Origin of the sequence: Sphingomonas sp. TDK1, assembly GCF_001650735.1 — a bacterium.
In the GTDB taxonomy this organism is placed as follows: Bacteria; Pseudomonadota; Alphaproteobacteria; order Sphingomonadales; family Sphingomonadaceae; genus Sphingomonas.
Genome location: NZ_LXVY01000034.1, coordinates 1 through 230,686, shown reverse-complemented (window position 1 = coordinate 230,686; position 230,686 = coordinate 1). Strand labels below are relative to the sequence as shown.

At 65.5% G+C, this 230,686-nt stretch carries 189 protein-coding genes, 3 tRNA genes and 1 other annotated feature (1 of these 193 cut by a window edge); of the genes, 113 read left to right on the top strand and 79 right to left on the bottom strand.

All coding sequences use genetic code 11. The features are described from left to right. Positions 1-1,520: the 3' portion of a TonB-dependent receptor gene (locus A7X12_RS17750; RefSeq protein ID WP_064312775.1), read on the top strand. It extends 1,216 nt beyond the left edge of the window; 1,520 of the gene's 2,736 nt are visible here — the last part of the coding sequence; its start codon lies beyond the left edge, outside the window; the stop codon is at positions 1,518-1,520. 59 nt (positions 1,521-1,579) lie between these two features. Here A7X12_RS17750 and A7X12_RS17745 read toward each other — a convergent pair whose 3' ends face one another. Beyond that, the gene (locus A7X12_RS17745) at positions 1,580-2,815 is read right to left on the bottom strand and encodes a TetR/AcrR family transcriptional regulator (RefSeq protein WP_064312774.1); all 1,236 of its coding nucleotides are present in this window, start codon (positions 2,813-2,815) and stop codon (positions 1,580-1,582) included. A gap of 140 nt (positions 2,816-2,955) precedes the next feature. Here A7X12_RS17745 and A7X12_RS17740 point away from each other — a divergent pair, with 140 nt between their 5' ends. From A7X12_RS17740 to manD, 5 genes are all read left to right on the top strand, one after another. Continuing rightward, on the top strand, positions 2,956-4,239 hold the full coding sequence (locus A7X12_RS17740; RefSeq protein WP_064312773.1) for an acyl-CoA dehydrogenase family protein: 1,284 nt from the start codon (positions 2,956-2,958) through the stop codon (positions 4,237-4,239). A gap of 15 nt (positions 4,240-4,254) precedes the next feature. Next, positions 4,255-5,340, top strand: a complete 1,086-nt coding sequence (locus A7X12_RS17735) for a Zn-dependent alcohol dehydrogenase (RefSeq protein ID WP_064312772.1) — start codon at positions 4,255-4,257, stop codon at positions 5,338-5,340. Further along, the gene (locus A7X12_RS17730; protein WP_064312771.1) at positions 5,337-6,353 is read left to right on the top strand and encodes a phosphotransferase family protein; all 1,017 of its coding nucleotides are present in this window, start codon (positions 5,337-5,339) and stop codon (positions 6,351-6,353) included. The genes A7X12_RS17735 and A7X12_RS17730 overlap by 4 nt, the downstream gene beginning before the upstream one ends. Beyond that, complete coding sequence (locus A7X12_RS17725; RefSeq protein WP_064312770.1) at positions 6,350-7,147, top strand: SDR family NAD(P)-dependent oxidoreductase; 798 nt, start codon at positions 6,350-6,352, stop codon at positions 7,145-7,147. The genes A7X12_RS17730 and A7X12_RS17725 overlap by 4 nt, the downstream gene beginning before the upstream one ends. 130 nt (positions 7,148-7,277) lie before the next feature. Beyond that, entirely contained in the window at positions 7,278-8,486 is a 1,209-nt protein-coding gene (gene manD / locus A7X12_RS17720) for a D-mannonate dehydratase ManD (protein ID WP_064312769.1), read from the top strand. Between the two features lie 100 nt (positions 8,487-8,586). Here the strand turns inward: manD and A7X12_RS17715 are convergent, their stop codons facing one another. Next, entirely contained in the window at positions 8,587-9,210 is a 624-nt protein-coding gene (locus tag A7X12_RS17715; RefSeq protein ID WP_064312768.1) for a class I SAM-dependent methyltransferase, read from the bottom strand. Between the two features lie 196 nt (positions 9,211-9,406). On the opposite strand from A7X12_RS17715, the gene A7X12_RS17710 reads away from it, so the two are divergent. The 15 genes from A7X12_RS17710 to rpmE all read left to right on the top strand — a co-directional run bounded on the left by A7X12_RS17710 (position 9,407) and on the right by rpmE (position 23,073). After that, a complete protein-coding gene (locus tag A7X12_RS17710; protein WP_064312767.1) occupies positions 9,407-10,135 on the top strand; it encodes a phosphatidylserine decarboxylase in 729 nt (242 codons plus the stop codon). After that, positions 10,132-10,956, top strand: a complete 825-nt coding sequence (gene pssA / locus A7X12_RS17705) for a CDP-diacylglycerol--serine O-phosphatidyltransferase (RefSeq protein ID WP_064312766.1) — start codon at positions 10,132-10,134, stop codon at positions 10,954-10,956. The genes A7X12_RS17710 and pssA overlap by 4 nt, the downstream gene beginning before the upstream one ends. 434 nt (positions 10,957-11,390) lie before the next feature. Further along, a complete protein-coding gene (gene rpsB, locus A7X12_RS17700; RefSeq protein WP_064312765.1) occupies positions 11,391-12,164 on the top strand; it encodes a 30S ribosomal protein S2 in 774 nt (257 codons plus the stop codon). An 82-nt stretch (positions 12,165-12,246) separates the two neighbouring features. After that, on the top strand, positions 12,247-13,176 hold the full coding sequence (tsf, locus tag A7X12_RS17695) for a translation elongation factor Ts (RefSeq protein ID WP_064312764.1): 930 nt from the start codon (positions 12,247-12,249) through the stop codon (positions 13,174-13,176). A 123-nt stretch (positions 13,177-13,299) separates the two neighbouring features. After that, on the top strand, positions 13,300-14,028 hold the full coding sequence (gene pyrH / locus A7X12_RS17690; protein WP_064312763.1) for a UMP kinase: 729 nt from the start codon (positions 13,300-13,302) through the stop codon (positions 14,026-14,028). A 32-nt stretch (positions 14,029-14,060) separates the two neighbouring features. Beyond that, positions 14,061-14,618, top strand: a complete 558-nt coding sequence (frr, locus tag A7X12_RS17685) for a ribosome recycling factor (RefSeq protein ID WP_064312762.1) — start codon at positions 14,061-14,063, stop codon at positions 14,616-14,618. A 42-nt stretch (positions 14,619-14,660) separates the two neighbouring features. Continuing rightward, on the top strand, positions 14,661-15,395 hold the full coding sequence (locus tag A7X12_RS17680; protein ID WP_443029309.1) for an isoprenyl transferase: 735 nt from the start codon (positions 14,661-14,663) through the stop codon (positions 15,393-15,395). Beyond that, complete coding sequence (locus A7X12_RS17675; RefSeq protein WP_064312760.1) at positions 15,392-16,192, top strand: phosphatidate cytidylyltransferase; 801 nt, start codon at positions 15,392-15,394, stop codon at positions 16,190-16,192. The genes A7X12_RS17680 and A7X12_RS17675 overlap by 4 nt, the downstream gene beginning before the upstream one ends. Further along, complete coding sequence (locus A7X12_RS17670) at positions 16,189-17,346, top strand: 1-deoxy-D-xylulose-5-phosphate reductoisomerase (protein WP_064313048.1); 1,158 nt, start codon at positions 16,189-16,191, stop codon at positions 17,344-17,346. Before A7X12_RS17675 ends, A7X12_RS17670 begins: the two co-directional genes overlap by 4 nt. Continuing rightward, entirely contained in the window at positions 17,343-18,476 is a 1,134-nt protein-coding gene (locus A7X12_RS17665) for a M50 family metallopeptidase (protein ID WP_064312759.1), read from the top strand. Before A7X12_RS17670 ends, A7X12_RS17665 begins: the two co-directional genes overlap by 4 nt. 68 nt (positions 18,477-18,544) lie before the next feature. Beyond that, positions 18,545-21,289, top strand: a complete 2,745-nt coding sequence (bamA, locus tag A7X12_RS17660; RefSeq protein WP_084445734.1) for an outer membrane protein assembly factor BamA — start codon at positions 18,545-18,547, stop codon at positions 21,287-21,289. Beyond that, positions 21,289-22,050, top strand: coding sequence for an OmpH family outer membrane protein (locus A7X12_RS17655; RefSeq protein ID WP_084445681.1), 762 nt, complete (start codon positions 21,289-21,291; stop codon positions 22,048-22,050). The genes bamA and A7X12_RS17655 overlap by 1 nt, the downstream gene beginning before the upstream one ends. Beyond that, positions 22,047-22,526, top strand: a complete 480-nt coding sequence (gene fabZ / locus A7X12_RS17650) for a 3-hydroxyacyl-ACP dehydratase FabZ (protein WP_064312757.1) — start codon at positions 22,047-22,049, stop codon at positions 22,524-22,526. The genes A7X12_RS17655 and fabZ overlap by 4 nt, the downstream gene beginning before the upstream one ends. A 19-nt stretch (positions 22,527-22,545) precedes the next feature. After that, complete coding sequence (locus A7X12_RS17645; protein ID WP_064312756.1) at positions 22,546-22,761, top strand: hypothetical protein; 216 nt, start codon at positions 22,546-22,548, stop codon at positions 22,759-22,761. Between the two features lie 81 nt (positions 22,762-22,842). After that, positions 22,843-23,073 (top strand): 50S ribosomal protein L31, encoded by a 231-nt coding sequence (gene rpmE, locus A7X12_RS17640; RefSeq protein ID WP_064313046.1) that lies wholly within the window; start codon positions 22,843-22,845, stop codon positions 23,071-23,073. Between the two features lie 102 nt (positions 23,074-23,175). Here rpmE and A7X12_RS17635 read toward each other — a convergent pair. Then, positions 23,176-23,265: transfer RNA gene (locus tag A7X12_RS17635), tRNA-Ser, on the bottom strand. A gap of 141 nt (positions 23,266-23,406) precedes the next feature. Here A7X12_RS17635 and A7X12_RS17630 point away from each other — a divergent pair. The 8 genes from A7X12_RS17630 to A7X12_RS17595 are packed head-to-tail and all read left to right on the top strand — an operon-like array spanning position 23,407 to position 31,186. Next, the gene (locus A7X12_RS17630; RefSeq protein ID WP_064312755.1) at positions 23,407-24,444 is read left to right on the top strand and encodes a lytic murein transglycosylase; all 1,038 of its coding nucleotides are present in this window, start codon (positions 23,407-23,409) and stop codon (positions 24,442-24,444) included. Continuing rightward, positions 24,428-25,264 carry an SPOR domain-containing protein gene (locus tag A7X12_RS17625; RefSeq protein ID WP_064312754.1) on the top strand — a complete coding sequence of 279 codons (837 nt, stop codon included), beginning with the start codon at positions 24,428-24,430 and terminating at the stop codon, positions 25,262-25,264. Before A7X12_RS17630 ends, A7X12_RS17625 begins: the two co-directional genes overlap by 17 nt. 32 nt (positions 25,265-25,296) lie before the next feature. Then, positions 25,297-26,463: a D-alanyl-D-alanine carboxypeptidase family protein gene (locus A7X12_RS17620; protein ID WP_064312753.1), complete on the top strand. Its 1,167-nt coding sequence runs from the start codon at positions 25,297-25,299 to the stop codon at positions 26,461-26,463. 5 nt (positions 26,464-26,468) lie between these two features. After that, a complete protein-coding gene (locus A7X12_RS17615; protein ID WP_084445679.1) occupies positions 26,469-27,452 on the top strand; it encodes an AAA family ATPase in 984 nt (327 codons plus the stop codon). A 45-nt stretch (positions 27,453-27,497) separates the two neighbouring features. Then, entirely contained in the window at positions 27,498-29,003 is a 1,506-nt protein-coding gene (gene metG / locus A7X12_RS17610) for a methionine--tRNA ligase (protein WP_064312751.1), read from the top strand. Continuing rightward, positions 29,000-29,779, top strand: a complete 780-nt coding sequence (locus tag A7X12_RS17605; protein WP_064312750.1) for a TatD family hydrolase — start codon at positions 29,000-29,002, stop codon at positions 29,777-29,779. The genes metG and A7X12_RS17605 overlap by 4 nt, the downstream gene beginning before the upstream one ends. A 19-nt stretch (positions 29,780-29,798) precedes the next feature. Next, positions 29,799-30,575, top strand: coding sequence for an MBL fold metallo-hydrolase (locus A7X12_RS17600; protein ID WP_198162070.1), 777 nt, complete (start codon positions 29,799-29,801; stop codon positions 30,573-30,575). After that, a complete protein-coding gene (locus tag A7X12_RS17595; protein ID WP_084445676.1) occupies positions 30,572-31,186 on the top strand; it encodes a retropepsin-like aspartic protease family protein in 615 nt (204 codons plus the stop codon). Before A7X12_RS17600 ends, A7X12_RS17595 begins: the two co-directional genes overlap by 4 nt. 387 nt (positions 31,187-31,573) lie before the next feature. Here the strand turns inward: A7X12_RS17595 and A7X12_RS17590 are convergent, their stop codons facing one another. Continuing rightward, positions 31,574-31,960 (bottom strand): winged helix-turn-helix transcriptional regulator, encoded by a 387-nt coding sequence (locus tag A7X12_RS17590; protein WP_064312749.1) that lies wholly within the window; start codon positions 31,958-31,960, stop codon positions 31,574-31,576. Positions 31,961-32,050: 90 nt separating this feature from the next. Here A7X12_RS17590 and A7X12_RS17585 point away from each other — a divergent pair, with 90 nt between their 5' ends. Further along, a complete protein-coding gene (locus A7X12_RS17585; RefSeq protein ID WP_232318564.1) occupies positions 32,051-32,773 on the top strand; it encodes an SDR family NAD(P)-dependent oxidoreductase in 723 nt (240 codons plus the stop codon). Positions 32,774-32,818: 45 nt separating this feature from the next. Here A7X12_RS17585 and A7X12_RS17580 read toward each other — a convergent pair whose 3' ends face one another. Both A7X12_RS17580 and A7X12_RS17575 read right to left on the bottom strand, forming a co-directional pair. Next, the gene (locus tag A7X12_RS17580; protein WP_064312748.1) at positions 32,819-33,673 is read right to left on the bottom strand and encodes an NmrA family NAD(P)-binding protein; all 855 of its coding nucleotides are present in this window, start codon (positions 33,671-33,673) and stop codon (positions 32,819-32,821) included. Between the two features lie 11 nt (positions 33,674-33,684). Next, a complete protein-coding gene (locus A7X12_RS17575) occupies positions 33,685-34,173 on the bottom strand; it encodes a MarR family winged helix-turn-helix transcriptional regulator (RefSeq protein WP_064312747.1) in 489 nt (162 codons plus the stop codon). 479 nt (positions 34,174-34,652) lie between these two features. Between A7X12_RS17575 and recJ the strand changes: the two genes are divergently transcribed. The 3 genes from recJ (at position 34,653) to A7X12_RS17555 (ending at position 37,948) form a co-directional block, all read left to right on the top strand. Beyond that, positions 34,653-36,419, top strand: a complete 1,767-nt coding sequence (recJ, locus tag A7X12_RS17565; protein ID WP_064312745.1) for a single-stranded-DNA-specific exonuclease RecJ — start codon at positions 34,653-34,655, stop codon at positions 36,417-36,419. Between the two features lie 54 nt (positions 36,420-36,473). Then, positions 36,474-36,548, top strand: a tRNA-Glu gene (locus A7X12_RS17560). 164 nt (positions 36,549-36,712) lie between these two features. Further along, positions 36,713-37,948, top strand: a complete 1,236-nt coding sequence (locus tag A7X12_RS17555) for a tyrosine-type recombinase/integrase (protein WP_064312744.1) — start codon at positions 36,713-36,715, stop codon at positions 37,946-37,948. Positions 37,949-38,302: 354 nt separating this feature from the next. On the opposite strand, the gene A7X12_RS17550 is transcribed toward A7X12_RS17555, so the two are convergent. The 3 genes from A7X12_RS17550 to A7X12_RS17540 form a co-directional block, all read right to left on the bottom strand. Next, positions 38,303-40,714 carry a TonB-dependent receptor gene (locus tag A7X12_RS17550; protein ID WP_198162069.1) on the bottom strand — a complete coding sequence of 804 codons (2,412 nt, stop codon included), beginning with the start codon at positions 40,712-40,714 and terminating at the stop codon, positions 38,303-38,305. 103 nt (positions 40,715-40,817) lie between these two features. Continuing rightward, the gene (locus A7X12_RS17545) at positions 40,818-42,272 is read right to left on the bottom strand and encodes a GH39 family glycosyl hydrolase (protein WP_064312743.1); all 1,455 of its coding nucleotides are present in this window, start codon (positions 42,270-42,272) and stop codon (positions 40,818-40,820) included. Continuing rightward, complete coding sequence (locus tag A7X12_RS17540; RefSeq protein ID WP_064312742.1) at positions 42,272-43,435, bottom strand: FAD-dependent monooxygenase; 1,164 nt, start codon at positions 43,433-43,435, stop codon at positions 42,272-42,274. The genes A7X12_RS17545 and A7X12_RS17540 overlap by 1 nt, the downstream gene beginning before the upstream one ends. Positions 43,436-43,606: 171 nt before the next feature. On the opposite strand from A7X12_RS17540, the gene A7X12_RS17535 reads away from it, so the two are divergent. Next, the gene (locus tag A7X12_RS17535; protein ID WP_064312741.1) at positions 43,607-44,278 is read left to right on the top strand and encodes a GntR family transcriptional regulator; all 672 of its coding nucleotides are present in this window, start codon (positions 43,607-43,609) and stop codon (positions 44,276-44,278) included. A gap of 63 nt (positions 44,279-44,341) precedes the next feature. On the opposite strand, the gene A7X12_RS17530 is transcribed toward A7X12_RS17535, so the two are convergent. Together A7X12_RS17530 and traA are read right to left on the bottom strand one after the other, a co-directional pair. Further along, the gene (locus tag A7X12_RS17530; protein WP_064312740.1) at positions 44,342-45,562 is read right to left on the bottom strand and encodes an MFS transporter; all 1,221 of its coding nucleotides are present in this window, start codon (positions 45,560-45,562) and stop codon (positions 44,342-44,344) included. 448 nt (positions 45,563-46,010) lie between these two features. Then, entirely contained in the window at positions 46,011-48,908 is a 2,898-nt protein-coding gene (traA, locus tag A7X12_RS17525; protein WP_064312739.1) for a Ti-type conjugative transfer relaxase TraA, read from the bottom strand. Between the two features lie 170 nt (positions 48,909-49,078). Here traA and A7X12_RS17520 point away from each other — a divergent pair, with 170 nt between their 5' ends. The 3 genes from A7X12_RS17520 (at position 49,079) to A7X12_RS17505 (ending at position 50,874) form a co-directional block, all read left to right on the top strand. Then, positions 49,079-49,402 (top strand): conjugal transfer protein TraD, encoded by a 324-nt coding sequence (locus A7X12_RS17520; protein ID WP_064312738.1) that lies wholly within the window; start codon positions 49,079-49,081, stop codon positions 49,400-49,402. Positions 49,403-49,418: 16 nt separating this feature from the next. Then, complete coding sequence (locus A7X12_RS17515; protein WP_064313042.1) at positions 49,419-49,595, top strand: conjugal transfer protein TraD; 177 nt, start codon at positions 49,419-49,421, stop codon at positions 49,593-49,595. Between the two features lie 47 nt (positions 49,596-49,642). Next, a protein-coding gene (locus tag A7X12_RS17505) for an IS3 family transposase (RefSeq protein ID WP_139810225.1) occupies positions 49,643-50,874 on the top strand; the annotation gives its coding sequence in 2 pieces (ribosomal slippage) (positions 49,643-49,934 and positions 49,934-50,874; 1,233 coding nt in all). Then, positions 49,927-50,043: a sequence feature (AL1L pseudoknot), on the top strand. Its footprint overlaps the gene before it by 117 nt. 507 nt (positions 50,875-51,381) lie before the next feature. On the opposite strand, the gene A7X12_RS17500 is transcribed toward A7X12_RS17505, so the two are convergent. From A7X12_RS17500 to A7X12_RS17490, 3 genes are all read right to left on the bottom strand, one after another. Beyond that, positions 51,382-54,819: a right-handed parallel beta-helix repeat-containing protein gene (locus tag A7X12_RS17500; RefSeq protein ID WP_064312735.1), complete on the bottom strand. Its 3,438-nt coding sequence runs from the start codon at positions 54,817-54,819 to the stop codon at positions 51,382-51,384. Between the two features lie 761 nt (positions 54,820-55,580). After that, complete coding sequence (locus tag A7X12_RS17495; protein ID WP_064312734.1) at positions 55,581-57,326, bottom strand: M61 family metallopeptidase; 1,746 nt, start codon at positions 57,324-57,326, stop codon at positions 55,581-55,583. Between the two features lie 97 nt (positions 57,327-57,423). Continuing rightward, complete coding sequence (locus tag A7X12_RS17490) at positions 57,424-57,897, bottom strand: Lrp/AsnC family transcriptional regulator (RefSeq protein WP_064312733.1); 474 nt, start codon at positions 57,895-57,897, stop codon at positions 57,424-57,426. 128 nt (positions 57,898-58,025) lie between these two features. On the opposite strand from A7X12_RS17490, the gene A7X12_RS17485 reads away from it, so the two are divergent. Both A7X12_RS17485 and A7X12_RS17480 read left to right on the top strand, forming a co-directional pair. Beyond that, positions 58,026-58,979, top strand: a complete 954-nt coding sequence (locus A7X12_RS17485; RefSeq protein WP_064312732.1) for an ornithine cyclodeaminase family protein — start codon at positions 58,026-58,028, stop codon at positions 58,977-58,979. Next, complete coding sequence (locus A7X12_RS17480) at positions 58,979-61,054, top strand: amidohydrolase family protein (RefSeq protein WP_064312731.1); 2,076 nt, start codon at positions 58,979-58,981, stop codon at positions 61,052-61,054. The genes A7X12_RS17485 and A7X12_RS17480 overlap by 1 nt, the downstream gene beginning before the upstream one ends. Before the next feature lie 16 nt (positions 61,055-61,070). Here A7X12_RS17480 and A7X12_RS17475 read toward each other — a convergent pair whose 3' ends face one another. Further along, positions 61,071-62,582, bottom strand: coding sequence for a S10 family serine carboxypeptidase-like protein (locus A7X12_RS17475; RefSeq protein WP_084445664.1), 1,512 nt, complete (start codon positions 62,580-62,582; stop codon positions 61,071-61,073). A gap of 11 nt (positions 62,583-62,593) precedes the next feature. Continuing rightward, positions 62,594-63,826 (bottom strand): aminotransferase class V-fold PLP-dependent enzyme, encoded by a 1,233-nt coding sequence (locus tag A7X12_RS17470; protein WP_064312730.1) that lies wholly within the window; start codon positions 63,824-63,826, stop codon positions 62,594-62,596. Between the two features lie 179 nt (positions 63,827-64,005). Between A7X12_RS17470 and A7X12_RS17465 the strand changes: the two genes are divergently transcribed. The 5 genes from A7X12_RS17465 to A7X12_RS17445 all read left to right on the top strand — a co-directional run bounded on the left by A7X12_RS17465 (position 64,006) and on the right by A7X12_RS17445 (position 72,721). Next, a complete protein-coding gene (locus A7X12_RS17465) occupies positions 64,006-65,433 on the top strand; it encodes a S10 family serine carboxypeptidase-like protein (RefSeq protein WP_064312729.1) in 1,428 nt (475 codons plus the stop codon). 161 nt (positions 65,434-65,594) lie between these two features. Further along, positions 65,595-68,651 (top strand): TonB-dependent receptor, encoded by a 3,057-nt coding sequence (locus A7X12_RS17460; protein ID WP_064312728.1) that lies wholly within the window; start codon positions 65,595-65,597, stop codon positions 68,649-68,651. A gap of 190 nt (positions 68,652-68,841) precedes the next feature. After that, entirely contained in the window at positions 68,842-69,942 is a 1,101-nt protein-coding gene (locus A7X12_RS17455; protein WP_232318563.1) for a pyridoxal phosphate-dependent aminotransferase, read from the top strand. 2 nt (positions 69,943-69,944) lie between these two features. After that, a complete protein-coding gene (locus A7X12_RS17450; protein ID WP_198162068.1) occupies positions 69,945-71,405 on the top strand; it encodes a S10 family serine carboxypeptidase-like protein in 1,461 nt (486 codons plus the stop codon). Then, positions 71,402-72,721 carry an APC family permease gene (locus A7X12_RS17445; RefSeq protein WP_064312726.1) on the top strand — a complete coding sequence of 440 codons (1,320 nt, stop codon included), beginning with the start codon at positions 71,402-71,404 and terminating at the stop codon, positions 72,719-72,721. The genes A7X12_RS17450 and A7X12_RS17445 overlap by 4 nt, the downstream gene beginning before the upstream one ends. A 969-nt stretch (positions 72,722-73,690) precedes the next feature. Here the strand turns inward: A7X12_RS17445 and A7X12_RS17440 are convergent. Further along, on the bottom strand, positions 73,691-74,071 hold the full coding sequence (locus A7X12_RS17440) for a hypothetical protein (RefSeq protein ID WP_064312725.1): 381 nt from the start codon (positions 74,069-74,071) through the stop codon (positions 73,691-73,693). A 633-nt stretch (positions 74,072-74,704) separates the two neighbouring features. Further along, positions 74,705-77,023: a TonB-dependent siderophore receptor gene (locus A7X12_RS17435; RefSeq protein ID WP_084445655.1), complete on the bottom strand. Its 2,319-nt coding sequence runs from the start codon at positions 77,021-77,023 to the stop codon at positions 74,705-74,707. 90 nt (positions 77,024-77,113) lie between these two features. Between A7X12_RS17435 and A7X12_RS26000 the strand changes: the two genes are divergently transcribed. Genes A7X12_RS26000 through A7X12_RS17420 form a run of 3 tightly spaced genes read left to right on the top strand, consistent with a single transcriptional unit; the run spans position 77,114 to position 79,309 of the window. Further along, the gene (locus A7X12_RS26000; protein ID WP_198162067.1) at positions 77,114-77,416 is read left to right on the top strand and encodes an iron transporter; all 303 of its coding nucleotides are present in this window, start codon (positions 77,114-77,116) and stop codon (positions 77,414-77,416) included. Further along, positions 77,413-78,993, top strand: coding sequence for a PepSY-associated TM helix domain-containing protein (locus A7X12_RS17425; protein ID WP_064312723.1), 1,581 nt, complete (start codon positions 77,413-77,415; stop codon positions 78,991-78,993). The genes A7X12_RS26000 and A7X12_RS17425 overlap by 4 nt, the downstream gene beginning before the upstream one ends. Then, positions 78,971-79,309, top strand: a complete 339-nt coding sequence (locus tag A7X12_RS17420; RefSeq protein WP_157105636.1) for a DUF3325 family protein — start codon at positions 78,971-78,973, stop codon at positions 79,307-79,309. Before A7X12_RS17425 ends, A7X12_RS17420 begins: the two co-directional genes overlap by 23 nt. A 130-nt stretch (positions 79,310-79,439) precedes the next feature. On the opposite strand, the gene A7X12_RS17415 is transcribed toward A7X12_RS17420, so the two are convergent. The 9 genes from A7X12_RS17415 to A7X12_RS17375 form a co-directional block, all read right to left on the bottom strand. Continuing rightward, entirely contained in the window at positions 79,440-79,844 is a 405-nt protein-coding gene (locus A7X12_RS17415; RefSeq protein WP_084445652.1) for a YbaN family protein, read from the bottom strand. Then, on the bottom strand, positions 79,837-80,445 hold the full coding sequence (locus A7X12_RS17410; protein WP_064312720.1) for a biliverdin-producing heme oxygenase: 609 nt from the start codon (positions 80,443-80,445) through the stop codon (positions 79,837-79,839). Before A7X12_RS17410 ends, A7X12_RS17415 begins: the two co-directional genes overlap by 8 nt. A gap of 25 nt (positions 80,446-80,470) precedes the next feature. Beyond that, on the bottom strand, positions 80,471-81,301 hold the full coding sequence (locus A7X12_RS17405; protein WP_084445649.1) for an energy transducer TonB family protein: 831 nt from the start codon (positions 81,299-81,301) through the stop codon (positions 80,471-80,473). Next, entirely contained in the window at positions 81,291-82,802 is a 1,512-nt protein-coding gene (locus A7X12_RS17400; protein ID WP_084445646.1) for a surface lipoprotein assembly modifier, read from the bottom strand. Before A7X12_RS17400 ends, A7X12_RS17405 begins: the two co-directional genes overlap by 11 nt. 107 nt (positions 82,803-82,909) lie before the next feature. Beyond that, complete coding sequence (locus A7X12_RS17395) at positions 82,910-83,674, bottom strand: Slam-dependent surface lipoprotein (protein WP_064312719.1); 765 nt, start codon at positions 83,672-83,674, stop codon at positions 82,910-82,912. A gap of 118 nt (positions 83,675-83,792) precedes the next feature. Next, on the bottom strand, positions 83,793-86,786 hold the full coding sequence (locus A7X12_RS17390; RefSeq protein WP_064312718.1) for a TonB-dependent receptor: 2,994 nt from the start codon (positions 86,784-86,786) through the stop codon (positions 83,793-83,795). A gap of 224 nt (positions 86,787-87,010) precedes the next feature. Then, positions 87,011-88,012, bottom strand: a complete 1,002-nt coding sequence (locus A7X12_RS17385; protein WP_064312717.1) for a FecR family protein — start codon at positions 88,010-88,012, stop codon at positions 87,011-87,013. A 113-nt stretch (positions 88,013-88,125) separates the two neighbouring features. Then, on the bottom strand, positions 88,126-88,638 hold the full coding sequence (locus tag A7X12_RS17380) for a sigma-70 family RNA polymerase sigma factor (protein ID WP_064312716.1): 513 nt from the start codon (positions 88,636-88,638) through the stop codon (positions 88,126-88,128). A gap of 925 nt (positions 88,639-89,563) precedes the next feature. Continuing rightward, on the bottom strand, positions 89,564-92,371 hold the full coding sequence (locus A7X12_RS17375) for an ATP-binding protein (protein ID WP_064312715.1): 2,808 nt from the start codon (positions 92,369-92,371) through the stop codon (positions 89,564-89,566). A gap of 192 nt (positions 92,372-92,563) precedes the next feature. On the opposite strand from A7X12_RS17375, the gene A7X12_RS17370 reads away from it, so the two are divergent. The 8 genes from A7X12_RS17370 to A7X12_RS17335 all read left to right on the top strand — a co-directional run bounded on the left by A7X12_RS17370 (position 92,564) and on the right by A7X12_RS17335 (position 101,429). Continuing rightward, positions 92,564-93,400, top strand: a complete 837-nt coding sequence (locus A7X12_RS17370) for a hypothetical protein (protein WP_064312714.1) — start codon at positions 92,564-92,566, stop codon at positions 93,398-93,400. A gap of 245 nt (positions 93,401-93,645) precedes the next feature. Next, positions 93,646-95,265 (top strand): hypothetical protein, encoded by a 1,620-nt coding sequence (locus A7X12_RS17365; protein ID WP_064312713.1) that lies wholly within the window; start codon positions 93,646-93,648, stop codon positions 95,263-95,265. Continuing rightward, positions 95,252-96,346, top strand: a complete 1,095-nt coding sequence (locus A7X12_RS17360) for an HlyD family secretion protein (protein WP_064312712.1) — start codon at positions 95,252-95,254, stop codon at positions 96,344-96,346. The genes A7X12_RS17365 and A7X12_RS17360 overlap by 14 nt, the downstream gene beginning before the upstream one ends. Beyond that, complete coding sequence (locus A7X12_RS17355) at positions 96,343-97,731, top strand: efflux transporter outer membrane subunit (protein WP_064312711.1); 1,389 nt, start codon at positions 96,343-96,345, stop codon at positions 97,729-97,731. Before A7X12_RS17360 ends, A7X12_RS17355 begins: the two co-directional genes overlap by 4 nt. Positions 97,732-97,986: 255 nt before the next feature. Further along, positions 97,987-98,769, top strand: a complete 783-nt coding sequence (locus A7X12_RS17350; RefSeq protein ID WP_064313036.1) for a 3-hydroxybutyrate dehydrogenase — start codon at positions 97,987-97,989, stop codon at positions 98,767-98,769. 16 nt (positions 98,770-98,785) lie between these two features. After that, entirely contained in the window at positions 98,786-99,967 is a 1,182-nt protein-coding gene (locus A7X12_RS17345; protein WP_064312710.1) for a patatin-like phospholipase family protein, read from the top strand. After that, entirely contained in the window at positions 99,964-100,707 is a 744-nt protein-coding gene (locus A7X12_RS17340) for an acetoacetate decarboxylase (RefSeq protein WP_064312709.1), read from the top strand. The genes A7X12_RS17345 and A7X12_RS17340 overlap by 4 nt, the downstream gene beginning before the upstream one ends. Before the next feature lie 350 nt (positions 100,708-101,057). Next, on the top strand, positions 101,058-101,429 hold the full coding sequence (locus A7X12_RS17335) for a hypothetical protein (protein WP_064312708.1): 372 nt from the start codon (positions 101,058-101,060) through the stop codon (positions 101,427-101,429). Positions 101,430-101,490: 61 nt separating this feature from the next. Here A7X12_RS17335 and A7X12_RS17330 read toward each other — a convergent pair whose 3' ends face one another. The 6 genes from A7X12_RS17330 to A7X12_RS17305 form a co-directional block, all read right to left on the bottom strand. After that, on the bottom strand, positions 101,491-102,360 hold the full coding sequence (locus tag A7X12_RS17330; RefSeq protein WP_084445642.1) for an alpha/beta fold hydrolase: 870 nt from the start codon (positions 102,358-102,360) through the stop codon (positions 101,491-101,493). 395 nt (positions 102,361-102,755) lie between these two features. Further along, entirely contained in the window at positions 102,756-103,496 is a 741-nt protein-coding gene (locus A7X12_RS17325) for an alternative oxidase (RefSeq protein ID WP_064312707.1), read from the bottom strand. A gap of 596 nt (positions 103,497-104,092) precedes the next feature. Beyond that, positions 104,093-105,451, bottom strand: a complete 1,359-nt coding sequence (locus A7X12_RS17320; protein WP_064312706.1) for a hypothetical protein — start codon at positions 105,449-105,451, stop codon at positions 104,093-104,095. 3 nt (positions 105,452-105,454) lie between these two features. Beyond that, positions 105,455-106,360 (bottom strand): hypothetical protein, encoded by a 906-nt coding sequence (locus A7X12_RS17315; RefSeq protein ID WP_064312705.1) that lies wholly within the window; start codon positions 106,358-106,360, stop codon positions 105,455-105,457. A 21-nt stretch (positions 106,361-106,381) separates the two neighbouring features. Further along, entirely contained in the window at positions 106,382-108,742 is a 2,361-nt protein-coding gene (locus A7X12_RS17310) for a hypothetical protein (protein ID WP_232318562.1), read from the bottom strand. A gap of 710 nt (positions 108,743-109,452) precedes the next feature. Then, positions 109,453-109,764: an ArsR/SmtB family transcription factor gene (locus A7X12_RS17305; protein ID WP_064312703.1), complete on the bottom strand. Its 312-nt coding sequence runs from the start codon at positions 109,762-109,764 to the stop codon at positions 109,453-109,455. Positions 109,765-109,896: 132 nt separating this feature from the next. On the opposite strand from A7X12_RS17305, the gene A7X12_RS17300 reads away from it, so the two are divergent. From A7X12_RS17300 to A7X12_RS17280, 5 genes are all read left to right on the top strand, one after another. Continuing rightward, positions 109,897-110,631: an SDR family oxidoreductase gene (locus A7X12_RS17300; RefSeq protein WP_198162065.1), complete on the top strand. Its 735-nt coding sequence runs from the start codon at positions 109,897-109,899 to the stop codon at positions 110,629-110,631. 38 nt (positions 110,632-110,669) lie between these two features. After that, positions 110,670-111,386 (top strand): RNA polymerase sigma factor, encoded by a 717-nt coding sequence (locus A7X12_RS17295; RefSeq protein WP_232318561.1) that lies wholly within the window; start codon positions 110,670-110,672, stop codon positions 111,384-111,386. After that, positions 111,344-112,288 (top strand): FecR family protein, encoded by a 945-nt coding sequence (locus A7X12_RS17290; protein WP_064312700.1) that lies wholly within the window; start codon positions 111,344-111,346, stop codon positions 112,286-112,288. The genes A7X12_RS17295 and A7X12_RS17290 overlap by 43 nt, the downstream gene beginning before the upstream one ends. An 81-nt stretch (positions 112,289-112,369) precedes the next feature. After that, a complete protein-coding gene (locus A7X12_RS17285) occupies positions 112,370-114,856 on the top strand; it encodes a TonB-dependent receptor domain-containing protein (RefSeq protein WP_064312699.1) in 2,487 nt (828 codons plus the stop codon). A gap of 97 nt (positions 114,857-114,953) precedes the next feature. After that, positions 114,954-115,874 carry a metallophosphoesterase family protein gene (locus tag A7X12_RS17280; protein WP_064313034.1) on the top strand — a complete coding sequence of 307 codons (921 nt, stop codon included), beginning with the start codon at positions 114,954-114,956 and terminating at the stop codon, positions 115,872-115,874. A 450-nt stretch (positions 115,875-116,324) separates the two neighbouring features. On the opposite strand, the gene A7X12_RS17275 is transcribed toward A7X12_RS17280, so the two are convergent. From A7X12_RS17275 to A7X12_RS17260, 4 genes are all read right to left on the bottom strand, one after another. Next, the gene (locus tag A7X12_RS17275) at positions 116,325-116,861 is read right to left on the bottom strand and encodes a hypothetical protein (RefSeq protein ID WP_064312698.1); all 537 of its coding nucleotides are present in this window, start codon (positions 116,859-116,861) and stop codon (positions 116,325-116,327) included. Between the two features lie 437 nt (positions 116,862-117,298). After that, complete coding sequence (locus A7X12_RS17270; RefSeq protein WP_157105634.1) at positions 117,299-119,089, bottom strand: M14 family metallopeptidase; 1,791 nt, start codon at positions 119,087-119,089, stop codon at positions 117,299-117,301. 40 nt (positions 119,090-119,129) lie between these two features. Further along, positions 119,130-121,283, bottom strand: coding sequence for a TonB-dependent siderophore receptor (locus A7X12_RS17265; RefSeq protein WP_443029308.1), 2,154 nt, complete (start codon positions 121,281-121,283; stop codon positions 119,130-119,132). A 187-nt stretch (positions 121,284-121,470) separates the two neighbouring features. Then, positions 121,471-122,487, bottom strand: a complete 1,017-nt coding sequence (locus A7X12_RS17260; protein ID WP_232318560.1) for a glycoside hydrolase family 43 protein — start codon at positions 122,485-122,487, stop codon at positions 121,471-121,473. A 402-nt stretch (positions 122,488-122,889) separates the two neighbouring features. Here A7X12_RS17260 and A7X12_RS17255 point away from each other — a divergent pair, with 402 nt between their 5' ends. The 5 genes from A7X12_RS17255 (at position 122,890) to A7X12_RS17235 (ending at position 130,077) form a co-directional block, all read left to right on the top strand. Next, complete coding sequence (locus tag A7X12_RS17255) at positions 122,890-124,863, top strand: M1 family metallopeptidase (protein WP_198162064.1); 1,974 nt, start codon at positions 122,890-122,892, stop codon at positions 124,861-124,863. Positions 124,864-125,505: 642 nt separating this feature from the next. Beyond that, positions 125,506-126,930 carry a class II fumarate hydratase gene (fumC, locus tag A7X12_RS17250; RefSeq protein WP_064312696.1) on the top strand — a complete coding sequence of 475 codons (1,425 nt, stop codon included), beginning with the start codon at positions 125,506-125,508 and terminating at the stop codon, positions 126,928-126,930. Positions 126,931-126,942: 12 nt separating this feature from the next. After that, positions 126,943-127,338, top strand: a complete 396-nt coding sequence (locus A7X12_RS17245) for a cupin domain-containing protein (RefSeq protein WP_198162063.1) — start codon at positions 126,943-126,945, stop codon at positions 127,336-127,338. After that, positions 127,335-128,837 (top strand): malate dehydrogenase (quinone), encoded by a 1,503-nt coding sequence (gene mqo / locus A7X12_RS17240; RefSeq protein ID WP_064312694.1) that lies wholly within the window; start codon positions 127,335-127,337, stop codon positions 128,835-128,837. The genes A7X12_RS17245 and mqo overlap by 4 nt, the downstream gene beginning before the upstream one ends. After that, positions 128,830-130,077: a threonine/serine ThrE exporter family protein gene (locus A7X12_RS17235; RefSeq protein WP_064312693.1), complete on the top strand. Its 1,248-nt coding sequence runs from the start codon at positions 128,830-128,832 to the stop codon at positions 130,075-130,077. The genes mqo and A7X12_RS17235 overlap by 8 nt, the downstream gene beginning before the upstream one ends. Before the next feature lie 10 nt (positions 130,078-130,087). Here the strand turns inward: A7X12_RS17235 and A7X12_RS17230 are convergent, their stop codons facing one another. The 5 genes from A7X12_RS17230 to A7X12_RS17210 form a co-directional block, all read right to left on the bottom strand. After that, positions 130,088-130,504, bottom strand: coding sequence for a hypothetical protein (locus A7X12_RS17230; protein ID WP_064312692.1), 417 nt, complete (start codon positions 130,502-130,504; stop codon positions 130,088-130,090). 16 nt (positions 130,505-130,520) lie between these two features. Beyond that, entirely contained in the window at positions 130,521-131,120 is a 600-nt protein-coding gene (locus tag A7X12_RS17225) for a M17 family peptidase N-terminal domain-containing protein (protein WP_064312691.1), read from the bottom strand. Beyond that, on the bottom strand, positions 131,117-131,740 hold the full coding sequence (locus A7X12_RS17220; protein WP_064312690.1) for a hydrolase: 624 nt from the start codon (positions 131,738-131,740) through the stop codon (positions 131,117-131,119). Before A7X12_RS17220 ends, A7X12_RS17225 begins: the two co-directional genes overlap by 4 nt. Positions 131,741-131,882: 142 nt before the next feature. Continuing rightward, entirely contained in the window at positions 131,883-134,756 is a 2,874-nt protein-coding gene (locus A7X12_RS17215) for a glycoside hydrolase family 31 protein (RefSeq protein WP_064312689.1), read from the bottom strand. 33 nt (positions 134,757-134,789) lie between these two features. After that, positions 134,790-136,415, bottom strand: a complete 1,626-nt coding sequence (locus A7X12_RS17210) for a DUF5597 domain-containing protein (RefSeq protein WP_064313030.1) — start codon at positions 136,413-136,415, stop codon at positions 134,790-134,792. 438 nt (positions 136,416-136,853) lie between these two features. Here A7X12_RS17210 and A7X12_RS17205 point away from each other — a divergent pair, with 438 nt between their 5' ends. From A7X12_RS17205 to A7X12_RS17165, 9 genes are all read left to right on the top strand, one after another. Further along, entirely contained in the window at positions 136,854-141,167 is a 4,314-nt protein-coding gene (locus tag A7X12_RS17205) for a glycosyl hydrolase (RefSeq protein ID WP_064312688.1), read from the top strand. A gap of 82 nt (positions 141,168-141,249) precedes the next feature. Then, a complete protein-coding gene (locus A7X12_RS17200; RefSeq protein ID WP_157105633.1) occupies positions 141,250-142,866 on the top strand; it encodes a TolC family protein in 1,617 nt (538 codons plus the stop codon). Next, complete coding sequence (locus A7X12_RS17195; protein ID WP_332308558.1) at positions 142,863-144,998, top strand: type I secretion system permease/ATPase; 2,136 nt, start codon at positions 142,863-142,865, stop codon at positions 144,996-144,998. Before A7X12_RS17200 ends, A7X12_RS17195 begins: the two co-directional genes overlap by 4 nt. After that, on the top strand, positions 144,995-146,386 hold the full coding sequence (locus A7X12_RS17190; protein ID WP_064312685.1) for an HlyD family type I secretion periplasmic adaptor subunit: 1,392 nt from the start codon (positions 144,995-144,997) through the stop codon (positions 146,384-146,386). The genes A7X12_RS17195 and A7X12_RS17190 overlap by 4 nt, the downstream gene beginning before the upstream one ends. Before the next feature lie 57 nt (positions 146,387-146,443). Then, positions 146,444-147,670 carry a cytochrome P450 gene (locus tag A7X12_RS17185; protein WP_064312684.1) on the top strand — a complete coding sequence of 409 codons (1,227 nt, stop codon included), beginning with the start codon at positions 146,444-146,446 and terminating at the stop codon, positions 147,668-147,670. 240 nt (positions 147,671-147,910) lie between these two features. Further along, the gene (locus tag A7X12_RS17180) at positions 147,911-148,705 is read left to right on the top strand and encodes a response regulator transcription factor (RefSeq protein ID WP_198162062.1); all 795 of its coding nucleotides are present in this window, start codon (positions 147,911-147,913) and stop codon (positions 148,703-148,705) included. Between the two features lie 115 nt (positions 148,706-148,820). Then, entirely contained in the window at positions 148,821-150,041 is a 1,221-nt protein-coding gene (locus A7X12_RS17175) for an NADP-dependent isocitrate dehydrogenase (protein WP_064312683.1), read from the top strand. A gap of 186 nt (positions 150,042-150,227) precedes the next feature. Continuing rightward, positions 150,228-152,015, top strand: coding sequence for a cation:proton antiporter domain-containing protein (locus A7X12_RS17170; RefSeq protein WP_064312682.1), 1,788 nt, complete (start codon positions 150,228-150,230; stop codon positions 152,013-152,015). Positions 152,016-152,018: 3 nt separating this feature from the next. After that, positions 152,019-152,534, top strand: a complete 516-nt coding sequence (locus A7X12_RS17165) for a hypothetical protein (RefSeq protein ID WP_064312681.1) — start codon at positions 152,019-152,021, stop codon at positions 152,532-152,534. 9 nt (positions 152,535-152,543) lie between these two features. Here the strand turns inward: A7X12_RS17165 and alaS are convergent, their stop codons facing one another. Both alaS and A7X12_RS17155 read right to left on the bottom strand, forming a co-directional pair. After that, positions 152,544-155,195: an alanine--tRNA ligase gene (alaS, locus tag A7X12_RS17160; protein WP_064312680.1), complete on the bottom strand. Its 2,652-nt coding sequence runs from the start codon at positions 155,193-155,195 to the stop codon at positions 152,544-152,546. A 9-nt stretch (positions 155,196-155,204) separates the two neighbouring features. After that, positions 155,205-155,852: a TetR/AcrR family transcriptional regulator gene (locus tag A7X12_RS17155; protein ID WP_064312679.1), complete on the bottom strand. Its 648-nt coding sequence runs from the start codon at positions 155,850-155,852 to the stop codon at positions 155,205-155,207. Between the two features lie 86 nt (positions 155,853-155,938). Between A7X12_RS17155 and A7X12_RS17150 the strand changes: the two genes are divergently transcribed. Then, the gene (locus A7X12_RS17150) at positions 155,939-156,304 is read left to right on the top strand and encodes a darcynin family protein (RefSeq protein WP_064312678.1); all 366 of its coding nucleotides are present in this window, start codon (positions 155,939-155,941) and stop codon (positions 156,302-156,304) included. 2 nt (positions 156,305-156,306) lie between these two features. Here the strand turns inward: A7X12_RS17150 and A7X12_RS17145 are convergent, their stop codons facing one another. Next, positions 156,307-157,563: a M24 family metallopeptidase gene (locus tag A7X12_RS17145; RefSeq protein WP_064313028.1), complete on the bottom strand. Its 1,257-nt coding sequence runs from the start codon at positions 157,561-157,563 to the stop codon at positions 156,307-156,309. Between the two features lie 94 nt (positions 157,564-157,657). Between A7X12_RS17145 and A7X12_RS17140 the strand changes: the two genes are divergently transcribed. Together A7X12_RS17140 and A7X12_RS17135 are read left to right on the top strand one after the other, a co-directional pair. After that, entirely contained in the window at positions 157,658-159,283 is a 1,626-nt protein-coding gene (locus A7X12_RS17140) for a hypothetical protein (RefSeq protein ID WP_064312677.1), read from the top strand. 66 nt (positions 159,284-159,349) lie between these two features. Next, on the top strand, positions 159,350-160,672 hold the full coding sequence (locus tag A7X12_RS17135) for a dicarboxylate/amino acid:cation symporter (protein ID WP_064312676.1): 1,323 nt from the start codon (positions 159,350-159,352) through the stop codon (positions 160,670-160,672). Between the two features lie 15 nt (positions 160,673-160,687). Here the strand turns inward: A7X12_RS17135 and A7X12_RS17130 are convergent, their stop codons facing one another. From A7X12_RS17130 to recA, 4 genes are all read right to left on the bottom strand, one after another. Beyond that, the gene (locus A7X12_RS17130) at positions 160,688-161,314 is read right to left on the bottom strand and encodes a glutathione S-transferase family protein (RefSeq protein ID WP_064313027.1); all 627 of its coding nucleotides are present in this window, start codon (positions 161,312-161,314) and stop codon (positions 160,688-160,690) included. A 98-nt stretch (positions 161,315-161,412) separates the two neighbouring features. Next, positions 161,413-163,500 (bottom strand): catalase, encoded by a 2,088-nt coding sequence (locus tag A7X12_RS17125; protein ID WP_064312675.1) that lies wholly within the window; start codon positions 163,498-163,500, stop codon positions 161,413-161,415. Between the two features lie 42 nt (positions 163,501-163,542). After that, positions 163,543-163,848, bottom strand: a complete 306-nt coding sequence (locus A7X12_RS17120; protein WP_232318559.1) for a hypothetical protein — start codon at positions 163,846-163,848, stop codon at positions 163,543-163,545. Positions 163,849-163,966: 118 nt separating this feature from the next. After that, complete coding sequence (gene recA / locus A7X12_RS17115) at positions 163,967-165,037, bottom strand: recombinase RecA (RefSeq protein ID WP_064312673.1); 1,071 nt, start codon at positions 165,035-165,037, stop codon at positions 163,967-163,969. 139 nt (positions 165,038-165,176) lie between these two features. On the opposite strand from recA, the gene A7X12_RS17110 reads away from it, so the two are divergent. Then, complete coding sequence (locus A7X12_RS17110) at positions 165,177-165,896, top strand: MOSC domain-containing protein (RefSeq protein ID WP_064312672.1); 720 nt, start codon at positions 165,177-165,179, stop codon at positions 165,894-165,896. Positions 165,897-166,041: 145 nt separating this feature from the next. On the opposite strand, the gene A7X12_RS17105 is transcribed toward A7X12_RS17110, so the two are convergent. The 4 genes from A7X12_RS17105 to A7X12_RS17090 all read right to left on the bottom strand — a co-directional run bounded on the left by A7X12_RS17105 (position 166,042) and on the right by A7X12_RS17090 (position 170,918). Next, entirely contained in the window at positions 166,042-168,087 is a 2,046-nt protein-coding gene (locus A7X12_RS17105) for an alpha/beta hydrolase family protein (protein ID WP_064312671.1), read from the bottom strand. A gap of 65 nt (positions 168,088-168,152) precedes the next feature. Next, on the bottom strand, positions 168,153-168,614 hold the full coding sequence (locus tag A7X12_RS17100; protein WP_064313026.1) for a DUF2497 domain-containing protein: 462 nt from the start codon (positions 168,612-168,614) through the stop codon (positions 168,153-168,155). Between the two features lie 37 nt (positions 168,615-168,651). Next, entirely contained in the window at positions 168,652-170,217 is a 1,566-nt protein-coding gene (locus tag A7X12_RS17095; protein ID WP_064312670.1) for a TolC family outer membrane protein, read from the bottom strand. A 17-nt stretch (positions 170,218-170,234) separates the two neighbouring features. After that, positions 170,235-170,918 carry a protein-L-isoaspartate O-methyltransferase family protein gene (locus tag A7X12_RS17090; RefSeq protein ID WP_232318558.1) on the bottom strand — a complete coding sequence of 228 codons (684 nt, stop codon included), beginning with the start codon at positions 170,916-170,918 and terminating at the stop codon, positions 170,235-170,237. Between the two features lie 164 nt (positions 170,919-171,082). Between A7X12_RS17090 and A7X12_RS17085 the strand changes: the two genes are divergently transcribed. Continuing rightward, positions 171,083-171,156 (top strand) — tRNA-Cys (locus A7X12_RS17085). A gap of 94 nt (positions 171,157-171,250) precedes the next feature. Here A7X12_RS17085 and A7X12_RS17080 read toward each other — a convergent pair. Then, positions 171,251-171,661, bottom strand: a complete 411-nt coding sequence (locus A7X12_RS17080; RefSeq protein WP_064312669.1) for a glycine zipper 2TM domain-containing protein — start codon at positions 171,659-171,661, stop codon at positions 171,251-171,253. 423 nt (positions 171,662-172,084) lie between these two features. On the opposite strand from A7X12_RS17080, the gene A7X12_RS17075 reads away from it, so the two are divergent. From A7X12_RS17075 to A7X12_RS17065, 3 genes are all read left to right on the top strand, one after another. Then, positions 172,085-172,375, top strand: coding sequence for a hypothetical protein (locus A7X12_RS17075; protein ID WP_084445632.1), 291 nt, complete (start codon positions 172,085-172,087; stop codon positions 172,373-172,375). A gap of 31 nt (positions 172,376-172,406) precedes the next feature. Further along, a complete protein-coding gene (cysS, locus tag A7X12_RS17070; RefSeq protein WP_064312668.1) occupies positions 172,407-173,849 on the top strand; it encodes a cysteine--tRNA ligase in 1,443 nt (480 codons plus the stop codon). Between the two features lie 190 nt (positions 173,850-174,039). Then, positions 174,040-174,471 carry a TM2 domain-containing protein gene (locus A7X12_RS17065; protein WP_064312667.1) on the top strand — a complete coding sequence of 144 codons (432 nt, stop codon included), beginning with the start codon at positions 174,040-174,042 and terminating at the stop codon, positions 174,469-174,471. On the opposite strand, the gene A7X12_RS17060 is transcribed toward A7X12_RS17065, so the two are convergent. The 3 genes from A7X12_RS17060 to A7X12_RS17050 are packed head-to-tail and all read right to left on the bottom strand — an operon-like array spanning position 174,472 to position 177,478. Beyond that, positions 174,472-175,713, bottom strand: a complete 1,242-nt coding sequence (locus A7X12_RS17060) for an adenosylmethionine--8-amino-7-oxononanoate transaminase (RefSeq protein WP_064312666.1) — start codon at positions 175,711-175,713, stop codon at positions 174,472-174,474. It lies immediately after the preceding gene. Continuing rightward, positions 175,713-176,339, bottom strand: coding sequence for a dethiobiotin synthase (gene bioD, locus A7X12_RS17055; protein WP_064312665.1), 627 nt, complete (start codon positions 176,337-176,339; stop codon positions 175,713-175,715). The genes A7X12_RS17060 and bioD overlap by 1 nt, the downstream gene beginning before the upstream one ends. Continuing rightward, the gene (locus tag A7X12_RS17050; protein WP_064312664.1) at positions 176,336-177,478 is read right to left on the bottom strand and encodes an 8-amino-7-oxononanoate synthase; all 1,143 of its coding nucleotides are present in this window, start codon (positions 177,476-177,478) and stop codon (positions 176,336-176,338) included. The genes bioD and A7X12_RS17050 overlap by 4 nt, the downstream gene beginning before the upstream one ends. Before the next feature lie 331 nt (positions 177,479-177,809). On the opposite strand from A7X12_RS17050, the gene A7X12_RS17045 reads away from it, so the two are divergent. Continuing rightward, positions 177,810-179,180 (top strand): class II 3-deoxy-7-phosphoheptulonate synthase, encoded by a 1,371-nt coding sequence (locus A7X12_RS17045; RefSeq protein ID WP_198162080.1) that lies wholly within the window; start codon positions 177,810-177,812, stop codon positions 179,178-179,180. An 18-nt stretch (positions 179,181-179,198) separates the two neighbouring features. On the opposite strand, the gene A7X12_RS17040 is transcribed toward A7X12_RS17045, so the two are convergent. Both A7X12_RS17040 and A7X12_RS17035 read right to left on the bottom strand, forming a co-directional pair. Beyond that, positions 179,199-179,714, bottom strand: a complete 516-nt coding sequence (locus A7X12_RS17040; protein WP_064312662.1) for a PilZ domain-containing protein — start codon at positions 179,712-179,714, stop codon at positions 179,199-179,201. A 275-nt stretch (positions 179,715-179,989) separates the two neighbouring features. Next, entirely contained in the window at positions 179,990-180,421 is a 432-nt protein-coding gene (locus A7X12_RS17035; protein ID WP_064312661.1) for a DUF488 domain-containing protein, read from the bottom strand. A 46-nt stretch (positions 180,422-180,467) separates the two neighbouring features. On the opposite strand from A7X12_RS17035, the gene trmFO reads away from it, so the two are divergent. After that, positions 180,468-181,781 carry a methylenetetrahydrofolate--tRNA-(uracil(54)-C(5))-methyltransferase (FADH(2)-oxidizing) TrmFO gene (gene trmFO / locus A7X12_RS17030; protein ID WP_064313023.1) on the top strand — a complete coding sequence of 438 codons (1,314 nt, stop codon included), beginning with the start codon at positions 180,468-180,470 and terminating at the stop codon, positions 181,779-181,781. 130 nt (positions 181,782-181,911) lie between these two features. Here trmFO and A7X12_RS17025 read toward each other — a convergent pair whose 3' ends face one another. The 4 genes from A7X12_RS17025 to A7X12_RS17010 are packed head-to-tail and all read right to left on the bottom strand — an operon-like array spanning position 181,912 to position 187,430. Then, positions 181,912-183,408: a Ppx/GppA family phosphatase gene (locus tag A7X12_RS17025; RefSeq protein WP_064312660.1), complete on the bottom strand. Its 1,497-nt coding sequence runs from the start codon at positions 183,406-183,408 to the stop codon at positions 181,912-181,914. Between the two features lie 4 nt (positions 183,409-183,412). Next, complete coding sequence (locus tag A7X12_RS17020; protein WP_064312659.1) at positions 183,413-185,581, bottom strand: RNA degradosome polyphosphate kinase; 2,169 nt, start codon at positions 185,579-185,581, stop codon at positions 183,413-183,415. Next, the gene (locus A7X12_RS17015) at positions 185,578-186,192 is read right to left on the bottom strand and encodes a DnaA/Hda family protein (RefSeq protein WP_064312658.1); all 615 of its coding nucleotides are present in this window, start codon (positions 186,190-186,192) and stop codon (positions 185,578-185,580) included. The genes A7X12_RS17020 and A7X12_RS17015 overlap by 4 nt, the downstream gene beginning before the upstream one ends. Then, on the bottom strand, positions 186,189-187,430 hold the full coding sequence (locus A7X12_RS17010; protein ID WP_064312657.1) for a hypothetical protein: 1,242 nt from the start codon (positions 187,428-187,430) through the stop codon (positions 186,189-186,191). Before A7X12_RS17010 ends, A7X12_RS17015 begins: the two co-directional genes overlap by 4 nt. A gap of 63 nt (positions 187,431-187,493) precedes the next feature. On the opposite strand from A7X12_RS17010, the gene purM reads away from it, so the two are divergent. The 8 genes from purM (at position 187,494) to A7X12_RS16970 (ending at position 194,191) form a co-directional block, all read left to right on the top strand. Then, the gene (purM, locus tag A7X12_RS17005; RefSeq protein ID WP_064312656.1) at positions 187,494-188,600 is read left to right on the top strand and encodes a phosphoribosylformylglycinamidine cyclo-ligase; all 1,107 of its coding nucleotides are present in this window, start codon (positions 187,494-187,496) and stop codon (positions 188,598-188,600) included. A 132-nt stretch (positions 188,601-188,732) separates the two neighbouring features. Continuing rightward, positions 188,733-189,299, top strand: a complete 567-nt coding sequence (gene purN, locus A7X12_RS17000) for a phosphoribosylglycinamide formyltransferase (protein WP_084445629.1) — start codon at positions 188,733-188,735, stop codon at positions 189,297-189,299. A gap of 69 nt (positions 189,300-189,368) precedes the next feature. After that, complete coding sequence (locus A7X12_RS16995; protein WP_064312655.1) at positions 189,369-189,566, top strand: hypothetical protein; 198 nt, start codon at positions 189,369-189,371, stop codon at positions 189,564-189,566. A gap of 41 nt (positions 189,567-189,607) precedes the next feature. After that, the gene (locus A7X12_RS16990) at positions 189,608-190,300 is read left to right on the top strand and encodes an endonuclease/exonuclease/phosphatase family protein (RefSeq protein WP_064312654.1); all 693 of its coding nucleotides are present in this window, start codon (positions 189,608-189,610) and stop codon (positions 190,298-190,300) included. Beyond that, positions 190,300-192,576 carry a patatin-like protein gene (locus tag A7X12_RS16985; RefSeq protein WP_064312653.1) on the top strand — a complete coding sequence of 759 codons (2,277 nt, stop codon included), beginning with the start codon at positions 190,300-190,302 and terminating at the stop codon, positions 192,574-192,576. Before A7X12_RS16990 ends, A7X12_RS16985 begins: the two co-directional genes overlap by 1 nt. A 63-nt stretch (positions 192,577-192,639) precedes the next feature. Continuing rightward, entirely contained in the window at positions 192,640-192,963 is a 324-nt protein-coding gene (locus A7X12_RS16980) for a LapA family protein (protein ID WP_064312652.1), read from the top strand. Further along, on the top strand, positions 192,960-193,634 hold the full coding sequence (gene pyrF / locus A7X12_RS16975; RefSeq protein ID WP_064312651.1) for an orotidine-5'-phosphate decarboxylase: 675 nt from the start codon (positions 192,960-192,962) through the stop codon (positions 193,632-193,634). Before A7X12_RS16980 ends, pyrF begins: the two co-directional genes overlap by 4 nt. A gap of 50 nt (positions 193,635-193,684) precedes the next feature. After that, a complete protein-coding gene (locus A7X12_RS16970; protein WP_064312650.1) occupies positions 193,685-194,191 on the top strand; it encodes a GNAT family N-acetyltransferase in 507 nt (168 codons plus the stop codon). Between the two features lie 15 nt (positions 194,192-194,206). Here A7X12_RS16970 and A7X12_RS16965 read toward each other — a convergent pair whose 3' ends face one another. Next, positions 194,207-194,857 carry an energy transducer TonB gene (locus A7X12_RS16965; RefSeq protein ID WP_064312649.1) on the bottom strand — a complete coding sequence of 217 codons (651 nt, stop codon included), beginning with the start codon at positions 194,855-194,857 and terminating at the stop codon, positions 194,207-194,209. Between the two features lie 65 nt (positions 194,858-194,922). Between A7X12_RS16965 and A7X12_RS16960 the strand changes: the two genes are divergently transcribed. The 6 genes from A7X12_RS16960 to A7X12_RS16935 all read left to right on the top strand — a co-directional run bounded on the left by A7X12_RS16960 (position 194,923) and on the right by A7X12_RS16935 (position 200,471). Further along, positions 194,923-195,561 (top strand): phosphoribosylanthranilate isomerase, encoded by a 639-nt coding sequence (locus A7X12_RS16960; RefSeq protein ID WP_064312648.1) that lies wholly within the window; start codon positions 194,923-194,925, stop codon positions 195,559-195,561. Beyond that, positions 195,558-196,787, top strand: coding sequence for a tryptophan synthase subunit beta (trpB, locus tag A7X12_RS16955; protein ID WP_064312647.1), 1,230 nt, complete (start codon positions 195,558-195,560; stop codon positions 196,785-196,787). Before A7X12_RS16960 ends, trpB begins: the two co-directional genes overlap by 4 nt. Beyond that, positions 196,784-197,596 (top strand): tryptophan synthase subunit alpha, encoded by an 813-nt coding sequence (trpA, locus tag A7X12_RS16950; RefSeq protein ID WP_064312646.1) that lies wholly within the window; start codon positions 196,784-196,786, stop codon positions 197,594-197,596. Before trpB ends, trpA begins: the two co-directional genes overlap by 4 nt. Next, positions 197,593-198,453 (top strand): acetyl-CoA carboxylase, carboxyltransferase subunit beta, encoded by an 861-nt coding sequence (gene accD / locus A7X12_RS16945; RefSeq protein WP_064312645.1) that lies wholly within the window; start codon positions 197,593-197,595, stop codon positions 198,451-198,453. The genes trpA and accD overlap by 4 nt, the downstream gene beginning before the upstream one ends. A 192-nt stretch (positions 198,454-198,645) precedes the next feature. Further along, positions 198,646-199,962, top strand: coding sequence for a bifunctional folylpolyglutamate synthase/dihydrofolate synthase (locus A7X12_RS16940; RefSeq protein ID WP_064312644.1), 1,317 nt, complete (start codon positions 198,646-198,648; stop codon positions 199,960-199,962). 77 nt (positions 199,963-200,039) lie between these two features. After that, positions 200,040-200,471, top strand: coding sequence for a DUF6628 family protein (locus A7X12_RS16935; protein ID WP_064312643.1), 432 nt, complete (start codon positions 200,040-200,042; stop codon positions 200,469-200,471). 4 nt (positions 200,472-200,475) lie between these two features. Here the strand turns inward: A7X12_RS16935 and A7X12_RS16930 are convergent, their stop codons facing one another. After that, positions 200,476-201,756, bottom strand: coding sequence for an MFS transporter (locus A7X12_RS16930; protein WP_232318580.1), 1,281 nt, complete (start codon positions 201,754-201,756; stop codon positions 200,476-200,478). A 505-nt stretch (positions 201,757-202,261) separates the two neighbouring features. Here A7X12_RS16930 and A7X12_RS16925 point away from each other — a divergent pair. Together A7X12_RS16925 and A7X12_RS26640 are read left to right on the top strand one after the other, a co-directional pair. Further along, positions 202,262-203,455 carry an aromatic ring-hydroxylating oxygenase subunit alpha gene (locus A7X12_RS16925; RefSeq protein ID WP_064312642.1) on the top strand — a complete coding sequence of 398 codons (1,194 nt, stop codon included), beginning with the start codon at positions 202,262-202,264 and terminating at the stop codon, positions 203,453-203,455. 27 nt (positions 203,456-203,482) lie between these two features. Beyond that, positions 203,483-203,614, top strand: a complete 132-nt coding sequence (locus A7X12_RS26640) for a hypothetical protein (RefSeq protein ID WP_269747829.1) — start codon at positions 203,483-203,485, stop codon at positions 203,612-203,614. Positions 203,615-203,620: 6 nt separating this feature from the next. Here A7X12_RS26640 and A7X12_RS16920 read toward each other — a convergent pair whose 3' ends face one another. After that, positions 203,621-204,052: a response regulator gene (locus tag A7X12_RS16920; RefSeq protein WP_064312641.1), complete on the bottom strand. Its 432-nt coding sequence runs from the start codon at positions 204,050-204,052 to the stop codon at positions 203,621-203,623. Positions 204,053-204,161: 109 nt separating this feature from the next. Between A7X12_RS16920 and A7X12_RS16915 the strand changes: the two genes are divergently transcribed. From A7X12_RS16915 to A7X12_RS16905, 3 genes are read left to right on the top strand one after another with little or no spacing between them, the layout of a single operon-like run. Beyond that, positions 204,162-205,676, top strand: coding sequence for a pseudouridine synthase (locus A7X12_RS16915; protein WP_064312640.1), 1,515 nt, complete (start codon positions 204,162-204,164; stop codon positions 205,674-205,676). After that, positions 205,676-206,215 carry a 16S rRNA (guanine(966)-N(2))-methyltransferase RsmD gene (rsmD, locus tag A7X12_RS16910; RefSeq protein ID WP_064312639.1) on the top strand — a complete coding sequence of 180 codons (540 nt, stop codon included), beginning with the start codon at positions 205,676-205,678 and terminating at the stop codon, positions 206,213-206,215. Before A7X12_RS16915 ends, rsmD begins: the two co-directional genes overlap by 1 nt. A gap of 13 nt (positions 206,216-206,228) precedes the next feature. Continuing rightward, positions 206,229-206,879 (top strand): GNAT family N-acetyltransferase, encoded by a 651-nt coding sequence (locus A7X12_RS16905; RefSeq protein WP_064313020.1) that lies wholly within the window; start codon positions 206,229-206,231, stop codon positions 206,877-206,879. Here the strand turns inward: A7X12_RS16905 and A7X12_RS16900 are convergent. Next, the gene (locus tag A7X12_RS16900) at positions 206,863-208,125 is read right to left on the bottom strand and encodes an MFS transporter (protein ID WP_064312638.1); all 1,263 of its coding nucleotides are present in this window, start codon (positions 208,123-208,125) and stop codon (positions 206,863-206,865) included. The two genes, A7X12_RS16905 and A7X12_RS16900, sit on opposite strands and share 17 nt — an antisense overlap. Before the next feature lie 124 nt (positions 208,126-208,249). Here A7X12_RS16900 and A7X12_RS25995 point away from each other — a divergent pair, with 124 nt between their 5' ends. Then, the gene (locus tag A7X12_RS25995; RefSeq protein WP_198162061.1) at positions 208,250-208,423 is read left to right on the top strand and encodes a hypothetical protein; all 174 of its coding nucleotides are present in this window, start codon (positions 208,250-208,252) and stop codon (positions 208,421-208,423) included. Between the two features lie 57 nt (positions 208,424-208,480). Here the strand turns inward: A7X12_RS25995 and A7X12_RS16895 are convergent, their stop codons facing one another. The 4 genes from A7X12_RS16895 to A7X12_RS16880 form a co-directional block, all read right to left on the bottom strand. Next, positions 208,481-210,124: an inorganic phosphate transporter gene (locus A7X12_RS16895; RefSeq protein WP_084445624.1), complete on the bottom strand. Its 1,644-nt coding sequence runs from the start codon at positions 210,122-210,124 to the stop codon at positions 208,481-208,483. Between the two features lie 66 nt (positions 210,125-210,190). Next, positions 210,191-210,388 carry a hypothetical protein gene (locus A7X12_RS16890; RefSeq protein ID WP_064312637.1) on the bottom strand — a complete coding sequence of 66 codons (198 nt, stop codon included), beginning with the start codon at positions 210,386-210,388 and terminating at the stop codon, positions 210,191-210,193. 109 nt (positions 210,389-210,497) lie between these two features. Then, positions 210,498-211,199: a hypothetical protein gene (locus A7X12_RS16885; RefSeq protein WP_157105631.1), complete on the bottom strand. Its 702-nt coding sequence runs from the start codon at positions 211,197-211,199 to the stop codon at positions 210,498-210,500. Then, positions 211,196-212,767: a putative bifunctional diguanylate cyclase/phosphodiesterase gene (locus tag A7X12_RS16880; protein ID WP_198162060.1), complete on the bottom strand. Its 1,572-nt coding sequence runs from the start codon at positions 212,765-212,767 to the stop codon at positions 211,196-211,198. Before A7X12_RS16880 ends, A7X12_RS16885 begins: the two co-directional genes overlap by 4 nt. Positions 212,768-212,900: 133 nt before the next feature. On the opposite strand from A7X12_RS16880, the gene A7X12_RS16875 reads away from it, so the two are divergent. Continuing rightward, on the top strand, positions 212,901-215,210 hold the full coding sequence (locus A7X12_RS16875) for an ATP-dependent helicase (RefSeq protein ID WP_064312634.1): 2,310 nt from the start codon (positions 212,901-212,903) through the stop codon (positions 215,208-215,210). A gap of 9 nt (positions 215,211-215,219) precedes the next feature. Here the strand turns inward: A7X12_RS16875 and A7X12_RS16870 are convergent, their stop codons facing one another. Beyond that, complete coding sequence (locus A7X12_RS16870) at positions 215,220-215,543, bottom strand: WYL domain-containing protein (protein WP_232318556.1); 324 nt, start codon at positions 215,541-215,543, stop codon at positions 215,220-215,222. A 195-nt stretch (positions 215,544-215,738) separates the two neighbouring features. Between A7X12_RS16870 and A7X12_RS16865 the strand changes: the two genes are divergently transcribed. The 5 genes from A7X12_RS16865 to cysK all read left to right on the top strand — a co-directional run bounded on the left by A7X12_RS16865 (position 215,739) and on the right by cysK (position 220,618). Beyond that, positions 215,739-216,263: a glycine zipper 2TM domain-containing protein gene (locus A7X12_RS16865; protein ID WP_064313018.1), complete on the top strand. Its 525-nt coding sequence runs from the start codon at positions 215,739-215,741 to the stop codon at positions 216,261-216,263. Between the two features lie 236 nt (positions 216,264-216,499). Next, the gene (locus A7X12_RS16860) at positions 216,500-216,694 is read left to right on the top strand and encodes a YdcH family protein (protein WP_232318555.1); all 195 of its coding nucleotides are present in this window, start codon (positions 216,500-216,502) and stop codon (positions 216,692-216,694) included. 224 nt (positions 216,695-216,918) lie between these two features. After that, positions 216,919-218,313 (top strand): MFS transporter, encoded by a 1,395-nt coding sequence (locus A7X12_RS16855; RefSeq protein WP_064312631.1) that lies wholly within the window; start codon positions 216,919-216,921, stop codon positions 218,311-218,313. A gap of 65 nt (positions 218,314-218,378) precedes the next feature. Next, entirely contained in the window at positions 218,379-219,701 is a 1,323-nt protein-coding gene (locus tag A7X12_RS16850) for an MFS transporter (RefSeq protein ID WP_064312630.1), read from the top strand. Further along, the gene (cysK, locus tag A7X12_RS16845) at positions 219,698-220,618 is read left to right on the top strand and encodes a cysteine synthase A (RefSeq protein WP_064312629.1); all 921 of its coding nucleotides are present in this window, start codon (positions 219,698-219,700) and stop codon (positions 220,616-220,618) included. The genes A7X12_RS16850 and cysK overlap by 4 nt, the downstream gene beginning before the upstream one ends. Before the next feature lie 137 nt (positions 220,619-220,755). Here the strand turns inward: cysK and A7X12_RS16840 are convergent, their stop codons facing one another. Both A7X12_RS16840 and A7X12_RS16835 read right to left on the bottom strand, forming a co-directional pair. Continuing rightward, positions 220,756-221,391, bottom strand: coding sequence for an OmpA family protein (locus A7X12_RS16840; RefSeq protein ID WP_064312628.1), 636 nt, complete (start codon positions 221,389-221,391; stop codon positions 220,756-220,758). Next, complete coding sequence (locus A7X12_RS16835) at positions 221,388-223,205, bottom strand: cation:proton antiporter (RefSeq protein WP_064312627.1); 1,818 nt, start codon at positions 223,203-223,205, stop codon at positions 221,388-221,390. Before A7X12_RS16835 ends, A7X12_RS16840 begins: the two co-directional genes overlap by 4 nt. 217 nt (positions 223,206-223,422) lie before the next feature. Here A7X12_RS16835 and A7X12_RS16830 point away from each other — a divergent pair, with 217 nt between their 5' ends. Then, entirely contained in the window at positions 223,423-224,730 is a 1,308-nt protein-coding gene (locus tag A7X12_RS16830) for a cell wall hydrolase (protein ID WP_064312626.1), read from the top strand. Here the strand turns inward: A7X12_RS16830 and A7X12_RS16825 are convergent. The 5 genes from A7X12_RS16825 to A7X12_RS16805 all read right to left on the bottom strand — a co-directional run bounded on the left by A7X12_RS16825 (position 224,727) and on the right by A7X12_RS16805 (position 228,317). Beyond that, positions 224,727-226,529, bottom strand: a complete 1,803-nt coding sequence (locus A7X12_RS16825) for an acyl-CoA dehydrogenase C-terminal domain-containing protein (RefSeq protein ID WP_064312625.1) — start codon at positions 226,527-226,529, stop codon at positions 224,727-224,729. The genes A7X12_RS16830 and A7X12_RS16825 overlap by 4 nt on opposite strands. Before the next feature lie 10 nt (positions 226,530-226,539). Continuing rightward, a complete protein-coding gene (locus A7X12_RS16820) occupies positions 226,540-226,968 on the bottom strand; it encodes a MerR family transcriptional regulator (protein WP_064312624.1) in 429 nt (142 codons plus the stop codon). Positions 226,969-227,084: 116 nt separating this feature from the next. Beyond that, positions 227,085-227,582, bottom strand: coding sequence for a hypothetical protein (locus tag A7X12_RS16815; RefSeq protein ID WP_064312623.1), 498 nt, complete (start codon positions 227,580-227,582; stop codon positions 227,085-227,087). Beyond that, positions 227,579-227,941: a phosphoribosyl-AMP cyclohydrolase gene (hisI, locus tag A7X12_RS16810; protein WP_064312622.1), complete on the bottom strand. Its 363-nt coding sequence runs from the start codon at positions 227,939-227,941 to the stop codon at positions 227,579-227,581. The genes A7X12_RS16815 and hisI overlap by 4 nt, the downstream gene beginning before the upstream one ends. 127 nt (positions 227,942-228,068) lie before the next feature. Next, positions 228,069-228,317, bottom strand: a complete 249-nt coding sequence (locus A7X12_RS16805; RefSeq protein ID WP_064312621.1) for a DUF7218 family protein — start codon at positions 228,315-228,317, stop codon at positions 228,069-228,071. 131 nt (positions 228,318-228,448) lie between these two features. Here A7X12_RS16805 and purF point away from each other — a divergent pair, with 131 nt between their 5' ends. Together purF and A7X12_RS16795 are read left to right on the top strand one after the other, a co-directional pair. Beyond that, a complete protein-coding gene (gene purF / locus A7X12_RS16800; protein WP_064312620.1) occupies positions 228,449-229,912 on the top strand; it encodes an amidophosphoribosyltransferase in 1,464 nt (487 codons plus the stop codon). Between the two features lie 4 nt (positions 229,913-229,916). Continuing rightward, positions 229,917-230,627, top strand: coding sequence for an SDR family NAD(P)-dependent oxidoreductase (locus A7X12_RS16795; RefSeq protein ID WP_064312619.1), 711 nt, complete (start codon positions 229,917-229,919; stop codon positions 230,625-230,627). Positions 230,628-230,686 lie beyond the last annotated feature (59 nt).

Sequence of the window (230,686 nt, the reverse complement as noted above, 5' to 3'; positions counted from 1 at the left end):
ACGAGGATCTGACCGTTGTCGACAATCTGCGGTTCGGCAATCAATATGGCCGTTTCGCGACGTGCCGGATCATTTCCGGGGGCGGGCTTGCGGCGTTGTACAATCCCGCTGCGCCCGGCTGTCTTGCTGCACGTCCGGCGCTGTTCGGCGCCGCGTCGCCGCTAATCTACGCGGCGTTCGATCGATTGGACGGTATCAACGATCGCGGAACCACCCGCGATCTGTTCAAACAGAACAGCCGCAACTGGGCGCTGTTCACACATAATATTTTTCATGTCGCCAAGGCCTTGGACCTGACTCTTGGCCTTCGATACACCAATGAGCGCAAGCGCTTGAACGCGACGTTTGGCAACGACAACACCGCCTGCGTCGCAAACCAGACCTCCCTGTTGCCGTTACGCTCGGTCGCCGCGCTCACGGCAGTGGTCGACGGCATTCTGGGTCTCTCATGCCAGGGCAACACCACATCCGAACTGAACGGCGCTGCAATCCACGACACCCGCAAGGAAGATGAATTCACCGGTACGGCGATCCTTTCGTACAAGCCGACCGACGATCTGCTTGTCTATGGCAGCTATTCGCGCGGCTACAAGGCGGGCGGATTCAATCTCGACAAGTCCGCGCTGAAGGTGCCGATCCTGCCGTTCGCAGCAGCGGGCGGCGCGCAGGCGCTGGTCAGCAATTTGCAGTTCGCGCCGGAAACGAACGATGCGTTCGAACTCGGCCTGAAATACTCGACCCGTGCCTTCAGCCTTAACGTTTCCGCTTTTCGGCAGCAGTTCAAGAACTTCCAGCTCAACACATTCAACGGCACGGTCTTCCTGGTACAGAATATCAACGGCTGCACCGCCGGCCTGAACGGCGGCGATCGCGACCAGAGCAAGTTCAGTTCCGCCGGAAATTTCAATGCAGCAGCAGCATCCACCGGCACATGCTCCGCGTCGAACGTCAGCTACGGCGTCGTCTCCCAGGGCGTAGAGCTGGAGGCATCGCTGGTGCCAGTCCGCGACTTCCGAGTGGGATTGGGCCTGACCTATTCGGACACCCACTACCGCAATCAGCTGGTGGGCAGCGATCGCGGCGCACCGTTGGATCAGGCCCTGCGCCTGCTGCCCGTCAAGAACCTGTCGAACGCGCCGGAAATCGTCACCACCGCCTCGGTGGCGTGGACACCGAAACTCGGCAATTCCGGCCTGAGCGGCCTGGTCTATTTCGATACGCGCATGACCAGCGACTACAACACGGGCTCCGACCTATTCCCGCAAAAGGCGCAGGACGGCTATGTACTGGTAAACGGCCGCATCGGTATCCGCGGCAAGGAAGAACGCTGGGCGATCGAACTGTGGGGGCAGAATCTGCTCAACCAGAACTATACGCAGGTCGTGTTCAACTCGCCGTTCCAGGAAGGCGCCGCGAGCGCGCCGTTCACCGATCCCCGTTATCCGGGCGGCCGCCAGATCTTCTCGGCCTATCTCGCCGAGCCGCGTACCTACGGGGTTACGGTGCGCACCCGCTTCTGACTTTCCTGGGGAGGAAAGCACTGGGTCGGAGGAGCAATCCTCCGGCCCCTTTTTTAACCTCAGCCGTCGAGTACGCGGTCGTCGAACAGGCCATAAGCCAGCGTGGAAGCGTAGAAGGTGACGGCCCGCTCCCGCGGCATGGTGCTCGCCCACTTACGCATGTCGAATGCCGCATTCTGCAGCGCCATCAACGCCTGGCTGGCGACCAGCGGATCGATCGGCCGGATCGTGCCTTCCGCAATCCCGTCGGACAGCATCCCCGCGAAGCGGCGGGCGATACGGTTTGATCGATCGAGCATGGTATTGCGCACCTGCGCCGGCAATCCGGAGAGTGCAGTGGTTCGCAGCAGCGGGCCGCGTTCCGAGAACTGATAGTCCAGCAGCGTGGCCAGCGTACTTTCGATCCGCTGCCACTGGGTGCCCGCATGGCTCTCTGCGAGCCGCTGCGCATCGGCGAGGATGTCGAAACTGCGCTTGTAGCACGCGATGACAAGATCATCCTTGGCATCGAGGTGATGGTAGAAGCTGCCCTTGGTGACGTTCAGCTCCGACGCGATGCGCTGCACCGAGGCACCGCGATAGCCGAGTTCGTTGATCAGCCGCGTGGCCGCAAGCAGAAAGGACTCGCGACCGGGCTCGGGTTCGTCGTGCACCAACTCAAACAGATGGGGGCCCCAGCGCTGCCCCTCCGCCGCGATGCCGTGGCGGAATACGTCCATTAGCCGCGCTTCGACCCGCGGATATTCATCGATCTCGTAGCGCGACATCCAGGCATTCAGCCAGAAACTGTTTTCCAGCAACACATGCGCTCGGGCGCCGCGAAGATCGGTTTCCGCACGGCTGCCTTCGCTGCCCCAAAGGCTGCGGGTCTTGCGAAAGACGTTGCGCCACCCGGTAAGCAGCTTGCTCTTGAGCGGCTCCTCCATCGCGCGAAGGTCAGACAGGATCGCGACCGCCTGCTCCTCGCCGCGCCCGATCCGGGCCAGCCGTTCCATGTTGACGGCGAGGAAGCGGGCGACGCGCGCCTCCGGCGTCGGCTCGGCGAGCGCCTGATCCAGGATCGTATCGAGCCACGCAAGCGTCTGTTCAAAGGCTGCCGCAGCAAGGTCTTCCTTGCGTTTGAAATAATAGGTGACCGAGGTGGTGTTCAGCCCGACCCGTCGCGCAACATCGGCAAAGGTCATTCCCTTCGCGCTCTGCTCGTTGATCGCGGCGGCGGCAGCGGCGAGGATTGCATCGCGCTTCGCCTGGAACCGCTTGGTGTTGGTGCTCTCGATCTTGGGCGGCGACTGCATCGCGCCAGCTTAGCCGTTTCCAGCGCGCGCCCAAACGTTTTTTTGGTATCGGTATGTCGTGAAATTGATCGGCGGGTGCCCTTTACCGAATATCGGGTACGGGCTAGGCTCGATGCAAAGAATGACAGGAGAGCGATGCCATGGACTTCACGCTGAACGCGCGCGAAACCCATTTCCGCGACCGGGTGAAGGCCTTCATCGACGCCGAAATCCGGCCGCGCGACGCAGAGTATCGTGCTGCGGCAGTGGCGGGAGATCGTTGGGCGGTCAATCCGGTACTGGAGGAGGTAAAGGCGCGCGCCAAGGCGGCAGGCCTGTGGAATTTCTTCATGCCGCCGCACGCAGGCCGACCGCAAATCGATGAGAGTTTCGTCTTCGAGGGCGAGCAACTCACCAATCTGGAATATGCGCTGTGCGCGGAGGAGATGGGGAGGGTTGGCTGGGCATCGGAGGTATTCAACTGTTCGGCGCCGGATACCGGCAACATGGAAGTGCTGCATCGCTATGGCACACGGGCACAGAAGGAGGCATGGCTTGCGCCGTTGATGCGCGGCGAGGTCCGCTCGGCCTTTCTGATGACGGAGCCTGCGGTCGCGTCCTCCGACGCGACCAATATCGAGACGCGGATTGAGCGGGAGGGCGATCATTATGTGATCAACGGGCGCAAATGGTGGTCCTCCGGCGCCGGAGATCCCCGATGCAAGATCGCCATCCTGATGGGCAAGACCGATCTCGATGCAGCGAGGCACGCCCAGCAGAGCATGATACTGATCCCCCTCGATGCACCCGGCGTGAGCATCGAGCGTATGCTTTCCGTTTTCGGGTATGATCACGCGCCGCACGGCCATGCCGAGATCGTGTTGCGGGACGTGCGGGTGCCGGCGGAGAATCTATTGCTGGGGGAGGGCCGAGGCTTCGAGATAGCGCAAGGTCGCCTCGGTCCGGGCCGGATTCATCACTGCATGCGTACGATCGGCGTCGCGGAAGAGGCAGTCGCAGCAATGGCGAAGCGCCTCGTCAGTCGCGTTGCGTTCGGCAAACGCATCTCCGACCATTCGATCTGGGAACAGCGAGTAGCCCGCGCGCGGATCGACATCGAGATGACGCGACTTCTTTGCCTCAAAGCCGCCGACATGATGGACAAAGCCGGCAACAAAGCTGCCCAGCTCGAAATCGCGATGATCAAGGTGCAGGCACCCACCATGGCGCTGCAGATTCTGGACGATGCAATCCAGGCGCATGGCGGGGCAGGGGTGAGCGACGACTTCGACCTTGCGCATAATTGGGGAAGCGTCCGGACGCTCCGGCTCGCGGACGGTCCCGACGAGGTTCACGCCCGCGCCATCGCGCGCGCCGAGTTCGGCAAATATGCCGAGTTCAAGGCGGATCGCGCGTCCTCGGGCGACCTAGGCGCCAGTCGATAAAGGGGGGGGCGGGGGATGAAAGCAGCCGTCCTGTTCGAGGCCAAGACGCCGCTCGCGATCGAGGAGGTGGAGGTCTCCAAGCCGGGGCCTCGCGAGGTGCTGATCCGCACTGCAGCCGTGGGCGTATGCCGCTCCGACCTCCATTTCGTCGATGGGGCCTTTCCGCATCCCGTACCGACTGTGCCGGGACATGAGGCTGCGGGTGTGGTCGAGGCAGTGGGGTCCGATGTCGCGCATCTGCGGCCGGGCGATCACGTCATCACCTTCTTCACCGCCTTCTGCGGCGCATGCGAAATGTGCGTTACCGGTCGTCCCTCGCTCTGCATCGATCCTTCCACCCGCCGCCCGGCTGAGGCCGAGCCGCGTCTTAGGCTGGCGAGTGGTACGGCGTTGGCCCCCTTTCTCAACCTGTCGGCCTTTGCCGAAATGATGCTGGTGCACGAAAATGCCTGCGTGGCGATCAGCAAGGAAATGCCGCTCGACCGCGCTGCCCTGCTCGGCTGCGCGGTAATTACGGGAGCAGGAGCAATCTTCAACGACAGCCGGGTGCGCCCGGGAGAGAGCGTTGCGGTGATCGGCGCCGGTGGGATCGGCCTTTCAGCGATCAACGCAGCCAAGATCGCGGGAGCCGGGCAGATCCTCGCTCTCGATCCCGTACCTGAAAAGCGCGCATTGGCGCTTAGGATGGGCGCGACCCATGCGATCGACCCGACGGTGGAGAGCGTAGCGAAGCAGGTGATCGCGCTCACCGACGGCGGCGTCCATTACGCGATCGAGGCCGTGGGCCGCCCCGCGACTGCCGAGCTTTGCTGGCAGATCTTGCGACGGGGCGGCACGGCGACGATCCTCGGCATGATCGCGCCCGGGCAGGCCGTAAGCCTGCCAGGCCCGACCTTTCTCACCGGAAAGAAGATCCAGGGCTCGCTGCTCGGGAGCACGCGATTTCCGATCGACATGCCGCGGCTGGTGCAGCTCTATCTCGACGGCAAACTCGATCTCGATACGATGGTCGCCGAGCGCATCCGGCTGCCGGAGATAAACCAGGCGCTCGATACATTGCGGCAGGGCACGAGCGTTCGCTCCGTGATCGAGTTCACATGAGCGATCTCGACGAAATCCGCCTCGCAGCCTGGACGGAGGCGCATGTCGACGGCTTTGCCGGGCCCGTGAAGGTGATGAAGTTCCCAGGCGGACAAAGCAACCCGACCTATCGCGTTGATTCCAATTCTGGTTCCTATGTTCTTCGTCGCAAGCCGTTCGGTACAATCCTGCCTTCCGCACATGCGGTGGAGCGCGAATACCGGCTGATCGCAGCCTTGCACCCGACGGGCTTTCCCGTCCCACGTCCCCTTGTCCTTTGCGAGGATCGGCAAGTCATCGGAGCGCCATTTTATTTGATGGGGTTGGTCGAAGGACGGACGCTGTGGGACGGGTCGCTGCCCGACATGCACCCGGCTGATCGTACCGCCCTCTATGAAGCGATGGTGGACGCGCTCGCCGCGCTGCACCGGATCGACCCGGTCGCCGTGAACCTCGGGGACTATGGCAAGCCGGGCAATTATTTCGCGCGTCAGGTCGAACGCTGGACCCGCCAGTACCGCGCAAGCCAAACCGGGGACGTGCCCGAAGTGGAGGCACTGATCGAATTCCTCCCTCGCACGCTGCCTCCGCAGACCCGGACCAGCATCGTCCATGGCGATTATCGCATCGATAACATGATCTTCGCCGCCGACGGCCCGCAGGTGCTGGCGGTGCTCGACTGGGAATTATCGACGCTCGGCGATCCGCTGGCCGATTTCTCCTATTTCCTGATGAACTGGGTGACCGAGCCGGAAGGCCGCTCGGGAGTAAAGGGACTGGAAGGGCCAGCGACGGGCATCCCGACGATCGAGGCGATGGTGACGCGCTACTGCGCCGCGACGGGGCGGGACGGCGTGCCCGACCTCGACTGGTATTTTGCCTACAACTTGTTCCGCCTGACCGGCATTGTCCAGGGGATCAAGAAGCGGATGCTCGACGGCAATGCCTCGAGCGCGCAGGCAGCCAAAACCGTCGAGCGGCTACCGGATCTGGCATCGGCGGCCTGGCATTTCGCGCAAAGGGCAGGGGCATGAGCGGCGGATTGGATTTCACCGGCAAGGTCGCGGTGGTTACCGGCGCTGCGTCGGGCATCGGGCGTGCGACGGTGCGTGCCTTCGCCAGGCAGGGCGCGAAGGTGGTGGCGGCCGACCGCGACGCTGGCGTGCACGAGGTCATTTCGGAGTTCGAAGGAGTGCTGGCCATCGAGATCGACGCCGCCGAGGAGAATGATGTGCGGCGGCTTGTTGACATTGCGTGTGACCAGTTCGGTGGGCTCGACATCTTCTACGCCAATGCGGGTATCTCTGGTGGCACCGCTGGAATACTCGACGCAGATGTAACACTTTGGATGGAGGTTCTGCGGGTAAATCTCATCGGCCCGGCGCTCGCCATCAAATATGCTGCGCCACGCATCGTCGCGCGCGGCGGCGGGGCGATCCTGTGTACGGCAAGCGTTGCCGGGCTGCGTTCGGGGGCGGGGGGCACGCCCTATTCAGCGTCAAAGGCGGGCTTGATCAATCTGGTGCAGACCGCAGCGCAGCAATTGGCCACATCGGGCGTGCGGGTCAATGCGATTTGCCCCGGGCTGATAGAGACCGGCATGACCCAGCGCGCGTTCGACTATGCCCGTCAGCAGGGCAAAGAGGAGAAGTTGGGCCAGCTCAATCCGCTGCGGCGCGCCGGGCGTCCGGAGGAAATTGCAGAGGTGGCGCTGTTCCTCGCCTCGGATGCTGCGAGCTATGTCAACGGGCAGGCGATCGCGGTCGACGGCGGCCTCAGCAGCAGCTTCCCCGTCACGCGACAGATATACGGCAAACCGGCATTCTGAGCCGCTTCGGCGTTGAGGAAAGGTTAGCTTGGAGTCCCTAGGAGGCGCACCGGAGGTCTGGCCAATCTCTTGACATGAGCGTCGCAATTGGTCAGGCCAGCGGCAACAAACAGCCTATAGAGGTAGCTCGATGAAGATCGTCTCGGCCAAGGTTATCGTGACCAGCCCCGGCCGCAATTTCGTGACGCTGAAGATCCACACCGATCAGGGCGTATACGGCATCGGCGACGGCACGCTCAACGGCCGCGAACTGGCGGTGGTCTCCTATCTCGAAGACCATGTCATTCCCTGCCTGATCGGCATGGACCCGCGCCGGATAGAGGATATCTGGCAGTATCTGTATAGGGGTGCTTATTGGCGTCGTGGCCCGGTGACGATGCGCGCGATCGCGGCGGTCGACATGGCGCTCTGGGACATCAAGGGCAAGATGGCCGGCATGCCGGTTTACCAGCTGCTCGGCGGTCGAAGCCGCGACGGCGTGATGGTCTATGGCCATGCCAATGGCGCCGATATCGAGCAGACCGTCGAGGCGGTCGGCAAGTATATCGACCTGGGTTACAAGGCGATCCGCGCGCAGACGGGCGTGCCGGGTATCAAGGATGCCTACGGTGTCGGCCGCGGCACCATGTATTACGAGCCTGCCGATGCGGCGCTGCCCTCGGTCACCGGCTGGGATACGCGCAAGGCGCTAAACTATGTGCCCAAGCTGTTCGAGAAGCTCCGCGCTACCTATGGCTTCGACCATCACCTGCTGCACGACGGCCACCATCGCTACACACCGCAGGAAGCCGCCAATCTGGGCAAGATGCTCGAGCCCTACCAGCTTTTCTGGCTGGAGGACGTGACCCCGGCCGAGAATCAGGAAGCGTTCAAGCTCATTCGCCAGCACACCGTTACCCCGCTGGCAGTGGGCGAGATCTTCAACACGATCTGGGACGCCAAGGACCTGATCCAGAACCAGCTGATCGATTATCTGCGTGCGACCGTGGTCGGCGCCGGCGGCCTTACGCATCTGCGCCGCCTGGCCGATCTCGCCAGCCTGTATCAGGTCCGCACCGGCTGCCATGGCGCGACCGACCTGTCGCCGGTGACGATGGGCTGCGCGCTCCACTTCGACACTTGGGTCCCGAACTTCGGCATTCAGGAATATATGCGCCACTCCGACGAGACCGATGCGGTGTTCCCGCACGACTATCACTTCGACAAGGGCTATCTGTTCTGCGGCGAGGCACCGGGTCACGGGGTCGACATCGACGAGGACCTCGCGGCGAAATATCCCTACAAGCCGGCCTATCTGCCGGTCGCTCGCCTCGAAGACGGGACGATGTGGAACTGGTGAGCCGTGCCGGGGGCGGCGCTCCCGTCGCCCCGCTGTTCTGATCAAGAAAAAGGCGGCCGTGGAACTCCATGGCCGCCTTTTTCATGTGCCGTGGGAAGTCTTAGTCCTTCCAGGCCCACCAGAGCTGGGCCGGCGGAATGTTCCACCATTCCATCTCGTGCTCAATATTGTCCCAGTGCGGCGTCAGGAAGTTCCGGACATTGGGGTTATACTGGTAGACTAGGAACGCACCGCCTGGCCGCAAGATATCGCGCGTCGCCTTGGCGATAGCATCGCCGATGCCGTCGGGTAGCGTCGAGAAGGGCAGACCGGAGGCGATATAGTCCGCTTGCTCGAAGCCGTTGTCGCGAATGATTTTCTGCACGTCCGCCGCCGAGCCGAGGACAGCGACGAAGCGTGGATCGTCAATCGACTGGCGCAGATAGCGGATGAAATCGGGGTTGGTGTCGATCACGATCAGCTTGCCGTCGGGCGCGAGGTGCTCGAGGATCGGGCGGCTGAAGGTGCCGACGCCGGGACCATATTCGACGAATAATTTGGTGTTCGCCCAATCGACCTTGCTCAGCATGCGGCGAATCAGCCGGCCCGAGGATTGGGCGACAGCACCGACCATCACCGGCCGCTTCAAGAATTGCTGCAGGAAGAACATCGTCGGCGAGGGCACACCGGCGGGGCGGCTGCGGCGGGCGCTGCGGCGCTTTGCGGTGGCGGTCGAGGGGGGCATGGGCTTCCTTACGAAAATATTACGCTTCAGGGACATCGGTTGCGCAAATTCGGGCGGATATGCAAGCGACCGTCGTCGAAAAGGATCCCGATCCTGGCCATGGCAACAACGTCGTTGGCAAGCTTTGTTGCCCTGCCCTTGGTCGCTTCGCAGGATACGCTAGGAAATCGGCTGTAGCGCGGTTACATCTGTCACCATGACATCGCTCGATAAGCCCCCGGTCGGCACCTCGACGGTGAAGTGGCGTTTCCCCGATATCCACCCCGAAGGCCGCAAATATGTGCTGATCGTCGCTGCGGTCGCACTGCTTAGCCTCTGGGTCTGGGACGTCCTCACCTGGCCGCTCCTGTTCCTGACCTTAGGCGTCGCCGCATTCTTTCGCGATCCCGTGCGGGTGACGCCCGTGGCCGAGGGCGTGCTCGTCGCGCCCGCCGACGGCCTCGTCACCATGATCCAGCGCGTGGCGCTTCCGCCCGAACTGGCCGGGCCGCATGCCCTCGGCAGCGCTCCAATGGTGCGCGTGTCGATCTTCATGAGCGTGTTCGACGTGCATGTTAACCGCACGCCGATCACCGGCACCGTTCGGCACGTCATCTACATTTCCGGCAAGTTCATGAACGCCGACCTGGACAAGGCGAGCGATGAGAATGAACGCCAGCACCTCGTTGTCGAGGATCGTGACGGCGTGCGCATCGGTTTCACCCAGATCGCCGGCCTCGTCGCGCGCCGCATTGTCGCCTTTGTGAAGCCGGGCGACATGGTGGTTGCCGGGCAGCGCATCGGCTTGATCCGCTTTGGAAGCCGCGTGGACGTGTTCCTGCCCGAGGAATATGGCGCGCAGGTCGTGCTGGGTCAGCGCACCGTCGCCGGCGAGACGATCATTGCCCGCCGTGACGTCCCGAATGCGACTGGAGTAGCGCAATGAGCGATCTTCGCCCGCGCGTTCGGCGCGGGTTGGGGCGTCGGCCGTCGCTGCCGCGCGGCATTCCGCTTCGCGCGGTGCTTCCCAACGCCGTTACCGCGCTTGCCCTTTGTTCCGGTCTTACCGGCATCCGTTTCGCTATCCTGGGCAACTGGGAAGCGGCAGTGTTGATGGTGCTGGCCGCCGCCGTCCTGGACGGTATCGACGGGCGCATTGCCAGGTTGGTGCGCGCCGAGAGCCGGTTTGGCGCCGAGCTTGACAGCCTTTCCGATGCGATCTCGTTCGGAGTAGCGCCGGCGCTGATCCTTTACCTCTGGTCGCTGCAAGCGCTTGGCCGGTTCGGCTGGCTGGTCGCGCTGCTGCACGCGCTCTTTTGTGCGCTGCGGCTCGCGCGCTTCAATGCGCAGATCGACCTTGCCGAACAACCCCACAAATCCGCGGGGTTCCTCACCGGCGTTCCCGCGCCGGCCGGTGCCGCGCTCGCATTGACGCCACTCTACCTCTGGCTGTGGACTGGTGAACCAGTAGTGCGGGAGCCTGTAGTGATCGCCCTATGGACGGTGCTGATCGCAATCCTGATGGTTTCCAGCGTCGCCACCTTCGGCCCGAAGATCCGACTTCGCCAGAATGTCCGCTTCGAGGCGATTGCCGCAATTGTCGCGCTGACTGCGGCGCTCGTATCGGCGCCCTGGACGACATTGGCGATCGTGGCGATTGTCTACCTCGCCAGTATCCCGCTCAGCATGCGGTCCTACCGTCGGATCAAGCGGCTGCGCGCTGCGGGCGGGGACGCGGCATCCGTGCCGGGACCCACCGTACTCTGACGTGCGACAGGCGTGGCGACGGCGCGGGAAGCGCCACCGGCCGCGCCATGCCGAATAGCTCAGCAAAACGGTGGAGCTGTGGATGAACGCTTGCGTATAGCGTCCAACATGCAGCCACAAGAGACGATCCGAACAGAAAAAAGACAGAGAATCCAGTCATTACCCGGCTCCTGATCTTCAACGCCGATCCCAGCGGAACCCAAGATCCTCGAACCGCCGAGAGTCTATGCTGTTCCATCGATCGCGTTCTAACCGCTGTATGTTCTATTTCCGTTCCCTCGTCAAGCGATGTTCCAATAATGTTCCAGCTTGTGCCGGTCCGCACAATCGACTAAGCGGCCCGCCTCAACCCCGCATGGGAAGCGTCATAACCCGGTGTCCGGCTTTGTCTGGATTCCTGCTTCCCAGAGGACCAACCGGAAGGAGTTATCCCTATGGCGGCACCCGTCGTCTCCATGCAGCAGCTGCTCGAGTCGGGCGCGCACTTCGGTCACCAGACCCACCGCTGGAACCCGAAGATGAAGCCCTACATCTTCGGTGAGCGCAACGGCGTTCACATCATCGACTTGTCGCAGACCGTTCCGCTCTTCGCGCGCGCCCTCGAGTTCGTAAGCTCCACCGTCGCCGCCGGCGGCAAGGTGCTGTTCGTCGGCACCAAGCGCCAGGCGCAGGAGCCGATCGCCGACGCCGCGCGTCGTGCGGGCCAGCATTTCGTCAACCACCGTTGGCTGGGCGGCATGCTCACCAACTGGAAGACCATCAGCAACTCGATCAAGCGCCTCAAGACGCTCGAGGAGCAGCTTTCGGGCGACACGCACGGCCTCACCAAAAAGGAAGTGCTGCAGCTCACCCGTGAGCGCGACAAGCTCGAGCTGTCGCTTGGCGGCATCCGCGACATGGGCGGGATCCCCGACATCATGTTCGTGATCGACGCGAACAAGGAAGAGCTGGCGATCAAGGAAGCCAACACTCTCGGCATCCCCGTCGTCGCCGTGCTCGACTCGAACGTTTCGCCGGACGGCATTGCGTTCCCGGTCCCGGGCAACGACGACGCCAGCCGTGCAATTCGCCTCTACTGCGAAGCCATCGCCATCGCCGCGACCCGTGGCGGCCGCGAAGCGCTGATGCAGCAGGGCTACGACTTCGGTGCTGCCGAGCAGCCCCCGGTCGAGGAAGCGGTTGAGGCCGAGCGCCAGCTCGACGCCTGATCGCCTTCGTCATCGAACCGTAATCGGGGCGGGGCAGGGCGCACGCACTGCTCCGCCCGACTTTTAACTGAGGAATAGAGACATGGCCGAGATCACCGCAGCCGCCGTCAAGGAACTCCGCGAAAAGAGCGGCGCCGGCATGATGGATTGCAAGAAGGCGCTCTCCGAAACCAATGGCGACATGGAAGCCGCTGCCGATTGGCTGCGCGCCAAGGGTCTTGCCGCTGCCGCCAAGAAGTCAAGCCGCACCGCCGCTGAAGGCCTGGTCGGCTTGGCCGTTGCCGGCACCAAGGGCGTCGCTGTCGAGGTGAACTCGCAGACCGACTTCGTCGCGAAGAACGAGATCTTCCAGAGCTTCGTCCGCGAGACCACCGCGCTGGCACTGGAGGCCGGTGACGACATCGCCGCGATCAAGAGCGCCAAGATGGCGTCGGGCCAGACCGTCGACGAGACGCTGACCGCCAACATCGCCACCATCGGCGAGAATCAGGTGTTGCGGCGCGCCAAGAAGGTCGAAGTCGCCAAGGGCGCGGTGATCCCGTACGTCCACAACGCGGCGGCCCCGGGCCTCGGCAAGATCGGCGTGCTCGTCGCGCTCGAGTCGGAAGCCGGTGTCGACGTGCTCGAGCCGCTCGGCAAGCAGCTGGCGATGCACATCGCCGCCGCCTTCCCGCTGGCGCTGGACGAGAGCGGCCTGGACCAGGACGTGCTCGCCCGTGAGCGTGCGATCGCTGCTGAAAAGGCTTCCGAGAGCGGCAAGCCGGCCGAGATCATCGAGAAGATGGTCGATGGCGCGGTGAAGAAGTTCGCCAAGGAAAACGCCCTGCTCAGCCAGCTATTCGTGATGGACGGCAAGACTCCGGTGTCGGACGTCATCGCAAAGGCGGCGAAGGACTCGGGCTCGGCGATCGTGCTCAAGGACTATGTCCGCTTCCAGCTCGGCGAGGGCATCGAGAAAGAAGAGAGCGACTTCGCTGCCGAAGTGGCGGCGACTGCCGGTCTCACCAAGTAATCAAGCGCGTCGGGGAAGGCCGTTTCGGCGGCCTTTCTCCGGCATCCCCGCTTGTTCGCGCGGCGCGGCTCCTCTAGGGTCCGCGCCGCTTCGCTGTCCGCTTCTCAAGATTTCAGGAACCCCATGACCGTATCGACCTTCCGCCGCATTCTTCTCAAGCTGTCGGGGGAGGTCCTGATGGGCCAGGGTCAGTTCGGCATCGATCCCGAGACCTGCGAGCGTGTCGCGCTCGAGGTGAAGGAGGCCAAGGAAAGCGGCCTCGAAATCTGCATGACCGTCGGCGGTGGCAACATCTTCCGCGGCATCGCCGGTGCCGCGCAGGGCTTTGATCGCGCCAGCGCCGATTACATGGGCATGCTCGCCACTGTGATGAACGCGCTCGCCATGCAGAACGCACTCGAGAAGGTCGGCGTCGAAACGCGCGTGCAGTCCGCCATTCCGATGGCCAGCGTGTGCGAGCCCTATATCCGTCGCCGCGCCGAGCGGCACATGGAGAAGGGCCGCGTCGTGCTGTTCGCCGCGGGCACCGGTCTGCCGTTCTTCACCACCGACACGACGGCCGCGCTGCGCGCCGCAGAGATGAAGTGCGACGCGCTGTTCAAGGGCACCTCGGTCGATGGCGTGTACGACGCCGATCCCAAGAAGGTGCCGACCGCGAAGCGCTATGAGACGCTGAGTTACGACCGCGTCCTTGCCGACAATCTGAAGGTGATGGACGCCTCTGCCGTGGCCTTGTGCCGCGACAACCATATCCCGATCGTGGTGTTCAACATCCGCGGCGAGGGCAATCTCGCTTCGGTACTCCGGGGCGAGGGGACTTCCACCATCGTCCAGGACGCGGGCGCCGCGTAACCCCTGTACCCAAGCTTCAAGGAACGCCGAACATGGCCGCATATGACAAGGCAGATCTCGAGCGCCGCATGGCCGGCGCCGTGGAATCGCTCAAGCACGATCTGACCGGTCTCCGCACCGGCCGCGCCTCGACCACGCTGCTCGATCCGGTGACCGTCGAGGTCTATGGCTCGCACATGCCGATCACCCAGGTGGCGACCGTCTCGGCGCCGGAGCCGCGCATGCTCTCGGTGCAGGTGTGGGACAAGTCGAACGTCGGACCCGTAGACAAGGCGATCCGCTCGGCGGGACTCGGCCTCAACCCGATCGTCGATGGCCAGACGCTGCGCCTGCCGATCCCCGACCTGACCGAGGAGCGCCGCAAGGAGCTCGCCAAGCTCGCCAATCAATATGCCGAAAAGGCCCGTATCGCCGCGCGCAACGTGCGCCGCGACGGCATGGACAGCCTGAAGACCGACGAGAAGAAGGGCGTGTTCGGCGAGGACGAGCGCAAGCGCCACGAAACCGAGGTCCAGAAGATCACCGACGCGACGATCGCCGATATCGACGCAGCTGCCGCTGCCAAGGAAAAGGAAATCCTGGGCAAGTGATCCTGGCCGGGGGCTCTGGTGCGGCCGAAAGGGCAGGGCGCGGTGGCCGTTAAGCTGGCCTCCGCTTCGGGCGGGGGAACCCCGCCGCCCCGCCATGTCGCGATCATCATGGACGGCAATGGGCGCTGGGCGAAGAAGCGCCTGCTGCCGCGCGTTGCCGGCCATCGCCAGGGCGTGGAGGCGGTGCGCCGTGTCGCGCGCGCGGCGCGCACGCTCGGGATCGAAGTGCTGACGCTGTACGCCTTCTCCTCGGAGAATTGGCGGCGGCCGGAGGAAGAAGTGGGCGCGCTGATGGGGCTGCTGCGGCAGTTCCTCGAGCGCGAACTCGACGAGATTGTCGCGGACGGCGTCAAGCTGCGCGTGATCGGCGATTGGCGCCAGCTTTCTCCGGACCTGGTGGCGATGATCGACGCCGCGATCGCACGAACCGCCGTGAACTCCGGGCCGACGCTGGTGCTGGCGCTGAATTATGGCGCACAGGCGGAGTTGCTGGCGGCGGCGCGTCGATTGGCCGAGCAGGCGCGCGACGGTACCCTGGACCCAAACGCGATCGACGAGGCGCGGTTCGAGAGTGAGCTTGAGACGGCCGGGCTGCCGCCCCTGGATCTGATGATCCGAACCTCGGGCGAGCAGCGGCTCTCCAATTTCCTGTTGTGGCAGGCGGCCTATGCCGAACTGCTGTTTGTCGATACGCTCTGGCCCGATTTCGACGAGCACACGCTGGCTGATGCGCTTGCCCAGTTCGGACGGCGCCAACGGCGTTTCGGAGGCCTGTGAGCAAGAATTCAGATCTTCCGAAGCGTGCCGTGGTCGGAGTTGCGCTGGTAGGGCTCGCACTTGCCGCGTTGTGGGCTGGCGGCTGGGGCTTCTGGCTGGTCATCACGGTAATGGCCGTGTTGATGATCGGCGAATGGGCCCTGCTCGCGGGCGATGTCAGCAAGCGGCGGCTCACCCAATATGTGATGATGGTGCCGCTGGCGATCCTGAGCCCGGCTGCGTCTGGACCAGGGTTTCTGGCGCTGGGACTGATCTTTGGCGCCTTCTTTTTCGTCGCGATCGTTACGCGCAATAGCAAGCTCGCGGCGGGGCAGGTCTATGTCGGATTGCCCGTGCTGGCGCTGCTGCTACTCCGTGACCATCCGCAGGGCTTCGCCGCGACGCTCTGGTCGATGGCGATCGTCTGGGTTTGCGACAGCGGCGCCTATTTCGCCGGCCGTGCGATCGGCGGGCCAAAACTTGCTCCCGCGATCAGCCCGAACAAGACCTGGGCGGGACTGATCGGCGGCCTGCTCGCCGCGATCCTCTTTTCGGCCGCCTTCTCGGCGATCGCGCCAGGCAGCGCCATCGGCTGGTGGCTGGTCGCGGTATCGCCGGTCGTCGCTTTCGCGTCGCAGATCGGGGATCTGTATGAGAGCCATCTCAAGCGGGTGGCCGGCGTAAAGGATTCGAGCAATTTGCTGCCCGGCCACGGCGGTATTCTCGATCGACTCGACGGTCTGGTCTTCGCCGCCCCGGTTACGGCCTTGTTTTTTGCGATCCATCATCAGGTGGTAGTGGGAGGATACTGGTGGTGAAGCGCGTAACGGTGCTCGGGGCGACCGGCTCGGTCGGCACCTCGACGCTCGACCTGATCGAACGCAACCCGCACGCCTTCGAGGTCGTGGCGCTGACAGCAAACTGCGATGTCGAGAAACTTGCAGCTGCTGCGATCCGCACCCGGGCACGCTGTGCCGTGGTAGCGGACGAGACGTGTCTCCCGGCGCTGCAGGAGCGCTTGGCCGGGACCGGCGTCGAGGCGATGGGCGGTGCGCATTCGGTATGCGACGTGGCGCGCATGGGCGCCGACTGGACCATGGCGGCGATCGTCGGAACCGCCGGACTGAAGCCGGTAATGGCCGCCCTCGAGGCCGGCGGGACGGTGGCACTTGCGAACAAGGAGTCGCTGGTTTCGGCGGGCGAGGTCATGATGGCCGCGACACGCGCCCATGGTGCAACCCTGTTGCCGGTCGATTCCGAACACAACGCAGTATTTCAGTGTCTGGACCGCACCGCGCCCCGCGGCGTTCGGCGGATCATCCTAACCGCCAGTGGGGGGCCGTTCCGCGCCACGCCAAAGGCGGAGATGCGTGACATTACTCCGGCCCAGGCAGTGGCGCATCCCAACTGGTCGATGGGCGCGAAGATTTCGGTCGATTCCGCAACGATGATGAACAAGGGTCTTGAACTGATCGAGGCCTTCCACCTCTTCCCCGTCGCAGCGGAGCAGCTGGCGGTCCTCGTTCATGCCCAGTCCGTCGTCCATTCGATGGTGGAATATGTCGACGGGTCGGTGCTGGCCCAGCTCGGCACGCCCGACATGCGGACCCCGATCGCCTATGCGCTGGCATGGCCAGAGCGGATGGAGACACCGTGCCCGCCGCTCGACCTTGCCGCGGTGGGCAAGCTTGAGTTCGAAAACCCGGACCTCAATCGCTTTCCGGCGCTTGCGCTGGCGATGGATGCGTTGAAGGCGGGCGGGGCGCGGCCGGCGATCCTCAATGCGGCCAACGAAGTTGCTGTCGCGGCCTTTCTCGCGGGTCGTATCGGATTTCTTGAAATTGCCGCAATCTCTGCCGATACGCTTAGTCGCTATGACCCGGCCGCTCCGGACACGCTCGATGCCGTGCTGGCAATCGACGACGAGGCGCGGCACTTTGCGGCTGAGCGAGTGAAGGACTGCGTCGCTTGATCCAATCCCCCGGCATCCTGCTCACCATTCTGGCGTTCGCGCTGGTGATCGGGCCGCTCGTGTTCCTGCACGAGCTGGGACATTACCTGGCGGGCCGCCTCTTCGGTGTGAAGGCCGAGGAGTTCTCGATCGGATTCGGCCGCGAGATCGCGGGCGTTACCGATCGTCGCGGCACGCGCTGGAAATTCAGCCTGCTACCGCTTGGCGGCTATGTCCGCTTCGCCGGCGACATGAATCCGGCGAGCCAGCCCTCGCCTGCATGGCTGCAGCTCCCGGCGAGCGAGCGCGCCAAGACGTTCCAGGCCAAACCCCTTTGGCAGCGGGCGATCATCGTCGCAGCCGGACCGATCGCGAATTTTGTGGTCGCCATCGTCATCTTGTCGGCTTTCGCCTTCATGTTTGGCGAGAACCGCACGCCCTCTGTCGTGGGAACAGTATTGCAGGGCAGCGCCGCGGCGCATGCAGGGATCAAGCCGGGCGATCGCATCACGGCGCTGGGCGGAAGGCCCGTCGAGACCTACGCCGACATGGTGCAATTCACCCAGCTTCGTCCGAATGAGGCGGTGCGCATCGATCTCGTCCGCGGGGGTTCGTCGCAATCAGTCGACGCGGTGATCGGCAGCCGACTGGAACGCGACCGCTTTGGCAACGAATTCCGTATCGGTCAGCTTGGCATCGGGGCGGCGGGATCGGTGCAGGTGCCGGTCAGCCTTTTGGAGGCACCGCTGGTCGGCCTGCGCAACACCGCTGATATTGTCCGGATGACGGTGGACGGGCTTGGCCAGATCATCACGGGTCGCCGTTCGGTTTCCGAATTGGGTGGTCCGCTAAAAATCGCGCAGGTTTCGGGCGAGCGGCTTTCGATGGGGCCGATCGAGTTCGCGTTCCTCATTGCGCTCGTCTCCATTAACCTGGGATTCATCAACCTGTTGCCAGTCCCGGTGCTGGATGGTGGTCATCTCTTGTTCTACGCCGTCGAGGCCGTCCGCCGACGTCCGGTGGAGCCGCAGGTGATGGAATGGGCGTTCCGTGGCGGCATGCTTGCGATCCTCGCGCTCATGCTGTTCGTTACGCTCAACGATCTCGGTGCTTTCGGCGTTTGGAGGCATCTGGCCGGCTTGATCGGCTGAAGGGGTTCGTGCAGGGCGGCAATGTGCCGCGCGCGTTCCGGCAATATTTGGATTCCGACTGGGGTGGGATGGTGACTGCGATCAAGGCAAGCAATTTGGGCGCGCGGGCGACGGCTACGCTGTTGGCAGGTACGATCCTGTCGGGCGTTGTAGCGCCGGCAGAGGCGCAGACCGCGGCAAAGCCCGCGGCACCTGCGGCCCAGCCTCAGGCTGCACCCGCTCCGGCGACGCCGGCGGTGGTGCGCACGATCAAGTCGCTGCGGGTGGAAGGCTCGCAGCGTATCGAGCCGGAGACGGTGCTAAGCTACACGCGCCTCCGCGTGGGCGACAATTATACCAACGAGACGGTTGACCAGGCGATCAAGGATCTGCTCGCGTCGGACCTGCTCGCCGATGTGCAGATCGAGGGCGTCGAAAGCGGCAACCTGGTGCTTCGCATCCGAGAAAATCCGGTGATCAACCGCGTCGTCTTCGAGGGCAACAAGCGCCTCAAGCAGGACAAGATCGACAAGGAGATCAAGCTCAAGCCGCGCCAGATTTTCACCCGCACCGCGGTGCGTGCGGATATTGCGCGGATCATCGAGCTGTATCGCCGCCAAGGCCGCTTCGCCGCCCGCGTCGAGCCGAAGATGGTCAGCCTGGACCAGAACCGGGTCGACGTCATCTTCGAAATCCACGAGGGGGCCAAGTCCAAGGTCCGCCAGATCAACATCATCGGCAACGAGGTGTTCGGCGACAAGAAGCTGCGCGCGCAGATGGCCACCAAAGTCGCCAGCCTTTCGCACTTCCTCAGTTCGAACACGTCGTACGACCAGGACCGCTTGGCCTATGATCAGCAGAAGCTGCGGCAGTTCTACCTGACCAACGGCTATGCCGACTTCCGGGTGATCTCGGCGGTCGCCGAGCTGACGCCGGACAAGAAGGACTTCATCATCACTTATGTGGTGGAAGAAGGTCCTCGCTACAAGTTCGGCCCGGTAACGGTGGACAGCGCGATCCGCGACTTCGATGACAAGAAGCTCGCAGCCGCCCTGCCGATCAAGGAAGGCCAGTGGTACAACGCCAAGGCCGTCGAAGACACGGTCGAGCAGCTGAGCGAAACCGCCGGCCTGTTCGGCTATGCCTTTGCCGACGTTCGCCCCGATTTCCAGCGCAACAAGGATGCGCTGACGATGTCGATGAACTTCCACATCGGCGAGGCGAACCGCACTTATATCGAGCGGGTCGAGATCACCGGCAATCGCCAAACGCAGGACAAGGTGATCCGCCGCGAAATGCGCGTGGCCGAAGGCGATGCCTTCAACACCTTCCTGGTCAAGCGTTCGCAGGACCGCATCAACAGTCTCGGATATTTCCAGGACAAGTTCGAGATCGAGCGCAAGGAAGGCTCCGCGCCGGACCGCATCGTGCTCGGCGCGAACGTGGAAGAGAAGCCGAACGGTGAACTGACGCTGTCAGCCGGTTTCTCGAGTCTGGAGCGCTTCATTCTGCAGGCCTCGATCCGCCAGCGCAACTTCCGCGGCATGGGACAGACGGCGAGCATCTCGGCCGACTATTCGAGCTATTCGAAGTCGGTGGAACTTGGCTTCACCGAGCCGTATCTGTTCGACAGCAACATCGCGCTGGGCGCGACGATCTTCCGCCGTGACTATAACAGCTTTAATTTCGGCCTCAATAATACGCGCAACACGACGTACCGGCAGGTTTCTACCGGTTTCCAGCTCGTCGCTGGCCTGCCGTTGACGGAGTATTGGACGCTGTCCGCCCGTTATTACCTGGCGAAGGACGACGTCTCGCTCGACAAAAACACCTTCTACACGGACGGCAAGTGCGATCCGTTCCTGGCTGGCCGCTATTATTGTGAGGCAGTGGGCAATCGCCTGACGTCACTCGTCGGACTGTCGCTAATCTATGACAGCCTTAACAGCCGCCTCCGCCCGACCCGTGGCCAGCGCGTCTCGCTTGGTGTAGACGCGGCGGGCTTGGGCGGCGATGTCCACTATATCCGCGGTCGCGTCGACGGCGCGAAATACTGGGGCCTCGGCAAGGGCTTCGTCTTCTCGATGACCGGCGAGGGCGGCGTCATCAAGAGCCTTGACGGCACTGAAGTCCGCATCACCGACCGCTTCTACCTAGGCGAGCCGCAGTTCCGCGGCTTTGATATCCGCGGCGTCGGCCCGCGCGTGCAGCGCTACCAGTATACGGGGGATCCGGCGTCGGGCACGCAGGCGCTCGTCACCAGCCGCGATCAGATCGTCGACGATGCGCTGGGCGGCAAGGCCTATTACCTGACCAAGGCCGAACTGGAGCTACCGCTCGGATCGGGCGCAGCGGAACTGGGATTGCGACCATCGATTTACGTGCAGGCGGGTTCGCTCTTCTCGATCCGCCGTCCGCAGACGAACAATTACTTCCCGGCCTATATCGATCCCAAGACCGGCCTGCCGGGCATCAACAAGGACGGCTCACCCTCGCTGCTGCCGCGCCCGCTCAACGATACTGCCGGCAACGCGCTGTATACGGTGCCGACCGGCACCTTCCAGGGCCTGAACACCACCTGCACGATCGGCTATGCCGCGGCGGCGGGCCAGCCTTGCGTCGGTACGTCGATCAACAGCCGCGCGCTCAATTCGACGCCGATCTTCTACGAACAATATCGTGGCAGCACTGCGTCGCCCCGCATCTCGGTCGGCGTAGGCGTTAACTGGAATTCGCCGTTCGGGCCGCTGCGGATCGATCTTGCGAAGGCGATCGTAAGCCAGCCCGGCGACGACAAGAAGCTCATCACTTTCAACGTAGGGACTCAGTTCTAATGATGAAGAACCGTGTATTCGCGGCGGCGCTTGCCGCCTCCGCGGCGATGGCCGCTGCCGTGCCGGCCTCGGCGCAGGTTGCCGGCATCGCCACCATCAACACGATGGAGGTGATCACCCGTTCGAAGGCGTTCACCACCGCCGAGACGCAGCTGGACACCACCTTCAAGCCGGTTCGCGACCAGATCCAGGCGCGCCAGACCAAGTTCCAGACGGACGCACGCTCGCTGATCGCGACGATCGACACGAACAAGGACGGCCAGGTTTCTGAAGCCGAAGAGCAGGCCGCCGCCGCGCGCAAGGATCCGAACTACACCCAGCTCATGACCCTGCAGAACCAGGCAAATGAGGAAATCCAGAAGCTGCAGATGCCGTCGATCCTGGCGGAGCTGTTCGCGTTCGAAAAGATCCTGTCGCTGTACGACGCAGCGCAGATGTCGGTCGTCAACGCTCGCAAGGTCAACGTGATCCTGCAGCCGGAAGCGATCGTCTACGCGCCGGACGCCGTGGACATCAGCGACGCCGTCGTTGCCGAGCTCGACAAGACCCCGACCGTGGCGATCACGCCGCCTGCCAACTGGCAGCCGCAGCAGCGCACCCTGCAGTTCCAGCAGCAGGTGAACGAGCTGAAGCGTCGCGCCTATCAGCTCGCTGCTGCCCGCGCGCAGCAGCAACAGCAGCAGGGCGCCGCCGCCGCACCCGGTGCCGCCCGTCCGGCCGCCGCGCCTGCGACCAAGCCGGCCAAGCCCGAACCGCGGTGAGCGGCGAGGCGCAGGGGGGCAGCAACATCGGTCCGCTTGATATCGGGCGGGTGATGGCGGCGCTGCCCCACCGTTTTCCGATGCTGCTGGTTGACCGGGTCGAGGAGCTTATCCTCGACCAGTCGATCGTGGCGGTGAAGGCGGTGACGATCAACGAGTCGTTCTTCCAGGGGCATTTCCCTGGCCGTCCGATCATGCCGGGCGTGCTCACCGTCGAGGCGCTCGCTCAGGCTGCGGGCGTGCTGGCCGTGGAGTCGCTCGGGCTCGCCGGGTCTGGCAAGCTCGTGTACTTCATGGCGATCGATAACGTGAAGTTTCGCAAGCCCGTGGAGCCAGGCGTGTTGCTCAAACTCCATGTCGAGTTCGTGCAGAAGCGCTCGCGCGTCTGCAAGTTCGCGGGCAGGGCGCTGATCGACGGTGAACTGGCGGCCGAATGCGAATTCACGGCGATGATCGCCGATCCGCCCAGCGCGTAATCAAGGCCAAGGCCGGACCATGGACGCATTGACCTGGTTCGGCCTGTTCGCGGTGACGGCGATGTTGGTCACCTATGCGCTGGAGGCGCGTTCGACCTGGTGGGTGCTCGGCTTTGCGGGTGCCTGCCTGCTCGGTTCGGTCTATGGCTTTCTGCAGGGAGCTTGGCCGTTCGGGCTGGTCGAAGCCATCTGGTCGCTCGTCGCGCTCCGCCGCTGGTGGGGCATGCGGCAATGAGGTTGCGTTGGCGCCGAGGCTTTGCTAGGCGCGCGCATCCGCTGCCGGTCGGAAACCGGCGGCTTTTCCAAGGAATTCGATGTGAAGCAGAACACCCACCCCGATTATCACATGATCAAGGTGCAGATGACGGACGGCACTGTGTACGAGACGCGCTCCACCTGGGGCAAGGAAGGCGATCTCATGCAGCTCGAGATCGATCCGCTCGCGCACCCGGCCTGGACCGGCGGTCGCGGTCAGCTGCTCGACCAGGGTGGCCAGGTCGCGCGCTTCAACAAGCGCTTCGGCGGCCTCACGCTCGGCAAGAAATAAGCCATTCGGGCCGGGCGAAATCGTCCGGCCCAATAGCGTTGCGAAAGGCTCCCGCGTGCGATGGTGCGCCGGGGGCCTTTTTCGTGCGCCTGTGACTGGGGGTGGCGGAGAGAGTGGGATTCGAACCCACGGTGAGCTTGCACCCACGGCGGTTTTCAAGACCGCTGCCTTAAACCACTCGGCCATCTCTCCGGAATGAACGCGCCTAATCGACGTTGCGCGCGGGATCAATCGCTCTCGTGAAGATCCGTTGGTCGCCGAAGCAACGCGATTTCGTCGCGTTGCCCATGCGCGGGGGTTTCTGCGCGCGAAGTGCTGTGCAACAGCGGCGCTATGTCGCGTTCTCGTCTCTCCCGGATCGGGGGCTTTGTTCCTGCCCTTGCCCTCGCCATCGCCGCAGCGCCCGTACGCGCGCAGGATGATAGCGGATTTCAGGCCTATCTTCCGACGCTCGCCGCCCAGGCAGCTGCCGCAGGAGTGAGCCGCCGTACGATCGACTCGGTGGTTCCCACGCTCACCTACAATGCCCGGGTGGTCGAGCTGGATCGGCAGCAGCCGGAGAGCAGCCCGAATGCGCCGGTTCCCGCCTTCGCCCCCTACAAGGCGCGGCATGTCGACTTCGATCGTATTGCGCGTGGCCGTGCGGCCTATCTGCGGGCGCGGGGCAGATTGTCGGCGATCGAACGCGAGACGGGCGTACCCGAGTCGATCATGGTGGCGATCTGGGGGCATGAAACCAACTACGGCCGGGTAATGGGCGGGTTCGACCTGCCACGCGCGCTGGCGAGCCTCGCCTATGAGGGCCGTCGCCGTGTGCTTTTCACGGACGAGTTCATCGCGACGCTCAAGATGATCGATCGCGGTGTGCCTCGTGACAAGCTGATCGGCAGCTGGGCAGGGGCGTTCGGCGGTCCGCAGTTCCTGCCGAGTGTCTATCTACGGCTCGCGCGTGACGGGGATGGCGACGGGGTGGCCGATATTTGGAACAGCGATGCCGATACCCTGGCTTCGATCGGCAATTATTTCGTCAATGCGGGCTGGCGGCCCGGCGTCCCCTGGGGATTCGCTGTATCGGTGCCGTCGACGCTGGACCGCCGGCTGATCGCTAATCGGACCACAAGCCCACGCTGTTCCCGCGTGCACGGTCGCCAGAGCCAATGGAAGACGATGGCGGAATGGCGGGCGCTAGGGGTGAGCCCGCAGTCTCGCGCCTGGCCGGGCGACGATGTTTTGGCAACGCTGCTCGAGCCTGACGGGCAAGGTGCCACCGCCTATCTTCTCACTGGAAATTATCGCGTGATCCTCGACTATAATTGCTCGAATTTTTACGCTTTGTCGGTAGGCCTCCTAGCCGATGCCGTGGAACGCTAGACCGATCGCACTTGCCGTTGCGCTGTTTGTCGCAGCGAGCGCACACGCCCAGGACGCGGATCCGACCGCAGCCGCGACTGGCCCGCACGGCACGTCGCAGCTGCAGCTGAGCGAAGGGCGATACGATGCGGTAGGCTATGCCGCCGTACAGCCGCTTGGCGCCGCCGCCCTGGCAGTAAGCCCGGATCTTCCGGCAGAAAGCTATGCCGAGATAACTGCGCTCGATAGCGGCCGGACGATCCTCGTCCGTATCGCCGAAACTTCGGAAGCGCCGGGGGCTATCGCGGCAATCTCCGCGGGCGCAGCGAATCAGCTTGGGATCCCGTCAGACCGGCTGGCGCCGGTGCGAATTCGAGCGGTCCGCCCCTCGAGCGAGGACCAGGCGGCGCTACGCAGCGCGGGAGCCGCGCAGCAGCGGATCGATTCGCCCCCTGCGCTGCTGCGTGCGCTCCGGCTCCAGCTGCCACCGCGCCCCGAGCCGAGCGCCCCCCTGCCGCCACCGCCCTCGCAGCCAGATCCGACCGTCGACGTCATTCCGCACCGGCAAGCGGCCGACGTGGAACCGCCGAAACCCCGGCCCGTCACCAAGCCCGTTGCGCTGAAGCCCGCGCATGGCCGTTATCTGGTGCAGGTGGCCGCACTTTCTTCGTCGGCACGTGCGACTGCGCTTGCCCAAAAGCTACACGGCTTCGTAAAGGCAGGGGGCGGGCTCTATCGTGTCCACCTTGGCCCCTTCGCGACGGAGGCGGCTGCGGAGCGGGCGCGGGCAGAGGCCGTTCGGGCCGGGTTCGGAGATGCGCGCCGCACCTCGGTCCGATAGGGGTAACCTTTACGCGTTCTGGACCGATCATCATGAAGAAGCTCGCCGCCGCCTCGTTCCTGGCGCTCGCCATCGCCGCTCCGCTGCAGGCCGCCGGCCCGGATTTCCCGACGCCCGCACCGATCGCCTATATGGAGGACATGTCCTCGGGCGCGATCCTGTTCGCCAAGGATGCCGATCGCCGCATGCCGCCGGCCTCGATGGCGAAGATGATGACGGTCTATGTCGCGTTCGACCTGATCAAGAAGGGCGAGCTCAAGCTCGACCAGAAGATCGAGGTGCGGCCCGAGACCTGGAAGAAGTGGCATTCGCAGGGCTCGACCATGTTCCTCGGCGTCGGCGAGCAGCCGACCGTGGCGGACCTGCTCAAGGGCATCGTGACGCTCTCGGGCAACGACGCCTGCGTCGTGCTGGCGGAGGGCATCGCCGGCACCGAGGAGGGATTCGTCAACCTGATGAACGATCGGGCCAAGAAGATCGGCCTCACCAACAGCCATTTCGGCACGTCGAACGGCTGGCCGGACGAAGGCCGCACCTATGTGACTGCGCGTGACCTGGCGCACCTCGCCGCCGCGACGATCCGTGACTTCCCCGATCTCTACAAGTCCTTCTACTCGCTGCCGAGCTTTACCTGGGGCAAGACCCTGGGCGCCGGCGCTGCCATCGAGCAGGGCAATCGTGATCCGCTGCTCGGCAAGGTACCGGGTGCAGACGGGCTCAAGACCGGCCACACCGAGGAAGCCGGCTATGGCTTTACCGGCTCGGCCGAGCAGAATGGCCGCCGCCTAGTAATGGTGCTGGCCGGGGTCAGCAGCTACAGCGCCCGCGCCGACGAATCCGTGCGCTTCATGCGCTGGGGCTTTGCCGCCTGGAGCACCAAGCCGGTGGTGAAGAAGGAGCGCACCGTCGGCACCGTCGACGTGCAGGGCGGCACCGCCAACAAGGTGGCCGTCGTGGCGCCGCGCGATCTCAACATCACGCTTCCTTCGGGTTTGAGCCCCAAGCTCGCCGGCAAGATCGTCTATCAGGGCCCGGTCAAGGCCGGCTTCAAGAAGGGCGACCATATTGCCGACCTGATCATCGAGGGCGAAGGCATGCCGCAGCAGGTGCTGCCGCTGGTGGCCGCCGAGGATGTCGGCCAAGCAGGCTTTTTCGGCCGTGCCTGGGCTGGCCTGATGTCGCTGCTCCACCTGGCCTGATCGCCTTGGCAAACGCCTTAATCGGCAATCAAGCCGCCCGTGACGCGCTCGCCGCCGCCATGGCGAGCGGCGCTTTGCACCATGCCTGGCTAATCGCCGGGCCGGAAGGTGTGGGGAAGGGGGCCTTCGCCCGCATCGCCGCGGCGCGCATGCTGGCCGAGGCCGCCGAGCCCGACCGGCTGATGCCCGGCTGGGACGTGCCGGAGAGCACCCGCACCGCCAGCCTGATCGCTGCAGGCAGCCACCCGGACCTCAAGATGCTCGCCCGGCTGCCCAAGGACGCCGACAAGCCCGACGAGGCACTCGCCCGCTCTATCACCATCGCGCAGGTGCGCAGCCTCCAGCCGCTGTTCGCGACCAAGCCGTCGCTGAGCCCGCGGAGGGTGGTGATCATCGACGCGATCGACGATCTCGAGCGTGCCGGCGCCAATGCGCTGCTCAAGAACCTGGAGGAGCCGCCGGCGGGCACGATTTTTCTGCTGGTGAGCCATGCGCCCGACCGCTTGCTGCCGACCATCCGCTCGCGATGCCGGCTACTTCGCTTCGAGCCGCTGAGCGATACCGAGACGACCACGGTGCTGCGCCACCAGACCCCCGATGCGAGCGAGATCGAGATCGCGGCGCTGGTCGAGGCGGCCGAGGGCTCGCCGGGCCGCGCGCTGCGCTTCGCCGGCCTCGACCTCTCGGCACTGGAATCGGACATGGCGTTGCTTGCCGAGCGCGGCGACCCCGACAATGCCGTGCGCACCCGGCTCGGGCGTCAGCTCGGCGCCAAGGCGGCGCAACCGCGCTACGAGGCGTTTCTGGAGCGCGCGCCAAGTTTCATTGCGGCCCGCGCCAAGCGGCTGGAGGGCGAGGCGCTGCGCACGGCCCTCGACGCGTATGTCGCCGCACGCGAGCTTGCCGGCGCGGCGCTGGGACTGTCGCTCGACGCCACCGCGACCGTGTTCGAGATGAGCGGCATCCTCGCCCGCCTCGCTCGGCGCTAAGCGTACAGGTTGCCCGTTGCTGCGCCGCATCCTAAAGCGGCGGGCATGGCTGACCCCTTCTACATCACCACCGCGATCCACTATCCCAACGGCAAGCCGCATATCGGCCATGCCTATGAGATGATCGCCGCCGACGCGATCGCGCGCTTCCAGCGCCAGCAAGGTCGCGACGTGTTCTTCCAGACCGGCACCGATGAGCATGGCCTCAAGATGGTGCAAACCGCCCGCGCTCGAGACATGACGGCGCGCGAACTCGCCGATGAAATGTCGAGCTATTTCCGTGTGATGGCGGACAAACTCGATATTTCGTGCGATCGTTTTATTCGGACCTCGGAAGCAGATCACTACCGCGCCAGCCAGGCGATCTGGGAAAAGATGGCGGCCAAGGGCGACCTGTATCTCGATCGCTACGAGGGCTGGTATTCGGTCCGCGACGAGGCGTTCTACGAAGAGAAGGAACTGCAGGAAGGGGAAGGGGGCCAGAAGCTCTCACCCCAGGGCACGCCGGTGGAATGGACCAAGGAGGAGACCTGGTTCTTCCGCCTGTCCAAATACCAGCAGCCCTTGCTCGACTTCTACGCCGCCAATCCCGACTTCATCCGCCCGGACTCGCGCCGCAACGAGGTGTTGCGCTTCGTCGAGGGCGGGCTGGTCGATCTTTCGGTCAGCCGCACCAGCTTCGACTGGGGCGTGCCGGTGCCGGGCTCGCCGGGCCATGTGATGTATGTCTGGGTCGACGCGCTAACCAACTATCTGACCGGCGCGGGCTTCCCCGACGATGCCGAGCGGCTGGCGCGCTACTGGCCCGCCGATCTGCATCTGATCGGCAAGGACATCGTCCGCTTCCATACCGTCTACTGGCCGGCCTTCCTGATGTCCGCGGATATCGCGCTGCCGAAACAGGTGTTCGGCCACGGCTTCCTGCTCAACCGCGGCGAGAAGATGTCTAAGTCGGTCGGCAACGTCGTCGACCCGATGGAATTGGCGGAGACTTACGGCGTCGATGCGCTGCGCTATTTCCTGCTGCGCGACGTCAGCTTCGGCCAGGACGGCACGTTCAGCGACGAGGCGATCGTCACCCGCGCCAATGCCGATCTCTCGAACAGCTTCGGCAATCTCGCCCAGCGCACGCTGAGCTTCATCGCCAAGAATTGCGAAGGCACCGTCCAGGCGGGTCGCGCCGAGGATGCCGATGCGGTGCTGCTCACCGAGGTCGACACCGCCTGCGCAGCCTTCACCCGTGCGTTCCAGGATCTGGCGCTCAGCCAGGGCGTCGAAGCCTGGATGACCGGCGTGTTCGCCTGCAACCAGTATATCGATGCGCAGGCCCCCTGGACCCTCCGCAAGACAGATCCCGAGCGCATGCATGCGGTGCTCGGCACGCTGCTTAAGGCGATCCGTCGCCTGGGCGTGACGATCGAGCCGGTGGTGCCGACCTCTGCGGCCAAGCTGCTCGAACAACTGGGCCCGGAGGGCGATGCGGACTTCAAGATCGCACCGCCCACCCCCATATTTCCGCGACTTGAACTGCAAAGCTCCGAGGACGCATGAAGCTCGCCGACAGCCATTGCCACCTGATCTACAAGGGCCTCGGCGAGCAGCAGCCCGAGGTGCTGGCCCGCGCCCGTGGCGCCGGCGTGGTGGCGATGCTCAACATCTCGACGCGCGAGAACGAGTGGGATCAGGTGATCGCCGTCGCAGAGCGCGAGGCGGATGTTTGGGCCAGCGTGGGCATCCACCCGCACGAGGCGGATACGCATCCCCATGTCGATACCGCGAAGCTGGTGGAACGCGCGCAGCACCCGCGCGTGGTCGGCATCGGCGAGAGCGGACTCGACTATTACTATGATCAAAGCGACCGCGATCGCCAGCGGGCGAGCTTCCGTGCGCATCTCGCGGCGTCACGCGAAACCCAGCTGCCGATCATCGTCCACACCCGCGACGCCGAAGAGGACACCGCCCAGATCCTGCGCGAGGAAATGGGGAAGGGGGCGTTTCCCGGCGTGATCCATTGTTTCACCGCTAGCCGCGCCTTTGGCGAGATCGCGTTGGAACTCGGTTTCTACATATCGATTTCCGGTATCGTGACGTTCAAGAATGCCAAGGACTTGCAGGAAACCGCGGCCGCGCTGCCGCTGGAGCGGCTGCTGATCGAAACCGATGCGCCGTTCCTCGCGCCGGTGCCGCATCGGGGCAAGACTGGCGAGCCGGCGTTCGTGGCGGACACGTGCAAGTTCCTCGCGCAGCTCCGCGGCGAGGATCCCGAAATGCTGGCCGAGGCGACGCGCGCCAATTTCCACGCGCTCTTCGACAAGACGCTGGCGTGACCGGGCAGGGGACCTGCCCTTGGCGCTGAGCATCCGCATTCTCGGATCGGGCACCTCCTCGGGCGTGCCCCGCATCGGCCCCGATTGGGGCGCTTGCGATCCGAAGGAGCCGCGCAACCGGCGCACGCGCTCCTCGGTACTGGTGCGCAGCGCCACCACGACGTTACTGGTCGACACCAGCCCGGACATGCGCGAGCAGCTGATCGCGGCGCAGGTCTCGGACGTCGATGCGGTACTATGGACCCATGACCATGCCGATCACTGCCATGGCATGGACGATCTCCGCCAGGTGATGCATGCCCGCAGCGGCACGCCCGTGCGCGGGCTAGCGCGGCCGTTCACCTTCGAACAATTTTTCATCCGCTTTCCCTATATCTTTGAAGGAAGGGGGAAATACTATCCGCCGGTGGTCGCTCTGGAGACGATGCCGGACAGTTTCACGATCGGCGACATCGCGGTGCGCGTCGCCGACCAGCCGCATGGCGGGATCACCTCGGCCGGCCTGCGCTTCGAAAGCGGTGGCAAGGTCATCGCCCATGCCACGGATTTCCATGAAATGACCGCGGACATGCGGCAGCTCTACACCGGCCTCGACGTCTGGGTAGTCGACGCGCTGCGCCGCGCGCCGCATCCGACGCATCCGCACTTAGGCGAAGTGCTGGGCTGGATCGAGGAACTGCGCCCGGTGCGTTCAGCGCTGGTGCACATGGACCACAGCATGGACTATGCGACGCTCGCCGCCGAACTGCCCGCCGGTGTCGAGCCGGGCTATGACGGGCTGGAGCTGCACGCGTGAACGGATCCGACGGCGTGAACATGGTCTGGCTGATCGGCGCGCTGGTGCTGGTGGTCAGCGCGCTGTCCGTGCGACGGATCGGCTTCGGGCTGTTCCTGCGGACGCTGCTCGGCTGGGCGGCGATCGTGCTGCTGGTGCTGTTCGCCGTCGGGCATCGCTACGAATTGGCGGCGGCCTGGTCGTCGCTGAGTGCCAAGCTCGGCCTCGAGGACCAGCGGGTCGAAGGCGACACGGTGCGGATCCGGATGAGCCCGGACGGCCATTTCTGGGCGCGCGTGACGCTCAACGGCGCCGAGCGCCGGATGCTGATCGACAGCGGCGCGACGGTCACGGCTATTTCGGAGCAGACGGCGCAGAAAGCGGATGTGACCTTGTCCGACGGATTGCCGGCGATCATCGAAACGGCAAATGGCAGCGTCGCTGCGCGCCGAGGCCGTATCGCTACGGTGTCGCTCGGACCGCTCAAGATGCGAGACCTGGGCGTGGTGGTATCTCGGAATTTCGGGGACCTGGACGTGCTCGGGATGAATTTCCTGTCGCGGCTGCATAGCTGGCGTGTCGAAGGAAACGAGCTGGTGCTGGAGCCGAAGGCGACGACACCGGCAGGCTGAAAGCTCACGAACGGCACAGAAGTCCTGAGCACCACATTTACATAATGTAGATTATCGACCTCTTGTTTGATGCCGGGGCGGATTCCAAATCGAAGTGCGAAAACCTAGGTAATCTCCGGTGTTCAGCCGCTCGCGAGGTTCGCAGTGCGACCCATTATCAGCATCTGGATCTGATTGACCGGCCACTTCTCAACACATCCAAGTCAAGCGCCAGAGCCACAGTCGAAGAGCCGAAGTCGTCCACGACGACCATGTAGGCTTGCATGCCGACGACGCCCCGGCGCCGATGCCGACAATCTACACTCGCAGAGAGCGTCGCGCATCCGGTGCGAGACGTATCGCCGGTAAAGCTCGAAATACCCTCGCAACCGGGAAAGCCCTTCTCGGCTACGCTCGCGATCTATCGTACGCGATCGTCGCCTCCGCCATCGCCTGCTCTTGCGCTAGCGCCCATGAACAAAGCGCCTGAAAGGGTTCTCGAAGCGAGTGACCTAAGGGGGTGATGGCATAGACGACGCCGATCGGGGCGGTCGGGATAACCGTGCGCGTGACCAGTCCGTGACGTTCCAAGCGTTTCAGAGCGTCCGCAAGTGACTTGTGCGTGATGCCGTCGAGCCGTCGTTTGATCTCGTTGAAGCGCGCCGGTTGCGGGCACAGCACGGTCAGGATCATGATTGTCCATTTGTCCGCGATTTTGTCCAGCACGGGGCGGATGCGGGGTACGTCCATCATCGCCTGATTTGACAGGGTATGTAGATCGGTTTCGTCCGGCATATCTACGCTACTCCAGATGCGTTCTTGATATCAGATATGTCTCGTATATCTGGATCGCCGTCTCAAATGGAAAGACGGATGATGGCAAGAATGACGAACACGGTCGCGGTGGTGATCGGCGGGGCCAGGGGGATCGGCTTCGCGACGGCCCGCCGGCTCGCAAACGAGGGCGCGACGGTGGTTTTGACCGGCCGCCGGGCCGACGAGGTCGCCGCCGCAGCCGCGACCATCGGTTCGTCGGCGCACGGCATCCAGGCCGACGCGGCAGGCCAGATCGACCTCGAGCAGGTCATGACCGAGGTCGAGCGTCTCCACGGACGGATCGACGCCTTGGTGCTGAACGCCGGCGTGTCCGAACCGGCGAAGATTTCCGAGGAAACGGGCGAACATTTCGACCGACATTTCGCGGTCAACGTCCGCGGCGCGCTGTTCGCCATCCAGGCTGCGCTGCCCGTGCTGCGCGACGGGGCATCGGTGGTGCTGGTCGGCTCGATTGCAGACGTCATGGGTGTGACGCCATTCAGTACCTATGGAGCAACAAAGGCGGCGTTGCGCTCCTATGCGCGTAGCTGGGCGGCTGAACTTGCGCCGCGCCGCATCCGCGTCAACGTCGTCGCGCCGGGACCAACCGACACAGACATGATGACGGCGGTGTCCGAAGAGATGCGGCGGGCGCTGATCGCCCCCATTCCGCTAGGCCGCATGGCGCATGTCGACGAGGTGGCTTCTGCGGCGGTATTTCTGCTCAGCCAAGACGCCAGCTTCATCACCGGCGCCGAACTGAGCGTCGACGGCGGTATGCGTCAGGTATAGCGTGACCGCAGGCGCCGCCTGATCGCGGCGCCTGTTTGCCGCCGATCATAGAAATCGATCCCGGCGCTCCTCAGCCCATCTGGCGAAGGGCTTGGGCTCCTTTCCGGTGATCCGACGCACTTCATACGTCACGGCAATATCGTGCCCCTTCGCCACCACATCGGCATATTGCGCGACGAGGCCGTTGCGCAGCCAGCGATTCACCCCGGCCAGCTTCATCGACGCGCGGTACAACGGTGTGGGCAGGTTGATGTAGCGCACGGGCTTGCCCCGCCCGGCTGACAGTGCGGCCGCCACCTGCTTCATCGTCAGAGCTTCAGGTCCCGTCAGGTGGTACGTCGCCTTGTCGTGACCATCTTCCAGCAACACGCACGCCGCGACTTCGGCAACGTCGGCGGCATCGATAAAAGCGGCATTCCCCCGCCCCGCCGGGATCGGCAGCGCGCCTTTCCTGATCGGAGCATCGAGCTTCTCAAAATTCTGGTAGAAGGCAGAGGCGCGGAGGATCGTCCACCGCATTCCCGATCGATGCAGCGCCAATTCGCCCAGGGCATGCGCCTTTGCCCAAGGCACGGGCGACGCGATGTTGGCATCGCCGGCCGAGACCTTCACGACGCGGGAAATCCCCGCTGTCTTCGCAACCGTCAGCGCGTTGGACTCGAGTTCGGTCTGGTTGGCGAGCGGCGGCGGCAACAGGAACAGCGTGTCGCAGCCGGTCATGGCCGATACGAGCGGATCGGGTCTGGCAAGATCGCCGATCACGGGTTCGTGCCTGAGCGTGCGCAGGCGGTCCCCATCCTCGACCTTGCGGACGAGCGCCCTCGCCTTCACGCCACGCTCGGCGAGGATGCGCGCCAGATGGCCACCGATGCTGCCGGTGGCTCCGGTAAGAAAGATCATGCGGCTACTCCCTATTCGTCAGCCGAGGCCGACGTTTCTTCCAAAATGGCGTTCAGCTGGCGTAGGACATGCAAAGCGTCGGCGACGCGCTCGTCGCCGATCGCGGCGGCGATCCGCGCGGACAGTGGGTGGTGGCGATTGTCCACCCGCTCCAGAGTCTTGCGCCCGTCCGCTGTAAGCGACATCAGTGCCGAGCGCCGATGTCGCGGGTTTGGTTCGCGCGTTACCAGTCCGCGCTCGACGAGAAGATCGACGTTGCGCTGCACAGACTGGCGCGTGAGTCCCATGCGCCTTGCGATTTGCGGGACCGACAAGGGCTCCTCCGCGAAGCCCAGCGCACCAAGGACCTGCCACAAGGCACTGGTAATCCCCAGCGGTTGGGTCAGCCGGTTGCCCGTCTCGATCAAATTTCCGTTCGCCGCAAAAACCTCGATGATGAGGTTTCGGACCCCGATCACCCTATCGCGATCGTCCTGAGCTTGCCGCTTTTCATCGGTCATGCGCGAATAATGACAGGATACTGTCAATTGTTCCGCAACTATCGCACCAGCGCCGAATTTAAGGATCGGCAAGCATGACGCAGTTCGTCCGATACGGTCCGTCTCCGAAAGAACACTCGACCGGGAGCCGGTGCGGATGCGCGAACTGGAACCGCTTCATTCATCGAACCGCTTCATCCAAAGGCATGCGCCGATGAAGCTCGCGACGTTATCGGTCTGTTCGACACCCGCATCTGTGCCTAGGCCGTTAAAAAGAAACGGTCTCCCTTCCGCAGTCTCCGCTGCCCAAGGCGCTTGTGACGCAACACGACGATCGCTCGCTTGGACGCATCGGCACGGTGCATGCCCCAGTCCACCATGGTGCGGCGGAACCGTTCGCACGCAGCACGCGACGCAAGGCACAAAACTGTCGTCAATCTCGCGTCCTTCATGCGCCGCCGCCCCTCGACAAGCGTACGCTCCCCCGCCACATCGGGGTCATGTCCCCTGCCCTTAATGTCCACCGCTCAATCCTGGGCCAGCCCTGGCGTTGGCGCGGCCTCGCTGCTGACGCGCGCGACCCCGATTTCGCGCCTGACGACCTCGTGACCCAATTGCTGCTCACCCGCGGGGTCGATCGCGCCGATCTCGAGCGGCATCGCGCGCCCAGCATCCGCGCCTTCATGCCGGATCCGTCCATCTTTCGGGATATGGACCGCGCCGCCGATCGGCTCGCCGATGCGGTAGAGGCCGGTGAGCGGATTGCGATCTTCGGCGATTATGACGTCGACGGCGCAACCTCCGCGGCGTTGCTAATTTTGCTGCTGCGCGATCTGGGCATCGAGGCTACGCCCTACATCCCCGATCGCCTCATGGAAGGCTATGGTCCCTCGGGCGAAGCGCTGGTCCGCTTGAAACAGCAGGGACATGGGCTCATCGTCACTGTCGATTGCGGCGCGCAGGCATTCGAGGCACTGGCGATGGCACGCGCCGCCGATGCGGATGTGATCGTGGTCGACCATCATAAATGCTCGATCGAATTGCCGCTCGCCCATGCGCTGGTGAACCCGAACCGGCTCGACGAAGCGGAAGGTGCCGAGCACGGTCATCTGGCCGCGGTCGGCGTCGCTTTCCTGCTGGGAGCCGCGCTTGTGCGAACGCTGCGCGCGCGGGGTTGCTTCGCCAAGAGGCCGGAACCGCGCTTGCTCGACCTGCTGGACATCGTCGCGCTGGGCACCGTGGCCGATGTGGCGCAACTCAAGGGCCTCAACCGCGCCTTTGTGGCGCAAGGGCTGAAGGTAATGGCTGGTCGTCGCAATCCTGGGCTGGCGGCACTGATCGAGGCATCCCGTCTAACCCGGGCGCCGACCTGCACCGATCTCGGCTTTGCGCTGGGCCCCCGCATCAACGCGGGTGGACGCGTCGGCAAGTCCGATCTCGGCGTGCGGTTGCTGACGACCCGCGACCCTGCCGAGGCGCGCGCGATTGCCGCCGAGCTCGATATGCTCAACGAGGAGCGCCGCGCCATCGAGGCAGAGGTGCAAGCCGCCGCCGAATCGCTTTGCATGTCGGGCCGGGACCGCATGGTCACGCTGGTCGCCGGCGAAGGCTGGCACCCTGGCGTGATCGGCATCGTCGCCGGTCGCCTGAAGGAAAAATTCGGACGGCCTGCCTTGGTTATCGCGGTCGGTGAGGACGGGGTCGGCAAAGGTTCCGGTCGCTCGATCCCGGGAGTTGATCTCGGCGCCGCGGTGCTGGCGGCGAAGGATGCCGGGCTGCTTGTCGCTGGCGGCGGCCACGCTATGGCATGCGGCGTAACCGTTACAGCGGACCGCGTGGAAGCCCTTGCGGCGTTCCTGGAAGAGCGCCTGGCCGAGCGGATCGTCACGGCACGGGGCGAACGCGCACTGCTGCTCGATGCGGTACTGAGCCCTACGGGGGTGAACCCGGCGTTGGTCGAGGCAATGGAAGGCGGCGGTCCTTATGGCATGGGCTGGCCGGCTCCACGCATTGCTGCAGGCCCTGTGCGCGTGTTGAAGGCGGACGTCGTCGGCAGTGGCGGCCATGTCCGCGTGATCGTCGCGGGTGCCGACGGCCGCAGCCTCAAGGCCGTGGCATTTCGACAGGCCGATTCGGAATTGGGGCAGGCCCTCCTCTCCGCACCGTCCCACCGCCGCCTTTGGCTGGCGGGCCGGGCGAAGATCGACACCTGGGGAAGCCGCCCTGCGGCGGAGTTGCACATAGAAGATGCGGCCTGGGCAGATTGAGTGCTTGACGGCAACCGAATCCCCCCCTATTCGGCCGCTCCACGCCAAGCAGTTGGCCCCTTCGTCTAGCGGTTAGGACGCGGCCCTTTCACGGCTGAAACACGGGTTCGATTCCCGTAGGGGTCACCAACTTGCCTTCCCAAGGCATTCCAGAACATGCCATAACTGGCTGTTTTCTGCGGTTTTTTGGTGGTATAAGTCTCTCATCCAAGCTGGCAAAATGCCACTACATACCAGCAAGCTGATGGTATTTTTGATGGCATGTGCCGGTCGCTTCGACGGGAGATACCATCATGGCGCTGTCCGTGGTTGCCATCAAAGCCGCAGAGATTCGCGGCAAGGCGTACAAGCTAAGCGATAGAGACGGGCTCTACCTGCTCGTGACTCCATCCGGCGGACGCTATTGGCGGATGAACTATCGGCGTTATGGGAAGCAAAAGACCCTCGCTTTCGGGGTTTGGCCCGACACCGGCTTAGCAGAAGCACGCGCCGAATGTGATGCTGCGCGGAAGGTGCTGGCCCGGGGCGAAGATCCCGCCGAGCGGATCAAGCTCGATCGGGTAGCCGCGACCGTCGCTGCCTCCAACAGCTTCGAAGCAGTAGCGGACGAATGGCTGTCCAAGGTCGAAAAGGAAGGTCGCTCGCCGGTCACGATGAAGAAGCTCCGCTGGCTTCTCGGTTTCATCAATGCGTCGATCGGCAAGCGCCCGATCGCTGCGATATCCGCACAGGAACTGCTTCTGATGCTGCGGAAGATGGAAGGCAACGCGCGTTACGAGACGGCAAAGCGGCTCCGCAGCACCTGTTCGCAGGTATTTCGCTACGCGATTGCGACCGCCCGCGCCGAGCGTGACGTCGCCGCCGACCTTCGCGGCGCACTGATCGCGCCCAAGCCAGCACATCGCGCCGCAGTTACCACGCCAAAGGCCGCAGGAGGGCTCCTGAGGGCCATAGAGGGCTTCCAGGGGCAGCCGAACACCCTCGCGGCGCTGCGGCTCCTGCCACACGTCTTCGTCCGCCCTGGCGAGCTACGTTTCGCAGAATGGCAGGACTTCGATCTGGAACGGGCGATCTGGACCATTCCGCCGCACAAGACGAAGATGCGGCGAGCCCATGCGATCCCCCTCTCCCGCCAGGCGCTCGCGATCCTTGCCTCGATCGAGCACGACGCAGACTACAGCAGCTATCTCTTCCCATCCCTCCGCTCCGTCCGAAAGCCGATGTCGGAGAACACGATCAATGCGGCACTCCGTCGGATGGGATATGCGCAGGACGAAATGACCGGCCACGGCTTCCGCGCGATGGCGGCCACGCTGCTCAACGAAATGGGTCTATGGCACCCCGACGCCGTCGAACGACAGCTCGCGCACTGCGACAACAATGCCGTCCGCCGCGCCTACACCCGAGGCGAGTATTGGGACGAACGCGTGCGCATGATGCAGCACTGGTCCGACCACCTGGATTTCCTGCGCGACGGTGCGAAGGTGTTGAACGGAAAGTTCGGACAAGCGGCTGAGAATCGAGGTTAGTCGGATGGGAAACGCCGCCACTGCCGATCAGCAGCACGCGGAGGCCGCAGTCGACCAACTTAGGCCGTTCCTATGCTGGCTGGGAACGACCGCCCAGACCGAAAGCGGCCATAGAAGTCCTATTCGCCATCGAAGGCCGCGCGCTGAAATCGTGATCCACCCTGGCTGCCCGCGCCCACAACCGACGCGCAAAGTCCCCGCCTCCGCCTCGATCTCCACAACGTATCCCGCAAGGATCGGATCGCGGAAAAGGTCCGGACGGTCCCCAGCAAGGACGGACGGCATCGCGCACCTGAACCGCGTACAAGCAGGACGGCCGCGCTTCGATCACCGCCGCGCTCAACAACCTATCACTTAGAACTTGGCCGAGAGGTTCACGCCCAATGTCCGCGGCGAACCGAACGCATAATTGTACAGGTTGATGGGCGGCCCCGCCGTAAATTGCGCGAACGTGATCGGCACATAATTTTCGACGTTGCGTACAAAAGCTTGAACGCTGTATTTTCGGCTGGAGTCCATCCAGGTTATTGACAGATCCGTTTGCGTATAGGCCTCTTGAAGATCGGCCGCATAGTTATACGACGTCAGGTGGTAGTCCGACTTGAAGCGGGTATAGGCGCCGGCACGAAGGCTTCCTGCCATGCCTAGATCGAATGTGTGGTCGTATCCAACCGCAATCGTGACCTTGGGCGCCTGTGGCGGCCGATTGCCCTTGAGATCAAGAACCGCCGTTCCTCCGTTCACGCCGGTCGCGAAGGCGTTGAACTTCGTGAATTTGGCGTCCAGATAATTAAACGTGACGCGGAACTGGTCGTTGGGCGTCAACGCTGCCGAAAAATCCGTGTCGACACCGTTGAAACGCGCCCTTCCGGCGTTGACGGTCGCGTGCCCGACCGTGGTGTTGATGAAGTTGTCGATCTGAAGATCGGTATAGTCATAATGGAATGCCGAGACGTTGAACTCGACCGTGTTGTGCAGGAAGCGATTTTTCGTGCCGATCTCGTACGACGTGATCTTCTCGGGTTGGAACGTGCCGACCGTTTGGCCATTGACGACGACGTTGGTGAGATTGTCGAAGCCGCCCGAGCGATAGCCCGTCGAAACCTTGGCATAGAGCAAATGACCCGCGCCCGGCGTCCACTCGGCGCCCGCCAGCCAGTTGACCTCGCTATGGTTGTAACACTGGTCGAGCGACTGGTAGTTGCCGCTATCGGCTTCCTTGCAGCGGCCGGGCCGGCCGGTCACGGCGAGAATGTCCGTGGCACTCGGGAAGGTGAGTCCAAAGCGAGCATTTACGAACCCAAGGCCGGAATTCACGTAGAGCGCGTGCTTCTCGTCGCGGGACCATCGCACGCCACCTGTGAGTTTCAACGTATCCACGATCGGGATGTCGCCCTGCAGGAACAGACCCGTGGAATCGAGATTGACGAACGGCCGATAGAAAATGTTGACGTATGCGTACTCGGAGCCCGGAGGGCCGAAGGGCGGGTTCAAGATTTGAATGCTCTGCGTGACCACCTGCTTTTCATGGAAATAAAAGGCGCCGCCCTGCACGAACAAGCCGCGTGGGCCGTGGTAGCTCAGGCGGAGTTCGTTGCTCCAATCCCTGGAGTCCGCATTCGGCTGGTTCGACACGAACTGCAGATAGTTCGGCGTTCCACTCAGCGGGACATAGGTGCCTGTCTTGTTGATCAGATAGCCGCCGACATACGACAATTCCAAACCGTCGCTGATGGTGTAGCGCAGGCTGCCGCGAAAGCTGATATTTTCGATGTTGGTGAAGCCGTCCGTGACAAGCGGGAAATCATGCTTTGGCAGCTTGAACGAACTGTTGCGCGGGATGAAATCGCTCCCGCCGCCGACGGTGGGTACTTGAACGACGCCCGGCGTGGTGGTGGTGATCGGAACGCCATATTGCGCGAAGGCAGAGGATCGCGAACGGACATATTCGCCCTGAAGGAAGCCGCTTAGCGTGCTCCCGGTATAGGCGAGCGTGGCCCTGCCGGCATCGGTCCTGTTGCCGTCGTTTCTGCCGGTGGTCCCGCCGTCGACGCTGTTGTTGCGATAGCCATCATGTTGCGTGTGTATCCCGGCTACGCGGAACGCGAGGCCGTCAGCGATCGGCAGGTTGACCGCGCCCTCGACATTCCACGCGTTGTAGTTGCCGTATCCGGCGCTCACATACCCGTCGAACCTGTCTTCCGGTTTCTTGGTGATGATGTTGATGGCGCCCGCGGTGGAATTGCGGCCGTAGAGCGTTCCCTGTGGTCCCTTCAGAACCTCGATGCGATCAAGATCGAAAAAGCTCGCATTCAGCGCCGCCGGCCGATTGATATATTCGCCATCGATGTTGACCGTCAGCGCCGCATCGGCGCCCTCCGCGATCGACTCCGCAGTAACACCCCGCAAGGACAGTTTCGTGTAGATCGTGTCCGTCGTCACGCCGAGATCGGGCGCCAGCCGCTGCAACCCGTTGACATCGGTGATGTTGGACGTCCGAAGATCGTCGCCACTGACGACGCGGAGCGCGATGGGCGTCTTCTGGACGCTGGACGCGGTTTTCTGGGCGGTGACGATAATTTCCTGAAGCCCGCCGCTGTTCGCGGACTGGCCTGCGGGATCCACCGTGTTCGCGACGGCTGGACCGTTGGCTGCCGCAGCGGCGTTTGCGGTGGTGCCGTCCGAGGCCGTCGAGCCCGGCGAAGCGGTGGTTTGGGCTGACGCCGCGCTGATGCCAATAAATGCGGCTGCGGTGCCGGAGAGCAATAGTATACGGCGCCTCATCAGTACATCCTCCCTATATCGTCGCTCGATTTCGGCGATCTATTTTTAAGGAACGGGCAATCGTCTGGAATTGGTCGTTATTTGATTATGAGGATCGAGTGATTTCGATCAGTTCCACGCCCGGTGCCGCCAGCGTGCCTTGGATGGTAATCGAACCGCCTTCGCCTTCCTGCGAGTCGAGGATGTCGCCGAAGTGATCCGCATCTGCCCGGTACCGAACCACTTTGTGGCGGCCCTGGCCCCAGGGCAGGTCGGTGATGTCGAGCGTATAGCCGGTATAGCCGGCACTTCCGGCGTGCACGCGCCTGGAAGGAACATTCAACGACATGTTCACCCGTTCGGTGCCGATCGGCACCTGGAATTCGAACACGTCGCGCTCTCGGGCGATCAAGTACGGATCGGGGATCGCATAATTGGCGATCAGCACGCGAATGACGTCCCCATTTGCGGTGCGGCCGGCCAGCACGGCAAATCCGTTCTCATCGCCACCCGTGCTGGGGAGGCGCTCCGTCGCGGCCAGCGTCTGTCCTACCAGGCGGAATGCGCTCGTTCTCGCATTCTCGCTGCCGTCGGCCTCGAAAATTCCGGCGGGATCCCTGAAATTGTAGTGAAAGTCGGTGCCAGTATCGGCGCGGAAGAAGATCGCCTGGTCGACCTCAGAGTCCTGCAAGTAGACGGCTGCTGCTGCGATGAACGCTGCATTTTTGGAATCCTCGAACTTGGCCGTCGGGATGCCGGTCATGCTCCAGTAGGAGAGCAGGAGCTGCGTATCCCCGAAGCCGTGCTTGTCGAGGATCGCGCGAACGTCTGCTGCAATCGTTCGAAAATCTAGTGGGTCGCGGGAATTGTCGGCGTACCACATCCAGGACAGGAAATCCAAAGGCAGCGACTTGTCTTTGATGAAGCCGAGAAAACCTTCGCGGAACGGACCTTCGTTCAGCGGAAAGGCGACACAGGGGCCGCCGAACTTCAGGCCGGCGTCGACACGCTTCACGGCGCGCGCGGCGGCCGCGTACATCGCGTAGAATTGATCCGGCGTGCCGGAGAAGTGCAGCGTCCCGAAGTCCGGCTGATCCCCGAATTCCCAGTGCGTCACAGCCCCCGTAAAGCCGTTGCCCCATCCGCATACATAGTGGCGGACGATATTTTCTACGACTTGCTCATACTTCGCCAAGTCCCCGATCGGTTGCTTGTTCGACGGGATCTCGCTGGCGATCGTGAAGAGGATATCCGCCCCGATCGAACGGACCTGCCGCACCCAGGAATCGGTCGCGTCGAAATTGTAATTGGCTGGATCACTGGGATCCGCCGACCAGTCGGGAAACAGGCTTCTCGGGTTGTCGACGGTGTCCAGCCTCGAAACCCAATCATACGACCGAACGAGCGTTACGTGCGCAGCCTTCCACACGTTCAGGATGTCGGGAACGCCGTCCGTTCCGGCCGCAGGGCCGGGAATGCCCGATGTTCCGTGCAGCTTGCGCATGTCGCCGATCGAAACGCCCGCATGGATCGACACCTTCGCGATACGGTTCGTGTTCATCAATATTCACTTTCCAGAATGCGGTGAATGTAATCGAGGACTTTCGGCTCCTCGTGCACGAGATATGCGAGGCGTCGATCGAGCGCCTCGGGTGTCGCGGAATCGAATTCCTCGTGCATCATCTTCAGCGACTGGTCCCAGATGGCTTTCACGCGCGGGTACCGTCTTGCCATGAACTTGGTTTGTACGTCGTAGAGCGTGTCGTCCGAACGCAGGAGCTTGGCAAAGACCACGCCGTCTTCAATGGCCATCGCCGCGCCCGATCCGAGATAGGGCGTCATGGCGTGGGCGGCGTCGCCCATGATCATGACCCGCCCCCGGTGCCACGGATAGGGAACCAGGACCGTATCGAGCGGCGTGTACGCAACGTTGGTGGCGGCGCGCAGCGAGTCGATTTCCGCCGCCATGAATGCGGAGTCTCCCATCATCTCCCGCGCGCTCTGATGCATGATTTGCGGGAAGGCAGCGGGGTCGTGACGCGGGCGGCCTGACTCGTAATGGGTGACGATCACGTACATCATGCCGCCGGCCAGCGGTACGAAGCCCACTTTGCCGCCAAAGCCATGGCAGAATATGGCGCCCTTCAGCGAGTCCGGAGCGCGTACCGGCGCACGCCAGGCGACGCCGCCGCTGCGAATGGGGACGTAGGTCTCGCCGAACAGGTAACGGCGAATACTCGAGTTGATGCCGTCAAAGCCGATCACCAGATCATATCGGTGCGACGATCCGTCGCTCAACTCCACCGTCACGCCGTCGGCATCCTCTTGGATGTCGGTTGCCGTCGTCGACATCCTGATCGAGCAGCCGGCCTCCAGGGCGCGAGCGCTGGCCATCTCCAGGAAGCCCAGGCGGGGGAGCTGGACGTTGTTGGGCATGCCGTCGAGCTGGCGCCCGTACGGGATGTCGACGACATGGTGGCCGTTCCTGTCGAAATAGGAAAGTGGCGGCGTTGGAAACCCGATCGACAGCGTCGGTTCGAGAAGGCCGATCTCGCGCAGCGCACGAAGGCCGTTGGTCCGCAGCCCCCATCCCACGCCAGCCACCGCGTTGTCCGGCTTGATATCGATGACGTCGACTTCCGCGCCGATCTGCGCAAGCGCTACCGCTGTGCACAGGCCGCCAATGCCCGCGCCGACAATGAGAATCCTGTCAGGCCTCGCCAATTCGACCTCTCCCAAAATTTCCGCGTGCGTAAGGCAATCGCCGGCCGCACTGCGCTGGTGATATATTACGATGGCATGCGCGCAAATTTAGGTCAAGGGTTCCAATCTTGCCAGTGCTGCTGGACGGGGGCATGGTTCGCCCTCGGCACGGTGCCGAGCAGGAGGTGCTGGATGGCAGAGGCCGAGGGACGAAAACAGACGCTGGCGGACCAGGCCTATGCGGTTCTGCGGCAGCGGATCGTGTCCCTCAAAATGCCACCCCGCATGCGGTTTACCGAGCGAGAGATATCAAAGGACATTGGCTTCGGGGCGATGCCGGTGCGGGAGGCCTTGGACCGCCTGAACCATGATGGTCTCGTCGAAACGATCCCCCGCCGCGGCTACCGCGTGGCTGGGCTTACGTTGAAGTCCGTGGATGACTTCTTCACGGCATGGAGCGCCGTGTCGCCGTTGATCATGCAGCTGGCACAGGAGCGAATCACGCCCGAGCAAAGCGCCTCTCTGGACGCCATCCAGCGCGAGCATTTGCGGGCGATCAGAAAGACGAAGCTCAATCCCGAGCACTGGATTCAACTCTCGCGGCAACGGTTCGATCTGCTCGTGGAGGCTACGCGTAATCCGTACCTCGGCGCGATCTACCGGAACCTGTCTGCAGAAATGGACCGGATCTTCCACTCCATCAGCAATCACGGCGAGGATGTCCGTAGCATCTTCGAACTCGCAACGCGGTTCGACGCCGCCATTCCGTCGGTCGACGACACGAGCGAGTTCATCAGGATAAGCCGCGCGAAAATCGCGGAGATCATCATCGAGAAGGGATTCGACTACACGCAGGGCAGCTAGGCTTGGGCCTGACGAAGCATCCGCCTTGCCGCCTGCATCCTGAGGCGTTTGCGAGCCCCAGCGCTAGGTCGCGACGACAGGTCCCTTTGCCGAGTTTCCGCGCAGCAGTAGCGACCCGAGCGCGATCAGCATCCCCGCAAAGGCCATGATGCCGGCGACGGCAAAGGTGCCCTGCATGCTGCCGGTGGCGGTCTGCGCCAACGTGACGAGCGGCGGGCTCAGGAACTGCCCGAGAAAGAAGCAGCCGGTCCAGATGCCCATGCCGCACCCGCGATGTTGGACCGGAAGCTCGCGCTGCGCCCATGCGACCAGCGCCAGGATCATCATTCCAGCCCCGGTCTGCTGGATCATCACCCCCGCGCTCATCCACTTCCAATCAGGAGCGAAACCGATCAAGCAGAGGCCCGCACCCACCAGCCCGAGCAGGAGGACGAAGGCGACTTCCGAGCGACGCTTGCCGGTGAGCCAGAAGATGCCGGCCCCGACGGAAACCATGAGGCTCGGCAGGAAGGTGATGCGGCCGAGTTCGTCGGACGAAGCCACGCCGACCTCGCGAAAGGCCAGGCCGCCATTCACGGCGTAAACATAATAAAGCGCCGAGCAGAACAGAGTCACCAAGCCGATCCGTCCGATCTTCCGGACCGGGAACGCAGGCCGGTCGTGCGGCCCCTGCTCCGCCGTCGCGCGGGGGGCGTCGACGTTCGGCTCGAAGACGAATGCCAGCATGGCGAGGAAGATCGGGAAGGCGGTGAGGTAGATGAGGAACACCCCGTTCCACCGCATGCCCGTGAGATATCCGGACCCAAGGATCAGCGCGCTGCCCAGGAACGGGCCAATCATTCCCTGGAGGCTGAGCCAGTGCCTTCGGCCCTGCTCGTCCCAATAGTCGGCGATCAGGGTGTTTACCGTGGTGAGAATTGCCGCTTCGGCGATACCGAGCGCGATGCGCGACAGGAACATGGCATTCAGGCTGGTGAGGAAGAAGGGCGCCGTCCCCGCCATCGCGTAGAGCAAGGTGGACCAGATGACCAAGGCGCGGCGTCCGAAGCGATCGATGAGCGCACCGGCGAAAGGCGCGATCACCGCGATCGCGAGGCCCGGGGCCGTGACCATCCACGGCACTTTCCAGCCTGCCGTCGGATCGTCGTGGAAATGGTCGATGATCGAAGGGACGGCGGGAAACATCGAGACGACCGCGATCATCGGCAAAAAGCCCGCGACCACCACGGTGAGTCCCTGCGGCACCCCCGCCCGGGGGCTCCGTTCATGCTGCAAGCTTGCCACGAGCCTCTCCACTAAGCCTGATTATCGGATATGTTTCCCGTAATATATCAAGAGGCGAGCGGAAGGCAACTAAATGGCTCGCTACCCGCCCCAGGGCGTGTTGTGCGCTCGATGGCGCTATCGCCGTTCAATGCGTCGCACCTTGCTCTGACGCTGACGTGAAGCGTGGAAAGGAACCATGCGCGTCGCAGGCAAACAGCCGATCGCTGATGAACATGCGTGAGCAAGCCGTCGGCGTGGAAATCGCGATCGTTGAGGCCATAGCGCAACGCTGGCAGAGTGGCAGCTTTTTGCAAAAGCTGCAGTCCACGCGCTACATGGGAACGGCAGCAAAGTCCCAAACCCCGTCTTTCATTTGCCGCCCGAGCGAACCAAACGAACGGCAGGTTCGGTGCCTCGCGGGGACAGGCTTGAGGGCTGAGGTTGGGGCGCGTAGCTGCGGGCCGGCTCACATCCCGATGTTGAGCCCACGGCTTCGGCTGCGGCCGATGAGGTCTGCCAAGCTCTGACCCACGCTCCTTCCATGCATCTCGGGCAAGCCGAGCTGGGCTTTTCGGTTGCGCAAAATGGACTCGACCTGCGGATCGCGCTCAAGGCTCTTCGCCATGCCGATCATCCGGTCGCCGACCCTGTTCGCGTCGGTGGTCTCCTGATTTCGCAACAGCAGCCGGCGCTGTCGGTCCAGTGCCTGCCAGCGCTGGACAAAAGCGTCGGCGCGAAGCTGTGGATCGACACGAATATCTTCTTCGAACTGCATGGCACGGATCGACCTTGCCACCTGGCCTTCTGACGCTTCCTGGATCAGACTTGGATCGTTGGAGAACGCCAGCTCAAGATCGCGCGCGGCATACGGAGCAAGCACATTCAGCGCTGCACGGCTCGCCTGGAGCTCCTCGCGCTGTGCGGGGGTGTGGCGGTCACCAACACGATTCGCGAAGCGCATCGCGCGGACAATCGTCGCATGGCGCTGCACGGCCCGCGTCGGCACGATCACGGGTTCAGGCTGCGGCGCCTGCTTAGGTGCCAATAGCTGTGCCGGTGGCAGCACTTCGGGCGATACTCGCAACTTCAGCCCGGCGAACATGTCGCGCTTGGGTGCCGCCTGCGGTGCCCGAACCGACGGCGGCAGCACGATCTGCCGACGTGCTGCGAATTCGGGCGCATAGTCGGACGCCATATCCTTGCCCCGCTCGCGCGACAGCGCCGCCGCCAGCGTCGCATGGCCCGAAAAGTCGTCTCGGCCATAATGGAGGTCCACACGCTCGCGCTGTCGGGACAATGCGACATAGGCCGCGTGCCGATCCAATCCCGGTGTTGCCAGCACATGCACCTCGTCGACGGTGACACCCTGTGCCTTATGCACGGTCGCGGCATAGCCATGATCGACCGCGGCATAGTCCTTGAGGTCGAAGGCGACCGAACCGCCATTATCGAGCAGCACCGCCATGCGGGTAGCGGTGACACTTTCGATCCGCCCCAGCGATCCGTTCTTGACGCCCAGGCTGCGCTCGTTGCGCCCAAACATGACCCGATCGCCAGCGGCGAACTGGCGTTCGCCCTTCTCGACCTGCCAAGTGACATCTTCACCCATTTCGCCGTGTGCACGTAGCCGGTCGCGCGCCGCCCGGTTGAGCGCCGCCACTTCGTCATTGGTATGGGTAAGGATGATTCGGCTTGCGCTGGGTGCCTCGTGCCGCCGCCGGTTCCAGCGATCGATCAGCGCGGCACGCGCCGCTTCACGCGTGTCGGCAAGTTGAAGCGCATCCTGCTGCCGGTAGGCCTCCAGCGCCTCGGCGGTGCGCCCGGTTGCGAGCTGCCGCGTCGCCAGCCGCTGCCAGTCCTCGCGCTGCCGGCGAATGTCGGTTATCTCGATAGCGCCATGCCGCTCGGCAACCGAACGAAACGCTGCGCCGGCCTCAATCGCCTGCAACTGCTCGGGATCGCCGACCAGCACCACCTTCGCGTGACGCTTCTCGGCTTCGGCGATCACCCGCTCCATCTGGCGGCTGCCGATCATCCCCGCTTCGTCGATCACGAGGATCGACCTGTCGGTCAGCAGTTCGCGCCCCTGCCCCCATTGATGCTCGATGCTGGCAATGGTGCGCGACGCGATGCCTGAGCCGCTTTCCAGATTCTCGGCGGCGATCCCGGACAGCGCCAGCCCCTGCACCTGATAGCCAGCGCTCTCCCATGCGTTGCGCGCAACGCCAAGCATCGCCGATTTGCCGGTACCGGCATAGCCGACGATTACCCCCAGATCCTTGCCGCTGGTGACGTGATCAAACGCGCTGCGCTGCTCGCTCGACAGGGCCAGCCCGCGCATTTCGGCACGCGCCAAGGCAAGCTTGCGATGCTGCTCGTCCATGCCATGCCCGCGGCTGGCGTCGAGCTTCACGGTCGCGCGCTCCAGTCGCACTTCGGTCTCGATCATGTCACGGCTGGTGAAGCGGTCTTCGCCGCGCCCGTCCTTGCCCAGCTTCACCAGCTCGGGCGCCGCACGCACCGCCGCCATCACCTGGTCGAACTGGTCCTTCCCTTCGCTGTGGCGATGCACGAACATCGCCAGATCGCGCGTGGTGAAGGTCGCCTGGGTGCGGGTGATGGCATCGAGCGCCAGCGCCGGATTGGCCCGCAGCTTCTCGCCATTGGCACGCGCGATGTCGTAATGCTCTTCCAGCCGTTCGGACGCGAGCCCCTGGGCGGCCATACGCGCCGCTGCTGGGCCGATCTTGTGCTGCGGCTCGAGATCGATGCCCTGCGCTTCCAGCGACCGGTGATCGACACGCGCATCGATATCGAGTTCGGCCAGACGCGCATTGACGTGGCCGGCCCAGCGCTCGCGCCATTTCTCCAGCAGGTCGGTGCGGTTCCAGTCACGGTTCTTCTTGCCGAACCCGTCCTCGCCGACTTCGCGCAACGCCAGCATGACATGGGCGTGCGGCTTGGGTTCGCCATCGGCACCGATATCCCAATGCACATTGAGATCGGCGACCATGCCGCGGTTCACGAATTCGGCCTGGACGAACTCGCGCGCCAGCCTAATGCCCTCGGCCTGGTTCAGCTCGCGCGGGATCGCGAACTCGATCTCGCGGGCAAGCTGCGCGTCCTTGCGCAGTTCCACCGCTTCGACGGCATTCCACAGCTGTTCCCGATCGGCGAAATGCTCGGGCGCGCCGTCCGGCAGCAGCACTTCGGAATGCACGACACCCGCCTTGTTCGAGAAGTCGTGATGCCGGTCGAGCCGTTGGTCGTGCAACCGCGAGGCGGAGCGATAGGCGGCAGCGGCAAGCGCCGACGATCCACTGGCGCGGCTGATGATCTTGGCCGAGAAATGGTAGATCGCCATAGCGGCAATCCATCTACACCAAACAAGCGACGTCGGCACGACGTATAAGCGCGCCCTCAAAAGATTTCATCTTTTCGCGACGTGATAATCCCAAGATGTTTCACGACATTTGCGCTGATCGACGCAGTTCCTAAATCATCGATCATCACCCATCAACTGCGGAGGCTTCGATGCGAAAACCGCGTGACTTTGATTCGGAACTGAAGGCGCTCGACAGCAAAGCGAGGCAGCTCAAACAAGCCAAGCTCCAGCAGCTTGGCGAGCTGGTAGTCGCGACCGGTGCCGATGCACTACCGGTCGAGCAACTGGCAGGCGCGTTGCTCGCCGCTGTCAGCGCGTCGGACATGATCATGCGGGAGGACTGGCGCCAGCGTGGCGCGGCCTTCTTTCAGCGGCAGGGAAAAGCTCGCGGCCGCGCTCGTTCGCGTGCGGCATCGACTGCGGCAGCTGACGGCGGCACGGCATCGTCTGGAAGCGCAACGGGCGCGGAATGACACGCGGGACTGGATGGTGAAGCGCCGCGAACGAACGCGCCAGCTGATCGAGCTGGGCGGCCTGGTTGCGAAAGCCGGATTGGTCGAACTCACCGACGATGATCGCGCCGTATTGTTCGGTGTGATGATCGACGCCGCAGCCACGCTCAAAGGCGAACAACGCGATCAGGCGCTGACGTTATGGCAAAGATGAACCGCGCCGGGTTTGTCGGAGGCCCCAACTCCTGAGAGGAAGGGTCTATGACGAGCAAGACGACGAACAAGTTCTCGCCTGAGGTCCGCACCCGCGCGGTGCGGATGGTGCTGGAACACGAGAAGGATCACCCGTCGCGGTGGTCGGCGATAGTATCGATCGCGGCGAAGATCGGCTGTTCCGGGCAGACGCTCAACGAATGGGTTAAGAAAGCTGAGGTGGACAGCGGCATGCGCGGCGGTGTGCCCAGTGATGTCGCGGAGCGAATGAAAGCCTTGGAGCGCGAGAATCGCGAGCTGCGCCAAGCGAACGAAATCCTTCGCAAGGCGTCCGCCTATTTTGCGATGGCGGAGCTCGACCGCCGAGCGAAGTGATGGTGTCGTTCATTGACGCGCACCGCGCGGTGTACGGGGTCGAGCCGATCTGCCGGGTGCTGCCGATCGCCCCATCCACCTACCATGCCCATGTTGCCAGAAGGATGGAGCCGACCAGGCGGTCGGCTCGGGCTCGGCGGGACGACGTGCTCCGACCGGAGGTGCGCCGCGTGTTCGAGGAGAATTTCCGCGTCTATGGCGTCCGCAAGATCTGGCGGCAGCTGCGCCGCGAGGGGTTCGAGGTCGCCCGATGTACCGTTGCCCGCCTGATGCGGAGGATGGGCCTGGCAGGCGTGATCCGCGGCAAGCCGGTGCGCACAACCCTCAGCGACAAGGCGGCACCATGCCCGCTCGATAGGGTGAACCGCCAGTTCCGTGCTCCGGCGCCGAACATGCTGTGGGTGTCGGACTTCACCTACGTGGCGACCTGGGCGGGGTTCGTCTACGTGGCGTTCGTCATCGACACCTACGCCCGGCGGATCGTCGGCTGGCGTGTTAGCCGGAGCGCCCATGCCGGCTTCGTCCTCGACGCGCTCGAGCAGGCGCTGCACGATCGTCGTCCTGCGCGAGGTGCTGGCCTTGTCCACCACTCGGACCGCGGCAGCCAGTACGTGTCCATCAAATACACCGAGCGCCTCGCAGAAGCCGGCATCGAACCCTCCGTCGGCAGCGTCGGAGACAGCTATGACAATGCCTTGGCCGAGACGATCAACGGCCTGTACAAGGCTGAAGTCATCCATCGACGCGGGCCATGGCGCAGCTTCGAAGCCGTCGAATACGCCACGCTCGAATGGGTCGACTGGTTCAACCATCGCCGGCTGCTCGAACCCATCGGAAACATTCCGCCTGCCGAAGCCGAAGCGAACTACTATGCTGCCGAACACCAGATCGGTATGGCGGCGTGACTCACATCCAATGGCCTCCGGCAAACCCGGCGCGGTTCAGCCGGACAAGCTAGCGAAGACGCTGACAAACGTCTCGAAGCGCTTCAGAAGAGCGCCGCGACCGCGCTTGTGAAGGCTGCGCCTCCCGCCGCACCTGTCGCGGATGATAACGCCGAGATAAGCCAGGACGCCGAGGGGCGCGATAATGTCAGCAATTGAGAATATACGCTTCGTGCTCGACGCCTGGCGGCATGACTACAACCACGTCAGGCGCACTCGAAACTGGGCGGGAAGACCCCGCCGAGATCGCCGGTCAAGGTGTCCGGGGGCATGCCCCCCCGGACACCTTGGCATGCCATCAAGCAACCATCATGAAGGAGCGAGACTCTATCTTTGACTGGTAACAATCAGGGGCGCACGTCAGGTGTTCTGAATGTCCCGTTCTCTCATGAGTAGGGCTCGCGCTGTTGAGAAAACTTCTCGAACAACGCGAGCCCTACAGACCCGGGCCTTTTGCGGGAGTTCCCGTTAGGCTATCGGCAATCTCGAATCCACTCGCGCCTTCCAGTCGCGCAGGCTTATAATGTCGAAGTCACCGGCAGCACATCGGGCAGCTGCCCATTGTGCCAACAGCACAAAGTTATCATCATTCTGCTGCGGGCCGTAGTGCATATAGCAAATCAAGTCGCGACCGTTGTCCGTCGCTTCGATGATTTCGTTTTTGCATTTTTCAACAACGTTCGCGTTGCCACCAACTGCCGTACCGTCATCGATTGATGCTGCTGGCTGTCGAATGGCGATTAGCGGGTCGAGGCCATAACCGGTGTAGATGCCGTTGCCACCACCTGCGCTACCCCACCGGCCGAACGAATAACCTGCCTCAAGCAATGCATCTTCCATCAGTCCCGGTGCAAACTCACCGTGCTTTAAATGGAAGTTGGCAACACCAGTTCCGCTTGGTACATTACCAGACATGGTGATCATGCCACTCACGCCCTCAACATCTACAGACGTAATAACGAGCCCGGACGGCACACCATACGCATCCATACCCATCCCCGGAACCAGATATGTGGTATCAACCGTAATTTGTGCGTTGCCGGTCGCGGCGTACGTCAAACCGCGTCGCGTTGCGCAGAAGTAGAACGAACGCGCTGCCGAAGCCGGAATGGGCCGGTCGAACTTGAATTCAATTCTTGAAATGCTTGTACGATTGACAGCGAGCAGGATCGGGTTCCCGACTGCACCTGTTCCCTTGACAACCATGCCGGCCGCGTAGCCGTTTGCCAGAATGCCGTTGGTCACGTTCCCAATGGTGTCGGTACCATTAGGCGTGAGGCTGAGCGGCCCCGGCTGACCGTAGGTGTGCCCGCCGTAGGAATAACAAAACATTTTAGCATCTTCGACAGTTGAGTAGCCGAGGGCGATACAATTATCGCGGAGCTGATTTAGCTGCGCAATGGCGGCGGCTCTTGAAGGAAACTGCGTAAACGCCTGATCGTCATTAGCGCTGTCCAGACTCCAGGTCCAACCATAATTATTCTTGAGCACCATCGCTTGTGCAGAAGTCAGCTTTGTTGAAGTATCAAGGCCACCAAGACACATCATCCCAGTGCCGACGAACGGATGAAGCATTCCGGCGGCGTTTGCAGCAGCTTGCATAGCAGGCGCAGCCTTAGTGAATTGACCTACGTTTACGTCATCAAACGTCCACACGATAGCAGGCTTTATACGCTGAGGGCGGATAAATGGTCCAAACTTAAGCGAATGGTTGCGATTGCTGTTTTGATTGGTAACCTGCACAACAAGCTTTTTCGAGCCCGATCCTGTGGTCGTCATGGGCGCCCCGGCCCAGGCTCCGCCAAGGCGCATTCGATCCGTCTTGAAGGTCAGCCACCGCTTGCCGCGAGTGGTTGGATAAAAGTCCGTGTCAGGATTGTTGCCATACGTAGTATCGACCGCGTGCGCGTAGAACGCATTATTTGGCATGTAGAACTTCGGGTTTGCGGCAGTTTGGGTTGAATTAAAAAGATCTGTACCAGGATCAACGCAGAAGCCGATCAGATCCCAAGTTGCGGGATCGCTCGTGTCCGGGAAGGTGGTGGTATTAAGAGACGGGTTCACGGCCCCCCGCATATCGAGCTGAATGGAGTTGGTACCGAGCACCAGTGGCGGCACTAGCGATATGGCTGCGCCATTAGACGCGGCATGATTAGTCAGGCTATCATATGCATCCACCAGGAAATAAGGAGTCATGGTAGCGATAGGCGCGAAGGCCCCAAGACCAGCGCCCGCGCCAATGGTAGCATAGCGAGCGACGAAATCGGCTTTGCGCGCGGCATAATCGGTGGCTGCGATCCCGCTATTGCCCGAACCGTTGGTGTAGGGGTTGGCGAAGATGGCTTGGTGGCTGGCGAAAGATTGCTGGCCGGTGAGGTTGTTGGCATTCGTCACTGCATTGCCGCTGGCAGTGACCGTGCCAGCCACAATGTTTTTGGTGACGATGACAGTTCCCGTTGCCGTTACCTTAATGCAGGGGTAAGAATCCTTACCAGAACCGACGCCGATCAAGTCGGGGGCACTCGGGTCGTAAACCGCGGTATTGTTTCGAACAGTCGCGTCAACCACACTGGTGGACAAGTTGATGGCATTTGCGTTGGTCGACTGGAAGAAATTATTCTCAACTGTAATTTCGTCATAATAGGGGCCGCCGGAGTGCATGGACATGAAGACTCCATGGTCGCCTGCATAGCCACCGTCCTGGCCATTGCCGCGAATAACGACGTTGCCACGAACCACACAGGTGCCCAGCGACACCGGACCGGCCGCCGCAGTGCGGTTGAATAGCTGGACGAAATCGGGGTGCGCTTGGCTGGCGGCGCCGCCAGACTTGTCGATTGACAGATTATCCTGAACCAGGACACTGCCATAATTCAAAAGTTGCACGGCGTCCTGATAGCGCTTGGCGAACACGTTGCGCAGGGCGGTGAAGCCGGTAGCCGTGCCGCCGTCGGAGCCCAAAGAGATGGCGTCTTGCACGTCGTAAAACGTGCTATCTTGAACCGTGACGTTGTTGATGGACTGGTTGGAGAACAACCCCCACGTGCCGGGCGCATTGAAATAGCAGCTGTCGATGAAGTAGTTTGCGCCCCCGATGCGCAGGGCCTCCATGCCGGCGCCGCCGCCGTTGAACACCATGTTGCGGAACTTGAACCCGCCGACGTTGCACCACACGTTTGTGATGCTCGCTTGCAGCGGCATGTCCGGCTCGACAATGCACCAGTTCGCGCCGGTGAACGCGCCGGACGGGCCAGCAATGCGCTTGCCGTCGGTGGAGCTGCCGAACACAAAGGCATTGTTGCGGAGTTTGATGGTCTCGCCCAGTGCTGCGCCGTGCGCCGCCAGTTCGGCTACAGTCGCGACGTGTCGCGCATTATCCACGCGGGTGACGTTGGCGGTGACTGCCCAGCCCGCCCCATCCGAGATTTGCAGTGTGTAGCTGCTTGCCAGAACTGGCGGCGCAGCGCCTGCGGTACCGGCGAGGACAAGGCGTCCGCCAACAACGGCAAACACACCGGCCGTATCACCCTGGACTACTGCTAGGGTACCGCCACCAGTATAGCCAAGATCGAAGCCGCCGTATTGGCGCCGGGTGTTGGCACCGAAAGCAATATCGAGGGTGGTTGCGAGGGTGCCGAAAGAGGTTTCGTCCTGAGTCATGAGGTTCTCCTGGTCAAGGGCTTGGCCGGCATTCTGAGAGGCGCCCGCCCCAACGGCGGTTACAGTCTGGATCCCGTCGTCATTGTCGAGCTGCAAGTAGTTGCTAGCGGGTAGGACGAACTCGGACGTTGCGTCTGAGGAAAACCTCTTTTCAGGTGAGGAAAGGTGGCCCGTCGCAGTGGAGGCAACGGCAATAGCGCGATCGCGCGGCGCACCCGGCGTCGCAGGGCACATGAGCTTACTCATATCCAGCTATCCTTTTGATTGGATTATTCGAATTTAGGTGGACGGCAGTTACCGAGGCATTGAATACGCAGTGCGTATAAACCCTCGCGATCATCACACTGTAGATGAATAAATTGGCCCTTCTTCGAAGCGACCAAGCCTAGTTTTTCAAAATTAACTTGTACTAGATTGCGCAGCCCTATTTCACGCTGACGAGGCCAGTTTTACTGCGCATAATTTGACTATACTGGAAGCGCCCGTCGGAGACGCGATTCGTCAGCGTTCCCGTTTTGTACCTTCTCATCGTCACGATGTCAAGACAAAACATCCTATTTGGTACGCTTATTCGTGGTCGGTTTATGCCGATTGACGAGATTGGCATGCGCTCACGCATGGGCCTCACGCGGGCGGCGTGCGCGCGCCAGCACGTGCGCCAGCCGCTGCCCGTGCCTCCCGCCCGGGCAAGTGTGCCACGCGGGCACCAACAACATGCGCGCCCTGGTGTCGCCGCAGGCGTGCGCCAGCGCGCGCACCGCACTCGCGTTCCGCTGCCGGCACCCGCCGGCCCTCCGATCCGGAGGATCGGCGGCGTCCGCGATCAATACCCGAAGTGCCGAGGCGGCCAAGCCGACTCGGCGCCGCGACGCGGCGTGCGAGCGCAGTCACGCCGAAGGCGTGAGACGCCCTGGTACGCCCCCCGCGGATGGAGGCTACGCCCACCTCGCATATCGGCTTTCGCTGCGTGCGCCGCGCCGCGCGGTAGCGGTAGCTGCTGCCCTGCCTCAGCGAGGCTGGGGCAGCTTCGCACTCTGTTGCTTGCCGGGCACCAGCTCCCATTGATAGGCTGCGACGTGCTCGCCGCGCGGGAGGTAGCGGATCGACAACCTCTCGCTGCCGCGCTTGACCTCCAGGGTGAGCATGCGCGTCTGGTCACCCTGAAGCCCGTCCTGCGAGAACGTGTTGAGAATCTCATCGCCGTTGTGGAGACCGGCCGTCTCGGCCTCCGAGCCGGCAATCAGTCCCTTCACGATCTTCGGGCGGACGGTCAGCGACGCGGGATCGAAGCCCAGGTCGAATCGGCGCAGCATTCGCGAAACCCGGCGGAACTGCGGGCCGAATGCGTCGGACGGCGGCGTGACCGTCCCGCCGGCCAGCATCGCATCGAGATCGGCGATGCCCTTGGCGCCCAGTTGCGCTTTCACCAGCGAGCGCCACAGCGCTTCGTCCATGGGCTTGCCCGCCTGCCGCGCCGCCAGCATCGTCCGCACCATGTCGTCGAGGCCGTGCTTGCCGCTCGACACCTTGCGCACCGCCGCGTCGAGCGCTGCGAAATAGAGCGAGCCGCGATCATAGGGCAGCACGCGGATGCGCGTGTCCTTCCAGAAGCCCGCCGGGATTTCCGCGTTCGGCACGTTGATCTTGATGTTGGTATAGTAGCGCGCGGCGGTCTCGTTCAGGTCGGCGAGGAACGCGTCGGCGGTGATCATCCCGGCACGATAGGGCAGCATGCGCTGATAGTGCACCGCGAGCCCTTCGCCGAACCACGACCGGTCGAGCCCGCCGGCGGCATCCATAGACTCGTCGAGCGAGCGCACCCAGCTATGCAGCATCTCATGCGCGAGCAGCGACTTCAGGTCGTCGGGCTTCGACGTGTGGTTGAAGGTGAAGGCGAAGCTGTCGGTCAGACCGATGCCGCTCCCGGGATTGCGAAGGTTGGTGCGCCCGAACACGCCGAAGCTGGGCGGTACATAGCCGAAGAAACTGCCGTAGAAGCGGTGAAGATCACCCGCCCAGCGCATCAGCGGGTCCATCGCGAAGGGAGGCGTGCCTTGCCAAGCGGCGAAGAAGCCGTCCTTCCCGGCCTGGAACACGCCGGGCTTGCCTGCCATGTAATAGACGGAGGAAAGACGGGACGCGGGCAACGGTTCGGTGCTGGTGGCGCCGCCCACACCGAAGCTGGAGACGCCGACGCCGCCGGCACCATATGCAGCGAAATCCCAGTGGACCGTCGCCCGGCGCGCGATCTCGTCGGCTGGCAGGAGGACGAAGGCATTGGCTGCGGCGGAGAATCCGTCCTGCTCGGTGCGCATCTCATATTGCGGCAGTGCCAGCGGCGGCGCGGCGGCGTCGATCGGCACGCGGTATCGAATCGTCACCGCGCCGTCGATCGCGCGCGGCGCCTGCCAGATCCGCGTGCGGTTGGAGCCATCCTCCTCGACATCCTTGACCGTGGCGGCGATCGTCCCCTTCGCATCCGCGATCGCCAGCCCCTGCAGGTCCTTGCCGCTGGTCACGACGGTGTTGGCCACCAGCGCGAGCTTGAACAGGTCTTCCCCAGCCTTGCGATGCATGTCCTGCGTCACCACGATCACGTCGACATAGGGAATAACGTGGGCGGCATTCGGCGCCGCTGGTGCGATCGTGATCGCAATGCCGGGAGACGGATCCGTGATCGCCCCGCTGCTCGCAGAAGCCGGCAGCACAGCCATGGCCATGGCCAGCACTGGAGTTTGGAAAAGCTTCGTCATGCATGGTCCTCCGCTGCCAAGATCCTATCGGCTGGAGCGGCGAAAATTTCGGCGATCTCGCCCTAAAGCGTAACTCTCGCGCATGATTTATGCGGGATCAGCGCGACGGCAATGGTAGCCGATGGCTGCATTTTATCTCGGACAGTGTCGCCACCGACCGGATGTCCTCGACGCCGGGAAGGCGCAGCAACGTGCGAAAGGTGAAATTCTGGTACCAGGCCATGCTCGGCGCCAGCACCTTGAGCATCACGTCCATCTCGCCGAACAGCGTATAGGCTTCGGTGATCTCGGGGGTCTCATCGACCGCGCGCATGAATCGCTCGCGACCCTCGTCGCTCAGCCGCCCCATCTTGAGCTGAGCGAAGATGTACATGCTCTCGCCAAACTTCTCGCGATCGAGGATGGCCACCTGCGCCTTGATATAGCCTTCCTCGCGCAGCCGTTGCATTCGGCGCCAGCAGGGCGATTGCGAAAGCCCCACCCGCTCCGCAATCTCGCTGGAGGATTCGGACGCGTCGATCTGCAACCGCTCCAGGATCTTGACGTCCATCCGATCGAGATTGTCTGCCAAATTTATGCACCTCCGATGCTAAAATTGCATCATCTTGTCACAAAAGCTAAATTAACCGGGCACGGCAGGCAAGCTTTTGCGGAGCACCCAAATTATCCTGCCTTCAGATTTCCAGCGGGAGGCGAGAGATGAAGCGCGAGCAGCTGGCGGTTTTCGACGGCCAGTATGTGCGCGATCACCTGGGTTATACCGACTGTATCCGCGTCGTCCGCGACGCGATGGAGGCGCTGTCCGCGGGCACCACCCGTCAGCTTCTCCGCACGATGATCCCCCTGGGCTCGGGTCGCACCTTTGCCCAGATGCCCGGGGCGCTCGGCGAGCACGACATGTTCGGCGCAAAGATGCTAAGCGTCTTCGCCGATCCTGGCTCGCCGGGCCTCCGTAGGCATCGCGGTGTCGTGCTGCTGTTCGAGCCGGACGAAGGCGAGCCGGTCGCGATCGCCGACGCCGAGGAGATCACCCATATCCGGACGGCGGCAGCCACCGCTGTCGCCACCGATGCCTTGGCCCGTGCCGATGCCCGTACGCTGCTGATCGTCGGCACCGGCGGCCAGGCACGCACCCATTTGCACGCACTCCCGCTGGTGCGCGACTTCGATTCCGTGCTGATCTGGGGCCGCGCGATCGACAAGGCAGAGCGTCTTGCCGCCGAATTCGGAGCGCTCGGTGCAGAAGCGGTGGCCGATCTGGAAGCCGCAGCCGGCCAGGCGGACGTGATCTGCACACTGACCACCTCGGCCGAACCCGTGATCCTGGGTGCGTGGGTGCGCGGCGGTACGCACGTCAATCTCGTCGGATCGAGCGGGCCCGGGCCGGTCGAGGTCGACAACGCGCTGGTCGTGAAAAGCCGCTACATCGCCGACAGCCGCGCCTCGGCGCTGGACGCCGCCGCCGAATTCCTGGTGGCGCGCGCGGCCGGCCTCGTCACCGATGATCATATCGTCGCGGAAATCGGCGACGTGCTGCTCGGCCGCGCGCCGGGCCGCCGGAGCGACAGCGAGATCACCCTCTACAAGTCGCTGGGCCATGCCGTGCAAGACCTGGCCGTCGCCGCCCATCTGTACCGGAACACACGCACCTGATGTCGCCCACCCTACTGCGAACCGCCCTGCTCGCCTCTACCTTGTTCATCGCCACGCCGGCATGTGCCCAGCACGAAAGGCTGAGCGTGATCGCCAATGGCGAGAAGGTGGGCTTTCTCGACGCAGACCAGCAGGGCAGCACGGTCACGATCCACTATGACGTGAAGAACAATGGTCGCGGCCCGACCATGACGGAGAGCATTGCCCTTGGCGCCGACGGCACGCCGGTGGGCTGGGCGCTCGACGGCAAGTCGACCTTCGGCGGCGACGTGCATGAGAGCTTTTCGCGCTCGGGCGGGACCGCGCGCTGGAGCGACTCCATGGGGAAGCGCAGTGCACCCGCTCCCGCCGCCGGCCTCTATATCGGGCAGAATGCGAGCCCCTGGGCGCTCGGTCTCTATGCGCGGGCGCTGCTCCAGCGGCCGGACGGCACGCTGCCGGCGATGCCGGGCGGGCAGCTCCGTATCGAGAAGCTGGGCCCGGCGAAGATCGGCACCGCGACCTACCAGGCCTATGCGATCAGCGGGATCGACCTGTCGCCCGAGATGATCCTCCTCGATGGGCACCAGCGGCTGTTCGCGGTGCTCGAGACCGGCGGCGCGGTGGTGCGCGAGGGCCATGAGGCCGAGGTGCCGGCGTTGACGCAGCTTGCAGCCGACCTCACCGCGAAGCGCTATGCAGCACTCCAGCAGCGCTTCGCCCACAAGATCGACGCACCCGTGCGCATCCGCAACGTCCGCGTGTTCGATCCTGCATCGGGCACGCTCGGCGCGCCTGTTTCGGTGCTGTTCGCCGAGGGACGGATCACCGGCATCCAGCCGCTTGATGCGCAACCCTCTTCCGGGGAAGCGACGATCGAGGGCGATGGCGGCACGCTGCTGCCCGGCCTGCACGACATGCACGCCCATACCGGGCTGGAATCGGCGATGCTCTACATCGCCGCAGGCGTCACCTCGGTGCGCGACATGGGGAACGACAACGCCTTCCTGCCCCGGCTCATCCGCCAGATCGATGCGGGCGAAGTCGCCGGGCCGCGGATCGTCCCCAACGGCTTCCTGGAGGGTCGCAGCCCCTATTCGGCGCGGCTGGGCATCGTCGCCGATAGCGAGCGGGCGGCGATCGACGCGGTCCGCTGGTATGCCGCGCGCGGCTATTGGCAGGTCAAGATATACAACAGCATGAACCCGGCCTGGGTGCCCGCCATCGCGCAGGAAGCGCACCGGCTGGGCATGGGGGTTACCGGGCATATCCCCGCCTTCACCAACGCCGATGCGATGATCGCGGCGGGCTATGACGAAGTCACCCATATCAACCAACTGATGCTCGGCTGGGTGCTCGATCCCAGGGAAGATACCCGCACGCCCCTGCGGCTGACCGCGATGCGGCGGACCGCCGGGCTCGACCTCGCCTCGCCGGCGGTGGCGAAGACATTGGACGCGATGGTCGCCGGCCATGTCGCGCATGATCCCACCGCCGTGACGCTCGAGCTGCTGATGCGCAGTCGCAACGGCATGGCCAGCCCTTCGGTCGCCAGCTATATCGATCACTTGCCGATCGGCCTGCAGCGCCGCCGCCGCCAGGCGATTGCACCCATTGCCGGCCCCGACGATGCCGCCGCGTATGACGGCGCGATGGTAAAGGTGAAGCAGTTGCTCAAGCTGCTCCACGATCGCGGCGTCACCCTGCTGCCCGGCACCGACGACCAGACCGGGCTTTCCGTCCACCGCGAGCTGGAGATCTATGCCGAGGCAGGCATCCCGATCCCCGATGTGCTGCGCCTCGGCACGCTGACGCCCGAGCGATATATGGGCCGCGACCAGAAATTGGGTTCGATCGCCCGCGGGAAGCGCGCGGACTTTCTGCTCCTCCCCGGCGACCCCACCAAGGATCTGCGCGAGTTGCATCGCATCTCGATGGTCGTGAAGGACGGTACGATCTACTTCCCTGCAGAAATCTATCCCGCCTTCGGGGTGAAGCCGTTTGCGGACGCGCCGAAAATCTCTCGTCCGGCGGTGGCGCCCAAGGCGGCAGGAAGCGGCCCGTCGCATGATGCGGCGGACGAGTTCCTGTTCTGACGTGCCCGCCAGGCCGTTACGGCCTGGCGGCAACCACCTGCGCCACGAACGCGTGCAGGTCCTCGCTCAGCGCCGCCAGTCCGGCCTCGTCCTCGAACACCGAGTGGCCCGCCGCATAGTGGTGCGCGGAGACGCGATCCATCGGCACGCCGGCCTGTTCCAGCGCGAACTGGCCCGCATAGACCGGGGTGGTGATGTCGTAATAGCCGCCGCCGGTGAAGCCGCGCAGCGTCGGCTTGGCGTCCATCGCTGCCTTCAGATAGGGCGCGAAGGACATCGAGCGATAGCTGCCGCCATATTCCTTGTCCCAGCTCCACTTGAAGTTGATACCCAGGTTGAGGCTGCGATAGGGGCTCGGCAGCCCATAGCCGAGCTCGCTTTTGAGATAAGTCTCGATCAGCTGCGCCGAGCTGGCCCCAAGCGTCATCGAGGGGTCGTCGAACGGCGGCCGCAGCTTGGAGTCCGCGATCGCGCGGGTGGCACGCCCGTCGAGCTGGCCGGTGCGGAGCCCCTTGGCCGCGAGGATGTTCAGCATGAAATCGTAATTGTCGAGACGGAGGTTCTTTTCCTCCAGCAGCGATACCGGCAGGCCGATCAGCGCCGACATCCGCTCGGCAACCTTGCGCCGCGTCGCCGGGGAGAGCGTCGAGCCCTTGAGCAGGGCCAGCGCATAGTCCCCCTGGGCGAACGCCAGCGCCGCCGCATAATGCTGTTCGACGCTGCGGCCGCCGCGATCGATCGCCTGGTGATACCAGGCCACCGAGGCCAGTGTCGGCAGCTTGACCACGTCCGAGACGACCGGCCCGTCGCTGTCGCCGACCGCCAGCGAGAGCAGCGCCACGCCATCGGGCAGCGGCTTCTTCGCATTGCTGGTCTCGTGCAGCACCGCAAGCGCCCGCGAGGTGCCATAGCTCTCGCCGATCAGCACCACCGGCGAACCGGTGCGGCCGTTCGCCGCCAACCAGCGCTCGATCATCAGCGCCACGCCGCGCGCATCGCCGCCGACACCCCAATAGCCCGAGGCGTCGCGGTCCTTGATCGGCATGCTGGCGCCCGTTCCCACCGGATCGATGAACACCAGATCGGCCGCATCGAGCAGGCTGAAGCGATTATCCTCGAGATACGCCGCCTCGCCCTTGCCGACGATCCGGCGCGGCCCAAGCGCCTGCAGGTGGAGCGGCGAGGACGAGGCACCGGGACCGCCGTTGAACACGAACAGCACCGGTCGCTTCGCGGGACCGCCTTTGGCCTGGGCGATATAGCCATAGCTCACCGCCACCGCGACCGGTCCGCCGTCTGCGCCCGGCATCGGAAGCTCGGTGACCACGGCGCGATAGGCCACCTTCTTGCCGCCGATCGTCGCGACATGCTCGGTCGTAACCACCCGATCGGTCGCGGCATCGCGCGGGACCATCGGCGCCATCGCGCGCAGGAACGCCGGCGGCATCGGCGCATCGCCATCCTGCGCCCGGACGGCAACGGGACAGACGGCCGCGAGCAGCAGGGCGACGGACAGGGCACGGCGCATCGGGGGGCCTTTCAGGAAATACGGGGAAGCGCGGCGAGCAGCCGCTCGATATCGTCCCCGTCGTTGAATATTGACGGGCAGACGCGGAAGCGGTTGCGCGACAGCGTGATTTGCACCTTCGCCGCCTTGAGCGGATCGGAGAGTTTGGCATAGGCTCCCTCCAGCGCGCAGGTCAGCAGCGGGGTGCGGGTGCCCGGAGGGGTGACGATCGTATAGCCGCGCTCGACGAGCCCCGCGCGTAGTCGCGCCATCAGCGGCTGGCGGTGCGCGGCGATGCGGTCGACGCCGAGATTCAGGATATAGTCGAGCGACCAATCGAGCTGCGCTACAACCGTGTGCGCGTGGGTGCCGCCGGCGAACAGCCCCTCCATGTCCGGGCGCGGCGTGACATCGGCGATGGTCTCGCCGGGCGGATCGAAGGGATAGACGTGTGGCGCGAACGCCGCGAGCTGGTAATAGCCATAGCGGGTGCGCTTGAGCCGGTCGTGAAGATCGGCGCGGACATAGAGAAAGCCCAGCCCGAAATCGCCCATCAGCCATTTGTAGCTGGCGGTGGCCGCGAAATCGACATTGGTGGCACGCACGTCGACAGGCACCGTGCCCGCAGCGTGGATGATGTCGGCATAGACCAGCGCGCCGCGGGCATGGGCGATCTCGCACACGCGCTTCAGGTCATGCTCGAAGCCATTGTAGGTCGACACCAGCGACAGCGCGACCAGCCGGGTGCCCGGCGTGATCGCCTTTTCAATCGCCTCGATCGAGATGCGGTTTTCGGTGGGCCGTACCCAGGCGACGTCGAAGCCCTGCTTGGCCAGTTCCTGATAGAGGTAGAAGGAGCCGAAGAAGTGCAGCGTATCGGTAACGATCCGTCCGCCGGCACGCGGGAAGTCCAGCCCGTCGATGACGAGCTGCTCGCCCGCCGTGGTGCTCTGGACGAAGGCGATCTCCTCCGGCGCGGCGTTGATGAGCTTGGCGAAGCTGGCCTTCACGCGCGTCTCGACCGCATCGGTAGGATAACGGCCCTCGGTATTGGCGCGCTGATCGAGATAGGCGCGCACTGCATCGCGGGCGCCGATCGGGATCGGGTGCATCGTTCCCGAATCCAGATAGGGGCCGGGCATCGGCGCGAAGCTTGCCTTGTCGGGCAGCAGCGGGCTGGCCGCCGTCGCGGATGCAGCCTGCACGACCAAGGGAGCGGCGCCGGCACCCGCCAAAATGTCGCGCCGTGTTACGCCCGATCGCATGCCCCGCCCTTCCCTTGTCGAATTGCCGACCAGCTTAGCGCCGGTCCCACGAATAGATTTTGCCGATTTCCACCGGCACATGCACCCTGCCAGAGGCGACGTCTTCGCGCTGAGCCGCCCGCCTGCGCATAAAAATTGCTGGCCGCCTCGGCTAGGACACTTGCAGAGGGAGTACGCCGATGAAACTTCGGGCGCTATATTGTGCGGTGCTGCTGGCCACCGGATCGCTGGTGCCGATCGCTGGCAGTGCCCGAACCTGCACCGGCGACGCCGTCGAGACGTGGCACAGCGCCCGGATTGGCGGCAAGGCGCTGCGCTATGTCGCCTGTGCCGGCACGCTGCCGGTGCGCAACCTGCGCGGCGAGGCACGCGGCAGGATCTTCTACACGGCCTATCTGGTCCACGGCGGCAAGCGACGGCCGCTGAGCTTCGTCTGGAACGGCGGCCCGGGTGCGGATTCGCGTACGCTGCAGTTCCACGCGGTCGGCCCGCGCATCCTGCGAGGCGGCACGCTGGTGGACAATGCGGCGAGCCCGCTCGGCGCGAGCGATCTCGTCTTCGTCGATCCCATCGGCACCGGGTTCAGCACGGCGGACGACCCCGTGCATGCCGCCGATTTCTACGGCACCAATGCGGACATCGCTTCGGTGGCAGGCTTTGTGACCGATTTCCGCAGCGCCTATCGCCGGGCGGCATCCCCGCTCTATCTGGTCGGCGAGAGCTTCGGCACCTGGCGCGCCGCCGGCGTGGCGGAGCGGCTGATCGACGCGAAGGTGCCGGTGGCCGGCATCGCGCTGATCTCGGGCGGCATCCCGCTCGGCGACATGCCCGATCGCAACCAGTTGCGCGCGCTGTCGCTGGTCAACCGCACCGCCACCGCGCTGGCGCTGGGCAGGCTCGCGCCCGCGCTCCAGGCCGATCCGCCGCGCGCGCTGGCCGAGGCCCGGCGCTGGGCCGAGCAGGTCTATGTCCCTGCCCTTACCGCCCCCGATGCGCTCTCCGTTGCGGCCCGTGCGGAGGTGATCGCCGCGCTCGCGCGCTTCCAGGGGCTCGATCCCTCGACGATCGACGCCAAGACGCTGTGGGTTTCGCCCCGCGCCTTCCGCACCGGACTGCTCGCCGGCCAGGGCAAGACGCTCGGCCTGTTCGACATGCGCAAGACCGGCGCGCCCGAAGACGAGCATGCGGATGCCAGCATCGTGCTCGATTATTATCGCACGACCCTGGGCTATCGCGCCGGCCGCTATGCCGGGATCGACGCGCCGGAAAGCGAGGCGGGCAACCAGTGGCAATATGACCAGGCGCCGATCACGCCGGACTCGCTCGCGCGCGCCCGCGCTGGCGAAGGGCCACCCAGCCCTTCCCAGCCCTGGACACTACGCGCGATGGAAAAGGCGCCGCACCTGCGCGCCTGGGTCGCGACCGGCCTGTACGACTCGCTCAATAGCTGTGCGGGCAACGAAGCGGTGGCGGCCAGTTTGCCCAAGGCAGTCGCCGCCCGCTTCACCCTACGCTGCTATGCCGGCGGTCACATGATGTATGAGGAAAGGCGTGAGACGCTGCGTTTCGGCAAGGATCTCGCGGCATTCCTGCGACCCTCAGCATAAATCTTGCACAACCTTGGCCCCAGATTGCGTTTGTGTTTCATATTTTTCGCTACCGGGCGCGGCTTGGGCCAAAAAATTCCGCCCCACCCGCTTATCCTGATGCCGATCCGGGAAAGAGCCGCACAGGCCACCGGAGCGCATTTCAGGGAGAAAGGGGTAGCATGACAAACACACATACCCGCATCGCGCGCCGGCTGATGGCATCGACCGCGCTGTTCGCCGCCGTGGCTGCGATGCCGGCGCTGGCACAGGAAGCCGCGCCGCAGGACGGCAGCACCACGGCGAGCGAGGCCGGCGAGCCGATCATCGTCACCGGATCGCGCATCCGTCGCCCGGAATCCGATAACGCCGCGCCGGTCTCGGTCATCGGCCAGCAGGCGATCATCGATCGCGGCTACACCAGCGCCGCCGACGCGCTGAACGACCTGCCCTCCAACGTTCCCGTGCTCAACCAGGCCGACGGCTCGGGCGAGGCCAGCGGATCGGGCATCCAGGCGCCGAACCTGTTCGGTCTGGGCGCCGGCCGCACGCTTACCCTCGTAAACGGCCGCCGCATGGTCACCAGCAGCTCGGGCATCGGCGATCCCGGCGGCGTGGGCGACGCGCAGGTCGATTCCAACATCATCCCGCTCGGCCTGCTCGAGCGGGTCGAAGTCTTTCAGGGCGGCGGCGCCGCCGTGTACGGCTCGGACGCGATCGCGGGCGTGGTCAACTATATCCTCAAGTCCGACTTCACCGGCCTCGTGCTGGACGGGCAGACCGGCATCTCCTCGCGCGGCGACTATGCCACCTATAGCCTGCGCGGTACGGCGGGCACCAACTTCGCCGGCGGCCGCGGCAATGTCGCGATCGATATGGGTTGGTCCAAGTCGCCGATCCTGCGCTTCTCGGATCGCCCGCTCTCCAATCTTGGCCGCCTGACCGTCAGCAACGCGGCGGATACCGGCCCGAGCGACGGCATCCCCGCGGTGAAGGAAATCTTCAACGCCGCCTTCTGGCCCTTCAACGGCAACGGCGTGATCTTCACCCGCCCTGCGCCGCCGCCCAACTTCCTGGCGCGCAGCGCCAGCGGCAGCGCGCTGCAGTTCGATTCCGCAGGCAACGTCGTGTCCTACAACACGGGCGCGATCCAGGGGATTCCCTTCGCTTCGGGCGGTGACGGCTTTGCCTATCAGGAACTGGCCGGCCTGCGCACCGGCGTGGAACGCTACACCGCCAACCTGATCGGCCATTACGACCTGAGCGATCGGGTGAAGGTCTCGACCGAGCTGCTGTTCGCACGCACCAAAGGCAGCGAGATCCCGCAGGGCAACAGCCGCACCACGCTGAACGCCGGCACCTATGCCGGGCCGATCGCCTTCACGATCAACAACGGCTTTCTCACCAGCCAGGCCAAGGCCGCGCTGAGCGCGATCTCGCCCAGCTTCGCCGCCGGCGCGCCGCTCTATCTGTCCAAATATTTCTATGACCTGGTGCCGAACGCCACCCGCACCACCACCACCGATACCTATCGCGCGCTTCTCACGCTCGACGGCGACTTCGACGTCGGCGCGCGCGACTTCTACTGGTCGGTCTCGGGCAGTTATGGCCGGGTCGAGGGCAAGCAGCGCAGCTGGGAAGTCATCAACAGCCGCTACAACAATGCGATCAACGCGGTGCTGAGCGGCGGCCAGGTGGTCTGCGCGATCAATGCCGATGCCAACACCACCAACAACGATCCGAGCTGCGCCCCGATCAATCCGTTCGGCCGCGGCACTGTCAGCCAGGCGGCGCGCGATTATGTGAGCACCCGCGCGGGCATGGACTGGACCAACGAGCAGGTCGACCTGCTCGCCACGCTCGGTGGTTCGCTGTTCAGCCTGCCGATGGGCGATGTGGCGTTCAGCACCGCCTATGAGCATCGCGACGAGCGCGCGCGTTACTCGCCGCTCACCGCGAACCTGCAAGGCATCTTCGGCGACGGTTCGACCCAGACCGCCCAGTCCGGCGGCTACAATACCGACGAACTTTCGGCCGAGCTTTCGATCCCGCTGATCGGCAAGGACTTCACCCTGCCGCTGGTCAAGGCGCTCGAGCTGAAGGGCGCGTTCCGCTACGTCGACAATTCGCTCGCCGGCACCGAGAATGTCTGGGACGTCGGGCTGCGCTGGGAAGTGACCGGCGGGCTTACCCTGCGCGGCTCGCGCAGCCGAAACTTCCGCGCGCCGACGCTGACCCAGCTGCTTGCGCCGACCTCGACGGGCCTTGGCTCGGTGGGCTTCGATCCGTGCGATGCGGACCGGATCAACAGCGGCCCCAACCCGGCCGCGCGCCGGGCGAACTGCCTTGCGCTGTTCGCGGCCAATACCGGCTATGGCGTCGATCCCGACGGGACGGGCGCGGGGCTGAGCGCAGCGGCGCGGCTTGCCCGCTTCCAGGATCCGGCCGAGAATTTCAGCATCGCCACGATCACCAGCGGCGGCAATCGCAGCCTGAGCAACGAGATTTCCGACACGCTGACCTATGGCATCGTCTTCCAGCCGCGCTTCGTGCCGGGCCTGACGGTCAGCGCCGATCGCGTCCAGATCGATCTGAAGGACGGCCTGTCGCCGTTCACCACCGCGGACTTCATGGCTGCCTGCTATGATGAGGCGAGCCCGAGTGCCGCAGTGTGCAGCGCCTTCTCGCGGATCGCCAACCCAAGCGCAACGGCGATCGGCGGTTCGGTGCTCACCGGCACCACCACCACCTTCAACGCCGGCGTGATCAAGTATCGCGGCGAGACCTACATGATCGATTATCGCTTCGCGCTGTCGGACGTGTTCGGCGGCGGCGATATCGGCAAACTCGGCCTGCGCGCGGTGGCGACGCACAACGCGCTGCTCACCCGCTCGGTGACCGGCACCACCTTCACCCGCACCGACGACACCTATCTCAGCCCAAGCTGGGTGGGGCAGTTCAACGCGGTCTACGAAAAGGGCCCGTTCCGCCTGACCTATCAGCTCGATTATCGCGGCCGCACCCGCTCGGCGGCGGACGCCACCATCGAGACGACGCCGACGCCGATCCTGAGCGCGAACGTGGTTCACAGCATCTCGACGCAAGCCGATCTCGGCACGTTCGCGCTGCGCGCCGGCGTGGACAACCTCACCGACAAGGCACCATCCTACCCGCAGATCGCCTATGGCGACATTCTCGGGCGGCGGTTCTTCGTTGGCGCTACCATCAAGCTCAAGTGACACCTCGGCCGCCCGGCTCCGTGCCGAGCCGGGCGGCACCCACAGGCTTGAACCCTGCCACGGACGGAAAACGAACCAGAACATGAACCGGCCGGAACGTACCGACCTTCCCCCCGCGCCCTCTGGCGAAGCGGAAAACCCTGGCGCCGGAGCGCCGGCTGGGGAATCCTATTCGCATTGGGTGCGCAGAGTGATCCGCGCCGTTCGTTCGGAGCGCAATCTGCTGGTAAGCCTGTTCGACAGTTCGGTGCCGGAGCCCTTCGAGCTGCTGCGCCAGATCATTGTCGAAGGCTTTTCGGAGCCGATTACCTCGCGCTACACCAGTGCCTTCGCGAGCGGAAACCCCTATGTCGTCGAGCAACTTGCCCGGCGCTATTCAGTCCCGGCGGAGCAGGTGCTGTGCACGACCGGCGCGACGGGGGCGCTGTCGCTGATCTACCGTGCGATGCTGGCGCCGGGCGATCGGGTGCTGGTGGAAAATCCGGGGTTCGACCTGTTCCACAAGATCGCCGAGACCAATGGCTTCGGCGTCGATCGCTTCGAGCGGCGCGGCGACCGGTTCACGATCGATCCCGACGAGCTCGCCGCGCGGATCGGCCCCAGGACGCGGCTTATCGTGCTGTCCGACCTTCACAACCCTTCCGGCATGTCGTTGGACCGGGAAACCCTGCGCGCGATCGGCGAGATTGCCGAAGCCCGCGGACTCACCGTGATCGTAGACGAGGTTTATGGCGATTATGTCGATGCGGCGCTGCGTCCGCGCCCGGCCGCCGGCATTTCGCCGGCGCTGATCAGCGTGAGCAGCCTCACCAAGTCGCATGGGCTCAGCACGCTGCGCTGCGGCTGGATCGTCGGCGAGCCGGGCCGCATCGGCCGGATCCGGGCGCTGGCCGAGGAGATCGACTTCGGCGTTTCGAATCTCGCCCATGCTTTTGCCGCGCTGGTGCTCGAGCAGCCCAAGATGTTCGAAGGCTATCGCAGCCGGATCATGTCGCGGGCGCGCCCCATCATCGAATCCTATCATCGCCACTGGCTCGACGAAGGGCTGCTGGAAGGCGCCCTGCCCGATTTCGGCTGCATCGCCTTCCCCAGGCTGCTCGGCATTCAGAACAGCATCGCCTTTTCCGAATGGCTGGCGGACCGTTGCGGGGTCATCGTTGCGCCAGGCGAGTATTTCGGCGCGCCCGGGCATATCCGCATCGGCTTCGCCCGCGCGCCGGCGGACGTGGATTATGGCCTCCACGCCTTGACCGAGGGCCTGATCCGCTATCGGAAGAAGCAGGAAGGATGAGGATGCGGAAGAATTTCCGGAGCCTGCTGGCAAGCACCGTCTGCATGGCCGCCGCCCTGCTCGCCAGCCCGGCGCTGGCGCAGATGCAGGCGCGCAGCGACCAGGTGGTCAGGATCGCCGGCAAGCGGGTGAACGTCCAGACGGAAGTCGGGTTGGTCCCGGTCGCCAGCACGCCGGGCAAGCAGGACGCGACCGCCGGCTATGTATCCTACACCGGTCCCGCACGGGCTGATCGCCCGGTCCTGTTTCTCTTCAACGGCGGCCCGGGCGCCGCGTCTGCCTATCTCAACGTGGGGGCGCTCGGTCCGATGCGGGCGCTGGTGCCGCAGGATCCCGCCGCGCCGCTGCCGGCCGAAGCAGCGGTCTCGGCCAATCCAGCGACCTTGCTCGACCTCGCCGATCTGGTGTTCCTCGATCCGCCCGGCACCGGCTTCTCCGCCATCGCCGAGGACGCCGATCGCAGCTTCTACCAGTCGGTGAAGGGCGATGCCGATGCGGTGGCGCAGCTCGCGCAGCAGTGGCTGGCCGCGCATGGCCGCAGCGGTGCGCCGCTCTACATCCTGGGCGAAAGCTATGGCACGATCCGCGCCGCCGCGATGGTCGAGGCGCTGCGCCTGCGCGACCCCGCCCTGCAGGTACGCGGCGTGCTGCTGCTCGGCCAAGCTCTCAACATAATCGAGACGTCGCAGCGCCCGGACAACGTCGTCACCTATCCGATCTCGCTGCCGACGCTCGCGGCCATCGCCTGTTATCACCACAAGCGCCCCGCCGCCTGCGATCCCGCCGCGAGCGCTGCCGAGGCGAAGGGCTTTGGGCCCGCCTATCTCGATGCGCTGTTCCGCGGCGCGGCGCTCGACGCGGCCACCCGCGGGGAAATTGCGGCCAAGCTCGAAGACCTGACCGGCCTTCCGCGCGGCTATTACCTGGCGCACGACCTGCGCATCTCGAAGGAACGGTTCCGCGTCGAACTGTTGAGAAGCGAGGGCAAGGTGCTCGGCCGCTACGACGCGCGCTACACTGCGCCGCGCGCAGCCGACGCCGGCGAAACCGTCGGCCCCGACGCTTTCTCGGCTGTCTCCGATCTGTATGGCAAGGCAATGCTGGGCGAGCTCAAGCGGATCGGGGTGGCCGATCCCTCCTCCTACAAGGTGATCGCCCGCTTCCCCGGCGACTGGGCCTATGGCGCGGGGGATTCGCCGTTCAACGATTGGCCGTTCATGGCCGAGCTCGAGAAGAACATGGCCGCCAACCCCCGACTCCGGCTGTTCGTCGGCACCGGCCTGTTCGATCTGACCACCACCGTCGGCGCTGCCGATTACCTGTTCGCCCAATCCTCGCTCCCCACCGGCCGCTATCGCAACGCGCTCTATCCTGCCGGCCATGTCGCCTATTCGGATGATGCCAGCTGGAAGAAACTGGTCGCCGACATCCGCGCCTTCCTGATCGCGGGCACCAAGCAGTGACGGAGCGTACAGGCGACGTCGCGCTGGCAAAGGGCATCGATCTCGGCGGCGTGGTCGCAATGGGGCTCGGGACCGCCGTGGGCGTCTCTATCTTCTCGGCGATCGCACCGGCTGCCGCAATCGCCGGACCGGCGATGCTGCTCTCCGCGCTGGTCGCGGCGCTGCCGATGTATCTGATTGCCGTCAGCTATGCCTTTCTCGGTTCGGCGCTGCCGGTGTCCGGCGCCTCCTTTGCCTGGCCCGCCCGGTTCCTGAGCCCGCACTGGGGCTTCTTCATCGGCTGGGCCCGGATCCTTGCGAACATGGGCGCAATGGTGGTGCTGGCGCTCGTCATGGTCCGGTATGGATCGATGCTGGTGCCGCTGCCGGTGAAGCCGACCATGTTCCTGGCGCTGCTGCTAGCGCTGCTGCTCAACCTGTTCGGCGTCCATATCGCCGCGCGGGCGCAGAAGATCCTGCTCGTCGGCATGCTGATCCTGTTCGCGATCTTCGTCCTGTGGGGCGGCGCAACCGCAATGGAGCTCCGCCATTTCGAGCCGATGTTCCCGCAAGGCTGGCATGGCATGATCGCCGCCACGCCGCTGCTGATGGGCCTGTTCTTCGGCATCGAGGCGGCGACCGAAGCCGGGGCCGAAGTCGCCGACAGCCGGCGCACCATCCCGCTCGGCATCGCGCTTTCGATCGGTTCGGCGACGCTGCTTTATCTTGCGGTCGGCTTCGTCGCGCTGGGTGTGCTCGGCGCCCCCGCGCTGGGAGCGAGCCAGGCCCCGATCCTCGATGCCGCCAAGCAGTTCATGGGCCCGATCGCGACCCCGCTGATCGTGCTCGCGGCGGTGCTGTCGATCGGCAAGTCGCTCAACGCCATGTTCGCAATGTTCAGCCGCAGCCTCTATGCGATGGGCACCGCCGGCATGCTCCCTGCCGCCTTCGCCCGCGTCCATCCGCGCTGGAAGACGCCCCATGTCGCGCTGCTCGCCGTCTTCGCGATCGGCTGTGCGGGCCTGTTCCTGCCGATGGAGCTGACCTTCTTGTTTCTGGCGGTGAACATCCCCAACCTGCTCAAATATGCGAGCATCTGCCTGTCCGCGGCCCGCGTGACCGAACGCCACCCCGAAATCTACGCAGCGGCGGCCTTCAGGCTCGCCCCCGGCCCGATGCGGTTCGTTTCCTATGCGGGCGCCCTCTGCGCGCTGGTCCTCATCTTCGTCGGCTTCGAAGCAGACTGGCGGCCGTATGCGCTATTGATCGGATGGCTTGCGATCGGTTGCGTTTTCCGGTGGGCGGGACACTACCGGACCAGCATTCGCACGCGATGATCGATTCCGTTGCCGAGATACGTATCCTGTGGAGCCGGAGATCAGTAACCAAAGAGGAGGCGTTGCTGCTCTCAAAGCACTTGCCGATATATCGCACGCAATGCGGAGTTAGGCTGCAACCACTCCGATTGGTGATTTGGCTCAACTTCGTGAAGTGATACGGCCACGGCTCCAGCACCCAAGTCTGGGCGATCAACGGAGCTGATTGGTTCGCATAACTCTGGTTGCCCAGCGCTCTCTGCCACATTGGCAGCACAAAAGCTGCCGCGGGAGGCGCAGCTGACTAACGTCGCGTTCTGGCCGGGAGCAGCCGCGAACCAAAGATCGGCGCGGCATAGTCAGTCCGACGGAGATGCCTAAAAGCTCCGTGCTCGACGATTCGTGCACTTGCCCCGCCTCCTGTCTGAAAACTTGGCCCCTTCCCCGATCATCCGAACTAAATGGGGCCGAGAATTGATGGCACTTTTGATGGCACTAGGCGATCGTCACAGAGGAATTATCATTGATTATCAATGATATAATTTACTTGAGCGGCATCCGTAGGGGTCACCATTTTCAAGCAGAAAATGGAGCAATTTAGCCCCGTTGGGCGGTTGAGCTTGGTGGCACTCAACAATTGGTCCCACACATTTTGGTTGCTTTAGCGACATGATGTGTCGCGTTTTGAGTAGTTAGAATGATCCTCACCTAGGAGATTCGCCTGCTCAGCTCCTTGATGGGTGGAGCTTGCACAGCCGCCATTTCTGAGGTCGAACCTGATTGCGAGGTCGAGCGGCCACGCGACAATCCTGCCGTTCCAGAACGATAGTTCGAACGGCAGCTCTCGCCAGGAACGGGCATTCAGCGGTTTCGCGACCGGCAGCGCAGGTCGGCAGAAGAAGGCCGGCTGCAGCCTGGCAGATTCCACACGCCCAATTGCGAAAACGAACGCGCCCGGTACCTCTCCCGTTGATCCTGGGCTCGCCGACATCAGCGCCGACGGGTCTCATCAACGAGCCAGCCCTTCAGGTCGCTGAGTAGGCTGGTCGCCCAGCTGTCGAGCATCGGATGCGTGGCCCAAGCCGCCGGTGGCTCCAGGAAGCGCGGGAGATGGTCTTCGAGCGATCCACTATACGAACTGGGCAGGATGCCGGCGCGGAGCGCCGCGCGGAAGGGCTTGAACTTCCCGTAGAGGTCAGCAAGCTTCTCGGTCGCGGGGTGCCAGTGCCAGCTTTCGCCATCTTGCCGAAGCATCGGATAGAAGCCTATCGGATAGGCGACGCGGTTGGCGGCATCGTCCGCGACCCAGTCGAGAATGTCGGGCTCGGGCAGTAGACGTCCCCGCCCCCGATCCGGATATCGGCGCCGCACGCCTCCATCAGCGCGTGTGCAGCGGGAATGCGGTCGGCCAGCACGTGCGCCGGCCGCCGCCCTTGCCCCCCCGCCCCGGCAAGTGTGCCCACGCGGACACCAACACCTCGCGCGCCCTGGTGTCGCCGCAGGCCTGCGCCAGCGCGCGCTCTGCACCCGCGTGCCGCTGCCGGCGTCTGCCGGCGGCCGACCCGCAGGATCGGCAGCGTCCGCGATCAACACCCGAAGGGCCGAGACGACCAGGCCGACTCGGCGCCGCGCCCGCGGCGTGCGAGCGCGGTCACGCCGGAGGCGTGAGACGTCCTGGGCCTTCAATGGCGCAACGTCGTTGAGGCAGGGGCCGATACCCACCTCAGGACGTGGCATGGCACCGCCGTGAACTCCCTGCTCTCGAACGTCCTCATAAGCGCTGGGATCAATGCCGAGGCGCACGATATCGGCGTGACGGCCGTTGGCATCTTGGCCCCGGAATTGAAGAAGCTTCTCGGCTCGTTGCCGGAGTGCCCGGGCTGACGCGCCAAGCTCGCGTTCTACGTCACAAGATCGCATGCCCACGGCGTTGAGAGCGGCGATACTCGACCCCGATCCAGCCCGCCCCGCCGCTGCCTGCGTCGGCCGGAAAACCGCCTGCGCTCACCAGCGCAGCCGGACCGATCCGGTGACCGTGCGCGACGCCCCGAAATAGCAGGAGTTCGAAAAGGGACAGGCGCTGATGTAGCGCTTGTCCAGCAGGTTGGCGGCGTTGACCGCCAAGCTCCATCCCCGCAAGCGCGATGCGGCAAAGCCCAGGTCGTAGCCGAGCAGCGCGTCGACCAGCGTGAAATCCTCGCTCGTGAACCGCTGGAAGGTGGTGACGCCGTTGCGCACCAGATAGGTCGTCGTGCCGTCGGAGCCGCCGACATAGCGCACGCCGCCGCCGATCGTGAGCCCGCCCAGCGGCCCCGATCGTCCGCCCTTGCCGAAATCATAGGAAAGAAAGCTCGACGCATGCCATTCCGGCGTGCCGAGCTGGCGCGTGCCGGTGGTCGTAGGCGTGCCGCTGTTGGTGGCGGTGGCCGCGACGGCCGGCGCGCCCTGGGTGATGATTGCATCGGTGTAGCTGGCGGCTAGGATCAGATCGAGCCCGCGCGCCAGTTCGCCCCGGCCCTCCACTTCCACGCCGCGCACCCGCACCTCGCCGATCTGGATCTGCGCATTGGCGGGAATGCCGGCGGTGCCCGCACGCGGGTCGGTGACCGGCACCTTTTGCCGTCGCAGGTCGTAGGCCGACAGCGTCAGCAGCGCGTTGGTGCCGCGCGGCTGCCACTTCACGCCGCCTTCGATCATCTTGCCGGTCACCGGATCGAACGGCACGCCCAGATAGGTGGTGCCGGTCTGCGGCTCGAACGATTCCGAATAGCTGACATAGGGGGAGAGGCCGTCGACCACCTCGTACAGCGCGCCCAGCCGCATCGTGAACGCCGTTTGCGAAAGACGCGTCAGGTTGTTGGCCGCCAGCTTCTTGTTGATCGTCGCCAGCTCGTACCAGTCCCAGCGGCCGCTGGCGATCAGCTGCAGACGGCCGATCGCCACCTGATCCTGCAGATAGACGCCCACCTGGTCGCGCTTGCTATAGGTATTGACGTAGCTGGGCGAGAGCTGGATAAGATCCAGCGTCGGCAGCGTGCCGTCATAGACGGGCCGGTACGGGTTGAGATTGGGAATGCTGGTCAGCGGATTGCTGGTCTGGCCGGTGTTGAACTGCTGGAAATTCTCGCCGGAAATGAACTGATAGTCGATGCCGGCGAGCACATTGTGCCGCAATGGGCCGGTCGCGAACTTCGCGTTCAGCTGGTTGTCCATGGTCAGCGTGTCGAAATCCTCGTCGGCGCCGCCGCCGCCACGGATCAGGGTGGTGAAATCCGTGTTGCGGCTGGCGCCCGTCCCGGTGGTGGCGAAGCCCGCCACATAGAGCTGGCGATAGCTGAGCGTGTTGTTCTGGTAGCGCAGGTTCGACCGGAACGTCAGATGCGCGTCGAAATCGTGCCGGAACAGCGCGGTGATGGCCTTCTGCTTGTGATTGTAGCGCTCGTAGCCCGGATCGCCGGTGTTGACGTGGAGCGGCAGTGCGCCCGCCGGGCTGGCCAGCGCCGCGCCGTGCGCGGGCACCCCGGAATAGCCGCCGCCGCTGGGTGCATGCTGATAAGCGGCGATCAGCGTCAGGCTCGTCGCGTCATCGGGCGCGAAGGTCAGCGACGGGCTGATATGGTACCGCTCGCTCTCGGTGTCGCGGGTGAAGCCGTCGGCTTTCTGCCAGCCGGCGACCACGCGGAACAGTAGCTTGCCATCCTTGGTCAGTGGCTGGTTCACATCGGCCACCGCCCGCAGAGAAGCATAATTTCCGGCCTGCAGCTCGACGCGCCCGAACGCCGTCGTCTCCGGCGTCTTGCTGGTCAGGTTTACCAGCCCGCCCGGCGTGGAATTGCCATAGAGCACCGATGCCGGGCCCTTGACGATATCGATCCGGTCGATGCGGTTGAAGTCGGTCTGGGGCATCGAATAGGGGCCGGCGAGCAGGCGCATGCCGTCGAGGAAGACACCCGGCGTGAAGCCGCGAAGCAGCAGCTGGTCGTACCGGCTGACGGTGCCGCCGCGCTGGTTGGCGGCGACGCCCGCGACATAGCCGAGCGCCTGGTTGATCGACAGCGCGTTGCGCAGGGTCAGCTCTTCTTCGGTGATCACCGTGATCGTCTGCGGCGTCTCGATCAGCGGCGTATCGGTCTTGGTGCCGGAGGCCGTGCCCTTCGCCGCCACCCCGGTGACCACGATCGCCTCGCCCGCACGCTGCTGCGGATCCTCCTTGGTGTCGTCCTCTGCCGTGCGCGCCAGCGCACCGGCCGGCGCGGCGAGCGCGGCAGCCGTGAGCGCGAGCAGATAAAGGCGGCCGCACAGGCGGCGGGCAGAAGTGCGCATGATGGTCCCCGTTTTTGTGATTGCTAACGATTCGCAGTTGCGGTTAATCACGTTCCGCCGCGATGGCAAGCGATGCGGGGAACTGGGTGGATGCGCGACGATCACAACGGGGCACGCCCCGCACGGGGGAGCATGGCTCTGGCCGGTCGGGGCATCACAGCCACGATCGGCGGCTATGCGGCCGCAGCGGCAGGGTGCGCGCTCGCCGCGCGCCTCCTTCCCCTCCCCCGTGTCGAAGCCACCTTGTGGGCGATGCTGGCCGCGTTTCCGGCCTATGCGGCGATGGCGCTATGGGCATTCAACGCGCGCAGCCTGACGCGGGCGATGGCGATGGTCTGGGGCGGGGCCGCGGTCTGCAGCGCCGCGCTCTTCCTGCTGGGCGTGCGGCCATGAGGACGCCCTCGCTTCGCCAGTCCATGGCCCGGATCCATGGCTGGATGGGCTTGATCGCCGGCTGGATCCTGTTCGCCATGTTTCTCACCGGCACCGCCAGCTATTTCCGGCCGGAAATCACGCGCTGGATGCAACCAGAGGTGCGCGCGACGCCGGCCACGCCGTCGGTCGCGGCCGGCAGCGCCTTCGCCTATCTCCAGCGCACCGCCCCGCATGCCGCGCAATGGACCTTGTATTTGCCGGACCAGCGGACGATCGCGACCCGCGTCTTCGTTCGGGACGGCGATGTCGTCAAAGCCCAGCCCCGCGCCAAGCGGGCCCCGCGCCGCGAGGTGCGACTGGATCCGGTGCAGGGCACACCGCTCCATGCGCGCGACACCCGCGGCGGCGAGCATTTCTACCGCTTCCACTTCCAGTTGCAGCTGCCGCATCCCTGGGGGCGCTGGCTCGCCGGTGCCTGTGCGATGTGCATGTTCGGCGCGATCCTCTCGGGCGTGATCACCCACAAGCGCATCTTCGTCGATTTCTTCACGCTGCGCTGGGGCAAGGGGCAGCGCAGCTGGCTGGACGCGCACAACGTATCGGCGGTTGTCGCGCTGCCGTTTCACGCGATGATCACCTATACCGGGCTCGTCACGCTGATGGTGATGTACATGCCTTGGCCGATCGTCGCCAACTACGCCAAGCCCGCCCTGTTCGCGAGCGAGGCGGTCGGCGCGCTCCCCGAGGCGCATCGCAGCGGCACACTCGCCCCCCTCACCCCGATCGCGCCGCTGGTGGCAACCGCGACCCGGGCCTGGGGCGGCGCGCCACCGGCGCAGATCCTCGTGACCAATCCCAACGACGCGAACGCCCGCATCACCCTGTTCCGCACCGCCACCGACCGGCTGCGTGCGCGCGGCGGTGCGATCACCTTCTCCGGCGTCGACGGCCGATGGATCGCATCCTCCCCGCCCCCCGGCCCGGCAGCGCGAACGGCGGCGGTGCTGCTGGGGCTGCATCTCGGCTGGTTCGCCGATACCGGGCTGCGCTGGATCTATTTCCTGCTGGGCGCGAGCGGCGCGGCAATGGTCGGCACGGGCCTGATTTTATGGAGCAAAAAGCGCGTCCAAGCGCACCGCAGCGCATGGGGGCAGCGTCTGGTCGAGCGGCTCAACGTGGCGGTGATCGCGTGCCTGCCGGCGGGCATGGCCGCCTATCTCCTCGCCAACCGCCTGATTCCTGCCGAGCTGCCGGGTCGCGCAGACCTAGAAGTGTCCACGATGTTCTACACCTGGTTTGGCCTCACGCTGCTCGCTTGCCTGCGACCGATCCGGCGCGCATGGCGCGAAACCTTCGCCATCGCCGGCGCAGCCTGCGCTGCGCTGCCGGTGGTGAACTCCCTGACGACGGACCGCGGCCTGCCCGCATCGCTGGCGGCGGGAGACCGCTTGTTCGCGTCGTTCGACTTCGCATATCTCGCGCTTGCCGCGCTTCTTTTCTTTGCCGCGCATAAGGCGGGAACGCCGCAGCCTCCGGTGCCTGCAACGCGCACGCGACGCACCCGCGCACAGAATGCACTCGCGCATGCCGCTTGACCTCGTCGCGATAGCGTATGGCGGCCTTGCCGCGCTTGCCTTCTCCACCCGGAAACACGCCCTGGGTGAACCATGGTGCGCCCGTTCGTGGCGCGTGCGGTGGCGCAGGGCGGCTATCATGATGCTGGCGCTTGCCTGGACACGCGCTTCCACGCGCTACGGTTTCGCGATGGGGACGGTCGCCATGCTGGGTATCACGAGCGTCATGGGCGTTCTGCTCGTGCTGACCTTATCAAAAGGCTCGCGGGCGGCACTCGCTTTGGGTGCAATCTGCATCGCGGCCGGCATCGCTTTTTCGATCGCGCCCATCCCCTGAGCCGAACAGGCCCGTCGCCTTGGCTTCCAGAGCCCCGGCAAGCCGCGAACCCTTTCCCTGCTGAATGGTGACGGCGCACTTGGCGCTGCGCTTCCAATCCCCGCTTCACCGCCTCGACTACGGATCGATCCTAGCGCCCACGTGGTGCCGGCCGCGTGATGATGAAGGCCGCGAATCCCGCCAACACAAGACCGACGATAAGGTCGAGCAGGAGGGTTGGCCGCGCGCCCCACCAGAACAGCGTATAGCCCAACACCATGCCTGCGCAGGCCATGACCTTGGCCCGGGAACCGATCACGCCGTCGTCGCGCCACGCACGGAGGGTCGGCCCGAACCGCGGATGGTCGATGAGCCACGCCTCCAGCCTCGGCGACGAGCGCGCGAAGCAGCCTGCCGCCAGGATCAGGAAGATGGTGGTGGGCATCAGCGGAAGCAGCGCGCCGATGAAGCCCAGCGCCACGAACAAGAAGCCGAGCACCGCCCAGGCCCCCCGCGAAAGATGGGCGACAGCGCGGCGATGACGCGGCTCAGCCAAGGGTAGCGCCAACAAGTTCGTGGACTCGAGAGAACGCGGCGCGGGCGCCAGCGCTCACGCGCGCGTCTTCGTCTTCCGACAGGTCGAGGGTGTCGAGGGCGGCCGTGAATTCCCGCCAGTGCCGCGCGCGGCCGTCCGGATGGCCGGCGAGGTGGCGGGCGCCGTGGCTGGCGTCGAACCCCAATGCTACTGCTGCCTTGTAGAGGAAGGCCGCGCCGAGGTTTGACCCTTCGGCGACGTAGAGCCAACCGAACGCGGTCGGCAAGTCGATCGGTCCGGCGCCAAAGGCCGGGGCTCCGCCATCCTCGGGTATCGGCAGCGCCAGGTGGTCAAGGTCGTGGGCGATGGCATCGAGCCGGCGGCGGCCCGCGAGATCCGGCAGCACGGCCTCCAGCGCCGGATGCCGGTAAAGCGCATCGATGTCGCGGTGGAATTCATACTGCATCCAGAGAAAGCGTCCGTAGCGATCGCGATCCCGAAACGGCTCGGCCGCCATTATCCGCTGGTCCAGCGTTTCATGGACCGCAATGGTCGCCGCCTTCAGCCGCTTGGCGCGGCTCTGCTCGGTGGTTGCGGGTTCGTGGCGAGTGGTGATGGCCATGCGAGGCTCCTTCTTTTCGGGGATGTCAGCGCCGGAGCGAGAACAGGATGGGGATGGTGACGATCACCGGATCTCCGGGGATATCGGCGTCGGGCGGCGGCACCGGCGATCCGCGCCGCACCATCGCCACGGCCTCGCCATCGAGCATCGGATAGCCGCTACCTCGCGCGAGTCGGGCACCGAGCACATGGCCCTGCCGATCGACCGTGATCGTCACCTGCGCGATGCCTTCCTCGCGGGCACTCTGTGAGGGCCGCGGATAGCGCAGGAACCGCTTGAGATGGCCGAGCAATTCGCTTTGCCAATTGGCGAGCGCGGCCTGCGCGGTCGACGCGCTGTTGGTGCGCGCGGCGACGGTCGAGGCCTGGTTCGCGATCGCCGGCGGAGCGGTGGTCTGCTCGACACGTCGCGCCGCAGTCGATGCTTCCTCTGGCTGGGCAGCCGCGGCCGCAGCCGGCTGGTTCTGCTCCGGCAACGGCAGGATCTGCGGCGCCGGCGGGGTTACCGACCGGCTTGTGCTCGCGGTCTCCTGTTCCTGCTGGAGCGGCCCCGGCGGCACCTCGGCCGGCGGCGCCGGGGGCGCGGCAGGTGTCGGGGCCAGCTCGAACGTCACGGCCATCCGCGCCGAGGGCGCGATCCGCACCAGCGGCGATTGCGGCAGCCAGACCATGATCGCGAGTGCGGCGCCGAAGAGGAGGGCGGTGCCGGATATGCCGAGCCGGCGGCCGGCGGTAGGCGGCTCGTAGCGGGACCGCTCCCACCCCACCTCGGCCGTCGCCAACGGTGGGTGCGGGCGCAGCAGGCCGGGCAACAGCGGCGCGGCGCCACGCCCGGACAGACATGGGTCAGAAGGCATGTTCGAGCCTCATCGCGGCGGTGGTCCGCTTGTACGAGTAGAGCCAGTCGACATTGCTCTCGACCCGGTTGTGCTGGACGAGGATGTTCGGGGTCAGCCCGGCGAAGCGCAGTACCGGCAGCTTGACGATCGCGACGATATTCTGCTCGCGGTCGTGGCGCTTCGCCGCGAGAAGTTCGCTGTACGCGCGGTAGTCGCGCCAGCGCAGCGAGGTGAAGGCAAGCAGGCTGACGGCCTTGCCGAAGGATTTGTTCATGCCGAGGCGAACGCCAAGCTGTCGATAGGCATTGGCCGCATTGTCGGCCGTCTTGTCGACGAAATCGGGTCCGCCGAACAGCGACAGGCCACGCGACACCCCGTACCAGCTGGTGAGATAGGCTTCGGTCTGGGCACCGTCGAAATTGCGATATGCCGGCAGCCGATAGTCGAGAACCTTGCGGCTCAGCTCGATGCGAAGCGCAGTATTGTCGGCCGCGTTGACCATGGCCTCGCCCCGCACGCCCAAGGCAGTGTAGAGCATCGCCGATCCCAGGCTCCCGATATCGAAGCTGGGCCCCAAGGCGAAGCTGCCGCGCGACGATTGGTGATCATAGCCGATCTGGGTGGAGAGCGTCGCCTGGTTATAGGCGCCGTGCCCCCGATATATATCGCCATAGAGCAGCGCGCGGCCGGCGATTCCGCCATTGCCGCCGATCGGCGCGCGCCGGCTGAGCGTGCCTTCGAAGTTGATGCCGGCGGCCTGGATCGCGTCGGGCACCTTGCGATCGATCAGGCACGTGCCGTCCTCGCCCGTCAGGAGGCAGGCATAGCTCGCTGAACTCTGGTTGAGATTGCTGCTGTAGCCCGGGCCGATCGCGAGAGATCCCTGCCATCCGCTCCGCCGCCGCAGCACCTTCAGGAAGGTTTCGACCGTCTGGCGGATGCCGGCGGCCTTATCGCCCTGCGCGTCCAGGGCGGCCTGCGCCTGCCGGAACGCGGCGAGCGCCGCGCGGTCCTTGCGGCTTTCGAACAGCACACGGGCGAGCTCGAGCCGGCCGGGCAGGAAGTCGGGCTGCAGCTTGAGCAGCGCGCGATAGTGGCGCTCCGCCGAGGCGAGATCGCGCGCCTGCCGCGCCAGTGCCCCCTCCGCATAGAAGACCAGCATGGGATCGCGCCCGGGAAGCGCGAGATAGGCCTTGAGGAACCGCCGTGCGTCGGGCCATTGCCGCCGTGCCACGGCGATATAAAGTGCCTCGCCCATCTCGCTGGCATTGCGGTTGACCGTGTAGGTGCGCCCATCGATCCGGATCGTCGCCGGTCCGCTGCCGATGTCCTCCACAGCCTCCAGCAGCTGTCGCTCGGCGTCGTCGGAACGTCGATCGATGCCCTGACCGAGGCGCAGGCGCGTGTCATCACCGCCGACGGCCTGCGCGCCTGCAGACCCACCGGCAACCAGGGCCGCACTAGTCACGAGCAGCGCGCCGGCAAGGCGCTGTCGAAGAAGCGGAGGTACGCGCTGCACGGCCGAAAGGCTCTCCGTTGGCGGTCGAAGGAACGCTCGTTGAGAGCGACGGGAAACGAGGGGATCCGAAGACCCCCTCGCCCGAATGGCGAAACCGACGGGGAAGGTCAGTTCTTGGTGCCACCGAAGGCCGTGTTGTACTGGCGGCTGCCAAACGCAACGACGCCGGCAAGCGCCGCGGCGTTACTGCCGTAGAAGCGGCCGCTGACCTGCCCGCCCGAGGCAACCTGCACGCCGGACTGGGTGGCGGTCGCGTCGCCCCCGCCGATGATGTTGGCACCATCGATGTCGGCGTTGCCGATGTTCACGCCGAAGCCGGTGCTGGCATTGGCGATGCTGCCCGTCAGCGTCGCCGCGCCGAAATTCGCGGTGAACGTGCCGGTCAGCAGGCCCTTGTTCGCATAATCGCTGATGCCCTTGACCGAGTAGGTCGCCGTGCCGCTGGTCGGCACGGTCGTGCCGGTGCTGTCCCCGGCATAATAGACGGTGTGTGTGCCGTCGCCAGCGCTCGACGTTTGCGCCCATTCGCCGAAATAGAGGTTGGCGGTGCCGACCTTGGCGAAATGGAACACGCCCATGCTGCTGTGGTTCGATGGTGCGTCCGATGGCGCGTTGACGGTCGAAACCGCGTTGGCGTCGACGCCGACCGAGGACTGGAGGCCCTGGAAGTCGACGAGGCGGTCGAGCCCCCTCGACGGAACGGCGATGCCCGGACGGCCCGAGGCGTGCGGGCCGCCATTGATCGTGCTGGTGCCGACCACGACCTTGCTCGTGTCGGTCGATACCCCGACGATCTGCGCATTGGCAGCGCTGCACCAAGCAAGCGATGCAAGCCCGGCGGCCGCAAGCGCCTTGCGATGTACGATCTTCATGATAGTGCTCCTGCAGTTGGAGCGCCTGAACCTTCAGGCGCCTTCTTCCAGGGCGCGCAGCCATCCCGCAGGTCTTGCAGGGTTTGTCGAGATAGGCGGCGGCCCTGAATCTCCGTCATCAGAACCGGCCCGTGAGGCTGAGCCGAACCGTCCGACCAGGCGCCGGCATGAGGGACCGCGACAGCGGGTCGAGATAATAGCGGTCGTTGAGGTTGGTCCCCACCAGTTCGGCCGAGTAGCGATCATTGAGCCGGAATTTCACATAGGCATCGACGGTCAGGGTCTCACCCCAGCTATACGGGACGTTGAGACTATAGCCGTCGATGCGATCGGCGACCGGGCCGCCGATAAACGCGTCGAGCTGCGGATTGTCGTAGCCGCTATACCAGGTCAGGCGGCTGCCAACTTCCAACCGCTTTCGGAGGAAGCGTCCGCCCACGTTCCAGTTGATCTGGTCCTCGGGCGTCGCCTGGGTGAGCAGGTAGCTCGAGACGAAGCCGTATTTGACGCAATTGGGCACGCGGCCCCGAAGCCGATCCGCCAAGATAGCGAAGCTTTCGTCGCACGCCTTGTTCTTCGTCATGTGCGCCGCGCCCAGCTCGGTGAAGAACCGGCCATTGTCATAGCGGGCCTGCAGCTCGAGACCCTGGATCTCCTGCCGATCGAGATTGAAGAACAGGAGCTGCGTCGAGCGCTCGATCACGTCCCGGGTGAGGTTGTTATACCAAGTGAGCTTGATATCGGCGCGCTGGTCGCCGTCGTTCAGGCCGAAGACCCTCTTCAGATCCTGTACGAACCCCGCCTCGATCGCATACATATGCTCGGGCTTCAGCGCCTGGGTCGGGTTGATCGACGCCGAGAAGCCGATCGTGCTCTCGAACATGCTAGGGAATCGATAGGCCTCGGCGTAGCGGGCATAGGCCCTGCTCGCGCCGCTGAAATAGACGGTGGCGGAGACGCTCGGCGCCCAGTCGTGCGCGCGCCGGTCGGTGGACTGTGTAACGGCGACATTCGTCGTGACGGGCGTGATCCCGCACGAACCGGCGACATAATTGCGCATCGCTGTCAGCGCGCCATTGACGCACAGATTGTCGGCGCGCCGGAAGCTGCCCTGCGCGTCGGGCGACCAGACGGCGTTGCGGGTGACCGTGAACGGCACCGGATTGGCGGTATAGGCCGCCAGGCGTCGCCGGATGATGTTCTCGTTGGTAAACTGGGTCCGAAGCCAGGCCTCGTACGCCGCCGCCCCCGTCTCGGTCGTCTGATAGCTCTGGTTATAGCTCGAAATGGCCGACTGCCCGATGGACCCGCCGCGGATCTGCAGCAGTTTGTTGAGGAAATCGTCATACGCCCAATAGCCCGAATAGGTGACGCCGGCATTGAGTTTCAGGAAGCTGGTCGGGCGCCACTCCCCGCGCAGATTGATGCGATATTCCTCGCGCCGCCCGGCCCGGGGATATTGGCGCCAGCCATTGGCGATCGCGTCGCTATACTGGTCCTCGGAGCTGAGCTTCTCGCGCTGCCAAGACCCCTCTAGCATCAGGTCGAGGCGGCGGGTGAGCTTCACCTGATTGCTGGCGGTGAAGCCGATGCGGTTGTTGTGGCTGTTGCCCAGCGCCGTGTTGATGAGGATGGGATCGACCGTGGACGCGGCGTTGGGGAAGCCGCCGGCGCTATAGGTGTCGCTGACGGTATGCGTGCCCCACAGGCTCGCCTTCAGGTCGATCCATTTGCTGTCCGGCTGCCACTTGTACTCGGCATTATAGGCCTGGGCGTGGACCTTGCTCAGCGGCCATTGGATGTTGCCGAAGGTCCCGGTCGACGTGGACAGGATCCGCGAGGGGATGATCTCGCCATAGGTCGACTTGCTGTCGCGGAAGCCGAGCTGGAGATATTGGTCGGCGGCGATATGCCAGGTGCCCTTGGCCAGCCAGGATTCCATCTCGCTGGAGGTGTTGGGCACCTCTTCACCGGGCTTGTAGTTCAGCCCCAGCAACCGGACATAGGTGTCCGGCGCAAGCGTGAGCCCGGATTGCTGATAATAGCCGACGCCGCTTTCGCCCGAATAATAATTGCCGCGCTGGCGATAGGCATAGGCGCCGATCAGGTCGAAGGCGCCGAGGCGCCCGGCCGCCGCGACCCGCACCGCCTTGTCCCCCATTGAAAAGACGTCGTTGTCGCTCGCCTTGCGGATGGGCACGCGGACCGTGGGATCGTCATAGGGAAAGTTCGGCATGCCCGGCGTGCCGGGACTGCCGGGGAAGCCCGGAATGGTCCGATAGTCCTGTCCGGTATGCAGGGTCGGCAGCTGCGGCGACACGGAATTATTGCCGCCCTCGAGATGCAGCTCGATCCCGAACTTCTGCGCCGGCTTGAGGATGTCGCTGACGTCGAGCGTGTTGATCACCACCGCTCCGCCGGTCGAGGCGTTGACGCCGCGCGCCGAGACCGGCCCCTTCAGCACCTCAACACCGGCGATCAGGCTGGGATCGATATAGTTGCGGTTGCTGGCGCCGTTATAGCCACGCCACACCGTCAGCGCCTGCTCGGTGCCGTCGATGATGACCGGCACGCGGCCGGGCCCCTGAATACCGCGGATGCTCGGGTCGAGCGCGCCGCTGTTACGGGAGTCGCCGCTGAACACATTGACCATGCCTTTGAGCACGTCGGCCGGGTTGACGCCCTTGTAGCGCTCGACCTCGTCCTTGCCGGCAAACGTCGAAGAGATGTCGCGGTCGAAAACCGCGTCATGCCGCCGGGCATCGCGCTCGGCGCCCGTACCCTGCTCCCCAGCGGCGCCTTCGATCTTAAGCGCTTCGGTGACGATCGGGGCCTGCTGTCCATCGCCGCGGTCCGCGGCCCGGACGCGCTCGAGCGTGACGAGATTGCCCGACAGATGCCAAGTGAACCCGTTGCCCGCGAGCAGCTGCTGCAGCGCTTCGGCGATCGAAAGCCGGCCGCGCACGCCGGGCGAGCTTAGGCCGCGCACGATGGCGGCATCGACACTGATCTGGAGACCCGACTGCTGCCCGAAACTTGCGAGCGCGTCGGCCAACGACGTCGCCGGGATGTCGAAGCTGCGCGACGGTGTCTCGACCTGCGCCTGCCCCATGGCGGCAGCCGGCGACAGGATCGTCGCCGCCCCGGCCAGAAGAACGCCCCCTACAACCGACCGGCGCCTTGACCGCGCCGACGAACCCCCGAAAACCACCAAGCTGACCCCTATAGTTATGTTCACCAAAAGAATGCAAATGCGAGTCATTTGCATTACCTCTACAGACTTAACGAACCGGCTCAGCGTTTTTTCGGTTTTTTTTGTGCAGTCTTGGGGGAGGCTCAGTCGGGGGTGACGATGGTCATCCAGGGCGTGACCCGGGTCACCCGCACATGGTGGGCAGCGGCCAGCGCGGAGAGCGCCTCCTGGGGGTGGCGGAGATCATAGACGCCGGTGACGCGCCGCGTCTCCAGGCCTTCTCCCCGCGCGAAGATGACCCCCCGATACCAGGGCCGTAGCGCATCGACGACGTCGAGGATCGGACGGTCGGTTGCCACATACTGGCCGTCGATCCAGCTCGCGATCCGCTCGGGCGGCGTGCCGGCGCGCAGCGCCGTGCCTGCGCCGCAAGCCATGTCGACCGTGTGGCCGACCGACAGAATCGCGACCGGTGCCGCGGTATCGCAGGCAACACGCACCCTGCCCCGCCGGACCGCCACGCCCACGCCATCCTCGTGCGCCTGCACCTCGAAGGCGGTCCCGAGGACGGTGATAGTGGTACCCGATGCGCCGATCTGGAACGGCCGCGACGCGTCATGCTTGACGTCGAAATAGGCAATGCCCTGAAGCCGCCGCACATGGCGCTGCCCCCCCAAATAGTCGACCGCTAGCGCGCCGCCCGGTGCCAGCTTGACCAGTGTACCGTCGGCGAGATGATATGTGCGTACTTCGCCGGTCGGCGCAATATGATCGGCGCGCAAATTGGTGAGGAGCCTCGGTCCGGCCCAGAGCGCAATGCACGCGGCGGCGATGCCCACGCTACCCACAAACAGGCGTCGGGCGAGACTGCGCCGCTGACGTCGCCGCTTGAGAGCTTGCTCGATTGATACAACCTTGGGAGACGGCGCGAACGCGAGCGAGATGGCATCCGACGCGTGCGCGGTGTCACTCCAGGCCTGCACGTTAACGGGACTGCCTGCGAGCCACGCTGCGAAGGCGACCCGCAACGCCGGCGCTTCCGGTTCCTCGTCGAGGCGGATGAGCCAATCTATCGCCTCGCGGTCAGCGCGTGCCTGCTCGATGGCGTCGACCCGTTGTGGTTCGCCCTCTTCGCGGCTGTCCATTAATTCGTCCTCATTGCCCGCGGCCAATCGCCCCGTCGCACGATCGAAGGATCCTTAAATGCTAGACGAACCGGATGGAGTTTTTTTTCGAAGCGGTGACAGGGGCGACAGCCTTATAGCTTGTCGCGGAGCGCTCTGCGGCAGCGCGCAACGCCCTCGGCGACCAACCCATGGGCGCTGGTCACCGAGATCCCGAGTTGCTCAGCAATGTCCTTGAGCTTGATGTCCTCGATCCGGTGCATCCGGACCGCGACCCGCATGCGTTCGGGCATCAGCGCCAGCGCGTTCTCCACGGCGCGCAACTCGGATCCGGAGATGATGGCGGCCTCTTGCGAGGGCGCTTCGCTCGGCACCTGCAGCGGATCCGCGTCGCTTTCATTATGGAAAAGCCGACTCTCCAGACCGCTGCGGCGTGCGCTGTCGAGCGCGAGGTTGCGCACGATCCGCGACAGATAGCTGAGCGGTTCGTGCATCTGGCGCTCGGCAAGGGCGGCGCGAAAACGCAGCCATGCTTCCTGAAGCACATCCTCGGCCTGTGCGCGATCGCGCGTGATACGATGCGCCTGCCGCAGAAGTTCGGATCGGTGGGACAGAAAGAGTTGCAGGGTCTCGGACTGTTGGGACAAGCCTTACCACCATGTGTCGCAATTGATGCCCCTGGTTGGCTGCCTGGGAGGTAAGCGGCCGCGATTCCTGCGAGCGATTCGCAAATACTGCCAGATACTCGCCGAGGCAAGCCTTTGCACACTGGTGGAAATCTCCGCGGTCTGCAGCACCAGGCGCACGCAGTTGCACACTGCGTGCTTCGCCTAAATCATGGCTCGTCAGAGGGACATCAGGCGACCTCCGCCGTGACATCGGAAAAACAAATTTGAGTGGAAGGAACTGGTGCGGACGAAGAGCAACCAACATGATGGCCCGGCCTGATCACGGATGCATGGGAGTTTAATTTTCTCCGGTTGGGCTCCTGGCCGACCTATTGGAAGCTTTCCAGATCGCCCCAATCAAAAAATCGTTGAATGCGGATGGTACTTTTGATGGCATCACACGCCTGCGGAAGTAATATTGCGTTTTATTACGTATGCTTATCAACACGCCCAAGGATCGGCAGGGGTCACCAACTTTTTCAATGGTTTAGCCGCTGTAGCGTTGGCGGTGGTCAAGTGTTCATCAAATATCTTTGCGCGGACGCGACCGGCTTTTGCTGGACGATTGCTCTCGGTCGCTCCCAGCGTCCTAGGGGGGGCGGCGTAGTCACCGGACCCATCAATGAGCGATTCGCTCGCGGCAGTTCCCCGACCAACTTAAGACGGTGCCATCAACGGGTGAGAACGACCGCTTGGGCTGAGAGCGGCCATCGGCGGCCATGATCGCTCCACTGGCCGTAGCGCCCTGATATTTTGATTTCGCGCTGGCGGCTCCCGCCGCAAAATTTTGGCAACTCGTTCTCGCTGCCGGCCCACATATGACTCACAGAACCGTGGCGATCACCCGCGTTCCGTTGCCGGCACGTGCCGTCGCCTGTCCGCAGGATCGGATCCGTGTCTGCGATCAAAACTCGAACGGCCGAGACGGCCAAGCCGAATCGGCGCCGCCCCAATGAGCGCAGTCCGACAACAAGGCACGCGCGGTGCAGACGTCCGGATAATGTTCGTCGCCTTCGATACGCGCGAGTGCGGGCACCAGGATGCGCGCCGCCTCGACCGGCGTCGACAGGCGGGCGAGCGACGTCGCGGCACGCAGCGCCCACAGCCCGGCACCCTGTGCCTCGGCGATCGCCAGCGCCCGCTCGAACTGGGCGCGCCCCGCCACGATGTCGCCGCTGCGCAGCCGATTCTCACCATCGGCCCGCAGGATTTCCGCAGTCGCCCAATGTGGCGCGCAGGCTTCGGCCCGCGCCAACGCTTCTGCATCGCAAAGCGCCGCGCAGGCGGTGATGAAGACGTCCTTGTCGTGCGGCAAGGGCGGGCGAATTCGGTCCAATGGATATGGCTGTAGCGACTTTCCCGTGCGCAGATCGGCGATCCGCGAGAACCACGCGGCTAGTTCGGCCATGTAGGTGAATCGGTTGTCGTCCGCCACACAGCCCAGCAGTTCGGCATAGTGCCGGGCCAGTTCGTCGTCGCCCAGCCACAGCGCGACGGGGCAGGCCGCGCTGCCCAGCAGATAGCAGAAAGAACTCGGATTGCGCATCCGCCGGGCATCGATCACCGTTTCCATAATGATTGCCCTGGCACTTTCCAGCCGGCCCTGGACTGCCAGCGTGACGCTGTGGTTGCCCCGCAATATCGTGGAATGATCGTACCGAAGCACCGCGCCATACGCGGTGCGCTCGCTGCCTTGGGTAACCAGTTCGGCCCCGATCGCCGCCGATTCTGCCACGCGCCCCACGCGAAAGGTCATTCCCGCGACCACCCGTCGAGCGAAATCCTGCAGATCGCGACCGGCGTCCGAGCTTTCGGCCGCCAGCATCTGCTGCGCAAGCGTGAGGGACGCGGGATGATCGCCCATGATCCCGCGCTGGCCCGAAAGCATCCACAGCGCCGTCGCCCGGGCCACCGGATCGCCGATCTTCTTGGCGATGCGCAGCACCTGCGTCGCCGCGCGCACGAACGCCTCGCCGGGCCGGTCGGCGTGAAACAGCAGCACGCACAGCCCGATCTGCAGCTGGATCTCCTCGGCCCCGCCACGCCGTCTCAGCGCGTCGAGCGTGACAAGCGCCTGTTCCAGCCAGCGATGATATTCGGCGAACTGCGACATGCCGAGCCACAGCGGGGCAGAAGCAAGAGTCAGGCGTATGCCCAACTGCTTGTCGCCTGACGCGCCCAGGGACCACGCCAGCGCCGCGCGCACGTCGTCGATCGCATTGCCATAACGGTCCCACCAGTCGGCGCGATCCAGCCGGGGCCAATCGGCCTGGGCGCGATCCAGCAGCGTTCCAACCCATTCCGCATGCCGGCGCGCCGCGATTTCCGCCTGACCGGAATCCTCCAGCTTGCGACGGGCATAGGCTCTGGTCGTTTCCAGCAGACGATAGGCCACGCCTTGCTGGTATCGCTCGATGCAGAGGAGCGACTTGGCCGCCAGTTGCAAGATGGCCTGCGCGGTCCGCCTGTCCTCCGCCCCGTTCGGCGCCGCGACCTGCACGGCAGCGGCAAGATCGAAGGTGGCGCGGAACAGGCTGAGACAACCGAACGCCAGCCGCTCGTCGGGCGCGAGCAGTTCGAAGCTCCAGTCCAGCATCGCTTCGAGCGTTTCATGGCGCGCGAGGGTGCGGCGACCAAAGGTAATGGACGACAGGCGCCCTGCCAGTCCGCTGGACAGCCCCTCCAGCCCCACCATCGGCATCGCCGCCGCCGCCAGTTCCAGCGCAAGCGGTAGCCCGTCCAGCGAACGGCACACTGCCGCGACCTGCCGCGCATTCTCCTCGACCAGCCGGAATCCGCCGGCCGCCGCTACCGCACGCTCTGAGAACAGCGCGACCGATGGGTTACTGGCGATGGCCGCCACCACATCCGTGGCAGCAGGTACTGGCAAGGGCTGGAGGTGCACCTGTACCTCCCCTGGCACCCTTAGCGGCTCACGGCTCGTCGCCAGCAACGTCACGCCCCGGCAGGATTGCAGCAGCGCCTCTGCGGCCCTGGCGGCGATATCAATCAGATGCTCGCAATTGTCGATCAGCAGCACGAGTTCAGCCGCGCGCAAGCGCTCTACCAGCTGTGCCGGCATGGTGTCCTGGCCCATGGGCGTTTGCAGCGCCGCGGCCGTGGCGGTGGCCACATGCGCAAGACTCGTGCAATTCGTCAGATCGACAAAACAAACGGCGGTGGCGGCACGAAGCTGTGTCAGCGCCGCCAACGCGACGCTCGTCTTGCCGATGCCGCCCGCGCCGACGATTGTGACGAGCCGATGCCTTGCGACGCTGTCCAACACTTCGGCGACACAGGCCTCGCGCCCGATCAGTGGATGGATCTGCACGGGAAGCGGAAGCGGACGGATTTCCGGGGAAATCGGCACCGGGGTCCCATTGCTTCCTCCCGCCTCGATCGTGACGTCGGCATGCAGCCGATAACCGCGGCCCGGTATATTGACGATCTGGACATCGCCCCCCGCCCCTGATCGCAGCGCCCGCCGGATCGCGGTGATGTGCACGCGAAGGTTGTTTTCCTGCACGAAGATGTTCGGCCAGACCCGATCGGAGATTTCCTGCACCGAAACGACCTCGCCCGCGCGCTCGGCAAGGAGCGTTAGGATCTCGAGCGCGCGCGATCCCAGGCCGACGCGAAGACCGCCGTTCAGCAGTTCCCCCCGTTCCGGGCGAAGCTCAAACACGCCAAACCGGATGCTCCGATCGCTCATGACCGTCTGGCGTCCAGCCCTCCCACCTACGTGCGCCCCGCGGACACGTTAGCGCTAACCGTATGCGCGAATTAGCAGCCTTTGGCATCCATTAAGTCGGCGCTTTTGGTCGGTTCCTCTAGGCGGACCACGCAGGGACGAGGACCGAGATTTGCTCGACGTCCCCAACGGCTTCGCATCAGGAGATAGTGTATGCGCCTCGCAACGATTGCGCCGCCGGTCGACGCCGGTGCCGTGGAAACCGCCCATCGGCCAACACCAGAGGCCGTGCGGGCGCAGCTGGAACGGCTTCGCGCCCATGCGTTTATCGGCTCGGACAAGCTGTACGCCTTTCTGCACTTCGTGGTGGAGGAAGCGCTGGCAGGACGGGCGACGACGCTGAAGGAACTGGTGATCGGCGTCGAGCTATATGGCGGGGTCGTCGAATATGACCCGCGTATCGATTCCGCCGTGCGCGTCGAGGCGCGCCGATTGCGCCGCAAGCTTGCGGCATATTATGCCGGGCCAGGCCGGGAAGATGCGGTGATCGTGTCGATTCCGACCGGCGGCTATGCCCCGCGCTTTCACCAGCGACAGGATTCCTCGCCCATAGCCGCGGAAGCGGCGGGCGCCGAACCGGGGATGCCGGTGCTGGCGGTGTTGCCGTTCACCGCGCTCTGCGTTCACGAAAAGGCTTTCGCGGCGGGGGTGACGGACGAGATCATCTACGCGGCGGAGCGCGACGCGCACCTCCGAGTGGCGCCGCGCGCGATCATGTTCCAGTTTCGCGAGAGCCGCTATTCGCTCGACGAGGTCGCCGCGCACGCCGGCTCGGATCTTGTGCTGCACGGCACGATCCGCCGGGTGCAGGAGACACGCCGGGTGTCGGTGGAACTGTCCAGTCGATGGGGGCAGGTCCTGTGGTCGGATCGCATCGATATCGTCGGCGAGGGCGAACTCGACGTGCAGGAACGCATGGCCCAGGCGATCCTCAAAAGGCTCCCGCGGGAAGCGCTGCGCGAAGGGGCATCCCGGACGCCGCCCGACTGAATCGCGCTTCGTCGGCGACAGGCGGGACGACGCCGCCCCCTGGCGCTTCACCCGCGCTAACAGGCACTCGCGTCCGGCGCGGCACCTCAGGATCTATCGCCGTGCAGCGCGGCGCATGCTCGGCGCAGCCAAAAGGTTTGACCCGTGATCCCACATCTTTTCACAGCCTGTCCGCACGCCCGCATTACCCTCGCGTCGGTGATGCGCACGCGCGTGCTCGGCGACGCGGTTCCGTCCGCATCGTCATGAGCGGGGAACATGCCTTCCGGGCCGAGGAGCGCCCGCTCTTCCCGGGGTCGCCCTTCTCGCCCCCGCATCCCGCGGAGCGGCGCCTCGGCTATTTTGCCATCGGCATGGTCCTGGCCGTTACCTCGACGTTCGGTAACGCACTCACGACGGTCAATGCGGGAAACGTGGCTGGCCCTCTCGGACTCTTCGCGGCCGAGGCGACCGCCCTGCCGGCGATCTATGTCGCGATCAACGCGACCGCCAACCTCTCGCTGGTGAAGGCACGGGCGCAATTCGGCATCCCGCAGGTAACCTGCCTCTTCCTCGGCATCTATGCATTCGCCGCGCTGGTCCATTTCGGCTTCGCGACATTCTGGGCGGCCGCCTTCGTCCGCGCCGCCAGCGGGATGGCAGCCGCCGCGCTGATTACGCTCGGCATCTATTATCTTATGCAGGCTTTCCCGCCCAAGGCAAAGCCGGTCGGCGCGGTGATCGGGATGGGCCTTTCTCAGCTCGGAACGCCGCTGGCCCGGATCGTTCCCGTCGGGGTGCTGGTCGACAACGGACTGTGGGGCCTGCACGCCATCGAAGTCGCCCTGGCGCTGGTCTCGCTCGCGCTCCTCCTCGCCCTGCCATTGCCGCCCAGCGAGAGGAGCACCGCCTTCGCACCACGCGATTTCGGTACAATTGCTTTGGCGACCGCCGGCTTGCTGCTGCTCTGCCAGGTCATCGGTCAAGGCCGAACCCTCTGGTGGTCCGACACGCCCTGGCTCGGCGTGGCGCTGGCAGCCTCCGTCGCTCTGCTCGCGGGTGCCGTTCTGAACGAGACGACCCGGCGCGATCCGCTGGTCCATTTCGAGTGGATCGGCACCTGGGGCATTCTGCGCTTCGCCGCCGTGGCGCTGATACTGCGGCTGGCACTCGCCGAGCAAAGCTATGGCGCGGTCGGCCTGCTGACGCTCGGCGGACTCAACAACGACCAGCTGAGGACACTCTTCTTCGTCGTCGCGGCCGCGATGCTGCTCGGCATCGTTGCCGCCGCGCTGACGCTGTCCGAACGCCGCTTGCCCTGGCAGGTTCTGGTCGCCGCCCTCATCATCGCAACCGGCGCATGGCTGGATAGCGACGCGACCACGCTGACCCGACCGGCACAGTTGATCCTGAGCCAGGCCCTGATAGGCTTCGGCACCACCTTGTTCGTGGGGCCGGCGCTTCTCTACGGCTTCCTACGCATGATCCAGCGGGGTGGCGATCACCTCGTCAGTTTCGTCGTGACCTTCAGCATCACGCAGAACGTCGGCGGGCTCATCGGATCGGCGCTGCTCGGCTCGCTGCAGACGATCTGGGCGCGCAACGCCAGCAACGCGCTTGCGGCCGACATGCTGGCGAGCGATCCGCAGGTCGTCGCGCGGATCGGCAGCGGCAGCGCGTCGCTGGCCTCCGTGCTCGCGGATCCCGCCCAGCGCGCCGCGCAGGGTGCAGGGGCGCTGGGACAGGCGATGGCGCGCGAAGCCGCCGTGATCGCCTTCAACGATACCTTCCGTTTCGTCGCCATGCTCGCCCTGGCCACGGCTGCCTATCTTTTCGCGACCCTGCTCGTCGCGCGCCACCGAGAGAAGACCAATGACAGCAATTGACGACGCCCCACCGCTGGGGAACGCGGCGCCGCAATGGCGTCCCGCCACCAAGCGCCCGATACGGATCGCCGCCACGGTGGCGCTGGCGCTTGCCGGCATTCTGCTCGTCCTTGCAGCCTGGAATCTGCCGCCGTTTGCGGGACGGGACGAGGCGACCGACAATGCCTATGTGCGCGGCCGGGTCACGGTCATCGCACCCCAAGTCAGCGGCTATGTCCTGCAGGTGCTGGTCCACGACTATCAGGTGGTCACGCCCGGCCAGATATTGGTGCGGATCGACGACCGCGTCTATCGCGCCCGCGTCGAGCAGGCACGCGCCAATCTCTTGGCGGCAGAGGCCGCGCTCGCCAATTCCACCCAGGCTCGCGCGTCCCGATCCGCCGGTCTGCAAGGCCAGGTGGCGGCAGCCGAAGGCGCCCGAGCGCAACTCGCCAAAGCGCGGGCCGACATGGCGCGGGCCAATGATCTTGCCCGCGACGGTTCGATCTCGTGGCGCGAGCGCGACCAGACGCTGGCGGCGCTTGCCCAGGCACAGGCCCAGCTACGCCAGGCGCAGGCTAGCAGCGAGATTGGCCGCCAGGACATACGAACGGTCGAGGTCGGCCGTGGCGGCCTCGAAGCGCAGGTCGAAGCCGCGCGCGCGCAATTGCACGCAGCCGAGATCGACCTGGAGCACACGGTGATCCGCGCGCCGGAGGGCGGCGTCCTCGGCGAGGTGGGCATCCGGGTGGGCAGCTACGTCACCAACGGATCGCAGCTGCTCGCGATCGTGCCGCCCGATCGGTGGGTTATCGCCAACTTCAAGGAGACCCAGACGGGGCGAATTCGTCCGGGCCAGCCGGCGCGCCTGACCGTCGACGCGCTCAACGGCGCCAGGCTGACGGGACATGTCGAGCGCCTGTCGCCCGCCGCCGGGTCGGAGTTTGCGGTGCTCAAGCCGGACAATGCGACCGGGAATTTCGTGAAGATACCGCAGCGGATCGGCGTGCGAATCGCGATCGACCCCGGCTTGCAGCAGGCAAGGAGCCTGCGTCCGGGGATGTCGGTGGAGGTCCGGATCGACACGAGCGTCCGGCCATGAGGGGACGGACCGCCACGGGCATCCTTGCCCTCCTAGTGTCGGCATGCGCCGGTCCCCGCCCGGCAACACCGCCGGCGGCCGAGGTGACGCCGCCCGCCCAGTGGCGCGAGGGTCGCGCAGGATCGCCCACCGCCATCGACGCGCAATGGTGGCGCAGCTTTGGGGACGCCACGCTGGACGGCCACGTCGAAGCGGCACTGGCGCGCAATGCGGATATCGCAATCGCCGCCGCGCGCGTCGAGGAGGCGCGCGCCCAGTTCGCCGCCGCACGCGGCGCGAGGATGCCGCAGGTGCAAGCCGCCGGCACGGGCGGTCGCACCCGCAACGTCAATCCCTTCGGGATGGACGTCGATCAGTGGGCAATGCAGGGCGAAGTCCAAGCGTCGTTCGACCTCGACCTGTTCGGCCGGCTGCGTAACAGCGTCGCTGCCGCCAAAGCACAGCTCCTCGCCACCGATGACAGCCGCGCAACCGTCCGGCTCGCCATCGCCGCAGGCGTAGTCAGCGGCTATGTCCAGCTACGGACGTTCGACGAGCGACGTGCGATCCTGCGCCGCACGCTGGACGCGCGCGCCGACACCCTCAAGCTCATTCGGCGCCGCGCCGAGGCGGGATATGGCTCGCAGCTCGACCTGGCGCAGGCCGAAGCGGAGTATCAGGCGGCAGCCCAGGTTCTCCCCACCGTCGATCTTGCGATCACCAAGATTGAGAACGGCCTCAGCATATTGCTTGATCGCGCGCCGGGTCCCATCGCGCGGGGATCGGCGCTGACGGCGCTGAGCATCCCCGCAATCCCGTCCCAGCTGCCGGCGCGCGTGCTTCGCCAGCGCCCCGATATCGCCGCGGCCGAGCAACAGATCGTCGCCGCCGATCGCGCGCTGGATGCGGCCCGCGCCGCCTTCCTGCCCGACATCAAGCTGGCAGCATCCGGTGGCGGTGTCGCATCGTCGCTGCTCCCGGACGATCCGCTTTCGATCTTCTCGCTGGGCGGCAGCATCCTGGCACCGATCTTCAACGGCGGAAGGATCCGCGCCCAAGCAGACGGCGCTGCCGCCCGCCGCGATCAGGCCGCCTTTGCCTATAGGCGGGCCGCCCTTGCCGCGCTTCGCGAGGTCGAAGACGGGATGGCGTCGGTCGAACGATACGGAGAACAGGAGGCATTGCTGACGCGCCAGCAGACCGCGCTCCTGCGGGTCGAGCAGCTTGCGTCGCGCCGCTATCGCGAGGGCTATTCGCCCTATCTCGAACAGCTCGATGCCGAGCGCAGCCTGTTGTCTGCGCAATTGTCGCTCGTGCAGGCGCGCAGCGATCGCCTGCTCGCGTCGGCCGCGCTTTTTCAGGCGCTTGGGGGCGGCTGGCGGCCTTCGGAGCTCCTGGAGCAATGATCCGTGGCACGCCTGATCTTGCGCTTGGTCGTCATGGCCCTGCCCGCTTGGGGTGTACTGGCGTTGAAACGATGCAGCGAGGGGTCTCCGCCCGAAGCGTCGCCATCGGGCAATGGCAGCGGACCAGCGCACTAACAGTCCCTCACATCAGAACCGCGATGAAAGCGTCTTTAGACCGGTAGCACAACGCGCGGTCCTGCCCGCTTTTGGATCCGCCTCGGCCCGAAATGGGTGCCCAGACCAATGGAGGTTCAAATGGAGTTGAGAAACAAGACAGCGATCGTCACGGGCGCGGCCAGCGGCATCGGCAAGGAAATCGCCCGCCACTTCCTCCGCCAGGGCGCAAACGTCGCCATCGCCGATCTGAACATCGACGCCGCACGCGCGACTGCGGATGCATTCGATCCGGGCGGCGCATCCGTCCTCGCCGTGAAGATGGATGTGACGGACGAGGGCGCGGTCGATGCCGGCGTGGGGGCGGCATGCGATCGATTTGGCGGAATCGATATCCTCGTCTCCAACGCAGGCATTCAGATCGTCTCGCCCGTCGACCAGTTCGATTTCGCCGACTGGAAAAAGATGCTCGCGATCCATCTGGACGGCGCGTTCCTCACCACCCGCGCCTGTCTCCAGCGGATGTACGCCCAGCAGCGCGGCGGCTCGATCATCTACATCGGCTCAGCACATTCCAAGGAAGCCTCCAAGCTGAAGGCGCCGTATGTCGCGGCCAAACACGGGCTGCTCGGGCTCGCCAAGGTCGTCGCGAAGGAAGGTGCCGATCACGGCGTGCGCGCCAATGTCGTCTGCCCGGGCTTTGTCCGAACGCCGCTCGTCGAGAAGCAAATCCCACAACAGGCGCAGGAACTCGGCATCACCGAAGCGCAGGTGATCCGCGACGTGATGCTCAAGGAGACCGTCGACGGGCAGTTCACGACGCTCGACGACGTTGCGCGGTGCGCGACGTTTCTCGCGGCATTTCCTTCCAATGCACTGACCGGCCAGTCGATCGTGGTCAGCCACGGCTGGGCGATGCAATAGCCAAGGGGACGATCCAATGAATATCGCATTGAAAACGGAGCGATTTGGGCGGGTCGGGCGCGTGCAGCACCCGGTTCCCTTCGATTGCATCGCGCTGGTTTTGCAGGGGGGTGGCGCCCTTGGCGCCTATCAGGCCGGCGTGTACGAAGCACTGGCCGAAGCGTCGCTCCACCCGAACTGGGTCGCCGGCATTTCGATCGGCGCGATCAACGCCGCGCTGATCGCCGGCAACCCGCCGGAGGTGCGCGTCGAAAAGCTGCGTGCCTTCTGGCAGACCGTCACCGCCGATCCCTGGTCGGACTGGGTCGGAACCCCCGGCCCATTCGGCGGAGACCTGGTCCGCCACTGGGCGAACCACTGGCATGCCGCCGACGCTGTCTTTCGCGGCGCCGAAGGCTTTTTTACGCCGCGGATGGTCCCCGCCTATCTCGCACCTGCCGGCACGCTGGACGCGATCAGCTTCTACGACACGTCCGCGCTGAAGACCACGCTCGAACGGCTGGTCGATTTCGACAGGATCAATGCGGGCGAAATGCGCTTCAGCGTCGGCGCGGTGAACGTAGCGACGGGCAATCTGGTCTATTTCGACAACCGGACGCACAGGATCCGACCCGAGCATATCATGGCCAGCGGCGCCCTTCCCCCTGCCTTTGCGCCGGTCGAGATCGAAGGCGAACATTACTGGGACGGCGGCGTCGTCTCGAACACGCCGCTCCAATGGGTTGTCGATGGTGCCGAGCGCCAGGACACGCTCGCCTTCCAGGTCGATCTTTGGAGCGCGCGCGGTGCCATCCCCCGCACGATGCCGGAAGTGATGACCCGCCAGAAGGAAATCCAGTATTCGAGCCGCACGCGGGCAAGATCCGATCAGTTCAGAAAGGAGCAGCAGCTGCGCAGCGCCTTGACCGAACTCATTTCGAAACTTCCCGATCATCTGCGCGACACGCCGGAATATGCGTTGCTCGCGCCGGAGTCCGATCGCAAGGTCTACAACATCATCCAGCTCATCTATCAGGCACATCGCACCGAGGGAGAGTCGAAGGATTTCGAGTTTTCCACGCGGAGCATGGAGGATCATTGGGCGGCGGGACTGTCGGACACGATCCGGACGCTGCGGCATCCGGAAGTGCTTGAGCGGCCGACCAGCGCCGATGGCGTCTTCACCTTCGACATCGCCGCCGACGGGAGGCTCTCATGAATATCTCCGAGGTTCGCAATCGCGCGTTCGCAATGCCGCTGACGCAACCCGCCTATCCGCCGGGACCGTACCGGTTCTGCGATCGCGAATTCCTGATCCTGACCTACCGTACCGACCCGGAGAAGCTCCGTGCGATCGTCCCCGAGCCGCTCGAGGTCGTCTCCGACCTGGTTAAATTCGAGTTCATCCGCATGCCGGACTCGACCGGCTTCGGCAACTATACCGAGGCCGGTCAGGTCATCCCCGTTCGCTTCCGGGGCAGGAGCGGGAACTACACGCTCAACATGTTCCTGAACGACCACCCCCCGATCGCGGGCGGGCGGGAGCTATGGGGTTTTCCCAAGAAGCTCGCCGGCCCAAGCCTCCAGACGGAGACCGACACGCTTGTCGGCACGCTGGATTATGGGCCGGTACGCGTTGCGACGGGGACCATGGGCTACAAGCACCAGAAGGGGGACACCGAAGCGACCTTGCACGCACTCGCCTCCCCCAACTTCCTTCTGAAGATCATTCCACATGTCGATGGAACGGCGCGCATCTGCGAGCTCGTCGAGTACCATCTGGAGGACATTCATCTGAAGGGCGTCTGGACGGGTCCAGGGGCCTTGTCGCTGGTCCCGCATGCGCTGGCCCCGGTGGCGGATCTGCCGATACGGGAACTCGTGTCGACGACCCATTTCGTTGCCGACCTCACGCTGGGACTGGGCAAGGTCGTGTTCGACTATCTCGAAAACAGGTAGGCGAGCTTTGGCTGCCGGTGACGACCCGTCGGGTCGCCCAGGCAGTTGATTACGCCCCACCGCGATCAGCGATGGGCTGGGATCTGGCCGATGCGGCGTCAGGATTGCCGCATGCCCTCCCCCGCCCCCCGGGCTTTATCGCATCTCGCCATGTCACGGTGAGACGCGATCGGCTATCGCCGGCGCACTCCTTGGTATCGGCTTCGCTCCCCACGGCGGCGCCGGCAAGACGCGCCGCCGAACAATGGACCGGCGGTATCGCCCCCCAATCCGCCGGTCCATTGTTCCCCTGAAGTACGCCGGTTCGATCGATCGCAGGGGCCGAACATTGTTGGAAAGGGATCCTGCCGATGCGAAAGATGGATCGAACCTCTCACGGCGATCAGAACTGCCCATCGGGTGATCGAAGGCCGCTTTTCACCGATATCGAGGCCCTGGCCCTTAGCGTCGGCGAGATGGACCTGGCCAAGGAAAGGTCGCGTCGCGGGCACGTGCTCAGCCGCTATTTCGAAGAGCCGAGCAATGCGCTCGCCGACCGTCGCCTTGAGGCGCTGCGGGCACTTGTAGTCAATGTCGGGATCGCCAGGGATGATGCCACGCTTGAGGCTGCGTGCGTCGAGGCGCTGGAGTTGGGAGTACGCCAAACGCAGATTGCCTTCGTTCTTGCGCGGCATCGTGCTTGGCGCTGCGAGAGCGACAGACACAGACGAAGCGGTGGCTAACGAGTGGCGCATTTGTCGCAAGCGGCGACAAGAGACTGGCCTTCGAACCGGTCACCCGCGATCAGAGGATGGATTCGATCCAGTCGAGCAGTTTCGCGCGGACATCCGCCCGGTTGATCTCGTTCAGCATCTCGTGCCGCCCGCCGTCATAGATGTCGCGCTGGATGTCCCGCATGCCCGCGGCGGCGTATCGTTGTATCAGAAGCTCTACGCCGGTGGCTTGCAGCCCGATCGGATCAAGCGAACCGGCCAGGCAATAAACCGGCAGATCCGGCCTGATCGCGCGCAGTGCTGCAGGATCGGCAAGGATCGGCGCGGCTCGTGCCAAGGACGCGGTCGCGTCATGATCCAGTGCCGCGAAGCACAGCGGGTCTGCGAGAAACGCATCGACGGCGCGAGGATCGCGGCTGAGCCAATCATGCGTTGTCCTGACCGGCTCGAATGCCCAATTGGTGAATCTGGCAGCGTCGAAGTTCAGCCGCTCCAACGCGTCGAACAGCGCATCCAGCGCGCCGGTTCCCGAAAGGGCCAATCCGGACAACAAGTCGCTCTGGGTGAGAATCAGCTGCTGGGCCGCGAAGGACCCCATGCTGTGAGCAAGCAGGAGGACGGGCAGCCCCGGATACCGAGCGCGGCATATCTCGAGCAACCGTCCCATGTCCGCGACGAGGCCTTCAAAACCTGCGTCGCCGAATGTTCCGGTCTCGCCCGTCGCAATTCCCGTCCTGCCATGGCCCCGGTGATCATTCCCGAGGACGGCAAGGCCGTGCCGGGCCAGAAAGGCCGCCGTTTCGGCGTATCGGCCGACATGCTCGCCCATGCCGTGCGCGATCTGGACGACAGCGCGGGGCTCGCCCTCTGCATGCCAGTGCAAACCCGCAATCACCTTGCCGTCGCACCCGACGAAGCGGAAATTCTCCACGAATGGCATGTTTTCGTGTTCCTTTCCTGTTGATTTTCAAGCGAAAGGGTCGGACCTGACCGCTCGGGATCACGTCCTTGAAGGGGCACGGTCCATGGGTGCCGGCAAAGAGCGTGGAATCCACTGTCTATCCGCAAAGGATGGACAGCCGCTCGCGGTCGATCGGGCCTTCGCCAGAATCGTGACCGCCCCCGCTCATTCTTGTGCTCTCGTTTCTTCCCTGGGAGCAGAAAGCACCCTTACGGAGAACCGAAACAACGCGGTCTTGAGGGCCCGGCGGGTGAGAAGGCGGTCATCCATCCCGCTACCGCCGAGGCGCGGCTCTTGGCGGAGCGTCGTTCGATCCCCGTGCGTGGGCGTCCGTACGATACGCCCCCCTCACGAAAGGCTGGCGCCCGAACGGCTCAGACCGCCTCCCCATTCCGCGTCGAGATCGTTGTGGCCGATGCGGGTGCTGCGGGCTCGATCGGCGCATCCAGTTCCACCGCATGCCAGGGATAGGGTGAAACAGGGTCGGGCGCCATCGCACTCAACTCGGCCGCGAACGCATGGTTCACGTCGCGGTGATGCGCTTCGTCCGCGCGGACCACCAGCACGACATCACGCAGCGTGGCATCGGCGGGCAAGCCCCAATAATGGCGGGCGATCTCCGGAGCAGGCCCGTTGGCACTGCGTCCTGCATCGATCTCCACGAGATAGTGCGTGTAGCTGATCACAGCTTCTTCCTCGAAATAGCCGACCAGGCGGTGCGCCGTCTTTGGGCTGATCAGGTACAGGGCAAAGAACCCGAAATAGAACAGCCACTGCACGACCATCACAATCAACCGCTCGAACAGCGTCGGCCGGCACACCTCAAGGAAGGTCATGAGATGCATCCGCTCGTTCTCGGCCTCTTCCATCAAGGTGCGGATCCAGCCGTGATCCGAGTCCATCCGGCGCAGGCAGCGCAAATGGGTCAGCGTAGCGCCGACCATGCCCGGCACCGCCGCCACCGTTTCGAGAACGATGGCACGGTGGCCGTAACGCTTCGCAAAGAACGTGTCGGCCGAGAAGCGCAGAAGCTTGGTCACCGCCAGCGCGAACCGATCGGATCCACCATCCGCTCGGTGGTGGACGGTAAGGTCGATCTCAGGAACCGGATTCATGGCGCATTTCCTCCATGCCACGGCACCCCGCGAAGCATTGCGCTGCGCGGTGGCACCAACTGCTGCGCGAGGCTCGACCGGATAGCGTGCCGCCACGCACGCCATCGCGCGCCCCTCCCCCCGATTTCGGGTCGATCGCGGGGTCGAAAGGTCCAGTCTCGCTACAGAACGGGACCGATCTAGCGTTGGTGGAGGTGCAGGCGACGTTAGGACAGGTGATGTGCTGCTGGCTTACGGTTAGGAACGTCGTTGATTTTGATCCGATTCAAACCATCTCAAAACATGGATGGTGTTCTCGATTTTTTACCGACTTCACTAATTAGAATGTTTTCTAATTTTCTCGATAAGCAATTCAAAGACTACAGCATTACCTTTGCAAAGCGGAAACTCGATAACGATTTCATATTTTAATATTTGATGATATAATAAGTTACAATGCTTCGCACGCCTCGCAGTTGACTTTCCAGCGTGATTTGATGCGTCTAAGGCACTCAAAATGACCGAAGTACATGCTGCCGAGGAAGATGGCAGCTGTTCGGTCATAGCGTGTGGCGAGGAAATACCGTTTATAGGTACCAGCTCTAACACATAGAGATTTATGACGACGTATCATTTGGCCGTCGGCTCGACGCCGCTCCGCTGCCCACGATGCGGTCGGGTACCAGATGCTTGTATCCCCGCGTTGAGCCGTTGTTGCAATTTTCGATTGCCGTGAAAGCGCGATCGACAATATGCGTGGCGTCGAGCGAGGGGCAATAGGCGATTTCCTTAGTGAAAGCACAGATCTTGACCTTGAACAGACCATGCATGTCCTGCATCAACGGCAATGATAAACCCATCGCACTGTGACAAGCGATCAGATAAACCTCCGCATCCGCGGCAAAACGGTCACGCAGCGACTGCGCCAGTGGCTTGCCATTTGAGAGCAGCAGATTGGGGTCCGCCGCAACCTGCACGGAGGCGACGTCTATTGGCCCCGACAGATTCTGCGAACCGGAACCTGCCGTGGACAACAAAACTCCGCCCGATTTGTCCACCGTCCCAGACATCGCGATCAGGCCGGGATTACCATGGGTCAGAATGTTGACGCGCTTGATCGACTGGAGCGGACGAAAAGCAGAACTGTCTGGTTTCGCGGGATCATCAAACAATATCGCCGACAACAAACCGAGAAACGAGTCGACCTCAAAAATTGCCTTGCTCGGGTTGGGTGTATCCACCTGTGCTACAGCGAGAAAATCCTTGGTTGTGGGCGCCCATTGGCCGGCTTTAGCTTTGTCGCGCTCCTCCTGTGCGTCAGCGAAGGTGAATATCTCCGGAAACTGTGCGACGATGGTCAGTTCGGTTAGGAGCGTCGACTGTTTGGCCGCTTTGCGCGCGACCGCCGCAGGCGTGCCGAACAGATTGTCAAAGCGCCGTTCGAACTGCTGCACAACGGGTGTGCGCGCTTCCTCTTCCAACATGGCGAACACGCTGTCGTCATAGTCGAGGGAAAGCATGCGATTGAGAAACAGGTAGGTTTCGTCACACAGCCGATAGTCATTCTCGATTTCGACGATTTCCGGTTCGTTGAAACCGCGAACCGGAACGCGCATGTCTCCCAGTCCCCGTCGCAGATGCGGCGCAACCTCTTCCAGCCATTCGGCCCGCTCACGCAGGTCCATGGCAATCAGGTGTGCCCAAAGTACACTCAATATATGGAAGCGCGCCGTCGCGTTGTCGATTTCGAAGCCGCGCGCGATCGTGCACAAAGCCTGCTCATCGAACATTGTAAGGATACGTCGCGCAGCAGCCACCAGCGAAGGCTGCCCCGTTGCCAGATACGGGACCGCAGTCTCGGCCCATTCCGGGTGTTCGGCCAAAAGGCGCTCAAGCAGCTCGCCGCCACGTTCTATAGCCTCGTCACCTCCGCTGATCAGCGAGGCAATCTCCATATTGTCTTCACCGCTGATCATGGGTCATTTCTCGAGACTGATGAAACCGGAACCGACCAAGCCGTTCATGACCTTCAAGATGGATTTGGATCGCTTGGACACGTCAGTCCCGGCCAGAACCGCTTTCAGGAACAGTAGCGTCGTGTTCGCGCTGCAAGAATCGCCGGTGAGATAAAACACGCATTTTGATTTTGCTGCCGCCTTCTGGCGTCTCAACGCACCGAGAAAATGACGTTTGCTCGAGCAGCTGTTCATGAATAGCACCGCGCAGGCAAGTTTATGTTTCTTGAGGTCCGCATCGCCCACTTTCACCAGTGTGTCGAAATCGGCTCCGCCCTTGCGTGACCGGTAATAATGCCTCCCCGCCAGAGGCGTTGCGCCACGACAGTTGGCCTGGGCGGCCGCCCTCGGGAAACAGGCGGACAGGCTGCGCCATGCCTTTGGCGTGCCGCATCTGGTCGATTTGGCGGCTATCGCATCTTCGACAATTTTCAGCAGGCCCTTGGACGCGAACACACCCCTTGTCGATGTCGGCAATGTGAACTCAGCGGGGTTGATGCCATGGTGCATGATGTCGCCGATGCAGTCTATGTCAGCAAAGTCCCACCCCATTCGAAAATTGTCGGCCCAAGGGTTGGTCGGAAACGCGGTCGTTCCGGGACAGGTCGGCGTTCTTACCGGACCGAAAACCGGCCCCTGACCGATACGCGAATGGCCATCATAGACAACCACCGCACCGGTCTTGTCGAGCGCCGCGGCAAATGCCGACTTGGTATAGACGAGGCTTACCGTGTGCGTCTTGGCTCCTTTCGGATAGGTCCATTTGCCGGTGCCTGCGGAATCGGCATTGGCGTTGAGATACGCGACAACGTCTTTCTCGTTGCTGGTGTCGCGTATCTCGCATCCATAAGCGATGATGACGTCGGTCATTGGACGAGACCCGCCCGTCGCCTAGACCAGCTTCAACTCGTCATAGACAAATCCCTCCGTCGGCACGGTCACCTCGAACTCTTGAACGATAGGATAGATGTTCTCAGGCGTCAGCGGCGCGTTTGGATCGCCTGGTTCGTCGCCGATCGTCGAGTCGACCGTGACATAGTCCGGACCGTTGATGCCCAGCTTGGCCTCCTGATCGCGATATTGCGCGACCTGTTTCAGAAGGTCGGCCAGCGGCCCGTTGTTGACATCATAGCCTTCCTCGCCCTCGACATGCCTGGACAACCAGTCGATCGCTTCCGACTCCCGGCCGGGATAGATGGGCAGGCATACCCTGATCCACGGACTGTTGAGAAACTCGTTGCGCCGCGCATCGCCGTCGAGCTGTATCGCCCAGCCGAGCGAACTCCCCAGTGGCGCGGGCTCGGAATCGGCGGTTATCTCATAAGCGGGACGGGCCGCGCCCGTCGCCACGGGGGTATAACGCGGCTTCCACCAGGAAGGGTGGGTGTAAGTGAACATCGCGTCGATTTCAAAATAGCGGTGGAAATACTCGATCTCCAGAGGGCTGGGATCGTTACCGCCATTGGCGAACAGGTGTGAAATCATCCTGTTCATCACTTCATAGCGTTCTTCCTTCCGAAGGTCGGCCGCAGGACGGGGTTTGATCTTGCTCCGTTCCGTGATGAGAGCCTTTTCCCGCTCAAACTTTTTGTTGAGCAGTTCCTCGGTGATCGCGGCGACAGCGGCCTGCCGCTTCGCCTCCCAGTCGGCAATCACGCTGCCCGCCGGGTCCCATGCATAGGTGAAATTCACCGAGACGCTGGCCCCATCGCCTTCCAATATGGCGATGTTGGTGGTGAACGTGTGGGCAGCAGCGTCCCAATTGTCCCCCCAGTGCAGGTTATTCTTGGGCGAGGGCGCCAGATCATCCTTGCCGCCGCCCTCAAGATCGGTGATCGAATCGATGCTGACCGACGTCACCTTGCGGTCGGAGCCGGGCTGAACGACGATGGTCACATACCAGGTCTTTCGCCCGTTGTCCCATTTCAAGCTCGAACTGGTCGTGCCCGTGTCTGTTCCGCCAACCGGCCGGGGCGGCAGGCCAGGCGGTTCATTGGGCACGGATATCGGTCCGGATTCCCGGAAATGCACGAATTTGCTGCGTGCCAGCCCCTTGCCCGGCGTACGAACATATAGTTGCCAAACCAACCGCGGCCCCAGATCCTGCACCTTCACGTTTACCCGGCGCAACACGCGGCGCAGACCATAGCTGACGGGCGCGGGGCTATCGTTGCGGATGATCCGGCGCGTCAGATTGGTGGTCGTGATGTCGGTGACATCGCGCGTTGTCAGCTTGAATGTCTTCGTGATGCGTTCGGCAGCGCGGTTGGTGACCTCCTTCAAGCGGCGGGATGTCTGTTCGCGGCCCCGCTGGCTGGCATTCTTGAAGCTCGCATTGGCCGAAGCGCTGGCCTGCCAGACCCCGATAGAGCCGGACACGGTTGCCGACATCGCCGCCGAGGAATCGCGCTGGATCATCGAGGAAACCTTGTCGGACACCTCGTCAGTATTCTTTTCCTCGGTTGCGGTTTCGCTGACCTGTTCCAGCCCGACTTCAAGCACCTCCTCGTGGATCTGCTTGCGAACGGTCTCGTAGACCACCTCGAGCGTCTCGAGCGGCGCCACCGTGAACGCTTGCTCGATCGGGCCGAACCCTTCTTCGGCGTTGAAATAAAGCTGACGGTAGAAATGCGCGATGCCAATAGGCGACAGGGCTTCCTCGATACGAATTTCCGGGAAGAACTGGTAGATTCCGCTATCTTTCAGATGCAGCTGCAACGCTTTGCCGACGTCGCCATCCGGTGCCTGTTTAACCGCCTGCACCATGGTCCGGAAGACTTCGCTCTGGGCAGCCTTCAGATCAAAATTATCTTCGCGGGAAATCGCGTTGCCCGCCACATAGGTGGGAACATCATCTGCGATGTTCGACATGCTCTTGGCGCGCAGCGCCTGCTCGCTAGGCTTCAGGGTCAAACCAAAGGGGTGGATCACGCCGCGATAGGCGACTGCTTGCGGGAACCCCTTGAGCTCAAGCCTATGCACGCCAGCCGTTTCAGCGCGCTCGGCATCGTCATGGTTGACCAGGTCCCGACCCTTGACCATTTCGGCCATCGCCGCAGCGGATGGAAGGCTCTTGACGCGGGTCGTTGCACGGACGCTGGCGATTGCGATCGCAGTCGATGCAGCCCCTTCAGCGTGGCGCTTCAATATGTCCGCTTTGGCTTTGCGCTTGGCGATTGTTCCTGCGACGGTTCGGAGTGTCCAGCCAGATATCCAGCGCAAAATGAGTGGCTCATAGGTCGCCACCGTCATGGTAGCGTAAGCTTCCTTGAACTTTGCCAGCTCTGTAGTCACTATCCCCTCCGACTATAATCTGCCGATATCAGCAAGACGTTTTCAGTCAGCGACTATTTTCTTTTACATTTATGATGTTTTTGAACGCGTACAGCCACTTGTATGCACGGTTACCTAGCTCACCATCGCAAGGTGAGCCTACGTATTTATATTACATTAATGGGTGCAATTTGTCCACTCATATTTCAGCTTATACCGTGATTTCAATCACGTGGATCGATGCCGATGGCGAATTTCGAGAATATTCAGGGCTTTCCTCGTACCAATTGAGGCGAAGCTATGTCGGCTTTCGTTGGACATGGCGGGTCCCGTCAACGGTCGCATTGGTGGCGGTGGTGACCCGAGCGCACCAAGAGCCCGGAATGACCGGAGTCGGCATAAGCTGACGCTCTCAGTGCCGCGCACGAACCTTGTGAGCTGCTCGGTATGCGTCCTCCTTCCCCCTGAGCGGCTTTCGGCCCACTCCAATTGGCTGAACTGTCCGATGTGGCAACGCACCTAGACGCAACGCCGAGGCAGCGGGCGGTCGCGCTCGCTTGGTCGCTATCTCCCAGCATTCTGCTGATTTCGGGCGCCTCGTCGGCGGCGCATCTCCACGAAAATCTGGCAAAGGCATCGCGGCGGCTACTCCGGGGCCCCGGGAGCACGCTCGACGCAATCGGCAGGTGTCAGGCTGGCCGATTGCCCAGCACCGCATCGAGCAGGCCCGGAAAGCGGCCATCGAACTCGGTTCGCCGCAGGGTATTGATCATTTCGCGGCCCGCCTGCGTCGTCTCGATCAGCCCCGCAGCGCGGAGCAGCTTGAGATGGTTGGACAGCGTGCTCTTGGGAATGGACTCGCACGGCGCGGCATCCGTGCAGCGCAACCGCTCCGCCGCCGCCAGCCGTGCGACCATCTCCAGCCGATTGGGATCAGCCAGCGCGTGCAGCGCCAGGTCGAGCGGAACATCTTCCAGCCGTGGGTGGGTGAAGCGGGCCATCCGGCCGATATAAGGCGCCGAAATAAATTTAATAGTTCGGGAATGTTGAACCTTCGAACTGGCACGCCATCTTCTAGGCTGTCGACAGCGCACGACGCCGTGATTGCGAGCGACATTTTTTGGAGAATCTACATGTCACTACAGGGCAAGAAGGCGCTCGTTACAGGCGGCTCGCGCGGAATCGGCGCGGCGATCGCGAAGCGACTGGCGGCCGATGGTGCAGCGGTCGCAATCACCTATGCCGGCAACAAGGCGGCAGCGGACGCCACCGTGGCAGCGATCGAGGGCGCGGGCGGCACGGCCTTTGCTTTTCAGGCCAATGCCGGCGATCCCGGTTCGCAGCGCGCGGGCATCGAAGAGGCCGCGGCCGCCCTGGGCGGAATCGACATTCTGGTCCACAACGCGGGCGTGGCCGAATTTTCCGCTGTCACTGAGGACACCGACGACACCTATGATCGCCAGTTCGGCGTCAACGTGAAGGGGTTGCACGTCGGCACGCGCGCGGCGCTGCCGCACCTTCCCGATGGCGGGAGGATCATCCTGATCGGCAGCATTTCGGGCGAGATGGCCTTCCCCGCCACCACGGTCTACAGCGCGACAAAGGCAGCGGTGGCGGCGCTGGCGCGCGGCTGGGCGAAGGACCTTGCTCCACGCAATATCCTGGTCAACACTGTCCAGCCGGGGCCGATCGACACCGATATGAACCCGGCCGACAGCGAATTTGCGGGGCAGGTTCTTACCGCCATCCCGCTCGGGCGCTATGGCAAGGTCGAAGAGATCGCCGGTGCGGTCGCGTTCCTCGCCGGACCGGATGCTAGCTACATTACCGGGACGACGCTCAACATCGATGGTGGCGCGACGGCGTAAGAACTACAGAGCACGATCGGCCCTGACCGTATAGCGGCGTGCTGGATCGCCACCGCGTACCACGGGGGGGGACCGCGCCGGCGCGGGCGGTCACCTCCAGCCTGACCTCGGAAAGCCTGCTCGAGTCCCCAGTTTGTAAAACTAGAACGCTAGCGGCGCCTGCAACCGAGGTGGAGCATGGGTTGAGCTGGCTGCGGGACATCGATCGCTGGTTTCTGGCTGACGTGCTGCCGCACGCGGCCGCCTTTCGCGCGCGCGCCGCGCATTTCTGCGGCCGCGATGAGGCCGAAGATCTCGTGCAGGAGGCCTATGCACGGGTGTTAAAGACACCAGACCATCGTGCCATCACCGCCCCGCGCGCCTTCGTGCTAACCATCATCCACAACCTCGCGCTGGAGCGGCTGCGCCGCGCCGCGGTGGTCCGGATCGATCTGCTGGCGTCGCTCGACATGACCGATCTCGCCGATCCCGCACCCGATGCCTTCGCGGTTGCGGCCGGGCGATCCGAGCTCCGGCACCTTCTCGAACAGATCGAGGCGCTGCCGCCGCAATGCGCGCGCGTGCTCCACATGCGCAAGATCCAGGGCATGCCGCCCGCCGCGATCGCCGAGACGCTTTGCATCTCGCTCTCGACCGTGGAAAAGCATATCGCTAAGGGCCTCGCCCTGATTACGAAGCGCCGCCGCGAACGCACGCTTCCCGCGGAGGAATCTTGGCCGACCCGATCGACCCCGAACAGCGCCACGCAGACCTGATCGACGAAGCGGCCGAATGGCTGGCGGCACTCGATTCGGGTTCGGCGAGCGTTTCGGCGTTCGAGGCGTGGCGCGCGGCGGATCCCCGGCACGCGGTAGCCTTTGCGGAGGTCGCCGGCAGCTGGCGCGACCTCGATGCACTGCGCGTCTCGCAGAGCGACCTGCCGCCCTCGCCGCTCCCCGCCGTTGCGGAGGAAGGGCCGCGCCCACGCCGGTATTTCCTGAAAGCGACCGCCGGTGCCGTCGCCGTCGCGGCGATGGGCGGCGGCTTCGCCTACCGGGCTACTGCGCGCGGCAAGGCGGAAACCGCGGTCGGCGAGCGCAAGACCGTGGCCGTGACAAACGGCATCGCAGTCGACCTCAATACCGACAGCTGCATCTACTGGCGCGATACCACCCCGGCCGAGCTCTGGCTGGAACGCGGCGAAGTGGCGATCCGGCTGGATGCCGGCCGCGCGCTCGACCTGCGCACGCCTGGCGGCCAGTTCCGCCTCGCGCCCGGTACCTATAACGCCCGGCTGCGCGGTGCCGCGTGCGAATTGGCCGTGGTGGCGGGAAGCATTGCCGATGCGCGCGGCGTGAAGGCGGCGGCGGGCGAGGTTGCGCTCGCCACCCAGGGCATGCTCGAGCGTCGCGCCGAGGACGCAGATCTCGCGCGCATCACCGCTTGGCAGAACGACACGCTGGTGCTGAACGGCGAGAGCCTCGATTATGCTCTGGCCGAGATCAACCGGTACCAGCCGAACAAGATCATGATCGGCGATCCGGCGCTCGCCCGGTTGCGGCTGGGCGGCACGTTCACCACCCGCGACCCGGCGGAATTCCTGAGGGCGCTGCGCAGCTCGTTCGGCGTGCGCGCGACCATCGGCACCGACGGCGGCATCGTCCTAACCCGCGGCTGATCTTTTTTTCGTACGCGAATGGCGGTTTCGCCGCGCCCATCCATCCCTGCACGGACAAACGTTACCAAAAGCGGGGTTTCCATGCACAAGTTTCTGACGACGACCGCCCTTGTGGCGGCCGCGATGCCGGCTGCCGCCCATGCCCAGGCACCGCGCATCGCATTCGACATCAAGGCGGGCGACACAGCGTCCGCGCTCAACAGCTTCGCGCGCCAGGCCGGCGTGCATGTCATCTTCCCCTATGATGCGGTGGCCAGCCGCAAGGTGCCGGCGCTGCGCGGCAGCTTCACCCGCGGCGAGGCGCTGCGCCGCCTGATCGCCGGCCAGGGCCTGGCGATCGCCGAGGAGACCGCCTCGATGATCTCGCTCAAGGTCGCCCCGGCGGAAGCACCCAAGCCCGAGGCGCAGACGGCCGAGGCGACCATGGGCGAGGAAATCGTCGTGCTCGGCACCGGTGAATCGCGCCAGGTGCAGACCGTCTCCGAAATCGCCATGCGCAAGACCACGCCGGGCACCTCGCCGCTGCGCGCGCTCAGCCGGCTGCCGGGGGTGAATTTCGATTCCTCGGACGCGCACGGCACTTATGAGGCCGCCACCCAGCTCTCGATCCGCGGCTTCCTCACCGATCAGATGGGCTATACGCTGGACGGCGTGCCGCTCGGCAACATGCAGTATCGCAACAACAACGGTCTCTCGATCAACCGCGCGCTGCTCAGCGAGAATAACGGCCCGGCGACGCTCTCACAGGGCGCGGGTGCGCTCGGCACCGCCTCGACCAGCAATATCGGCGGCACGGTCGACTTCACCTCGATCGACCCGACCGCCCGGTTCGGCATCGACCTCGAGCAGAGCTATGGCAGCGCCGACAGCTGGCGCAGCTTCGGCTTGGTCAACACCGGCACGCTGCCTTGGGGCGGCATGCTCGCGCTGTCCTATGCCCATGACCGCCAGGGCAAGTGGAAGGGCTGGGGCAAGCAGGAACAGGATCAGATCAACGCCAAATATGTCCAGCCGCTGGGCGAGGGCATCACGTCGACCACCTTTCTCGACCTGATCGATCGCCGCGAGGACGATTACAACGACACCTCGCTCGCCCGCCTCAAGACCTATGGCTGGGAGTTCGACAATATCCCCACCTTCGCACTCGCCGAGCAGCTGGCGGTGCTGACCCAAAACGGCGGCACCGCGCCCGCCCCCTATCGGGCGCCCGACGACACCGTGTACCAGGGCGGCGGCGTGCGGCGCGATCTGCTCGGCTACGAGAAGCTCGAATACCGGATCAGCCCGCGCCTTTCCGGCTTTACCACCGCCTATCTGCACCTCGACAAGGGCATCGGCACCTGGGCCGACCCCTATGATCCGACGCCCGCGGCATATGGCGGCTCGCCCGTGTCGGTCTCGGCGCTGCGCTACGACCTGAACCGCAAGGGCGTGCTCTCGCGGCTGAAGTTCGAGGCCGGCGCGCACAAGATCGAGGCCGGCATCTGGTACGAACACAATATCTTCGACCAGGGCTCCTACCTCTACGGCCTGCAGAAAGGCGTGACCCCTAGCAGGTTCCAGCGCTTCTACACCGATCCGTTCAAGACCAAGTTCCGCAACCACTTCGTCACCGACACGGTGCAGATCGATCTGGGCGATACCTGGCAGGCGACCGCGAAGCTGCGCATCAATGCCGGGGTGAAGGGCGTCGTCTCGACCAGCACCGCGACCAGCATCACCAGCGCGACGCCGATCAACGGTTCGATCCAGGCCAAGAACTGGTTCCTGCCAACCGCCGGCATCCTCTACACGCTCGACGGCGGCAGCGAGTTCTTCGCCGACTATACCCGCAACATGGCGGCGTTCGTCGCCTCCACCTCAAGCGGGCCCTTCTCGAGCAGCTCGCAGGCCGGGTTCAACTATATCCGGGGCGATCTGAAGCCGGAGATGACCAACACCTTCGAGGCCGGCTATCGCTATCACGACCGCGCGGTGCAGCTCTCGCTCACCGGCTATTATGTCAAGTTCACCAACCGCCTGCTCGCCTCGTCGATCAGCGCGGTGGTGGTCGGCAACCAGAATGTGCTGCAGAATGTCGGCGGCGTCTCGTCGCGCGGGGTCGAGGCGGCGGCGAACTGGAAGTTCCTGCCGCATTGGTCGCTCTATGGCAGCTGGGCCTATAACGACGCGACCTATGACGACGACGTCCAGCCGCTGGGCGGCACGCGGATTCCGACCAAGGGCAAGCAGGTCGTCGCCTCGCCGCGCCATGTCGGCAATGCCGAGCTCAACTATGACGACGGCACGGTCTTCGGCACGCTCTCGGCGCATTATCGCAGCCGGCGCTACTACAGCTATCTCAACGATGCGCCGCTGCCGGGCGCGGTGAACTTCAACCTTTCCGGCGGGTACCGGTTCAGCCGCCTGCTCGACGTGCAGTTCAACGTCACCAACCTGTTCGACAAGCAGTATATCGCCTCGACCGGCACCGCCGGCTTCGTCACCTCGGATCCGAACGGCACCTACACGACGCTGCAGCCCGCCGCGCCGCGCCAGGTGTTCGGCACCGTCCGCGTCCATTTCTAAGCTTTCCCCGGTGGGAGCGTTTCGCGCGCTTCCGCCAACCCTGGCCGGCGCCTTCCCCCAGAAGGTGTCGGCCTTTTGGCGTATCGAAAGGATCGACATGCACCGCAGAACCCTGTTGCGCGGCGCCCTCGCCGCACCGCTCGCGCCGCTCGCGCTCCGCAGGGCCGCGGCGGCACCCGAAAGCTTCACCTTCGCGCTGCTAGGCGATTGCCATATCCGCCCCGAGCTCGATGCGGTGCGCGGCTGCACGCTGTGCTTCGAGCAGGTCTCCGCCTCGCCGGTCGATTTCGCGATCCAAAATGGCGACCATATCGAGGACGCGCTGGAGACCAACCGCGCCCGCGCGACGATGCTGATGGACCTCTACCAGCAGACCGAGCGGGCGCATCTGCGCAAGAGGGTCTATCACGTGCTCGGCAACCATGATTGCCTGGGCGTGTTCCCGGCGAGCGGCATCTCGCCCGACGCCCCCGATTACGGCAAGCGCTTCTACACCGATCGCTTCGGCCCGCGCTATTACGCCTTCGATCACAAGGGCGTGCATTTCGTGGTGCTGGATTCGGTCGGCATCACCGCCGATCGCAGCTATGAGGGCCGCGTCGATGCCGAGCAGCTGGCCTGGCTGGCGGCCGATCTCGCGGCGCAGCCTGCGGGCGCGCGGATCATCGCCGTCACCCATATTCCGCTGATCACGGCGATGCGCTGCTACGAGCCCGAAAGCTGGCTCAACACGCCGCACAACTGGACCAACGTCGTCAACGCCCGCGATGTGTTGCGCATCCTCTATGCGCATAAGGTGTTGGCGGTGCTGCAGGCGCACAGCCATGTCTATGAACGGATCGAGCTGAACGGCATGGCATTCATCACAACCGGCGCGGTGGCGGGCGCGGACTGGCGCGGATCGTTTCTCGGCACGCCGGAAGGCTATACGGAAATAACGGTGGCCGGCCGCTCGGTACACAGCCGCTACCGAACCTATGGCTTTTCGAGCGTCGATCGCGAGGACGTCCCGATCTGACGTCCGATCATTCCGCCATGCGCCTCGACCGTGTTTGCGATAGCCACCACCATGATGATCGTAGTGTTCTAGTCTGGTGGTTCGCAGTAATCGATACGCAAGGACGAGCTTCAGCGCTTTTCTTTCAGATCGACTGCCCAAAGATCTAGAAAGCGGATGCCGCCTTCTCCACATTCTTTCCTACTATCGTCTGTTTTGCCGGAGGCAGATCGTCCGAGACGCGAAATTGGGCCGTTCTGTTTGCTCGATAGCTCCAAGAATGCAGATGGCTTCAATACTTTCGTTCTTCCAGTAGCAAACGTAGCCGCTCGGTATCGTCCGCAGAGGCGGGATTGTGGAGGATCGTGCCGAGTTCTGGCCAGCCTTCAACGGCAAACAATGCGCATTCCATTGCCAGCAGACCAGCGCCTGATGGTATGCGCTTTGCCGCTCGCCGTGCGACTTCGACGCCTACCGGGCCGAAGCGCCCTCCACGACGGTCTGAAGTATCTGCGATCGATCCGGACCTTCGGCGATATGCAGCAGGGCCCAGCTATCCCCGCGTCGTGCGACCACCACCCGTATCCTGTCGTTGAACAATCCATCCGCGAGCCCAGCCGGCGCAACCTTCCCCGAGTTGAGGATCAGCGCACCCATATCGCGCCCGCATGCCGGCCCGACGCAGGAATAGGTGATCGAAAAGCCGGCCTTCTTCAGCAGATCCTCATAGTAGCGTTCGATCTGCAACGGCGCCGTCGCAGGCTTCACGCGATAATCGATATGGGTGACCCTGCCTTCGAGCGTAACGCGGTTGGTTTGCGCCTCGGCGTTGGCGATCGGGCCGGTTGGGATGACGACTTCGTCCAGCGAGGGTGCACGATACCCGTCGATGACGGATTGCGGGTACCGCGGAAGGAGCGGATGATCCTCGCCGTCGCTGTCTTGCGCGAGCAGCGGACTGCTGACCGCACAGAATGCTACTGCTAAAACATACGAAAGCTTCCCCACGGCCCGACATACTCCCTGTGATGCTCGATACCACTTCTGCATTCGGATTCGGTCATTTCCTGCAACGCCGAAGCAGACAGGTTGATCCGTGCACCCTGCTGCGCACACAACGCTGTCGAATGCCGCCAATTTCGCAGGAAAGCTGGAACGTCCGCGTATGGCATCGCTGCGAGATGCGTTATCTGCCGCCCCTGACCTTGCGGCCCGCGCGTCACCGGGCATGGTGATATCTGTTCCGGTACGAGCCCCTTGATATGCGCGTAGTCGCGCGTCGTCCCAGCGCGTTGCAGAATGCGCCGCCCTATCTTGGGAATGCTAGGCCAGGATTTGGGCCACGGCCTCACGCTTGAACCCCGCTTCGAGATCGGGCTTCGCTTGGCGCCTCCCGTCCTCGATACCCGGATCCAATGGATCCCGAATTCTGGGAGCTACGCGCATCACTGCAGCTCCCGCGAGATGGGATACTGCAGGAGATGGGGGTGCCCCTGCCCCGCCCGTTCGAACAGCCAAGCGAGCCGTGCATCGGGATTGCGCGCGAAGGCGGGCTCTGCCTGGAGCTTTGCCTCGAACGCTGACTGGATGGACGGGTCGGTGGCCAGCAACCGCTCTCCGAGCGCCGCCAGAATGAAGGCGTCGGTGTTCGGTACCGGCGAGAGCATCTCGGGGAAGAAACCCCATGCGAGAAACGAATCCTGGCTCTCGGGCTCGAGCAGCGATGCCGCTAGCAGCCCTAGCGGCTGATCGGCGGGCACGCGGATGCTGCCTGCCGGCATGGTCTGCTCGACGACCTCGTGGACGAACCCCGCGGTAATCGGCACTCTGCCCTCCTTCGGCTGGGTCAGCTTCGCATCGACCAGACGCACCCGATCGACCTGCAGCGTGCGGAAGGCGTCGATCGTCTCGAAGGCGATGCCGTGGACGCGCAGGCGGTCGATCACGTCCGATTGCTCGGGCGGGATCCACCAGGCCTTGGGCAGGCGCACGCTCTCGGTGGGGCGCTGGCCGATGATCGGCATGCGGAAGGTGATCGGCTTACCCGTCCAACGCTGCTCCGGACGTCCCGACGCGGGGGACGGTACCATGTCGAAGGCTATGCCCTTGAACTTCTCGATCCAGCCGATCGGCTGCTCGGCGGGCGTCCAGCGAGTGAGCAGTTCGACCGGGCGGCTGGCGCGATCCCTGCCCTTCGCTTCGGCGATCCGCGCGGCATCGGCGCCCGCGATCCGCAGCGCCGCCTCGAGCAGCACATAGGTGCCTAGCACGCGCTGCCGATAGGGCTTGAGCATATGGTTTTCGACCAGCACCGTCGGCATGCCGATGAAGTCGCCATAGCCAGTCGAGTAGCGCGGGCCCTCGGGACTGTAGCGGATGCCCTTGCCCGGCACGCGCGTGTCGATCGGGCTGGGATAGAGGACCGGTGTGTGGCCCGCCGCGGTCAGCGCCTGCATCGCGGCTGGGCCGAAGCGCTGCTCGAGCCAGTCGGCGGTGGCGCGGTGGCGGGCATATTTGCCCCAGCCGGCATAGGTGAAGGTGATGTCATACTGCATGTCGAAGCCTTCGCTGACATGGCAGTCGACATAGAGGATGGGGTCGAGCCGCCGGATCAGCCCGATCATCGCGCGCGTCTCCGGCGCGTCGACCTTGGCATAGTCGCGGTTTAGATCGATGTTGCGTGCATTGGCCTCCGCGCCCTTTTCCATCGGGCCCCGCAGATGGACGAAGTTCCAGCGGCTAAGCTGCTCGTGCCCGTCGATATTGTATATCGGCACGAAGACGAGATCGACCTTATCGAGCAGGTCCGCCTTGCCGCGCAATGCGATATCACGCAGCAGCATCAAGCCGGCATCCTTGCCGTCGATCTCACCCGAATGAATGCCGCCCTGAACCAGCACCACCGGTTTGGAGCCCCCACCCTTGCTAGCGCGCACATAGAACATCTCGCGCCCTTGCGCGGTACGGCCGAAGCCGCGCAGCGAGATCAGATCGGACGTCGCATCGAGCCGTTCGAGCCATGCCCGCACCTCGGCATAGCGCGGCGTCGTCCTGAAGCCCGCCGCCTCGGCCGGCGTGATCCAGGGGTCGCCAGGCTTTGCGACCAGCGCCGCGCTCTTGCCCGACCAGGGCAGCACCGGCGGCAGGTCCAGCACATCCTGCGCGCGGACGTCAGTGGCGCTCGCGCAGAACAGCAAGGCGGCAAGTGTCGCCCGCGGGCGGTACGGAAGCATCATCGTTTCAGCACTCTTGTTGCATCAGGGATCGCGCCGGGGCTCAGAAGGCCGCCCGCAGGCCGATGGTCGCCGTGCGGGGGGCGCCCGGCTGGACCCAGAGCTGGGTGTAGCTGTTGGCGTACCAGGCCGCGTCGAAAAGGTTCGAGACGGTACCGAACAATTGCAGCCGCTCGGTCAGATTGGCCTCCACGAACACCCGTGCCAACGTGTGCGACGGCAGGGTGAACGGCGTGCCCGTCTCGCCCGAGCGTTCGCCCACATATTGCACAGCGCCGCCGAACCGCGCCTTCGCCCCCGCAATCGTCACATCGCGTGCCAGCAGCACACTGGCCGTATGATCGGGGATGTTGATCAGCCGGTCGCCCGGCCGCACCTGGAACGAGAAATTGGGATCGAGCACGTTCGAGCGCGCCTCGGCGTCGATATAGGCATAGCTGAACAGCAGGTCGAAATTGCCGGGCAGCTTGCCGGAAAGATCCATTTCCACCCCACGGCTGCGTGCCTTGCCGATCGCTACCGAGAAGCCGGGATTGCCGGTATCGGTCGCCAGCACGTTGCGCTTGTTCATCTCGAACACGGACACGGTCCCGTTCAAGCGTCCGCCGAACGCCACCAGCTTGACGCCCGTCTCGATCGATCGGGTCGTTTCCGGATCGAAGATCATCCCCGCGGCGTCCGTACCGACATTGGCGCGATAGCCTTCGCCATAGCTGGCATAAAGGCTCAGCAAATCGCTCAGCCGGTACACGATACCTGCCTGCGGGCTGAACCGGTCGCGGCTGCGGCGGCTATGCACTGCGGTCTGGCGATTGTCCGTACGCAGCAGCAAATGGTCATACCTGCCGCCGACCCGGATCTGCAGCCGGTCGGTCAGGCTGATCTGGTCCTGCACATAGGCACCGGTAGCCTGCTGCAGGTCGCGACGGTCGGTAATCACCGCCGGCATCGGCAACGGGAAGCGGCCATAGACGGGGTTGCGGAGGTCGATCACATAGCCCGCGCGGTCGCTGGGGTTGGACGACACCACCGGCGGGCGGACGCGGGTGAAGACCTGATCGTAGACAAACCGGTCATGGTCTGCCCCAAACAGCAGGCGGTGGCGCAGCGGCCCGGTCTCTACGATGCCGGACACCTCCGCGCGCACCGCGGTCTGCGCCGCATCATAGTAGCGGCTGCGGCGCTGGCGGGACAGCGAATGGCCGTCGACGAACAATTTCTGGCGCGGTCCCGCTGTCTCGGCGTCGGAGGAGAAGCCGGTCAGAAGCGTGTCGCGGTGGCTGGCACCGACCAGCAGGCTCCAGCGATCGCCGAAATCATGCTGCACGCGCAGTTGGTGTCCGGTAGCGCGCGCCACCGTGTCGCCGTCGCCCGGCTCGCCGAGGAAGCGTGAGCGCGGCACCGTGCTGAAATTGCCGTTCAGCACAACGATGCCGCGATCGAATGGCGTCTCTACGCGCGTCCATTCGAAATCATACGTCACACGGGTCGCATACCCCAGCGCGACGCCGAACGATGGCAGCAGGCCCCAGCGCTTCTGGTGCACCGTATCACGGAACGTGTTGCCATCTTCAGCATAGCCGATCAGCCGGGCGGTGATGCCGGGGGTGAGCGCGATATTGGCATCTCCCTCGGCGCGCACCCGATCGAAGCTGCCATATTGGAGCGACGCCGAGCCGAAGCTGCGGCCGAGCTGGGCCTGCTTGGTGACGAGATTGATGGTCCCGCCCGGCTCGCCGCGACCGAGCAGCGCCGCCGCCGGTCCTTTCAGCACTTCGATCCGCTCGATCCCCGCCACGTCGCGCTGGCCGCTGAATCCGCGCCCGCCGTTGAAGCCGTTGACCAGATAGCCGCTCGGCAGGTTCTCGTCGCCGGCAAAGCCGCGGATCGCGAAGGAATCCCACAGGCCGCCCAACGTGTTCTGGCGGGCGACCGAAGCGTTTAGATCCAGCGCATCCGTGAGCCGGGTAATGTTCTGCTGCTGCAGTACCTTTTCCTCGATCACCGCGATCGCCTGCGGGATCTCGCGCAGCGCGAAATTGCCGCGATAGGACTGGCGTACGCCGTTGACAGTAATCTCCTCGCGCGCCTGCTCCGGCCCGGTGTCCTGCTCCGCCTGAGCGAAGGCCGGTGCGGAGAGCAGCAGGGCGAACGAAAGAGCGCCGGCAAGCAAGCCGGTACAAACGGAAAGATGCAACGCCAAGTCCCCTGTGCCTGGTACGGGCGCCGGCCACGGCCGTGGCGGGCCCATTTCGCGACGTTAGGCGACCGCACGGGCCGCCAGATGTATGATATGTTGTAACGTCCTGCGAATTGTTGCGCAAGCGAGAGGATTGTTACGGAATGTTGCCGGGAGCGGTGAGGCCGTCCCCCGGGTAGCGTCCTTACCGGCCGCGCGGTGCGGTGACGCCTGCCTCGGTCTGCACCACCGGCTTCATCGTTCCGTCCGCATTATAGTCGAGCCTTTCGACAGTGACGGCCCGGCGCCCGATCGCGCCGCTCAGGTCGCCGATCGCCAGCGTTGCGTTGTGCAGGAAGAGGTACCAATCACCCTTGAACTGGGCGATACCGGGATGGATCGTAAAGCTGTACTTGCCGGAGCCGGTCAGTTCGCCCCGATAGGTCCAAGGCCCCTTTATGGAAGGTGCGGTGGCGTAAGATACCTTCTCGTCGCGATGTGTCGAACGATCCAGCGACGCATAGGTGAGGTAATAGAGGGCGCCGCGCTTGTGCAGCCATGGCCCTTCCTCAAAATGCGGCGGCGTGATCTCGGTGATCGGCCCGTCAATTTCGATCATGTTGGGCTTCAGCTTGGCGATATAGCATTGGCGGTTGCCCCAGGCGATCCACGTGGTGCCGTCGTCGTCTGTGAACACCGTCGGGTCGATGTCTTCCCAGCTGTGCGTTCCCTTGGGCGTCATGCTGTTGGTGATCAGCGCCGACCCCTTGGCGTCTACGAACGGCCCTGTCGGGCTGTCCGAGACGGCGACCGCGATCGCCTTGCCGGGGTTGGTCGCGTCATGCTCGATGGCGGCGTAGAACCAGAACTTGCCGTTCTTGGCGATCGTCTGCGAGGCCCAGGCATCCTTTTTCGCCCATTTGAAATCGGCGACTTTCATGATTGCGCCATGGTCGGTCCAGTGGCGCATATCAGTCGTCGAATAGACCAGCCATTCGCGCATGTTGAACATTTCGTCGCGCTGCGCCTCGTCGTGACCGGCATAGAGGTACAGCCGGTCGCCAACCACCAGCGGGGCAGGATCGGCGGTGAACTTGTCACGGATGATCGGGTTCGAGCCGAGGACTGTCGTCGCAGCTGTCTGCGCAACTGCCGATACTGGTCCACCGAACGGCACCAGCCAGCTGAGCGCCAGCATTGCGTGCGAAAATGCCTTGGTCATCATTCTCTCCAAATGGCTGTGATTTCAGCTATCACCAGTCGAGCGGCTATGTCGACGATACCGAGCCGCATTCGTTCAACGCGACCGGCCTGACGACACGCTCCACGCTGCGCCGCCCCCTGCGGCTCCCACTGACCGCGGGATTGCTGCCCAGCGCCACCGGCGTAGTGCCCGGCTGGCGACGCCTGCGCCCCAGCGCGCGTCGATCAGCGGATGAGCGAGTTCGTCGACGAGCGCCAGGCGCCGGACCCGTTCCACGTTCGAAAGGCCCCTGAGGCTGACGATCGGGCCCGAGATGCCAGACGGGGGATCGGTAATGCGCGCATCGCCGGCGCTGCTCGAGACCGCGATCCCCGCTGCCCCATCGCGCCAAAATCGGTGGACGATGCGACGCATCTTCCTATGCTGACCATTCGAGACAAACGGAGCCGTCCCCTGAAACACCTCGTCTATCCTCTCGCCGGGGCGCTCGCCTTCGCTGCCCTGCCCGCGGTTGCACAGACGCGCTACGATCCGATGGTGACCTTCGCGCCGCTCGCACTGCCCAGCGCCGCAAACACGGTTCGAGGCGCGAACGGCATGCCCGGACCGGGCTATTGGCAGAATCGGTCGGACTATCAGATCCACGCGACCCTCGATCCGGCCGTCAAGCGCGTCAGCGGTACGGCGACGATCACCTACACCAACAACAGCCCCGACCGCCTCGACTATCTCTGGCTCCAACTCGACCAGAACCTCTACCGCCCGGACTCACGCGGTCATCTGGCGAGCGGGCGCGTGCCGGGCGGCACGACAGACGGCATGGTGATCGAGACGGTCGAGTTGTTGTCCGGCGGCAAAACGATGGCGGTTGCGCCCGTAATCTCGGACACACGCATGCAGGTGCCCTTGTCCACGGCATTGCCCTCCCACGGCAAGCTGACCTTGCGCATCCGCTATCATTTCACCGTCCCCGGCGAATGGGGTGGACGCATGGCCTGGGGCAAGGCACGCGACGGCGAGGTCTACAACATCGCGCAATGGTATCCGCGCATGGCGGTCTATGACGATCTGCGCGGCTGGGATCCCCTCCCCTATCTGGACCAAGAATTCTACCTCGACTATGGAGATTTCGACTATTGGGTGACGCTGCCCGCCACCATGATCGTGGCAGGATCGGGCGAGCTACAGAACCCGCAGGACGTGCTGACCACCACCCAGCGGGCACGACTCGCAAAGGCGCGGACAAGCGACGCGACCATCGAGGTGATCGCGCCGGACGAGATCGGCACCCCGGCTTCCCGCCCCAGGCAGGACGGCACGCTCACCTGGCATTTCCGCATGGAGAACAGCCGCGACGTCGCCTTCGCGGCCTCGTCCGCCTTCGCTTGGGATGCCGCGCGGATGAACCTGCCCGGCGGCAAGACCGGCCTGGCGATGTCGGTCTATCCGGCGGAGAGCCAGGGCCGTGACAAATGGGGCCGCTCGACCGAATATCTGAAGCACGCTGTCGAGGAATTCTCGCGCCGCTGGTATCCCTATCCCTGGCCCAACGCGGTCAATGTCGCCGGCATCGCGACGGGGATGGAATATCCCGGCATCGTCTTCGACGGGATCGAGGATACGGGCAAGGAACTGTTCTGGATCACCGCGCACGAGATCGGCCATAGCTGGTTCCCGATGATCGTCGGCTTCGACGAACGCCGTGACGCCTGGATGGACGAAGGTTTCAACACCTTCATCGACGTGTACGAATCCGATGCTTTCAACCACGGCGAATATGGGCCCAAGCGCGACGGCGAATATGCCGAGGGCGGCGGTAATCCGGTGGATGAGATCCTGCCGGTGCTCGCCGATCCCAACGCGCCGCCGATCCTTTCGCGCGCCGATACGGTGACCGAGAAATATCGGCACGCCGTGACCTATTTCAAATCCGCGCTCGGCCTTACCCTGTTGCGGGAGCAGATCCTCGGCCCCGAGCGTTTCGATCCGGCCTTCCGCCGGTTCGTCGCCGCCTGGGCGTTCAAGCATCCCAAGCCCGCCGACTTCTTCCGCGCGATGGAGGACGCCAGCGGCGAAGACCTCAGCTGGTGGTGGCGCGGCTGGTATGTCCACAATTGGACGCTCGATCAGGCGGTCACGCGGATCAGCCCGGCACGGGACGGTGCGGGATCGCTGGTGACGGTGGAGAACCGCGATCCGATGGTGATGCCCGCCACATTGCGCATCAGCTTCGCCGACGGATCCAAGCGCGATTTGATCCTGCCGGCGGAGACCTGGATTCGCACGGCGACCACCGACGTATATGTGCCCGGGCCGAAGCGCATTGTTCGTGCGGAAATCGATCCCGATCACAAGTTGCCCGACCGCGACCGGAGCAACAACGCAGCGCGGTAGCGGGGGCGGCCGGGCGGCTGCAGCCAGGGCCAGCCGCCGGTATTTGCTCGCCCGGTCCCTGCAGCCCGAAGCCTGCGAGCCCCATCTTCATCCGCGACGAGTTCCCGCGTCGCGGATCGGCGATGCTGTCGCGCGTGATGAATGTGGCCATATACACCGGTTGTCGGACGGCCAGCCGTCCGGTTCTCCAGGCGGGTGAACCGGTGCAGCAGTGACAGCCGCCCAGATCTCGACCCCCATCCCTCGGTCCCATGCGCAATCGCAGCCTCGCGCAGAGACGCTAACGAAGCAGATCACTCGTTCGTATAGGTTCGCAGGGATCCACGCATACCTTGAGATGACTGTTACAAGCGGGCATTTCTTCAGACGTTACGGGCTCTCCATCGGGAGCCTGTAGTAATGATTACAAGCGTTGCGAACGTCGGGACAGTATCTGCTCCCTCACCGTCTCCTCACGCTCCCGAGTTCCAAGCAATGGCGCGCCAGGCGGCCACGCGAACGGCGCCCTGAGCCTACGCGCAACGCCGCCTCTGCATCTGCATCGTGAAGCGCCTCTTCAGGTGCTTCCCGGATCGGCGCGTTGCTCCCCCCCCATTTCCGAAAGCAAGGAGCGTTGCATTGACCGATACACCCGTTCTGCAAATGGTCCCGATCGGCATCCAGGCGACCGGCACGCGCGATGAGTTCGACAGCATGGGTACGGTTGCCGTTCCCGCCAATCGCTATTGGGGGGCGCAGACCGAGCGCTCGCTTCACCACTTCAATATCGGCGGTGATCGCATGCCCAAGGCGGTCTACCACGCCTATGGCACGGTGAAAAAAGCCTGTGCACTGGTAAACGCCGCCTCCGGCCGCCTGCCGGGTTGGAAGCGGGACGCCATCGTCCAGGCGGCCGACGAGGCGATCGCAGGCAAGCTCGACGACCACTTCCCGCTCTATGTCTGGCAGACCGGCTCCGGCACCCAGTCGAACATGAACGTAAACGAGGTGCTGTCGAACCGCGCGATCCAGCTGCTCGGCGGCACGCTGGGCAGCCAGCATCCGGTCGGTCCGAACGACGACGTCAACATGGGCCAGTCGTCGAACGATAGCTTCCCGACCGCGATGCATGTCGCGACGATCCTGGCGATCGATACCGAGCTTTTGCCTGCGGTCACACGATTAGCAGGGGTGATCGAGAAGAAAGCCGATGGCTGGATGGACGTCGTCAAGATCGGCCGCACCCATCTGGAGGACGCGGTGCCGCTGACGGTTGGCCAGGAATGGCATGGCTGGGCCGGGCAAATCCGCGCTTGCATCGCCGCGATCGAGGAGAGCCGCGGCGGTCTCTATGAGCTGGCGGTCGGCGGCACCGCCGTCGGCACCGGGCTCAACGCGCCGGCCGGCTTCTCGCGCGACGTAGCGGCCACCATCGCTGATCTCACCGGCAAGCCCTTCGTCACCGCGCCCAACAAGTTCACTGCGCAAGGCTCGCTCGACGCAATGGTTCGCGCCTCGGCGGGGCTGCGGGGCCTGGCCGTCGCGCTGATGAAGATCGCCAACGACATGCGCTGGCTCGCCTCGGGCCCGCGCTGCGGCTTCGGCGAACTGAAGCTGCCGGAAAACGAGCCCGGCTCGTCGATCATGCCCGGCAAGGTGAACCCCACCCAGTGCGAGGCGATGGTGATGATCGCCATCCAGGTGCTCGGCAACGACAGCGCGGTCGCCTTCGCCGGCAGCCAGGGCAATTTCGAGCTCAACGCGATGCGCCCGGTGATCATCAACAACGTGCTGCACTCGATCCGCATCCTCGCGGATGGCTGCGACCGGTTCCGCGAATTCTCGGTCGAGGGCACCGAGATCCTGCGCGACCGGATCCAGTCCTATGTCGAGGGCAGCGTGATGCTGGTGACCGCATTGTCGCCGGTGATCGGCTACCAGAACGCCGCGCACATCGCCGAGAAGGCGATCGCAGACGGCACCACCTTGAAACAGGCGGCCCTCGCCTCCGGGAAGGTCGACGAAGCGCTGTTCGACAAGACCATCCGCCCGCTCGACATGGTCGGCCACGGCCTGGCCGGCGCCTGAGGAGACAGATCCATGATCCGTTGTATTCGCATGTGGGCCGGCCCGGACGGCAATTCGCTGTTCGAGGAAGGGCATCTCGATATCGGCGCCGGCCTGCACGGCAAGGCCTCCGGCCTGCCGATCGCGGTCCACGAGCTCTCGTTCCAGGAGACCGCCGGCGGCGGCAGCTTCGAATGGCACCAGGACCCGCAACCGCAATTCGTGCTGACGCTGGCAGGCACGATCGAGTTCGAGGTGAAGTCCGGCGCGACCTTCACCCTTCATCCCGGCGACGTGCTGCTCGCGCAGGACGACACCGGCACCGGCCATCGCTGGCGGCTGATCGGCAGCGAGCCCTGGCGCCGCGCCTATGTCGTGTACGACGCCGGCGCCGACCTCCACTTCACGCCCCAGGAGACGCAGGCATGACCTTCTCGACGAGCACCGAAACCGACGTGCTGCTGATCGGCGCCGGTATCATGAGCGCCACCACCGGCACCCTGCTGCACAATCTGGATCCGAACCTGCGCATCACCCTGCTCGAACGGCTGGGCGACTGCGCGCAGGAAAGCTCGATGGCGTGGAACAATGCCGGCACCGGCCATGCCGCGAATTGCGAGCTCAACTATACGCCGCAGCGTGCCGATGGCAGCATCGACATATCCGAGGCGCTGAAGGTCAACACCCAGTTCGACGTATCGCGCCAGCTCTGGGCGCATCTGGTGACCGCTGGCGCGATCCCCGACCCGCGCGCCTTCCTCCATCCCTGTCCGCATATGAGCTTCGTGTGGGGGGAGGAGAATGTCGCCTTTCTCAAGGCGCGCCATGCCGCGATGAGCGCGCACCATTGCTATCACGGCATGGAATATAGCGAGGATCCGGCGCAGATCGCCCAATGGGCGCCGCTGGTCATGGAGGGCCGCGATCCCGACGAGAAGATCGCCGCGACGCGGATGATCACCGGCACCGATGTCGACTACGGCGCGCTCACCCATCTGCTGGTGCAGCATCTGCAGGCCGAAGGTGCGGACGTCCGCTACAATCGAGAGGTCGTCGGTATCGAGCGCGCCGCGGACGGGCGCTGGGCGGTGACGTTCGAGGACGTGTTCGACGGCACGCGCCAGACGATCACCGCCGGCTTCGTCTTCATCGGGGCGGGTGGTGCCGCGATCGAACTTCTCCAGATGTCGGGCATCCCCGAAGCCAAGGGCTATGGCGGCTTCCCGGTGAGCGGCATCTGGCTGCGCTGCGACGTCGACGCGGTCACCGCGCGGCACCACGCCAAGGTCTATGGCAAGGCGGCCAGCGGCTCGCCGCCCATGTCGGTGCCGCATCTCGACACGCGGGTGATCGACGGCGAGACCTCGCTGCTGTTCGGCCCCTATGCCGGCTTCTCGACCAAGTTCCTGAAGCACGGGTCGGAGGCCGACCTGTTCGAATCGATCACCGCGCACAACCTGCTGCCGTTGCTCGACGTGGCGAAGGACAATGCCGGGCTGGAAGAATATCTGATCGGCCAGGTGTTCCAGAGCCATCACCACCAGTTCGAAATGCTGCGGCAGTTCTTCCCCCAGGCGAAGCGTGGCGATTGGCAGGAAGCGGTCGCCGGGCAACGGGTGCAGATCATCAAGCCGGATACCGAGGACCATGGCGGCAGGCTGGTGTTCGGCACCGAACTGGTCGCCGCCGAGGACAAATCTCTGGTCGCGCTGCTCGGCGCCTCGCCGGGCGCCTCCACGGCTGCGGCCATCGCGGTCGAGGTGCTGCAGGCCTGCTTCGCCGACAAGCTGACCGAGGCGGCATGGCTGCCCAAGCTCCGCGCGATCTTCCCGACCTGGGGCATCGACCTGATCGAGGATGCCGAAGCGTGCCGGTCCACCCGCGCGGCAACCGCGCCGGTGCTGAAGATCGACAATATCGATGCATGACAGCCGCCGCCTGGATGCCGCCGGCCATGTGCTGCTGTTCCTCGCCCGCCTGCTGCTCGAGGCCGGATCGGACAGCGAACAGGTGCGCCGACGGATCGAGGCGCTTGCCGGGCGGCTTGGCTTCGCGGCCCAGCTGTTCCTCGGCAGCGAACGGCTATTACTGATGGTAGGATGCGACGACACCTATCGCACACGTATCGGCCATGCCGTCGGCGCGATGGGCATCGATGCCGGACGACTGGTGGCGCTGGAGCAGGTAGCGAAGGCCATGGAATCCGGCTCGCTGGAGATCCCCGCAGCGGACGCCCGCCTCACCGCCATCGCTGCCGGCAAATCGAGCTATCCGGGCTGGCTGACGATATTGGCGGTGGCGGCAACTGCGGCGGCGCTCGCCAAGCTGTTCAGCGCGAGCTGGCTGGTGGTCGGCGCTGCGTTTCTTGCCGGACTGGTCAACACAACGCTTCGCCGCGCGTTGCCGCGATGGGGTGTCGTTCCGGCGGCGTCTGCGGCGGTGACCGCGGCGATCAGCGGAATGGTCGGCGCGCTGCCGCTACGGCTGCTTGGCGCCGATCCGACGTTCGCGCTGGTTGCGGCAGGGATGATCCTCGTGCCGGGCGTGCCGCTGATCAACGGCGTACGCGATCTGGTGCGCGGGCACCCGGGGATTGGCCTCGCCCGTCTCGCCAATGGCGGCATGATCGTGCTCGCAATCGCCGCGGGCCTCGCTACCGCCAGCCTCGCAACGGGCGTCCACCTGCCTGTCGTACTGCAAACGCCCAATCTAAGCCTGCCCTGGGACCTCCTGTTCGCCGCCATTGCCGCGTTCGGCTTCGCCATCCTGTTCGCTGCGCCCCACCGAGCGATTTTGCCAATCGTGCTGACCGGCGCGCTCGCCCATGGATCGCGGACCGCACTGATGGCGGCGGGCGGGGATATCGGCCTCGCGACGGCCAGCGGTGCTATGCTCGCCGGCCTGCTGGCGCTCGGGATCGGCCGCCGCCTGGACGCACCCTGGACCGCCCTCGCTTTCCCCTGCGTGGTGGCGATGGTGCCCGGCTCCTATGCGTTTCGTGGGTTGATCGGCGCGCTGGACATCATGCGCGCCGGACCGGCCACTTCTCCAGCGCTCCTCGCCGCGAGTGCAGCAGCGCTGGTCGGCGCCGTCATGCTCACCATCGCTATCGGGATCGGCCTGCTGCTCGCCTCCGCGATCGCAGAGGCAGCGGGCGCCCGCGGCTGAAGGGGCGCGCTCATCGGCCGGGAAGTACGCGTCCCTCCGGCCCTTCCACCGTGACCTTGCCATCCGCGCCGAGCAGGACGCTCGCCCGCCGAAATCCTGCACCGTCGATCAGCACCACGCCGGATGTGCCGGCATTGTTGAGGAACAGGTAGGAAGATGCCCCGCCTGCGCGGTCGAACTTCACATGGGCGCCCTTGTCGTCGATCTCGATCACGGCAGTGGGCGCACCCGGTTCCGGATTGGCCAGTTTGATCGACGGTCGATCATTGCCATCCAGCGCGACCGTGGCTGCCGGTTTGGCATCATGGCCGATCAGCACGATGGCGGGCCTCCCGTCCGCTGCGGAAAGCACGATCCGCGGTGTACCAGCCGGATCGACGATGCGGACCTCGGACGTGATCACAGGCGGCGGCGGGGTGTGTTGCATGACAGGCTCCGGAAGGTCAGTGATCGGCCAGCGCCGCGGCGAACGCGCGTACGGCGCCGTCGAACCGCTCCGCCCCGACGTCGAACACCCAGCGCGTAAGGGATAGCGGCCGGACCAACCCCGCCATCTGCAAGCGTGCCTGCGCGTCCAGCGCCGCTGCCAGCCCCTGCACCATTGCCGCGGGCGCACCGCTGGTCTTATCGGGGCCCAGTCCACTATCGAGCATGCTCGGCGCCAAAGCGCCTGATTCCACGCCCAGCATCAGCGCGGTCGAGACAGCCTGCCGAACGGCGGGCGTGAGGTTGCGGGCGGTCCAGCCCGTTGGCGTACCCATACCCAAAATCAACAGCGCACGCGCAGCCACTGCGGCCGGCAGCGGGTCGAGATAAAGGGTCTCCCCCGCGGTCGCGGCGAACAGTCCCTCGGCGCGCAGCTGAAGCAATTGCCCGTCCAGCGCCGCGTCCAGATGCGCGAGACCGCCGACTGGCGGGCGGCCGCCGACCTCCTCGGCAAACATACAGGCGCAGGACAGATCCACCGCGGCAGCACTGCCGTCCCACGCCGCGACCTCGATCACGACGCCGTGGAACGTTCCGACGATCTGTCGTGAGGTCATGGGTGGATCATATCCCGCGCATAGTCGAGCCCGATGCCGTAGCCGCCGCCATGCGCGACGACGATGCTCCGGGCCGCTTCATAGGTATCGTGTCGCGTCCAGTCCCGCTGGAGCTCCAGCAACAGCTGTAGCCACGAGGTCGGAACGGCGCCCGCCTGCACCATCCGCTGCACAGCTGCCTCATGGCTGGCAGGCGTCAGGCCGCCACAGGCATCCGTGACCACGCGAACGGCATATCCCTCGGCGAGGGCGGAAAGCACGGGGAAGCTCACACAGGCCTCGGTCAGCAGGCCGGCGACGATCAGTGTTCGGCGACCGGTCGCGACCACGGCGGCGCGCGCGGCATCGTCTTCCCACAGGTTCATGTTCCGCCGCTCGATCGGCACCACATCCGGCAGCACCGTCCGCAGCGGCGGCATCAGGGGGCCGCTATAGACCTTGGTTGCCGAGGTGCTGACGATCACCGGCACGCCGAATGCCTTGGCCGTCTGCGCCAGCGCGACCAGGTTTCCGCGTACCGTCTGCCGATCCGCCGACCCGGTAGCGAACGCCAGGCCCGCCTGCGCATCGACGATCAGCACCGCACAGTCATTCGGGGTCAGCAGGCTGGCGGCGGTCATCGACGAGATCTCCTTGGCTAAGCGCAAGTAGCTAGCCGGAGGAGACCCCTCACCTATTGTCGATTTCGTCGCGTTTTTGGCCGCGTTTGCGCGCGCGGAGGGGCTGGCAGCCACCCGAAAGCATTGCCTGCGACAGCCCGTGTCACGATTTGCGCGGCACGGTCACAGCCTTCCCGTCATACCGAATTTCGGCATCGAAGCCGTTGTCGTCCGTAACGGGCTTGCCCGGGGTGACCCATTTGACCCGCAGTGCGCGCGTGGCCGGCATGCCCGCCCAGCCCTTCCCCTCGCGCACGCCGATCGTCAGCGTGCCGGCCTTCTCATCCCAGGTAAGCGGGATGCGGCTATACGCCCCCGCCTTGTACTGCTCGCTGCGCCCGTCATCCTCATACAGCGAAAAGCTCCCGTTCGCGCCGGTATAGACGGTGATGGTCAGCGGTGCGTCCCGCTGCTGATCGACATATTGGGTAACCGGCCCCATCGGCACGATCGCGCCCGCACGGACGAACAACGGCATCCGCTCGGCCGGCGCCGCGACACCCGCGATGGTGCCGCCACGATAGGTCTTAGCCGTGGCGAAGTCGTACCAGGTGCCGGTACCCGGGAAATAGACCGTCCGGCTGCGTGCCTTGTAGTCGGTGACGGGCGCAACGAGGAAGGCATCGCCGAACAGATACTGATCGTCTATCCGGCGCGCCTTGGCATCGGCCGGATAGTCCATCACCATCCCGCGCATGATGCTGCCGTCCTTCCAATAGGCGTCGGCGCCGAGGGTGTAGATATAGGGCATCAGCCGGTAGCGGAGCTGGTCGTACCAGACCATCGACGCTCGCATCGTCGAGCCTTCCGGCGAAATCTCGTAAATTTCGCGAAACGGCTCCTCGCCATGGCTGCGGAACAGGGGGCTGAACGCGCCGAACTGGAACCAGCGGAGGTTGAGCTCGCGCCACTCGGCCAGATCCGCCGGCGTCGGGTTCTTCGCCTCGTATCGTGGTTCCACGGCGAACCCGCCGATGTCGTGCGTCCAGTTGGGCAGGCCGGACATCGCCGTGTTCACCCCGGCCGAGATCTGCGCGCGCAGGTCGTACCAGCGGGTCGCCACGTCGCCCGACCATACCGCCGCGCCATAGCGCTGCAGCCCGCCAAAGCCCGACCGGGTAAGCAGGAACGGCCGTACATCCGGCTTGAAGCCGCGCCAGCCCTCGAAGAAAGCACGCGCATTCATCAGCGGATAGCTGTTGAAATATTGCGCCGCCGGGCCGATCGCGGTCGGCCCCATGGTGTCGATCCGCTCCTCGATCGAGAGGTTCGAGTGCATGTCGGGCTCGCTGGCGTCCGCCCACCAGGCATCGGTGCCGAGCACGCCCAGCTTTTCCTGCACCTGCTTCCAGAAGATCCGGCGCCCCTCGGCGGAATAGGGGTCGTAGAAGGTGTTGGCATAGCCCGGACCCACCCAGTCCCTGTTCCCTTGACGCAGATTGCCCTGGTAGGCGGCACCCGCGGCGGCCAGTTCCTTGTAGTTTGCCGTCGTGGGATAGAATTTCGGCCAGACCGAAATCATGAACGCTGCGTGCTGCGCATGAACCTTGTCGATCATCGCCTTGGGATCCGGAAAGCGCGTCGGGTCGAAGGCATGGCTGCCCCAATCGTCGTCGCGCCAGTACCGCCAGTCGAGGACGATATTGTCGAGCGGAATGTTGAGCTGGCGATAGCGGTCGACCACGCCGGTCACTTCGTCGGCAGTATTGTAGCGCTGGCGGGACTGCCAGAAGCCGTAGACCCATTTCGGCATCATCTCGGCCTTGCCGGTCAGCTGGCGATAGCCGGCAATCGCGCCGTCCATGCTGTCGGCGGGGACGAACCAATAGTTCTTCGCCTGCCCGACCTCGCTGGTGAACCACACCGAATGGCGGTCCGGCGCGGGCAGCGGATCATTGTGGAGCATGGCCATATAGCCGGCGTTCGGTTCCCATTCGATGCGGATCTGCACCGGCTTGCCCTTCACCATCGGCAGGTCGAAATTGGCGTACCAGGGGTTCCAGTTCTGTCGCCACCGGTCGAGCACCAGCTTGCCGTCCGCATAGAGCTTGAAATAGCTCGAGGCGTAGAGCTGGAACTTGTGGGTTCCGGTCGTCTCCGGCTGGAGGGTCCCGGTCCATACGACGGTCTGCTTCTGCACCGCGTTGCCGGCGGTGTTCTGCCCGCCGGTGGCGGCCACCGTGCGGGCCTTGGCCTCCTCCGGCCAGTTCTTCTGGTCCTTGATGTACTGATAGTTGATCGTCGCTTCCTGCCGCGACACGGCCAGCTTGCCGTCGAGGAAATAGTCGGCCTTCCAGCCCGGCTTGCCGTCGCTGGTGACCTTCAGCCCTTCGCCCACCAGCGTGTAGGGTTTGGGATTGCCGAAGCGGGTGATGCTCGCATTGTCCCACAGCAGCCCGTAGCTGCGCGTCGACACGAGGAACGGCACGCCGATATCCATATTGTGCTGCGCGAGTTCGACGTCCTCGCCATTATAGTTCATCTGCGCGTTCTGGTGTTGGCCGAGGCCGTACAGCCCTTCGTCGCTGCCGCGGTTGAACTGCTGGCTGATGCCGACGAAAGGCTTACCGTCGACGGTGACCGCCTTGAAGGTGGCGGGCCCGGTTTCCGCAAGCAGTTCGCGGCCCTTGGGATCGGTGAAGCGAACACGGCCGGAGGTGAGGTCGATATCGGCAGTGGCGCGCTTCGCCTTCACCAGGACATGGCCGCCTGCAGCGCTGACCTCGAAAGCACCGGCCGCCGGAGGATTGGGTGCCATCAGGCTGGGCGCGAGCGCTGCGCCATCCACGCCCCTTGGCATGGCGATGACATGGAAGATGCCGTCGCCATGCACGGTCACTTCCACCCGTGCGGCGGGACCAGTGCCGGGAGTGACGACCACGCCGTCGGCGGTGCGGGTATAGCCATTCTCGTCGGCTGCCTGCGCCATCCCCATTGCGCTGCCGGCCAGCAGCGCCGCGACCCACACCCTCTTCATGCCCGCTTCTCCCTAGATTTCATTTCGCACCACTCAGCGGAAGCGCCCCATGGTGACTTTCAGCACCTGCGGCCGATCGACCAGATTGAGCCCATAGTCGGTCTGGTCCCCGTTCCAGACCCGGCGCGCGTGCCACGCGCCGTCGACGAAGCTGCCTTCCTCCGCGCGGAGCATCAGACCGCCCGGCGGGGTGCCGGGCGCGGCCGCGAAGGTCACCCGCACATGATCGCCGATCACGAGGAATTCGTCGTCCGACAGCTGTGCCACGGCAACGCCGCCGATCTTCTCCGCGCCCCAGGGCGCCGGATCGCTCTTAAGGAAGGTCCATTCCTTCATGCCGAACTGCCATTGCCCCCAATCGGCAGTGATCGTCCATCCGCCGATGGTCGTAGAGCGCGGCTTTCCATCGTCCGGCTTGGCGACGCCCCAGGTCGGGCGCGTATATGCGATCTTTGCCCAGTCGCGCGCCATGCCGTGCAGCATTGCATAGGGCAGCGCGAAGGCATCCAGCGTCGCCGTATCCAGCGTCTGTGCGCCCAGCGGAAAGTTGAAATAGCCGGTGCCGTCCATGCCGAACGGCGAAAAGCCGATCGCGCCGTGGCCCAGCGCCTCGTAGAAGAAGCGGGCGAACTCGCGCGCATTGCCGATCTCCGGCACCATCAGCGCATTGTCGGGACGGGCGAACTTCTCGAAATATTGTGACGCATTGTCGCTCTTGCGGTCATAGAGGTCCGGCGCCGCGAAATCGATCGCTGGCGCGGCGGCCTTCCAGATGTCGAGTACGTCCTGCTGCGGGCCGCCGCTCGCCACGCCGTTGGGATCGGGGACGTTGGATGGGCCGGCCAGCGCTGCATTGACGTACATCGGCAACGGCTTCACCGCCTTGCCCGCCGCCGCAATCGCATTCACGTAGCGCGCGACATACCAGCTGTTGAACGCCCGATCCGCCTGCGCACCGAAAACCTGCGTCCAGCTGCCGCGCTTGCCGGTCTTGGCAACCAACGCCGCCGGAATCTGCTGCGCGAACAGCCGGTTTGCCTCCAGCGAATAATCGCGTGGATTGCGATAACTGCCGGTTTCGTTCTCCGGCTGGACAAGGATCACGGTGTTCTGCCGGTCCTGATCGCGCAGATACTCCATCACCTTCACAAAGGCCCGCATGTCCGCCTTGAGCGTCTCCGCCCCGTGGGCGCTGAGTACGTCGTGATCCTTGCCGTCTCGCGTCTTCATTCGGGGAAAGCGTCGCGCGTCGAGCTTCACCCAATCCGGCGTGTAGCTATATCCCGTGTTCTTCCACGTCCCGAACCAGAGCAGCACCACGCGCTTGTCGTGCGCGCGGGCCTGGTCGAGTAGCGTCTGGAGAAAGCTGAAGTCGAACCGCCCCTCCTGCGGCTCCACCTGCTGCCAGGCAATCGGCACTTCGATGGTGTTGGCGTGGATGCGGTCCAGCACCGGCCATGCCGTCGCCAACGGCTCCGCATAGTTGCTCGAGTTGTTGACCTGCCCGCCCAGCATCAGAAAGGGTGCGCCATCGACGATTAGGGCATGGCGGCCGTTCCTGCTCTCCACATGCGGCACCAATGTTGCGGTCTGGGCGGCCGCGGCCGTCGCCAAGCCGGCGGCAAGCATTCCCCAGGCAATGTCGCGTAGCGGCTTCATGAGCATCCCCTCCCCAATTCGATCGCCCGGCGTCCTCTTCGTGACGGCGGCAAGCCAGCTCCCCGTTCACCGAGCCACGCCCAACGTCAAGGTTTCTCGGCAAGAACCGCAACAAACCCTTGGTGCAATTTTCTTTTCCGCGACGGCGGCGACGCGTGCCGATGCCGATGCCGATGCCGCTTTATTCCCGCGGAGATCGCCATGATGGACGTGTGACAAATGTAACCGTCCACCCCCTGATCGTCACCACAACGAAATCCGAAGTATCGAAACAACTCGCGTGTTCGGGGTGGAGTTGCCCGATCACGCGTACCCGTTCGCCCGACCCGCCGGCGCTATACTGCTCCCGGCGACATGCCGCTGCGTCCGCCGCGTGATCAGGCCCCCTGCCCCGTTCGCGGGAAACTGAACCGTTTCAGTAAGGGAGTAAGGCGCGTTATGGGTAGCGTGATTTCGGTGGGGGCCGGCAGTATTGCGACGGAGTTCCCCGATGGTTCGAAGGGTCCGACCAACGACGCCGGTGAGCCGGTAAAGCCGCGGCTGACCGATGATTATAAGGGCGCACCGCCCAGCAACTCGGTCTTCACCACCATCGCATATGCGCAGTTCAACAATTTCTCCACCGTGATGCAGGCGGATCCGTTCGGCTTGCAGACGCAGGCGCATGGCCTCAACATCGGCTACAGCGATACGCCGCGCGTCAACGCGGACGGCTATAGTTACGACTTCCACGCCGATTTGACTCTCGGCCTGGTCGGCATGAACGTCAGCGGCACGAAGCTCGCCGCAGAATCCGACTGGACTGCGACTGCGGACTGGGACGGCCAGATGCGCGCGACGATGGGCGAGGGCCTGCCGTTCGTCTATGTCACCCGCTCGAGCAGCGCCGATGTCGAGATCGACTTCAGCCAGCAGACCGGGCCGACCCGCGATGTTCCCAACAACCCGCTGAGCTACAGCGCCACCGGCCTGAACGGCAGCTTCAACGGCGGTGCGCTCGCGTTCAACTTCCCGGTCGACGCCGGTGCGCACGTCGCCGATGGCATCCAGTTCCGCATCTCCTATGATTTCGACGGCGACGGCAAGGTCGATCGCATCGAAACCTATGACTGGTATGGCACCGACGCCGCCCAGGGCGATCAGGACTATACGGGGGCCAAGCTGCTGACCGCCAGCGGTCCGATGAAGGATATGCACAACGGCTCGGTCAAGGTCGAGCTGTGGCGCGCCAATGGCGAGGACGATGTCTCGGTCCGCACCAACGACGTCTCCAGCTATGTCAAGCTGCCTTTCAGCAACCTGACCGACGCGAACGGCAAGGCCGTCGCCGGCGGCATGCTGTACCTGCAGGGCGGCGCCAAGGCAGGCAGCGATCCCTCGGGCCTAACCTCCGCACCGGCGGGCACGCCCGTCTATGACACCACCCACGTCCAGCCGGGCCAGAGCGTTCCGGGCTATGAAGGTCCGGGCCGCGTCTGGTACGCGAAGGACGGCGTGGTCGGCGTCACGATCAACGGCAAGAACTACGGCATCTTCGGCCCGACGGGCGCGACCTGGAAGTTCACCGACAAGGGCCTGACGTCGAACCTCGATGGCAAGGACTATTATTCGGTGGCGGTGCTGCCGGATGCGTCGGTCAGCACGCTGATGGACTTCCGCGCACACGCCTATGCCTTCGTGACCGACACCAAGTCGTCGTTCACCGTCGACCAGACCACCGGCAAGCTCACCACCACCTTCACTGCCACCACGCAGATGATGGAGCATGGCCCGGGCCTGTCCGAGAACCCGATGCTGGCGTTGTACCGCCACCAGTACATCAACTCGGACGCAACGCTGAGCAACATCAGCTACAATTCGCCGCGCGGCGAGATCAAAGTGCTGAAGGACAACAACACCTTCACCACCACGATGAACGTCCAGCCGATCCTGCCCATCCTGCCCTTCGTCGGCACCGATGCGCAGAAGAAGCAGATCATCGACATGCTGCACGGCGAGTTGAAGGCGTTCCTGACCGCACAGAATAACCCGCTTCAGGGCGATACCTATTGGGCGTCGCGCAAGAACGCCAAATATGGCGACCTCGCCATGCTCGCGCAGATGGTCGGCTATGGCCAGGTGAAGGACGTTTTCGTCGGGGCAATCGAGAAGCAGCTGGAACGCTGGTTCACGGCCGATGACGGCGACAAGTTCGAGTTCGTCTACGACAAGGAATGGGCGACGCTGATCGGCTATCCGGCCTCGTACGGTTCAGAGGACAAGCTCAACGATCACCACTTCCATTACGGCTACCTCATCAACGCCGCCGCCACGATCGCCCAGCTGGACCCGCAATGGGCGCAGCAGAGCAAGTGGGGCGCGATGGTCAACGAGCTGATCAAGGACGCGGCGAACGACGATCGCAACGACCTGACCTATACTTTCCTGCGCAACTTCGATCCCTATGCGGGGCATAGCTGGGCCTCGGGCACCGGCAACGGCATCAACCAGGAATCCGCATCGGAAGCCCTGGAATTCGCCAGCGCAGTCGCGCGCTGGGGCGCGGTGACGGGCCAGAAGAACCTGGCCGATCTCGGCACCTATCTCCACACCACCGAAGCCACCGCATTCCAGCAATATTGGCAGGACGTGGACAAGGCGGTGTTCCCGGACGGGGTTAAGCACTCGATCATGGGGATCGTCGGCGCCGACGGCGCGGCCTTCAAGAATTTCTTCGACGGCGATCCGGCGCACATCATCGGCATCCAGTATACGCCGATCAACGCGGGTTCGCTGTTCATGGCGGGCTATCCGCAGGAGCTGCTGGAAGAAATTGCCGAGCTGCACGCGTCGCAGCCGGACGGTCGTCCGAGCGAGTGGATGAACGGGTCGCAGATGGCGCTTGCCCTCGCCGATCCGGAAGCGGCGTTGGCCGACTATCTCGCCAATCCCCAGTATGAGGACGGCAAGGGCGAGGAAGCCCGCGCCTACACCCTCCAGTGGATCGAAACCCTGGTGCAGCTGGGCACGCCGGACCTTTCGATCACCTCGAACAGCAACTTCGCCGTCGCCTTCAACAAGAAGGGCGTGAAGAGCTATACCGCGTTCAATCCCGGCACCACGGAAACCACGATCACCTTCTCCGACGGCACCAAGCTGACCGTCGGCGCGGGCGACATGGTGACCAAGACCGCGGACGGCCAGCTCCACACCACCGACTTCCAGAACCACGACATGCCGCAGCGCCCGGACGGGGTGCCGCTCGACCTGCCGACCGACCCGCCCGAATTCGCCCTCACCACGATCGCGAGCAACGGCGACCTGACGCTGTCGGTCGAAGCCAAGACCGGCACCGCCTGGATCACCATCGGCAACGCGCAGCCGCGCGCGCTGCTGCACGGCGACCAGCGCCAGGCACTCGCGCTCGACGACCACACCAAGCTGGTGGGCATCGGCCGCGATCCCGACGGTTCGATCGTCCTGCTGGGCGCATCGAATGGCGGGGAGCCTTACTACCCGTACAAGCTCGACGCGACGCTGCACATCGGCGGCGGCGGTGCGGCGCTCTACAAGAGCGACTGGCAGAAGCTGGAGCCGCTGTTCGGCACCGATATGAACGGTGACGGTATCGTCGTTCGCGGCGAGCTGCAGACGGTGGCGCAGAACGGCAGCCTGAAGCTGATCCTCGATAAGGGCAGCGGCCTCGCCTATGTCCAGGACGGTGACGGCCGGATGTCGGCCATCTTCCGCGATGCGAACGGCAAGCCGACGGCGCTTGTCCGCAACGGCTGGAGTCTCTCGGCCATCGGTCGCGACCAGGACGGCCGGATCCAAGTGCTGGACTCGATGCCGGGCGCCGGAACGAGCTATGGCTGGAAGCTGGACGCCAAGGGCAACTGGGTTGGTGAGACGGTCTATAATCCGTACAACATCACCGACGCGGAAGCGCTGTTCCAGAAGGACCTGAACGGCGACGGCAAGGTCCCGGCACCGCTCATCCAGCTGGTCGCCAAGAATGGCGATCTTCGCTTGCTCGTCGATCCGGCGACCGGGAACGCGATGATCCAGCTGGAAAACGGCACCCGCCTCACCATCACCCGCGGCGGACCGGACGAAGCGGTGAAGCTCGATCACGGCTCCAAGCTCTTCGCAATCGGCCGGGACGATCAGGGCCGGCTGCGCGTGCTTGACGGCAATGCGAACGACATGAGCGCCGGTTCGCAGCACTGGGCCTGGATCCTCGATGCCAACGGCCATTGGGTCGGCGAGGACGTGTTCTCGGGTACCGATCTGCCCAAGGCGGAAACGATTTTCGGTTCCGACCTGAACGGCGACGGTGTTATCGGCACGGCGGGGCTGCACACGGTCGAGAAGAACGGCGCTGCCACGCTGCTGGTCGACACGCACACCGGCAAGGCGTCCTTCTCGATTAACGGCTCCGCTCCGCAGCAGATCACCCGAGACGGCGCCGACTGGGGCGACGTGCTGCAGCAGCGCGGCGACTGGGGCCTGGCCGCCATCGCGATCGACGACCAGGGCCGCACCCGCGTGCTGGACGCAAGTCCGTTCTCGGACATGCGCTATGCCTGGATCCTCGACGCCAATGGCCATTGGTACGGTGAGGAGAGCTTCGACAAGAACACGGTCGGCGCTGCCGAGAAGCTGTTCTCGGTCGACCTCAACGGAGACGGCGTGATCGGCACCGCTGCGAAGACGGCGACCGGCGGCGTTAGCGGCGGTTCGACCCTCTCGGCCGGGTCGATGTTCCACTAACCCCGACTACCTCCAACCGGCGCCGCGTGCGGGCTCGAAGCCTTCACGCGGCGCCCTTTTTTGATCGACAAGGATCGCGCTTTTGCGTCCCACCCATCGGGTCACCCGTGCCCCCTTCCGCAAGCGGTGCATGGCGATGCTGGCATCCGCCGGCGCGCTGACCCCCGCCCTGTCCGGCGCCCAGACGGTTGCGCCCGTTGCATCGGTAGGGGACGAGCGGCCAAAGCCGGTGCAGAGCCTCGCCGCGGCGATCGCCCTCGCCTATCGCAACAACCCCACGCTCCAGGCGACGCGGTACGACCTGCGCAGCGTCGATGAGCGGATCGCCCAGGCCAAGGCCGAGCTGCGGATGCGCGCCGATGCGCAGATCAGCGCCGGTTATCAATGGAATCTCGAGGGCAGGATTTCCCGCCGAACCAATATTTTCGGACGGCCTTTTTCCGCCCAGTCGGAAAGCCAGGCAGCCCTGAGCATCCAGCAGCCGCTCTACACCGGGGGACACGCGACCGCGACGCGGCGCTCGGCCGAAGCCTCGGTAGGGGCCGCCGAACAGCGCTTGCGCGCGACCGAGGGGGATCTGCTGCTCTCGGTCATCTCCACGTATATGGACGTCTACCGCTTCCGCGCGGAGCGCGACATCCGCGCCGCCAGCGTGCAGGAACTGCACAAGCTGCTCGACGAGATCGAGGCGCGCCAAGTCGCCGGCGAACTGACCCGCACCGATATCGCCCAGGCAAGCGGCCAGGTGGCGCAGGCCGAGGCCCAGCTGCTCCAGGCGGAGCAGTCCCTCCGCTCGGCCCAGGCCGATTTCCTCTCCGTCGTCGGGGCGGAGATCGAGACCGCCGCGCCGCCCCCCGGACTGCCCGGACTGCCGGCCGATGCGGACCGGGCCTTTTTCCTCGCCGCCCAACGCAGTCCGGAACTGGCCTATGCACGCGATACGGCACAGGCATCGCTACACGATGTCGAGGCAGCAAGGGCAACCGGTCGTCCGACGGTTGCGGTGCGCGGCTCGGCGGAAGTAAACGGGCGTGCCCATCTGCCCTATCACTTGCGCGATCAGGACAAGGCATTCTCCAGCAGTGTGGTGCTGACGGTGCCGTTGGTCGGCGGCGGTCTGCGCGCCTCGCAGGTGCGCGAGGCATCCGCCCGCGCGCAAAGCGACAGGCTCCGCATCGAGGCCGCCCAACGCGAACTGGCTCGCGTGGTCACGGACGCCTGGAACGACATCGCCACCGCCGACCGCATCGGCGACGTCAGTGCGCAACGACGTTCCGCAGCCACGACACAGCTGGAAGGCATGTTGGCCGAATACCGACTGGGCCTGCGTTCGACCTTCGACCTGCTCTATGCGCAGCAAACGCTGCGCGACGCCCAGGTGTCGGTGCTCGATGCGGAGCGAGATCGCTATGTCAGTCGCGCGACGCTGCTCCGGCGCATCGGCACCCTCGAGGCCGGCGACCTTACCAGCGGGGTCCCGCTCTATGATCCGAAGCCTGCGGTAGCCGCCGCGCGCGAGGCGAACCGACTGCCGCTGGACGATACCGTGGGCGCGATCGACGCCATCGCCGTACCTGCGGCGCGGGTCCACGCACCCACGGCGCCGGCCCCGGCCAAAGACCCGATGTTCAAGCCGGCGGCGCCTTCTTCGGCGTCGCCCCAACCCATCACTCCCAGCCTCCGAAAGCCCCATCCGTGAGCGACGCTTCGAATATGGTCGAAAGCGGCCCCATCATGCTTGCCCAGTTGCTGAGCATGCACCGTATCGCCGCCGATCCTGCCCAACTGCGCCACTCGATCGGCCACCAGGCACCGCTGGACACCACGGACATGCTGCGCCTGATCCGACGCCAGGAAGGTGCCAAGGCGCGCAGCCGCAGCGCGAGTTGGGACCAACTCGCGCGCCTGCCCCTCCCTGCCCTGGCGAACGGCCCCGACGGCTGGTTTCTGCTGGGTCGCGTCGCCGGGGACGAGGCGCTGATCCAGCGCGCACGTGGCGGGATCATCAAGGTTCACCGCGAAGAGATGTCGCAATTCTGGTCTGGCGAAGTAGTGCTGGTCACCACGCGTGAGGCAGTCGGCACCGCCGCCCGTGCCTTCGACTTCAGCTGGTTCATTCCCCAGGCTGCAAAATACCGGAAGCTGATCGGGGAAGTGCTGCTGATCACGCTGGTGCTGAACCTGCTCGGTCTGGCGGCGCCGCTGTTTTTCCAGAACATCGTCGACAAGGTGCTTGTCCACAACACGCTCTCGACTCTCACGGTGCTGGCGATCGGATTCGTTGCGGTGTCGGTGTGGGAGACGCTATTCGGCTGGCTGCGCACCCGCCTCTATTCCGAAACCAGTCAAAAGATCGACGTAGAGCTTGGCTCGAAGCTGTTCTGGCACCTGCTGCGGCTGCCGCTCGGCTATTTCGAGGCACGCCGCGTCGGCGACACCGCGATGCGGGTGCGCCAGCTGGAATCGGTACGCGAGTTCCTCACCAACGCTTCGCTGTCGGTGCTGATCGATCCGCTGTTCACGATCGTCTTCTTGATCGCGATGTGGGTCTACTCTCCGTCGCTTTCGATTGTCGCGGTGCTCACGATCCCCGCCTATTTTGGCGTCGCCATCCTCGTCACCGGCCCGCTGCGCGCGCGGATCAACGACAAGTTCGAGCGCGGTTCGGCCAACAACGCGCTGCTCATCGAAAGCATCGGCGGCATCCAGACGATCAAGGCCGCGGCGGTGGAGCCGCAATGGCAGGACCGATGGGAGCGGCAGCTCGCGGGCTATTCCCACGCCAGCCAGCGCGTGATCGACCTGGGCAATACCGGAAGCCAGGCGATCCAGCTGATTTCGAAGCTGAGCATGGCCGGCATCCTGTATTTCGGCGCGAAGCAGGTGATCGCGCACGAGCTGACCGTCGGTGGTCTTGTGGCGTTCAACATGTTCGCCCAGCGGCTTTCCGGTCCGGTCATCCGCATGGCGCAGCTCTGGCAGGATTTCCAGCAGGTGCGCATCTCGATTGCGCGGTTGGGGGACGTGCTCAATCAGCCGACCGAGCCCGGCTCGGGCAGCCAGGTCGCGCTGCCGGCGCTGCGGGGCGAGGTGCGGTTCGAGAATGTGAAGTTCCGCTATGGCCTGGAAGGACCGTGGACGCTCGAGGATATCGATCTCACTGTCCTGTCCGGGCAGTCGCTCGGCATTGTCGGCTCGTCGGGCTCGGGCAAGTCGACGCTGACCAAGCTGCTCCAGCGCCTGTATGTTCCCGCCGGCGGGCGGGTGCTGATCGACGGGGTGGACGTGGCCCAGATCGACCCCGCCTGGTTGCGTCGTCAGATCGGCGTGGTGCTGCAGGAAAACCTGCTGTTCAGCCGCACGGTGCGGGAGAATATCGCCCTCTCCAACCCCGCCCTGCCGCTGGAGCAGGTGATCGCGGCGGCAGAACTGGCTGGCGCGCACGAGTTCATCACTCGTCTCCCGCAAGGCTATGACACGATGATCGAGGAGCGAGGTACCAACCTCTCCGGGGGGCAGCGCCAGCGGCTGGCCATTGCCCGCGCGCTCGTCACCGATCCGCGCATCCTGATCTTCGACGAAGCGACCTCGGCGCTCGACGCCGAAAGCGAGGAAATAATTCAGACGAACCTCAAGGCGATGGCGGCGGGGCGCACCGTACTGATCATCGCACACCGCCTGTCCGCCATTCGCCAGTGCGACAGCATCATCGCTCTGGAGCGCGGCCATATCGTCGAGCGGGGCAGCCATCAGGAATTGCTCGCCCTCGACGGGCGCTATGCCGATCTCCACCGCCGTCAGGCGGGCGTGACACAGGGGTTCGTCGCATGAGCGCGCTGCGCCATTACGCCCAGCTCTGGGTGGAGGCTGTTCGCGCCGAGAAAGCGCGCACCAAGGGCAGGCTTACCAGCCACGAGCCCGACTTTCTGCCGGCAGCGCTGGAGGTGATCGAAAAGCCGGTGTCCCCCACCGGTCGCGTCACTGCCTGGGCGCTGCTGATCTGCTTCGCGCTCACATTGGCGTGGACGATCTTCGGAAAGGTCGATGTCGTCGCCTCGGCCGAAGGCAGCATCGTGCCCGCCGACAGCGTCAAGCTGGTGCAGGCCTCGGAAACGGGCGTGGTCCGCCACATCTTCGTCCATGAGGGCGACGTGGTGCGGAAAGGCCAGCCGCTGCTCGACCTGGATCCTACGGTTTCCGGCGCGGAAGAGCGTCAGGCCGAACAGGCGCTGGCGACCGCAAAGCTCGACGTCGCTCGCGCGAAGGCGATCGCGGATGCGCTGCGCGGCGGTCCGCTTCGCTTCGAGGCACCGGTAGGCACCCCGCCCGAGGTGATCGAAACCCAGCAGCGCCTGATCGCCGCACAGCTCGCCCAGATCGAAGCGGCCGTGCACGGCTATGGAGCGGCCCGCCAGTCTGCCTTGGCCGACGCAAGGGCGGCAGCCGAGCAGGTTCGCAAATACCACGCCACCGCACCGGTGCTCGACGCCGAGATCGATGCGATGAACGGCCTTGCCGCCAAGGGCTATGCGCCGGGCCTCCGCCTGATGGAGCTGGAACGCCAGCGCCATTCCGAAGGCGGCGAGCGCAAGGTGGCCGAAGCCCAGCAGGTGCGCGCCCTTTCGGAAGCGCGAAAGTTCGACGAGCAGGGTGTCCAGACCCGCGCGGAGGCCCAGCAGCGCGCGCTCGCGGAGCTGGCCAAGGCGCAGGGCGATCAGGTGCTGCGGGAAGAAGAGCTGCGCAAGGCACGCGAAAAGTCACGCCTTCAACGGCTTTATGCCCCGGTTTCGGGAACGGTCCAGCAGCTCTCCGTCCACACGATCGGCGGGGTGGTCGAGCCTGCCAAGCCCCTGATGATCATCGTGCCGAACGGTGGCCTGACCGTGGAGGCGAAGGTGCTCAATCGGGATGCGGGCTTCGTGCGACCGGGCCAGCCAGTCGCGGTGAAGCTGCAGGCCTTCCCCTTCACCACCTATGGCACCATCCCTGGCCGCATCCTCACCATCAGCCGCGATGCGGTGCCGGACAAGGATATCGGTCCGTATTTCCTTGCGCGCATCTCGTTGCAGAAGGCGAGCATCGATACCGAGAAGGGCAAGGTGCCGCTCGGCGCCGGCCTCGCCACCACCAACGACATCTCGATCGGGCGGCGCTCGATCCTGACCTATCTCGTCCAGCCGGTCGAACAGATCCGTAGAGAGGCTGCCCGAGAACAGTAATCGCACGCCGCCCTTGTTTCGGGCGGCGTGCTCCCTGCGTTCCCCATTGGAGGCGTAATGCTCCCGGTATCCTTTAGCGTATCCGATATCCTCGATCCCATCGACGTCAGCCGTCTCGAACTCTATCGCGATGGCAGCTGGCGTGCGCCGTTCCGGCAACTCCGCGCCCATGCGCCCGTACAATATGTGCCCCAGTCGCGCTTCGGCCCCTATTGGTCGATCAGCAGCCACGCGGCGATCACCGAGGTGGAAGCGCAGCCAGACCTCTTCTCCTCGGAAATCGGCGGCTTCAACATCGTGCCGCTCCAGCCCGATGCGCGGCGCAATCCAATGTTCATCGGCCGCGATCCCCCGATCCACACCGCCCAGCGTCGCACCGTCGCCCCCGCCTTTACCCCGGGCGCCGTGCAGCGAATGGCCGAGGATCTCCGCCATCGCACGGCCACGGTGCTGGACTCCCTCCCGCGTCGGACGCCCTTCGACTGGGTCACCCGCGTCTCTCGCGAACTCACCACGCAGATGCTCGCCATTCTCTTCGCTTTCCCCTGGGAGGAACGTGCCAAGCTGGCGGAATGGTCGGACTGGATGGGCGATATCGAGCTGATGCAGGATCCCGCGCTTGCCGATGTCCGTTTCGCCAAGATCCAGGAGGCGGGCCTCTATTTCAAGGCGCTGTGGGACCAGCGGCTGAGCGAAGCACCCGGGCCCGACCTGCTCAGCATGATGATCCGTTCGGAAGCGATGGGCCAGATGCCGTTCAACGAGTTCATGGGCAATCTCTCGCTCCTGATCGTCGGCGGCAACGACACGACCCGCAACACCATGTCCGGGCTGGTCTATGCACTGGATCAGTACCCGGAGCAGCGCGCACTGCTCGACGCCGATCGCTCGCTCGTCGCCAATGCAGTCTCGGAAACGATCCGGTGGCAGACGCCGGTCGCCCATATGGCACGCACCGCCACCCGGGAATGCACGCTCGACGGCCAGCAGATCGCAGCGGGCGACAAATTGGTTCTTTGGTACATTTCCGCGAACAGGGACGAATCCGTGTTCGGCGAGGATGCCGATGGGTTCCGTGTCGACCGGCACAACGCACGGCGCCACCTGTCCTACGGTCATGGCATCCACCGCTGCGTCGGTGCGCGCCTGGCCGAACTCCAGGTCAGCATCCTCCTCGAGGCGATGCTGGATCGCGAGATGCGCGTTGGCGTGGTGGCGGACCCGGTGCGCGTGCCCGCCTGCTTCATCCACGGCTATCGCGAGATAATGGTCCGGATAGATTGATTCCGGTGCGGGCGCCGCAACCCGCGGTAGGGCGGCGCCCGCGATTTCAAGCCCCCTATACCGTAGTCTGAGCCGGCCCTTTTCACGGGACAGGCCGCCTCTTGGGGCTCTAAGGCATGCTGTACGCGCAGAAAGGGTGCAGCAGGGACGCCCCGATTTGCAGGAGAGGCAACGTCGCATTCACCCGAACCGTGTCCGCCAAGGCTGCGATCTCCCCAGCCCCGCAAGGATGGCCGCGGCATGGCCGGATCTGGCGGCAGCGCCAATGTCGGATTTGAGATGATACCCCTGATCGATTTCAAGCTGCCGAGCGTGACGCTCGGTCGCGTTCTCCTGATCGACGACGCCCCCCTGATGCGAGATCCCATCGCCGCCTATCTGGAGCGCCAGGAGTGCCCCACGGTCGTGCTGGACGATCCCGGCCAGGCCATGGAGCAACTTCGCGGCGGCCGCTTCGGCATGGTGCTGCTCAACCAGCAACTGAAGGATGCGGACGGCATGGACGTGCTGCGACGCATCCGCGATCGATCGGAGATCCCGGTCATCGTGATGAGCAACCAGGTCTCGGACGACATCGATCGCATTCTGGCGTTCGAGCTTGGCGCCGACGATTACCTGACCTGGCCGTTCCACCCACGCGAGCTGGTCGCACGTGCCCGCGCGATCGTGCGGCGGCAGGAACTGGGCAGACTCGCCAGCGGCAACCCCCGCCAGACCGGCGGCTATCGCTTTCTCGGCTGGGAATTGCGGTGCCGTACCCGCAGCCTGCGCGACCCCAAGGGCAGAAGCGTGCCGCTGACCAAGGGCGAATATGCCCTGCTTACCGCCTTTCTGGAGGCACCCCAGCGGGTGCTGTCGCGCGCGCAGCTGCTGCAGTCGACCCGCACGCACGAGGACATCTTCGATCGCAGCGTCGATGTGCAGGTGCTGCGGCTGCGGCGGAAGTTGACCCTGGCGGATACACCGTCGCCGTCGGTGGTTACCGAGCGCGGCGTCGGCTATCGTTTCGACGCGCCCGTCGAACGTCTGTACTGACCGTCCCGGGGAGAGAGCATGGGCTTCACGCGCTTTGCCGCCGCAACCGCTTGATCCCCCCTGCCCTTGCCCCTAGACGCTCCCCTAAACCCACCTGTCTCAGGAAAGCGAGCTTATGGCGAAGATCAAGGTTGCAACGCCCGTCGTGGAGATCGACGGCGACGAAATGACGCGGATCATCTGGGAATGGATTCGCGAGCGCCTGATCCTCCCGTACCTCGACATCGATCTGAAATACTATGATCTCTCGGTGCAGAAGCGCGACGAGACCAACGACCAGATCACCATCGATTCGGCCAACGCGATCAAGCAGTACGGCGTCGGCGTGAAGTGCGCGACGATCACCCCGGACGAACAGCGCGTCGAGGAATTCAGCCTCAAGAAGATGTGGAAGTCGCCGAACGGCACGATCCGCAACATCCTGGGCGGCGTGATCTTCCGCGAGCCGATCGTGATCTCGAACGTGCCGCGCCTGATCCCGGGCTGGACCAAGCCGATCGTCGTCGGCCGTCACGCCTTCGGCGACCAGTACAAGGCGACCGACTTCAAGGTGCCCGGCAAGGGCAAGCTGACCATGAAGTGGGAAGGCGAGAATGGCGAGACGATCGAGCACGAGGTGTTCGACTTCCCGCAGGCCGGCGTCGCCATGGGCATGTACAATCTCGACGAGTCGATCCGCGATTTCGCGCGCGCCTCGATGAACTATGCGCTCGGCCGCAACTGGCCGCTGTACCTGTCGACTAAGAACACGATCCTCAAGGCCTATGACGGCCGCTTCAAGGACATCTTCGCCGAGGTGTTCGAGACCGAGTTCAAGGACCAGTTCCAGAGCGCCGGCATCGTCTACGAGCACCGCCTGATCGACGACATGGTCGCCTCGGCGCTCAAGTGGCACGGCGAATTCGTCTGGGCCTGCAAGAACTATGACGGCGACGTCCAGTCGGACCAGGTGGCGCAGGGCTTCGGCTCGCTGGGCCTGATGACCTCGGTGCTGATGACCCCGGACGGCAAGACGATCGAGGCGGAAGCGGCGCACGGCACCGTCACCCGCCACTATCGCCAGCACCAGCAGGGCAAGGCGACCTCGACCAACCCGATCGCGTCGATCTTCGCCTGGACCGGCGGCCTGAAGTATCGCGGCAAGTTCGACGGCACCCCCGAGGTGACCCGCTTCGCCGAGACGCTGGAGAAGGTCTGCATCGAGACCGTCGAGAGCGGCAAGATGACCAAGGACCTCGCGCTGCTGATCGGCCCGGACCAGGCCTGGATGACCACCGAGCAGTTCTTCGAGGCGATCCGTGTCAACCTCGAAACCGCGATGGGCAGCTGGCAGTAAGCCGCTACCCTCTACGTAAAGCTACGGAAAAGCCCGCCACTGGCGGGCTTTTCTACTTGCAATGCCGGGCCCCGCATCGTCTCTAGGGCGCATGACCGAGCGAGCAAAACCCGCCACCGGCCATCGGCCTTTCTGTTCCTTCCAACCCCGCCGCCCCGCGCCCGCTTGCGCACACCGGGACATCGCATGCTGAGCCTGTCCAACCACGGCTTCAGCGATACGCTGGTAATCCTGGGCGCCGCCGGCCTCGTCATTCCCGCCTTCGCGCGCTTCCGCATCAGCCCGGTGATCGGTTTCATCCTCGCCGGCCTGCTGGTCGGGCCGTTCGGGCTCGGCAGCCTGGTCGGCCAGGCGCCCTGGCTCTATTATCTCACCATCTCCGACGCGCACTCGATCGAGCCGTTCGCCGAGTTCGGTATCATCCTGCTGCTGTTCTCGATCGGGCTGGAGCTTTCGTTCAAGCGCCTCTGGGCAATGCGATCGTTGGTGTTCGGCACCGGCGCGGCGGAGCTGTTCGGATCGGGGCTGATCCTTGCCGCATTGCTCTACCTCACCGGTCTTAGCACCGGCGGCGCGATCGGGCTCGGCCTCGCCCTCGCGCTCTCCTCGACCGCGCTGGTGATTCCGATCGCGGGCACGACCAGCCCGGTCGGGCGTGCGGCCTTCGCCATGCTGCTGTTCGAGGATCTCGCGCTGGTGCCGATCATCTTCGGGCTGGGCGCGATGGCACCCAATCCGGATGGCGCCGGTGTCACCAAGTTGCTGATGACGCTGGGCATCGGCGCGGCGACGGTCGCGGCGCTGTTCATCGGCGGCCGCATCGTGCTGCCGCGCATGTTCGCCCAGGCAGCTCGCACCAAGAGCCCGGAGCTTTTCCTTGCCGCCAGCCTGCTGGTCGTGATCGTGGCAAGCCTCGCCACCACGGCGGCGGGCCTGTCGCCGATCGTCGGCGCGTTGATCGCGGGCTTGCTGATCGCCGAGACCGAATATCACGGCGAAGTCGAAGCGATTACCGCGCCGTTCAAAGGCCTCGCGCTCGGTGTTTTCCTGCTCACCGTCGGCATGCAGCTCGATCTGGGCTTCGTCGCGTCCAACTGGGCGGCGCTGCTGGGCGCAAGTTTGCTCGTCATGGTGGTGAAGGTCGCCGTGACGACGGTGCTGCTGCGCCTCTCCGGTGCGCGCATGGGCACGGCCGCGGAGACCGGCGTGCTGATGGCCAGCCCTTCGGAGACGACCCTCATCGTGCTCGGCGTCGCCGGGGCGGCAGGGCTCATCGCGCCCGGCACCGCGGCCTTCTGGAGCGCCGTCACCGCGATCGGCCTTACCGCCACGCCGCTGCTCGCCAAAGCAGGTCGCGGCGCGGCACGAAAGATCGAAGGCAAGAATGGCGCCCAGATCGAGAGCGAGGAACTCGCGCAGGTCGAAGGCGGTACGGTGGTTATCGGCTTCGGTCGCGTCGGGCGGACGGTAGCCGAGATGCTCCGCCGGCATGACAAGCCCTATGTCGCCGTCGATGCCGACATCGACACGGTGGTGCGTGCGCGTCGCGCCGGTTTCCATGTGCTGTTCGGTGACGTCACCCGCAGCGAACTGGTCGACCAGCTCCAGCTCGGCCGCGCCCGCGCGCTGGTACTGACGATGGACGATCCCGTGCTCACCGTTCGCCTCGCGAAGCGCGTGCGCGGCTGGGTCCCGAACCTGCCGATCATTGCGCGCGCGCGCGATGCCGCGCACGCGGCCGAGCTCTACAAGGCCGGCGCGACCGACGCGGTGCCGGAAACGCTGGAGAGCTCGCTGCAGCTTTCCGAGGCGCTGCTTGTCGATCTCGGCCTCGGCGTCGGACCGGTGATTGCATCCATCCACGAAAAGCGCGACGAGATGCGCCGCTCCATCAAGGAAGCTGCCGGGTTGCAGCGCGAACCGCGCCTAAACCGTTCGCGGCGCAACCCGAGCACCGAACCAACCGAGGCCTGACCTATGCTGCTACCCCTCGTCCTTGCCCTGCTCGCCCCCTTGCAGGGCGACGCTGTTCCGGATCCGCTTGCACCCGCCAAGGCAGGGCGAATCCGGTGCGTCGATCCCGACCGCAATGCCCGCACCTGCGGCACGATCGTCCGCTACACGCTGCGCGGCGATGGCAGCTTCGATGCGCTGGTGACCGGCGTGGTAAACCGCGATCCGCTGATCGTGCTGGAATATTCCACCTTCGGTCAGGTTCGCGAGGGGGCCGTGTGCAGCCGAGTCCGCCCCGCCGATTTCAATGCAGGCAAGCTGACGAGCAACGGCACGGCGCTGAGCCCCGCGCTGGAGGCGAACACGCGCAGCAAGCTGCTCGAGGCGCTGCAGCCGCTTGCCGGGCATGAGCGTTGCTATCGCGACGCGGGCGCCGGCGAGCTGACGGTTAATGTCACGATCGACGGCCTGCTCCGCGCCGACATGAGCCAGACGGCGATCTGGGTATTGCCCGAGGACGGCTACGCCCCCGGGCGCTGACCCTTGGGATCAGGCGGCGACCTGGGCTTCCGCCAGCGCCGCCTTCACCGCCGCGAGCGCGTCGGCACCCTTGGCCCCGTCCGGACCGCCGCCCTGCGCCATGTCCGGACGGCCGCCGCCGCCCTGGCCGCCGAGCACCGCCACCGCGACCTTCACCAGGTCCACGGCGCTGACGCCGATTCCGTCGCTGACACCGACCGCGACCGACGCACGGCCCTCGTTCACCGCGACCAGCGCGACCACGCCGCTGCCGATCCGTGCCTTGGCCTCGTCCACCGCGCCGCGCAGCGCCTTGGCTTCCAGCCCGTCGAGCACCTGGCCGACGAAGTTGATGCCGTGCACCTGCTCCGGACCTGCCGGTGCAGCCCCGGCACCGCCGCCAAGTGCCAGCGCTTTCTTGGCCTCGGCCAGTTCGCGCTCGAGCTTGCGGCGCTCCTCGACCAGCGCCGCCACACGCGCGGGGACATCGTCCGGCGCGGTCTTGAGCGCGGCGGCGGCTTCCCGCAGCCGCTCGTCGCGGGCGTTGAGCCACAGCCGTGCGCCCTCGCCGGTCAGCGCCTCGATACGGCGCACGCCCGAAGAGACGGCGCTTTCCGAGACGATCTTGAAGATCGCGATGTCGCCCGTCGCGTTGACATGCGTACCGCCGCACAGCTCGACCGAATAGGACGCATCCTCGCCCAGCCCCATCGACAGCACGCGAACCTCGTCGCCATACTTCTCGCCGAAGAGCGCCATCGCACCCGCGGCGATCGCGTCGTCCGGGGTCATCAGGCGCGTCTCGACCGTGCCGTTGTGGCGGATCTGCGCGTTCACATCGGCCTCGACCTGCGCGATCTGCTCGGGCGTCAGCGCCGAGGGGTGCGAGAAGTCGAAGCGCAGCCGCTCGGGCGCCACCAGGCTGCCCTTCTGGCTGACATGGGTGCCGAGCCGCTTGCGCAGCGCCGCGTGCAGCAGGTGGGTCGCCGAGTGGTTGGCGCGGACCTGGTCGCGATGTGCGACATCGACCGAGAGGTGGACGGCGTCGCCCACGGCAACCTCGCCATTCTCGATCTTGGCGTGATGCGCATGCAGACGGCCGAGCGGCTTCGACGTGTCATCGACCAGCGCGCGCAGCTTGTCGTTGCCGATCACGCCCACATCGCCCATCTGGCCGCCGCTCTCGCCGTAGAAAGGCGTCTGGTTCGTGAGGATCGTCACCGTGTCGCCGGCGACCGCCTTTTCCACCCGCGCACCGTCCTTGACCAGCGCCACCACCTGGCCCTCGCCCTCGGTGCTGACATAGCCGGTGAATTCGGTGCCGCCGAGCTCGTCGGCGAGATCGTACCACAGCTCTTCCGAGGCCTTCTCGCCCGAGCCCTTCCAGGCGGCGCGGGCAGCACGCTTCTGCTCGGCCATCGCGGCGTCGAAGCCGGCGCGATCGACGCCGATCTCGTTGGCGCGTAGCGCGTCCTCGGTCAGGTCATAGGGGAAGCCGAAGGTGTCGTAGAGCTTGAACGCGGTCGCGCCCGGCAGCGTGTCGCCGGCCTTGAGGCCCACCGTCGCCTCATCGAGCAGGCGAAGGCCGTTGGCGAGCGTCTGGCGGAAGCGGGTTTCCTCCTGGAGCAAGGTCGCCTCGATCAGCGGCTGCGCGCGGACCAGCTCCGGATAGGCAGCGCCCATCTCGGCGACCAGCGACGGCACCAGCCGGTGCATCAGCGGATCCTTCGCACCGAGCAGGTGCGCATGGCGCATCGCGCGGCGCATGATGCGGCGGAGGACATAGCCACGGCCCTCGTTCGCCGGCAGCACGCCGTCCGCGACGAGGAAGCCCGACGAGCGCAGGTGATCGGCGATCACGCGGTGGCTGGCGACCTGATCGCCGCTCGCCGACGTGCCGGTCAGCGCCGCCGACTGGTCGATCAGCGCCTTGAAGGTGTCGATGTCGTAATTGTTGTGGACGCCCTGGAGCACGGCGGCGATGCGCTCCAGCCCCATGCCGGTGTCGATGCTGGGCCGCGGCAGGTCGCCGATGATCTCGTCATTTTCCTGCACGAACTGCATGAAGACGAGGTTCCAGATCTCGACGAAACGGTCGCCATCCTCCTCGGGCGAGCCCGGGGGGCCGCCATAGATGTGCTCACCGTGATCGTAGAAGATTTCGGAGCAGGGGCCGCAGGGACCGTCCGAGCCCATCGCCCAGAAATTGTCCTTGGTCGGGATGCGGATGATCTTGTGATCGGGAAGCCCTGCGATCTTCTTCCACAGGTCGAACGCCTGGTCGTCGGTATGGTACACCGTGACGGTCAGCTTCTCGGCCGGAATGCCCCATTCCCTGGTGAGGAGCGTCCAGGCATGGGTGATCGCCTGCTCCTTGAAATAGTCGCCGAACGAGAAATTGCCGAGCATCTCGAAGAAAGTGTGATGCCGGGCAGTATAGCCGACATTGTCGAGATCGTTATGCTTGCCGCCCGCGCGCACGCACTTCTGGCTGCTGGTCGCGGTGCTGTAGGGGCGCGATTCCAGGCCGGTGAACACGTTCTTGAACGGCACCATGCCCGCATTCACGAACATCAGCGTGGGATCGTTGTGCGGCACCAGCGGCGCGCTGGGGACGCGGGCATGGCCCTGGCCCTCGAAATAGTCGAGAAACGAGCGGCGGATATCATTGGTCGACGTCATCAGGCCGACTTAGGGGCGAGCGGGCTTTCGCTCAAGCGAAACACGTCGATCGACGTCATCGTTCCGCTCCATAGTGGCGAGATAGCCAAAGGCCGCCGCCCGTACCCGCGTGCCGAGCCGCTCCGCATCCTCTTCCCCGCGCTCGCCGGCCGCGTCCACCATGCCCTTGACCAACGCAATCAGGTCGCCCGCGGCCTCCTGCCGATCGGGTATCCGCGGAGCGGCGGGACGGAAAAGCGCGGCGTCGATCAACTGCTCCAGCACCTCCGTCACCCCCCGGTTCTCGTGCTGCAGCGGCAGTCGCGCTTCCTCCACGTCGATCAGCCGGGCGAGGTCCGGGCGGCGCAGCTGATGTCCCACGGCCGCGTCGATCAGGATCTGGAGGGCCGTGGCCCAGTCCGGTGCCCGCGCTGACTCCCGCGCATCGGCAAGGAACCGGGCCGTCTCGCGCCGGATCAGTGCCGCGGTGATCGCATCCTTGTCAGGGAAATACTGGTAGAGCGAGCCGATGCTCGCCCCCGCCCGCTCGGCGATGGCATTGGTGGTGTAGCCGGACGGCCCTTCCGATTCGAAAATGCGAGCCGCCGCCTCGACGATCGCCTCCACCATCGCTTGCGCACGCTGTTGCCGCGGCCGTTTACGCGGCGTTACCGCCATGACACCCCCACCCTTTCCGAATGCGAGTAGGCCGAAAGCGGCAGCCGACGCACCCTTGGCGCACCCCAACCAAGGAGTTTTGAACGATGACGACCGACATACCCGCCAAGACGGTAATGACCATCTTCATGCTGGTGAAGACGCGCCGTTCCTGGCTGTCGATGCCGCCGGCGGAACGCTTCGCCAAGATGCGCGCGCTGTTCGATCCGCTCTTCGCCGAGTTCGGCGATCGCCTGGCCCTGCGCTTCTTCGACGTCGAATTCTACGATGCGCGCGTGACCGACCTGTTGATGTGGGACGTGCGAGATCATCATGCGTGGGAGATGCTGGTCGAGCGCCTCCGGGAGACGCCCTTCTGGGACGAATGGTTCGAGATCGTCGACATCCTTCCCTCCGTCGAAAATGCCTATGCCGACAATTATGCGCAGCAGCCGATCGGCGTAGCGGCCTGACGTCATCCCATCGGCTGATCGATCGAAACCGGCGGGGTCGAGAACCATTTCGGCCCCGCCTCGGTCATGTGGAAACAATCCTCGAGCCGCACGCCGAAGCTGCCGGGAATGTAGATGCCCGGTTCGTCCGAGAAGCACATGCCCGGTTCGAGCCGCGTTTCCTCGCCCCGCACCAGATTGACCGGTTCATGGCCGTCGAGCCCGATGCCATGGCCGGTGCGATGCGACAGTCCGGGGAGCTTGTAGTCCGGCCCATAACCCAGCGAAGCATAATATCCACGCACCGCGTCATCGACGCTGCCGGCCGGCGCACCGAGCTTCGCCGCAGCGAACGCTACCTGCTGGCCCTTCGCCACCTGCTCCCAGACCTTCCGCTGCTGCGCGGTAGCCGTACCATGCACGAAGGTACGCGACACGTCCGACTGGTAGCCCAGGACATTGCAGCCGCAGTCCATCAGCACGATCGCGCCGTCACGTACCGGCGAGGGCGTCCTGGTGCCGTGCGGATAGGCGGCCCCCTCGCCCACCAGCACCATGCTGAACTCCGGGTCGCCGCCCAGCTTGCGCGTCGCCGCGTCCATCAGCTGGGACACGTCGTGCTGGCGCATACCTTTCTCAACCCGAGCATATACAAAGCGATAGGCCGCGATGGTGATATCGGTTGCGAGCTGCATCAAGGCAATTTCAGCCGGGCTCTTGATCATCCGGCAGCCGCGAACCACCGGATTGGCCGAGGTAACGCGCAGGCCATGCTTCTGCAGTCCATCCACAGCGAAGAAGCGAACCGTCTCCTCGATGCCGACGGGCAGCCCGGCCAGTTTTCGGTCCTTGAGAAAGCTCGCCACCACGTTGAGCGGATCCGCATCCTCCTGCCAGACCCGCACTTCGGCCGGAATTGACAGCGTCTCGCGGGTGCGCGGCTCTTCGAAGAAGGGCGTGACAATGCATGGCTCGCCCTCGGCCGGCAGAATGGCCGCGGTCAGCCGCTCGCTCCGACCCCAGCGGATGCCGGTGAAATAGACGAGGCTCGCCCCCGGCTCGATCAGCACTGCGCCGATGCCGTTTGCCCGCATCAGCCGCTGCGCCTTGACGAGCCTGGACCGCCGCTCCTCCGGCCCGATCGGACGCGCATCGCCGGTCATGTCGCGAAGCTGCGCCAGATCCGGCTCTGCCGCCCGAACGATCGCCGGCAATCCCAGGAGCGGCATCGCCGCCATGCCACCGATCAGGTTTCGCCGCGTCGTTGCCCAAACCGTCATCCTGCGCCCCTCGTCAATCTTTCCCCGATCGGGTAGGACGAAGCGGGGGTAGACGGCAAGCATCTCCGGCATGCCGAACAGGGGTGAAGGGACCATGCGACTCGTCGCTATCGCACCGGTACTGCTCTTGCTGGGCGCGGTCATGCCGCCTCGCGCGACGGAGATCGCCGCCGCTTTCAGCCCGCATTGGTGCGGGGACGCGACGGACCCGGCTGCGCGTCCTGCGCTGTTGGCGGGCTATGGCCCCGGCGGCTTCCCGGTCCAAACCGGCAATGCCCAGGCGCAGGCCTTTTTCAACAATGGCATGCAGCTCGCGCACGCCTTCGCGCACAAGGCTGCGATTGCCGCCTTCCAGGAATCGCGGAGGCTCGACCCCAATTGTGCGATGTGCAGCTGGGGCGAGGCCTATGCCGCCGGCCCGACGATCAACTATCCGATCGATGCCAAGGAACGGGCGCGGCTCGCGGAGGTGGTCGCCAATGCCGAACGTCTCGCGACGAACGGCACGGAAAGGGAAAAGCGCCTGATCGCCGCGATGAAGCTGCGCTACACGGGGGACGCTCGGCAGGGCAACAGGGCTTTCGCCGATGCGATGGATGCGCTCGCCCGGGCCCATCCGGACGATGACTCGATCGCGGTGGTCACGGCCGACGCGCTGATGATCGCCTCGGATTTCAAGTCCGAACAGATGGCGCGGCCGGTAGCGCTGCTGGAAACCGTGCTGAAGCGCAATCCGGATTTTGCCCCGGCCATCCATTTCTACATTCACGCAACCGAGGGCGCGGGCGTCCCGAAGCGCGCCGAGCCCTATGCCGATCGCCTTGCGACGATCGCCCCTGCGGCGAGCCACCTCGTGCACATGCCGTCGCACACCTATTACTGGGTCGGCCGCTATGAGGACGCCGCCATCGCCAACCAGAAGGCGGTGGAACTGGGCTTCGCCAATGCCCGGCGACTGAAGCTCGACGCGCCGGATGGCGTGTGGACGCTCGCCTATCATGGCCATAACGTCCAGTTCGGGGTTGGCGGCGCGCTGATGGCCGGGGACGCGACGCGCGGACTCGCGCTTGCCCGTCCCCTGGTCGAAATGGGGGCACGGGCGAAAACGCTCGACCCGTTCAAGCAGGTGGTGCTCGGCCAAGGCTATATCGCGCTCGCCCAATTTGCGCCGCTTGCCGAAACGCTGGCGATTCCGGCGCCGCCCAAGGATGCCATCATCGCCCAGGCATTCTGGCATTACGCGCGTGGCGAAGCCTATGCGCGGGCCGGAGATCGCGACGGGCTGCGTGTCGAAGCGCGGGCGCTGCCGGGCAAGATCAGGGGGGATACCCTGGGTGGCAGCGCGACCGCCGCGGTAAAGCTCGCCCGGCTTGTACTGGAAGGCCGCGCGGCGATGCTCGATCATCGGCCGGACCGCGCCGCCAAGGCATTTGCCGGCGCAGCCGTGATCGAGGAGGCAAAACCTCTGTCGGAATGGACCGATCCGCCGCTCTGGTGGTACCCGGTGCGCCGCGACCTCGCGATTGCACTTCTCGAAAGCGGAAAGGCGCGCGAAGCATTGGCCGAAATAGAGGCGTCGTTACGCCATCGTCCACAGGACCCCGTCGCGCTTGCCGCGCGCGGTGAAATTCAGGCCAAACTTGGTAACGCGCGTGCCGCTCGGCGCGATTCCGCAGCGGCGCTTGCGCACTGGCATGGGGCCTTGGCGCCGCTTGGCTAAGCCGCCGGGCTTGACCCGGGGCCAACAATCCCCTTCCCTCGCCCGACGATTCTTCGGGGAGCAAAAGTGGGTAAACGTTTAACTTGGTTCATCCTTGCGGCGCTGCTGCTGGGCGGACTGATCGGCTGGGGCCTCAACCTCGGCTATGGGGGTACGGAAGCGGGCAAGGCGACGCTGGAATCGATCGCCTATGGTCTGGACATCCCCACCCAGATGTTCCTCCATCTGATCAAGATGATCATCGCACCGCTGGTCGTCTCGACGCTGGTCGTGGGCATCGCCCATATGGGCGGCGGCGGCGCGATCGGGCGCGTAGGACTCAAGGCGTTCTTCTGGTTCGTCTGCGCGAGCCTCGTGTCGCTCACCCTCGGCCTGATCCTGGTGAACCTGCTCCAGCCCGGCACCGGCCTCCACCTGCCGCTACCGCCGGCGAACGCCTCGAGCGGCGTCGATCGCTCGGCTTTCGACGCAGCCAAGTTCTTCACCCACATCGTGCCGACCAGCGCGATCGAGGCGATGGCGAGCAACGACATCCTCCAGCTGGTGATCTTCTCGCTGTTCTTCGGCGTCGGCATGGCGGCGGTGGGCGACAAGGCAAAGCCGCTGCTGCGCGGGTTGGAAGCTTTGGTTTCGGTGATGCTGACCGTAACCGGCTATGTGATGCTGTTCGCGCCGGTCGCGGTGTTCTGCGCCGTGGCGCGGACGCTGGCGACCAAGGGGCTGGGTGTGGTCGGCGACCTCGCCTTCTTCATGGGCAGCTTCTATATCGGCCTCGCCGCGCTCTGGGCGGTGCTGCTCGGCGCCTGCTTCCTGGTGATCGGGCCGCGCACCGGCCTCTTGTTCCGCTATCTGCGCGATCCGATCCTGCTCGGCTTCTCGACCGCCTCGTCCGAGGCCGCCTATCCGCGCACGCTCGATGCACTCGATCGCTTCGGCGTGCCGCCGCGCATCGCCAGCTTCGTGCTGCCGCTCGGTTATTCGTTCAACCTCGACGGCTCGATGATGTACATGACCTTCGCGTCGATCTTCATCGCGCAGGCCTATGGCATCCATCTCGACTGGGCGACGATGATCCAGATGCTGCTGATCCTGATGGTCACCAGCAAGGGCATTGCCGGCGTGCCGCGCGCCAGCCTGGTGGTGATCACCGGCACGCTCGCGCATTTCAACATTCCCGAGGCGGGCGTGTTGCTGATCCTCGCGGTCGACCATTTCCTCGACATGGGCCGCACCGCGACCAACGTCGTCGGTAATGCCGTGGCGGCGGCGGTCGTGGCGCGCTGGGAAGGCAAGCTCGACGATCCCGACGAGGCCGAACCGGCGGTGCGACCGCTCCCCGCCGGGGGGCCGCGTGACGCGGACAAGTTCGAAGACTATGCCGGGAGCTGAACGCTCCCGGGAATTTCACGCATAGGCATAGGGCCCGCCCGCCTTCAGCGCCCGCTGATAGGCCGGGCGGGCGTGGATCTTCTCCAGGAACGCCGCGATGTGCGGGCGGCCATCGAGAATGCCGGCGCGCTTGACCGCCGCCTCCATGGGAAAGCTCATCATCACGTCCGCCGCGGTGAAGGTGTCGCCGGCAAACCACGGGCGCTGGGCCAGTTCGCCTTCGACATAGTCGAAATGTACCTCGGCCATCGGGCGGAACTTCTTGAGGCCCAGCTTGCCGAAGAACGGCACGCGGGCGAGCACCAGCATGACCAGCAGCGGCGGCATCAGCGAGCCCTCCGCATAATGCAGGAAGTGGCGATAGCGCAGCGCATCCTCGCGGTTCGCAGGTGCGCCGAGCTTGCCCTCCGCCTTGTCGACCAGATATTGCAGGATCGCGCCGGTTTCAGCGACCACCGTGCCGCCATCCTCGATCACCGGCGACTTGCCGAGCGGGTGCACCTTCTTCAGCTCGGGCGGGGCGAGCATCGTCGCCTTGTTCCGCTCGTAGCGCTTCACTTCATAGGGAATCCCGAGTTCCTCCAGCAGCCACAGCACCCGCTGCGAGCGCGAATTTTCGAGATGATGGACGATGATCGTCACGTCGGCCTCTCCGGTGAGCGCGGCGCTTGCCGTCGCTTGCTGCACAGGTCGGCAGCTTGCGCGACGCCGGAGCGCCGCGCAAGCTGCCGTGGTGCCGATCAGGCGAGCGTGCGCACCTTGGGCTCGCGGTCCCAATAACGCTGCTTTGCGGCGTCCACGAAGCCGGCGAGATCGGTGACGCCTTCGTCAGGCTCCACGCCCGCCTTGTCGAGCAGCGGCTGGGCGGCAGCGTTGGCGCCGATCGCCTTCAGGTGGCCGAACGCGTCCATCACCCACTGGACCGCCGCGCCTTCCTTGACGAGCTTGGCGGCGGCCTCCTCCGACAGGATCACCGCGCAGGCGTCGACCGTCACCGAAGGCTGGCCGAACAGCTGGGCATCGGCGGCGATCTTCGATCCGTCGGATAGCGGCACCGCGCCGACCTTGGGCGCGATCGTCATCGCGTTGCCGCCGGCTGCCTTGATCGCATCCTTGAGCGTCGAAAGCTCGCCCGCATCGGTGCCGTCGGCAATGAGGATGCCGACAGTCTTGCCTTCGAGCGTGTGAAGCTCGCGCGGGCCGCGGATGATGCGGAGCGCGGGCGACGGCTCCATGTCGAGCACCGGGGCGGCGGTCTTCGACGCTTCCGGCAGATCCATCGCCAAGCCATCGGCGACGCGCTGGGCCAGCGTCTCGTCGACATTGCGCAGATTGGCCATCACCTGCACGCGGATATGCTCGAGGCTGACCTTGGACAGCTCGAACACCAGCGCCGAGGCGATATGCGCCTGCTCGGCCGGATCCATCGAGCGGAAGAACAGCCGGGCCTGACTATAGTGATCGGCAAAGCTCTCTGGCCGGATGCGAAGCTTCTGGCCCTGCTCCTCTGCCGGGAAGGTCTTGTAGCCCTTCTGGGGATCCTCGCGCGCGCCGCCTTCTTCGCCGGCTTTGGCGAGGCTGTTCGGCTCGTAATTGGCGCGTCCCTTGGGCACCGCCATCTGCATATGGCCGTCGCGCTGCTGATTCAGGAACGGACAGCCCGCTGCTTCGGCGCGGCCCTTGGCGGCGTTGATCGGCAGCTGGTGGAAATTGACCGAGCCCAGCCGCGACAGCTGCGTATCGGTATAGCTGAACAAACGGCCCTGGAGCAGCGGATCGTTGCTGAAGCCGATGCCGGGGACGACATGGCTCGGCACGAACGCCGCCTGTTCGGTTTCGGCGAAGAAATTGTCGGGATAGCGATCCAGCACCATCTTGCCGACGATGCGCACCGGCAGCACTTCCTCGGGGATCAGCTTGGTCGCGTCGAGCACATCATAGGGCTGCACGTTGGCGAAATCCTCGTCGAACAGCTGCACACCGAGTTCCCAGGTCGGGTAATCGCCGCGGTCGATCCGCTCGAACAGGTCGCGACGCTGGAAATCGGGGTCGGCGCCGGCGATCTTCACCGTCTCGTCCCAGATCGTGGAGGCGAGCCCAGCCTTGGGCTTCCAATGAAACTTGACGAAGCTGCTCTTTCCCTCCGCGTTGATGAAGCGGAAGGTATGGACGCCGAAGCCCTCCATCGTGGCGAAGCTGCGCGGCAGCGTCCGGTCGGACATCGCCCACATGATCATATGGGTCGATTCGGGCATCAGGCTGATGAAGTCCCAAAAGGTGTCGTGCGCAGTCGCCGCCTGGGGATAGCCGCGATCGGCTTCCATCTTGGCGGCATGGATAAGGTCCGGGAACTTGATCGCGTCCTGGATGAAGAAGACGGGAATGTTGTTGCCGACCAGATCCCAATTGCCCTCGCGGGTGTAGAATTTGACCGCAAAGCCGCGCACGTCGCGCGGGGTGTCGACCGAACCCGCGCCGCCGGCGACAGTGGAGAAGCGGACGAACACCTCGGTGCGTTGGCCCTTTTTCTGGAACAGGTCGGCGATGGTGACGTCGGCCAGGCTGTCGGTGACTTCGAAATAGCCATGCGCGGCCGAACCGCGGGCGTGCACGATGCGCTCGGGAATGCGCTCGTGATCGAAATGGTTCATCTTCTCGCGGAAGACTTCATCCTCGATCAGAACGGGGCCGCGCGCGCCTGCCTTCAGCTGATTCTGGTTGTCGCTGATCGGCGTGCCGTGATTGGTGGTGAGCACCGGGTGATCGGCATCGGTCACCTGGTGGGTTTCGCCGCCAGCGGGGGCGTTACGGATATTCTGATCGGTCATGGGGAGTCCTCGCGAGAGTGCGAAGCTCCAACGACCCGTGGATCAGGCAGTTGCGCCGGGTTGGTGATCCATGTCGATTTCGGCCGTAGCTGGGCGGCTTGCCGTCGCGGCAGCGATCAACGCGTGCAGCGCGGATTGATCATCGGGAGAGACCGCGCTCAGGCAAACATAGCGGCCGCGCCGCCCCTGGCCCCGCAACAGTCCAGCCGGATCGGGCAATGTGGCGCCCTCGGCAAAGTGGAGCAGCAGGTTGGGCGGGTCGACGACCAGCCGCAGCAGCGTCGCGCCACCATCCGGCGAGGTATAGAGAAGCGACCGCCCGCCCCCGTGTGCCGTTTGCCGCTGCACCGCCTGGGGCCATGCCGACTGTAGCAACGCCTGGGCAGCCGCGAGGCGTGCGGCGAGGTCTGCCGCGGACGTGACATCGCACGTCCCGACCGGCCTCGCCGCAGCGGAGGACTTCCGATCAAATATCGTCGTCGGGCTCCGGACCAGCCATCAGGCCCTCGGCAACCTGCTCGGTGCGGCCGCGGATCGCGGCTTCCAACCGGTTGCAGACCTCGGGATTCTCGCGCAGAAAATTCTTCGAATTCTCGCGTCCCTGGCCGATGCGGATGCTGTCATAGCTGAACCAGGCGCCAGACTTCTCGACAAGACCCGCCTTCACGCCGAGATCGAGAATCTCGCCGATCTTGGAAATGCCCTCGCCATACATGATGTCGAATTCGACCTGCTTGAACGGCGGCGCGACCTTGTTCTTGACCACCTTCACGCGGGTGGCGTTGCCGATGATCTCGTCACGGTCCTTGATCTGGCCGGTGCGGCGGATATCGAGGCGGACCGAAGCGTAGAACTTCAGCGCGTTGCCGCCCGTCGTCGTCTCCGGGTTGCCGTACATCACGCCGATCTTCATGCGCAGCTGGTTGATGAAGATCACCATGCAGCGCGAGCGGCTGATCGAGCCGGTCAGCTTGCGCAGGCTCTGCGACATGAGACGCGCCTGGAGACCGACATGGCTGTCGCCCATCTCGCCTTCGATTTCGGCGCGCGGCACCAGGGCTGCGACCGAATCGACCACCAGCACGTCGATCGCGTTCGAACGGACCAGCGTGTCGGTAATCTCGAGCGCCTGCTCGCCGGTATCGGGCTGCGACACGATCAGTTCGTCGATGTTGACGCCGAGCTTCTTCGCATAGACCGGATCCAGCGCGTGCTCGGCATCCACGAATGCCGCCACGCCGCCATTCTTCTGCGCCTCGGCGATGACGTGCAGCGCCAGCGTCGTCTTGCCCGAACTTTCGGGACCATAGACTTCGATTACGCGGCCGCGCGGCAGGCCGCCGACACCGAGCGCGATGTCGAGACCGAGCGAACCGGTGGAAATCGCCTCGACCTGCATCGTCTCCTTCGAGCCCAGCCGCATGGCCGAACCTTTGCCAAAGGCGCGGTCGATCTGCGCGAGGGCGGCGTCGAGCGCCTTCTGCTTGTCCGTGGGATTGGCCATATTGCCGTCGATCACCTTGAGAGATGCTGCCATTGGGAAGCCCCGTCGCTAGAGGGTTTGCGCACTGCGTTCAACCGTGTTGGATCCCATGTATTCCATTTGTTCCTGTGGAACAAGAGGGGAACTCGCTAGAGCGTTTGCAGCAGAGCGCGGCGGTGGCTAGCGGTGCGCGATGAGCATGATCGTCGGCCACGTATCCGCCCTCGCCCGCTACCCGGTGAAATCCATGGCCGGCGAGCCGGTGGCTGTGGCGGAAATGGACTGGCAGGGCTTGGAGGGCGACCGGCAATACGCCTTTGTCCGTGCCGCGAACGGCACGCGCTTTCCCTGGCTCACCGCGCGCGAGGTGCCGGGCATGGTCCTCCACCGCGCTCGCTTCGCCGATGGGGCCGCGCCCAAGACGAGCGCCGTCGAGGTGGAGGCACCCGACGGCGGCATACGCTCGCTCCACGATGCCGGGCTGATGGCGCATCTTGCCGAGGCCGCCCGAGAGTCGGTGTCGCTGATCCAGGTGGCCCGCGGCGTCTATGATTCAATGCCGGTATCCCTCCAGACCAGCGCCGGCCACCGCGCCTTGGAGCGCGCGCATGGCGGGCCGATCGATCCACGCCGCTTCCGTATCAACATTACGATCGAGAGCGAGCTGCTGCCCGAACACTGGCAGGGCCTGCGCCTCGCCTTCGGGGACCCGAGCGAGGACGGCGCGATCGTGCAATGCGCGGATCCCATTCAGCGCTGCGTACTGATTACCATCGATCCGGATACGGGGGCAAAGGATCCGACAATTCTGCGTAGCGTCGCGCAGCATTTTTCGGCGTGCTACGGCCTTTATTCGGCACCGGCGCGGCCTGGGCTGATCCGTGTCGGCGATCCGGTGCGGGTGCTGGGATAACGTCGGCCGCCGTCCAGGCGGAAGCCCGGATCCAGACGCCGTGCTGCCAGGGCGGGAGCCGGCCCGTTGCCCCTATGGGTTCCGGTTTTCGCCGGAACGAAGGAAGGAGGGAGGGGGAAGGCACGTGTGCCCCCCCCTCCCCATCTTACTTCTCCGCCTTGCCCGTCCACTGGTTCATCCAGCCGAGCACCTCGCCATACCATTGCAGCGAGTTCTTCGGCTTCAGCACCCAGTGGTTCTCGTCCGGGAATACGAGCAGCTTGGATGGGATCTCCCGCCGCTGCAGGGCGGTGAAGGCGGCGAGCCCCTGGGTGTAGGGGATGCGGAAATCCTTCTCGCTGGTAATGACCAGCTGCGGGGTCTTCCAGGCAGCGACATGGTTAACCGGGTTCCAGCGCTCGAATGCGTTCGGATCCTCGAAATAGGCCTTGCCGCCATGTTCCCACTCGTCGAACCAGAGCTCTTCGGTCTCATAAGCCATGGCGCGGGCGTCGAATACACCGTCATGCTGGACGATGCACTTGAACCGATCCGGCCACTGCCCTTCGATCCAGTTCATCATGTATCCACCGTAGGAAGCGCCGAGCGCGCAGGCATTGTCGCTATCGAGAAAGGAAAAGCGATCGGTCGCGGCCTTGAGGCCCTTTTTCAGATCCTCGAGCGGCCAGCCGCCCCAATTGTTGCGGATCGCATCGGTGAAGGCCTGACCATAGCCCGTCGAGCCATGAAAATCGACCGCAACGACCGCATAGCCCGCGCCGGCGAACACCGCAGGGTTCCAGCGAAACGACCAGCTATTGCCCATGCTACCCTGCGGACCGCCATGGACGATGAACGCGATCGGCGCCTTGGCGCCCGCCGCAAGCCCCGCCGGCTTGGCGACATAGCCCCAGACGGTATCGCCATTGGCCCCGTTGAAGCTGTAGCGGGTGACCTCGGGCATCGCGATACCGGCCAGCTTCTCGGCGTTGACGGCGGTGAGCCGGCTGCTCTTCTTGCCCTTCAGCCAATAGAAATCGTCGGGGGCGGTAAGGCTGTTCATCGCATAGACGAGGCCGCCCCTGGTCGGCACCACGGCCGAGACGCTGCCCTGTTGCGTCAGCCGATCGACCTTGCCTTCCAGCGAGACCGAGAAGATCGGCTCTTCCTGCACATCCTGCGCGGTGACGTAGATGGTCCGGGAGTCCGGCGCCCAGGCAATGGAAGCGACCGAACGATCCCACTTCTCCGTCAGCGCACGAACGTCGCCCGTTGCGAGGTTGCGGAGCATCAGCACCTGGCGATCGGCCTCATAGCCCGGCCGCGCCATGGCGAACCAGGCGAGCCACTTCCCGTCCGGCGACGGTGTCGGCAGATTGTCCATGCCGCCATTGGCCTTGGTCAGGTTTACCGGGGCCGCGGCGCCATCCGCGGGCACGGCAAAAATGTCGAGATTGGTCGAGAGCGATTCGATCCGGCCCGCCTCGCGCAATGCGAAGTAGATGGTTTTGCTGTCGGCGCTCCACGCAACTTCCTCGCCACCGCCCGAGGGCTTAGAGGGCGTATCGCCGATCAGCCCCCCTTCGATTGCGACGCCGTCACCGGTTGCACCCTGCGCCCCGAAGGGCAGAACGAAGAGCTGCGAGCGAGTGCCGTCCGCCCAGCTATCCCAGTGCCGCACGAAGAGCTGTTGATACACGCGGCCCGAGCCGGCGTTCGGGTTCTTCTTCTCCATCGCAGGCGCAACGGTGGGCGCGCCGGGCTTGCGATCGGCCCAGACGAGGAGCTTGGAACCGTCCGGCGAGACCTTGAAGCCGCTGAAGCCACCCTGGATATGGGTCAGCTGGGTAGGCGTCCCGCCGGTGATCGACACACTCCACACCGCGTCCTCACCGCCCTTGTCGGATTGGAACCACACGGTCTTCCCATCGGCCGAGAATTGCGGCGCGGTTTCGTTGACCAGCGGCTCGGCGACCAGCTTTTCCGGCTTGGCGCGCTTGGCGGTCAGGTCGAGGCGCCACAGGTCGTAACGCCCCTTGTTGGCGGCAAGATCGGTTTCGCGTTGCTGCCAGACGAGCCAATGGCCGTCGGGCGATACGGCGGGCGCGCCCACGCGGGAGAGGCCGACAACGTCCTGGATGGTGAGATCTCGCGCCGAGGCCGGCGCAGCGATGGCGGCGAGCGCGACGCTCGCGACGAGGAACTGCTTCATGCGGCCACGATAGCCACAAGGTATCGTCCGATACAATCGCCACCATGCGGTGACCGGACCGACGATCAGCGGCTGCCGGTGATCCGGGCGATTTCGCGCGCGACGATCTGCTCGACGAGCTGGGGCAGATTCTGGTCCAGCCAGTCACGCAGCATCGGCTTCAGCATCTCGCGGACCAGGCCTTCGAGCGTGTCGGAGCCGGGTACCTGCGGCTTCACGATCAGCCGGGACAGCGCCTCGAGCTTCTCGCGGCTGGCCTCTGCGACGCGATCGGAGAGGATCGGGTCGACCGGGGCAGCTGGCGGCGGGGGCACATCGGCGATCGGCTCGCGCAGTTCGAGCACATCCTCGTGCGGCCCTTCCGCTCCAGCTTCCACATGAGGCTCGTCTTCGACTTCAGACTCGATCTCGGGCACCGCGCGCAACGGCCGACCGCGCGCGAACGCGCCGGGTTCGTCATCGGCGATGATCCGTTTAATCGATGCGAGGATTTCCTCCATCGACGGCTCGCTGCTGGCAGTCCCCATCGCGTCCATCCTGGCGTTCGAGTACGAGCGCCCTCAATCAGGGATTCGGCCGGTCGCTGTCAACCGGACGCTGGAGCGTCGGATCCAGCGGCGCGCCAATTACTTCTGCTCCCTGCGGCGGGGTGGCACGGGTACTGGTCGCCACCGGCTTGGGCGTCTTGTCGTCGCGCCAGTCGTTGATGCGATTTCGGACGCGCGCATAATTGACGTTGGGGTCGTACAGCAGGCGGCTGTCGAAATTGAGATCTTTCGCCTGTGCGCGGCCCATCGCCGCAAGCAAGCTGAATCCCGCGACATAAGCGTCGCGCTCGGCGGTGACATACTGGACCTGAGAGTTGAGCAGTTCCTGCTCGGCGTTCAGGATGTCGAGAATGGTGCGTGTGCCGACGCTGTTTTCGGCGCGCACGCCTTCGAGGCTGAGCTGGTTGGCCTGCACGGCGGTACGCGACGATTCGATGACGCGCAGCGCCGCCTGGTAGCTCGCATAGGCCGACCGGGCCTGGGCGATCACGCCGCGTTCGGTGAGCGTCACCTGCTCAATCGCAGCGCCTTCCAGGGCCTGCGCCTGTCGGACCTGCGCGGCCGGGCGGCCGGCCTGGAATAGCGGCAGCGTCACCTGCACGCCGAGCGTCGCGCTCGTCGTGGCGTTGGGGACATTCGAGGTGACGCCCGATGCGCCGCCGACGCTGCCGATGGAGCCGAGATAATTGGAGTAGTTGCCGCCCACGCCGAGACTGACCTGCGGAAGCCGCCCGGCCTTCGCAACCCGCGTATCATAGCGCGTGGCATCGCGGGCGAGCTGGGCTGCTTCCAGGAAGGGATTGTTGGCCAGCGCCACCTGCTCGGCGGACTGGACATCTTCCGGCAGGTTCGGCAGCGGCGGCGGCGGTGCCAACACGCCGGGCGCGGTACCGACGACTCGGATATAGGTTTCGCGGCTGCCGATCAGCTGCGCCTCCGCGCTGCGCAGCTGGGACTGGGCAAGCGCCAGGCGCGCCTCGGACTGGGCGACGTCGGTACGGGTCAGATCCCCGACCTGGAAGCGGTCGCGCGTGGCCTGGAGGTTCACCTCGAGAACGTGAACATTTTCCTGGTTGAGCCGAACGATCGATTCGTCGCGGATCACGTTCAGATAGGCGGTGACCGTCTGGGTGAAGATGTCGGCTTCGGTGCCGCGCAAATTGGCGCGCCCGGCGTTCACGCGCACCTCGGCGGCACGCACTGAATTGCGAATCCGGCCACCATTGTAGATCGGCTGAGACAGGTTGATTCCCAGCTGCGCCTGACGCGACGGAGTCAACGGATTCGAGGCCGTGTTGTACAGACTGTCATTCCCGCTGCCGGTGGCATTCAGACCGGGCAGCCCCTGCGACCGAGCAATGGGAACATTTTCATCGTTTGCGCGCTGATTCGCGCGTTGACCCTGGAGATCCGGGTTCGTCGCATAGGCTTGCGAAAGCGCGTCCTGCAACGTCGTCGTCGGCGCAGCGGTTTTGGCGCCGGGCGACGGCACGTCCTGCCGACCGCTGGGTGCGGTCTGGGCAAACGCCGGGGCCCCGAGGGAAACGAGGCTCACACCAATGAGCAAAATGTTCAGTCGCATGAGCCCCGCTTTTAAGGTTAAAAGGTAAATTTTCTCGGTTTTTCAAAGCCTGGAAGCGTCGCAACTTCGACGTCCAGAAAGTCTGCCAGACCGAAGCCCCCTTCGGTACGACGGCCGACCGCAAGCCGCGTAACCCCGCGATCGATAACCCCCGTTACGATCCGGCCGCCAACCTTGACCTGGTCGACGATGACCTGCGGCAATTCCTCGACGGCGCCGTCGATCACGATCAGATCATAGGGGCCTCGCGCGGCCCAGCCCGCGTTCAGCGGCCCCTGGACCAGCTCTACATTCGCCGCGCCGGCAAGACCGCCGCGTGCGATCGCAAGGAGCGCAGGCTCTTCTTCGAGCGCGACGACCGAGGCGACCAGCGTCGACAGGAGCGCCGCGGCATACCCACCTGCGGCACCGATCAGCAGAACATGGTCGCTCGGCTGCAACTCCGCCTCGGTCAGCAGCCGGCCTGTCGCCAGCGGCGAATCATGGCGGCGGCCATTGCCGAGCGGCAGCAGCGTGTCACGATAGGCGAGCGCGCGCTGATCGGTCGGCAGGAACACTTCGCGCGGCACCTGCGACATCGCAGTGACCACACGGGGGTCGTTCACCGCGTTGGTACGCAGCTGGCTCGCCACCATGGCGTGGCGCATCGCTTCGAAACGGGGCGCTTCGAGGGGCGCAGGGTCGACCATAAGGGCCATCATCACTCCGCTTGTCGCACAACCGTATTAGCTGTGCAATACACTAGTTGCTATCCCGAGGCTTCTATCGTGCCGTTCGGGACTCGCCAAGCGAGCGAAGCGTTATTTTGAAACTCTGTTGACATTACCCCCGGCCCGAGGGCATTTGCCGCGCCTCACCTCCGGATGGCCCGATGGCGGAATGGTGACGCAGCGGACTGCAAATCCGTATATGCCGGTTCGATTCCGGCTCGGGCCTCCACCGGCGCCAAGCGGCGTCTTTTCCCGGCTTTTACATAGGCGATGGGCGCCCGCTGCCCCGTGCAGCGAACGCCCGTCCCGTCGATAAGCCGTGCTTAGCGGCCGTTGCGGCAGTCGCCACCGTCGACTGCGCGACCGGCAAGCGCGCCCGCACCCGCGCCGATGATCATGCCGGTGCCGCTGCGGCGATACGAACTGCCGCGGCCAATCTCGCCGCCCAGCAGGCCGCCGGCGATCGCGCCCAGGATCGTACCCGTCGTGCCGTCGCTGCAGCGCTGGCGATAATAGCGGTCGCGATAGGCGTAGCGCGGACGGTCGCCGCGATAATCCCGGTACTCCCGATAATCACGATAGTCCCGGGCATCGCGATACCCATCGCGATAGTCGCGATCATAATGGTTGTAGCCATCGCGATAGCCCCAGTCCTGAGCGGCCGCCGGGGTCGCGGCGATCGAACCGGTCATCAGCGTGGCAGCCATGGTGGCGCCGATCAGAAACTTCTTCATGTCTTCATCTCCTCGCGGCGGCAGCTTGTGCCGCCGTCTGAAGCCTGATTCGCACATCGCGACTGTTCCCAGCCTGAATGCGCTCGTTAGGTAATATTCAGGCAATGCCGCGGCCCAGAACGGGACGCGCGCTGCGCCCGCGCAGGCGGAACCATGACACCTGGGAAACGTTATTTTGCACGATATGGAGGGAACCGCCCAATGTACGATTTCGGCATCCGACGCGCGCTGAGCGGCTACCGCCCGGCCTATCGCCCGCACGAAACCAATGCTTGCCCCGGCTGCGGGCAGTCGCACTGGATTGTGGGCCGGATGACGGCGGAGTGCGCCTTCTGTTGCACTGCTCTGCCGCTCCACCATGGTACGATCGGCGGCAGTGCCTTGCATGCCCGCCCTGCGCACCCCCCGCTGGCAGCCTGAACCGTGACCAGCATCGCTTCCACCTCGCCGATCGAGCGAATCGCGCGCGTGATCGCCGCGGAGATGCTGAGCCCCAATGCCGAAGGAGCGGGTGAACTGAGCCGCCCGGTGAGCGAGATCGTGGATACCATCTGGTCGCGCGAAACCGATCGCGCCCTGGCGGTGCTGCGCACGCTGCGCGAGCCTACCGCAATCATGATCGAGGCCGGCCGCGCCGCCGGCGACGATCCTGCCCGGATCTGGAGCGCAATGGTGAACGCGGCTATTGCCGAGGCAACGGCTCCGGCGGCGTGAACTCGGGTTTGTCGGCGGCGTTTTGTTCGCTATGCGCGGTGCCATGCATGATGCCCCGCTGACACTCTACAATTCGCTTTCCCGTTCGCTCGAGCCGTTCCAGCCGCTCGATCCCGAAAAAGGCGTGCGGGTCTATTCGTGTGGCCCGACCGTCTACAATTACGCCCATCTCGGAAACCTGCGCGCCTATGTGTTCACCGACACGCTGAGTCGGGTGCTGCGCTGGAAGGGCTATCCGCTTACCCACATCATCAACATCACCGATGTCGGGCACCTAACGTCGGACGCCGATGCCGGTGACGACAAGATGGAAGCGGCCGCCCGCGCCCAGGCGCGGAGCATCTGGGACATCGCCGCGCATTATACCGCTGCGTTCAAGCAGAACGTCGCCGACCTCAACATCACCGACCCAAGCAAATGGTCGGTGGCGACCGATCACATCCAGCAGATGATCGCCTTCGCCGAAAAGATCGCACCCGAGCATTGCTACGAGCTCGACTCGGGCCTCTATTTCGACGTGACGACGGTGCCTGACTATGGCCGCCTGGCCGGTGCCGCAGACGATGCCGCCGAAAGCCGGATCGATCCCGTCGACGGCAAGCGCCATCCGCAGGACTTCGCGATCTGGCGCAAGTCGCCGCCGGGCGAGCAGCGCCAGATGGAATGGGATTCGCCCTGGGGCAAAGGTGCGCCGGGCTGGCATCTCGAATGCTCGGTGATGAGCATCCAGTATCTTGGCGCGCCGTTCGACATCCATACCGGCGGCATCGACCATCGCGAGATCCACCATCCGAACGAGATCGCGCAAAACCAGGCCTATTGCGGCTGCGGCGATACCGGCGCGCATTTCTGGATGCACAACAATTTCCTGGTCGACCGACAGGGGAAGATGTCCAAGTCCAAGGGCGGCTTCACCACGCTCCAGTCGCTGATCGACGCCGGGGTCCACCCCCTCGCCTATCGCCTGCTGTGCCTGCAGGCGCAGTATCGCAGCGAGCTGGAATTCTCGGCCGAGAACCTCGCCGCCGCGCTCACCCGGCTCAAGCGGCTGGTGATGACGGTGACCGCGCTCCGTACCCGCGCCGAGGGCGAAGGTACCGCACCGGCGGCGTGGCTCGAGAAGCTCGACGCAGCCGTGTCGGACGATCTCAACACGCCCAAGGCGCTGCCGGTGCTCGACGAGATGCTGGCCGACAAGCGCACCGCGCCGGCGGATCGGCTGGCCGCGCTCGCCGAGTTCGACAAGGTTCTGGGCCTGCGGCTTTCCGAGCTGACCCGCGAGGAACTGCGCGTGCGGCCCAAGGAGGCGACGATCACGCCCGAGGCGATCGCCGACCTGCTGGTCGAGCGCAAGGAAGCCCGGGTGGTGAAGGATTTCCAGCGCTCCGATCGCATCCGCGACGATCTCGTCGCGGCAGGGGTCGAAGTGATGGACGGCGACCCGCTTGGCTGGGACTGGAAGCCGGCGCTGTAGGCATCCCCGTTTCCTCCCCCGCCAGGGGGAGGAAGCACGACGGCCGAGAGGTTCTGGCATCCTCCCCCTCCGACCCGCTGGCGCAGGCCACCTCCCCCTGGCGGGGGAGGATATGGCTGGTTCGCAAATCGCCTCTTGCCTTCCCGCCGGTACCTCCCCCACAAAACGCGACGATTTTTCGGGGGAAGCAATGCGCGGGCAAGTGTTGGGCGTGGATCGGTCGAGCGGCGAAGGCCAGATTTCGGGCGAGGACGGCAGCCGCTATGTCTTCACCCAGGAAGACTGGAGCGACAGCCGCCACCCCGCCGTCGGCGCCAAGGTCGATTTCGACGTCGACGGCAAGCGCGCCCGCCGCATCTTCCGCCTGCTCGAGGGCGGCGACCTGCCGGCCCCCACGGGCGAACCGCGCAGCAAGATCGTCGCTGCGGTGCTTGCCCTGTTCCTGGGTACGCTCGGCATCCACCGTTTCTATCTCGGCAGAACCGGGTCGGGCGTGGTGATGCTGCTGCTCACCTGCACCATCGTCGGCGCGCTGGTCACCGGCGTCTGGGCGTTCGTCGACGCGATCCGTTACCTGCTGATGAGCGATACCGAGTTCGCGCAGCGCTATCCGCGCCGCTGATCAGGCGCCGAGGAATTCGGGCACCAGTCCCCAGACCTGTTCCAGCTGGTCGCGCGTGATGCTGTAGGGCGGCATCACGTACACCGTGTTGCCGAGCGGACGGAGCAACACGCCGCGGTCGCGCGCAAAGGCCATCAGTCGCGGCGCGATCGCCGAGAGATAACCATTTTCCGGCTGCTCGATCTCCAGCGCGGCGATCGTGCCGATGCGGCGGTGACCGACCAGGCCCGGGATGTCTGCCAGCCCATCCAGCGCCGCCTGCTGCCATGCGCCCAGCTGCGCGATGCGTTCCAGCACCGGCTCGTCGCGCCAGATCGCGAGGTTGGCCACGGCGGCGGCGCAGGCGATCGGGTTGGCGGTGTAGCTGGAGGAGTGGAAGAACATCCGCGCCCGATCCTCGGACACATGCGCCGCGAAGATCGGCGCGGTCGCCAACGTCACCGCCAGCGGGATCGCGCCGCCGGTGATGCCCTTCGAAAGGCACAGGATGTCGGGCACCACGCCCGCCTGTTCGCACGCCGTCAGCGTGCCGGTGCGGCCCCAGCCGGTCATCACCTCGTCGGCGATGAACAGCACGCCGTGACGCGTGCAGATGGCGCGCATCTCGGCGAGTAGCGCGGGGCTATAGAAGAGCATCCCCCCTGCCCCCAGCACCAGCGGCTCGACGATGAAGGCAGCGGCACCGGCACGGCATTCGGCCTCCAGCGCGTCGAGCGTTGCCTGCTCGGCCCCCGCGCTGGGAAAAGGAATGGTGCCGACGTCGAACAGCAGCGGCTGATAGGGCCGGTTGAACACCCCGCGCGCACCGACCGACATGCCGCCGATCGTGTCGCCGTGATAGCTGTGTTCGAGCACGAGGATGCGGCTGCGATCCTCGCCGCGATTGTGCCAGTAGCCGAGCGCCATCTTGAGCGCGACTTCCACCGCCGTCGAGCCGCTGTCGCTGAAGAAGATATGTTCGAGCGCGTCCGGCAGGATCTTCCGCAGCCCGGCGGCGAGCGTCTCGGCCGGTTCGTGGGTCCAGCCGGCGAAGATGATCTGGTCGAGCTTGCCCGCCTGCTCGGCGATCGCCGCCATGATCCGCGGGTTGCAATGGCCGTGCGTCGTCACCCACCAGGACGAGATCGCATCGATGAAGCTGCGGCCGTCCGCGGTATGGATCACCGCGTCGCGGGCATGGTTGACCATCGGGATCGGCTCGCCGAGGCCATGCTGGGTGAAGGGGTGCCAGACCGAGGACATCAGGCGAAGTCCGCCAGGTCGAAGGCGTCGGCGAACGCCTGGGCGAGCGCGTCGGGCGTCAGCTCGGGCAGCATCGGCAGGCGGCCGAGGCGCTTGACCTTGCCGATCTGCGCGATGGTCGCCTCGCTGTCCTCGACTGGATCGCCGACGAACGCGATGCCGTGGATCGGCACCCCGCGCGCGCGAAGTGCCTCGATCGAGAGCAGGCTGTGGTTGATCGTGCCCAGCGCGGTGCGCGCGACCAGCACCACCGGCTTGCCCCAGCGGGCGAAGACATCGGCGTAGAGGATCTCGCGGGTCACCGGCACCAGGGCGCCGCCAGCCCCTTCCACTACCAGCGGCCCGTCGACTTCCGGCAGCGCGAGGCGATCCAGGTTGATGCGGACGCCGTCAATCTCGGCAGCCAGGTGCGGGGAGCAGGGCGTCACCAGACGATAGGCCTCGGGAAGAATATACTCGATCGGCAGGCCGGACAGCGTCGTGGTGCGCGCGCTGTCGCTGCCGTCGTCCAGGCCTGCCTGAATGGGCTTCCAGTAACGGGCGCCGAGCGCGCCGGCCAGCGCTGCGGCGAAAACGGTCTTGCCGATACCGGTATCGGTACCGGTGACGATGAACGTCTGGGTCATGCTGCGATGGGCTCGATTGCGGGAAGAAGCGTCGCCAGCCGCTCCGCGAGCGCGGCGATCTGGCCGAGCGACACGTTGTTGGTGATCGAGATGCGCAGGCGCGAGGTGCCCGCCGGAACGGTTGGCGGCCGGATGCCGCGGACGTCGAAGCCGCTTTCCTGCAACGCCCCGGCGACCGCCATGGTCCGCGCATCGTCGCCGAGGATCAGCGGCAGGATCTGGGTGGCGCCAGCAGGGACGCCGAGCGGCGCGAGCGCGGTTCGGGCGGCGGCGATCCGCTCTGCCAGCGCAGACCGCAGATCGTGCCCTTCCGCCACGATACGCAGCGCCGCCCGCACCGCGGTCGCCATCAGCGGCGACGGCGCAGTGGAGAAGATGAACGCGCGCCCGCGATTGACGAGAAAGTCGCGGACGATCGCCGGCCCGGTGACCAGCGCGCCCTCGCAGCCCAGCGCCTTGCCGCAGGTGTGCAGCGTAATCAGGTTCGTGGTCGGAAGGCCGTGGGCCAGCCCCTGCCCCTGCGGGCCGTATACGCCGGTCGCATGCGCCTCGTCGACGAGCAGGACCGCGCCTTCCTGCTCGGCAAGCGCAGACAACTCGGCGAGCGGCGCGACATCGCCGTCCATGCTGTAGAGGCTCTCGACCGCGATCCAGACTCGTCCCGCCCCGCCGTCGCGGCGCCACCCGGCCATTGCCTCGGCGAAGGCGGCAACGTCGTTATGCGCCGCCTGCCGGGCTTCCGCGCGTCCAAGGCGCATGCCTTCATGGGCGCTGGCATGGATGAGCGCGTCGAACAGCACCAGGTCGCCCCGCTGCGGCAAGGTCGCGAGCAGCGCCGCGTTGGCCGCATAGCCGCTGGAGAAATACAGCGCCGACTCTCGCCCAAAAAACGCCGCGGCCTCGGCCTCGACGGCTTCATGCTCGGGATGGTTGCCGCGCAGCAGCCGCGAGCCGCCCGAACCGATCGGCACGCCGCGCGCCAGCGCCGACGCCACCGCGTCGCGCAGGACGGGCGAGTCGGAAAGGCCGAGATAATCGTTGGACGCGAAGTCCGCGCCCGCGCGGGCGATCAGCCTGCGCCTGCGGCCGCGGGTGGCAAGATCGGCAAGATCGCGCGCCTGTGCTTCGAATGCATGCATCGCGGGCCGGCTACACCCGGCCGTACCCGCGTGCAATCGATCTGCTTTCGTTTACCCCAGGAGGGTAAGAAAATGCTTGCGTAGATTTACCCCAGCCGGGTAAGGCGCCCGCATGACGACGTTAGCCGGTTCCAAGATCCGCCAGTTTCGCGAGGAACGCACCCTCACCCGCGCTGCCTTTGGTGCCTGGTTCGATACGCCAGGCTCGACCGTGCAGGGCTGGGAGACGGACGGCAAACGCGCCAACACCAAGGTGATGAATCAGATCGCGGCGATGGGAATCGCCGATCATGCGGATTGGCACGTCGCCGTCCGCGACGTGGAGAGTGCAATGGCAAGCTGGACCCCCGATAGCTGGACGCGCGCCGAAGCGCGTCAGATGCCGCAATATCCGGACAAGGGCGCGCTCGACGCGGCCACCCGGCAACTTAGCAGCTATCCGCCGCTGGTGTTCGCAGGCGAGGCACGCGAGCTGACCGGGGCGCTCGCAAAGGTGTCCCGCGGCGAGGCCTTCCTGCTCCAGGGCGGCGACTGTGCCGAGAGCTTCGCCGAGTTCCACCCGAACAACATCCGCGACACCTTCCGCGTGATCTTGCAGATGGCGGTGGTGCTCACCTTCGCCTCTAAGCTGCCAACGGTGAAGCTGGGCCGCATGGCGGGCCAGTTCGCCAAGCCGCGCTCGGCCGATACCGAGGTGATCGACGGCGTCGAACTGCCGAGCTACCGCGGTGACAACGTCAACGACATCGCGTTCACCCCCGAAGCGCGTATCCCCGATCCGCAGCGGATGGTGCAGGGCTACAGCCAGTCGGCGGCGACGCTCAACCTGCTGCGCGCCTTTGCCGGCGGCGGTTATGCGAATTTGCATCAGGTCCACAAATGGACGCTCGACTTCATGGGCAAGAGCCCCTGGTCGGCGAAGTTTGCCGACGTCGCCGACCGGATCGGCGAATCGCTCGACTTCATGGAAGCGTGCGGGATCAACCCGGATACCGTGCCGCAGCTGAAAGGTACCGATTTCTACACCAGCCATGAGGCGCTGCTCCTTCCCTATGAGCAGGCGCTGACCCGGCAGGACAGCCTTACCGGGGACTGGTACGACACCTCGGCCCACTTCCTATGGATCGGCGACCGCACGCGCTTCGAGGGCTCGTCGCACGTCGAATTCCTGCGCGGCATCGGCAATCCGATCGGCATGAAGTGCGGACCGAGCCTGGAGCCGGACGCACTGCTGCGGCTGCTGGATACGCTCAACCCGGGCCGTGTGCCGGGGCGGATGACGCTGATCACCCGCTATGGCCATGACAAGATCGAGGCGGGCCTGCCCAAATTGGTCCGCGCAGTGAAGCGCGAAGGCCATCCGGTGGTGTGGAGCTGCGACCCGATGCACGGCAACGTCGTCAAGGCTGCGAACGGCTACAAGACGCGGCCGTTCGAACGGATCCTCGCCGAGGTACGGGGGTTCTTCGCCGTCCACCGCGCGGAAGGCACCTTCGCCGGCGGCATCCACGCCGAGATGACCGGGCAAAATGTAACGGAGTGCACCGGCGGCGCGATCGCGATCACCGAACAGGGCCTGGCCGATCGCTACCACACGCATTGCGACCCGCGCCTCAATGCGGGTCAGAGCCTGGAACTGGCATTCCTGCTTGCCGAGATGCTCAACGACGAGATGGCCGAACGCCGCAAGGCGGCTGCGTAAGGCCCGGCGGGGCGCCGCTCAGCGGAGCAGCGCCCCGGCCAGCGCCCACAGGCCATAACCGATCGCGAACACCAGCATCCAGGCGATCACCGCACTGCCGACGATGATCGCGAGCCGGGTCCGCACCGAGAATTTCGCGTCGCTCGCGGGCGCGCTCCATCCTTGCACCACCGGCGGCGTCGGCTGGGGTGTCGGGAGCGGCGTCTTGGGAAAGGCAATCGGCGTCGCCACCGGACCGGACAGCGCCGTGCGCAGGTCGGCATCGCTCAGCGGCGTACCGAACTCGCAGCCATAAATGCCGGCCGTGCCCCATACCACCTTCGCCTCGCGCGTGCCGATGCCGGCGATGCCGAGCGCGATCGTGCTGCCGACCGCAAGATCCGCGCCCGCCACGACGCGAAAGCCGCCATGCGACAGATCCTCGATCGTCACATCGACGGGCGCCCAGTCCGAGTCCCGCAGCGTCGCTTCCAGCTCCACCGGATGACGTTCGGCCCAGCGTCCGTCCTGATACAGTCGTGCCGCGATACCCATAAGCGCTCCAATGGCGTGCATTGGCTTTCGCTTTGCGCCCGCAGGCATTGCGAGGCGGTAAACGCGGCGAAAATTAGCTTAAGATTTCATGGTTAACGAAGGTTTGACGGGATCAGGCGCGACAATTTTCCGCCGAAACCGCAAACAAGCGACACGCGGATGCAACATGGCCGGGGCACATGGCATCCCGTCGACGCGTTTCGTTCCCCCTCGCGTCGACTCTCCCCGAACTAAACGGGGCAGTCCTTCAGGGCTGCCCCGGCCTTTTCCAAGGTTCAGGCGTAGAGGTCGACCACCTCCGCCCCCTCGCCTTCGGCTTCCAGCAGCAGCGTCCGGTGGCAGTGGCACGGATCGCGTTCGTAGCAGAGCAAGGCGCTGGTTTTCTCCGCCGCCAGCGCGTGCATCTGCGCCACCTGCGCCTGGGCCTCGGGCAACCCCAGCTGAACGTCATAGACCGCGCGCAGGGTCGCGACGTCACCCTTCTTCGCCGCATCGCGTCCGCGCTTGGGCGTGCCGAGCTGCTTGAGATGGACATAGTCGATGCCCGCCTCGCGCAGGCTCGCCGCCAGCGAGGATTTGGAGAAACCCGGTCGACGGGAAAGCGGCAACGCCCGCACATCGATTACCCGCTGCACGCCGGCCTTGGTGAGCGCAGCGAGGAACTCGGCCATCGTCGTGGCTTCATAGCCGATCGTGTAGATTCGCATGCTCGCTCCTTTGTCATCGAGCCGTCATGCCGCTATGGGCGCGGACGTGACTCACGACATCCATATCATCGGCGGCGGCCTTGCCGGCTCGGAAGCCGCGTGGCAGCTCGCCCAGGCCGGATATAAGGTCCGCCTTTCCGAAATGCGCGGCTCGGGGGAAATGACCCCGGCGCACCAGAGCGACAGGCTCGCCGAACTCGTCTGCTCGAACAGCTTTCGCTCCGACGACGCAGACAGCAATGCCGTCGGCCTGCTCCACCAGGAAATGCGTGCGCTCGGCTCGCTGATCCTGACCCAGGGCGACGTCCACAAGGTGCCCGCCGGCTCGGCGCTGGCAGTGGACCGCGACGGCTTTGCCGACGGCGTCACCGCGGCGCTGGAGCAGCACCCGAACATCACCATCGTCCGCGAGCGCGTGGACACGCTGCCCGCCGAGGGCCGCACGATCGTCGCCACCGGCCCGCTGACCGCGCCGATGCTGGCGGAGAGCATCGGTCGCGCGACCGGCAAGGACAGCCTCGCCTTTTTCGACGCGATCGCGCCGATCGTCCACCGCGAGTCGATCGACATGGAAACCGCCTGGTTCCAGAGCCGGTGGAACAAGGGATCGGGCAAGGACTACATCAACTGCCCGATGTCGAAGGAACAGTATCTCGAATTCCACGCCGGGCTGATGGCCGGCGAGAAGACCGAGTTCCGCGAGTGGGAGAATGTCCCCTATTTCGAAGGCTGCATGCCGATCGAGGTGATGGCCGAGCGCGGCGTCGACACGCTGCGCTACGGGCCGATGAAGGGCGTCGGCCTCGACGATCCGCGCACCGGGCGCTGGCCCTATGCGGTGGTGCAACTGCGGCAGGATAATGCGAGCGGCACGCTGTGGAACATGGTCGGCTTCCAGACCAAGCTGAAATATGCCGAGCAGGTGCGGCTGTTCCGCACCATTCCGGGGCTGGAACATGCCGAATTCGCGCGGCTGGGCGGGCTGCACCGCAACACGTTCCTGCGCTCGCCCGAGCTGCTCGACGCGACGCTGCGGCTGAAGAATGCCCCGAACATCCGCTTCGCCGGGCAGATTACGGGCTGCGAAGGGTATGTGGAAAGCGCTGCGATCGGGATGCTCGCCGGTCGTTTCGCTGCTGCCGAGATCGCGGGTACCGAACTGCAGCCGCCCCCGCGCGAGACCGCGCTGGGCGCCCTCCTCTCCCACATTACCGGTGAGGCGGAGATCGAAACCTACCAGCCGATGAACGTGAATTTCGGGCTATTCCCCCCGATTGAGGGCCGCACCAAAAAGGCGGATCGCAAGCGCATGTATACCGATAGGGCGCGGGCGGCGTTGAAGGACTGGCTGGCGGCCTAGTCTCGGCCGCCCTCCCCGTCTTCCTCCCACGAAAGCCCGGCTCCGGACATCGCGACGCTCCAGACGGAGCCGAGGCCGCCGGAGCAACGGATCCCGGCTCTCGCCGGAATTGCGGGTTGCAAGCCGCCCGTCACGTCTCCAGCACCGGCTCCTTTGCCATCGCCACCGCCAGAGCGCGGTGGCGCTTTTCGACCGCCTCGCCGTACAGCGGCTCGTCGCCATCGGCGAGGCTGAGCACCAGCGCATTGCCCTCCAGCCGCAGCCGTGATCGCTTGAGCGGCCGCGCGACACCGCCGCTCAGCCGCTGGCCGAGCCGCATTGCGAGGCCCCAGCGCTTCGCCTCGGCCAGGGCGTCGAGCGAGGCCAGGCGTTCGAGCGGTGCCGGGCTGTCGATCGCGCCCCCAAGCGACGTATACAGCGCCTGCGCGACCATCGCGCGGCCGGCTGCGTCGATGCCGACCCAATTGCCGTGCAACCCTATCTCCATCCCGCGTTCGGCGCGGAACTCGGGGTTTGCCCGCCAACCCACGTCGGCGAGCAGGCAAGCAGCATGGCGGAGCCGCGCCCATTCCGGTCCGTCGCGAAACAGCGGCGCAAGCCACGCATCCAGCAGGTCGCCATGTTCGGGAAACCGGCCCGAGCGCTGACCTTCCTCGCGCGCGGCAACGATCAGCGGGTCCTGCAGCCGCTCTTCGGCCGAGAGCCGCTGGAACAACAGTCCCTCGCGCAGGCCATAGGCCGAGACGATCGTCCCGCTGCTGCCGAGCTGCCTGGTCACCGCTACGAGCAGCGCCGCGGCATCCGCCAGCGAGGGAATGCGCGCGCTCGACAGATCGGGCACCGTCTTGAGGTCGGCCTTGGTCGCGCCTTCGACACGCCGGCCGAGCTCCTCCACCCGGTCAATCGCCAGCGGGTAGTGGTGGACGATCGGCAGCGGATAATTGCTGAGATGCATGTCGAGCTTGGCGAGCGAGCGCCAGGAGCCGCCAACCATGTAGAAGGGCAGCCCCTTCCCCCGTCCCTTCCAGCCAGCCGCCTCGATCATGCGGGTGACCTCGCGCTCCAGCATGCCCTTGCCCCGCGCGCGGATCGCGCCGAGGCGCAGCACGCCAAGCGGGAAGGATACGCGGTCGGTCACCGTGCCCGCAACGACACGTACCAGCTCCAGGCTGCCGCCGCCCAGATCGCCGACAATACCATCCGCTTCGGGAATACCGGACAGTACACCCAGACCAGCGGCGGTCGCCTCTTCGACGCCGGAGAGCAATTCGACCTCCAGGTCCAGCGCCTTCGCCATCGCCATCAGCTCGCCGCCATTCGAGGCATCGCGCACCGCGGCGGTGGCGACGGTGCGGAGCTCGCTCACCTGCATCTCGCGGGCGAGCAGCGCGAAGCGGCCGAGTGCCGCCCGTGCGCTGGCGAGCCCGCCGGCGTGAATTGCGCCCGTCTCGGCCAGGCCCTTGCCCAGCCCGGCCATCACCTTCTCGTTGAAGAGAGTCGCGGGCAGTCGCGCCGGTCCCTCATAGACGACCAGGCGGATGGAATTGGAGCCGATGTCGATGATTGCGGTACGCGGCCGAGCGCTTGTCGAAACGCTGCTCGGCCTGGGACGCAAGATGGTCGCCACGCGATCAAGCGCCCTTCGCGGCGAGGCGCTGCTTGCGCGGCGAGAGCTTGGGCACCGGCTTGCGTCCCCCCATCGCGGCACCGCGCCCGGAGAGCGAGGGATTGGTCATGAAATAACGGTGCAGATTGAATTCCCCGTCGTCGCCCGGCACGATCCGGTCGTAATGACCGTCGGGCGCGAGCAGCCAGCTCTGTTCGTTGTCGAGTAGATTGGCGACCATCACCTGGTCGAGCACCTGGTCGTGCACGGTCTTGTTGAGCAGCGGCAACATGAACTCGACACGGCGATCGAAGTTGCGCTGCATCCAGTCGGCCGAGGAGATATAGACCTTGGCGCCGTCATTGGGCAGCGCCTTGCCGTTGCCGAACACCCAGATTCGGCTATGTTCGAGGAAACGGCCGACGATCGACTTCACCCGGATATTCTCGCTCATGCCCGCGACCCCCGGGCGGAGGCAGCAGATGCCGCGCACGATCAGCTCGATCTGTACGCCGGCGGCGCTCGCCTGGTACAGCTTCTCGATGATCGCAGGGTCGACTACCGAGTTCATCTTGGCCCAGATCGTGCCGGGCCGTCCGGCACGGGCGTGACCGATCTCTTCCTCGATCAGGTCGCTCAGCCGGTCGCGCAGGTTGCGGGGGCTGATGCCGAGCAACTCGAGATGCTGCGGTTCGACATAGCCGGTGACGTAGTTGAAGATCTGCGCGGCGTCGCGGCCGATGCGCGGATCGGCCGTGAAGAAGCTCAGATCGGTGTAGATGCGGGCGGTGATCGGGTGATAGTTGCCCGTTCCGAAGTGACAGTAGGTTCGATAGCCATTGCCCTCGCGCCGGACGACCATCGACACCTTGGCGTGGGTCTTCCAGTCGATGAAGCCATAGACAACCTGCACCCCCGCGCGTTCCAGCGCGGTCGCCCAGTAGAGGTTCTGCTCCTCGTCGAACCGGGCCTTCAGCTCTACCACGGCGGTCACCGACTTGCCCGCTTCCGCCGCGGCGATCAGCGCGTTGATCACCGCCGACTGCTTGCCGGCGCGGTAGAGCGTCTGCTTGATCGCGACCACGTCCGGATCGGCGGCCGCCTGCTGGAGGAAGCTGAGCACGACGTCGAACGTCTCGTAGGGGTGGTGGACGATGATGTCCTTGGCGCGGATCGCCGCGAAGCAATCGCCACCATATTCGCGGATGCGCTCGGGGAAGCGCGCCGAGAATGGGGTGAACTTTAGGTCGGGCCGATCCTCGTCGACGAGCATCGACAGGTCACCGACGCCCAGGAACCCGCCCGTCTCGGTCAGCAGCGCGTCGCTGCCGCCCAGTTCCTCCTTCAGCACCGCCTCCAGATCGGGGGCGATGCCCTCCTCCATCTCGAGGCGGATGACGCGGCCGCGCCGGCGGCGCTTGATCGCCGAGCGGAAGGTCAGGACCAGATCCTCCGCCTCTTCCTCAATCTCAATATCGCTGTCGCGCAGCACCCGGAAGGTGGCCGCGCCCAGCATTTCGTAGCCGTGGAAGAGCAGCTCCCAGAAATGCTTGATCAGCGTCTCGATCGCGACGTAGCGCGCAGGTGCGCCGGGCAGGCGGACGAAGCGCTTCAGCGTCGTCGGCAGCATCACCAGTTCCTGGATCGGCTCGCGATCGGACTTGCGCAGCAGGTTGAAAATCACGCTCGACCCCTGGTTGGGGATGAACGGGAACGGGTGCGCGGGGTCGAGCGCCTGCGGCGTCAGGATCGGGAAAATCTGTTCGCGGAAATGATTGGCGAGCCACTCCTCGGTCTCGCCCTCGATCGCATCGGCCTCGAGCACGAAGATATTGGCGAGCGCGAGCTGCGCGCGGATATCGATCCAGACCGCCTGCTGCTCGTCGGCGAGTGTCGCGGCTTCGGCGGAGATCGCCTCCAGCTGTTGTGCCGGGGTGAGCCCGTCGGCCGAGCGCGTGTCGATATTCTGGAGTTGCTGGCCCATCAGGCCGGCGACGCGGACCATGAAGAATTCGTCGAAATTGCTGCCCGAGATGGACAGGAAGCGCAGCCGCTCCAGCAAGGGATGGGCGGGGTTGCATGCCTCCTCCATCACGCGGCGGTTGAAGGCCAGCCAGGAGAGCTCGCGGTTGAAATAACGCGCTTCGGTGGGGTCGGCGGGGGCGATGGTCGCAGGTGCGGCGGATTCGGTCATTCGCTCTCGCTATCGTCGGAATGCGTCAAAAGGCTTGCAGCCTGGAGTGTAGACTTCACTACCGGGATCGACAAACGGCCGTCGGTCTCCATTTCCAGAACGTCGGCAACGCGCAGGATGGCGACATGGCTGCGCTCGATCCGCTTGGCGATCCAGGCAATCACATTGGGCGTCGCGTGCAGCAGGTGGCGGGTGAAGGCGCGCTCGATCAGCAGCGGAAGCAGCGCGTCGTCGGGCGGCCCCAATTCCAGCAGCGGCGAGGCGGCGAGGCGCGAGCGGAGATCGGGCAGCGCCACTTCCCATAGGGGGGGAGCCGCATCCGCAACGATCAGCAACGGGCGCCGTTCGCCCTGCGCGCGGTTCCAGGCGTGGAAGATGTCGGCCTCGTCGACGCGCTCGGCATCGTCGATGATCGTCCCGCCGTTCTTGGCGGCGAAGATGCGCGCGAGCAGGCTGCGCCCCGATTTGCGCGGCCCGATCAGCAGGGCGGCCATCACCGGCCAGGTCGCCCAGTGTTCGAGCTGGTGGACGGCACGGGCGTTCGAGTCGCTGACCAGGAAGTCCGTCTCGCTCGCCTCGGGCAGCCCCAGCGGCAGGCGGAGCTGGCTCATTGCGCCTTGGGGGTCGGCGATGCTTGCGGTGCGGCGCCGCGCCGGATGCGGAGCACGCCCGGCCCCTCCTGCACGCTCCAGCCCCGCGACTCGAGCGCGGCACGAAGGGCGGCCTGTGATCCGTCGAACGAGACGCGCATCACCGATATGCCGCCAAGGGCAAGGCTGGTGGTAGTGGCACTCCGCACGCCCGGCACGCCACGCACCGCGCTTTCGGACGCGTTGACGGCCGCTGCATTGGGCGTTTCGATCTGCACCGATAGGGAGGTGTTCGCAGCTGCAGGGCTGGTTTCGACGCTTGGGAGCGGCGTCGGCAGAGGCGCTTCCTCCGGAGCCGGCGCGGCCGGCTGCGCGACCGGCGGCCTGGCGGCGAGAACCGCATCGGTGTGAAGCCGGCCGTCGGTCAACGCCGTCTGATAGGCCTTGTCGATGCGCGCCACAGCGGTGTCGAAAAGCGCATCGATTGCGTCGCCATTGTCGATTCGCAGCGCAAAGCGCGTGATCGCCACCTTGTCCGGTCCGTGAGTCGCCGAGAAGATGCCGACGATCGGCCCGCCGGGATAGTCGCGACGAAGCTGGACCTCGGCGACGAGCATGTCGACCGCGCCATATTGGTCGAGGATCGTCCGCCACCAGTTGCGGCCATGCCGCAGCGTCTGGCCGGTATTGACCAGCAGCTTGTCCGCGCCGGTGCCGCGCAGGCGGACATAGTCGATCGTGCTGCCCGCCGCGCGCAGCCGGTTCCAGGCGCGCGCCCAGGCGGTGTCGCGCTCGAACACTTGGCCCACGCCGCCCGAATATTGCAGCGGCACCAGCAGCATCGGCGGCGAATGGGTGACGGCGATCGACACGCCGAGGATGGAACCGGCCTTCGCGCGATCGAACTGCACACCGAGGCTGGCGATATAGCGGTTGGGCCCGATCTGCTCGCGCTCGACGACGATGCCGGTGACGATGGCGTCCAATGCCGAATCGGAGAGCGCGCCCGGCTTTCCGGTGAGCTGCTGCGACAGCATCGACCAGCCCTTGCGCTGAGCGATCCGCCAGCCGCCCTGGCGCGCGATCTCGGCAGTCTTGCCCGACACGTCGACCTTGACGCCGCTGATCTCGAAGCTTCCGGCCGCACCCACCGGGACGGCGGGCACGCCGCCCTGCCCGCGTGCCGCCATGATGCCCGCACCGGCGAGCGCGAGCGCCGAAAGGGCGCCAAGGACGGTTTTGGGACGGCGAAACTGCATGCGGGCGCCCTTTTGGCGAACCGGGCGTGGAAATCCAAGCGCGTTGTGGCTAGGGCGTCGCCCATGAGCGAGACCAAGGCGGGCGACGGCCCTTACACCTATGCCCAGGCGGGCGTTTCGATTGCGGCGGGCAATGCGCTGGTGCGCGCCATCGGCCCGCTTGCCCGTTCCACCCGGCGCGCCGGTGCGGACGCCGATCTCGGCGGCTTCGGCGGCATCTTCGACCTGAAGGCGGCGGGCTTCACCGATCCGCTGCTGGTCGCGGCAAACGACGGCGTCGGCACCAAGCTGAAGCTGGCGATCGAGCACAACCACCATGACGGCGTCGGCATCGATCTCGTCGCGATGTGCGCCAACGATCTGATCGTCCAGGGCGCCGAGCCGTTGTTCTTTCTAGACTATTATGCGAGCGGCAAGCTCGACAACGCCGTCGCGGAGCGGGTGATCGCCTCGATCGCCGAGGGCTGCCGCCAGGCCGGCTGCGCGCTGATCGGCGGCGAGACCGCGGAGATGCCCGGCATGTATGCCGATGGCGACTATGATCTCGCCGGCTTCTGCGTCGGCGCGGTTGAGCGCGATCGACTGCTGGACGGCAAGAAGATCGCGCCGGGGGACATCCTGCTCGGCCTCGCCTCCAATGGGGTGCACTCGAACGGGTTCTCGCTGGTGCGCCGACTCGCGGCGGACAAAGGTTGGAAGCTCGACCGACCGGCACTGTTCGACCAGGAGCGGCTGCTGATCGATGCGCTGATGGCGCCGACCCGGATCTATGTCGCCAGCCTGCTGCCCGAGCTGCGCAAGGGCACGATCCATGGCCTCGCCCACATTACCGGCGGCGGCCTGCTGGAGAATGTCCCCCGCGTGCTGCCCGAGGGGGCGCACGCCCGCATCGACGCCGATGCCTGGCCGCTGCCGCGGCTGATGGCGTTCCTGCAGGCACAGGGCCAAATCGAACCGGAAGAGATGGCGCGCACCTTCAACTGCGGCATTGGCATGGTCGCGGTGGTCGCTGCCGATCAAGCCGAAGCGGTCGCGGCGGCGCTGACTGCGGCGGGCGAGACGGTGTTCACCATCGGCACGATCGAAACCGGCGAGCGTGGCTGCACCGTGGTCGGCGGCGATGAGACCTGGAGCGCCCGTGCACCCTGGAGCGCCACGCATCATGGGTGATTGCCGAGCGCTATCAGCCTACGCTCCCCTCCCGCTTGCGCAAGGGGTCGCGGGAGGGGCTGAGCGGTACCGCCAGCCTTCCCTCTCCCCGTCAGCCTCGCCCCTAACCCCTCCCGCAAGCGGGAGGGAAATTTGAAGAAGCGACTCGGCATCCTGATCTCGGGCCGCGGCTCGAACATGGCCTCGCTGGTCGAGGCCGCCGCTGCGCCGGACTGCCCCTATACGGTTGCGCTCGTCGCCAGCGACAAGCCGGAAGCGGCTGGACTCGCCTGGGCGGCCGAGCGCGGCGTGCCGACCTTCGCCCAAAGCACCAAGGGCATGGCCAAGGCCGACTATGAGGCGAAGATCGACGCAGCGCTCCGGAGCGCCGGCGTCGAGGTGATCGCGCTTGCCGGTTATATGCGGCTGTTGTCCGACGATTTCGTCGCGCGCTGGCGCGGACGAATCGTCAACATCCATCCCTCGCTGCTGCCCAAATACAAGGGCCTCGACACCCACGCCCGCGCGATCGAAGCCGGCGATGCCGAAGCGGGTGCGTCGGTCCATGTTGTCACAGAAGAACTCGACGGCGGCGAAGTGCTTGGGCAGGCACGCGTGCCGATCCTCCCCGACGACACCGCGGCCAGCCTTGCCGCCCGGGTGCTGGCGGAGGAGCACAAGCTCTATGCCAAAACACTCGCAGACTGGCTTCGCGACTGAAATCGGCGGATATTTGGTCGTAATCCTGCGTTCATCCCCACCAATGCCGCACACGGGGAAGTCACGCACATGGCCAAGGACTCGGCGCTGACGCCGGAAGAAGAAGGCGGAGTCGCCACCGCCGAACTCGGTCTGGTGCTTCTCGACGGCCCCAACGGCGTCGCGGTCGCAATGACCCCCGAAGCCGCGGAGGCGACCGGTCGCAGCCTGCTCGCCGCAGCGGAAACTGCGGCCGGGCAGCGCGAACGAGGCGAAACGGGTTATTGAGGCTTGTGCAGTCATACTCCCCGCGCTGATAAGGGGCGCGGATGATCAAGGTCGCCAGCTACAATATGCGGAAGTCGATCGGCACCGACCGACGACGACGCCCGGAGAGGACGCTCGAGGTGCTACTCGAGATCGACGCCGATGTGATTGCATTGCAGGAGGCAGATCGCCGCTTCGGCGCACGCGAAGCCGTCCTCACGCAAAGTCTGCTTGCCGAGCATAGCCCCTGGAAGCCGGTACATTTCGGCATGCGCGCGCGATCGATGGGCTGGCACGGCAATGCGCTGCTGGTACGGAAAGAGGCCGAGATCCTCGGTTGTTCGGCGCTCCACCTCCCCACGCTGGAACCGCGCGGCGCCGTGATGGCGGACCTACAGCTGAACGGCCAGCGGCTCCGGGTGGTCGGCATGCATCTCGACCTTTCGGGGCTTTGGCGGCGCAGACAGGCGCATGCGATTTTGGCGTTTCTCGCCGATCGCCCCCCCAGCCCGACGGTGATGATGGGTGATCTCAACGAGTGGAGCGCCGATCGGGGCTGCCTTCGCGACTTCGCCCAGCATTTCGCCTTCGCCGCTACGGGTAAAAGCTTCCACGCCCGCCGCCCGATGGCGCGACTCGACCGGATCATGGCCTCGCCCGATCTCGCGTTCGGCGACGCGGGTGTGCACCACAGCCTGGCGGCCCGGACGGCCTCGGATCACCTCCCCGTCTGGGCGGAGGTGCGGCACCGCTGATGCAGGAGGTGCAGGAAAAGGAGCTGCGGCTGGCGCTGGTCTGCTATGGCGGGATCAGCCTTGCAGTGTACATGCACGGCATCACCAAGGAGGTTTGGCACCTTGCCCGCGCGAGCTGTGCCGAGCGCGAGGGCACGCCGCTCCAGAGCGTCTATCGCGAGCTGATCGAAGAGATTCGCGACCGTAGCGGGCTCAGCCTGCGCGTACTCGTCGACATTCTATCGGGCGCCAGCGCGGGCGGAATCAACGCGGTGTTCCTGGCGCAGGCGATCGCCACCGGCCAATCGCTCGATCCGCTGACCGCGATGTGGCTCGACCATGCGGATGTCGACGCACTGCTCGCGCCCAGCCAGGGGCCGTCGCATCGCTTCGCCAAGATCTGGGCAAAGCCGATCGCCTGGATGCTATCCAGCCGAGAACACGGCGTCGAGGAGACGGTTGAGGCAGGATCCCGTGCGGAGGTTCGCGAGAAGCTGGAACGCTTCGTCCGCTCGCGCTGGTTCGAGCCGCCTTTCGGAGGCGAGCAGCTGCTCAAGACGCTGCTGAATGCCTTCGACAAGATGGCCAAGGGCCCGGCCGAACGCCGGCTTCTCCCCGAGGGCCAGCCGCTCGACCTGTTCGTCACCGCCACCGATTTTCGCGGCCATGCCGAGACGCTGCGTCTCAACACGCCCCCGGAAGTGATCGAGACCGAGCATCGGCTCGTCTTCAGCTTCACCGACCACGGCCGCGGCACCGGCATCGCCCATCCGGCCGCCTTGGGTTTCGCCGCCCGCGCGACCTCCAGCTTCCCCGGCGCCTTTCCGCCGCTGATGGTGGAAGAGCTCGACAAGGTACTGGCCGATCGCGGGGAGACCTGGGCCGGCCGTGACGCCTTTCTCCAGCGCGCCCTGCCGGAGCAATGGGCGGAGAGCCGTGCCGAAAAAGCGGTGCTGATCGACGGCTCGGTGCTCGCCAACGCGCCCTTTGGACCGGCAATGGATGCCCTGCGCGAGCGCCCTGCCCGCCGCCAGGTCGACCGTCGCTTCGTGTTCCTCGATCCCACGCCCGATATGCGATTCGACTTCTATGGGCCGCGCCGGGAACGGCCCGGCTTCTTCTCGACGCTGATCGGCGCACTCTCCGAGTTGCCACGCAAACAGCCGATCCGCGACAATCTGGAGACGATCGCGGGGCGGTCAGACCGGATCGAGCGGATGCTCGCGATCGTCACGGAAATCCGCGCCGAGGTTGAGGCTCAGGTTGAGTCCCTCTTCGGCTACACCTTGTGGCTCGATTATCCCACGCCCAAGCGCCTCGCCGCGTGGCGGAAGCGCGCGCAGGTCGCTGCGGCCGCCAAGGCCGGGTATGGTCACACTGCCTATGCGCTGCTCAAGGTCGATGCCGCCGTAGACCGCACCGCGAGGCTACTACAGGCTCTAAATGGCCAACAGGACGGGCAGCGCCTCCGCTCGCTGGCTCGCCGGCTGCGCGAAACTGTGCGGGTACGCGGAGCGGACCGTTTCGGCGCGTCGCTGCCCGGCGGCGCATCGCCCGAGGCGCTCGATTTCCTGCGCGGGCACGACCTGGGTTTCCGCATCCGCCGCCTTCGCTTGCTCGCACGACGGCTGGCGGAGCTGGAGCATTCAGTGCCGCGCGGTTCGATGCGGCCGATGCGCGATGCGATCTATGGCGCGCTGGCCGCCTATCTGGAGCTCAAGCGCTCCGATACCTTTGGCGACCTGAGTAATCTGTCAGGCAGTGACCCCGGCGCTCTGCTCGACGCGCTGGCCGAGCGGATGCAGCTCCGCACACTCGACCGCCAGACCGACGAGGTGCTGTCCGCCGGCTTCAGCGCGCTGTCGAAGGAGTTGCGGCGACCAATGCTGCTCGCCTATCTCGGCTTCCCCTTCTTCGACATCGCAACGCTGCCGCTGCTCCAAGGCGAGGGCATGGACGAGTTCGATCCGATTCGCGTCGACCGCATCTCGCCCGAAGACGCTAAGGCGATCCGGGCTGGGGGTGTCGCGGTGATGCTCAAGGGAAACCAGTTCAACAATTTCGGTGCATTCTTCAGCCGCGCCTACCGCGAGAACGACTATCTCTGGGGCCGCCTCAACGGCGCCGATCGATTGATCGACATCGTGCTGTCCACGCTCGACAGGGAAGCGCGCCCCGATGCCGAGCATATCGCCGCGCTCAAGCGCCGCGCCTTCCATGCCATCCTCGACGAGGAGGCCCCGGCCCTCACCGCCATCCCCGGATTGATCGCCGAGCTGCGCACCGAAATCGGCTGAGCCTTGGCAAGCGGGCCCGCTCGGGCCTAGAAGGCGCGCAGGATTTGCCAGGAAGGGAGCGGAATGCGGTTTCTGAAGGTGCTGTTGTGGCTCCTGCTCGGCGGCGTGATCGCCGGGTTCGTGATCTACAATGGCGAGCAGCGCGTGAGCATCCAGCTCTGGGGCGGTCTCGTCGCCGATATCAGCCTGCCGCTGCTGCTGATCGTCGTGTTCCTGGCCGGCTTCCTGCCGATGCTGATCGCCTATCAGACGCTGCGCTGGCGGATGCGACAGCGCTTCGCCGGACTGGAGCGCGCGCTGGCGGATCTGCGTTCGATCCCCGCCAACCCCGCGCCACGCTTCGAACCCGCGATCGACGGCCCGGTCATTGAGGAGCCGCGCGCATGAGCGGTCGCGTCTATGTCGCGCTCGACACCCCCGAGCTGGAAAAGGCCAAGGCGCTCGCCCAGAAAGTCCGCCACCATGTCGGGGGCATCAAGCTGGGCCTCGAATTCTTCATGGCCAACGGCCGCCAGGGCGTGCACGAGATGGCCGAGATCGGCGTCCCGATCTTCCTCGACCTCAAGTTCCACGACATTCCCAACACCGTCGCCAAGGCGATCCAGGCACTGCGTCCGCTGAATCCGGCGATCCTCACCGTCCACGCCGCCGGCGGCCGGGCGATGCTGGAAGACGCCAAGGCGGCGGCGCCCGAGGGCACCAAGGTCGTGGCGGTGACGATGCTCACCAGCCTCGACGGCGCCGATATGACCTCGATCGGCCTCAAGCCCGATCCGCACGAGCAGGTGATGCGGCTGGCCGAACTGGCCCGCTCGGCGGGCGTCGACGGCATCGTCTGCTCGGGCGAGGAAGTGAAGGCAGCGCACGCGGCGTGGAAGGACGGCTTTTTCGTCGTTCCCGGCGTACGCCCCGCAGACGCGCATGTGGGCGACCAGAAGCGGGTGGTGACGCCGCGCAGCGCGGTGGACGCAGGTGCCTCGATCCTGGTGATCGGCCGCCCGATCACCCAGGCGGCCGACCCCGATCAGGCTGCGCGGGCGATTGCCGCTACACTTTGAAAAGTAATAGCTTTCCTCTCCTACAAGGGAGGAAAGCCGCCGGAAACCCCATGTCCCTTTCCATTCGTCCCGCCGTGCTTGCCGACCTGCCGGTGATCCATCCCGTGATCGAACGCGCCTATCGCGGCGAGACCGCGCGCCAGGGCTGGACGCACGAAGCGGACCTGATCGAAGGCCCGCGCACCGACCTCGCGACGCTGACCGCGATCGTCGAGGACCCGGCGCAGATGTTGCTGATCGCGTTGGAAGACAAGACGCCGATCGGCTGCGTCAACGTCGCCGATCGCGGCGGCGATACCGCGTATTTGGGCCTGCTTTGCATCGATCCGGCGCGCCAGGCCGGCGGCCTCGGCCGCGAACTGATCGCCGCCGCCGAAGCCCACGCCCGCCAGTCCTTCGGTTGCACCCGCATCGAGATGACGGTGATCGAAGCGCGTCGCGCGCTGATCGACTATTATCTCCGCCGCGGTTACGCGGAGACGGGCGAGCGCCGCGACTTCCCGATCCCGCTCGATCCGCCGCTGTTCATGACGGTGCTGGCCAAGCGGCTGGTCTGAATCGCATCGCGGCAGTCAGTGCCGCCAGTGCATGGTGATGGTCCCCTGCACCGCAAGCGGCTCACCGTGATCACCCACCGGCGGACGAAAGCGCGCCCGCTGTGCGAAGAGTTGGCATGTCCGGCGACTCGTCTCGGCATTGCCCAACGCGCTGAACGCGCACCGCGTCAGGCGACCATCGGTGCCGATGTCGAAAAGCAGTTCGGCATCGCTGTCACCCCTGCCTTGCGTCACGACGGCATAGTCGTTGTCGGTCATCCAGGCGCCGGGCTCGCCGAGCGGCATCGCACCGCCAAACTGGCTCTCCACCGTGACACCACGCGTCTGCGGGTTCCAGCGCGCACGCAATTGGCCCTCGCTCGCCACGGGTGTTCCGGCCGCGTCATGCGCCGGCACGTACCGCCCGCGCTCTTCGATGCGCTGGCAGCTGATCCGCGCAAGCGCCGCCTGGGCGGAGGAAAAAATCGGGCGGCATTTCTCCACCCTCCCCGATGCAGCAATGCGGAACTGCATGGTGACGATACCACCCCGTCCATCGGCAGCCGCATCTTCCGGATAGTCCGCCGGAACCATCCATGCCGAAACAGGTCCGATCGCGCGCTGCGCCTGTGCCGCGCCGCCCGAAAAGATCATCGCCAGAACTGCACTTCCGACCAGCACCCGCATCGAACAGCCCCCCCCCATTCCGGCGAGGCTTGTACCCGAGGGGAAATGGGGCGACTAGGCGGACCATGCCCGCGACCGCGAAAATCTGTGGCCTGTCCACCCCCGATACGCTCGACGCAGCCGTGGCCGGCGAAGCGAGCCATATCGGCTTCGTCTTCTTTCCGCCCAGCCCGCGGCACCTCTCGTTCGAAAAGGCGCAGGGACTTGCCGCGCGGGTGCCGGGGCGGGTCGCGCGCGTGGGTGTGTTCGTCGATCCCGACGACGGCTTCCTCGATGCCGCCATCGCTGCCGGACGGCTCGACGTGATCCAGCTCCACAAGGTAACCCCCGAGCGTGCCGCCGCGGTGAAGGCCCGCACCGGTCGTGAGACCTGGGCGGCACTGGCGGTAAAGACACGCGCCGATCTCGTCCCCGCCGCCGGCTTCCGCGGTGCGGCCGATCGGCTGCTCTACGACGCCAAGGCGCCCGAGGGCGCCAAGGTGCCCGGCGGCACCGGGCTGCGCTTCGACTGGACCCTGCTCGACGGTTTCGCCCATCCCCTGCCCTGGATCCTGTCCGGCGGGCTCGACGCCACCAATGTCGGCGAGGCGATCCGCGTCACCGGCGCGGGGCTGGTGGATGTCTCTTCGGGCATCGAGGTCGCGCCGGGCATCAAGGATGTGGACAAGATCGCCGCTTTCCTTAAAGCCGTGGCCCGATCATGACCGCACCAAATTCCTTCCGCGCCCAGCCCGACGACCGCGGGCATTTCGGCCAGTTCGGCGGACGCTTCGTCGCCGAGACGCTGATGCCGTTGGTTCTCGACCTGGAGCGCGAATACACCGCCGCCAAGGCCGATCCCGCCTTCCAGGCCGAGTTCGACGACCTGCTCGAACATTATGTCGGCCGCCCCAGCCCGCTTTATTATGCCGAGCGGCTGACCGAGGCGCTGCGAGAAAGCGCGCCCGAGGGCATGGGTGCCGAAATCTGGTTCAAGCGCGACGAGCTCAACCACACCGGTGCGCACAAGATCAACAATTGCATCGGCCAGATCCTGCTCGCCCGCCGCATGGGCAAGACGCGGATCATCGCCGAGACCGGCGCTGGCCAGCACGGCGTGGCCACCGCCACCGTCTGCGCGCGCTTCGGCCTGCCCTGCGTGATCTATATGGGTGCCACCGACGTGGCGCGGCAGCAGCCCAATGTGTTCCGCATGAAGCTGCTCGGCGCCGAAGTGGTGCCCGTGACCAGTGGTGCTGCGACGCTCAAGGACGCGATGAACGAGGGCCTGCGCGACTGGGTCGCCAACGTTCACGACACCTTCTACATCATCGGCACCGCGGCCGGCCCGCACCCCTATCCCGAGCTGGTCCGCGACTTCCAGTCGGTGATCGGCCGCGAGGCGCGCGCGCAGATGCTCAAGCGTACCGGCAAACTGCCCGACCTGCTGGTCGCCGCGATCGGCGGCGGATCGAACGCGATCGGACTGTTCCATCCGTTCCTCGACGATGCCAGCGTCCAGATGCTGGGCGTGGAAGCAGCAGGCGAAGGGCTGGAGAAGCGCCACGCCGCCAGCCTCGCAGGCGGATCGCCGGGCATTCTCCACGGCAACCGCACCTATCTGCTGCAGGACGAGGACGGCCAGATCACCGAGGCGCATTCGATCTCGGCGGGCCTCGACTATCCGGGCATTGGGCCCGAGCACGCCTGGCTGCGCGACATCGGCCGCGTCGACTATACGTCGGTGACGGATACCGAGGCGCTCGACGCCTTCCAGCTGCTCTGCCGTACCGAGGGCATCATCCCCGCGCTGGAGCCGAGCCATGCGATTGCTGCCGTGGCCAAGGTCGCCCGCACCATGCCGCGCGACAAGGTGATCCTCGCCAATCTCTGCGGTCGCGGCGACAAGGACATCTTCACCGTCGCAGAAGCGCTGGGAGTGCAGATGTGATCCGGCTCGCCAACGCCTTTGCCCGCGCCGCCGATCAGGGCCGCGCAGCGCTGGTGACCTTCGTCACCGCCGGCGACCCGACGCCCGGTGCGACCGCCGCGATCCTCGACGCGCTCGTCGCGGGCGGGGCCGACGTGATCGAGCTCGGCATGCCGTTCACCGATCCGATGGCAGACGGCCCGGCGATCCAGGCGGCGAACCTGCGCAGTCTCGCCGCCGGCACCACCACGGCGGACGTGCTCGCCATCGCCACCGCGTTCCGGGCGCGCCATCCGGAGGTGCCGCTGGTGCTGATGGGCTATGCCAACCCGATGACGCGCCGCGGGCCGGAATGGTTCGCCAGCGCGGCGCGCGATGCGGGCGTCGACGGCGCGATCTGCGTCGACATTCCCGCCGAGGAAGACGACAGCCTGGGCGAAGCGCTGCGCGCTGCCGGGATCGGCAATGTCCGCCTCGCCACGCCGACCACGGACGCCGCCCGCCTGCCCGCGGTGCTGCAGGGTGCCTCCGGGTTCCTCTATTATGTCTCGGTCGCCGGGATCACCGGGCTGCAGCAGGCCGCTACCGCTTCGATCGAAGCGGCGGTTGCCCGCCTCAAGGCCGCGACAGACCTGCCGATCGCGGTCGGCTTCGGCGTCCGCACCCCCGAACAGGCCGCCGCCATCGGCCGCGTCGCCGATGGCGTGGTGGTGGGCAGCGCGATCGTCGAGTTGGTCGGTCGCCACGGCGCGGATGCGGCGGAACCCGTTCGCGCCTATATCGATACGCTGAAGACGGCGCTGGTCGCCGCACGCAAGGAAGTCGCATGAGCTGGATTACGCGCGTCCGTAACGCGCTCGCCTATGTCACCACCCGTGGCGAGGAGAGCCCCGACAATCTCTGGCACAAGTGCAAGGGATGCGGACAGATGGTCTTCATGAAGGAATTCGAGGAGAATCAGAACGTCTGCCCGCATTGCGATTTCCACGATCGCATCGGCGCGACCAAGCGCTTCGAGCAGCTGTTCGACGACAGCGCCTTCAAGCTGCTGCCGAGTCCGAAGGTCGCCGAGGATCCGCTGAAGTTCCGCGACTCCAAGCCCTATACGGCGCGGATCAAGGCGGCGCGGACGAGCACCGGGGAGCAGGACGCGTTCCAGAACGCCAGCGGCACGATCCTAGGCCACAAGGCCGTGATCGGCGTGCAGGACTTCGCCTTCATGGGTGGATCGATGGGCCAGGCGGTGGGCGAGGCGTTCATCGCCGGTGTCGAGGCCGCGATTGCCTCGCGATCGCCGTACATCGTCTTCACCGCCTCGGGTGGTGCACGCATGCAGGAGGGCATTCTCAGCCTGATGCAGATGCCGCGCACCACGGTGGCGATCGAGATGCTGCACGATGCCGGGCTGCCCTATATCGTCGTGCTGACCGACCCGACCTCGGGCGGCGTGATGGCGGCCTATGCAATGCTGGGCGACGTCCAGATCGCGGAGCCGGGTGCCACCCTTGCCTTCACCGGCCGCCGCGTGATCGAGAACACGATCCGCGAGAAGCTGCCCGACGATTTCCAGACGAGCGAATATTATCGCGACCATGGCCTGGTCGACATGGTGACGCACCGCAAGGAACTGCGCGATACGCTGGGTCGGCTGATCGCCCTGCTTTGCGAGGCGCGCGCGGCGGCTTGATCGCTTACTAAGCCCCTCCCCTTCAGGCGCATCAGGCCGGCGCCGCTCCCAGCAGCGCCTGAACAGCGCGGGGCGCTGTGCACCTGATGCGGGGTTTGGGGTGGGGCAGTGTCTCACCGAGACCAACAGACGTTCTGGAATCCCTCCACCCCAACCCCTCCTCCAAGGAGGAGGGGCTCAAATCAAAAGCCCATGCCTGACTTCGCTCGCTCCACCGATCCCGCCGTTCAGGCCCAGCTCGACCGGCTGACCCTGCTGTCCCCCGGCGCCGACATTCTCGGCCTCGGCCGGATCACCCAGCTGCTGGAGCGCGTCGGCAACCCGCATCTCCGGCTGCCGCCGGTGCTCCATGTTGCCGGCACCAACGGCAAGGGGTCCACCTGCGCCTTCCTCCGCGCTGCGCTGGAGGCAGCGGGACTGCGCGTCCATGTCTACTCCAGCCCTCATCTGGTTCGCTTCAACGAGCGTATCCGCCTCGCCGGTACCCTGATCGATGACGCAACCCTTGCGCCGCTGCTCGCCGAGATATTGGAGGCCGGGGGCGATATCGGCGCGAGCTTCTTCGAGGTAACCACCGCCGCCGCCTTCCTCGCCTTCGCCCGCACGCCGGCCGATGCCTGCGTGATCGAAGTTGGCCTGGGCGGGCGCCTCGATGCTACCAATATCGTGCCCGCGCCCATCGCCACCGGCATCGCCCAGCTCGGCATCGACCATCAGGCATTTCTCGGCGACACCCTGCCGCAAATCGCGCGCGAGAAAGCCGGCATCGCCAAGCCCGCCGTGCCGCTCGTGACGATGCGCTACGATCCCGAGATCGCGGCGGTGGTAGCCGCGGCAGGTGTCCCAGTGCTCGCGGAGGGCACGGCATGGACGTACGCCGTCGGCGGCGACCAGCTCACCTACCGCGACGCGAAGGGCACGGTGGAAACCCCGCTGCCGACGCTGTCCGGCCCGCACCAGCCCGGCAATCTCGCGCTCGCCATCGCGATGCTTCGGCACCAGGACACGCTCGCCATCCCCGACACCGCGCTCGCCGCTGCGGCGACCAGCGCCCGGTGGCCTGCGCGTATGCAGCAGCTCGGCAATGGCCCGCTCACCGCGCTCCTTCCGGCCGGCACGGCGGTCTGGCTGGACGGCGGCCACAACGCCGCCGCCGGTACCGCAATTGCGGGAACGGTCGCGGAAGTCGCGGCCGACCGCCCGTGCCACCTCGTGCTCGGCATGCTCGCCAACAAGGATCCGGAGGGGCTGATCGCCCCGCTTGCCGCCCGGTTGGCCAGCGTGACCACCGTACCCATCCCCGGCCATGCCCATCACGCCCCCGCCGAGCTTGCGGCGCTGGTCGCGCGCCTCGGGGTGCGGGTCGCCGGCACCGCCGACAACGTGCCCGCCGCGCTGCGCATCATCGCAGAACGCACCGAGGCAGACGCACCCAGCGCCGTTCTCATCCTCGGCTCGCTCTATCTGGCGGGTGTGGTGCTGGAAGCGAACGGCGAATTACCCGACTGACGCCGCAATCCGCCTTATTGCGATTGACTATTAATAACAGGATGCGATGATCCCTCCGACGCCTATCGGAGAATCACATGCAGCCGTCCGTCCAGACCCTCGTCACCGCCCTGCCCCAGCTCCAGCCCGAGGATCCGGGCGTGCGGCTGCTGCTGTTCGGCGTCCGCCAGACGGGATCGCAGGGCTTGCACGACGCGAGCACCGCGCACGCCTTCCTGGTCGCGTTCGGCAAGGGTTTCCGCCGCCCGCTGATGCTGCTCCGCACGCTGATGCACGAGATGTCGGTCATGGCGACCGGCCCGGTGCAGATTGCCCCCTGGTGCTGCCCGCGCATGACCGCGTCCGAAGCGGCGCTGGTCAATGCGCTGGGCAAGGTCCGCACCAATCCGCAGGCAGCGGCGCTGCTGCTCGCCGACCTGATCGGCGTGCGCGACGCGACCGGCCTGCTGCCGACCGCGCACGCGCTGGCGCAGAGCTTCGCCGACCTCGCGCTGCCGCTGGAGCCCTGAGCGCCTAGCGCTCCTGGCCCGCGCTGCCGATCGAGCGGTCGACCAGCCCGCTGCGCATCATCCACCAGTAGAGTGCGACGCCCGGCAGCGCGATCACGGTGGTGAACAGGTAGAAGTTCACATAGCCCATCGCCTCGATCAGGCTGCCCGCCGTCGTGCCGGTGATGAACCGGCCGACGATGCTCGCCCCCGCCGAGATCAGCGCATATTGCGCGGCGGTGAAGCGCAGGTCGGTCAGCGCCGAGAAATAGGCTATCACCGTCACCCCGCCGATGCCGCTGGCGATATTCTCGAAGCCGATCGCGCCCGCCATGCCGATGTTCGAATGCCCCGCCGCGGCGAGCGCTGCGAAGCTGAGGTTGGAGACCGCCATCAGGATCAGGCTGAGCATCACCGATCGCTTCATCCCCATCCGCGCATAGAGCACGCCGCCCAGGAAGATGCCGAGCATATAGGCGAAGAAGCCCAGCGACACGTCGTAGAAGGCGATCTCGTCGTTCGAGAATCCGAGATCGTTGAACAACAGCCGGAAGGTCAGGTTGGCGAGCGTGTCGCCGATCTTGTGGACCAGGATGAACAGCAGCACGATCAGGGCGCCTTCGCGGGCGAAAAACTGGACGAAGGGGCCCCAGATGCCTTTTGCAACCGTCGCGATGCTGCGACGCTCGGCGGGCGCGCGGTGCCGCTCGGGCTCGCCGACGATCAGGCCCGTGAGAATGGCCGGCAGCGCGAACACCGCACAAGCAGCATATCCCGCGGTCCAGCCCACCTGCCCCGCCACGACCAGCGCGATCGCGCCGGCTGCGACCGAGCCGATCCGCCAGCCATATTGCGACATGCCCGAACCATAGCCGAGCTCGTGCGGCTGGAGGACCTCGATCCGATAGCCGTCAATGACGATGTCATAGGTCGCCCCCGCCGCGCCCATCAGCACGGCGGCGGTAACGGTGGGCCAGATATTCGCCGGGTCCGGCACGACCAGCGCGAGGTTGATCGTCGCCGCGACGACCAACACGCCCGCCACGATCAGCCACGAGACACGCTGGCCCAGTCGCCCCAGGATCGGGATCGGCACGCTGTCTACGATCCATGCCCAGAGGAACTTGAAGTTGTAGACCAGGATGGCGAGCGTGAAGGCGGTGACGGTCGACTTGTCGATGCCGGTCTGGGCGAGCCGCGTGGTGAGCGTCGCCCCGATCATCGCGAAGGGGAAGCCCGACGAGACGCCGAGCGCGAACGAGGCGAGCGGCCCCTTGGCGAAATAGGGCCGCACGCCATCCGGCAGGTCCGCGCGCCAATCCGCCGGTGCCGCCCTCCGCGCGAGGAGGAATGCCGCGATCAGCGCTGCAAGCGCTGCGCCGCCGCCCCAGTCGAGCGACAGCACCGCACCCGCCAGCGACTTGGGCGGCGAGAACAGCGTGAACAGCACCGCGAGCGCCAGCAGCGCCGCCCCGACGATGCTCCCAGCGACGAGCAGGCTCGCCCCGCCCCGACGGCGCCAGGCGATGCTCAGCACCAGCGTTGCGCCCAGCGCGAGCAGGCCGAGCAGGAAGGTCATCGACGGCGCGAGCTTGGCGACGCCGTCACTCCAGCCCGCGGCAAAGCCATAGCCCGGCACCGCCGCCGCACCACCGACGCGTGCCCAGGGCACCGCCAGCAGCGCGAGGCCGGCGACAAGCGCCGCCTGGGCAAGGACATAGAAGGTGCTGGCGCGGTCGTTCACCGCGATGGGGGCTTGTTGGTTCGGCATGGAGGCGCGAAACTAGCCGAAAATTCGGGAGAGGATAGCCATGAACGCACCGACCCAGGGCCAGCGCGCGCTGGCGGCGATGCTGGCGCAGGGCGGCGACGCCGGTGCGGGGCCGATAAGCCACGTCGACGCCAGCGTTTACACCGCCCCCGAACGCTTCGCCGCCGAGCGCGACCGCATCTTCGATCGCGCACCGCTGGTCCTCGCACCCTCCGCCCTGCTGCCCGAGCCCGGCATGGCGGTGCCGCATGACGGCTTCGGCAAACCGCTGCTGATCACCCGCGACACGAAGGGCGAAGCGCATGTGTTCCTCAACGTCTGCCGCCATCGCGGCACGCGGCTGGTGGAAGGGTGCGAGGCGGTCACCGCCCCGCGGCTCGCCTGCCCCTATCACGCCTGGAGCTACACGCTCGACGGCCGCCTCGCCGGCGTGCCCCGCGCCGAGGCGTTCCCCGGTCTCGACAAGGGCGCGTTCGCGCTGCGCCGCCTCCCCACCCACGAGGCCGGCGGACTGATCTGGTTCGCCTTCGACGAGGGGGCGGATTTCAGCCATGCCGATACGCTGGCGCTGGACTTCGCCGCCTTCGATCTCGCCGGCCAGCATTGTTTCCGCAGGCGGACCCACCGCGTGCCCGCCAACTGGAAGCTGGTGATGGACGCCTTCCTGGAGAGCTACCACATCCAGCGCCTCCACGCCGGCAGCATCGCGCCCTATTTCCAGGACGGCATCTCCGCGGCCGACCGGATCGGTCCGCACCAGCGCTCGGCGGTAGGCCGCGCCGCCAGCATTGCCGCGCTCGAGTCGGAGGACTGGCCCACCCTCCGCGGCGCGATCACCTACACCTACCAGATGTTCCCCGGCGCGGTGCTCGCCGTCAGCCCCGACTACATCAACCTGATGGTGCTGATGCCGCAGACGGTCGACGAAGTCTGGGTCGAGGATTTCATGCTGATCCCCGAAGCGCCCACCACCGACAAGGCCCGCGACCATTGGGAGCGCAGCTGGCAGCTGCTCGACGGCGGGGTGTTCGCGTCGGAGGATTTCCGGGCCTGTGCACTCGCCCAGCAGGGCCTTTCCGCCGGCGCGATCGAGCAGGTGACGCTCGGCGGGCTCGAGCGGGGGGTCCGCGTTTTCCACGATGCGGTCGATGCGTGGGTTATGTGCGACAACATGCCTGTCATCGGTGCGACTCGCCCCTTCGGTCAGGCTTCTGTTCAGGAAGGGGTGCTATAACGCCGGCGTCGCATCAAGGAGTTCGCCATGTCCCGTACCCGCACCCGCGCCGCTACCGCCGCCAAGCAGGCTTCGCCGCAGGAAATGGTCGCAAATCTCGCGGTGCTCGCCTCGGTGTTTGCCTGGGCCGGGGTGGTCGTCTCGCTGTTCGTCCACTGATCGGCGTCAGCCGCCCAGGAACAGGTTGAAACTGCCGGGCAGGCGGCGTGGTATCTTGCCGCCTTCCAGCACCGCCTCGATCGCATCGATCGCCAGTACCAGATCCCGCTGCGCATAAGGCTTGGCAAGGCACCCCGCCGCCAGCGCCCGCGCATCCGCTGGGCACGCACCGGTTACGAACAGCACGGGCACACCGCGCGCAAAAGCGGCGCGCGCTACCTCGATCCCGCTGCCGTCTGCCAGGTTGATGTCCGCCAGCACCAGGTCGAGCACCTCGTGCGAGTCGACGATCCGGGTCGCATCGGCGACCGAGTCGACCGTCGCGACGATGGTGAAACCCGACTCGCGGAGGAAATGCTCGGTATCGAACGCGACCAGCGGCTCGTCCTCGACGACGAGCAGATGTTCGATCCGCCGCTTCTTCCTACCGAACAACATCCTGTTTGGGCCCCCGAATCAACCGCTTGGCAAAGCCCGTAACGCGCGAGTCACGAACTGGCACCGTATATATTTTTGCCAGCCCCGCCGAAATCGCTATAGCGCTGCAGTGTCTGACTCCAAGCCTATCAAAACCGCCGGTACGCCGCAGCGTATCGCCAAGCTCCTCGCCCGTGCCGGCATCGCCTCGCGGCGCGAGATCGAGCGGATGATCGCCGAGGGGCGCATCGCCCTCAATGGTACCACGCTCGATACCCCCGCGACCATTCTCACCTCGCTCCACGGCGTCACCGTCGACGGCAACCCCGTCGCAGCGGCGACCCCCGCGCGACTGTTCCGCTACCACAAGGCGGCCGGCCTGCTCACCGCCGAGCGCGACTTCACCGGCCGCCCGACCATCTATGATCGCATGCCCGAAGGCCTGCCGCGCGTGATGCCGGTCGGCCGACTCGACCTCAATACCGAAGGACTGCTGCTGCTCACCACGGACGGCGAGCTGAAGCGCGAGATGGAGCTGCCGGCTAGCGGCGTCGAGCGCACCTACCGCGCCCGTGCCTATGGCCAGGTGAGCCAGGAGCAGCTCGAGGACCTGATGCTCGGCATCGAGATTGAGGGCGTACGCTACGGCCCGATCAACGCCAATATCGAGCGGCGGACCGGCGCCAATCTCTGGATCGAAATGACGCTGACCGAGGGCAAGAACCGCGAAGTCCGCAACGTGCTGGAGTTCCTGGGCCTTCAGGTCAGCCGCCTGATCCGCACCCGCTACGGCCCCTTCTATTTGAACGACCTGCCCGCGGGCGATGTCGACGAGATCCGCCAGGCCGATCTGATCACCTTCCGCACCGTGCTGGGCAAGGCCGGCGGCGGCAAGGCGGCGTCGAACCTGCAGTTCGCCACCCGCCAGCGCGCGATCGAGCCGGTGGAGAAACCCGCCAAGGTCGAGCCCGAAGGTCGCCGCCGGATCGCCAAGCCTGCACCCGTGGCAAAGGGTCCGGTGTTCACCGCCCGCGCGACGCCAAAGGCCAAACCCAAGGACGGCGAGGAACGGCCGCGCACCGGCGGCCGGCTCGGCGTGCGCGAGGGGACCGAGGGCGGGATCGGCAAGCCCGCCCGCGCCGCCCGCGCCAAATCCTTCCGCGACACCCGCGAGCCCCGCGCCGGCGATCTGGTCGATCGGCCTCGCGGTCGCCGCGACGCACGGGGCGACCAGGGTGCCGAGCGCGTCCGCACGCCACGCGACGGCGAGCGCACCTGGTCCCGCAGCGGCGAGAGCGCGGACCGCGGGCGCACCGCCGGGCCGTCGCGGTTCGCCGGTACGGACGGCGATCGGCCCCGCGGTCCCCGCACCGCACGCGCCGGCGGCGATTCGACCGAACGCAATCGCGCGCCCCGTCCCTCGCGGTTTGGCGGTGAAGACAGCGAACGGTCACGCGGCCCGCGCGGGGCGCGGCCAGCCAGCGGCACGTCCGAGCGCAGCGGGGCGCCGCGGCCGTCGCGGTTCGGTGGCGACGAGGGCGAGCGTCCCCGTGGCCCCCGGACGCCACGTCCCGCCGGGAACGGCGGCGGTAATCGTCCGCAGCGGCCGGGCGGCCCGGGCCGTCCGCCGCGGGGGCGTGGCTGATGCGGATCATCGCCGGAGAATGGCGCGGCCGCCCGCTCGCTGCCCCCAAGGGCGACACCACTCGCCCCACCGCCGATCGCACCCGTGAGGCCCTGTTCTCGATGCTGGCCTCGCGCCTCGGCAGCTTCGAGGACCTCGCGGTCGGGGACTTCTTCGCCGGATCGGGGGCACTCGGGTTGGAGGCGCTGTCCCGTGGTGCCGCCTCCTGTCTGTTCGTCGAGCAGGATCGCGCGGCGCTGGACGTGCTCAAGGCCAATATCGCGAAGCTGGGGGCAAAGGGCACGGATGTGCGCCCCGGCTCGGTGCTGGCACTGGGCCCCGCACGCGCGCCGCTCGACCTGATCCTGATGGATCCGCCGTATGGCACCGGCGCCGGCGTGGTGGCGCTCGACAAGCTCTCCCGGCTCGGCTGGACGGGGCCCGGCACCTGGATCAGCATCGAAACGGCGAAGGACGAAGACGTCGCGCTGGAGGGGTTCGTCGTCGACGCCGATCGCATCCATGGCAAGGCGCGGCTGCGCCTGCTGCGCGCCGAGTGAAGGACTGACGGGCATGGACCTGGGCACGGTACCCCCCGCCCTGGTGCATGCCTGGCTGGCCGGCAGGTCGATTTCGCGCGGCGTTCCCCCGCCCGTCCCCGATCGCGGCGGCTTCCGCGTCGACAGTCGGTCGGACACCGAATATTGTCGCTGGGTCTTCGCGGCACCCAGCGCTTCCGTCACCGAACTGGCCCGCGACATCCAGGCGCCCGGGCGCCTGATCAAGCTGTGCGACACGCAAGAGGCGCTGCGGGCGCTGTTGCCACTTCGCTGGGAACTCCACCCGCCGGCCTTTTTCATGCGGGGCGGAGACTGGCCCGCCGCGCCCCCACTGGCGAATGGCTATCGCTGCCGCACCGCGACGCACGGGGCGGTCACCTGCGTCACCATCGTCGACCCAGCCGGGGCGACCGCCGCCTCCGGCTTTGCAGCGGAAACCGGGGGCGCCTTCGTCTACGACCGCATCGTGACGGCCGCCGACCATCGACGAAAGGGCCTCGGCAGCGTGGTGATGGCGGCGCTGCACGCGGCCCGCCGCGGCCGCGACACGCCCGAGCTGCTCGTTGCGACTGACGCTGGACGCGCGCTCTACAGCCGGCTCGGCTGGCACGTCCTGTCGCCCTATGCGACGGCATCGCTCCCGATGCTCAGCCCCGCCGGGTGAGCAGCAGGCCGAACAGGCTGAGCCCTGCGGCGCCCGCCAGATACCAGCCGACCATGCCGATGCCGCCCCGCTCGACCAGCGTCTGCGCGATCAGCGGCGTGAGTCCTCCGCCAAGGATCCCGCCGAGATTGAAGGTCACCGAAACGCCGGTGTAGCGCACCTGTGCGGGAAAAAGGCTGGGCAGCCAGCCACCGAGCGGGCCATAGACGAAGCCCATCACGAACAGCCCTGCAGCCAGCCAGACGAATACCGCCCCCAGCGATCCCGGCACCAGCAGCGCCGGCATCGCCAGACCGAGCGGCACCATGCCGACGCAGCCGAGCGCAAGGACCAGCGTCGCGCCACGCTTGTCCGCCAGCCAGCCCGCGACGCCGATGCCGAGCGCCATGAACAGGATCGCGGCCAGTTCCACCCCCAGAAATGCCGCGCGCGGATAGCCAAGCGTCTTGGTGCCGAAGCCGATCGCGAACAGCGTGGCGACATAGAACAGCGCGAAGCAGGCGACGGTGCCGAGCGTGCCGGCCAGGGTCGCACCGAGATGGTTGCGGAGCAGCACGCCCAGCGGCACCTGCGGCGGCGGCGCATGTTCGGCCGCCTCGACAAAGGCCGGAGTCTCGGCAATGCGCAGGCGCACCCACAGCCCGAGCCCGACCAGTGCCGCACTCGCGAGGAACGGCAGGCGCCAGCCCCAGTCGCGGAACGCCGCGTCGTCGAGAAACGCACCGAGCAGCAGGAAAAGCCCGTTCGCCGCGATGAACCCCACCGGCGCACCGAGCGGCGGGAAGCTGCCATAGCGATAGGCCCATCCCTTGGGCGCATATTCCACGGCGAGCAGGCTGGCTCCGCCCCATTCGCCACCCAGGCCCAGCCCCTGGCCGAACCGGAGCAGGCAAAGCAGCAACGGCGCCACCCAGCCAATCATCGCGTGCCCGGGCAGGCAGCCGATCAGCACGGTCGAAAGGCCCATCAGCATCAGCGAGGCGACCAGCGTCGATTTCCGGCCCAGCCGATCCCCGAAATGACCGAACACCAGCCCGCCCAGCGGCCGCGCGAAGAAGGCCACGCTGAAGCTGGCATAGGCAGCCACCTGCTGCAGCCATGGCTCCTGCGCCGGGAAGAACAGCGGGCCGAACACCAGCGCCGTCGCGGTCGCGTAGATGTAGAAATCGTAGAACTCGACCGACGTCCCCACCAGGCTCGCGAACAGGATGCGGCGGTGGGACGCGGGCGCGGCAACATTGGCCATGTGCGATCCTCCGGCCGCCTCCCTCGGGCCAGTTATCGATCCGGTCAAGCCGCGTTCAGCGGAGGGACAGTTTCGGGCCGGTATCGAAGCCTTGCACTCGCTGCACCGGAATAGGGAGTCGGATATGCGCGAATCGCCTGTCAAGCGCTTGGTTTACGCGGTCTTCTTCAGTCTGCTCGCGGGCATGCTGGTCGCCGCCTACAACCCCGTGGAACATGTGAAGGCCGATCTGAGGGCCGACACGAGCGGTGTGCAGGCCGGCCTGCACCTCGCCGTCCGCGATCTGCTGCGCGGCTGATAAGAAAAAGGGCGGGGTTGATGCCCCGCCCTTTTTGCTTGGCCTGCGTCCCGCCGATCAGTGCAGGCCGAAGATCTTCACCGCCGTCAGCATCAGCCAGTAGAGTCCGCCGGAGAGCAGCATCGCCGCCGGCAGCGTCATCAGCCATGCCAGCGCCATGTTGCGGATCGTCCGAACCTGCAGCCCCGCGCCGCTCCCGACCGAGGCACCCGCGACGCCCGAGGACAGGATGTGGGTCGTCGAAACCGGCACGCCGAGATGGTCCGCACCCATGATTGTCGCGGCGGCGACGATTTCCGCCGCGGCGCCCATGCCATAGGTCATGTGCTGCTTGCCGATCTTCTCGCCGACCGTCACGACGATCCGCTTCCAGCCGATCATCGTGCCCAGGCCAAGCGCAATGGCGACGACGATCTTCACCCACAGCGGAATGAAGCGCGTGCCGCTCTCCAGGTCGTCCTGATAGGCCTTGAGCGTCTTGAGCTCGGCCGGCGCCCAGCCTTCCGGCTTCTTCGTCGCTAGCCGGGTGGTGTCGAGCACCAGATACATGTCGTTGCGGACGTTCGAGCTCGCGCGGGCCGGCACCTTGCTCAGCGAGCCATAGCTCGACACCTGCTCGATGAGATGGTGCGACAGCGACGCCAGCGCCGCATAGACCTTCGGACCTTCAACCTTGCGGTGCTGGAGGGCGTCGGTCAGCGTCGCCCGGGCGGTATCCGGCGAGACCGTGATGCCGTTACGGCGCGTATCGAAAATCGAGCCGGCAGCCTGGGAGGTCTGGACGAAAGCCGCCGTGGCGCTCGTCGGAAGCGTGCGATTGAGGGCATAGGCGGTGGGGGCGCAGCCGATCAGGATCAGCATGATCAGCCCCATGCCCTTCTGGCCGTCATTCGAACCGTGGAAGAAGGAGACGGCGGTGCAGGTGCCGATCAGCAGCGCGCGGATGCCGCGCGGCGGCGGGGTGTTGCCCGACGGCGCCTGGAACAGCTGCGGACGCTTGCGGAACAGCACCCGCATCACCAGCAGCAGCAGCAGTGCGCAGGCGAAGCCCAGCAGCGGGCTCCAGAACAGCGCCGAGAACACCTTGGTCGCCTGGCTCCAGTCGACCCCCGCCGTGCCGCCACGCGAGCCGCTGAGGATCAGCTGGTTCGCGAAGCCGACGCCGAGCACGGAGCCGATCAGCGCGTGGCTGGAGGAATTGGGAAGCCCCACATACCAGGTCGCCAGGTTCCACAGCACGGCCGCGAACAGCAGGGCGAAGATCATCGAGAAACCGGCAGCCGAGCCGACGTTCAGGATCAGGTCTACCGGCAGCAGCGTGATGATCGCATAGGCGACCGCGCCGCTGGACAGCATCACGCCCAGGAAGTTGAAGAAACCGGACCACACCACGGCCAGCTGGGCCGGCATCGAATTGGTGTAGATCACCGTCGCCACCGCGTTGGCCGTGTCGTGGAAACCGTTCACGAACTCGAAGGCCAGCGCGATAATCAGCGCCAGGCCGAGAAAGGCAAACACGCCGATCGCCAGCGGCTCGCCTGCGGCGCGCGTGTCCACGACGATGCTCCAGCCCGCAAACGCAAGGCCGCCGACGAGCAACAGCGCGAACAGCAGCTTGGCCAGGGGATGGGTTGTTTCGGAGAATCGGGGACTTCGCGGCAGGTCTGCGGACGGAGTCTGTTCCATTGCGAGCGTCGCCATGATGTTAGCGCCTTTGGGGATGGCTTGTGACAGGACGATGACAAATCGCGAAAGCTGTTCGGCGGCTCACCGCAAACACTCGGTGTGCCGGATGCGCACGACCTTGCCGCTGGCGTCGCGTTCCTCCTGCCGGCCCGGCGTACAGCCGAGGGCACCGCTGCGCGTAGGCGCAGATCGCCAGGCCACCACGGCCGCTACGATGGCGAGCGTAAGCACCGCCGCGAGCCGCACCTTGAGCCGGCGAGAGGACATCCAATTTGCCATGGGTTAATCTCGGAGCGGCCCATAGGCCCTGCCGCGAGAGAGAGCAATGCACGTTGCGGCGCCCGACCCGGAATCCCGTCGTCGTCGCGTTTCAGGCGAAACAAGCGGTTCAGAAATCCACTTGCACGAACGCCCTCGGGCCCGATGGCGCTCCGCCGCCGGCAAGGCGTACCATCCAGGCAAGGCCGATTTCCGTGCCGCTGCCTTGGTGGCGATAGGTGATGCTGGGCCCCAGATAATGCTCGCCCCTGCTCGCCACCTCGGCATCCCCGCCGATGCGCGCCGCCCGCCCGGATCCCTCGATTCCGTACCAGAACGGGGCGGGGCCGCGCTGTACGGACACGACATAAGCGAGGCTGGTGCCTGCTTCCCCATCCTCGCGGCGGTAGCGCAGCATCAGATTGGCCTGAAGCCACCAGTGCCGGCTCTCCGATTCCGCGATGCCGCGGAGTTCCCCACCCGAAAATCGGCCGCCGCGATCGATCGACACTTCGCCCATCACACCGATGCGGGCGGGCCGATCCGCGTGGTCGATGAGCCGGACCAGCGCCACGGCCGACAATCCGTCGAGTTCCGCATGACCGCGCACCGCCTCCAGCTCGGCGCCGACGCCCAGGGCCAAGCCGCGCCCGAACCCGCGGGCGATCTCCAGGGCATGGCTGTCGGCACCGCCATAGGCACCGGAATATTGCGCCTGCCATTCGCCAGGCCCGGGCTCGAGCTGCTCGATCTGTTCCGGACCCGATTGCGCATGCGCCGCGACCGGCGCGCCGGCCACCGCGAGGGCCGCCACCGGAATGACCGCTCTCATACGCTGCCCGCCAGAGGCGGCAGGTTCACCGCGCCCGAAACCCCAAGTTCGCCTGCGGGCAACGGCCGGCCATAGAAGAAGCCTTGCGCCTGCTCGCAGCCGATCGAGCGAAGGATTTCCGCCGCCTCCTCCGTCTCCACGCCCTCGGCCGTGACCGGCATGCCCAATGCGCGCCCCAACCCCGCCACGGCGCGGACGATCTTCCGGCTCTCCGCCGCCTCCATGGTGCGGACGAACGAGCTGTCGATCTTCAAATGATTGAAGCGCAGCTGGCGCAGGTGCGACAGGCTGGAATAGCCCTTGCCGAAATCGTCCAGCGCGATGCGGATACCGGTTCGCTGCAGCGACTGGAAAACCTCCGCGACCGCGTCGATATCTTCGATGATGGCGTTCTCGGTCACCTCGACGATCAGCCGCCCCGGCGCGAACCCCGTTTCGCTGAGTACCGCCAGAAGCCGCGCGGACAGCCAGGGATCCTTCAGCTGGATAGGAGAGATGTTGATCGAGAGCGTGACGTCGGGCGCCCAGTCGCGCGCAGCGATGCAGCCCTGGTGGAGAATGCGTACCGACAACATGTCGATCAGGCCGAGATCCTCGGCGATGGGGATGAATTCGTCCGGTGCGATGGTGCCGCGCTCGGGATGGTGCCACCGCGCCAGCGCCTCGTACCCGATGATCTTCCCGTCGGCGAGCGCCATCACCGGCTGATAATAGGGGAGGATCTGCCCGCTCTCGATCGCTTGGCGAAGATCCGCCTCCAAGGTGGCGCGGGCGCGGAGACGATCATCCATCTCGGTCTGGAAGAAGCGGCAGGTGCCCCTGCCCCCCCGCTTCGCCTCGTACATTGCGACATCGGCGGCGCGCAGCAGCTCCTCCGGCTGGTGCGCGTCCACGGGGCTGCGTGCGATGCCGATGGTCGCGCCGATCTCGATCTTCCGGTCGCCGACCCGATAGGATGCGCTCAGACCCCGGATGATCCGGGTGGCGAGCCGCTTGTCCGCATCGCTGCCCTCGCCATGGACCACCACCAGAACGAATTCATCGCCGCCCACCCGCGCGAGCAATCCGTCGCGGGCGATCCGCGTCAATCGATCCGACACTTCGACCAGAACGGCGTCGCCCGTCTCGTGGCCATGCACGTCGTTGACCGGCTTGAAATGATCCAGGTCGATGCAGAACAGGCTACATTGTTCGCCGGCGGTCGCGGCCCGCGCGATCAGCGCCGGCAGTTCATCCTGCAGCACCCGCCGATTGGCGAGCCCCGTCAACGGATCATGCCGCGCCAACTGGTTGGCGCGTTCCTCCGCGGCTTCGCGCTGGTCGATCTCGCGCGCCAGATCGGCGGCCCGGCGCACCGCCAGGAGGACGAAGCCGATGCCGGACAGCGCCAGGGTCGTGAAATATTCGTCGAGCTGCCACGCTTCATGCGCCTCCATGAAGGCAACCAGACGCTCGAACATGTTCGCCTGATCGAAGCACAACGCGAAGAGCGCCGCGCTGCCAACCAGGATCACCGCCTCGACCGGGCGGATCACGTGATGGCGAATCTTGTTCGGCGGCCTTGGCATGTCGTCTCCGCGGCCGGAGCGGCCCTCTTCCATTGTAGAGCCGTTACCAAAACCACCGCTTCCGTAGCGTTACGGAGGCGGATGGTCGTTCGGGTGCTTGCCCCCGCCGCCGACGTTCCCTAGTTGTTCGCGGATGTCGCTTGCTCCTTCCCCCCAGGACGCGCCCTACATCCAGGGCCTGAACGAACCCCAGCGCGAGGCTGTGCTCACCACCGAAGGACCGGTGCTGGTGCTGGCCGGTGCGGGTACGGGCAAGACAGCAGCACTCACGGCGCGGCTGGCGCACCTGCTCTGGACGCGGCGCGCCTATCCGTCGGAAATCCTCGCGGTCACCTTCACCAACAAGGCAGCGCGGGAGATGAAGGAACGCGTCGGCCGCCTGGTCGGCGAGGCTGTTGAGGGCATGCCCTGGCTTGGCACCTTCCATGCGATCGGCGCGAAAATGCTTCGTCGCCATGCCGAACTGGTCGGGCTGCAGAGTAACTTCACCATTCTCGACACGGATGACCAGCTGCGGCTGCTCAAGCAGCTGATTGTCGCCAACGACCTCGACGAGAAGCGCTGGCCGGCGCGGCAGCTGGCCGGGCTGATCGACGGTTGGAAGAATCGGGGACTGATCCCGGCCGATCTCGATGCGGGCGAGTCCGAGCAGTACGCCAATGGCCGCGGCCAATCGCTCTATGCCCAATATCAGGAGCGGCTGCGCCTGCTCAATGCGTGCGATTTCGGCGACCTTCTCCTGCACATGCTGACTATTCTTAAGACTCATCGTGAAGTTCTGGAACAGTACCAGCAGCGCTTCCGCTACATCATGGTCGACGAGTATCAAGACACCAACGCGGTCCAATATCTGTGGCTGCGGCTGCTCGCACAGGAGCGCAAGAACATCTGCTGCGTGGGCGACGACGACCAGTCGATCTACAGCTGGCGCGGCGCGCAGGTGGAAAATATCCTGAAGTTCGAGAAGGACTTCCCTGGTGCCGTTGTGATCAAGTTGGAGCAGAATTACCGCTCCACGCCGCACATCCTCGGCGCCGCGTCGGGCGTGATAGCCAACAATGGCGGCCGTCTCGGCAAGACGCTGTGGACCGAGGTCGATGTCGGCGAAAAGGTGAAGGTGCTCGGAGTATGGGACGGGCCCGAGGAAGCCCGGCGCGTCGGCGAGGAAATCGAGGGACTGCAGCGCGGCGGCCTCAGCCTCGACGCCACCGCCATCCTGGTCCGCGCCCAGCACCAGACCCGCGAGTTCGAAGACCGGTTCATCGCGATCGGCCTGCCCTATCGCATCATCGGCGGCTTCCGCTTCTACGAGCGACAGGAAATCCGCGACGCGCTCGCCTATCTGCGCGTCGTCGCGCAGCCGGCGGACGACCTTGCCTTCGAGCGCATCGTCAACGTCCCCAAGCGCGGCCTGGGCGACAAGGCATTGGCAAAGGTCCACCAGTTCGCCCGGTCGCAGGGGCTCCCGCTCACCACCGCCGCGGCGCGCATTCTCGATACCGACGAACTGACCCCGCAGGCGCGGCGCGCACTCGGAAACCTGATCGGCGACATGGCGCGCTGGCGGAGCATGGGGGATGATCTCCAGCATCCGGACCTTGCCCGCATCGTCCTGGACGAAAGCGGCTATACCGCGATGTGGCAGGCCGATCGCACCGCCGAGGCCGCGGGGCGGCTGGAAAACCTCAACGAACTCGTCCGCGCCATGGAGGAATATGAGAGCCTATCGGCGTTCCTCGAACATGTCAGCCTGGTGATGGACAACGAGGCCTCGGCCGAGGAGCCCAAGGTCACGATCATGACGATCCACGCCGCCAAGGGCCTGGAGTTCGACACCGTGTTCCTGGCCGGCTGGGAGGAAGGCATTTTCCCGTCGCAGCGCGCGCTCGACGAGGGCGGGCTCGCCAGCCTCGAGGAGGAGCGCCGACTCGCCTATGTCGCAATCACGCGGGCGCGGCGGCGAGCGATCATCCTCCACGCCGCCAATCGCCGCATCTATGGGCAATGGACGTCGAGCCTGCCGAGCCGCTTCGTCGGCGAGCTGCCGCCCGAGCATGTCGAGTCGGAAAGCACGATGAGCGGGGGCGAGAGCCTCTGGCGCGCGAACTGGAGCGAGCGGAGCGACCCCTTCGCCGATGTCGCGCGCGGCGCAGGCCGGGGTCCTGGTTGGCAGCGCGCGGCCGGGGTCGACCCGAAGAACCCGGGCGGCGGCTTCACCACCCGCACCTTCACCCGCGACCAGCCGCGCGTACTGGAAAGCCGCGCTTCCGCCGTCAGTTTCGGCGCCAAGCCGCGCGGCGATCTCGCGCTCGGCATGCGCGTGTTCCACCAGAAGTTCGGCTATGGCACGATCGCCGAGATCGAAGGCAACAAGCTCGAGATCGATTTCGAGCAGGCCGGGCGCAAACGGGTGATGGACAGCTTCGTCAGCGTGCCCGACTGATCGCGCGGGTCAGGCCTCGGGCTCGACCTTCATCAGCGTCGTGCCGGCATATTTGTCGAGCTCGGGATCGAACATCTCGCCGATCTCGAACGCGCGGTCGAGCACCGAGACTTCCTTGAGGCCATCGACCTTGAAGGTGGCGATCTTCGGCTCGCGCGGCAGCATGCCTTCTCGCGAAATGATCTGCGCGTCGGTGTAGAGCGATTCGTTGCGCGTATAGAGGATGTACGGCGCGACGATCATCCGGGTCCGGTTGTACGTTACCTGCAAGCAGCGCAGGCGCACGATGCCCTCAAGGACGAACGGGGTGTTGTTCACGGGAGTTTCGGTCACGGCGGCGCTAACGTTCATGAGACAAATATGATACCAATGCTGCAGGGCAGCAAGCGCAAAGCGCATAGACCATGGTACAGTCCCCTCCCAGCATTGTTTCGCCCATAGCTTCGTTCAGCCGCGCTTCACGCGCAAGGTAGGATGGAAGCCCCGCTCCCGGCCATAGCGCCGGCCGGGTGGATGAAGGAGACTCGCATGAAGCATGTCCTGGCCCTGGTTGCCCTCGCGACCGCCGGCCTTTCGGTCGCAGCGCCAGCCTCGGCGCAGCAATATTCCTCGCCGGACCAGGAGCGCGCCCGCTTCGAGGCGGCGCGGGATCGGTTCGACCGCGAATATCGCCTGTTCCAGCAGGCGTCCGAGCGCTACGCCAATTACAGCGACTGGCTGGCCCACGCCCCGCCCCCGCCGCCGCGCATCGATGCCCGCGACGAAGGCGATTGGGAGCCGTCGCGCTACTATCGCCCGAGCGACAATGAACGCGTTCTCAGCGCCAACGACCGCGTGTATCGCGGCCAGGACGGTCGCTATTACTGCAAGCGCCCGGACGGCACCACCGGCCTGATCGTCGGCGCGGCCGCGGGCGGCCTGTTCGGCAACGTGATCTCGAGCCGCCATTCGAGCACGGTCGGCACGCTGCTGGGCGCGATCGCCGGCGGGGCGATCGGCAACTCGATCGATCGCAACAACCAGATGAACAACCAGGACGTGCGCTGCCGCTAAGGCACGCGCTTGGGGCTTCGCATATTTCGTCGCGAAGCCCCTTGTCCTTCGACGACCTGCACCTATGTTGAAGCTGCGGGACCGGGCCCCTCTGGCGGCGGCTTCACCAGAAGCCCCGTGATGTCGGACCGCATCGAGCATGCTCGGTGCAGGATCGGCGGTGTTCTCCCACTCCCTCGCACCCCCCTCCCATCGGGCCGCTCGATCGATGCAATCATCGATTTGGAGCCATGACGATGACGATTGTTGAACGCCTGATCGCCACCCACCGGATGCTCGAGCGCGAGATCCGCAGCGAACTGCGCCGCCGCTTGCCGGACGCATTTCGCCTGGCGCAGCTCAAGAAGCATAAATTGGCGGTGAAGGACCGACTGCACCTGCATCTGCCGGGGCCGGCCGCGCGGCTTGCCCTGGTACCCAGCCACCGCTGAGCACGGTCTGGATGGGTCCGGCGATCGTCGCCGGACCCTTGTACTCAGTGCCAGAAGATCAGCAGCAGGATAATGATCGGGATCGGAATTCCCAGCAGCCACAACAAGATACCCTTACCCATATCATCCTCCTGAAAGCGTCGTTTCGCTTGCTGACTAAACCATGGGTTGGGTTCCAAGTTCCGGGCTGGGAACCGAGCGCGCGCTGATGCACTAAGGCCGCGATGCAAATCGACGGCCTTCCCATGCCCCGCCGCCTCACCGCCATTGCCGCCGTGTCGTTCGGCACGGCGCTGGTGGTGATCGATGGCGCCATCGCCACCGTGGCGCTCCCCACCATCGCGCACGACCTGCACGTAGAGTCGTCGGCGGCCGTCGCGGTCGTGACGGTGTACCAGCTGGTGCTGGTGATGCTGCTGCTGCCCTTTTCCGGGCTGGGCAATCGGGTCGGACTGAAGCGGCTGTACCAGATCGGCCAGATCGTCTTCACCGTCGCCACGATCCTGTGCTTCTTCGCCAAGAGCCTGCCCTTCCTGCTGATCGTCCGCGCAGCACAGGCCGCCGGCGCCGCGGCGGCGCTGAGCGTCTCCTCGGCGCTGGTGCGACAGATCTACCCTTCCAAGCAGCTCGGCCGCGGGCTCGGCGTGAACTCGGTGGTGGTATCGGTTTCGTCGGCCATCGCGCCGACGCTGGGCGGGTTGGTACTGGCGGTCGGCCCCTGGCCCTGGGTGTTCGCTTCGGCCGTTCCCTTCGCGATCGCGAGCCTGTTGCTCGGTCGCTCGCTGCCGGACATTCCACGGTCCAGGGCGCCGTTCGACGTGCTTGGCGCCATATTATGCGCGGCAATGTTCGGGCTGGTGATCGGCGGCCTGGAAAGTGCGGTCCATGGCGACAGCCCGGTGGTGTCCGCCGCGGTGGTGCTGGCAGGTGTCGCCATCGGCGTGATCTTCGTGCGTCGCGAACAGGGCGAGGCGGAGCCGATCCTCCCGGTCGATCTGCTCGCCCGCCCGGTGCTGGCGCTCTCCACCGTCGGTGCCTTCACCGCGTTCGTCGCGACGATGAGTCTTCTTCTGTCGCTGCCGTTCCGGCTCCAGCACGGTTATGGCTTCGCCCCGTCCGAGGTCGGCGCGGTGATCGCTCCCTGGCCGCTGACGACCATGTTCGTCGCCCCACTCGCCGGCACGCTATCGGATCGCTACCCCGCCGGAGCGCTGGGCGGCATCGGCATGGCCATCGCGATTGCCGGACTGTTAGCCCTCGCCTTCCTGCCGCACGACCCGACCTATTTCGACATCGCATGGCGGATGTCCTTGACCGGCGCCGGCTTCGGCATGTTCCTTTCGCCCAATGCGCGGCTGATCATCGGCTCGGCCCCGGTCGAGCGCGCCGCCGCCGCGGGCGGGCTGATCTCGACGACGCGGATGGTCGGCCAGACCACCGGTGCGACGCTGGTCGCGGCGCTGTTGGCGATGGGCGTGGGTGCAGGCATGACTCCCGCGCTGGTCGCTGCGGGTCTCGCCCTGATCGCCGGTATCTGCAGCCTCGCCCGCCTGCGCCCCTCGGTCCGCAATCCGGCCAAGGCGGAGGCGGACCAGGCCCAGCCCGCGCAGATGGGATAAAGCTTTAGGCCCCCCAACCTACGGAAGCATTGCGCAGGGCCCGGCCGCGCGCCAAGAGCGAGACCATGTCACCGCATCCGTTCGCTATCGGCAATTTCCGCGCCTATTTCGTCGCCCGCCTCGCCGCCACCCTGGGCCAGATGGCGATGGTGATCGTGATCGGCTGGCAGGTGTACGACATTGCCCGCCGGACGATGAGCATCAAGGAAGCCGCGTTCCAGCTTGGGATGATCGGCGTGGCGCAGTTCCTGCCGCTGCTGTTCCTCTCGCTGTTCGCGGGCTGGGTGGCGGACCGGATCGACCGGCGCTGGATCGCCCGCGCCGCGGTGGCGCTGGAGGCGGGATGTGCGCTGGCGCTCGCCTGGCTGACCTGGCAGCACACCATCACCCTGCCCGCTTTGTTCAGCATCGCCGCGCTGCTCGGGGTCGCCCGTGCGTTTGTCAGCCCGGCGCTCGGCGCGCTGGCCCCGAACCTCGTCCCCAAGACGGTGTTGCCGACCGCAATCGCGCTGAGCTCGCTCGCCTGGCAGACCGGTACCGTCATCGGCCCCGCCATGGGCGGCTATCTCTATGCCGCCGCCTCGTGGCTGGCATATGCCGTCTCGGGTGGCCTGTTCCTTGTCTCGCTGCTGATGCTCTTCCTGATCGGCCCGGTCCCGGTCGCCAATCGTAAATTTGTCGGCAGTCCCTGGTCGCAGATGGTCGACGGGCTACACTATGTCCGCCGCAACCGGCTGGTGCTCGGCGCGATCTCGCTCGACCTTTTCGCGGTGCTGCTCGGCGGCGCGACGGCGATGCTGCCGGTCTATGCGCGCGATATCCTGCAAGTCGGATCCGAGGGCCTGGGGCACCTTCGCGCCGCCCCTGCGTTGGGTGCGGTGGTGACGGCTCTGTTCTTCTCCTGGCGCCCGCTCAAGACGGATGTGGGCGTGAAGATGCTGGTCGCGGTAGCGCTGTTCGGCCTGGCGACCGTGGTGTTCGGCGCGGCCGCTCCGCTGCTGGTGCCGGTGCTGGGCCCCAAGGCCGTGGGTACCGATCTTTCCCCCGCGGTGGTGATCTCGCTCGCCGCCTTGTTCGTGCTGGGCGCGGCTGACATGGTCTCGGTCTATGTCCGTCAGTCGCTGATCCAGCTCTACACGCCGGACGAGATGCGCGGCCGGGTCGGCGCGGTCTCCACCCTGTTCATTTCCGGCTCGAACGAGCTGGGTGAAGCCGAAAGCGGCTTCCTCGCCGCGCTGATCGGTCCCGTCGCCGCGGTGATCGGCGGCGGTATCGGCGCGATCCTTGTCACGGTCCTGTGGTCGAAGCTATTCCCTGAGTTCAAGCGGGCTCGAACCTTCGATCCTCCGGCCACCCTCGAAGTTCCTCCGAAGGAGATGACGACATGAAGGCCAATTCGATCCTCGAGACGATCGGCAACACGCCGCACGTCCGTATCAACAAGCTGTTCCCCGGCGCCGAAGTGTGGATCAAGTCCGAGCGCTCGAACCCGGGCGGCTCGATCAAGGACCGCATCGCGCTGGCGATGGTGGAAGCGGCCGAGAAGGACGGCAGCCTCAAGCCCGGCGGTACCATCGTCGAGCCGACCAGCGGCAATACCGGCGTCGGCCTGGCGATGGTCGCGGCGGTGAAGGGCTACAAGCTGATCCTGGTGATGCCGGAGAGCATGTCGCTCGAACGCCGTCGCTTGATGCTCGCCTATGGCGCGAGCTTCGACCTCACCCCGCGCGAGCGGGGCATGAAGGGGGCCATCGAACGCGCCCTTGAGATCGTCGAGAGCACGCCCGGCGCCTGGATGCCGCAGCAGTTCGAAAACAGTGCGAACATCGATGTGCATGTACGTACCACCGCTCAGGAAATCCTGAACGATTTCCGCGATACGCCGATCGACGTCATCATCACCGGCGTCGGCACGGGTGGCCATATCACTGGCGTGGCGGAAGCGCTCAAGAAGGAATGGCCCAACCTCAAGGTGTTCGCGGTGGAGCCCGAGCTGTCGCCGGTGATTTCGGGTGGCCAGCCCGGCCCGCACCCGATCCAGGGCATCGGCGCGGGCTTCGTGCCCAAGAACCTCCACACCGACGCGATCGACGGGGTGATCAAGGTGGACGCCGCGGTCGCCAAGGACATGGCGCGACGCTCGGCCGCCGAAGAGGGCATGCTGGTCGGCATCTCCTCGGGCGGTACGCTCGCGGCAATCCTGCAGAAGCTGCCCGACCTGCCCGACGGCGTGCGCGTGCTCGGCTTCAACTATGACACCGGCGAGCGCTATCTGAGCGTGCCGGACTTCCTGCCCGAGAGCTGACCGAAGGTGGAGGGCGCGCCCCCTCCACCGTCATTCCCGGCGGGCGGCCGGATCCATTCGCCGTGCGGTTGCAACGGGCGCCGTGACATTGACGGCAATGGATCTAAGCTTTCGCCGGGATAACAGCGTCTTGCCCCCTATCGCTTCGACTTGATATCAACATTCGAAGCCTCGGCCGTTCCGTTATCCTGGGCGGCTTGCGTCGGCGCCGCAACTGCGGGCAGCGCGACCTGCACCTCCACCCGCCGGTTCTTCGCCCGCGCGTCCGGATCGTCGCTCCCGTCCAGCCTGGCGTTCGGCACCAGCGCGCGGGTTTCGCCGAACGCAATCACCGTCATCCGCGCGGCCGGCACGCCCTTCGACAGCAGATAGTCACGCACCGCCTCGGCCCGCTTGAGCGAGGAGACCAGGTTGTCGCGGTCGTTGCCGCGCGTATCGCTGTGGCCGCCGATGGTGATCGGACCACCCGCCGCCATGGTCGCGTTGCCTAGCATTTCATCGAGCAGCGTCTTGCCTGCATCGTCCAGCTTCAGGCCCGAAGCGCCGAAGGGAATGACGAGATCCAGCGCCTTCAGCGCAGGCTTTTCAGGTTCGTCGGGGACCACCTCCGGTCGCAGGATCGACTTGGGCGCCTCCGCGGCGCTGTTGTTCGCGAGACCGTCATCCTCGGCGATGATGCTCCTATTCTCGGCCGCCGCATTGTCGCGCGCGGGCTCCCGCGCGTTGCAGCCCGCCACCGCCACCGCGAGCGCGAGCATCGCCCACCTGCTCATGCAACCTCCTCCTGAAGCCGTCGCGCCGCCGGCATGGGGGGCACGTACGAGATGATCGTGTCGCCGGGCTGCGGCGTCGGCCGGCTGGCGTGCGAGAAGAAGCGAAGCAGCCCGCCCTTGCGGACCAGCAGCAGCATGTCGGCGGCGTCGGGCAGGTCCGCCTTGGCGGCGTCGAAGTCGAACTGCTCGGTGAGCCGGGTCTTGCGGAAGCTCCAGCCGTCACGATCGCGCTCGACGATTTCCTCGACCCCGTGCCCGCTGATGAACAGCGCGCGGCCACGCAGGGATTCGGGCAGCGCCCGCGCATCCTCGTCATGCCCGCCGCCGCCGAGCTGATAGACATTGTCGCGCCCGATCTCGGGAGCAAATTCGTTGCAGACCAGTGCGTTATACGCCTCGTTGTCGGTGGTCGCGGCGAGCACCTGGAACTGCGAGAGGTCGAGCCGGTCCTCGGTGGCCTCGGCGAGGATCTCGCCGTGATAGGTCGGAATGCCCGCCGAGCGCGCCTGCCGCAGCCGCTGCCAGCTGGTGTCGCAGATCGTCACCGGCACCTCGAGCTGGCGCAGCTGCTCGGCGAGCGCGAGGCTCCACGGCGTGCCGCCGACGATCAGCAGCCCGCGCTCGGTGGCGCCGGTCACCTTGAGCATCCGCGCGACGGGGCCGATCGAGAAGCCGTGCGCGAGGATTGTCGCGACCACGACGGCAAAGGACAGCGTCACCAGGATCGACCCGTCGCTATAGCCCAGTTTGTCGAGCCGCAGCGCGAACAGGCCGGAGATCGCCACCGCCACGATACCGCGCGGCGCGATCCATGCGACCAGCAGCCGCTCGTTCCAAGGCACCTTGGTGAAGGCGAGGCTCAGCAGCACGGTGACCGGCCGCACCAAGAACAGCAGCGCTGCGAGGAAAGCGAGGAAGCGCCACTCGAAATGCCGCAGCACCTCGAAATCAAGCGAGGCGGAGAGCAGCACGAACACGCCCGAGATCAGCAGAACGGTGACATTTTCCTTGAACGGATGGATGTCGCGGAGCGAGTCCAGCCGCATATTGGCGAGTGCCACGCCCAGCACGGTCACGGTGATCAGGCCGGTTTCCTGCTGGATCATGTTCGAGCCGACGAACACGCCGATCACGGCCACGAGAAGCACCGGCGCCTTCAGATATTCGGGCACATGCCCGCGCTGGAACGCCCAGCCGATCGCCTTGGCGACGACGAAGCCGATCAGCCCCGCCACGAGGCTGGCGGCGAGCAACGAGCCAAGCACGCTGAGCAGCGTGCCACCATCGCCCGAGCGGCGCAGATACTCGTAGGTCACCAGCCCGCACAGCGCGCCGATCGGATCGTTGACGATGGCCTCCCATTTCAGGATCGCCCGAGGGCGCTGCGCGACATTGCTCTGGCGGAGCAGCGGCAGCACCACCGTGGGGCCCGTGACGACCAGGATGCCGGCGAACAGCGTCGCAACCGGCCAGACCAGCCCGGCGGCATAGTACAGCGCCAGCGTGCCCAGCCCCCAGCCGATCGGCACGCCGAGCAGCACCAGCCGGGTGACCGCGCCGTCGGTCCGCCGCAGCTCGCGGAAATTGAGGCTCAGCCCGCCTTCGAACAGGATCAGCGCAACCGCGATCGACACGATCGGCTCCAGCAACTCGCCGAAGACCGCATGCGGCTCGATCAACCCCGCCACGGGACCTGCGAGCACGCCGGCGACGAGCATCAGCGCGATGGCGGGCCAGCCGGTGCGCCAGGCGATCCACTGCGCGCCGATGCCGAGCGCACCGATCAGCGCGATGACGAGCGCGGGTTGATGCATCCGGAGAACAGACCTTCTTCTATGCGCAACGTCGCTGCGCGCCCCGCCCCAATACGGTTGCACCGCCGCATCGGTTCCGTTTCGCCCGCGATCGGACGCGCGCGGTTTCCACCATCCCGGCTTTGGGATACAGGCGGCCACCCTTCGTTCGAGAACATAGCAACCGCCTGTGACGCCTGCCCTTCCCTCGCCTCCCGCTCCGCATTGGCTCCGCGTCGTGATCGGCATCATCGCGCTCGCTGCGCTGGTGGTGCCCACGCTGCTGGTGCGCAATGCGCCCCGGCTCCCCTACCGCGCGCATCGCGTGCCGCCGGTGGCGCTGCCCAATCGCGTCGTTCCCAAGGAAGAGCTGCCGTCGGTCGAGCCGGTCGCGATCGCGGACCTGTCGCCGGACGATGCGCGCGCGTTCAATGCCGCGATCCCGTTCTCGACCGATCCGAACCCCGCCGCCCGCCCCTTCCACCTGATCGGCCCGGCAGACAGCCAGGAACGCGCCCTCGACTGCCTGGCCGCCGCCGAAGTATACGAGGCCGGCGACGACGCGCTGGGCGAGCGCGCGGTGGCGCAGGTGATCCTCAACCGTGTCCGCCACCCCGCCTTCCCCAAGACCGTGTGCGGCGTGGTGTTCCAGGGATCAGAACGCAGCACCGGCTGCCAGTTCACCTTCAGCTGCGACGGCGCGCTGCTCCGCTGGTCGCCCACCGCCGCCGCCTGGGCCCGCGCCCGCGACATCGCGAAGATGGCGCTGCACGGCGCCGTCTTCCGGCCGGTCGGTCACGCGACCCACTATCATACCGATTGGGTGGTGCCCTATTGGAGCGCCAGCCTCGACAAGATCGTCGGCCTCCATACACACCTGTTTTTCCGCTGGGCCGGCTGGTGGGGCACCCCGCCCGCGTTCAACCGCAGCTATGTCGCCGAGGAGCCGAAGATCGCGCTGCTGGGCAAGCTGTCGCCCGCGCACGCCGCAACGGCGGAGGAAACCGATCTGGGGTCTGCCGGCGACCCGGGAGCCACCGGACTGCTCTTCGACGTCCGCAAGGCAGCTGGTGCCATTCCGGCCAGCGCGGTTCCCGCTGCGGTGGCGGGCGACCAGAACGTGTTTCTGGTGACGCTGCCGGAAGATATGGTGCCCGACCTTTACCCTGCCCTTGCGCTGCGCACCTGTGGTGATCGCCCCTATTGCAAGTTCATGGCCTGGCTGGACTCGTCCAAGAAGCCGCCCCGATTGCCGCCCTCGGGGGAACAGGCGGCGGCGATGTCCTTCAGCTATCTCCGGGACGAACGCGTACAATATGTGAAGGCGCTATGGAATTGCGATCAGTTCCGCCGGCCAACCCCCGCCCAGTGCATGCGCCGCGCACCTGCGCCGGCGGTGCCGAAGCCCCAACCGTCGCCGGGCCCGACGCCCACCTCGGAAGCGGCGCCGCTCGACGGCGTCCGCCGCAAGGCCGCGCCCATACAGAACAAGGCCGGCGCAGCGGCTCCCGCATCGCCGGCCTCGTCAGTGCCCAGCAGCGATTAGGCTGCCTTGAACATCTCAGGCTCGAGCGCCATCACTGCCTCGCTGCCCGCCTCGATCTTGCGGCGCAAGCCGCTCGCATCGGGCAGGAACCGCTCGGCATAGAAGCGCGCGGTGACCAGCTTCGCTTCAAGGAAGGCGACGTCCTCGGCGCCCTGCGCCAGCGCCTCGCTCGCGGCCTTGGCCATGCGCAGCCACATCAGGCCGAGTGCGACCAGGCCGGTCAACTGCATGTAGGGATAGGCACCGGCCCCGACCTCGTTCGGGTTCTTGAACCCGTTCTGCGCCAGCCACATCGTCGCACCCTGGAGATGGCCCAACGCCTTCTCCAGTGCCCCGGCGAAGCCGGCGAGCTTCGTATCAGCCTTGGCAGCAGCCACTTCCTCGCCGACGACGCGGAAGAAGGCCTGCACCGCGCGGCCGCCGTTCAGCGCCAGCTTGCGGCCGACCAGGTCCATCGCCTGCACGCCGTTGGTGCCTTCGTAGATCATCGCGATCCGGGCATCGCGGACATACTGCTCCATGCCCCATTCGGCGATGTAGCCATGCCCGCCATAGACCTGCTGGCAATCGGTCGCGACCTTGTAGCCGATATCCGTGCCGACGCCCTTGATCACGGGGGTCAACAGGCCGACCAGATCGCCGGCGAGCTGGCGCTCCTCTTCGGTCGCGGCGGCATGCTCCATGTCGACCTGCAGCGCCCCCCACAGGCACAGCGCCCGCAGACCCTCGATCTGCGCCTTCGCCTCCATCAGCATGCGGCGGACATCGGGGTGGACGAACAGCGTATCTGCCTTCTCTGCCGGCTCGGCAGGGCCGGTCAGCGCGCGGCCCTGGCGGCGATCGCCGGCATATTGCACGGCGTTCTGCATCGCGATTTCGGCGATACCCAGGCCCTGCAGGCCGACGCCGAGGCGCGCGGCATTCATCATGATGAACATGGCGGCGAGCCCCTTCATCTCTTCGCCGACAAGCCAGCCGGTGGCGCCGTCATAGTTCATCACGCAGGTCGAATTGGCGTGGATGCCCATCTTGTGTTCGATCGAGCCGCAGGTCACCCCGTTGCGCGCGCCGATCGAGCCGTCGTCGTTCACCAGGAACTTCGGCACCACGAACAGCGAGATGCCCTTGGTGCTGTCCGGCGCGCCGGGCGTCTTGGCCAGCACCAGATGGATGATGTTGCTAGTCAGGTCATGCTCGCCCGACGAGATGAAAATCTTGGTGCCGGTGATGCTGTACGATCCGTCGGCGTTGGGCTCTGCCTTGGTCTTGATGAGGCCCAGATCGGTGCCGCACTGCGGCTCGGTAAGGTTCATCGTGCCGCCCCATTCGCCCGAAACCATCTTGGGGACGTACTTGGCCTTCTGTTCGTCCGATCCCTTGACCAGTAGCGCGGCGATCGCGCCGTGGGTCAGGCCCGGATACATGGCGAAGGCCATGTTGGCGGAGATCATATATTCCTGGAACGCCGTGGAGACGACATGCGGCATCGCCTGGCCGCCCACCTCGGCCGGCGCGCTCAGCGTGCCCCAGCCGCTCTCGACGAACTGCTGATACGCTTCCTTGAACCCGTCCGGCGTCGTCACGCTGCCGTCAGGGTGGCGGGTGCAGCCCTGCTGGTCGCCGCTATGGTTGATCGGGAACAGCACCTCGGCGACGAACTTGCCGCCCTCCTCCAGCACCGCGTCGACCACATCGGGCGTCGCCGCCTGGAAGTGCGGGAGGTTGGTGTAGCGATCGAGCCCGATGACCCGATCCAGAACGAAGCGCGTATCGCGCACAGGCGGGGTAAACTGCGGCATTTCAGGTTCCTCAGTGCTCGTTGTCTTTGCTTTTGATCAGGTCGACGAACTGCGCGAGTTCGGCGATATGCGCATCGATGTCACGCTTCTGCGCTTCCAGATGGCGGATGCGGTCCATGCAGCGCTCCAGCGTCACCTGGCGTTGAACCCGCCGGCCATCGCCGAGATCGTAGAGATCGATCATCTCCTTGATCTCGCCAAGGCTGAAGCCCACGCGCTTGCCGCGCAGGATCCAGGCGAGCCGGGCGCGATCGCGATGCGTGTAGATCCGCTGGGTGCCCCGCCGCTCGGGCGAGATCAGCCCTTCGTCTTCGTAGAAACGAAGCGCGCGTGGGGTGACGCCGAACTCGGCGCACAGGTCGGAGATGGAAAAGGCGTCGCGGTCGGGACGCGGTTCGATCGGCGCCAGGGCCTCGATCGGAGCGGCAGCAGCGTTCATGCTGCTTTTGTAGTTTCCCTTTACGTGAACGTCAAGCGCTACACATGATTTGGCCGTCGGCCCCGCGCTGCCGCGAACAGGAACGTGTGGACGATTCTGACATCACCTCGGCGCGTCTATCCCCCGCAGGGGGCACGACCTTCGGGATCCCGCAGCGCGCGTGCTTCGGCAATCGCCTCGCCCAGCCGCGCGAATTGCGCACCGGCCAAGGCAGCGCGGCCGGTACAGACATGCGCGCAGGCCTTGGGAAGGGCGCCGGGTAGCGCGAGATGGTCTCCGTCGAAGCGTGCGGTGAAACTGCAGCCGCCGTCCGGCCCGAGGGTCAGCGCGAGACCGTCCCCTTCCCTGTGGACGAAACCGGTGGCGCGACAGCCATTGCCTTCGCCATAGTCGATAATGATTCCGATCCGGTGCACGGCACCCGCCGGCGCGATGCACAACCGGTCCGGGCCGCGCGCATAGGCGCCGACGATGCTGCTATCCTTGGGGTCGCGGACCAGTCCCCGCTGGACCGCGGCGGTCTCGAGATCGGCCGAACCGCCGGTGGAGGGCGCGGGTGAGGGCCCGCCGCACGCAGCCAGCCCAAGCAGCAGCGCCAGCCCGGCCTGCCTCATGCGTCGCGCACCAACGCCCCGTTTTCGATTCGCCGGTAGAAGCAGCTCGGCGCGCCGGTGTGACAGGCGGGACCGTGCGCCTCGACGCGGAGCCACAGCGCATCCTGATCGCAATCGATCCGCGCCTCGACGACGCGGAGGAAATGGCCGGAAGTTTCGCCCTTGGTCCACAACCGCCCGCGGCTGCGGGACCAGAAGGTCGCCTTGCCCGTTTCCAGGGTCGCCGCCAGCGCCTCCGCGTTCATATGCGCGAGCATCAGCACCTCGCCGGTGGTGGCATGGGTGGCGACGGCGGTGATCAGGCCGTTGGCGTCATATTTCGGATCGAGCGTGGAGCCCGTTTCGCGGATGTCGGTCACGCGCGCGCTGTAGCGGGGTTCAAGCCTAGCGTCACCCCGTGGCGCTTCTCTGCAACAGCGACCCATCGGTCGCGGGCGCGCCGTGCCGGCAGGACACGTCTCGCTTCCGCGAAACTTTCGCTACGACTCAATGGTCCCGGATGGCCTTTACCAGCGCCGCCTTGTCCATCTTGGAGCGCCCCCCGATGCCGATCTCCCGGGCTTCGTCGTACAGCTCGGCCTTGCTGCGTTCCTCCAGCTTGCCGCCGCCCGAATCGAGGCTGCCGTTCGCCTGAGCATTGGCAATGCGCGCCGCCTTCTCCTTCGAGGCGCCTTTGTCCCGCAGCTTCTCGTACACCGCGTCGTTCTTGATTTGGGTACCATGATCCTTGGCCATGATCGGCCTCCTTTCTCAGGGGGTTAACCTGCAAAAAGGGTAAACGGTCCTTTTCCCTGTTACATACCGGAGACAAAGCGGGATGAAGCGCCTATATGCCCGCCAACCGTTGCCGTTCCCCCCGAGGGCCAATGCTTACCACACACCCGTTCGATGACGACAAGCTGCGCGAAGAGTGCGGCGTATTCGGCGTTTCCAACAGCGAAGGCGCGGCCGCCATGGTCGCGCTGGGCCTGCACGCCCTCCAGCACCGCGGCCAGGAGGCGGCGGGCATAACCAGCTGGGATGGGCATCAGTTCCATACCCACCGCGCGATGGGCCATGTCGCCGGCAATTTCGATCGTGACGACGTGATCCGCTCGCTCCCCGGTACCACGGCGTGCGGCCATGTCCGCTACGCGACGACCGGTGGCTCGGCGATCCGCAACGTCCAGCCGCTCTATGCCGAGCTGGCCAGCGGCGGCTTCGCGGTGGCGCATAACGGCAACATCTCCAACGCGATGCGGCTGCGGCGCGATCTCGTCCGACGCGGCGCGATCTTCCAGTCGACCTCGGATACCGAGGTGATCATCCACCTCGTCGCTACCTCGCAATATCGCACCCTGATCGACCGCTTCATCGATGCGCTGAAGCAGGTTGAGGGCGCCTACTCTCTCATCGTGATGACGCCCGAGGGCATGATCGCCTGCCGCGATCCGCTGGGCATCCGTCCGCTGGTGATGGGCCGCCAGGGCGAGTCGATCGTGTTCGCCTCGGAGACAGTCGCGCTCGACGTGTGCGACGCGCAATATGTCCGCGACGTCGAGCCGGGCGAGCTGGTGATCGTCAAGGCCAATGGCGAGATGACGAGCCACAAGCCGTTCGCTCCCCAGGCGCCGCGGCCGTGCATCTTCGAATATGTCTATTTCTCGCGTCCCGACTCGATCAGCGACAGCCGCTCGGTCTATTCGGTGCGCAAGGCGATCGGCGCGCAACTGGCAATCGAATCGCCGGTCGAAGCCGATCTCGTCGTGCCGGTGCCCGATTCGGGCGTGCCGGCGGCGATCGGCTATGCCCAACAGTCCGGCATCCCGTTCGAGCTTGGCATCATCCGCTCGCACTATGTCGGCCGCACTTTCATCCAGCCGGGCGACAAGGTTCGCCACCTCGGCGTGAAGCTGAAGCACAATGCCAATCGCGAGCTGATCGCGGGCAAGCGCATCGTGCTGATCGACGATTCGATCGTGCGCGGCACCACCAGCCTCAAGATCGTGCAGATGATGCACGATGCAGGCGCGAAGGAAGTGCATATGCGCATCGCCTCGCCGCCGACGCGCCACAGCTGCTTCTACGGCGTCGACACGCCAGAGCGCGCCAAGCTGCTCGCCGCCAAGATGGACGTAGGCGGGATGACCGACTTTATCCATGCGGACAGTCTTGCCTTCGTCTCGATCGACGGCCTGTACAAGGCTCTGGGCGAGGCACGCCGCGCGGACATCCATCCGAAATATTGCGACGCCTGCTTCACCGGCGACTATCCGACGACACTGACCGACCAGGACGAACTGGCCCCGCCGCCGGACCAGCTTGCCCTGCTCGCCGAAAAGGTCGGCTGAGCCAGTGAGCGACAGGTCACTGGCGGGACAGACCGCCCTCGTCACCGGCGCCAGCCGTGGCATCGGCGCGGCGACGGCGATCGCGCTCGGCGCCGCCGGTGCCCATGTCATCCTCACCGCCCGCACCGCGGGCGGGCTGGAAGAAGTGGAGGACACGATCTTCCAGGCCGGCGGCAGCGCGACGATCGCACCGCTCGATCTGGCCGAGCACGACGCTATCGGCCGCCTGGCCGGCGCGATCGGCGAACGCTGGCCGACGCTCGACATGCTGGTGCTCAACGCCGGCATGCTCGGCACGCTGAGCGCAGTGAACGCAATCGACTTCGCCGAGTTCGCCAAGGTGCTGACGCTCAACGTGAGTGCGCAGGCCGCGATGCTGGCCGCGTTCGATCCGATGCTCCGCAAGGCACCGTCCGCGCGCGTCCTTGGCGTCACCTCCAGCGTGGGGCGGACACCGCGTGCTTATTGGGGGGTCTATGGGGCGTCGAAGGCCGCCTTCGAGAACCTGCTGCTGAGCTACGGGCACGAGCTGGAGAATGTCAGCCAGGTCCGGGTGGGCATCGTCGATCCGGGTGCAACGCGAACCAAGATGCGCGCGCGCGCCTTTCCGGGCGAGGATCCCGCAACGGTCAAGGCACCGGAAGTGGTCGCCGATCGCATCGTCGCGCTGATGGCCCACGGGTTCGAGCGGGGCCATTTCGAGCGGGTCGGCTAGCGCGGATCGACATTCACCGTAACCAGATCATGGTGGCGGCGAGATGGACGAAACCTTCG

Bases quoted from the DNA above. Each gene is read 5' to 3' on its own strand.
- A7X12_RS17745 (WP_064312774.1), bottom strand. From the start codon at position 2,815: ATGCAGTCGCCGCCCAAGATCGAGAGCACCAACACCAAGCGGTTCCAG.
- A7X12_RS17740 (WP_064312773.1), top strand. From the start codon at position 2,956: ATGGACTTCACGCTGAACGCGCGCGAAACCCATTTCCGCGACCGGGTG.
- A7X12_RS17735 (WP_064312772.1), top strand. From the start codon at position 4,255: ATGAAAGCAGCCGTCCTGTTCGAGGCCAAGACGCCGCTCGCGATCGAG.
- A7X12_RS17730 (WP_064312771.1), top strand. From the start codon at position 5,337: ATGAGCGATCTCGACGAAATCCGCCTCGCAGCCTGGACGGAGGCGCAT.
- A7X12_RS17725 (WP_064312770.1), top strand. From the start codon at position 6,350: ATGAGCGGCGGATTGGATTTCACCGGCAAGGTCGCGGTGGTTACCGGC.
- manD (WP_064312769.1), top strand. From the start codon at position 7,278: ATGAAGATCGTCTCGGCCAAGGTTATCGTGACCAGCCCCGGCCGCAAT.
- A7X12_RS17715 (WP_064312768.1), bottom strand. From the start codon at position 9,210: ATGCCCCCCTCGACCGCCACCGCAAAGCGCCGCAGCGCCCGCCGCAGC.
- A7X12_RS17710 (WP_064312767.1), top strand. From the start codon at position 9,407: ATGACATCGCTCGATAAGCCCCCGGTCGGCACCTCGACGGTGAAGTGG.
- pssA (WP_064312766.1), top strand. From the start codon at position 10,132: ATGAGCGATCTTCGCCCGCGCGTTCGGCGCGGGTTGGGGCGTCGGCCG.
- rpsB (WP_064312765.1), top strand. From the start codon at position 11,391: ATGGCGGCACCCGTCGTCTCCATGCAGCAGCTGCTCGAGTCGGGCGCG.
- tsf (WP_064312764.1), top strand. From the start codon at position 12,247: ATGGCCGAGATCACCGCAGCCGCCGTCAAGGAACTCCGCGAAAAGAGC.
- pyrH (WP_064312763.1), top strand. From the start codon at position 13,300: ATGACCGTATCGACCTTCCGCCGCATTCTTCTCAAGCTGTCGGGGGAG.
- frr (WP_064312762.1), top strand. From the start codon at position 14,061: ATGGCCGCATATGACAAGGCAGATCTCGAGCGCCGCATGGCCGGCGCC.
- bamA (WP_084445734.1), top strand. From the start codon at position 18,545: ATGGTGACTGCGATCAAGGCAAGCAATTTGGGCGCGCGGGCGACGGCT.
- A7X12_RS17655 (WP_084445681.1), top strand. From the start codon at position 21,289: ATGATGAAGAACCGTGTATTCGCGGCGGCGCTTGCCGCCTCCGCGGCG.
- A7X12_RS17645 (WP_064312756.1), top strand. From the start codon at position 22,546: ATGGACGCATTGACCTGGTTCGGCCTGTTCGCGGTGACGGCGATGTTG.
- A7X12_RS17630 (WP_064312755.1), top strand. From the start codon at position 23,407: ATGTCGCGTTCTCGTCTCTCCCGGATCGGGGGCTTTGTTCCTGCCCTT.
- A7X12_RS17625 (WP_064312754.1), top strand. From the start codon at position 24,428: ATGCCGTGGAACGCTAGACCGATCGCACTTGCCGTTGCGCTGTTTGTC.
- A7X12_RS17620 (WP_064312753.1), top strand. From the start codon at position 25,297: ATGAAGAAGCTCGCCGCCGCCTCGTTCCTGGCGCTCGCCATCGCCGCT.
- metG (WP_064312751.1), top strand. From the start codon at position 27,498: ATGGCTGACCCCTTCTACATCACCACCGCGATCCACTATCCCAACGGC.
- A7X12_RS17605 (WP_064312750.1), top strand. From the start codon at position 29,000: ATGAAGCTCGCCGACAGCCATTGCCACCTGATCTACAAGGGCCTCGGC.
- A7X12_RS17590 (WP_064312749.1), bottom strand. From the start codon at position 31,960: ATGCCGGACGAAACCGATCTACATACCCTGTCAAATCAGGCGATGATG.
- A7X12_RS17585 (WP_232318564.1), top strand. From the start codon at position 32,051: ATGACGAACACGGTCGCGGTGGTGATCGGCGGGGCCAGGGGGATCGGC.
- A7X12_RS17580 (WP_064312748.1), bottom strand. From the start codon at position 33,673: ATGATCTTTCTTACCGGAGCCACCGGCAGCATCGGTGGCCATCTGGCG.
- A7X12_RS17575 (WP_064312747.1), bottom strand. From the start codon at position 34,173: ATGACCGATGAAAAGCGGCAAGCTCAGGACGATCGCGATAGGGTGATC.
- recJ (WP_064312745.1), top strand. From the start codon at position 34,653: ATGTCCCCTGCCCTTAATGTCCACCGCTCAATCCTGGGCCAGCCCTGG.
- A7X12_RS17555 (WP_064312744.1), top strand. From the start codon at position 36,713: ATGGCGCTGTCCGTGGTTGCCATCAAAGCCGCAGAGATTCGCGGCAAG.
- A7X12_RS17545 (WP_064312743.1), bottom strand. From the start codon at position 42,272: ATGAACACGAACCGTATCGCGAAGGTGTCGATCCATGCGGGCGTTTCG.
- A7X12_RS17535 (WP_064312741.1), top strand. From the start codon at position 43,607: ATGGCAGAGGCCGAGGGACGAAAACAGACGCTGGCGGACCAGGCCTAT.
- traA (WP_064312739.1), bottom strand. From the start codon at position 48,908: ATGGCGATCTACCATTTCTCGGCCAAGATCATCAGCCGCGCCAGTGGA.
- A7X12_RS17520 (WP_064312738.1), top strand. From the start codon at position 49,079: ATGCGAAAACCGCGTGACTTTGATTCGGAACTGAAGGCGCTCGACAGC.
- A7X12_RS17500 (WP_064312735.1), bottom strand. From the start codon at position 54,819: ATGAGTAAGCTCATGTGCCCTGCGACGCCGGGTGCGCCGCGCGATCGC.
- A7X12_RS17495 (WP_064312734.1), bottom strand. From the start codon at position 57,326: ATGACGAAGCTTTTCCAAACTCCAGTGCTGGCCATGGCCATGGCTGTG.
- A7X12_RS17485 (WP_064312732.1), top strand. From the start codon at position 58,026: ATGAAGCGCGAGCAGCTGGCGGTTTTCGACGGCCAGTATGTGCGCGAT.
- A7X12_RS17480 (WP_064312731.1), top strand. From the start codon at position 58,979: ATGTCGCCCACCCTACTGCGAACCGCCCTGCTCGCCTCTACCTTGTTC.
- A7X12_RS17475 (WP_084445664.1), bottom strand. From the start codon at position 62,582: ATGCGCCGTGCCCTGTCCGTCGCCCTGCTGCTCGCGGCCGTCTGTCCC.
- A7X12_RS17470 (WP_064312730.1), bottom strand. From the start codon at position 63,826: ATGCGATCGGGCGTAACACGGCGCGACATTTTGGCGGGTGCCGGCGCC.
- A7X12_RS17465 (WP_064312729.1), top strand. From the start codon at position 64,006: ATGAAACTTCGGGCGCTATATTGTGCGGTGCTGCTGGCCACCGGATCG.
- A7X12_RS17460 (WP_064312728.1), top strand. From the start codon at position 65,595: ATGACAAACACACATACCCGCATCGCGCGCCGGCTGATGGCATCGACC.
- A7X12_RS17450 (WP_198162068.1), top strand. From the start codon at position 69,945: ATGCGGAAGAATTTCCGGAGCCTGCTGGCAAGCACCGTCTGCATGGCC.
- A7X12_RS17435 (WP_084445655.1), bottom strand. From the start codon at position 77,023: ATGCGCACTTCTGCCCGCCGCCTGTGCGGCCGCCTTTATCTGCTCGCG.
- A7X12_RS26000 (WP_198162067.1), top strand. From the start codon at position 77,114: ATGCGCGACGATCACAACGGGGCACGCCCCGCACGGGGGAGCATGGCT.
- A7X12_RS17425 (WP_064312723.1), top strand. From the start codon at position 77,413: ATGAGGACGCCCTCGCTTCGCCAGTCCATGGCCCGGATCCATGGCTGG.
- A7X12_RS17420 (WP_157105636.1), top strand. From the start codon at position 78,971: ATGCACTCGCGCATGCCGCTTGACCTCGTCGCGATAGCGTATGGCGGC.
- A7X12_RS17410 (WP_064312720.1), bottom strand. From the start codon at position 80,445: ATGGCCATCACCACTCGCCACGAACCCGCAACCACCGAGCAGAGCCGC.
- A7X12_RS17405 (WP_084445649.1), bottom strand. From the start codon at position 81,301: ATGCCTTCTGACCCATGTCTGTCCGGGCGTGGCGCCGCGCCGCTGTTG.
- A7X12_RS17395 (WP_064312719.1), bottom strand. From the start codon at position 83,674: ATGAAGATCGTACATCGCAAGGCGCTTGCGGCCGCCGGGCTTGCATCG.
- A7X12_RS17390 (WP_064312718.1), bottom strand. From the start codon at position 86,786: ATGGGGCAGGCGCAGGTCGAGACACCGTCGCGCAGCTTCGACATCCCG.
- A7X12_RS17385 (WP_064312717.1), bottom strand. From the start codon at position 88,012: ATGGACAGCCGCGAAGAGGGCGAACCACAACGGGTCGACGCCATCGAG.
- A7X12_RS17375 (WP_064312715.1), bottom strand. From the start codon at position 92,371: ATGAGCGATCGGAGCATCCGGTTTGGCGTGTTTGAGCTTCGCCCGGAA.
- A7X12_RS17370 (WP_064312714.1), top strand. From the start codon at position 92,564: ATGCGCCTCGCAACGATTGCGCCGCCGGTCGACGCCGGTGCCGTGGAA.
- A7X12_RS17365 (WP_064312713.1), top strand. From the start codon at position 93,646: ATGAGCGGGGAACATGCCTTCCGGGCCGAGGAGCGCCCGCTCTTCCCG.
- A7X12_RS17360 (WP_064312712.1), top strand. From the start codon at position 95,252: ATGACAGCAATTGACGACGCCCCACCGCTGGGGAACGCGGCGCCGCAA.
- A7X12_RS17355 (WP_064312711.1), top strand. From the start codon at position 96,343: ATGAGGGGACGGACCGCCACGGGCATCCTTGCCCTCCTAGTGTCGGCA.
- A7X12_RS17350 (WP_064313036.1), top strand. From the start codon at position 97,987: ATGGAGTTGAGAAACAAGACAGCGATCGTCACGGGCGCGGCCAGCGGC.
- A7X12_RS17345 (WP_064312710.1), top strand. From the start codon at position 98,786: ATGAATATCGCATTGAAAACGGAGCGATTTGGGCGGGTCGGGCGCGTG.
- A7X12_RS17340 (WP_064312709.1), top strand. From the start codon at position 99,964: ATGAATATCTCCGAGGTTCGCAATCGCGCGTTCGCAATGCCGCTGACG.
- A7X12_RS17335 (WP_064312708.1), top strand. From the start codon at position 101,058: ATGCGAAAGATGGATCGAACCTCTCACGGCGATCAGAACTGCCCATCG.
- A7X12_RS17330 (WP_084445642.1), bottom strand. From the start codon at position 102,360: ATGCCATTCGTGGAGAATTTCCGCTTCGTCGGGTGCGACGGCAAGGTG.
- A7X12_RS17325 (WP_064312707.1), bottom strand. From the start codon at position 103,496: ATGAATCCGGTTCCTGAGATCGACCTTACCGTCCACCACCGAGCGGAT.
- A7X12_RS17320 (WP_064312706.1), bottom strand. From the start codon at position 105,451: ATGATCAGCGGTGAAGACAATATGGAGATTGCCTCGCTGATCAGCGGA.
- A7X12_RS17315 (WP_064312705.1), bottom strand. From the start codon at position 106,360: ATGACCGACGTCATCATCGCTTATGGATGCGAGATACGCGACACCAGC.
- A7X12_RS17310 (WP_232318562.1), bottom strand. From the start codon at position 108,742: ATGACGGTGGCGACCTATGAGCCACTCATTTTGCGCTGGATATCTGGC.
- A7X12_RS17305 (WP_064312703.1), bottom strand. From the start codon at position 109,764: ATGGCCCGCTTCACCCACCCACGGCTGGAAGATGTTCCGCTCGACCTG.
- A7X12_RS17300 (WP_198162065.1), top strand. From the start codon at position 109,897: ATGTCACTACAGGGCAAGAAGGCGCTCGTTACAGGCGGCTCGCGCGGA.
- A7X12_RS17285 (WP_064312699.1), top strand. From the start codon at position 112,370: ATGCACAAGTTTCTGACGACGACCGCCCTTGTGGCGGCCGCGATGCCG.
- A7X12_RS17280 (WP_064313034.1), top strand. From the start codon at position 114,954: ATGCACCGCAGAACCCTGTTGCGCGGCGCCCTCGCCGCACCGCTCGCG.
- A7X12_RS17270 (WP_157105634.1), bottom strand. From the start codon at position 119,089: ATGATGCTTCCGTACCGCCCGCGGGCGACACTTGCCGCCTTGCTGTTC.
- A7X12_RS17260 (WP_232318560.1), bottom strand. From the start codon at position 122,487: ATGACCAAGGCATTTTCGCACGCAATGCTGGCGCTCAGCTGGCTGGTG.
- A7X12_RS17255 (WP_198162064.1), top strand. From the start codon at position 122,890: ATGCTGACCATTCGAGACAAACGGAGCCGTCCCCTGAAACACCTCGTC.
- fumC (WP_064312696.1), top strand. From the start codon at position 125,506: ATGGTCCCGATCGGCATCCAGGCGACCGGCACGCGCGATGAGTTCGAC.
- A7X12_RS17245 (WP_198162063.1), top strand. From the start codon at position 126,943: ATGATCCGTTGTATTCGCATGTGGGCCGGCCCGGACGGCAATTCGCTG.
- mqo (WP_064312694.1), top strand. From the start codon at position 127,335: ATGACCTTCTCGACGAGCACCGAAACCGACGTGCTGCTGATCGGCGCC.
- A7X12_RS17235 (WP_064312693.1), top strand. From the start codon at position 128,830: ATGCATGACAGCCGCCGCCTGGATGCCGCCGGCCATGTGCTGCTGTTC.
- A7X12_RS17230 (WP_064312692.1), bottom strand. From the start codon at position 130,504: ATGCAACACACCCCGCCGCCGCCTGTGATCACGTCCGAGGTCCGCATC.
- A7X12_RS17225 (WP_064312691.1), bottom strand. From the start codon at position 131,120: ATGACCTCACGACAGATCGTCGGAACGTTCCACGGCGTCGTGATCGAG.
- A7X12_RS17220 (WP_064312690.1), bottom strand. From the start codon at position 131,740: ATGACCGCCGCCAGCCTGCTGACCCCGAATGACTGTGCGGTGCTGATC.
- A7X12_RS17215 (WP_064312689.1), bottom strand. From the start codon at position 134,756: ATGAAGAGGGTGTGGGTCGCGGCGCTGCTGGCCGGCAGCGCAATGGGG.
- A7X12_RS17210 (WP_064313030.1), bottom strand. From the start codon at position 136,415: ATGAAGCCGCTACGCGACATTGCCTGGGGAATGCTTGCCGCCGGCTTG.
- A7X12_RS17205 (WP_064312688.1), top strand. From the start codon at position 136,854: ATGGGTAGCGTGATTTCGGTGGGGGCCGGCAGTATTGCGACGGAGTTC.
- A7X12_RS17190 (WP_064312685.1), top strand. From the start codon at position 144,995: ATGAGCGCGCTGCGCCATTACGCCCAGCTCTGGGTGGAGGCTGTTCGC.
- A7X12_RS17185 (WP_064312684.1), top strand. From the start codon at position 146,444: ATGCTCCCGGTATCCTTTAGCGTATCCGATATCCTCGATCCCATCGAC.
- A7X12_RS17180 (WP_198162062.1), top strand. From the start codon at position 147,911: ATGGCCGGATCTGGCGGCAGCGCCAATGTCGGATTTGAGATGATACCC.
- A7X12_RS17175 (WP_064312683.1), top strand. From the start codon at position 148,821: ATGGCGAAGATCAAGGTTGCAACGCCCGTCGTGGAGATCGACGGCGAC.
- A7X12_RS17170 (WP_064312682.1), top strand. From the start codon at position 150,228: ATGCTGAGCCTGTCCAACCACGGCTTCAGCGATACGCTGGTAATCCTG.
- A7X12_RS17165 (WP_064312681.1), top strand. From the start codon at position 152,019: ATGCTGCTACCCCTCGTCCTTGCCCTGCTCGCCCCCTTGCAGGGCGAC.
- alaS (WP_064312680.1), bottom strand. From the start codon at position 155,195: ATGACGTCGACCAATGATATCCGCCGCTCGTTTCTCGACTATTTCGAG.
- A7X12_RS17155 (WP_064312679.1), bottom strand. From the start codon at position 155,852: ATGGCGGTAACGCCGCGTAAACGGCCGCGGCAACAGCGTGCGCAAGCG.
- A7X12_RS17150 (WP_064312678.1), top strand. From the start codon at position 155,939: ATGACGACCGACATACCCGCCAAGACGGTAATGACCATCTTCATGCTG.
- A7X12_RS17145 (WP_064313028.1), bottom strand. From the start codon at position 157,563: ATGACGGTTTGGGCAACGACGCGGCGAAACCTGATCGGTGGCATGGCG.
- A7X12_RS17140 (WP_064312677.1), top strand. From the start codon at position 157,658: ATGCGACTCGTCGCTATCGCACCGGTACTGCTCTTGCTGGGCGCGGTC.
- A7X12_RS17125 (WP_064312675.1), bottom strand. From the start codon at position 163,500: ATGACCGATCAGAATATCCGTAACGCCCCCGCTGGCGGCGAAACCCAC.
- recA (WP_064312673.1), bottom strand. From the start codon at position 165,037: ATGGCAGCATCTCTCAAGGTGATCGACGGCAATATGGCCAATCCCACG.
- A7X12_RS17110 (WP_064312672.1), top strand. From the start codon at position 165,177: ATGAGCATGATCGTCGGCCACGTATCCGCCCTCGCCCGCTACCCGGTG.
- A7X12_RS17105 (WP_064312671.1), bottom strand. From the start codon at position 168,087: ATGAAGCAGTTCCTCGTCGCGAGCGTCGCGCTCGCCGCCATCGCTGCG.
- A7X12_RS17100 (WP_064313026.1), bottom strand. From the start codon at position 168,614: ATGGGGACTGCCAGCAGCGAGCCGTCGATGGAGGAAATCCTCGCATCG.
- A7X12_RS17095 (WP_064312670.1), bottom strand. From the start codon at position 170,217: ATGCGACTGAACATTTTGCTCATTGGTGTGAGCCTCGTTTCCCTCGGG.
- A7X12_RS17090 (WP_232318558.1), bottom strand. From the start codon at position 170,918: ATGATGGCCCTTATGGTCGACCCTGCGCCCCTCGAAGCGCCCCGTTTC.
- A7X12_RS17080 (WP_064312669.1), bottom strand. From the start codon at position 171,661: ATGAAGAAGTTTCTGATCGGCGCCACCATGGCTGCCACGCTGATGACC.
- cysS (WP_064312668.1), top strand. From the start codon at position 172,407: ATGCGCGGTGCCATGCATGATGCCCCGCTGACACTCTACAATTCGCTT.
- A7X12_RS17065 (WP_064312667.1), top strand. From the start codon at position 174,040: ATGCGCGGGCAAGTGTTGGGCGTGGATCGGTCGAGCGGCGAAGGCCAG.
- A7X12_RS17060 (WP_064312666.1), bottom strand. From the start codon at position 175,713: ATGTCCTCGGTCTGGCACCCCTTCACCCAGCATGGCCTCGGCGAGCCG.
- bioD (WP_064312665.1), bottom strand. From the start codon at position 176,339: ATGACCCAGACGTTCATCGTCACCGGTACCGATACCGGTATCGGCAAG.
- A7X12_RS17050 (WP_064312664.1), bottom strand. From the start codon at position 177,478: ATGCATGCATTCGAAGCACAGGCGCGCGATCTTGCCGATCTTGCCACC.
- A7X12_RS17045 (WP_198162080.1), top strand. From the start codon at position 177,810: ATGGCAAGCTGGACCCCCGATAGCTGGACGCGCGCCGAAGCGCGTCAG.
- A7X12_RS17040 (WP_064312662.1), bottom strand. From the start codon at position 179,714: ATGGGTATCGCGGCACGACTGTATCAGGACGGACGCTGGGCCGAACGT.
- A7X12_RS17035 (WP_064312661.1), bottom strand. From the start codon at position 180,421: ATGCGAATCTACACGATCGGCTATGAAGCCACGACGATGGCCGAGTTC.
- A7X12_RS17020 (WP_064312659.1), bottom strand. From the start codon at position 185,581: ATGACCGAATCCGCCGCACCTGCGACCATCGCCCCCGCCGACCCCACC.
- A7X12_RS17015 (WP_064312658.1), bottom strand. From the start codon at position 186,192: ATGAGCCAGCTCCGCCTGCCGCTGGGGCTGCCCGAGGCGAGCGAGACG.
- A7X12_RS17010 (WP_064312657.1), bottom strand. From the start codon at position 187,430: ATGCAGTTTCGCCGTCCCAAAACCGTCCTTGGCGCCCTTTCGGCGCTC.
- purM (WP_064312656.1), top strand. From the start codon at position 187,494: ATGAGCGAGACCAAGGCGGGCGACGGCCCTTACACCTATGCCCAGGCG.
- A7X12_RS16995 (WP_064312655.1), top strand. From the start codon at position 189,369: ATGGCCAAGGACTCGGCGCTGACGCCGGAAGAAGAAGGCGGAGTCGCC.
- A7X12_RS16990 (WP_064312654.1), top strand. From the start codon at position 189,608: ATGATCAAGGTCGCCAGCTACAATATGCGGAAGTCGATCGGCACCGAC.
- A7X12_RS16985 (WP_064312653.1), top strand. From the start codon at position 190,300: ATGCAGGAGGTGCAGGAAAAGGAGCTGCGGCTGGCGCTGGTCTGCTAT.
- A7X12_RS16980 (WP_064312652.1), top strand. From the start codon at position 192,640: ATGCGGTTTCTGAAGGTGCTGTTGTGGCTCCTGCTCGGCGGCGTGATC.
- pyrF (WP_064312651.1), top strand. From the start codon at position 192,960: ATGAGCGGTCGCGTCTATGTCGCGCTCGACACCCCCGAGCTGGAAAAG.
- A7X12_RS16970 (WP_064312650.1), top strand. From the start codon at position 193,685: ATGTCCCTTTCCATTCGTCCCGCCGTGCTTGCCGACCTGCCGGTGATC.
- A7X12_RS16965 (WP_064312649.1), bottom strand. From the start codon at position 194,857: ATGCGGGTGCTGGTCGGAAGTGCAGTTCTGGCGATGATCTTTTCGGGC.
- A7X12_RS16960 (WP_064312648.1), top strand. From the start codon at position 194,923: ATGCCCGCGACCGCGAAAATCTGTGGCCTGTCCACCCCCGATACGCTC.
- trpB (WP_064312647.1), top strand. From the start codon at position 195,558: ATGACCGCACCAAATTCCTTCCGCGCCCAGCCCGACGACCGCGGGCAT.
- accD (WP_064312645.1), top strand. From the start codon at position 197,593: ATGAGCTGGATTACGCGCGTCCGTAACGCGCTCGCCTATGTCACCACC.
- A7X12_RS16940 (WP_064312644.1), top strand. From the start codon at position 198,646: ATGCCTGACTTCGCTCGCTCCACCGATCCCGCCGTTCAGGCCCAGCTC.
- A7X12_RS16935 (WP_064312643.1), top strand. From the start codon at position 200,040: ATGCAGCCGTCCGTCCAGACCCTCGTCACCGCCCTGCCCCAGCTCCAG.
- A7X12_RS16925 (WP_064312642.1), top strand. From the start codon at position 202,262: ATGAACGCACCGACCCAGGGCCAGCGCGCGCTGGCGGCGATGCTGGCG.
- A7X12_RS26640 (WP_269747829.1), top strand. From the start codon at position 203,483: ATGTCCCGTACCCGCACCCGCGCCGCTACCGCCGCCAAGCAGGCTTCG.
- A7X12_RS16920 (WP_064312641.1), bottom strand. From the start codon at position 204,052: ATGTTGTTCGGTAGGAAGAAGCGGCGGATCGAACATCTGCTCGTCGTC.
- rsmD (WP_064312639.1), top strand. From the start codon at position 205,676: ATGCGGATCATCGCCGGAGAATGGCGCGGCCGCCCGCTCGCTGCCCCC.
- A7X12_RS16905 (WP_064313020.1), top strand. From the start codon at position 206,229: ATGGACCTGGGCACGGTACCCCCCGCCCTGGTGCATGCCTGGCTGGCC.
- A7X12_RS16900 (WP_064312638.1), bottom strand. From the start codon at position 208,125: ATGGCCAATGTTGCCGCGCCCGCGTCCCACCGCCGCATCCTGTTCGCG.
- A7X12_RS25995 (WP_198162061.1), top strand. From the start codon at position 208,250: ATGCGCGAATCGCCTGTCAAGCGCTTGGTTTACGCGGTCTTCTTCAGT.
- A7X12_RS16895 (WP_084445624.1), bottom strand. From the start codon at position 210,124: ATGGCGACGCTCGCAATGGAACAGACTCCGTCCGCAGACCTGCCGCGA.
- A7X12_RS16890 (WP_064312637.1), bottom strand. From the start codon at position 210,388: ATGGCAAATTGGATGTCCTCTCGCCGGCTCAAGGTGCGGCTCGCGGCG.
- A7X12_RS16885 (WP_157105631.1), bottom strand. From the start codon at position 211,199: ATGAGAGCGGTCATTCCGGTGGCGGCCCTCGCGGTGGCCGGCGCGCCG.
- A7X12_RS16880 (WP_198162060.1), bottom strand. From the start codon at position 212,767: ATGCCAAGGCCGCCGAACAAGATTCGCCATCACGTGATCCGCCCGGTC.
- A7X12_RS16875 (WP_064312634.1), top strand. From the start codon at position 212,901: ATGTCGCTTGCTCCTTCCCCCCAGGACGCGCCCTACATCCAGGGCCTG.
- A7X12_RS16865 (WP_064313018.1), top strand. From the start codon at position 215,739: ATGAAGCATGTCCTGGCCCTGGTTGCCCTCGCGACCGCCGGCCTTTCG.
- A7X12_RS16860 (WP_232318555.1), top strand. From the start codon at position 216,500: ATGACGATTGTTGAACGCCTGATCGCCACCCACCGGATGCTCGAGCGC.
- A7X12_RS16855 (WP_064312631.1), top strand. From the start codon at position 216,919: ATGCAAATCGACGGCCTTCCCATGCCCCGCCGCCTCACCGCCATTGCC.
- A7X12_RS16850 (WP_064312630.1), top strand. From the start codon at position 218,379: ATGTCACCGCATCCGTTCGCTATCGGCAATTTCCGCGCCTATTTCGTC.
- cysK (WP_064312629.1), top strand. From the start codon at position 219,698: ATGAAGGCCAATTCGATCCTCGAGACGATCGGCAACACGCCGCACGTC.
- A7X12_RS16840 (WP_064312628.1), bottom strand. From the start codon at position 221,391: ATGAGCAGGTGGGCGATGCTCGCGCTCGCGGTGGCGGTGGCGGGCTGC.
- A7X12_RS16835 (WP_064312627.1), bottom strand. From the start codon at position 223,205: ATGCATCAACCCGCGCTCGTCATCGCGCTGATCGGTGCGCTCGGCATC.
- A7X12_RS16825 (WP_064312625.1), bottom strand. From the start codon at position 226,529: ATGCCGCAGTTTACCCCGCCTGTGCGCGATACGCGCTTCGTTCTGGAT.
- A7X12_RS16820 (WP_064312624.1), bottom strand. From the start codon at position 226,968: ATGAACGCTGCTGCCGCTCCGATCGAGGCCCTGGCGCCGATCGAACCG.
- A7X12_RS16815 (WP_064312623.1), bottom strand. From the start codon at position 227,582: ATGAGGCAGGCCGGGCTGGCGCTGCTGCTTGGGCTGGCTGCGTGCGGC.
- A7X12_RS16805 (WP_064312621.1), bottom strand. From the start codon at position 228,317: ATGGCCAAGGATCATGGTACCCAAATCAAGAACGACGCGGTGTACGAG.
- purF (WP_064312620.1), top strand. From the start codon at position 228,449: ATGCTTACCACACACCCGTTCGATGACGACAAGCTGCGCGAAGAGTGC.